At 65.3% G+C, this 223,929-nt stretch carries 217 protein-coding genes and 4 tRNA genes (2 of these 221 running past the window's edge); 112 read left to right on the top strand and 109 right to left on the bottom strand.

What is annotated here, in order from left to right; translation table 11 throughout:
* The 8 genes from ACFC2Y_RS01360 to ACFC2Y_RS01325 form a co-directional block, all read left to right on the top strand.
* On the top strand, positions 1-417 hold the end of the coding sequence (locus ACFC2Y_RS01360; protein WP_375173261.1) for a PotD/PotF family extracellular solute-binding protein. 855 nt of this gene lie to the left of the window's left edge; only the last 417 of its 1,272 coding nucleotides appear in the window; its start codon lies beyond the left edge, outside the window; it ends in the stop codon at positions 415-417.
* Between the two features lie 116 nt (positions 418-533).
* On the top strand, positions 534-1,391 hold the full coding sequence (locus tag ACFC2Y_RS01355; RefSeq protein WP_375173260.1) for an ABC transporter permease: 858 nt from the start codon (positions 534-536) through the stop codon (positions 1,389-1,391).
* 100 nt (positions 1,392-1,491) lie between these two features.
* Entirely contained in the window at positions 1,492-2,328 is an 837-nt protein-coding gene (locus ACFC2Y_RS01350; RefSeq protein WP_375173259.1) for an ABC transporter permease, read from the top strand.
* Positions 2,325-2,984, top strand: a complete 660-nt coding sequence (locus tag ACFC2Y_RS01345; protein WP_375173258.1) for an aspartate/glutamate racemase family protein — start codon at positions 2,325-2,327, stop codon at positions 2,982-2,984. Before ACFC2Y_RS01350 ends, ACFC2Y_RS01345 begins: the two co-directional genes overlap by 4 nt.
* Positions 2,985-3,217: 233 nt before the next feature.
* Positions 3,218-4,159, top strand: a complete 942-nt coding sequence (locus tag ACFC2Y_RS01340) for a helix-turn-helix domain-containing protein (protein WP_375173257.1) — start codon at positions 3,218-3,220, stop codon at positions 4,157-4,159.
* A gap of 238 nt (positions 4,160-4,397) precedes the next feature.
* A complete protein-coding gene (locus ACFC2Y_RS01335) occupies positions 4,398-4,841 on the top strand; it encodes a (2Fe-2S)-binding protein (RefSeq protein WP_375173256.1) in 444 nt (147 codons plus the stop codon).
* A gap of 12 nt (positions 4,842-4,853) precedes the next feature.
* Positions 4,854-7,121, top strand: coding sequence for a molybdopterin cofactor-binding domain-containing protein (locus ACFC2Y_RS01330; protein ID WP_375173255.1), 2,268 nt, complete (start codon positions 4,854-4,856; stop codon positions 7,119-7,121).
* 55 nt (positions 7,122-7,176) lie between these two features.
* Positions 7,177-9,291, top strand: coding sequence for a PQQ-dependent dehydrogenase, methanol/ethanol family (locus tag ACFC2Y_RS01325; protein ID WP_375173254.1), 2,115 nt, complete (start codon positions 7,177-7,179; stop codon positions 9,289-9,291).
* A gap of 143 nt (positions 9,292-9,434) precedes the next feature.
* Here the strand turns inward: ACFC2Y_RS01325 and ACFC2Y_RS01320 are convergent, their stop codons facing one another.
* The 9 genes from ACFC2Y_RS01320 to ACFC2Y_RS01280 all read right to left on the bottom strand — a co-directional run bounded on the left by ACFC2Y_RS01320 (position 9,435) and on the right by ACFC2Y_RS01280 (position 17,907).
* Positions 9,435-9,845 carry a RidA family protein gene (locus tag ACFC2Y_RS01320; RefSeq protein WP_375173253.1) on the bottom strand — a complete coding sequence of 137 codons (411 nt, stop codon included), beginning with the start codon at positions 9,843-9,845 and terminating at the stop codon, positions 9,435-9,437.
* Positions 9,842-10,291 (bottom strand): acyl-CoA thioesterase, encoded by a 450-nt coding sequence (locus ACFC2Y_RS01315; RefSeq protein ID WP_375173252.1) that lies wholly within the window; start codon positions 10,289-10,291, stop codon positions 9,842-9,844. The genes ACFC2Y_RS01320 and ACFC2Y_RS01315 overlap by 4 nt, the downstream gene beginning before the upstream one ends.
* Positions 10,288-11,031 (bottom strand): SDR family NAD(P)-dependent oxidoreductase, encoded by a 744-nt coding sequence (locus tag ACFC2Y_RS01310; RefSeq protein ID WP_375173251.1) that lies wholly within the window; start codon positions 11,029-11,031, stop codon positions 10,288-10,290. The genes ACFC2Y_RS01315 and ACFC2Y_RS01310 overlap by 4 nt, the downstream gene beginning before the upstream one ends.
* Positions 11,028-13,328: a bifunctional salicylyl-CoA 5-hydroxylase/oxidoreductase gene (locus tag ACFC2Y_RS01305; protein ID WP_375173250.1), complete on the bottom strand. Its 2,301-nt coding sequence runs from the start codon at positions 13,326-13,328 to the stop codon at positions 11,028-11,030. Before ACFC2Y_RS01305 ends, ACFC2Y_RS01310 begins: the two co-directional genes overlap by 4 nt.
* Positions 13,329-13,499: 171 nt before the next feature.
* On the bottom strand, positions 13,500-13,736 hold the full coding sequence (locus ACFC2Y_RS01300) for an Lrp/AsnC ligand binding domain-containing protein (RefSeq protein WP_375173249.1): 237 nt from the start codon (positions 13,734-13,736) through the stop codon (positions 13,500-13,502).
* Between the two features lie 109 nt (positions 13,737-13,845).
* The gene (locus ACFC2Y_RS01295) at positions 13,846-15,480 is read right to left on the bottom strand and encodes an AMP-binding protein (RefSeq protein ID WP_375173248.1); all 1,635 of its coding nucleotides are present in this window, start codon (positions 15,478-15,480) and stop codon (positions 13,846-13,848) included.
* A 50-nt stretch (positions 15,481-15,530) separates the two neighbouring features.
* Positions 15,531-16,688 carry an acyl-CoA dehydrogenase family protein gene (locus ACFC2Y_RS01290; RefSeq protein WP_375173247.1) on the bottom strand — a complete coding sequence of 386 codons (1,158 nt, stop codon included), beginning with the start codon at positions 16,686-16,688 and terminating at the stop codon, positions 15,531-15,533.
* The gene (locus ACFC2Y_RS01285) at positions 16,688-17,488 is read right to left on the bottom strand and encodes an enoyl-CoA hydratase family protein (protein ID WP_375173246.1); all 801 of its coding nucleotides are present in this window, start codon (positions 17,486-17,488) and stop codon (positions 16,688-16,690) included. Before ACFC2Y_RS01285 ends, ACFC2Y_RS01290 begins: the two co-directional genes overlap by 1 nt.
* On the bottom strand, positions 17,485-17,907 hold the full coding sequence (locus tag ACFC2Y_RS01280; protein ID WP_375173731.1) for a MarR family winged helix-turn-helix transcriptional regulator: 423 nt from the start codon (positions 17,905-17,907) through the stop codon (positions 17,485-17,487). Before ACFC2Y_RS01280 ends, ACFC2Y_RS01285 begins: the two co-directional genes overlap by 4 nt.
* Before the next feature lie 265 nt (positions 17,908-18,172).
* Here ACFC2Y_RS01280 and ACFC2Y_RS01275 point away from each other — a divergent pair, with 265 nt between their 5' ends.
* The 10 genes from ACFC2Y_RS01275 to kynU all read left to right on the top strand — a co-directional run bounded on the left by ACFC2Y_RS01275 (position 18,173) and on the right by kynU (position 27,462).
* Complete coding sequence (locus ACFC2Y_RS01275) at positions 18,173-19,015, top strand: alpha/beta hydrolase (protein ID WP_375173245.1); 843 nt, start codon at positions 18,173-18,175, stop codon at positions 19,013-19,015.
* A gap of 110 nt (positions 19,016-19,125) precedes the next feature.
* The gene (locus ACFC2Y_RS01270; protein WP_375173244.1) at positions 19,126-20,313 is read left to right on the top strand and encodes an ABC transporter substrate-binding protein; all 1,188 of its coding nucleotides are present in this window, start codon (positions 19,126-19,128) and stop codon (positions 20,311-20,313) included.
* A 29-nt stretch (positions 20,314-20,342) separates the two neighbouring features.
* Positions 20,343-21,260, top strand: coding sequence for a branched-chain amino acid ABC transporter permease (locus ACFC2Y_RS01265; protein WP_375173243.1), 918 nt, complete (start codon positions 20,343-20,345; stop codon positions 21,258-21,260).
* A complete protein-coding gene (locus tag ACFC2Y_RS01260; protein ID WP_375173242.1) occupies positions 21,257-22,249 on the top strand; it encodes a branched-chain amino acid ABC transporter permease in 993 nt (330 codons plus the stop codon). Before ACFC2Y_RS01265 ends, ACFC2Y_RS01260 begins: the two co-directional genes overlap by 4 nt.
* Positions 22,246-23,001 carry an ABC transporter ATP-binding protein gene (locus ACFC2Y_RS01255; RefSeq protein WP_375173241.1) on the top strand — a complete coding sequence of 252 codons (756 nt, stop codon included), beginning with the start codon at positions 22,246-22,248 and terminating at the stop codon, positions 22,999-23,001. The genes ACFC2Y_RS01260 and ACFC2Y_RS01255 overlap by 4 nt, the downstream gene beginning before the upstream one ends.
* The gene (locus ACFC2Y_RS01250) at positions 23,001-23,687 is read left to right on the top strand and encodes an ABC transporter ATP-binding protein (RefSeq protein WP_375173240.1); all 687 of its coding nucleotides are present in this window, start codon (positions 23,001-23,003) and stop codon (positions 23,685-23,687) included. The genes ACFC2Y_RS01255 and ACFC2Y_RS01250 overlap by 1 nt, the downstream gene beginning before the upstream one ends.
* Positions 23,688-23,706: 19 nt before the next feature.
* Positions 23,707-24,153: a cupin domain-containing protein gene (locus ACFC2Y_RS01245; RefSeq protein ID WP_375173239.1), complete on the top strand. Its 447-nt coding sequence runs from the start codon at positions 23,707-23,709 to the stop codon at positions 24,151-24,153.
* Between the two features lie 4 nt (positions 24,154-24,157).
* The gene (locus ACFC2Y_RS01240) at positions 24,158-25,405 is read left to right on the top strand and encodes a flavin-dependent oxidoreductase (RefSeq protein ID WP_375173238.1); all 1,248 of its coding nucleotides are present in this window, start codon (positions 24,158-24,160) and stop codon (positions 25,403-25,405) included.
* A gap of 42 nt (positions 25,406-25,447) precedes the next feature.
* On the top strand, positions 25,448-26,278 hold the full coding sequence (gene kynA / locus ACFC2Y_RS01235; protein WP_375173237.1) for a tryptophan 2,3-dioxygenase: 831 nt from the start codon (positions 25,448-25,450) through the stop codon (positions 26,276-26,278).
* Positions 26,275-27,462, top strand: a complete 1,188-nt coding sequence (kynU, locus tag ACFC2Y_RS01230; RefSeq protein ID WP_375173236.1) for a kynureninase — start codon at positions 26,275-26,277, stop codon at positions 27,460-27,462. Before kynA ends, kynU begins: the two co-directional genes overlap by 4 nt.
* Positions 27,463-27,468: 6 nt before the next feature.
* Here kynU and ACFC2Y_RS01225 read toward each other — a convergent pair whose 3' ends face one another.
* From ACFC2Y_RS01225 to ACFC2Y_RS01215, 3 genes are all read right to left on the bottom strand, one after another.
* Positions 27,469-28,086, bottom strand: a complete 618-nt coding sequence (locus tag ACFC2Y_RS01225) for a 2-dehydro-3-deoxy-6-phosphogalactonate aldolase (protein WP_375173235.1) — start codon at positions 28,084-28,086, stop codon at positions 27,469-27,471.
* A 17-nt stretch (positions 28,087-28,103) separates the two neighbouring features.
* Positions 28,104-28,997 carry a 2-dehydro-3-deoxygalactonokinase gene (locus ACFC2Y_RS01220; RefSeq protein WP_375173234.1) on the bottom strand — a complete coding sequence of 298 codons (894 nt, stop codon included), beginning with the start codon at positions 28,995-28,997 and terminating at the stop codon, positions 28,104-28,106.
* Positions 28,998-29,192: 195 nt separating this feature from the next.
* The gene (locus ACFC2Y_RS01215; protein WP_375173233.1) at positions 29,193-30,188 is read right to left on the bottom strand and encodes a LysR family transcriptional regulator; all 996 of its coding nucleotides are present in this window, start codon (positions 30,186-30,188) and stop codon (positions 29,193-29,195) included.
* Positions 30,189-30,351: 163 nt separating this feature from the next.
* Between ACFC2Y_RS01215 and chvE the strand changes: the two genes are divergently transcribed.
* The 13 genes from chvE to ACFC2Y_RS01150 all read left to right on the top strand — a co-directional run bounded on the left by chvE (position 30,352) and on the right by ACFC2Y_RS01150 (position 45,885).
* Positions 30,352-31,416 carry a multiple monosaccharide ABC transporter substrate-binding protein gene (gene chvE / locus ACFC2Y_RS01210; RefSeq protein WP_375173232.1) on the top strand — a complete coding sequence of 355 codons (1,065 nt, stop codon included), beginning with the start codon at positions 30,352-30,354 and terminating at the stop codon, positions 31,414-31,416.
* Positions 31,417-31,500: 84 nt separating this feature from the next.
* Positions 31,501-33,033: a multiple monosaccharide ABC transporter ATP-binding protein gene (gene mmsA / locus ACFC2Y_RS01205; RefSeq protein ID WP_375173231.1), complete on the top strand. Its 1,533-nt coding sequence runs from the start codon at positions 31,501-31,503 to the stop codon at positions 33,031-33,033.
* Entirely contained in the window at positions 33,030-34,235 is a 1,206-nt protein-coding gene (mmsB, locus tag ACFC2Y_RS01200; protein WP_375173230.1) for a multiple monosaccharide ABC transporter permease, read from the top strand. Before mmsA ends, mmsB begins: the two co-directional genes overlap by 4 nt.
* A 4-nt stretch (positions 34,236-34,239) precedes the next feature.
* On the top strand, positions 34,240-35,232 hold the full coding sequence (gene araD1, locus ACFC2Y_RS01195; RefSeq protein WP_375173229.1) for an AraD1 family protein: 993 nt from the start codon (positions 34,240-34,242) through the stop codon (positions 35,230-35,232).
* A 9-nt stretch (positions 35,233-35,241) separates the two neighbouring features.
* Positions 35,242-36,987 (top strand): L-arabinonate dehydratase, encoded by a 1,746-nt coding sequence (gene araD, locus ACFC2Y_RS01190; RefSeq protein ID WP_375173228.1) that lies wholly within the window; start codon positions 35,242-35,244, stop codon positions 36,985-36,987.
* Positions 36,974-37,942, top strand: coding sequence for a Gfo/Idh/MocA family protein (locus ACFC2Y_RS01185; RefSeq protein ID WP_375173227.1), 969 nt, complete (start codon positions 36,974-36,976; stop codon positions 37,940-37,942). The genes araD and ACFC2Y_RS01185 overlap by 14 nt, the downstream gene beginning before the upstream one ends.
* Positions 37,935-39,458 (top strand): aldehyde dehydrogenase (NADP(+)), encoded by a 1,524-nt coding sequence (locus ACFC2Y_RS01180; RefSeq protein ID WP_375173226.1) that lies wholly within the window; start codon positions 37,935-37,937, stop codon positions 39,456-39,458. The genes ACFC2Y_RS01185 and ACFC2Y_RS01180 overlap by 8 nt, the downstream gene beginning before the upstream one ends.
* Before the next feature lie 95 nt (positions 39,459-39,553).
* Positions 39,554-40,501, top strand: coding sequence for a galactofuranose ABC transporter, galactofuranose-binding protein YtfQ (gene ytfQ / locus ACFC2Y_RS01175; protein ID WP_375173225.1), 948 nt, complete (start codon positions 39,554-39,556; stop codon positions 40,499-40,501).
* Between the two features lie 72 nt (positions 40,502-40,573).
* Positions 40,574-42,079 (top strand): sugar ABC transporter ATP-binding protein, encoded by a 1,506-nt coding sequence (locus tag ACFC2Y_RS01170; protein WP_375173224.1) that lies wholly within the window; start codon positions 40,574-40,576, stop codon positions 42,077-42,079.
* Entirely contained in the window at positions 42,076-43,101 is a 1,026-nt protein-coding gene (locus ACFC2Y_RS01165) for an ABC transporter permease (RefSeq protein WP_375173223.1), read from the top strand. The genes ACFC2Y_RS01170 and ACFC2Y_RS01165 overlap by 4 nt, the downstream gene beginning before the upstream one ends.
* Positions 43,098-44,063: a galactofuranose ABC transporter, permease protein YjfF gene (gene yjfF / locus ACFC2Y_RS01160; RefSeq protein ID WP_375173222.1), complete on the top strand. Its 966-nt coding sequence runs from the start codon at positions 43,098-43,100 to the stop codon at positions 44,061-44,063. Before ACFC2Y_RS01165 ends, yjfF begins: the two co-directional genes overlap by 4 nt.
* Positions 44,060-44,902 (top strand): SMP-30/gluconolactonase/LRE family protein, encoded by an 843-nt coding sequence (locus tag ACFC2Y_RS01155; protein ID WP_375173221.1) that lies wholly within the window; start codon positions 44,060-44,062, stop codon positions 44,900-44,902. The genes yjfF and ACFC2Y_RS01155 overlap by 4 nt, the downstream gene beginning before the upstream one ends.
* A complete protein-coding gene (locus ACFC2Y_RS01150; protein WP_375173220.1) occupies positions 44,899-45,885 on the top strand; it encodes an aldose epimerase family protein in 987 nt (328 codons plus the stop codon). The genes ACFC2Y_RS01155 and ACFC2Y_RS01150 overlap by 4 nt, the downstream gene beginning before the upstream one ends.
* 31 nt (positions 45,886-45,916) lie before the next feature.
* Here ACFC2Y_RS01150 and ACFC2Y_RS01145 read toward each other — a convergent pair whose 3' ends face one another.
* A complete protein-coding gene (locus ACFC2Y_RS01145; protein WP_375173219.1) occupies positions 45,917-47,992 on the bottom strand; it encodes an acetate--CoA ligase family protein in 2,076 nt (691 codons plus the stop codon).
* Between the two features lie 180 nt (positions 47,993-48,172).
* Here ACFC2Y_RS01145 and ACFC2Y_RS01140 point away from each other — a divergent pair, with 180 nt between their 5' ends.
* Together ACFC2Y_RS01140 and ACFC2Y_RS01135 are read left to right on the top strand one after the other, a co-directional pair.
* The gene (locus ACFC2Y_RS01140) at positions 48,173-48,532 is read left to right on the top strand and encodes a hypothetical protein (RefSeq protein WP_375173218.1); all 360 of its coding nucleotides are present in this window, start codon (positions 48,173-48,175) and stop codon (positions 48,530-48,532) included.
* Positions 48,529-49,374, top strand: coding sequence for an alpha/beta fold hydrolase (locus tag ACFC2Y_RS01135; RefSeq protein WP_375173217.1), 846 nt, complete (start codon positions 48,529-48,531; stop codon positions 49,372-49,374). Before ACFC2Y_RS01140 ends, ACFC2Y_RS01135 begins: the two co-directional genes overlap by 4 nt.
* Positions 49,375-49,376: 2 nt before the next feature.
* On the opposite strand, the gene ACFC2Y_RS01130 is transcribed toward ACFC2Y_RS01135, so the two are convergent.
* Complete coding sequence (locus ACFC2Y_RS01130) at positions 49,377-50,219, bottom strand: glucokinase (RefSeq protein WP_375173216.1); 843 nt, start codon at positions 50,217-50,219, stop codon at positions 49,377-49,379.
* Between the two features lie 232 nt (positions 50,220-50,451).
* Between ACFC2Y_RS01130 and ACFC2Y_RS01125 the strand changes: the two genes are divergently transcribed.
* Both ACFC2Y_RS01125 and ACFC2Y_RS01120 read left to right on the top strand, forming a co-directional pair.
* Positions 50,452-51,627: an RsmB/NOP family class I SAM-dependent RNA methyltransferase gene (locus ACFC2Y_RS01125; RefSeq protein WP_375173215.1), complete on the top strand. Its 1,176-nt coding sequence runs from the start codon at positions 50,452-50,454 to the stop codon at positions 51,625-51,627.
* 243 nt (positions 51,628-51,870) lie between these two features.
* Positions 51,871-53,904, top strand: coding sequence for an ATP-binding protein (locus ACFC2Y_RS01120; RefSeq protein ID WP_375173214.1), 2,034 nt, complete (start codon positions 51,871-51,873; stop codon positions 53,902-53,904).
* Here ACFC2Y_RS01120 and ACFC2Y_RS01115 read toward each other — a convergent pair.
* Positions 53,896-54,507 (bottom strand): gamma-glutamyl kinase, encoded by a 612-nt coding sequence (locus ACFC2Y_RS01115; RefSeq protein ID WP_375173730.1) that lies wholly within the window; start codon positions 54,505-54,507, stop codon positions 53,896-53,898. The genes ACFC2Y_RS01120 and ACFC2Y_RS01115 overlap by 9 nt on opposite strands.
* Before the next feature lie 177 nt (positions 54,508-54,684).
* Between ACFC2Y_RS01115 and recA the strand changes: the two genes are divergently transcribed.
* The 4 genes from recA (at position 54,685) to ACFC2Y_RS01095 (ending at position 59,647) form a co-directional block, all read left to right on the top strand.
* Entirely contained in the window at positions 54,685-55,761 is a 1,077-nt protein-coding gene (recA, locus tag ACFC2Y_RS01110) for a recombinase RecA (RefSeq protein ID WP_375173213.1), read from the top strand.
* Between the two features lie 211 nt (positions 55,762-55,972).
* Positions 55,973-56,590 carry a YqhA family protein gene (locus tag ACFC2Y_RS01105; protein WP_375173212.1) on the top strand — a complete coding sequence of 206 codons (618 nt, stop codon included), beginning with the start codon at positions 55,973-55,975 and terminating at the stop codon, positions 56,588-56,590.
* A 77-nt stretch (positions 56,591-56,667) separates the two neighbouring features.
* A complete protein-coding gene (gene alaS / locus ACFC2Y_RS01100) occupies positions 56,668-59,358 on the top strand; it encodes an alanine--tRNA ligase (protein WP_375173211.1) in 2,691 nt (896 codons plus the stop codon).
* Position 59,359: 1 nt separating this feature from the next.
* Positions 59,360-59,647, top strand: a complete 288-nt coding sequence (locus tag ACFC2Y_RS01095) for a DUF1330 domain-containing protein (RefSeq protein WP_375173210.1) — start codon at positions 59,360-59,362, stop codon at positions 59,645-59,647.
* Positions 59,648-59,785: 138 nt separating this feature from the next.
* On the opposite strand, the gene ACFC2Y_RS01090 is transcribed toward ACFC2Y_RS01095, so the two are convergent.
* The 3 genes from ACFC2Y_RS01090 to ACFC2Y_RS01080 all read right to left on the bottom strand — a co-directional run bounded on the left by ACFC2Y_RS01090 (position 59,786) and on the right by ACFC2Y_RS01080 (position 63,257).
* Positions 59,786-60,367, bottom strand: a complete 582-nt coding sequence (locus tag ACFC2Y_RS01090) for a VOC family protein (protein ID WP_375173209.1) — start codon at positions 60,365-60,367, stop codon at positions 59,786-59,788.
* A gap of 190 nt (positions 60,368-60,557) precedes the next feature.
* The gene (typA, locus tag ACFC2Y_RS01085; protein WP_375173208.1) at positions 60,558-62,375 is read right to left on the bottom strand and encodes a translational GTPase TypA; all 1,818 of its coding nucleotides are present in this window, start codon (positions 62,373-62,375) and stop codon (positions 60,558-60,560) included.
* A 54-nt stretch (positions 62,376-62,429) separates the two neighbouring features.
* On the bottom strand, positions 62,430-63,257 hold the full coding sequence (locus ACFC2Y_RS01080; protein WP_375173207.1) for a GNAT family N-acetyltransferase: 828 nt from the start codon (positions 63,255-63,257) through the stop codon (positions 62,430-62,432).
* An 89-nt stretch (positions 63,258-63,346) separates the two neighbouring features.
* Here ACFC2Y_RS01080 and ACFC2Y_RS01075 point away from each other — a divergent pair, with 89 nt between their 5' ends.
* Positions 63,347-63,490: a hypothetical protein gene (locus tag ACFC2Y_RS01075; protein ID WP_375173206.1), complete on the top strand. Its 144-nt coding sequence runs from the start codon at positions 63,347-63,349 to the stop codon at positions 63,488-63,490.
* A 166-nt stretch (positions 63,491-63,656) separates the two neighbouring features.
* Here ACFC2Y_RS01075 and ssb read toward each other — a convergent pair whose 3' ends face one another.
* Positions 63,657-64,175: a single-stranded DNA-binding protein gene (ssb, locus tag ACFC2Y_RS01070; protein WP_375173205.1), complete on the bottom strand. Its 519-nt coding sequence runs from the start codon at positions 64,173-64,175 to the stop codon at positions 63,657-63,659.
* Between the two features lie 254 nt (positions 64,176-64,429).
* Here ssb and ACFC2Y_RS01065 point away from each other — a divergent pair, with 254 nt between their 5' ends.
* Entirely contained in the window at positions 64,430-65,035 is a 606-nt protein-coding gene (locus ACFC2Y_RS01065; protein ID WP_375173204.1) for a lytic transglycosylase domain-containing protein, read from the top strand.
* A 155-nt stretch (positions 65,036-65,190) separates the two neighbouring features.
* Positions 65,191-65,709 carry a hypothetical protein gene (locus ACFC2Y_RS01060; protein WP_375173203.1) on the top strand — a complete coding sequence of 173 codons (519 nt, stop codon included), beginning with the start codon at positions 65,191-65,193 and terminating at the stop codon, positions 65,707-65,709.
* 67 nt (positions 65,710-65,776) lie between these two features.
* Here the strand turns inward: ACFC2Y_RS01060 and ACFC2Y_RS01055 are convergent, their stop codons facing one another.
* From ACFC2Y_RS01055 to miaA, 6 genes are all read right to left on the bottom strand, one after another.
* A complete protein-coding gene (locus ACFC2Y_RS01055; RefSeq protein ID WP_375173202.1) occupies positions 65,777-67,858 on the bottom strand; it encodes a dipeptide ABC transporter ATP-binding protein in 2,082 nt (693 codons plus the stop codon).
* Positions 67,859-67,952: 94 nt separating this feature from the next.
* Positions 67,953-69,149: an ABC transporter permease gene (locus ACFC2Y_RS01050; RefSeq protein WP_375173201.1), complete on the bottom strand. Its 1,197-nt coding sequence runs from the start codon at positions 69,147-69,149 to the stop codon at positions 67,953-67,955.
* A gap of 9 nt (positions 69,150-69,158) precedes the next feature.
* The gene (locus ACFC2Y_RS01045; RefSeq protein ID WP_375173200.1) at positions 69,159-70,202 is read right to left on the bottom strand and encodes an ABC transporter permease; all 1,044 of its coding nucleotides are present in this window, start codon (positions 70,200-70,202) and stop codon (positions 69,159-69,161) included.
* Positions 70,203-70,318: 116 nt separating this feature from the next.
* Entirely contained in the window at positions 70,319-71,962 is a 1,644-nt protein-coding gene (locus ACFC2Y_RS01040; RefSeq protein ID WP_375173199.1) for an ABC transporter substrate-binding protein, read from the bottom strand.
* Between the two features lie 337 nt (positions 71,963-72,299).
* Entirely contained in the window at positions 72,300-73,133 is an 834-nt protein-coding gene (locus ACFC2Y_RS01035) for a helix-turn-helix transcriptional regulator (protein WP_375173198.1), read from the bottom strand.
* Positions 73,134-73,296: 163 nt separating this feature from the next.
* A complete protein-coding gene (miaA, locus tag ACFC2Y_RS01030; protein ID WP_375173197.1) occupies positions 73,297-74,151 on the bottom strand; it encodes a tRNA (adenosine(37)-N6)-dimethylallyltransferase MiaA in 855 nt (284 codons plus the stop codon).
* Between the two features lie 115 nt (positions 74,152-74,266).
* On the opposite strand from miaA, the gene pyrH reads away from it, so the two are divergent.
* From pyrH to lpxB, 13 genes are all read left to right on the top strand, one after another.
* Positions 74,267-74,995: a UMP kinase gene (gene pyrH / locus ACFC2Y_RS01025; RefSeq protein ID WP_375173729.1), complete on the top strand. Its 729-nt coding sequence runs from the start codon at positions 74,267-74,269 to the stop codon at positions 74,993-74,995.
* Between the two features lie 209 nt (positions 74,996-75,204).
* A complete protein-coding gene (gene frr / locus ACFC2Y_RS01020) occupies positions 75,205-75,768 on the top strand; it encodes a ribosome recycling factor (RefSeq protein WP_375173196.1) in 564 nt (187 codons plus the stop codon).
* Positions 75,769-75,785: 17 nt separating this feature from the next.
* The gene (gene uppS, locus ACFC2Y_RS01015) at positions 75,786-76,511 is read left to right on the top strand and encodes a polyprenyl diphosphate synthase (protein WP_375173195.1); all 726 of its coding nucleotides are present in this window, start codon (positions 75,786-75,788) and stop codon (positions 76,509-76,511) included.
* Between the two features lies 1 nt (position 76,512).
* Positions 76,513-77,298, top strand: coding sequence for a phosphatidate cytidylyltransferase (locus ACFC2Y_RS01010; protein WP_375173194.1), 786 nt, complete (start codon positions 76,513-76,515; stop codon positions 77,296-77,298).
* Positions 77,298-78,470 carry a 1-deoxy-D-xylulose-5-phosphate reductoisomerase gene (gene dxr / locus ACFC2Y_RS01005; RefSeq protein WP_375173193.1) on the top strand — a complete coding sequence of 391 codons (1,173 nt, stop codon included), beginning with the start codon at positions 77,298-77,300 and terminating at the stop codon, positions 78,468-78,470. Before ACFC2Y_RS01010 ends, dxr begins: the two co-directional genes overlap by 1 nt.
* A gap of 9 nt (positions 78,471-78,479) precedes the next feature.
* Complete coding sequence (gene rseP / locus ACFC2Y_RS01000) at positions 78,480-79,820, top strand: RIP metalloprotease RseP (protein WP_375173192.1); 1,341 nt, start codon at positions 78,480-78,482, stop codon at positions 79,818-79,820.
* Between the two features lie 131 nt (positions 79,821-79,951).
* Positions 79,952-80,083 carry a hypothetical protein gene (locus ACFC2Y_RS00995; protein ID WP_375173191.1) on the top strand — a complete coding sequence of 44 codons (132 nt, stop codon included), beginning with the start codon at positions 79,952-79,954 and terminating at the stop codon, positions 80,081-80,083.
* A 195-nt stretch (positions 80,084-80,278) separates the two neighbouring features.
* Positions 80,279-82,636: an outer membrane protein assembly factor BamA gene (gene bamA / locus ACFC2Y_RS00990; protein WP_375186389.1), complete on the top strand. Its 2,358-nt coding sequence runs from the start codon at positions 80,279-80,281 to the stop codon at positions 82,634-82,636.
* 7 nt (positions 82,637-82,643) lie between these two features.
* Entirely contained in the window at positions 82,644-83,309 is a 666-nt protein-coding gene (locus ACFC2Y_RS00985; RefSeq protein ID WP_375173189.1) for an OmpH family outer membrane protein, read from the top strand.
* Positions 83,310-83,373: 64 nt separating this feature from the next.
* Entirely contained in the window at positions 83,374-83,838 is a 465-nt protein-coding gene (gene fabZ / locus ACFC2Y_RS00980) for a 3-hydroxyacyl-ACP dehydratase FabZ (RefSeq protein WP_375173188.1), read from the top strand.
* Between the two features lie 3 nt (positions 83,839-83,841).
* A complete protein-coding gene (lpxA, locus tag ACFC2Y_RS00975; RefSeq protein ID WP_375173187.1) occupies positions 83,842-84,645 on the top strand; it encodes an acyl-ACP--UDP-N-acetylglucosamine O-acyltransferase in 804 nt (267 codons plus the stop codon).
* On the top strand, positions 84,642-85,448 hold the full coding sequence (locus ACFC2Y_RS00970) for an LpxI family protein (RefSeq protein ID WP_375173186.1): 807 nt from the start codon (positions 84,642-84,644) through the stop codon (positions 85,446-85,448). The genes lpxA and ACFC2Y_RS00970 overlap by 4 nt, the downstream gene beginning before the upstream one ends.
* A complete protein-coding gene (lpxB, locus tag ACFC2Y_RS00965) occupies positions 85,448-86,587 on the top strand; it encodes a lipid-A-disaccharide synthase (RefSeq protein WP_375173185.1) in 1,140 nt (379 codons plus the stop codon). The genes ACFC2Y_RS00970 and lpxB overlap by 1 nt, the downstream gene beginning before the upstream one ends.
* Before the next feature lie 77 nt (positions 86,588-86,664).
* Here the strand turns inward: lpxB and mnmA are convergent, their stop codons facing one another.
* Positions 86,665-87,807, bottom strand: coding sequence for a tRNA 2-thiouridine(34) synthase MnmA (gene mnmA, locus ACFC2Y_RS00960; protein WP_375173184.1), 1,143 nt, complete (start codon positions 87,805-87,807; stop codon positions 86,665-86,667).
* Positions 87,808-87,944: 137 nt separating this feature from the next.
* On the opposite strand from mnmA, the gene ACFC2Y_RS00955 reads away from it, so the two are divergent.
* The 5 genes from ACFC2Y_RS00955 (at position 87,945) to ACFC2Y_RS00935 (ending at position 93,715) form a co-directional block, all read left to right on the top strand.
* Positions 87,945-88,223, top strand: coding sequence for a DUF1153 domain-containing protein (locus ACFC2Y_RS00955; protein ID WP_375173728.1), 279 nt, complete (start codon positions 87,945-87,947; stop codon positions 88,221-88,223).
* A gap of 112 nt (positions 88,224-88,335) precedes the next feature.
* Complete coding sequence (gene ctrA / locus ACFC2Y_RS00950; protein ID WP_375173183.1) at positions 88,336-89,052, top strand: response regulator transcription factor CtrA; 717 nt, start codon at positions 88,336-88,338, stop codon at positions 89,050-89,052.
* A 102-nt stretch (positions 89,053-89,154) separates the two neighbouring features.
* A complete protein-coding gene (gene ligA, locus ACFC2Y_RS00945) occupies positions 89,155-91,407 on the top strand; it encodes an NAD-dependent DNA ligase LigA (RefSeq protein WP_375173182.1) in 2,253 nt (750 codons plus the stop codon).
* Between the two features lies 1 nt (position 91,408).
* Entirely contained in the window at positions 91,409-93,493 is a 2,085-nt protein-coding gene (gene recG, locus ACFC2Y_RS00940) for an ATP-dependent DNA helicase RecG (RefSeq protein WP_375173181.1), read from the top strand.
* A gap of 99 nt (positions 93,494-93,592) precedes the next feature.
* Positions 93,593-93,715, top strand: a complete 123-nt coding sequence (locus ACFC2Y_RS00935) for a hypothetical protein (RefSeq protein ID WP_375173180.1) — start codon at positions 93,593-93,595, stop codon at positions 93,713-93,715.
* 195 nt (positions 93,716-93,910) lie between these two features.
* Here the strand turns inward: ACFC2Y_RS00935 and ACFC2Y_RS00930 are convergent, their stop codons facing one another.
* Positions 93,911-95,317 (bottom strand): methyl-accepting chemotaxis protein, encoded by a 1,407-nt coding sequence (locus ACFC2Y_RS00930; RefSeq protein WP_375173179.1) that lies wholly within the window; start codon positions 95,315-95,317, stop codon positions 93,911-93,913.
* Between the two features lie 53 nt (positions 95,318-95,370).
* On the bottom strand, positions 95,371-95,823 hold the full coding sequence (locus ACFC2Y_RS00925) for an iron-sulfur cluster assembly scaffold protein (RefSeq protein WP_375173178.1): 453 nt from the start codon (positions 95,821-95,823) through the stop codon (positions 95,371-95,373).
* Positions 95,824-95,903: 80 nt separating this feature from the next.
* Between ACFC2Y_RS00925 and hisI the strand changes: the two genes are divergently transcribed.
* Positions 95,904-96,260, top strand: coding sequence for a phosphoribosyl-AMP cyclohydrolase (gene hisI, locus ACFC2Y_RS00920; RefSeq protein WP_375173177.1), 357 nt, complete (start codon positions 95,904-95,906; stop codon positions 96,258-96,260).
* Here hisI and gluQRS read toward each other — a convergent pair.
* The 3 genes from gluQRS to ACFC2Y_RS00905 form a co-directional block, all read right to left on the bottom strand.
* On the bottom strand, positions 96,250-97,113 hold the full coding sequence (gene gluQRS / locus ACFC2Y_RS00915) for a tRNA glutamyl-Q(34) synthetase GluQRS (protein WP_375173176.1): 864 nt from the start codon (positions 97,111-97,113) through the stop codon (positions 96,250-96,252). The genes hisI and gluQRS overlap by 11 nt on opposite strands.
* A gap of 320 nt (positions 97,114-97,433) precedes the next feature.
* Complete coding sequence (gene trmFO, locus ACFC2Y_RS00910; RefSeq protein ID WP_375173175.1) at positions 97,434-98,819, bottom strand: methylenetetrahydrofolate--tRNA-(uracil(54)-C(5))-methyltransferase (FADH(2)-oxidizing) TrmFO; 1,386 nt, start codon at positions 98,817-98,819, stop codon at positions 97,434-97,436.
* A 75-nt stretch (positions 98,820-98,894) separates the two neighbouring features.
* A complete protein-coding gene (locus ACFC2Y_RS00905; RefSeq protein ID WP_375173174.1) occupies positions 98,895-99,680 on the bottom strand; it encodes an enoyl-CoA hydratase in 786 nt (261 codons plus the stop codon).
* Between the two features lie 58 nt (positions 99,681-99,738).
* Here ACFC2Y_RS00905 and ACFC2Y_RS00900 point away from each other — a divergent pair, with 58 nt between their 5' ends.
* Positions 99,739-100,158, top strand: a complete 420-nt coding sequence (locus ACFC2Y_RS00900) for a PaaI family thioesterase (RefSeq protein WP_375173173.1) — start codon at positions 99,739-99,741, stop codon at positions 100,156-100,158.
* A gap of 10 nt (positions 100,159-100,168) precedes the next feature.
* Here ACFC2Y_RS00900 and ACFC2Y_RS00895 read toward each other — a convergent pair whose 3' ends face one another.
* Positions 100,169-100,663, bottom strand: coding sequence for a hypothetical protein (locus tag ACFC2Y_RS00895; RefSeq protein ID WP_375173172.1), 495 nt, complete (start codon positions 100,661-100,663; stop codon positions 100,169-100,171).
* A 332-nt stretch (positions 100,664-100,995) separates the two neighbouring features.
* On the opposite strand from ACFC2Y_RS00895, the gene rplM reads away from it, so the two are divergent.
* Positions 100,996-101,457, top strand: a complete 462-nt coding sequence (gene rplM / locus ACFC2Y_RS00890; protein WP_375173171.1) for a 50S ribosomal protein L13 — start codon at positions 100,996-100,998, stop codon at positions 101,455-101,457.
* A gap of 3 nt (positions 101,458-101,460) precedes the next feature.
* Positions 101,461-101,961, top strand: a complete 501-nt coding sequence (gene rpsI, locus ACFC2Y_RS00885) for a 30S ribosomal protein S9 (RefSeq protein ID WP_375173170.1) — start codon at positions 101,461-101,463, stop codon at positions 101,959-101,961.
* 114 nt (positions 101,962-102,075) lie between these two features.
* Here rpsI and ACFC2Y_RS00880 read toward each other — a convergent pair whose 3' ends face one another.
* The 7 genes from ACFC2Y_RS00880 to ACFC2Y_RS00850 form a co-directional block, all read right to left on the bottom strand.
* Entirely contained in the window at positions 102,076-102,696 is a 621-nt protein-coding gene (locus tag ACFC2Y_RS00880) for a TetR/AcrR family transcriptional regulator (protein WP_375173169.1), read from the bottom strand.
* Positions 102,689-103,558: a polyphosphate kinase 2 gene (gene ppk2, locus ACFC2Y_RS00875; RefSeq protein WP_375173168.1), complete on the bottom strand. Its 870-nt coding sequence runs from the start codon at positions 103,556-103,558 to the stop codon at positions 102,689-102,691. The genes ACFC2Y_RS00880 and ppk2 overlap by 8 nt, the downstream gene beginning before the upstream one ends.
* Before the next feature lie 54 nt (positions 103,559-103,612).
* Positions 103,613-104,572 carry an alpha/beta fold hydrolase gene (locus tag ACFC2Y_RS00870; protein WP_375173167.1) on the bottom strand — a complete coding sequence of 320 codons (960 nt, stop codon included), beginning with the start codon at positions 104,570-104,572 and terminating at the stop codon, positions 103,613-103,615.
* A gap of 69 nt (positions 104,573-104,641) precedes the next feature.
* The gene (gene metA / locus ACFC2Y_RS00865; RefSeq protein ID WP_375173166.1) at positions 104,642-105,571 is read right to left on the bottom strand and encodes a homoserine O-succinyltransferase; all 930 of its coding nucleotides are present in this window, start codon (positions 105,569-105,571) and stop codon (positions 104,642-104,644) included.
* A 42-nt stretch (positions 105,572-105,613) separates the two neighbouring features.
* The gene (locus ACFC2Y_RS00860) at positions 105,614-106,471 is read right to left on the bottom strand and encodes an ATPase (protein WP_375173165.1); all 858 of its coding nucleotides are present in this window, start codon (positions 106,469-106,471) and stop codon (positions 105,614-105,616) included.
* A gap of 65 nt (positions 106,472-106,536) precedes the next feature.
* Positions 106,537-107,448, bottom strand: a complete 912-nt coding sequence (locus ACFC2Y_RS00855) for a DMT family transporter (protein WP_375173164.1) — start codon at positions 107,446-107,448, stop codon at positions 106,537-106,539.
* 51 nt (positions 107,449-107,499) lie between these two features.
* Entirely contained in the window at positions 107,500-108,390 is an 891-nt protein-coding gene (locus tag ACFC2Y_RS00850) for a DMT family transporter (RefSeq protein ID WP_375173163.1), read from the bottom strand.
* A gap of 360 nt (positions 108,391-108,750) precedes the next feature.
* Here ACFC2Y_RS00850 and hemA point away from each other — a divergent pair, with 360 nt between their 5' ends.
* From hemA to ispG, 3 genes are all read left to right on the top strand, one after another.
* Positions 108,751-109,974, top strand: a complete 1,224-nt coding sequence (gene hemA, locus ACFC2Y_RS00845; RefSeq protein ID WP_375173162.1) for a 5-aminolevulinate synthase — start codon at positions 108,751-108,753, stop codon at positions 109,972-109,974.
* Between the two features lie 228 nt (positions 109,975-110,202).
* Complete coding sequence (locus ACFC2Y_RS00840; RefSeq protein WP_375173161.1) at positions 110,203-111,450, top strand: helix-turn-helix domain-containing protein; 1,248 nt, start codon at positions 110,203-110,205, stop codon at positions 111,448-111,450.
* A gap of 114 nt (positions 111,451-111,564) precedes the next feature.
* The gene (ispG, locus tag ACFC2Y_RS00835) at positions 111,565-112,692 is read left to right on the top strand and encodes a flavodoxin-dependent (E)-4-hydroxy-3-methylbut-2-enyl-diphosphate synthase (protein WP_375173160.1); all 1,128 of its coding nucleotides are present in this window, start codon (positions 111,565-111,567) and stop codon (positions 112,690-112,692) included.
* Between the two features lie 75 nt (positions 112,693-112,767).
* On the opposite strand, the gene ACFC2Y_RS00830 is transcribed toward ispG, so the two are convergent.
* From ACFC2Y_RS00830 to ACFC2Y_RS00820, 3 genes are read right to left on the bottom strand one after another with little or no spacing between them, the layout of a single operon-like run.
* Entirely contained in the window at positions 112,768-113,442 is a 675-nt protein-coding gene (locus ACFC2Y_RS00830) for a hypothetical protein (RefSeq protein ID WP_375173159.1), read from the bottom strand.
* Positions 113,439-114,182, bottom strand: a complete 744-nt coding sequence (locus ACFC2Y_RS00825) for a DsbA family protein (protein ID WP_375173158.1) — start codon at positions 114,180-114,182, stop codon at positions 113,439-113,441. Before ACFC2Y_RS00825 ends, ACFC2Y_RS00830 begins: the two co-directional genes overlap by 4 nt.
* A 28-nt stretch (positions 114,183-114,210) precedes the next feature.
* Positions 114,211-115,539, bottom strand: a complete 1,329-nt coding sequence (locus ACFC2Y_RS00820; RefSeq protein WP_375186388.1) for a M48 family metalloprotease — start codon at positions 115,537-115,539, stop codon at positions 114,211-114,213.
* A gap of 43 nt (positions 115,540-115,582) precedes the next feature.
* Here ACFC2Y_RS00820 and ACFC2Y_RS00815 point away from each other — a divergent pair, with 43 nt between their 5' ends.
* On the top strand, positions 115,583-116,728 hold the full coding sequence (locus ACFC2Y_RS00815) for a pyridoxal phosphate-dependent aminotransferase (protein ID WP_375173156.1): 1,146 nt from the start codon (positions 115,583-115,585) through the stop codon (positions 116,726-116,728).
* Positions 116,729-116,819: 91 nt separating this feature from the next.
* Here the strand turns inward: ACFC2Y_RS00815 and ACFC2Y_RS00810 are convergent, their stop codons facing one another.
* Positions 116,820-117,515 (bottom strand): XRE family transcriptional regulator, encoded by a 696-nt coding sequence (locus ACFC2Y_RS00810; protein ID WP_375186387.1) that lies wholly within the window; start codon positions 117,513-117,515, stop codon positions 116,820-116,822.
* A 353-nt stretch (positions 117,516-117,868) separates the two neighbouring features.
* On the opposite strand from ACFC2Y_RS00810, the gene ACFC2Y_RS00805 reads away from it, so the two are divergent.
* Positions 117,869-118,270 (top strand): hypothetical protein, encoded by a 402-nt coding sequence (locus tag ACFC2Y_RS00805; RefSeq protein WP_375173154.1) that lies wholly within the window; start codon positions 117,869-117,871, stop codon positions 118,268-118,270.
* 6 nt (positions 118,271-118,276) lie between these two features.
* Here ACFC2Y_RS00805 and ilvN read toward each other — a convergent pair whose 3' ends face one another.
* Both ilvN and ACFC2Y_RS00795 read right to left on the bottom strand, forming a co-directional pair.
* A complete protein-coding gene (gene ilvN, locus ACFC2Y_RS00800) occupies positions 118,277-118,843 on the bottom strand; it encodes an acetolactate synthase small subunit (protein WP_375173153.1) in 567 nt (188 codons plus the stop codon).
* Positions 118,844-118,927: 84 nt separating this feature from the next.
* Positions 118,928-120,682 (bottom strand): acetolactate synthase 3 large subunit, encoded by a 1,755-nt coding sequence (locus tag ACFC2Y_RS00795; protein ID WP_375173152.1) that lies wholly within the window; start codon positions 120,680-120,682, stop codon positions 118,928-118,930.
* Positions 120,683-121,322: 640 nt separating this feature from the next.
* Here ACFC2Y_RS00795 and ACFC2Y_RS00790 point away from each other — a divergent pair.
* The 3 genes from ACFC2Y_RS00790 (at position 121,323) to ACFC2Y_RS00780 (ending at position 125,737) form a co-directional block, all read left to right on the top strand.
* On the top strand, positions 121,323-122,408 hold the full coding sequence (locus tag ACFC2Y_RS00790) for a TRAP transporter substrate-binding protein (RefSeq protein ID WP_375173151.1): 1,086 nt from the start codon (positions 121,323-121,325) through the stop codon (positions 122,406-122,408).
* Positions 122,409-122,477: 69 nt separating this feature from the next.
* Positions 122,478-123,371 carry a TRAP transporter small permease subunit gene (locus tag ACFC2Y_RS00785; RefSeq protein WP_375173150.1) on the top strand — a complete coding sequence of 298 codons (894 nt, stop codon included), beginning with the start codon at positions 122,478-122,480 and terminating at the stop codon, positions 123,369-123,371.
* Positions 123,372-123,382: 11 nt separating this feature from the next.
* Entirely contained in the window at positions 123,383-125,737 is a 2,355-nt protein-coding gene (locus ACFC2Y_RS00780) for a TRAP transporter large permease subunit (protein ID WP_375173149.1), read from the top strand.
* 186 nt (positions 125,738-125,923) lie between these two features.
* Here the strand turns inward: ACFC2Y_RS00780 and ACFC2Y_RS00775 are convergent, their stop codons facing one another.
* The 4 genes from ACFC2Y_RS00775 to ACFC2Y_RS00760 form a co-directional block, all read right to left on the bottom strand.
* Positions 125,924-126,742, bottom strand: coding sequence for an arginyltransferase (locus tag ACFC2Y_RS00775; protein ID WP_375173148.1), 819 nt, complete (start codon positions 126,740-126,742; stop codon positions 125,924-125,926).
* A gap of 232 nt (positions 126,743-126,974) precedes the next feature.
* Complete coding sequence (locus tag ACFC2Y_RS00770) at positions 126,975-127,421, bottom strand: RDD family protein (RefSeq protein ID WP_375173147.1); 447 nt, start codon at positions 127,419-127,421, stop codon at positions 126,975-126,977.
* 121 nt (positions 127,422-127,542) lie between these two features.
* On the bottom strand, positions 127,543-127,989 hold the full coding sequence (locus tag ACFC2Y_RS00765) for a DUF2852 domain-containing protein (RefSeq protein WP_375173146.1): 447 nt from the start codon (positions 127,987-127,989) through the stop codon (positions 127,543-127,545).
* A 123-nt stretch (positions 127,990-128,112) separates the two neighbouring features.
* Positions 128,113-128,580, bottom strand: coding sequence for a YbaK/EbsC family protein (locus ACFC2Y_RS00760; RefSeq protein ID WP_375173145.1), 468 nt, complete (start codon positions 128,578-128,580; stop codon positions 128,113-128,115).
* A 63-nt stretch (positions 128,581-128,643) separates the two neighbouring features.
* On the opposite strand from ACFC2Y_RS00760, the gene ACFC2Y_RS00755 reads away from it, so the two are divergent.
* The 3 genes from ACFC2Y_RS00755 (at position 128,644) to ACFC2Y_RS00745 (ending at position 132,103) form a co-directional block, all read left to right on the top strand.
* Positions 128,644-131,454, top strand: a complete 2,811-nt coding sequence (locus ACFC2Y_RS00755) for a bifunctional [glutamine synthetase] adenylyltransferase/[glutamine synthetase]-adenylyl-L-tyrosine phosphorylase (protein ID WP_375173144.1) — start codon at positions 128,644-128,646, stop codon at positions 131,452-131,454.
* A complete protein-coding gene (locus tag ACFC2Y_RS00750; protein WP_375173143.1) occupies positions 131,438-131,713 on the top strand; it encodes a hypothetical protein in 276 nt (91 codons plus the stop codon). The genes ACFC2Y_RS00755 and ACFC2Y_RS00750 overlap by 17 nt, the downstream gene beginning before the upstream one ends.
* Positions 131,714-131,794: 81 nt before the next feature.
* Positions 131,795-132,103, top strand: a complete 309-nt coding sequence (locus ACFC2Y_RS00745; protein WP_375173142.1) for a hypothetical protein — start codon at positions 131,795-131,797, stop codon at positions 132,101-132,103.
* 318 nt (positions 132,104-132,421) lie between these two features.
* On the opposite strand, the gene ACFC2Y_RS00740 is transcribed toward ACFC2Y_RS00745, so the two are convergent.
* From ACFC2Y_RS00740 to ACFC2Y_RS00730, 3 genes are all read right to left on the bottom strand, one after another.
* Positions 132,422-132,772 carry an ArsR/SmtB family transcription factor gene (locus ACFC2Y_RS00740; RefSeq protein WP_375173141.1) on the bottom strand — a complete coding sequence of 117 codons (351 nt, stop codon included), beginning with the start codon at positions 132,770-132,772 and terminating at the stop codon, positions 132,422-132,424.
* A gap of 108 nt (positions 132,773-132,880) precedes the next feature.
* Positions 132,881-133,618, bottom strand: a complete 738-nt coding sequence (locus tag ACFC2Y_RS00735) for a hypothetical protein (RefSeq protein ID WP_375173140.1) — start codon at positions 133,616-133,618, stop codon at positions 132,881-132,883.
* The gene (locus ACFC2Y_RS00730) at positions 133,615-134,892 is read right to left on the bottom strand and encodes a hypothetical protein (RefSeq protein ID WP_375173139.1); all 1,278 of its coding nucleotides are present in this window, start codon (positions 134,890-134,892) and stop codon (positions 133,615-133,617) included. The genes ACFC2Y_RS00735 and ACFC2Y_RS00730 overlap by 4 nt, the downstream gene beginning before the upstream one ends.
* A gap of 117 nt (positions 134,893-135,009) precedes the next feature.
* On the opposite strand from ACFC2Y_RS00730, the gene ACFC2Y_RS00725 reads away from it, so the two are divergent.
* On the top strand, positions 135,010-135,474 hold the full coding sequence (locus ACFC2Y_RS00725) for an MmcB family DNA repair protein (RefSeq protein ID WP_375173138.1): 465 nt from the start codon (positions 135,010-135,012) through the stop codon (positions 135,472-135,474).
* Here ACFC2Y_RS00725 and ACFC2Y_RS00720 read toward each other — a convergent pair whose 3' ends face one another.
* On the bottom strand, positions 135,475-135,672 hold the full coding sequence (locus ACFC2Y_RS00720) for a DUF6324 family protein (protein ID WP_375173137.1): 198 nt from the start codon (positions 135,670-135,672) through the stop codon (positions 135,475-135,477).
* Positions 135,673-135,943: 271 nt separating this feature from the next.
* Between ACFC2Y_RS00720 and ACFC2Y_RS00715 the strand changes: the two genes are divergently transcribed.
* Positions 135,944-136,020, top strand: a tRNA-His gene (locus ACFC2Y_RS00715).
* A gap of 97 nt (positions 136,021-136,117) precedes the next feature.
* Here the strand turns inward: ACFC2Y_RS00715 and ACFC2Y_RS00710 are convergent.
* Positions 136,118-136,435, bottom strand: a complete 318-nt coding sequence (locus tag ACFC2Y_RS00710; protein WP_375186111.1) for a DUF6476 family protein — start codon at positions 136,433-136,435, stop codon at positions 136,118-136,120.
* On the opposite strand from ACFC2Y_RS00710, the gene ACFC2Y_RS00705 reads away from it, so the two are divergent.
* A complete protein-coding gene (locus ACFC2Y_RS00705) occupies positions 136,422-137,468 on the top strand; it encodes an RluA family pseudouridine synthase (RefSeq protein WP_375173135.1) in 1,047 nt (348 codons plus the stop codon). The genes ACFC2Y_RS00710 and ACFC2Y_RS00705 overlap by 14 nt on opposite strands.
* On the opposite strand, the gene ACFC2Y_RS00700 is transcribed toward ACFC2Y_RS00705, so the two are convergent.
* Entirely contained in the window at positions 137,424-138,053 is a 630-nt protein-coding gene (locus tag ACFC2Y_RS00700; RefSeq protein WP_375173134.1) for a DUF4386 domain-containing protein, read from the bottom strand. The genes ACFC2Y_RS00705 and ACFC2Y_RS00700 overlap by 45 nt on opposite strands.
* Before the next feature lie 343 nt (positions 138,054-138,396).
* Between ACFC2Y_RS00700 and rpoH the strand changes: the two genes are divergently transcribed.
* A complete protein-coding gene (rpoH, locus tag ACFC2Y_RS00695; protein WP_375173133.1) occupies positions 138,397-139,293 on the top strand; it encodes an RNA polymerase sigma factor RpoH in 897 nt (298 codons plus the stop codon).
* A 73-nt stretch (positions 139,294-139,366) separates the two neighbouring features.
* On the opposite strand, the gene ACFC2Y_RS00690 is transcribed toward rpoH, so the two are convergent.
* From ACFC2Y_RS00690 to ACFC2Y_RS00670, 5 genes are all read right to left on the bottom strand, one after another.
* The gene (locus ACFC2Y_RS00690) at positions 139,367-140,554 is read right to left on the bottom strand and encodes a dipeptidase (RefSeq protein WP_375173132.1); all 1,188 of its coding nucleotides are present in this window, start codon (positions 140,552-140,554) and stop codon (positions 139,367-139,369) included.
* A 345-nt stretch (positions 140,555-140,899) separates the two neighbouring features.
* Entirely contained in the window at positions 140,900-141,133 is a 234-nt protein-coding gene (locus ACFC2Y_RS00685; RefSeq protein ID WP_375173131.1) for a hypothetical protein, read from the bottom strand.
* 1 nt (position 141,134) lies between these two features.
* Positions 141,135-142,955, bottom strand: a complete 1,821-nt coding sequence (locus ACFC2Y_RS00680) for a M3 family oligoendopeptidase (protein WP_375173130.1) — start codon at positions 142,953-142,955, stop codon at positions 141,135-141,137.
* 382 nt (positions 142,956-143,337) lie between these two features.
* Entirely contained in the window at positions 143,338-144,306 is a 969-nt protein-coding gene (locus ACFC2Y_RS00675; RefSeq protein WP_375173129.1) for an alpha/beta fold hydrolase, read from the bottom strand.
* Positions 144,307-144,309: 3 nt separating this feature from the next.
* Entirely contained in the window at positions 144,310-144,597 is a 288-nt protein-coding gene (locus tag ACFC2Y_RS00670; RefSeq protein WP_375173128.1) for an SCP2 sterol-binding domain-containing protein, read from the bottom strand.
* Positions 144,598-144,693: 96 nt separating this feature from the next.
* Here ACFC2Y_RS00670 and ACFC2Y_RS00665 point away from each other — a divergent pair, with 96 nt between their 5' ends.
* From ACFC2Y_RS00665 to ACFC2Y_RS00645, 5 genes are all read left to right on the top strand, one after another.
* On the top strand, positions 144,694-145,242 hold the full coding sequence (locus tag ACFC2Y_RS00665) for a tetratricopeptide repeat protein (protein WP_375173127.1): 549 nt from the start codon (positions 144,694-144,696) through the stop codon (positions 145,240-145,242).
* A gap of 18 nt (positions 145,243-145,260) precedes the next feature.
* On the top strand, positions 145,261-148,167 hold the full coding sequence (locus ACFC2Y_RS00660; RefSeq protein WP_375173126.1) for a helicase-related protein: 2,907 nt from the start codon (positions 145,261-145,263) through the stop codon (positions 148,165-148,167).
* Between the two features lie 18 nt (positions 148,168-148,185).
* Positions 148,186-148,578 carry an RNA-binding S4 domain-containing protein gene (locus tag ACFC2Y_RS00655; protein WP_375173125.1) on the top strand — a complete coding sequence of 131 codons (393 nt, stop codon included), beginning with the start codon at positions 148,186-148,188 and terminating at the stop codon, positions 148,576-148,578.
* A gap of 57 nt (positions 148,579-148,635) precedes the next feature.
* Complete coding sequence (gene fdxA, locus ACFC2Y_RS00650) at positions 148,636-148,974, top strand: ferredoxin FdxA (protein ID WP_375173124.1); 339 nt, start codon at positions 148,636-148,638, stop codon at positions 148,972-148,974.
* Between the two features lie 225 nt (positions 148,975-149,199).
* Positions 149,200-149,709: a CarD family transcriptional regulator gene (locus ACFC2Y_RS00645; RefSeq protein WP_375173123.1), complete on the top strand. Its 510-nt coding sequence runs from the start codon at positions 149,200-149,202 to the stop codon at positions 149,707-149,709.
* A 61-nt stretch (positions 149,710-149,770) separates the two neighbouring features.
* Here ACFC2Y_RS00645 and ACFC2Y_RS00640 read toward each other — a convergent pair whose 3' ends face one another.
* Positions 149,771-150,502, bottom strand: coding sequence for an adenosylcobinamide-GDP ribazoletransferase (locus tag ACFC2Y_RS00640; RefSeq protein ID WP_375173122.1), 732 nt, complete (start codon positions 150,500-150,502; stop codon positions 149,771-149,773).
* Between the two features lie 63 nt (positions 150,503-150,565).
* On the opposite strand from ACFC2Y_RS00640, the gene cobT reads away from it, so the two are divergent.
* Complete coding sequence (gene cobT, locus ACFC2Y_RS00635) at positions 150,566-151,576, top strand: nicotinate-nucleotide--dimethylbenzimidazole phosphoribosyltransferase (protein WP_375173121.1); 1,011 nt, start codon at positions 150,566-150,568, stop codon at positions 151,574-151,576.
* A gap of 7 nt (positions 151,577-151,583) precedes the next feature.
* Here the strand turns inward: cobT and ACFC2Y_RS00630 are convergent, their stop codons facing one another.
* From ACFC2Y_RS00630 to ACFC2Y_RS00615, 4 genes are all read right to left on the bottom strand, one after another.
* Positions 151,584-153,461: a monovalent cation:proton antiporter-2 (CPA2) family protein gene (locus ACFC2Y_RS00630; RefSeq protein WP_375173120.1), complete on the bottom strand. Its 1,878-nt coding sequence runs from the start codon at positions 153,459-153,461 to the stop codon at positions 151,584-151,586.
* 15 nt (positions 153,462-153,476) lie between these two features.
* Complete coding sequence (locus ACFC2Y_RS00625) at positions 153,477-153,941, bottom strand: Lrp/AsnC family transcriptional regulator (protein ID WP_375173119.1); 465 nt, start codon at positions 153,939-153,941, stop codon at positions 153,477-153,479.
* Positions 153,942-154,187: 246 nt separating this feature from the next.
* Positions 154,188-157,238: a hypothetical protein gene (locus ACFC2Y_RS00620; RefSeq protein ID WP_375173118.1), complete on the bottom strand. Its 3,051-nt coding sequence runs from the start codon at positions 157,236-157,238 to the stop codon at positions 154,188-154,190.
* A gap of 115 nt (positions 157,239-157,353) precedes the next feature.
* On the bottom strand, positions 157,354-158,634 hold the full coding sequence (locus ACFC2Y_RS00615) for an O-acetylhomoserine aminocarboxypropyltransferase/cysteine synthase family protein (protein WP_375173117.1): 1,281 nt from the start codon (positions 158,632-158,634) through the stop codon (positions 157,354-157,356).
* 92 nt (positions 158,635-158,726) lie between these two features.
* Between ACFC2Y_RS00615 and ACFC2Y_RS00610 the strand changes: the two genes are divergently transcribed.
* Entirely contained in the window at positions 158,727-159,140 is a 414-nt protein-coding gene (locus tag ACFC2Y_RS00610; protein WP_375173116.1) for a VOC family protein, read from the top strand.
* 230 nt (positions 159,141-159,370) lie between these two features.
* Here the strand turns inward: ACFC2Y_RS00610 and ACFC2Y_RS00605 are convergent, their stop codons facing one another.
* The gene (locus ACFC2Y_RS00605) at positions 159,371-159,883 is read right to left on the bottom strand and encodes a DUF2239 family protein (protein ID WP_375173115.1); all 513 of its coding nucleotides are present in this window, start codon (positions 159,881-159,883) and stop codon (positions 159,371-159,373) included.
* A gap of 56 nt (positions 159,884-159,939) precedes the next feature.
* Between ACFC2Y_RS00605 and ACFC2Y_RS00600 the strand changes: the two genes are divergently transcribed.
* A complete protein-coding gene (locus tag ACFC2Y_RS00600) occupies positions 159,940-160,260 on the top strand; it encodes a hypothetical protein (RefSeq protein WP_375173114.1) in 321 nt (106 codons plus the stop codon).
* Here ACFC2Y_RS00600 and ACFC2Y_RS00595 read toward each other — a convergent pair.
* Complete coding sequence (locus ACFC2Y_RS00595; RefSeq protein WP_375173113.1) at positions 160,257-161,255, bottom strand: hypothetical protein; 999 nt, start codon at positions 161,253-161,255, stop codon at positions 160,257-160,259. The genes ACFC2Y_RS00600 and ACFC2Y_RS00595 overlap by 4 nt on opposite strands.
* Positions 161,256-161,374: 119 nt before the next feature.
* Here ACFC2Y_RS00595 and ACFC2Y_RS00590 point away from each other — a divergent pair, with 119 nt between their 5' ends.
* Positions 161,375-161,950 carry a hypothetical protein gene (locus tag ACFC2Y_RS00590; RefSeq protein WP_375173112.1) on the top strand — a complete coding sequence of 192 codons (576 nt, stop codon included), beginning with the start codon at positions 161,375-161,377 and terminating at the stop codon, positions 161,948-161,950.
* Positions 161,951-161,965: 15 nt separating this feature from the next.
* On the opposite strand, the gene ACFC2Y_RS00585 is transcribed toward ACFC2Y_RS00590, so the two are convergent.
* Positions 161,966-162,946: a zinc-binding alcohol dehydrogenase family protein gene (locus tag ACFC2Y_RS00585; protein WP_375173111.1), complete on the bottom strand. Its 981-nt coding sequence runs from the start codon at positions 162,944-162,946 to the stop codon at positions 161,966-161,968.
* Positions 162,947-163,153: 207 nt separating this feature from the next.
* On the opposite strand from ACFC2Y_RS00585, the gene ACFC2Y_RS00580 reads away from it, so the two are divergent.
* Positions 163,154-163,774 (top strand): hypothetical protein, encoded by a 621-nt coding sequence (locus ACFC2Y_RS00580; RefSeq protein WP_375173110.1) that lies wholly within the window; start codon positions 163,154-163,156, stop codon positions 163,772-163,774.
* Positions 163,775-163,817: 43 nt separating this feature from the next.
* On the opposite strand, the gene ACFC2Y_RS00575 is transcribed toward ACFC2Y_RS00580, so the two are convergent.
* A tRNA-Tyr gene (locus ACFC2Y_RS00575) sits at positions 163,818-163,901 on the bottom strand.
* Between the two features lie 146 nt (positions 163,902-164,047).
* On the opposite strand from ACFC2Y_RS00575, the gene rlmB reads away from it, so the two are divergent.
* Positions 164,048-164,824, top strand: a complete 777-nt coding sequence (gene rlmB / locus ACFC2Y_RS00570) for a 23S rRNA (guanosine(2251)-2'-O)-methyltransferase RlmB (protein ID WP_375173109.1) — start codon at positions 164,048-164,050, stop codon at positions 164,822-164,824.
* A 258-nt stretch (positions 164,825-165,082) separates the two neighbouring features.
* Complete coding sequence (locus tag ACFC2Y_RS00565; protein ID WP_375173108.1) at positions 165,083-165,556, top strand: CoA-binding protein; 474 nt, start codon at positions 165,083-165,085, stop codon at positions 165,554-165,556.
* Positions 165,557-165,622: 66 nt separating this feature from the next.
* Here ACFC2Y_RS00565 and ACFC2Y_RS00560 read toward each other — a convergent pair whose 3' ends face one another.
* Genes ACFC2Y_RS00560 through hisA form a run of 5 tightly spaced genes read right to left on the bottom strand, consistent with a single transcriptional unit; the run spans position 165,623 to position 168,096 of the window.
* Complete coding sequence (locus tag ACFC2Y_RS00560; RefSeq protein ID WP_375173107.1) at positions 165,623-165,940, bottom strand: phosphoribosyl-ATP diphosphatase; 318 nt, start codon at positions 165,938-165,940, stop codon at positions 165,623-165,625.
* Positions 165,937-166,698 (bottom strand): imidazole glycerol phosphate synthase subunit HisF, encoded by a 762-nt coding sequence (gene hisF, locus ACFC2Y_RS00555; protein ID WP_375173106.1) that lies wholly within the window; start codon positions 166,696-166,698, stop codon positions 165,937-165,939. Before hisF ends, ACFC2Y_RS00560 begins: the two co-directional genes overlap by 4 nt.
* A gap of 35 nt (positions 166,699-166,733) precedes the next feature.
* Positions 166,734-167,018 carry a hypothetical protein gene (locus ACFC2Y_RS00550; protein WP_375173105.1) on the bottom strand — a complete coding sequence of 95 codons (285 nt, stop codon included), beginning with the start codon at positions 167,016-167,018 and terminating at the stop codon, positions 166,734-166,736.
* A gap of 4 nt (positions 167,019-167,022) precedes the next feature.
* The gene (locus ACFC2Y_RS00545; protein ID WP_375173104.1) at positions 167,023-167,370 is read right to left on the bottom strand and encodes a hypothetical protein; all 348 of its coding nucleotides are present in this window, start codon (positions 167,368-167,370) and stop codon (positions 167,023-167,025) included.
* Positions 167,371-167,373: 3 nt separating this feature from the next.
* A complete protein-coding gene (gene hisA, locus ACFC2Y_RS00540) occupies positions 167,374-168,096 on the bottom strand; it encodes a 1-(5-phosphoribosyl)-5-[(5-phosphoribosylamino)methylideneamino]imidazole-4-carboxamide isomerase (RefSeq protein ID WP_375173103.1) in 723 nt (240 codons plus the stop codon).
* 115 nt (positions 168,097-168,211) lie between these two features.
* On the opposite strand from hisA, the gene ACFC2Y_RS00535 reads away from it, so the two are divergent.
* Positions 168,212-168,598, top strand: coding sequence for a DUF2147 domain-containing protein (locus ACFC2Y_RS00535; protein ID WP_375173102.1), 387 nt, complete (start codon positions 168,212-168,214; stop codon positions 168,596-168,598).
* A gap of 33 nt (positions 168,599-168,631) precedes the next feature.
* On the opposite strand, the gene hisH is transcribed toward ACFC2Y_RS00535, so the two are convergent.
* The 5 genes from hisH to ACFC2Y_RS00510 all read right to left on the bottom strand — a co-directional run bounded on the left by hisH (position 168,632) and on the right by ACFC2Y_RS00510 (position 172,874).
* Entirely contained in the window at positions 168,632-169,264 is a 633-nt protein-coding gene (gene hisH, locus ACFC2Y_RS00530) for an imidazole glycerol phosphate synthase subunit HisH (protein ID WP_375173101.1), read from the bottom strand.
* 67 nt (positions 169,265-169,331) lie between these two features.
* The gene (gene hisB / locus ACFC2Y_RS00525; RefSeq protein ID WP_375173100.1) at positions 169,332-169,919 is read right to left on the bottom strand and encodes an imidazoleglycerol-phosphate dehydratase HisB; all 588 of its coding nucleotides are present in this window, start codon (positions 169,917-169,919) and stop codon (positions 169,332-169,334) included.
* A 210-nt stretch (positions 169,920-170,129) separates the two neighbouring features.
* Positions 170,130-170,774 (bottom strand): bifunctional 4-hydroxy-2-oxoglutarate aldolase/2-dehydro-3-deoxy-phosphogluconate aldolase, encoded by a 645-nt coding sequence (gene eda / locus ACFC2Y_RS00520; protein ID WP_375173099.1) that lies wholly within the window; start codon positions 170,772-170,774, stop codon positions 170,130-170,132.
* Positions 170,775-170,783: 9 nt separating this feature from the next.
* Complete coding sequence (gene edd / locus ACFC2Y_RS00515) at positions 170,784-172,589, bottom strand: phosphogluconate dehydratase (RefSeq protein WP_375173098.1); 1,806 nt, start codon at positions 172,587-172,589, stop codon at positions 170,784-170,786.
* Positions 172,590-172,667: 78 nt separating this feature from the next.
* Positions 172,668-172,874, bottom strand: a complete 207-nt coding sequence (locus ACFC2Y_RS00510) for a toxin-antitoxin system YwqK family antitoxin (protein ID WP_375173097.1) — start codon at positions 172,872-172,874, stop codon at positions 172,668-172,670.
* Between the two features lie 78 nt (positions 172,875-172,952).
* Between ACFC2Y_RS00510 and ACFC2Y_RS00505 the strand changes: the two genes are divergently transcribed.
* Together ACFC2Y_RS00505 and ACFC2Y_RS00500 are read left to right on the top strand one after the other, a co-directional pair.
* The gene (locus tag ACFC2Y_RS00505) at positions 172,953-174,155 is read left to right on the top strand and encodes an RSP_2647 family RNA methyltransferase (RefSeq protein ID WP_375173096.1); all 1,203 of its coding nucleotides are present in this window, start codon (positions 172,953-172,955) and stop codon (positions 174,153-174,155) included.
* Entirely contained in the window at positions 174,152-174,697 is a 546-nt protein-coding gene (locus ACFC2Y_RS00500) for an RSP_2648 family PIN domain-containing protein (RefSeq protein WP_375173095.1), read from the top strand. The genes ACFC2Y_RS00505 and ACFC2Y_RS00500 overlap by 4 nt, the downstream gene beginning before the upstream one ends.
* Positions 174,698-174,800: 103 nt before the next feature.
* Here the strand turns inward: ACFC2Y_RS00500 and ACFC2Y_RS00495 are convergent, their stop codons facing one another.
* From ACFC2Y_RS00495 to ACFC2Y_RS00460, 8 genes are all read right to left on the bottom strand, one after another.
* Positions 174,801-175,802, bottom strand: a complete 1,002-nt coding sequence (locus tag ACFC2Y_RS00495) for an LLM class flavin-dependent oxidoreductase (protein ID WP_375173094.1) — start codon at positions 175,800-175,802, stop codon at positions 174,801-174,803.
* 21 nt (positions 175,803-175,823) lie between these two features.
* The gene (locus ACFC2Y_RS00490; protein WP_375173093.1) at positions 175,824-176,510 is read right to left on the bottom strand and encodes a M48 family metallopeptidase; all 687 of its coding nucleotides are present in this window, start codon (positions 176,508-176,510) and stop codon (positions 175,824-175,826) included.
* Positions 176,511-176,563: 53 nt separating this feature from the next.
* Entirely contained in the window at positions 176,564-176,992 is a 429-nt protein-coding gene (locus tag ACFC2Y_RS00485) for an OsmC family protein (protein WP_375173092.1), read from the bottom strand.
* Between the two features lie 152 nt (positions 176,993-177,144).
* Positions 177,145-178,329 (bottom strand): VWA domain-containing protein, encoded by a 1,185-nt coding sequence (locus tag ACFC2Y_RS00480; RefSeq protein WP_375173091.1) that lies wholly within the window; start codon positions 178,327-178,329, stop codon positions 177,145-177,147.
* Positions 178,329-178,496, bottom strand: a complete 168-nt coding sequence (locus ACFC2Y_RS00475; protein ID WP_375173090.1) for a hypothetical protein — start codon at positions 178,494-178,496, stop codon at positions 178,329-178,331. Before ACFC2Y_RS00475 ends, ACFC2Y_RS00480 begins: the two co-directional genes overlap by 1 nt.
* A gap of 33 nt (positions 178,497-178,529) precedes the next feature.
* Positions 178,530-179,930, bottom strand: coding sequence for a DUF2927 domain-containing protein (locus ACFC2Y_RS00470; protein WP_375173089.1), 1,401 nt, complete (start codon positions 179,928-179,930; stop codon positions 178,530-178,532).
* The gene (locus tag ACFC2Y_RS00465; RefSeq protein ID WP_375173088.1) at positions 179,927-180,394 is read right to left on the bottom strand and encodes a GNAT family N-acetyltransferase; all 468 of its coding nucleotides are present in this window, start codon (positions 180,392-180,394) and stop codon (positions 179,927-179,929) included. Before ACFC2Y_RS00465 ends, ACFC2Y_RS00470 begins: the two co-directional genes overlap by 4 nt.
* A 422-nt stretch (positions 180,395-180,816) precedes the next feature.
* Positions 180,817-181,656 carry an AAA family ATPase gene (locus ACFC2Y_RS00460; RefSeq protein WP_375173087.1) on the bottom strand — a complete coding sequence of 280 codons (840 nt, stop codon included), beginning with the start codon at positions 181,654-181,656 and terminating at the stop codon, positions 180,817-180,819.
* Between the two features lie 201 nt (positions 181,657-181,857).
* Here ACFC2Y_RS00460 and dksA point away from each other — a divergent pair, with 201 nt between their 5' ends.
* Both dksA and ACFC2Y_RS00450 read left to right on the top strand, forming a co-directional pair.
* Positions 181,858-182,280 carry an RNA polymerase-binding protein DksA gene (gene dksA / locus ACFC2Y_RS00455; RefSeq protein WP_375173086.1) on the top strand — a complete coding sequence of 141 codons (423 nt, stop codon included), beginning with the start codon at positions 181,858-181,860 and terminating at the stop codon, positions 182,278-182,280.
* 69 nt (positions 182,281-182,349) lie between these two features.
* Positions 182,350-183,561 (top strand): FAD-dependent monooxygenase, encoded by a 1,212-nt coding sequence (locus ACFC2Y_RS00450; protein ID WP_375173085.1) that lies wholly within the window; start codon positions 182,350-182,352, stop codon positions 183,559-183,561.
* Here the strand turns inward: ACFC2Y_RS00450 and xth are convergent.
* Positions 183,528-184,310: an exodeoxyribonuclease III gene (gene xth, locus ACFC2Y_RS00445; RefSeq protein ID WP_375173084.1), complete on the bottom strand. Its 783-nt coding sequence runs from the start codon at positions 184,308-184,310 to the stop codon at positions 183,528-183,530. The genes ACFC2Y_RS00450 and xth overlap by 34 nt on opposite strands.
* Before the next feature lie 370 nt (positions 184,311-184,680).
* Between xth and ACFC2Y_RS00440 the strand changes: the two genes are divergently transcribed.
* The 3 genes from ACFC2Y_RS00440 to ACFC2Y_RS00430 are packed head-to-tail and all read left to right on the top strand — an operon-like array spanning position 184,681 to position 187,621.
* Positions 184,681-185,571: a hypothetical protein gene (locus ACFC2Y_RS00440; RefSeq protein ID WP_375186112.1), complete on the top strand. Its 891-nt coding sequence runs from the start codon at positions 184,681-184,683 to the stop codon at positions 185,569-185,571.
* A 59-nt stretch (positions 185,572-185,630) separates the two neighbouring features.
* Positions 185,631-186,722: a hypothetical protein gene (locus ACFC2Y_RS00435; protein ID WP_375173082.1), complete on the top strand. Its 1,092-nt coding sequence runs from the start codon at positions 185,631-185,633 to the stop codon at positions 186,720-186,722.
* Positions 186,719-187,621, top strand: a complete 903-nt coding sequence (locus tag ACFC2Y_RS00430; protein WP_375173081.1) for a DMT family transporter — start codon at positions 186,719-186,721, stop codon at positions 187,619-187,621. Before ACFC2Y_RS00435 ends, ACFC2Y_RS00430 begins: the two co-directional genes overlap by 4 nt.
* A gap of 19 nt (positions 187,622-187,640) precedes the next feature.
* Here ACFC2Y_RS00430 and erpA read toward each other — a convergent pair whose 3' ends face one another.
* Positions 187,641-187,964 carry an iron-sulfur cluster insertion protein ErpA gene (gene erpA / locus ACFC2Y_RS00425; protein ID WP_375173080.1) on the bottom strand — a complete coding sequence of 108 codons (324 nt, stop codon included), beginning with the start codon at positions 187,962-187,964 and terminating at the stop codon, positions 187,641-187,643.
* Between the two features lie 141 nt (positions 187,965-188,105).
* Here erpA and ACFC2Y_RS00420 point away from each other — a divergent pair, with 141 nt between their 5' ends.
* From ACFC2Y_RS00420 to scpB, 6 genes are all read left to right on the top strand, one after another.
* Positions 188,106-189,317 (top strand): deoxyguanosinetriphosphate triphosphohydrolase, encoded by a 1,212-nt coding sequence (locus tag ACFC2Y_RS00420; protein ID WP_375173079.1) that lies wholly within the window; start codon positions 188,106-188,108, stop codon positions 189,315-189,317.
* A 1,062-nt stretch (positions 189,318-190,379) separates the two neighbouring features.
* Positions 190,380-192,125 (top strand): arginine--tRNA ligase, encoded by a 1,746-nt coding sequence (gene argS, locus ACFC2Y_RS00415; protein WP_375173078.1) that lies wholly within the window; start codon positions 190,380-190,382, stop codon positions 192,123-192,125.
* A gap of 70 nt (positions 192,126-192,195) precedes the next feature.
* Positions 192,196-193,233 (top strand): SPOR domain-containing protein, encoded by a 1,038-nt coding sequence (locus ACFC2Y_RS00410; RefSeq protein ID WP_375173077.1) that lies wholly within the window; start codon positions 192,196-192,198, stop codon positions 193,231-193,233.
* On the top strand, positions 193,230-194,234 hold the full coding sequence (gene nagZ / locus ACFC2Y_RS00405) for a beta-N-acetylhexosaminidase (protein WP_375173076.1): 1,005 nt from the start codon (positions 193,230-193,232) through the stop codon (positions 194,232-194,234). Before ACFC2Y_RS00410 ends, nagZ begins: the two co-directional genes overlap by 4 nt.
* Positions 194,227-195,027 (top strand): segregation and condensation protein A, encoded by an 801-nt coding sequence (locus ACFC2Y_RS00400; RefSeq protein WP_375173075.1) that lies wholly within the window; start codon positions 194,227-194,229, stop codon positions 195,025-195,027. The genes nagZ and ACFC2Y_RS00400 overlap by 8 nt, the downstream gene beginning before the upstream one ends.
* Complete coding sequence (gene scpB / locus ACFC2Y_RS00395; protein ID WP_375173074.1) at positions 195,020-195,691, top strand: SMC-Scp complex subunit ScpB; 672 nt, start codon at positions 195,020-195,022, stop codon at positions 195,689-195,691. Before ACFC2Y_RS00400 ends, scpB begins: the two co-directional genes overlap by 8 nt.
* A gap of 127 nt (positions 195,692-195,818) precedes the next feature.
* On the opposite strand, the gene ACFC2Y_RS00390 is transcribed toward scpB, so the two are convergent.
* Entirely contained in the window at positions 195,819-196,958 is a 1,140-nt protein-coding gene (locus tag ACFC2Y_RS00390) for an MFS transporter (RefSeq protein WP_375173073.1), read from the bottom strand.
* Positions 196,959-197,009: 51 nt separating this feature from the next.
* On the bottom strand, positions 197,010-198,086 hold the full coding sequence (locus ACFC2Y_RS00385; RefSeq protein ID WP_375173072.1) for a 2'-deoxycytidine 5'-triphosphate deaminase: 1,077 nt from the start codon (positions 198,084-198,086) through the stop codon (positions 197,010-197,012).
* A 205-nt stretch (positions 198,087-198,291) separates the two neighbouring features.
* Between ACFC2Y_RS00385 and ACFC2Y_RS00380 the strand changes: the two genes are divergently transcribed.
* The 3 genes from ACFC2Y_RS00380 (at position 198,292) to ACFC2Y_RS00370 (ending at position 200,683) form a co-directional block, all read left to right on the top strand.
* Positions 198,292-199,440 (top strand): thiolase domain-containing protein, encoded by a 1,149-nt coding sequence (locus tag ACFC2Y_RS00380; protein ID WP_375173071.1) that lies wholly within the window; start codon positions 198,292-198,294, stop codon positions 199,438-199,440.
* Positions 199,437-199,826 carry a Zn-ribbon domain-containing OB-fold protein gene (locus tag ACFC2Y_RS00375; RefSeq protein ID WP_375173070.1) on the top strand — a complete coding sequence of 130 codons (390 nt, stop codon included), beginning with the start codon at positions 199,437-199,439 and terminating at the stop codon, positions 199,824-199,826. Before ACFC2Y_RS00380 ends, ACFC2Y_RS00375 begins: the two co-directional genes overlap by 4 nt.
* A gap of 86 nt (positions 199,827-199,912) precedes the next feature.
* On the top strand, positions 199,913-200,683 hold the full coding sequence (locus ACFC2Y_RS00370; protein ID WP_375173069.1) for an STAS/SEC14 domain-containing protein: 771 nt from the start codon (positions 199,913-199,915) through the stop codon (positions 200,681-200,683).
* A gap of 129 nt (positions 200,684-200,812) precedes the next feature.
* On the opposite strand, the gene ACFC2Y_RS00365 is transcribed toward ACFC2Y_RS00370, so the two are convergent.
* The 7 genes from ACFC2Y_RS00365 to ACFC2Y_RS00335 form a co-directional block, all read right to left on the bottom strand.
* A tRNA-Pro gene (locus tag ACFC2Y_RS00365) sits at positions 200,813-200,889 on the bottom strand.
* A 73-nt stretch (positions 200,890-200,962) separates the two neighbouring features.
* Entirely contained in the window at positions 200,963-201,685 is a 723-nt protein-coding gene (locus ACFC2Y_RS00360; protein WP_375173068.1) for a MerR family transcriptional regulator, read from the bottom strand.
* Between the two features lie 15 nt (positions 201,686-201,700).
* Positions 201,701-202,003 (bottom strand): integration host factor subunit alpha, encoded by a 303-nt coding sequence (gene ihfA, locus ACFC2Y_RS00355; protein WP_375173067.1) that lies wholly within the window; start codon positions 202,001-202,003, stop codon positions 201,701-201,703.
* Between the two features lie 137 nt (positions 202,004-202,140).
* Entirely contained in the window at positions 202,141-203,115 is a 975-nt protein-coding gene (locus ACFC2Y_RS00350) for a beta-ketoacyl-ACP synthase III (RefSeq protein ID WP_375173066.1), read from the bottom strand.
* Complete coding sequence (plsX, locus tag ACFC2Y_RS00345) at positions 203,112-204,242, bottom strand: phosphate acyltransferase PlsX (RefSeq protein WP_375173065.1); 1,131 nt, start codon at positions 204,240-204,242, stop codon at positions 203,112-203,114. Before plsX ends, ACFC2Y_RS00350 begins: the two co-directional genes overlap by 4 nt.
* Before the next feature lie 27 nt (positions 204,243-204,269).
* The gene (gene rpmF, locus ACFC2Y_RS00340; RefSeq protein ID WP_375173064.1) at positions 204,270-204,476 is read right to left on the bottom strand and encodes a 50S ribosomal protein L32; all 207 of its coding nucleotides are present in this window, start codon (positions 204,474-204,476) and stop codon (positions 204,270-204,272) included.
* Between the two features lie 190 nt (positions 204,477-204,666).
* The gene (locus ACFC2Y_RS00335; protein WP_375173063.1) at positions 204,667-205,245 is read right to left on the bottom strand and encodes a DUF177 domain-containing protein; all 579 of its coding nucleotides are present in this window, start codon (positions 205,243-205,245) and stop codon (positions 204,667-204,669) included.
* 101 nt (positions 205,246-205,346) lie between these two features.
* On the opposite strand from ACFC2Y_RS00335, the gene ACFC2Y_RS00330 reads away from it, so the two are divergent.
* Both ACFC2Y_RS00330 and ACFC2Y_RS00325 read left to right on the top strand, forming a co-directional pair.
* Positions 205,347-205,826, top strand: coding sequence for an outer membrane protein assembly factor BamE (locus ACFC2Y_RS00330; protein ID WP_375173062.1), 480 nt, complete (start codon positions 205,347-205,349; stop codon positions 205,824-205,826).
* Positions 205,827-205,911: 85 nt separating this feature from the next.
* A complete protein-coding gene (locus ACFC2Y_RS00325; protein WP_375173061.1) occupies positions 205,912-206,643 on the top strand; it encodes a GNAT family N-acetyltransferase in 732 nt (243 codons plus the stop codon).
* 58 nt (positions 206,644-206,701) lie between these two features.
* Here the strand turns inward: ACFC2Y_RS00325 and ACFC2Y_RS00320 are convergent, their stop codons facing one another.
* From ACFC2Y_RS00320 to ACFC2Y_RS00295, 6 genes are all read right to left on the bottom strand, one after another.
* Entirely contained in the window at positions 206,702-207,553 is an 852-nt protein-coding gene (locus ACFC2Y_RS00320; protein ID WP_375173060.1) for an ABC transporter permease, read from the bottom strand.
* A gap of 3 nt (positions 207,554-207,556) precedes the next feature.
* Positions 207,557-208,423, bottom strand: coding sequence for an ABC transporter permease (locus ACFC2Y_RS00315; protein ID WP_375173059.1), 867 nt, complete (start codon positions 208,421-208,423; stop codon positions 207,557-207,559).
* The gene (locus ACFC2Y_RS00310) at positions 208,420-209,487 is read right to left on the bottom strand and encodes an ABC transporter ATP-binding protein (RefSeq protein ID WP_375173058.1); all 1,068 of its coding nucleotides are present in this window, start codon (positions 209,485-209,487) and stop codon (positions 208,420-208,422) included. Before ACFC2Y_RS00310 ends, ACFC2Y_RS00315 begins: the two co-directional genes overlap by 4 nt.
* Positions 209,488-209,737: 250 nt before the next feature.
* The gene (locus ACFC2Y_RS00305; protein ID WP_375173057.1) at positions 209,738-210,805 is read right to left on the bottom strand and encodes an extracellular solute-binding protein; all 1,068 of its coding nucleotides are present in this window, start codon (positions 210,803-210,805) and stop codon (positions 209,738-209,740) included.
* A 137-nt stretch (positions 210,806-210,942) separates the two neighbouring features.
* On the bottom strand, positions 210,943-212,196 hold the full coding sequence (locus ACFC2Y_RS00300; protein ID WP_375173056.1) for an NAD(P)/FAD-dependent oxidoreductase: 1,254 nt from the start codon (positions 212,194-212,196) through the stop codon (positions 210,943-210,945).
* 322 nt (positions 212,197-212,518) lie between these two features.
* A complete protein-coding gene (locus tag ACFC2Y_RS00295) occupies positions 212,519-213,628 on the bottom strand; it encodes a mandelate racemase/muconate lactonizing enzyme family protein (protein ID WP_375173055.1) in 1,110 nt (369 codons plus the stop codon).
* Positions 213,629-213,724: 96 nt separating this feature from the next.
* Between ACFC2Y_RS00295 and ACFC2Y_RS00290 the strand changes: the two genes are divergently transcribed.
* On the top strand, positions 213,725-215,203 hold the full coding sequence (locus ACFC2Y_RS00290) for a PLP-dependent aminotransferase family protein (protein ID WP_375173054.1): 1,479 nt from the start codon (positions 213,725-213,727) through the stop codon (positions 215,201-215,203).
* On the opposite strand, the gene ACFC2Y_RS00285 is transcribed toward ACFC2Y_RS00290, so the two are convergent.
* The gene (locus ACFC2Y_RS00285) at positions 215,184-216,812 is read right to left on the bottom strand and encodes a GMC family oxidoreductase (protein WP_375173053.1); all 1,629 of its coding nucleotides are present in this window, start codon (positions 216,810-216,812) and stop codon (positions 215,184-215,186) included. The genes ACFC2Y_RS00290 and ACFC2Y_RS00285 overlap by 20 nt on opposite strands.
* Positions 216,813-216,942: 130 nt before the next feature.
* On the opposite strand from ACFC2Y_RS00285, the gene ACFC2Y_RS00280 reads away from it, so the two are divergent.
* Positions 216,943-218,763, top strand: a complete 1,821-nt coding sequence (locus tag ACFC2Y_RS00280) for an ABC-F family ATP-binding cassette domain-containing protein (protein ID WP_375173052.1) — start codon at positions 216,943-216,945, stop codon at positions 218,761-218,763.
* A gap of 12 nt (positions 218,764-218,775) precedes the next feature.
* Here ACFC2Y_RS00280 and ACFC2Y_RS00275 read toward each other — a convergent pair whose 3' ends face one another.
* The 4 genes from ACFC2Y_RS00275 to ACFC2Y_RS00260 all read right to left on the bottom strand — a co-directional run.
* Complete coding sequence (locus ACFC2Y_RS00275) at positions 218,776-219,876, bottom strand: AbrB family transcriptional regulator (protein WP_375173051.1); 1,101 nt, start codon at positions 219,874-219,876, stop codon at positions 218,776-218,778.
* Between the two features lie 26 nt (positions 219,877-219,902).
* A tRNA-Gly gene (locus ACFC2Y_RS00270) sits at positions 219,903-219,976 on the bottom strand.
* Between the two features lie 366 nt (positions 219,977-220,342).
* Positions 220,343-222,379 (bottom strand): ASKHA domain-containing protein, encoded by a 2,037-nt coding sequence (locus ACFC2Y_RS00265; RefSeq protein WP_375173050.1) that lies wholly within the window; start codon positions 222,377-222,379, stop codon positions 220,343-220,345.
* A 107-nt stretch (positions 222,380-222,486) separates the two neighbouring features.
* Positions 222,487-223,929 carry the 3' portion of a SurA N-terminal domain-containing protein gene (locus tag ACFC2Y_RS00260; protein ID WP_375173049.1) on the bottom strand. It continues 402 nt past the right edge of the window, so the window shows 1,443 of its 1,845 coding nt (coding positions 403-1,845); its start codon lies beyond the right edge, outside the window; it ends in the stop codon at positions 222,487-222,489.

Here is a 223,929-nt window from a genome sequence, read left to right as displayed (position 1 = left end):
AAGTCGCGCGGCATCGACTGCGTCTACCAGCCGCTGAAAGAGGGCTACCGGTCCTGGGGCGGCGGCATCGGCCTGTCGAACTCGCTCAGCGGGATGGAGCTGGACGCGGCCTACGAGTACATCAACTGGTACCTGTCGGGCTGGGTCGGCGGCTATCTGATGCGGCAGGGCTACTACTCCGCCGTTCCGGAAACGTCGAAGGATTTCATGTCCGAGAACGAGTGGGGCTACTGGTTCGAGGGCAAGGAAGCCACCGACGTCATCACCTCGCCGACCGGCGACACGCTGGCCCAGGCGGGCGAGGTGCGCGATGGCGGCTCCTTCGAAGAGCGTATGGGCGCCGTGGCCTGCTGGAACGCCGTCATGGACGAGAACCAGTACATGGTCCGCAAGTGGAACGAGTTCATCGCGGCATAGGCCTGGCGCTGACCGCATGAGACGGAGGCGGGGGGCTGTCTGCCCCCCGCACCCCCCGAGAGTATTTTTGGAAAGATGAAGGGGCGGCCCCGCGCGGGTGCGCCCGGAGGAACGGGATGCGGCTGAAGAACCGGCATGTGATCGGATGGCTGGAGGCGACACCGCTGACGCTGGTGCTGCTGGGTTTTCTGATCGCGCCCATCATCATGATCGTGATCGTCAGCTTCTGGGGCGCGACCGAGTTCTCGATCTTTCCGGCCTTCCAGTTCGACAATTACGAGTTTCTCTTCGGCTCGCCCGTCACCTACCGGGTCTTCGGGGCGACGCTGAAATACGCCTTCATCACCTGGGCGCTGACGCTGTCCATCGGGTTTACGGTGGCCTATTTCCTGGCCTTTCAGGTGCGCAGCCTGACGGTGCAGATCGCGCTCTTCCTCGTCTGCACGATCCCCTTCTGGACGTCGAACATCATCCGGATGATCTCCTGGATCCCGTTTCTGGGGCGCAACGGCATCGCCAACCAGACGCTGATCTCATGGGGTGTGATCGACGAGCCGCTGGAATGGCTGCTCTATTCCGACTTCTCGGTGATCCTGGCCTTCGTGCATCTCTACACGCTCTTCATGGTGGTGCCGATCTTCAACACCATGATGCGGATCGACAAATCTCTGCTGGAGGCCGCGCGGGACAATGGCGCGAGCGGTTTCCAGACGCTGGTGCATGTGATCATTCCGCTGACCAAGCCGGGCATCATGATCGGCACGATCTTTGTCGTCACGCTAGTCATGGGCGATTTCATCACAGTGCGCTTCATGAGCGGATCGCAAAGGGCCAACGTGGGGCGGCTGATCTCCAACGACATCGCGCTGCTGCAATACCCCTCCGCCGCCGCGACGGCCGTGGTGCTGCTGTGCACCGTGCTGATCGTCATCGCGATCCTGCTGCGCTTCGTGAACATCCGGAAGGAGCTGTGAGATGACCGTGACCCGGACACCCCCTGTCCCGGGCTTGTCCCGGGACCTCCCGATACTCTCGCTGAAGGAGGCCCCGGATCAGGTCCGGGGCATGTGAGCCATGGAACGACGACCGCGCAGTTTCTACGTTCTGGCCGGGTTCTTCGGGCTCTTTGTCCTCTTCCTCTACGGGCCGATCCTGACCATCGGCATCCTCAGCTTTCAGGGGCCGCAGGGTGGGCTGACCTTTCCAATGAACGGGGTCTCGACCTACTGGTTCGCGGATCTCTTCAAGGAGCAGGCCGTGGGCGATATCTGGGGGGCCTTCCGGCGCAGCTTTGGCCTGGGGCTGATGGTCATGGTGACGACCGTCGTCGTGTCGGTCATGGCGGGGCTGGCCTTCCGCAAGCGGTTCTGGGGGTCGGGGGCGCTCTTCTATGCCGCGATCACGTCGCTGGTGATCCCGTCGATCCTGATCTCGCTCGGGGTGGGTCTGATCTTCAACCAGCTGGGGCTGAAGATCCACTGGGCGACCAGCGGCTTCGGCTCGCAGCTGACCTGGACGCTGCCCTTCGGCCTGCTGATCATGTTCGCGGTCTTCAACCGCTTCGACAAGAGCTTTGAGGAGGCCGCGCGCGATCAGGGTGCGACCGCCTGGCAGACGCTGCGCCATGTGGTGCTGCCGATCATTGCCCCCTCGCTGATCGGGGTCGCGCTCTTCGGCTTCACGCTCAGCTATGATGAATTCGCCCGGACCCTGCTGACCGCGGGCAGCTACAATACCCTGCCGCTGGAAATCTTCGGCATGACGACCAACGTCACCACGCCGGTGATCTACGCCCTGGGCACGCTGACCACGATCTTTTCCTTCGGCATGATCGGCGCGTTCCTGCTGGGGGTCTGGATCATGAACCGGCGTCGCGCGCGTGCGGGATCGGACGCGGGCAAGGGCGTATGAAACTGGTCTACATTAATCCCAACTCCACGGTCGGCATGACCGAGGGGATCGTCGCCACTGCGCGGGGGGCTCTGGCCGGGATCGAGGTGACCGGCCTCACCAACACCGAAGGCCCCGCCGCCATCGAAGGGCCCGCAGATGGCGACGCCGCAATCCCCGGCGTTCTGGCGCGGCTGGCCGAGGCTGAGGGGCAGGGGGCGGATGCGATCGTCATCGCCTGTTTCGACGATACCGGCCTGGCCGAGGCGCGGGCCAGGGCCCGGTGCCCGGTCCTGGGGATCGGTCAATCCGCCTATGTCATGGCAAGCTTGCTGGGGCACAGGTTTTCGGTTGTCACCTCTCTGGCCGTGTCGGTGCCGGTGATCGAGGGCAATATCAGGGCCAACGGCCACGCGGGGGCCTGTGCCTCGATCCGGGCCAGCGGCGTGCCGGTCCTCGCCATTGACGAAGGCGCGCCGGAAACCCTGGACCGGATCGCGGCGGAAATCGGACTGGCCCGCCAGCAGGATGGCGCGACCTGCGCCGTGCTGGGATGTGCCGGGATGGCCCCGCTGAAGGCGGCCCTTGGCGCACGAACGGACATCCCCCTGATCGACGGGGTCGCCGCCTCGGCGCATCTGGCGGTGGCGGCGGCGGCCTTTGCCAGGGGGGCGTGATGTCGCGCATGATCCGGTTGCGGAGGGTGTCGCACAGGGGCTGCCGTACCGGGGCCAGCGCTGCCAGGCGTGAACGATAACACAACTTCGCGCAGTCATTTTGCAAGAATCTTGCGCAAAGACGCCGTTCGGCTACACTCGGGGCCATCGGAGGATTGGGAGGTCCTCCGACTTGGTGCCTCAATGCATGGCGCTGCGAAATCTTTGTTCGGCATTTGGGAGGGTGCAGACAAATGATGCGGAACAGCTCCGGCCAGGAAGAATTCGAGGTCTGGCGCGACACGTTGCGCGGGTTTTGCGGGAACTTCGATGTCACGCCGGGCGATGACCTCGGCGCCCGGCATGGCAGCTTTGGCGCGCGCCAGATGGGCGGGCTGGAACTGGCCCATATCGCGACAAATTACGACGCGTTGCAGCGTGACGAAACCTGCATTCGGCGCGACGACGTGGACTGCCTCTACCTGGTTCACCAGATCTCGGGGCGTCAACGTATCGACCATTGCGGCCGTCAGGAAATCATCGAGGCGGGCGATTGCGTTCTGTTGGACAGCGCCCGCCCGATGTGGGGGCATTACGGGCGGGAAGGTCTTGAATTCGTGTCCCTTCACATTCCCAGAGAGCTCTTCTTCCGCGATGCAGCCGACCAGACCGAGATCGAGATCGGCTGTGCGCGGCGCGTCGGGGATGCGCGCGGCTCGGCGCTGAAGGCGGCGCTGCGCTTCGTTCGGGACAATGCCATCGGCGCCGACACGGGGCAGGGCTTCATGGTCGATCTGGCGCGTCTGGCGTTTCGCGCGGATCCCCGGCGTCCTTCGCTGGCCCGCTTTGGCCGCGCCGCGGATCGCACGGTCGCGCTGAAGGAACTGATCGCCCGGAATGCCCATGACGCCAGCTTTTCCCTGTCGCATCTGGCCGGGCTGGCGGGTCTGTCGGAACGCCAGGTTCAGCGCGACCTGCAAAGCGACGGCACCAGTTTTTCCCGCGAGGTACAGGAGATCCGTCTGGCCCGCGTCGCCCGCGACATCCGCGTCGCCGCGCGGGAGGCGCGTCCCATCCAGGTGGCGCAAGTGGCCTATGACGCCGGGTTCAATGATCTGAGCCATTTCAACAGGGTATTCCGCCGCCGCTTTGGCTGTTCGCCCAGGGAAATGAGCCAGCACAGCCTGGAAGCCTGACAAATTCCAACCTGCGAAACCGCTGGCGCGTAAAGCCCGGTTTTTTGGCGCGATACGCAAAGACAGCCGTGCCATCCCGGCCGCAAGATTGCAGCCGGAGGAGACCGCGCCAAGCGAATGCGCCCTGGATCACCGTGCCGCGCGCGCGGGGGGCGGGATGTGTTCGTGACGCAAGAACGGACGGCCGCCCATGGGGGCCAGTCTGCTGGCGCATGGCCCCGGTTCAGGGAGGAACATGATGAAATTGACAGTCAACGGCACCGACCACGAGGTCGACGCGACACCAGACACCCCGCTTCTGTGGGTGATCCGAGAGGCCCTGGGCCTGACGGGAACGAAATTCGGCTGCGGCCAGGGCTTGTGCGGGGCCTGCACCGTGCATGTGGACGGGGTCGCCGTGCGCTCCTGCCAGACGCCGGCGGCGGATGCGGCGGGCACCAGCATCACCACGATCGAAGGGCTGGACCCGGCGGGCGAGCATCCGCTGCAGAAGGCCTGGGTCGACCTGCAGGTGCCCCAGTGCGGCTACTGCCAGTCGGGCCAGATCATGCAGGCCGCGCAACTGCTGGCCGACAATCCCAAGCCGTCACGCGAAGACATCGTGGCCCATATGGGCGGCAACCTCTGCCGCTGCATGACCTATGACCGGATCGTCGCGGCGATCGAAAGCGCAAGCGCGTAAGGGGGGACGATCATGACCGAACATAGAAACCTGATGACCCGGCGCGGCTTCCTTGTCCGCGCCTCTGCCGTGACGGCGGGCGCGCTGACCATGGGGTATGCCGCCATGCCCGACGCCGCGAACGCCGCCTCCGATGCGGGGGCGGTGATGTCCCCCAACATGTTCTTCGACATCCACGAGGACGGCCGAGTCGTCATCCACATCGCCAAGGCCGAGATGGGCCAGCATGTGGGCACCGCCCTGGCGCAGACGGTGGCCGAGGAACTGGAGTGTGGCTGGGACAACGTCGACATCTCCTACGTCGGCTTCGATCCGCGCCACGGGTTGCACATCACGGGCGGGTCGTGGTCCGTCAACTGGACCTTCGACGCCCTGTCGCGGGCGGGGGCGGCCGGGCGCATGGCGCTGATCGAAATGGCCGCCGCAGAGCTGGGCGGCGCGCCCGAGGACTACACGGCAAAGGACGGCGTGATCTCCGGCGGTGGCAAATCCATCAGTTACGGGGAGCTGGCCAAGCTGGGCAAAGAGACCCGCGCCTTCAGTGAAGACGAGATGAAGGCCCTGACCCTGAAGGGCAACGGCGATCGTTCGGTCGTGGGGCAGTCGGTGCAGGCGCTGGACATCCCGGCCAAGGTCAACGGCACCGCCATCTACGGCATCGACCAGACGGTCGAGGGCATGGTCTACGCCACCCCCGCCGTGCCGCCCGTCCGCTACGGGGCCAAGGTGACAAGCGTTGACGACAGCGCCGCCAGGGAGATCCCCGGATACCTGGAGCACGTCGTGATCGAGGACCCGCTTGGCACGCAGACCGGCTGGGTCATGGCCATCGCGACCGGTTACTGGGCCGCCAAGAAGGCCGCCGAGGCGCTCAAGATCGACTATGATCTGGGCGGCAACGCAGGCCTCTCCCTAGCCGATATCCACGCGGAAAACCTGCGCCTGATCGAAAGCGGCGAGGACACGCGCCTGATCGTGAACGACGGCGACATCGAGGCGGGCATGTCCGGGGCCGAGACGACCCTGATCGCGGACTACACCACCGGCGTCAACGTCCATGCTCCGCTGGAGCCGATGAACGCGCTCGTCGACATCAAGGACGGGGTCTATCACATCCATGCAGGCAACCAGTTCCAGACCCTGCTGATGGGGCTGGTCGGCGCGCTCGGGGTCGAACCCGAAAAGATCGTGTTCCGTCAGGCGCTTCTGGGCGGCGGTTTCGGCCGTCGGCTGGATTGCGATTATGTCGTCATGGCCTGCCACACCGCCAAGGCCGTCGGCAAACCGGTCAAACTGATCTATTCGCGCGAAGCGGACACGCTGATGGACTTCACCCGCCCCGTGGCGACCGTGCGGATGACCGCGGGCCTCAAGGGGGCCGAGATCACGGGATGGAAGAACTCTTCCGCCTCGGCCTGGGCCTCGGCCCGTCAGGCCCCGGCCTTCATGGGCCCCGACCTCTCAGGAAACGAAGACAAGAAATTCGACGGCTTCGCCATCAACGGCGCCGATCACTGGTACACGATGGCGAACCAGCAGGCGCTCCTGTCGCTGAACCAGGTCGCGCAAAGCGCGATGCCACCGGGTCATCTGCGCTCCGTCGGTCCGGGCTGGCAGTGCTGGGCGGTCGAAAGCTTCCTGGACGAGGTCGCCGCCGAAATGGGCGAGGACCCGCTGGCCCTGCGTCTGCGACTGCTGGACGGGTCGGGCAAGAACGCCGGGACGGGGGCCACGACGGGCGGCGCGAAACGCCTTGCCGCTGTCTTGCAGGATGTGGCGGATCGGGCCGGATACGGGACCGAACAGCCAGCAAATACGGCCATCGGTCTGGCGGCGGTGTCGTCACAGGACCGCCCCTCCGCCTCCTGGACGGCCTGTGCGGCCAATGTCACCGTCGATCCCGACAGCGGCGCGGTCACGGTCAACAAGCTGACCCTGGGCATCGACGTGGGCCTTGCGGTGAACCCCGACGGGGTCAAGGCGCAGCTGGTCGGCTCGGCCCTCTGGGGGCTGTCGATGGCCCTGCACGAAGATGTCGGGTTCGAGAACGGGGCCATTCAGGCCAGCAACTATGACGGCCTGACCCCGCTGCGCATGTTCGACATGCCCGAGGTGGATGCCAGGGTCATGGACGTGGGGGGCTATCCCACGGGCTGCGGCGAACCGGGCACCACCGCCGTGGCCCCGGCCATTGCCAACGCCATCGCCAAGGCCTCGGGCGCGCGGGTCCGGTCGCTGCCGATCACGGCAGCCAAGGTCAAGGCAGCCATGAATGGCTAGTCCAACACGAAAGGCAGGCGACACGCGCCTGCCTTTTCCTAAAGGGAGGAATATCATGTTTTTACATAGGATTGCGGGGGCCATTGCGGCGCTCGCTCTGGGCACGGCTGCGCTGGCGGACAGCCATGCGGCCAAACCCGACGCAGAGGCGATCAAGGCCGCCACGGCCGGGATCGACGGCGCGGCCATCGTCGCCAACATGGCAGAAACAAAGAACTGGCTGAACTACGGCCTCGGCTATGACGAGGCGCGGTTTTCCAAGCTGACCGGCATCACCACCGACAACGTGGGCGAGATGGGGCTGGCCTGGTCGCACAACATGAATTCCCGACGCGGTGTCGAGGCGACGCCGATCGTCGTGGACGGGATCATGTATGTCACCGCCTCCTGGTCCGTGGTCCACGCGCTGGACGCGGTCACGGGCGAGGAGCTTTGGGTCTATGATCCGCAGGTCGACCCGGCCTGGGGCTACAAGGGCTGCTGTGACGTGGTCAACCGGGGCGTCGCGATCTGGGACGGCATGATCTATGTCGGCACCTACGACGGCTATCTCGACGCCATCGACGCGGCCACCGGCGAACGCGTCTGGCGTGCCGACACCTCGATCAACCGCGACTGGCCCTACACGATCACCGGCGCCCCGCGCATCATCGACGGCAAGGTCATCATCGGCAACGGCGGCGCGGAATACGGCGTGCGCGGCTATGTCACCGCCTATGACGTGAAGAGCGGCGACGAGGTCTGGCGCTGGTTCACCGTCCCCGGCAACCCTGCGGACGGGTTCGAGAACGCCGCGATGGAAGCGGCGGCGGAAACCTGGGATCCCTCGGGCGAATGGTGGGAAATCGGCGGCGGCGGCACCGTCTGGGACGCCATGGCCTATGACCCCGATCTGAACCTCCTCTACATCGGCGTCGGCAACGGCACCCCCTGGAACCAGGACATCCGCTCGCCCGAAGGTGGCGACAACCTCTATCTCGCCTCCGTCGTGGCCCTGAACCCCGATACCGGCGAATATGTCTGGCACTACCAGCACACGCCGGGCGAGACCTGGGATTATACCTCGACCCAGCACATCATTCTGGCCGATCTGGAAATCGACGGGGCGGAGCGCAAGGTGCTGATGCAGGCGCCCAAGAACGGGTTCTTCTTCGTCATTGACCGCGAAACCGGCGAATTCCTCTCCGCCGAGCCTTTCGTCTTCGTCAACTGGGCCTCCGGTTATGACGAGAACGGCCGCCCGATCGAAATGGTCGGCGCCCGCCCCGGTCAGGCCAACGCGGTGGAGGTCACGCCCTCCGCCCTCGGCGCTCACAACTGGCACCCGATGAGCTACAACCCAGACACCGGGCTGGTCTACATCCCGGCGCAGGGGATCCCGATCACCATGCTCGCGGAATCCGGCGAACGGCCCTTTGACCAGATGGCCCCGAACGCCTTTGCAACCGGCACCGGCTGGAACATCGGCTATTACCTGAACGCGGTCCAGCCGAACGGCAAGCCCGTCGGCATGCTGATCGCCTGGGACCCGGTCGAGCAGCGGGAGGTCTGGCGTCAGCAGCACCTCTACCCGTGGAACGGCGGGACGCTGACGACCAAGGGCAACCTCGTCTTCCAGGGCACCTCCGACGGCCGCTTTGTCGCCTACAACGCGGAAACGGGCGAGCAACTGTGGGAGGAACACCTGGGCATGGGCATCATCGCCGCACCGATGACTTGGGAAAAGGATGGCGACCAATACGTCACCATCGCCGCGGGCTGGGGCGGGTCCTACGGGGTGTCCAACCGCCACACCGAAACCGTCGGGCCGGGCACGGTCTATACCTTCAAACTTGGCGGCGAGGCTGAGGTGCCGAGCTATGGCGACGCCCCGACCGATCTGCTGCGCGGGGTCTCCTACGATCCGGCGATGATCCCGGAGGGGCAGGGGCTCTACGTCGCGAACTGCGCCGTGTGCCACGGTGTCCCGGCGGTCGGCGCGGGCGGCAATATCCCCAACCTCGGATATTCCGCCCCGGGCACGATCGAGAACATCAACGCGATCGTACTGGAAGGCGCGATGGAGGGGGGCGGCATGCCCAATTTCCACGGCAAGCTGACCGAAGATGACGTGGTCAAGATCGTCGCCTTCGTGCAGGGCCTTGTGGATATCCTCCACCCCCCGCAATAAGGCACGCGGGCTGGCGCTCTTGCGGGGGCGCCAGCCATACCTTTCCCCGCAAATGACCACCGCCGCCCCGAACAGGGCGGCGGTGTGTCATTGGGGGATCGGTCGCGCGCGGGTGATGCCGGTGTTCGGCCGTCCGCCCTGTGTCAGGTCGGGATGACGGCGGTGGCCTCGATCTCGATCTTGGCCGCGTCTTCCATCAGCGCCACGACCTGTACCACCGCCATGGCGGGGAAGTGGCGGCCGATCACATCGCGGTAGATCGCCCCGAACTCCCTGAGATTGTTGTTATATTCCGCCTTGTCCGTGATGTACCAGGTCAGGCGGACGATATGCTCGGGCCGGGCCCCGGCCTCGGCCAGCACGGCGACGATGTTCTCCAGCGTCTGGCGAAACTGGCCCAGCATGTCGGTGTGCACCCACTCCTGCTGCGCGTTCCATCCGACGAGGCCCCCGGTCACGATCAGCTTGCCCTCCGCCATCACGCCGTTGGCATAGCCTTTTGCAGGAACCCAGCCCTCGGGCTGCAGGAAGGTGTGGGGGCTTGAGGGTGTCATGCGCTCGTCTTCTCGGCTGTTGGTTCGGATGGGATGAGGTAGGCGGCCATGCGGTCGCGCACCGCCTCGGGCCAGGGGGCGGAAGACCCGCCGCCGGTCCTGGCGTGGATGATCGTCGCCGTGCAGTCGAACCGGGTCTGGCCGTCGCAACTGCACCGGATCGCAACGGTGAGGGAGGCCCGGCCAAGCCGCGTGATCGTCAGGTCGAAATCGAGCGCCTCGCCCAGGTAACTCGGATTGGCAAAGCGCACCTCGATCCGGCCCATGGGCGTGCCCATGCCGCCGTCGAAGACGCCCATGTCCTGCCAGCTGTAGTCCACGGCATCGGCCAGGAAGCGTTCGATCGTGGCCGAGATCATCTCGAAATAACGGGGGTAGAAGACCATGCCGGCCGGGTCGCAGTGATTGAACTCGACCGGCCGTGTCAGGCGGAATACCTCTGTCATGTCTCCCCTCCCGACACCGAAATCGCCTGACCCGTTACCATGTCCGATCCGGGGGAACAAAGCCAAAGGACGGCGGCGGCCACGTCTTCGGGCGGCACCAGCCTGTGCATCGGATTGGTCGCCTCCAGCGTGGCGCGGGCCTCTTCGGGGCTGCGTCCGGTCTTCTCGACGATGTTGGCGATGGATTGTTCGGTCATCTCGGTGTCCAGAAACCCGGGGCAGACCGCATTCACCGTGACCCCCTTGCGCGCGAATTCCAGCGCGACGGATTTCACCATGCCAACCACCCCGTGCTTCGCCGCCGCATAGGGCGCGACGTAAGCATAGCCCTTCAGCCCGGCGGTGGAGGCAATGGCGATGAGGCGACCCCAGGGCTTGTCCTTCAGTGCCTTGGCGCCTTCCCGCAATGTCAGGAATGTGCCAGTCAGGTTCACATTGACCATACGTTTGAAGGCATTCAGATCGGTTTTTGTAAAGGGTGCGCTGTCCGAAATCCCGGCGTTCGCCACCACGATATCCGGTTGGGCCTCGGCCACGGCGGCGGACATCGCGGCCTCGTCCGTGATGTCGCACACCACCGCGCGGATGCCCGGCGCCCGGGAGGCCACGGCTTCCAACGGGGCCAGACGGCGCCCGCAAATCGTCACCTGCGCGCCCTCGGCGGCCAGAGCCTGGGCGATCGCCGCCCCGGCACCAGTGCCGCCCCCCGTCACGAAGGCTGATTTGCCCGCAAGGCTCATGCCCGACCAGCCGGGGCCGCCATTGCCCGGGCGCGTTCGGCCAGGGTGTTTGCCTGACGGCGGCCGCCCTCGTAGGGCAGGGGCCAGGCCTGTGCCTCGTCGCCCAGTTCCACCGCCGCATGCAGGGTCCAGTAGGGATCGGCAAGGTGCGGACGCGCCAGCAGGACGAGGTCCGCACGCCCCGCCATCAGGATCGAGTTCACGTGGTCCGGTTCGTAGATATTGCCTGCCACCAACGTCGGCAGGTCGATCTCGTTGCGCACGCGGTCGGCGAAGGGCACCTGGAACATCCGGCCGTAGATCGGCTGTTCTGCCTTGTCCGTCTGCCCCGACGACACGTTGATCGCATCCGCGCCCGCCGCCTTGAACATCGCGCCGATCTGCACCGCCTCGTCCGGCGTCACCGCATCCTCGCCCATCCAGTCATGGGCCGAGATACGCACCGTCATCGGCTTCTCCTCCGGCCATTCCGCGCGCATGGCGGCAAAGACCTCCAACGGATAGCGCATCCGGTTCTCCAGCGACCCGCCGTAGTCGTCCGACCGCCGGTTGGTGACCGGAGAGATGAAGGAGGCCAGCAGATAGCCGTGCGCCGCGTGCATTTCGATCATGTCGAAATCCGCCTCACGGGCCGCGCGGACGGCGGCGATGAATTGCTCCTTCACCATGTCCATGTCGGCGCGGTCCATCTCCTTCGGGACCACGTTGCCCTCCATCAACGGGATGGCAGAGGCCGACAGCAGGCCCCAGTTCTCGCCCTCCGGCAGGGCCTGGTCGATGCCGTCCCAGGCCAGCCGGGTTGACCCCTTGCGCCCGGAATGGCCGATCTGGGCACAGATCTTGGCGGGTGTCTCCTCGTGCACGAAGCTGGTCAGGCGGCGATAGGCCTCCACCTGATCCGGCCCGATGCAGGGACAGCCCGGGGTGATCCGCCCTTCGGGACTGACGCAGAGCATCTCGGTAAAGACCAGCCCCGCGCCGCCCTTGGCGCGTTCGGCGTAATGCACGAAATGCCAGTCCGTCGGCATCCCGTCCTTCGCCTTGTACTGCGCCATGGGCGAGACGACGACGCGGTTTACCAGCTCCATCCCGCGCAGCTTGAAGGGCGCGAACATGGGCGAACGGCCCGAATTGCTGCCCGCCTTCTTCTGGAACCAGGCTTCCGCCGTGGCCAGCCATTCCGGATCGCGCAGGCGCAGGTTCTCATGGCTGATCCGCTGCGACCGGGTCAGCAGCGCATAGTTGAACTGCATCATGTCGAGGTCGAGATAGCGCTCGATCTCCTCGAACCACTGGGTGGAGTTTCGCGCGGCGGAGGTCACGCGCAGCACCTGCAGCTTCCGCTCCTCCTGATAGTCGTGCAGCGCCTGATCCAGCGGCTTGTCCGAAGACAATTCGTCCGCCAGTGCGATCGCCGACTCCATGCCCAGCTTGGACCCCGACCCGATCGAAAAATGCGCCGTCGCCGAGGCATCGCCAAGCAGCACGACATTCTCGTGATACCAGCTTTCGCAGGTCACGCGTGGGAACCGGATCCAGGCCGAGCCGCGGATATGCGCGGCATTGGTCATCAGGGAATGCCCGCCGAGGTGACGCGCAAAGATCTTCTCGCAGAGCGCGATGCTCTCCTGCTGGCTCAGCGTGTCGAAGCCAAAGGCGCGGTAGGTCTCGGGCCCGCATTCCACGATGAAGGTCGCCGTGTTGTCGTCGAACTGGTAGGCATGCGCCCAGATCCAGCCGTGCTCGGTCTTCTCGAAGATGAAGGTGAAGGCGTCGTCGAACTTCTGATGCGTGCCCAGCCAGACGAAGTGGTTGGCGCGCATGTCGATTTCCGGCTGGAAATGCTCGGCATAATGGCTGCGGGTTTTTGAGTTCAGCCCGTCCGACGCCACCAGCAGGTCGTTGTCGCGACGCAGCTCCTCGATCCGGTCGGGGGTCACGTCGTGCTGAAACTCTAGGGTCACGCCCAACTGGCGGGCCCGTTCCTGCAACAGCAGTAGCATCTCTTTCCGCCCGATCCCGCAGAACCCGTGGCCGGAGGAGGTCATCTCCTCCTCCCCGCGCACCACCTTCACATCGTCCCAGTAGGCGAAGTGGTCGCGGATCATCTTTTCGCTGACGGGATCGTTCTGGTCGAAGTTCGACATCGTTTCGTCCGACAGCACGACGCCCCAGCCAAAGGTATCGTCGGGCCGGTTGCGCTCATAGACCGTGATGTCATGCGAGGCATCGCGCAGCTTCATCGAGATGGCGAAGTAGAGGCCCGAAGGTCCCCCGCCCAGAACAGCGATTTTCATGGCCGAGTCTCCCTGGTTGTCGCGTTGAAGCTACCGTCTCGGGTCATTATTTCAAGTATAAAATATTTAGACATAAGATTTAAGTTTCCCATGTCCCACGCGTGCAGAACTCCCGACCGCGCAGCGGCGCTGGCGGAACTCGGATCCTGACGAAAGAGCGGGCAGAGCGGGTCAGAACGCCTTGAATGTCAGCGTGGTGTAGCTTCGCACGATGCCGTCAATGCCGGTGAGATTGGTGTCGACGAAGCGGCCGATATCCTCCTCATCGGGCACGTAGGCCTTGATCAGAAGGTCGAACATGCCGCTGGTCGAATAGATCTCGGAATGGAATTCGCGGTCCACGATCGCCTCGGCCACGTCGTAGGTCTTGCCGATGTCACATTGTAACTGGATGAAAACGCACTGCATGTCGGGCTCCTTCCTGATGTGGCGTGGCACGGCCCCTTTGTGCCGGGGCGGGGCCGCGCCGTAAATGCTCAAAACGCGCGGGGCGGGGGAAAGGCGCGGATCGGAGGGGTTACCTCTTGAGCCGGAACCGCTGGATCTTCCCCGACTCCGTTTTCGGCAGCGCCTCAGTGAACACCACCGACCGGGGGTACTTGTAGGGCGCGATCTCCGCCTTCACGTGCTCCTGCAGCGCCTTGACCAGCTTGTCGCCCGGCTGATGGCCCTCGGCGACGACGACATGCGCCTCGACAATCGTTCCACGCTCATCGTCCGGCTGGCCGACCACCGCGCATTCCATTACGGCCGGGTGCGACAGCAGCGCCGCCTCGACCTCCGGACCCGCGATATTGTAGCCGGAGGACACGATCATGTCGTCGTTGCGCGCGGCGAAATGCAGGTAGCCGTCCTCGTCCATGTAGAAGGCGTCGCCGGTGATGTTCCAGCCGTCCAGCACGTAGCTCTTCTGCCGGTCGTCCGCCATGTAGCGGCAGCCGGTCGGGCCGCGCACGGCCAGTCGCCCGACCTCGCCGCGCGGCAGGTCGTTGCCCGCGTCGTCGATCACCCTGGCCTCGTAGCCGGTGACCGGCTTGCCGGTGCAGGCGGGGCGGTGATCGTCGAAGCGGTTGGTGATGAAGATATGCAGCATCTCCGTCGCGCCGATGCCGTCGAGCATGGGCTTGCCGGTCTTCTCAATCCATTCCTCATAGACCGGGGCGGGCAGGGTTTCCCCGGCCGACACAGCGGCCCGCAGCGACGACAGGTCCGCACCGTCGTCCATCGCCCGCAGCATGGCGCGATAGGCCGTGGGAGCGGTGAAGCTTACCGTGGCTTTGTACTTCTGGATGATCTCTATCATATTGGGCGGGCTGGCGTTTTCTAGCAATGTCGCCGCCGCGCCGAAGCGCAGGGGGAAGACCGCCAGACCGCCGAGGCCGAAGGTAAAGGCCAGCGGCGGCGAGCCGACAAAGACATCCTCCGGCGTGACGCCCAGCACCTCTTTGGCGTAGCCGTCTGCGATGATCAGGATGTCGCGGTGGAAATGCATCGTCGCCTTGGGCGATCCGGTTGTGCCGGAGGTGAAGCCCAGCAGGGCGACATCATCCTGGCCCGTCTTCACCGCGTCGAATTGGACGGGTTTTTCCAGCGCCAGCCGGTCCAGTTCCGCATCGTGATTGGAGGTGCCGTCGAAGCCCACGACTTTTTCCAGGTATTCCGAGGTCTTGGCGCAGGTGGCCATTTCGTCCATCAGGCGGGTGTCGCAGAAAGCGAACTGGATATGCGCCTTGTCGACGATGGAGGTCAGTTCCCGCGCCCTGAGCAGGGGCATGGTGTTCACCACCACCGCGCCCGCCTTGGTCGCAGCCAGCCAGACCGCGACCATCGCGGGGTTGTTGGCGGACCGGATCAGCACGCGGTTGCCGGGCTGGACGCCCAGATCCTCGACCATCGCGTGGGCCAGGCGGTTGGTCCAGTCGGCAAGCTCCTTGTAGGTGCGCCGCCGCCCGTTGCCGATCAGCGCGGTGTGGTCGCCGAACCCCTTTTCCACCATTGCATCAGTGAGTTCGACGCCGATGTTCAGATGATCTGGATAGTCGAACCCGTCCAGCAGGATATCCGGCCACTGATCCGAAGGGGGCAGGTTGTCGCGCGTGTAGGTGTCGACATGGGCCGAGGGGCCGAGGTCGATGGTCTGATGTGCCGTCATTGGTTCGGTCTCCCTGATGCCGGTCTTTCCGCCGGTCGTTGGTCGTTTTGTCAGCCCGCCGCCGCGTCGAGCGTCTGGCGGGCAATGATCACTTTCTGGACATCTGATGCGCCCTCGTAGATCCGAAGCGCCCTAATCTCGCGGTAAAGTCTTTCCACAGTGTTACCGGACCGTACGCCGTCCCCGCCGTGCAGCTGGACGGCGGCGTCGATGACCTTCTGCGCCTCGTCCGTGGCAAAGAGTTTCGCCATCGCGGCCTCGCGGCTGACACGGGGCGCGCCGCTGTCCTTGGTCCAGGCGGCGCGGTAGATCAGCAGTGCGGAGGCATCGACGCGCAGCGCCATCTCGGCGATATGGGCCTGCACCATCTGCAGGTCCGACAGCGGCTTGCCCTGCACCTGCCGAGCGGTGACGCGGGCGGTCGCCTCGTCCAGCGCGCGGCGGGCAAAGCCAAGTGCTGCGGCGGCGACGGTCGTGCGGAAGACGTCGAGCACGGACATGGCGATCTTGAACCCCTGACCGGGCTGGCCGATCAGCGCGGACTTCGGCAGCCGCGCGCCGGTGAAGCGCAGGGTGGCCAGCGGGTGCGGCGCGATGGTGTCGAGCCGTTCCGCGATCTCGAACCCGGGGGTGTCGGCGGGGACGATGAAGGCCGAGAGCCCCTTGGCGCCCGGGCCTTCGCCGGTGCGCGCAAAGAGCGTGTAGACATCCGCGATCCCGCCGTTCGAGATCCATGTTTTTTCCCCATCCAGAACCCATGCGTCGCCGTCATCGTGGGCCGTCATGGTGGAATTGGCGACATCCGACCCGGATTGAGGCTCCGTGAGTGCAAAGGCGGAAATCGCCCGACCCGAGCGGGTCAGGGGAAGCCATTCGTCCTGCTGGCGGGACGAACCGAACAGCGAAATTGCCCCGGTTCCAAGCCCCTGCATGGCGAAGGCAAAGTCTGCGAGCCCGTCATGACGGGCCAGTGTTTCGCGGCTGAGGCACAGCGTGCGCACGTCCAGCGGCTGCGGGTTGGCCGGATCGACGGCGGTCGGTTCCAGCCAGCCATCCGCGCCCAGTTTCGCGACCAGCGTGCGGCAGGCATTGTCGGTGTCGTGGTGGTCGATGTCCCCCAGCCCCGCGCACCAGGCGTCCAGCCCGAGGGCATGGTCCTTGTGGGCGGGCGTCAGGAAGGGCCAGTCGAGATAGCTCTGGTCGGCCATCAGTTGCCCTCGAACACGGGTTTTTCCTTCGCGACGAAGGCGTTGTAGGCGCGGGTGAAATCCTCGGTCTGCATGCAGATGGCCTGCGCCTGCGCCTCGGCTTCGATGGCCTGATCCAGCGTCATGGCCCATTCCTGCTGCAGCATGGTCTTGGTCATCATGTGGCCGAAGTTCGGACCCTCGGCGATCTTTTTCGCCCAGGCGACGGCTTCGGCTTCCAGGTCCTCGGCGGGGATCAGGCGGTTCCAGAAGCCCCATCTTTCGCCTTCGTCCGCGGTCATCGCGCGGCCGGTATAGAGCAGTTCGTTCGCGCGGCCCTGACCGATGATGCGGGGCAGCATGGCGCAGGCCCCCATGTCGCAGCCCGCCAGCCCGACGCGGGTAAAGAGGAAGGCGCATTTCGCCTCCGGCGTCGCGACCCGCAGGTCGGAGGCCATGGCAATGATCGCGCCTGCACCCACGCAGACGCCATCGGCGGCGGTGATAATCGGCTTGCCGCAGTTCAGCATCGACTTGACCAGATCGCCGGTCATGCGGGTGAAGCGCAGCAGCTCCTTCATCGTCATCTTCGTCAGCGGGCCGATGATGTCGTGCACATCGCCGCCGGAGGAGAAGTTGCCGCCGTTGGAGGCAAAGACCACCGCCTTCACCTCGTCATCGTAATGCAACTCGCGGAACCAGTCGCGCAGCTCGGCATAGCTGTCAAAAGTCAGGGGGTTCTTGCGGTCGGGGCGGTCCAGCCGGACGGTCGCGATGCCATCCTCAATGCTGCACAGGAAATGTTTGGTATCGGCTCTCACTGGCCTTCCTCCTCGTCGTCATGACGGCTGATGCCGTCGAAATGGTCGGAGAACATGCGCGCCTCCTCCGGTGTGAACCCGGCGAGCAGTTCGTTGATCCAGGCCTCATGCGCGGCGGCCTGGGCGGCAAAAACTTCCTGTCCCTTCTGCGTCAACCGAACGAGGGAGGCGCGGCGGTCGCCGGGCACCTGCACCCGGATGACCAGCCCTTCCTCGGCCAGGCGGTCGACGATGCCGGTGACATTGCCGTTCGACACCCGCAGCACGCCGGAGAGCGCGCTCATCTTCAACCCGTCGGCATAGCGCGCCAGCGCCGCCATCACGTCGAAGCGGGGCAGGGTGGAATTGAACTCTGTCCGCAGCCGCTCGCGCAGCTGGGCCTCGACGGTGCGGGTGGTCTTGAGCATCCGCAGCCACATCCGCAGCCGCTCTTTCGAGGTGGCGACGGGGGCAGAGAACCGGGCGCTTTCGGGATCGGGGTGTTGGTCGGCCACCTGTCGCTCCACCGTGGTTTCGGGGGTCAATGTCGAAAGGCTAGGCAGCGTCAAAAAATATTTCAAGCAAAAAAGTTTTCAGCTTGAAATATAATTCGAGCCGCGTAACGATGGGCTCAAATCAGGGCGTCCGCAGCGGCATGATCGGCGCGGATCGTCTGTAAAACAAGACCGAATAGGGATCTGTGCGATGGTGGCCTTCGCTGTGACGGACTGGGATGACGCCTATGAGAACGGCAAGAATATCCCCGGTGGCGCCGATTATCCGGCGGCCTGGGAGGCGCCCTCTGCCGCTTTTCGCGCCACCTGCAAGAGCCGCCTCGACATCGCCTACGGGGAGGGGGAGCGGCACCGCTATGACCTCTTCCTGCCGGAGGGGGATCCGGTCGGTCTTTTCGTCTTTGTCCATGGCGGCTACTGGATGGCGCTGGACAAATCCTATTGGTCCCACCTGGCCGCCGGGGCGGTCACGCGGGGCTGGGCGGTGGCGATGCCCTCCTATGATCTGTGCCCGGATGTGACGATCGCCGAGATCACCGCACAGGTCGGTGCCGCGATCACCCATGCGGCCGGAGAGGTTGCGGGCCCCGTCGTCCTGAGCGGCCATTCGGCGGGCGGGCATCTTGTCACCGCCATGATGTGCCAGGACACACCGCTGTCCGCCGCAGTTCAAGCGCGGCTGGTGCATGTCCTGTCGATCTCGGGCCTGCATGACCTGCGCCCCATGACGCAGATGTGGCGGCGCGAGGCGCTGCAGCTGGATATGGAGGTGGCGGCGGCGCAGAGTCCGGCGCTGAAACGGCCGCTCAACGGGGTGGCGCTGACCACCTGGGTCGGCGGCGGCGAGCGTCAGGAATTTCTGCGCCAGTCGGCACTATTGTCGAACATATGGCATGGGCTGGGCTGCCTGACGCAGGATGTCGTCGCCCCGGACCGCCACCACTTCAACGTCATCGACAGCCTGATGGAGGCGGACGGCCCGATGCTGTCCGCCGTGCTGGGCCCGGCGGAGGCGCAGATGACCAGAAAATAACTTGCATGTGCAACGCGATACACCGCTCAATGTCGGGTGTCGCGCTGACCGCATCGGCCAAGCGCCCAACCAGACGGCAAAAGCCGCAGACATCAACCAGGGAGTTCACCATGAACCACAAATCCAAATTGCTCGCTTCCACCCTGCTGGCCATGGGGCTGACCGCCCCGGCCCTGGCGCAGGATGTCCCCGCATCCGCCAATGACGACGTGCTGAAGATCGGCCTCGTCTACACCCTCTCCGGACCGCCCGCCGCGCTTGGCGAACAGGCGCGCGACGGCTTCATGCTGGCGGCCGAGAAGATCGGCGAGATCGGCGGCATGAAGACCGAGATCATCGTCATCGACGACGAGGGCAAACCGGACCTCGCGGCCGAAAAGGCCCGCGAATTGGTGCAGCGGGACAATGTCGACTTTGTCGTCGGTCCGATCTTCTCCAACATCCTGATGGCGATCGTGCAGCCGGTCACCTCGACCGGGACGATCCTGATCTCGACCAACGCGGGCACCTCGACCCTCGCGGGCGAGGCCTGCCATCCGAACTTCTTCACCACCTCCTACCAGAACGACCAGAACCACGAGGTCATGGGCGCCTATGCGCAGCAGCAGGGTTACCAGAACGTCTTCCTGATGACGCCGAACTACCAGGCGGGCAAGGACAGCCAGGCGGGGTTCAAGAATTCCTACAAGGGCGGCACCGCCGGTGAGGTCTATACCGAACTGGGGCAGCTCGACTTCTCGTCGGAACTGGCGCAGATCGCGGCCTTTCAGCCCGACGCGGTCTTTACCTTCATGCCGGGCGGCATGGGCGTGAACCTCGTCAAACAGTACAGCCAGGCCGGCCTGACCTCGATCCCCTTCCTGTCGGCCTTCACCGTGGATGAGACCACGCTGCCCGCCACGCAGGACGCGGCCGTCGGCATGCTGGGCGGCGCGAACTGGGCGCCGGATCTGGACAACGAGGCCAACAAGGCCTTCGTCGATGCCTATATCGCGAAGTACGACCACGTGCCCGGCACCTATGCGATGCAGGCCTATGACGCGGCCCAGCTGATCGACAGCGCCGTGCGCAAGATCGGCGGCGACCTGACCGACCGTGACGCTCTGCGCGCCGCGATCCACGAGGCCGACTTCGACAGCCCGCGTGGCGATTTCTCCTTTGGCTCCAACAACTTCCCGATCCAGGACTTCTACCTGGTCGAGGCGGTGAAGCGCGAAGACGGCATGTACGGCACGTCGATAAAGGAGAAGATCTTCGACGACTACGTCGATAACTACGCCTCCGCCTGCAAGATGTGATCTGAAACGACGGCCAGGAGATCGCGACCATGATGAACCTCTTTGTTCTTCAACTTCTGAACGGGGTTCAGCTTGGCGTTCTGCTGTTCCTGATCGCGGCGGGCCTGACGCTCGTCTTCGGGATCATGGACGTGATCAACCTGGCCCATGGCGTCCTCTACATGGTGGGCGCCTACCTGATCGCCACTTTCGCGGCGGCGACCGGCAGCTATTGGTGGGGTCTCCTGCTGATGCTGCCGGCCGCCGTCGCCGTGGGGCTGGTGATTGAGTTCGTCGTGATGCGACGATTATACGCCCGCTCGCACCTCGATCAGGTGCTGGCGACCTTCGGGCTGGTCATGATCGCCAACGAAGCGGTCAAGATGATCTGGGGCACCTCGCCGCTGTCCGTGCCCATGCCCGATATCTTTTCCGGCTCCGTCCCGTTGATGGGCCCGCTGCAATACCCGGTCTATCGCATCGCGATCATCGTTGCCGGTCTGGCCGTGGCGCTCGGCCTCTTCGTGATGGTCAACTATACCCGCGTCGGCATGCTGCTGCGCGCCGGGGCCACCAACCGTGACACCGTCTCGGCGCTCGGCGTCGATATCAACCGGCTGTTTGCCATCGTCTTTACCCTCGGAGCCGTGCTGGCCTGCCTGGCGGGGGCGCTGATCGCGCCGATCCTGTCGGTCGATACCGGCATGGGGGAAAGCGTGCTGATCCTGACCTTCGTCGTCGTGGTGATCGGCGGCATCGGGTCGATCAAGGGCGCCTTCCTCGGCGCGCTGCTGGTCGCCGTGGTCGACACGCTTGGCGGGGTCTTCGGACCGATTGTCCTGCGCTCGTTCTTCGACCCGTCGGTGGCGGGGCAGGCGGGCCGCGTTCTGGCGCCCATGCTGGTCTACATCCTGATGGCCGTCATCCTCTTTGCCAAACCCGCCGGCCTCTTCGGGAGACGCGCATGACCGACCTGACCGCCCCCGCACCGCCCGCCACCCGGCCCGCGCTGTCCGGACGGGTCAAGGCCGCCCTTGTCCTGTTTGTCCTCTTCGCGCTGATGCCGCCCGTAGCCTCGGCCCTGAACGACCCGTTCTACGTGCTGATCGGCACCCGTATACTGGCCTATGCCATCGCCGCCATGGCGCTGGACCTGATCCTCGGCTACGGCGCGATGGTCAGCTTTGGCCATGCCGCCTACCTGGGCTTCGGGGCCTATGCGGTGGCGATCCTGCAGAGCTATGGGGTCAACGACCTGATCTTGCAGATCCTCTTTGCCATGGGGATTTCGGCGGTCTTTGCCTTTGTCACCGGGGCGATTTCGCTGCGGACGCGCGGCGTCTACTTCATCATGATCACGCTGGCCTTCGGGCAGATGGCCTTCTTCTTCTTCATTTCGCTGTCGAGTTACGGCGGGGACGACGGGGTGGCGCTGGCCGAACGCTCCACCGTGCTGGGCATGGACCTGCTGGGCACCGACTTCGGCCTCTACTACGTCACCCTGGCGCTGCTGATCGGTCTCTTCTTCCTATGCCACCGCATCGTCGGGTCGCGCTTTGGCCGCGTGTTGACCGGCATCCGCGAAAACCCCACGCGGATCGAGGCCATCGGCTTCTCCCCCTTCCGCTACCAGCTGACCGCCTTTGTCATCTCTGCCTGCATCACCGCCGTCGCGGGTGTCGTGCTGGCCAACCAGGCGCAGTTCGTGTCGCCCGCCTTCATGTCCTGGCACAAGTCGGGCGAGCTGATCGTGATGGTCGTGCTGGGCGGCGTCGGGACGCTGGCCGGGCCGATTGCGGGGGCCGTCGCGGCGTTGATGCTGGAGGAATGGCTGGGCCACTTCTCCGAGAACTGGAAGCTCTACTTCGGCATCTTCCTTGTGCTCATGGTGCTTTTCTCGCCGCATGGGATCACCGGGCTTCTCAAGAAACTGGGCATCGTGAGGGGGCAGGAATGACATCGCTGACCGTCACCAACCTGAACAAGAGCTTTGGCGCGCTGAAGGTCACCGATGACGTGTCCCTGTCGGTCGCACCGGGCGAAATCCACGCCATCATCGGGCCGAACGGGGCGGGCAAGACGACGCTGATCTCGCAGCTTTCGGGCCAGTTGCACGCCGACAGTGGCCAGGTGCAGATCGGCGACACCGACATCAGCCGTCTGTCCATGCCCGAACGGGTGAAGCTGGGGCTGGCGCGGTCGTTCCAGATCACCTCGGTCCTGCCCGGCTTCACCGCACTGGAGAACGTGGCGCTGGCCGTGCAGGCGCGGCACGGGTCCTCTTTCCGGTTCTTCGGCGCCGTCGTGGGGGAAGAGCCGCTGAACGACGCCGCCATGACGGCGCTGCGCGAGGCGGGGCTGGATGACCGGGCGCATGTGCTTGCGAAATCGCTGAGCCACGGGGAACACCGTCGGCTGGAGCTGGCGATTGCGCTGGCGACTGAACCCCGGGTGCTGCTGCTGGACGAACCGCTGGCAGGCGTGGGCGGCGAGGATGCCGAGACCTTCATCGAGAACCTGCGCAAGATGAAGGGCCGCTTCACCATGGTTCTGATCGAACACGACATGGACGCGGTCTTTGCCCTGGCCGACCGGGTTTCGGTGCTGGTCTACGGCCGCATCATCGCCACGGGCGCCCCCGCCGATATCCGCAACGATCCGGAGGTGCGCGCCGCCTACCTGGGCGAAGAGGAAGGGGAGGCCGCCTGATGCTGGACGTCAACGGGCTGGAGGCCGGGTACGGCGAAAGCCAGATCCTCTTTGGCATCGACTTTCATGTGAACGAGGGTGAGGTCGTCACCCTTCTGGGCCGCAACGGCATGGGCAAGACCACGACGATCAAGTCGATCTTCGGTCTGGTCAAGCCGCGCGCCGGGTCGGTGACCGTGGGCGGCAAGAACCTGACCGGGGCCGATCCGCATCGGATCGCGCTGGCCGGTCTGGGCTATGTGCCGGAGGGGCGGCAGATCTTCCCCTCGCTCTCGGTCGAGGAGAATCTGCGCGCGACCGCCCGACCGGGGAAATGGACAATCCAGGGAATTTACGAGCTATTCCCGCGCCTTCGTGAACGACGCCGGAACATGGGCAATCAGTTGTCAGGGGGTGAACAACAGATGCTGGCCATTGGCAGGGCGCTGATGACCAACCCGCATCTGGTCGTTCTGGACGAGGCCACAGAGGGCCTGGCGCCCCTGATCCGGGCGGACATCTGGCACTGCCTCCAGCGTCTGAAGGACGAGGGCGAGGCCATTCTGGTCATTGACAAAAATGTCGACGCGTTAACCAAATTCGCGGATCGCCACGTCGTGATCGAGAAAGGCCGCGTCGTCTGGTCCGGGACGACGCCCGAAATTCTGGCCACGCCCGAGGTGAAGGACCGCTTTCTGCACGTCTGATTTTGAAGGAGCTATTGAGATGAAACCTGGTGTGACCCGTTCCAATTCCGGCATGGAAGATATCAGCTGGAATATCCTTGGCCAGACTTACGTTCCGAAACAGAAATCCAAGAATGCCATGTCGTGGCACGCGACCCTGCCCAAGGGCACCTTCGTGCCGCCGCATATCCACCCGACGCAGGATGAATTCATCTATGTGCTGGAAGGCCGTTTCGACGTGCTGCTGAACGGGGTGGAAGCCTACGCCGAACCGGGCGACCTGATCCGTCTGCCGATGAACGTGCCGCACGGGATCTTCAACAAGACCGACCAGACGATCAAATGCCTCTTCTGGGTGTCGCCGACCCGGCGGCTTTATGATCTGTTCTGGGCGCTGCACAATCTGGGCCCAGACGCCAACCCGGCGGATGTGGTTGCCATTTCGGCCCAGCACGAGGTCGATTTCCTCCCGCCCGAGGAGGACTGATCCCATGAAGGTCCTGATCGCAGGGGCGGGCATCGGCGGGCTGACCACCGCACTGATGCTGCACGCCCGCGGCATCGACGTGAAGATCTACGAGGCCGCCCGCGAGGTCCGCGAGGTCGGCGTCGGCATCAACGTCCTGCCCCACGCCATCCGCGAACTGGAACAGCTGGGCCTCTTGCCCGCGCTGGACGAGGTCGGGGTGCGCACCCGCAAGCTGACCTACCTGACACGTCAGGGACAGGAAGTCTGGTCCGAGCTGCGCGGCATGTATGCGGGTCACGACGTGCCCCAGTTCTCGATCCACCGGGGCCGCCTGCAAAAGGTGATCTATGACGCGGTGATCGACCGGCTGGGCAAGAAGTCTATCAAGACCGGCCGACGCCTGGCGGGCTTCACCCAGAACGAGGCCGGGGTCACCGCGCATTTCACCGATGCGCTGAAGGGCGACAAGGGCAAGACAGCGCGCGGCGACGTGCTGATCTGCGCCGACGGCATCCATTCCGCCGGGCGCCGGGTGTTCTACCCCGATGAAACCACACCCTCCTGGCAGGGGGTCGTGATGTGGCGCGGTGCCACCGAATGGCCCGTCTGGGAGGATGGCGAGAGCATGGCCATCGGCGGCGGGCTGGGCGGCAAGTTCGTCCTTTATCCGATCGCGCCGGTGCAGGGTGGCAAGCAGCTGATGAACTGGGTGGTGAATGTGCGGATCAAGGATCCTCTGGTCTCTCCGCCGCCGCCAGACAACTGGTCGCGCCGCGCGCCGCTGGCGCAGGTGCTGCCCCATGCGCTGCGCTTTCACGTGCCGGGCATGAACATCGGCAAGCTGGTTCAGAAGACGCCGGAGATCTTCGAATACCCGATGGCCGATCGCGATCCTTTGCCGCGCTGGACCTTCGGCCGGATCACCCTGTTGGGCGATGCCGCGCATCCGATGTATCCCGTCGGCTCGAACGGCGCGTCGCAGGCGATCCTCGATGCGCGCTGTCTGGCGGATGCGTTGCAGAAGGCCGAACACCCGCGCGCCGCGCTCTTCGCCTATGAAAAGGAACGGCTGCCCAAGACGGCGGAGGTGGTCCACACCAATCGCCGTGGCGGGCCGGAGCGGGTCATCGACGAGGTCGAGAAGCTCGCCCCCGCCGGGTTCAACACGATCGACGACGTGCTGTCCTACGAGGACCGCAGGGCCATCGTCGGGGGCTATGCCAACATGGCCGGATTTTCGCGCGTGACGGTGGCCCGCCGGGCGTCCTGAGCGGGCAGGGACCGGGCACATAACAAAAAAGGAGGGCGTGGCATGAGCAGCTACGATCCGGGCAACGACGGCGCGAAGATGTCTTTCGCGCAGGACATGAGTTATATCGACTATCTGGGCCTCGACCCGATCCTCGGGGCGCAGAGGCCCCGGTCGGATGCGCATGACGAGATGCTCTTCATCATCCAGCACCAGACGTCCGAGCTCTGGATGCGGCTGGCGCTGCACGAACTCAATTCGGCCCGCGCGGCGCTGACCCGGGGGGAGTTCCGGCAGGCCTTCAAGATGCTGACCCGCGTGGCGCGAATCTTTGACCAGTTGAACGGCGCATGGGATGTGCTGCGGACCATGACGCCAAGCGAATATACCCGCTTTCGAGAGGAGCTTGGCGCCTCCTCGGGCTTCCAGTCGCATCAGTACCGGCTGATCGAATACATCCTCGGCAACCGCAACCGCGCGATGATGAAGGTACACGAACACCGGCCCGAACTGCACGCGATGCTGGAGCAGGAGCTGCGCACGCCGTCGCTCTACCACACCGCGCTGCGGGCGCTGGAGGCGGAACTGGGGGTTTCGTTCGACGCGGAGGTCTACCGGATGGAGGAACCGCATACCGCCAGCGAGGCGGTGACCGAGGCCTGGATCACCGTTTACCGGTCGCCGGACGAGTACTGGACGCTGTACGAACTGGCCGAAAAGCTGGTCGATCTGGAGGATTACTTCCGCCGTTGGCGCTTCAACCACGTCACGACGGTGGAACGGATCATCGGGTTCAAGCGCGGGACCGGCGGCACCTCGGGCGTGCAATACTTACGGCGTATGCTCGAGGTCGAGCTTTTCCCCGAACTCTGGAAACTGCGAGGTGCGCTATGACCCTTCCCGTCAAGGACCGCTTTCACCTGCCCGAGGGGATGATCTATCTCGACGGCAATTCGCTCGGCCCCCTGCCGCGCGGGGTCGAGGCGGCGGTATCGCAGATGATCACCGACCAGTGGGGCGCGCATCTGATCAAGGGCTGGAACGTCGACGAATGGATGGCGCAACCGATCCGCGTGGGCAACCGGCTGGCCAGGATGCTGGGCGCGGAGGACGAGAGCATCGCCATGGGTGATACCCTGTCGATCAAGGTGTTCCAGGCGCTGGCGGCCGGGCTGGCGATGCGACCGGACCGCAGGGTGATCCTGTCGGACAACGGCAACTTCCCCTCGGATCTCTACATGGCCGAGGGGCTGATCCAGCTGCTGGGCGACCGGTACGAGCTGCGCGTCGTCGCGCCGGAGGAGGTCGAGGCCGCGATGACCGAAGACGTGGCCGTCGCCATGATCACCCAGGTCGATTACCGCACCGGCCGGATGCACGACATGGAGGGCATCACCCGCGCGGCCCATGCCGCGGGTGCGGTTATGCTCTGGGATCTGGCGCATAGCGCAGGGGCGGTGCCAGTGGACCTGGGCGCTTGCAACTGCGAATTTGCGGTCGGCTGCACCTACAAATACCTCAACGGCGGGCCGGGCGCGCCGGCCTTCATCTATGTCCGCCCTGATCTGATCGGCACCGCGCAGCCCGCGCTCTCCGGCTGGCTGGGCCATGACGCGCCCTTTGCGTTTGAGCCGTCCTACCGCCCGGCCTCGGGGATCGAACGGATGCGCGTCGGCACCCCGCCGATCATCGCCCTCGCGGCTCTGGACTGCGCCCTCGACTCCTGGGAGGGGGTCGACATGGCCGAACTGCGCGCCGCCAGCCTGCACCTGTCGGAGGTCTTCATCGCCGAGGTCGAGGCCCGCTGCCCCGCGCTCACCCTCGTCAGCCCGCGCGACGGAGCGCAGCGCGGAAGCCAGGTCTCCTTCGCCTTCGAACATGGATATGCCGCCATGCAGGCCCTGATCGCCCGCGACGTGATCGGGGACTTCCGCGCGCCGGATATCATGCGCTTTGGTTTCACGCCGCTCTATCTGGACGAGGGGGACGTGCGCCGCGCGGTGGAGATCCTGGCGGAAGTGATCGACAACCGCCTGTGGGACCGCCCGGAGTACAAGCAGGCCAACCGCGTCACCTGACGGGGATCACGCGTCCAGACCGGCCTGCGCCGCATCGAAGGCCGCGACCACCCGCGCGGCACGTTCGGCCACCACCGCCGCGCTGTCGCCCGGCCGGTAAAGCGCCGTCCCCAGGCCAAAGCCAGAGGCCCCGGCGCGCATCCAGTCGGCAAAGCTGTCTGGCCCCGCGCCGCCGACGGCCAGAACGGGGGGATGTTTCGGCAGGACGGCGGAAATCGCCTTCAGCCCCTCGGGCCCCAGGATCGAGGCCGGGAAGAGCTTCAGCATATCGGCCCCCGCGCGGATCGCGGCAAAGCAATCGCTTGGCGTCATAGCACCGGGGCAGGAGATCAGCCCGCGGTGTTTGCTGGCCATGATGACCTCCGGATTGGTGTCGGGCGAGACGATCAGTCGCCCGCCGCTGTCCTGCACCTGGGCGACCTCCGCAGGGGTCAGAACGGTGCCCGCCCCGATGTCCGCCACTTCCCCGAACTGCCGGGCGAGGCAATTGATGCTGTCGAAAGGATCGGGAGAATTCAGCGGCACTTCGATCCGCAGGATACCGGCCTCGATCAGCTCTTCGGCAATGGCCTCCACCTCGGACGGGGTGACGCCGCGCAGGATGGCTACGAGATTGCGTTTCATGGGAATATGCCTTTCGGTCAGCCTGTTGCAGGCGGGAAGTGTGTCTGGTGCGCGGCGATCAGACCGGCGAGGGTCAGGGCCTCGGCCTCCAGCGTGTCGCAGGCGAGACCGCGCGCGGTCAGCGCCGTTTCGTACAGGCGGCAGAGCGTCGGCTCGCCCAGCAGGCTGACCCTGCCGTCGGGCGCAAGCGCGGACATCCCCGCAACCTCCGCCCCGATCAGCAGACCCGACAGATGCGCCCGTCCCGCGCCTGGCGGTAGCCCCTGAAGGAGCCCCCGGGCGCGCAGGGAAAAGAGGTCGGCCAGCAGCATCTCCGCCTGCGGCTCTCTCACCGCCGCGGCGAAGGCCGCCTCGTCCCACCCCTCGGCAGCGAACCCGGCCAGCGTCGAGCGGGTCGAGAGGAGGGCGAAGAACTCCCCGGTCATGGCGGTGCGGAATGTCGTGACCCTGCCACCCGCGATCCGCGCCCATTTGCTGTGGGTGCCGGGCAGGCAGACGAGGCCGTCGAACCCCGGCTGCGTGGCGAGCAATCCGGCAAGCTGCGTTTCCTCGCCCCGCATGACATCCGCAGGATCGGCCTGGGACAGGCCGGGCAGGATATGGACATCGAGCCTGCCATCGGTGGTGGCGACCGGTTCGGGCGGGCCCGAGGGCGGGGCAGGGACCGGAACATAGCCCACCTCCTGCCAACCGGTCCGCGCCCCGGCCATGCCGCAGATCAGGACCGTGGTGCGCCGCCCCTCCGCCAGAAACGGCGCGGCGGCCTTGAGGAAGGCGCCTTCGAAATCGCCGGGCGCGAGGCGGCCCATCCCGTCGTCGGAGGTGGCATGTCCGATGACCTCATCCGCCTCGTCCATCGCCCAGATCCGCAGGTTGGACGTCCCCCAATCCGCCGCGATCCAGGAGGTCATAGCGGGGCACTCGCGCGTCGTGGACCGCCGGTAGTCGTGAAACGCCGCAGCCACGGACGGGGCGCGTCGGTGTCATGTATTTGTATGTAAAACAGACTGTTACACGTCATTCTGACCGTCCTCCCCGGCGCGGACGTTAGGCCAGCGGCGCGGCAGGCTCAAGCGGCTTTGCAGACCGACACCCCGCCAAACGGGTCATGTCGCGACCGTGGAAGCAGAAATCTGGCGGGTCTTTTCACGCAGCAGATTGAGAACCCTCCGCGCCGCCGGCGTGGCCTCCACATCGCGCAGGCTGATCAGCGAATAGGGGATCACGCTCATGTCCCCGGCCACGTCCAGCCGCCGGATCCGCCCGCCGAATGCGGATTGCGAGGCATAGAATTCCGCCGCGGCCCGGGCGATCGGCGCGATGGCATTCGTTTCGCTGATGATCGCCAGTGTCAGCAGCAGAGAGGAGGTGCTGAGGATCCGCTCCGGCGGGCGCAGCCCGTTGCGCAGCAGATAGCCCTCTGCCGTGCGCCGCAGCAGCCCGCCTTCCGGCTGCATCACCCAGTCGTAAGCCAGACAGTCGGCCACCGACAGCGTGTCCCGGCGCGACAGCGGATGATCGAGCCGGGCGATCAGAGACACGGGTTCCGGGCCGATCTCCTCCAGCGCGATGGCACTGGGGGACATACCGTCGGGGATGCGGCCGATGTAGAAATCCAGATCCCCGGCAAAGAGCGCATCGCCCAGCTTGTCCGAGGTGTCCACCAGGACCGACAGTTCGATCTCGGGAAAGGTCACGCGCAATTCGCGGATTACGGGCAGGATCAGCTCCACCGCCGGTCCGGTCACACTGCCGATCCGCACGGTGCCGCGTTCGCCGCTGGTCAGGGCGGTGATTTCATGCTGCACCTCGTCCAGCCCGTGCAGCACCTCGCGCGCCTTGCCCGCCAGCGCCAGCCCCGCCGGGGTCAGCGTCACGCCCCGGGCATTGCGCTCATACAGCGGCGCGCCGACGGTCCGCTCCAGATCGGCCAGCAGGCGCGAGGCTGCGGGCTGTGTCATGGCGACCTGCGCCGCCGCGGCCGAAACCTGGCCGGTTTCGCGCAGGGCCACCAGCAGGCGAAGCTGCGGCAGGCGCAACCCGCGGCGGATCAACTCGTCCCGCAAATGCTGCCGTGGTGGGGAGTGAGGGGTCACATCCATCAGAGTTATTCCAATAGTGATATATCGCGACGAAGGATTCGAATTTGATTGATATAGCACAGAAGAGCACTGTGCCGCCACGTCCCCGGAGATTCGGGACCTACAACAAGGATGCCGGACAATCTGCCAGAGGAGCGGACTGCCGGAACAGGGAGGAAGACCCATGAAATTTACGAGACGCGCCCTTGGCGCGACTGCGCTTGCGCTTGTCATTGCGGCCCCGGCCTTTGCCCAGGACAAGGGATATGTCGGCATCGCCATGCCCACCAAGTCCTCCGCACGTTGGATCGACGACGGCAACAACATGGTCAAACAGTTCGAGGAGGCGGGCTATACCACCGACCTCCAGTATGCCGAGGATGACATCCCGAACCAGCTGGCCCAGATCGAGAACATGATCACCAAGGGCGTCAACGTCCTGGTCATCGCGGCCATCGACGGCACCACGCTGACCTCTGCACTGGCCAATGCCGCCGCGGCGGACATCAAGGTCGTCGCCTATGACCGCCTGATCCGCGACAGCGGCGACGTCGACTATTACGCGACCTTCGACAACTTCAAGGTCGGTGTGCAGCAGGCCGAGACCCTGGTCGACGGCCTCAAGGAACGCTTTGGCGACGAAAAGCCCTGGAATGTCGAACTGTTCGGCGGCAGCCCGGACGACAACAACGCCTATTTCTTCTACAATGGCGCCATGTCCGTACTGCAGCCGATGATCGACAGCGGTGAGATCGAAATCCCCTCCGGCCAGATGGGCATGGACACCGTCGGCACGCTGCGTTGGGACGGCTCGGTCGCCCAGGCGCGGATGGATAACCTTCTGTCGGCGAATTACACCGAACAGCAGGTGCATGGCGTCCTGTCGCCCTACGACGGGCTGTCCATCGGGATCATCTCCTCGCTGCAGGGTGTCGGCTACGGCTCCGGCGACATGAAGATGCCGATCGTGACCGGGCAGGACAGCGAAGTGCCCTCGGTCAAGGCGATCCTGCGGGGCGATCAGTATTCCTCGATCTTCAAGGACACCCGCGAACTGGCCCGCGTGACCGTCGGCATGGTCGATGCGCTGCTGGCCGGTGGCGAGCCGGAGATCAACGATACCGAAACCTACGACAACGGTGTCAAGGTCGTGCCCTCCTACCTGCTGGAGCCGGTGAAGGTCACGAGCGACAACTGGGAAGAAGTCCTGATCGACAGCGGCTACTACGAGAAAAGCGAAATCGAGTAACGCTTCCTCCCGGCGGGCTTCGGTCCGCCCACTTGAACCCGCCGGGTCACCCCGGCGGGCCCTTCAAGAACAAAGAGAAATCCGATGTCTGTCATTCTTGAAATGCGCGGGATCACCAAGGAATTCCCTGGTGTGAAGGCGCTGGACCAGGTGAGCCTGTCCGTGGCCGAGGGCGAGATCCATGCCCTGGTCGGCGAGAACGGGGCCGGCAAATCGACCCTGATGAAGGTCCTCTCCGGCGTCTATCCGCACGGCAGCTATGACGGCGACATCGTCTTTGACGGCGAGGTCCGGGCCTTCCGCTCGATCCGCGACAGCGAAGACATCGGCATCATCATCATTCACCAGGAACTGGCCCTGATCCCGCTTCTTTCGGTGGCCGAGAACATCTTCCTGGGCAACGAACGCGCGACCCGTGGCATCATCGACTGGCAGGAAACCCACGACCGCGCCGCCGAGCTGCTGGACCGGGTCGGCCTGTCGGAAAACCCGGAGGTGATCCTGGATGACCTGGGCCTCGGCAAACAACAGCTGGTCGAGATCGCCAAGGCCCTGTCCAAGAACGTGCGCCTGCTGATCCTGGACGAGCCGACCTCCTCCCTCAACGAGGAAGACAGTGCCAAGCTTCTGGAACTGCTCATGGATTTTCGCGAGAAGGGGCTGACCTCAATCCTCATTTCGCACAAGCTGAACGAGGTCTCCAAGGTCGCCGACACAATCACGGTCATCCGCGACGGGGCCGCCGTGGCGCGGATGGATTGCAAGGACGGCGTCGACGAGAACGACATCGTCCGCAACATGGTCGGCCGCTCGCTGGAGGATCGCTACCCGCCCAAAGGCGACGCGGTGCCCGGCGAGGTGGCGATGGAGGTCCGCAACTGGACCGTTCACCACCCGCTGCACTCCGAACGCAAGGTCGTTAATGACGTCAGCTTCACGGTCCGGCGCGGCGAGGTTCTGGGCATCGCGGGCCTCATGGGGGCAGGGCGCACGGAACTGGCGATGAGCCTTTTCGGCCGCAGCTATGGCCGCGACATCTCCGGCGAGGTGACGATCAACGGGGCGGCGGCCGATCTGTCGAGCGTGCAGAACGCGATCAACGCCGGGCTCGCCTATGCGACCGAGGACCGCAAGACCTATGGCCTGGTGCTGGACGACACGATCCGGCGCAACGTGCCGCTGGCGGATCTCGACGGGATCGCCAGGAACGGCATCGTCGACCGCCAGGCGGAGGAAGAGGTCGCCACGCGCTACCGTGACCGGCTGGCGATCAAGTCGTCCTCCATCGAACAGGCGGTTGTGAACCTGTCGGGCGGCAACCAGCAGAAGGTCGTCCTGTCCAAATGGCTCTTCGCCGATCCGGACATCCTGATCCTGGACGAGCCGACCCGCGGCATCGACGTGGGCGCGAAATTCGAAATCTACACGGTCATCCGTGACCTCGCGGCGCAGGGCAAGGCGATCATCGTGATCTCCTCCGAACTGCCGGAACTGCTTGGGGTCACCGATCGCCTTTACGTCATGAACGAGGGCCGTTTCGTCGGTGAAATGCCGACCGCAGAGGCGAGCCAGGAGAAAATCATGTCCAAGATCGTCAAGTCGGGAGAAGACGCATGACCGACACAGCCACCCAGACCTCCGGCACCGCCGAGGCCCCGTCGAAATCCGGCTGGCAGTTCCTGAAAGGGCACCTGCGCGAATACGGTATCCTGATCGCCCTTGTGGTCATCATGGCCTTTTTCCAGGTGGCGACCGGGGGCATCCTGCTGAAACCGGTCAACCTGACCAACCTGATCCTGCAGAACTCCTACATCGTCATCATGGCCGTCGGGATGCTGCTGGTGATCGTCTGCGGCCATATCGACCTCTCGGTCGGCTCGGTCCTGGGCTTCATCGGGGCGCTGGCCGCGGTGATGATCGTGCACTGGGGCCTGCCCTGGCCCGTCGCGGCGGTGCTGTGCCTCATGGCGGGGGCGCTGATCGGCATGGCGCAGGGTTTCTGGGTGGCCTATTTCCGCATACCGTCCTTCATCGTGACGCTGGCAGGGATGCTGGTCTTCAAGGGGCTGACACTCTGGCTGCTGGCCGGGCAATCCGTGGGGCCCTTTCCGCCGACCTTCCGGCTGATCTCCTCCGGGTTCGTGCCGGATTTCTTCGGCGGCGAGAACCTGAACCTCTTTTCCCTGATCGCAGGCAGCGCGGTGGCCGCCCTGCTGCTGTGGCTGGCTGTGCGCACCCGCGCCCGCCAGAAGGCCGCCGGGGCAGAGACCGAGCCCTTCGCCTTCTTCGCCGGTCGCAACGCGCTGATCTTTGCCGCGCTGGTCTATATGTCCTGGCTGATGGCGGATTTCCGGGGCCTGCCGAATGTCTTCATCGTCATGGCGCTGCTGATCGCGGTCTATTCCTTCCTGACCTCGCGCACCACGTTCGGCCGCCGCATCTACGCCATCGGCGGCAATGAAAAGGCGGCCTCGCTCTCGGGCATCAACTCCAAGCGGCTGACCTTCCTGACCTTCGCCAACATGGGGATGCTGGCGGCGCTGGCGGGCCTCGTCTTCGCCGCACGCCTGAACACGGCCACGCCCAAGGCCGGTGTGGCCTTCGAGCTGGACGTGATCGCGGCGGTCTTCATTGGCGGCGCGTCCATGTCCGGCGGGGTCGGCACGGTGGTCGGCGCGGTTGTCGGGGCCTTCATCATGGGGGTCATGAACAACGGCATGTCGATCCTGGGCATCGGCATCGACTGGCAGCAGGTCATCAAGGGCCTGGTGCTACTGGCCGCCGTCATCTTCGACGTCCTCAACAAGCAGAAGGGGTAACGACATGCTGCTCTCTCAATACGCCCGCGAAGACGGGAGCCCGCAGATCGTCGCCCGTGACGGGACCGAGGCCTTCGACGTCAACACCGACCTCTCGCTTTACGAGCTGGCCGCGGATTGCGTGGCAAAGGGGCAGCGGCTGCGCGACCGGATCGCCTCCCTCGGGATGAAGGGGGCGGTGGATCTGGATGAGCTTTACGTCACGCGGCGCCTGCTGCCGCCGATCACCCATCCCGACCCTGCGCATCTGCATCTGACGGGCACCGGGCTGACCCACCTTGGTTCCGCCTCCACCCGTGCCGAGATGCACCAGAAGGCGACGGGCGATGAAACCGACAGCATGAAGATGTTCCGCATGGGCGTCGAAGGCGGCAAGCCGACCAACTGTGCCGCCGGGGTCCAGCCGGAATGGTTCTACAAGGGCAATGGCACGGTGCTGGTCGCCCCCGGCGCGCCGCTGGCCGCGCCCGACTTCGCCGAGGACGGCGGCGAGGAGCCGGAGATCGCGGGCATCTACCTGATTGCGCCCGACGGCACCCCCGTCCGCATCGGCTGGGCCCTGGCCAATGAGTTCTCCGACCATGTAATGGAACGGCGGAACTACCTCTACCTCGCCCATTCCAAGCTGCGCCCCGCCTCTGTCGGGCCAGAGCTGCTGATCGGGGATCTGCCGGAGAGCATCGAGGGCACCAGCCGCGTCTATCGCGGCAACACGGTGCTTTTCGAAAAGCCCTTCCTGTCGGGCGAGGCGAACATGAGCCACTCTTTCGCCAACCTCGAACACCACCACTTCAAATATCCGCTGTTCCGTCAGCCGGGCGATCTGCATGTGCATATGTTCGGCACGGCGACGCTCTCCTTTGCTTCGGGCGTGCGGACCCAAGACGGTGATGTCTTTGAAATCGAGGCCGACCCCTTCGGTCTGCCGCTGCGCAACACGCTCGCCTTCACGCCGCTTGGTCGGCCCGAGCCACGCACTGAAATCCGGACACTCTGAGGTAAGACCATGACCTTCAAACCGGCCGAATGGCCCCGCAGGCTCAGATCTCAGGAATGGTACGGCGGCACGTCGCGGGACAATATCTATCACCGTGGCTGGCTCAAGAACCAGGGCTACCCGCATGACCTGTTCGACGGGCGGCCGGTGATCGGGATCATGAACACCTGGTCCGACCTGACCCCCTGCAACGGCCACCTGCGCGAGCTGGCGGAAAAGGTGAAAGCCGGGATCTGGGAGGCCGGGGGCTTCCCGCTCGAAGTGCCTGCTTTCTCGGCCTCCGAAAACACCTTCCGCCCGACGGCAATGATGTACCGCAACCTTGCCGCCATGGCGGTGGAGGAACAGATGCGCGCGCAACCGATCGACGGCGCGGTCCTGCTGGTCGGCTGTGACAAGACCACCCCCTCGCTGCTGATGGGCGCGGCGTCGACCGACATCCCCTCCATCGTGGTGACCGGCGGGCCGATGCTGAACGGCTGGTTCCGGGGTGAACGGGTCGGGTCCGGCACCGCGCTCTGGCAGATGAGCGAGGACATCAAGGCGGGCAAGATGACCCAGGAGGATTTCCTCGAGGCCGAGCAGGCGATGAGCCGCTCTTCGGGCACCTGCAACACCATGGGCACCGCATCGACGATGGCCTCGATGGCAGAGGCGCTTGGCATGGCGTTGTCGGGTAATGCGGCGATCCCCGGCGTGGACGCCCGCCGCCGGGTCATGGCGCAGATGAGCGGACGGCGCATCGTTCAGATGGTCAAGGACGACCTGAAGCCTTCGGACATCATGACCAAGCAGGCCTTTGAAAACGCCATCCGCGTCAACGGGGCCATCGGCGGGTCGACCAATGCCGTCGTTCACCTGCTGGCCATGGCCGGCCGGGTCGAGGTCGATCTGACGCTGGACGACTGGGATCGCCTGGGCCGCGACGTGCCGACCATCGTCAACCTCATGCCCTCGGGCAAATACCTGATGGAAGAGTTCTTCTATGCCGGCGGTCTGCCCGTGGTCCTGAAACGGCTTGGCGAGGCGGGGATGTTGCACCGCGATGCGCTGACTGTCTCCGGCGGGGCCATCTGGGACGAAGTCAAGGATGCGGTGAACTGGAACGAGGACGTGATCCGGCCTGCCGATCAGGCGCTGACCTCCTCCGGCGGGATTGCCGTGCTGCGCGGCAACCTGGCACCGCGCGGGGCGGTCCTGAAACCCTCCGCCGCCACGCCGGAGCTGATGAAGCACCGCGGCCGGGCGGTCGTTTTCGAGGACATCGACGACTACAAGGCCAAGATCAACGACGACGCGCTGGACATCGACGAGACCTGCGTGATGGTGCTGAAGAACTGCGGCCCCAAGGGCTACCCCGGCATGTCCGAGGTCGGCAACATGGGCCTGCCGCCGAAGGTGCTGAAAAAGGGCATCACCGACATGGTCCGAATCTCGGACGCGCGCATGTCCGGCACCGCCTATGGCACCGTCATCCTGCACACCTCGCCGGAAGCCGCCGCCGGTGGCCCGCTGGCCATCGTGCGCAACGGCGACATGATCGAGGTCGATGTCGAGGCACGGCGCATCCACCTAGACCTGCCAGACGAAGAAATCGCCGCCCGCCTGGCCGAATGGACCCCGCTGGAGGAACCGCCCGTCAACGGCGGCTACACCAAGCTCTATTACGACAGCGTCGAGGGCGCCGACACCGGGGCCGACTTCGGCTTCCTGAAGGGATGCAGAGGAAACGAGGTGCCCCGTGACAGCCACTAAGATCGCCCTGGTCGGCATCGGCAAGATTGCCCGCGACCAGCACATCCCCGCGCTTGCCGCCTCCGACAGCTTCGAATTGGCCGCCACGGTCAGCCGCTCCGGCGGGGTCGAGGGGGTGGAGAACTTCGACAGTATCGAGGCCCTTCTTGCCGCGCGCCCCGACATCCCCGCGATCAGCTTTTGCACCCCGCCGCAGGTCCGCTATGCCGGCGCCCGAGCCGCGCTGGATGCGGGCCGCGACGTCATGCTGGAAAAGCCCCCGGGCGCCAGCCTGTCCGAGGTCCACGCGCTGGAGGCGCTGGCGGCGGAAAAGGGGCTCTGCCTCTTTGCCACCTGGCATTCGCGCCACGCGGCCTCCGTCCCCGCCGCCAAGGCCTGGCTTGCGGACAAGACCGTGCGTTCCGTGACCATCGACTGGAAGGAAGACGTCCGCGTCTGGCACCCCGGGCAGCAATGGATCTGGCAGGCCGGTGGACAGGGCATCTTTGACCCGACCATCAACGCCTTTTCCATCCTGACGGAGATCTTGCCCGTCTTCGTCCATGTGACGGAAGCCGAGCTGCGCTTCCCGACCAACTGCGAAACCCCGATTGCCGGGCTGATCCGGATGGACGGCCCCGACGGCCCGCTGGTCACCGCCGATGTCGATTTCCTGTGGGAAGGCGACCCCTTCTGGCGCCAGATCATCGAAACCGACCAGGGCACGCTGACCCTCAACCAGGGTGGTGCGATCATGGAAATCGACGGTGGCGCGCAACAGGGCGAGGGCTGGACCGAACCCGGCATCCACGGCGAATACGACGGGCTTTATGCGCGTTTCGCCGATCTGCTGGCCACCCGCGCCTCCGACGTTGACCTGCGACCCATGGTGCTGGTGGCCGACGCCTTCACCCTGGGCAAGCGGATCGACGCCCCAGACTTCATCGACCCGACATTGGAGACCAAGAATGCTTGATGCCACGCCCCTGACCGGAAAACACCTCATCGCAGGAGACTGGGTCGGCAGCGGGGCCACCTTTGCCTCCGACCCGGTGAGCGGCGATGCCGTGACCGTCTGTTCCGGCGGCGCGGCGGAGATCGATGCCGCCGTCCAGGCCGCCGAGGAGGCCTTTGCCACCTATGGCTGGACCGACCGCGAAACCCGCGCCAAGTTTCTGGAGGCCATCGCGGAGGAGATCGAGGCGCGCGGCGCCGCATTGACCGCCCATGGCAGCGCCGAGACCGGCCTGCCCGAAGCCCGGCTGGAGGGCGAGCGTGGCCGCACCACCGGCCAGTTGCGCATGTTCGCCGAGCATATCCGCAAGGGCGATTACCTGGACATCCGCCACGACGCGGCGCTGCCCGACCGCCAGCCGCTGCCGCGTCCCGATCTGCGCTTGATCCAGCGCCCGCTCGGGCCCGTCGGCGTCTTTGGCGCGTCGAACTTCCCGCTGGCCTTCTCGACCGCCGGCGGCGACACCGCCGCCGCGCTCGCGGCCGGCTGTCCGGTTGTCTACAAGGGCCACCCGGGCCACCCCGCGACCGGCGAACTGGTCGCCCAGGCCATCGCGGCGGCGATTGAAAAGACCGGCATGCCCAAGGGCACGTTCGGCTTCGTGCAGTCCAATACCAACGAGGCGGGAGAGGCGCTGGTCCAGCATCCGCTGATCCGCGCCGTCGGCTTCACCGGTTCGTTCCGGGGCGGCAAGGCGCTGTTCGATCTGGCCATGTCGCGGCCGGAGCCGATCCCCTTTTTCGGCGAGCTGGGCTCGATCAACCCCGTGTTCGTCCTGCCCGGCGCCCTGACGGCGCGCGCGGCCGAGACCGGCACCGCCTGGGCCGGATCGCTGACCATGGGCGTGGGGCAGTTCTGCACCAACCCCGGGATCGTCGTCCTGCCGCAGGGGCCGGAGGGCGACGCCTTCCGCGAGGCCGCGCTGGAGGCCCTGGGACAGGTCGGCGCGCAGCCCATGCTGACCGAAGGCACGGCCCGAGGCTATGCCGGGGCCGTCGCCGAGACCGGCAAGACCGCCTATCGCCTGACTGAGGTGGCCGAGGCCCCCGCGCGCTGTGGCCTGCCCGCGGTCTTCGAGGTCACCGGCGCCCAATGGCTCGCCAATCCCGACCTGGCCGAGGAGATGTTCGGCCCGGCGGCGATCCTTGTGCGCACGGCTTCGGCCGAAGAAACGCTCCAGATCGCGAAATCCTTTGCCGGGCAGCTGACCGTCACCCTCCAGATGGAGGAGGCGGACACGGCCGAAGCGAAGACCCTGATGCCGGTGCTGGAACGCAAGGCGGGCCGGATCCTGGCCAATGGCTATCCGACCGGGGTCGAGGTGGCCGATGCCATGGTGCACGGCGGCCCGTTCCCCGCATCCACGAATTTTGGCGCGACCTCTGTCGGCAGTCTCGGCATTCGCCGGTTCCTGCGACCGGTGTCGTTCCAGAACATCCCCGCAGCGCTGCTGCCCGAAGATCTGCAGCAGGGCTGATCGGGGACCAAAGACCAATCGGCGCTGGATACCCCGGCGCCGGTCACCGAGGCCCAGAGGAGAAACGGGCCCTACATTTCCAGGGAGGAAACGCAATGAAACACCTACTGACAACCGCGGCTTTCGTGGCCTTCGGCGCATCCGCCGCCATGGCACAGACTGTCGGCTTTTCGCAGATCGGGTCGGAATCCGGCTGGCGCGCGGCCGAAACCACGCTGACCAAGCAACAGGCCGAAGAGCGGGGCATCGACCTCAAATTCTCCGACGCGCAGCAGAAGCAGGAAAACCAGATCGCCGCCATCCGCTCCTTCATCGCGCAGGGCGTAGACGCCATCCTGCTGGCCCCGGTCGTCGCGACCGGTTGGGACAGCGTGCTGGAAGAAGCCAAGGAAGCCGAGATCCCCGTCGTCCTGCTGGACCGCCAGGTCGACAGCGACAAGTCGCTCTACCTGACCGCCGTGGGCTCTGACCTCGTGCATGAGGGCGAAGTGGCCGGCAAGTGGCTGGTCGATGCCGTCGCTGGCGAAGAGTGCCGCGTGGTCGAGCTTCAGGGCACCACCGGCTCCTCCCCCGCCATCGACCGCAAGACCGGCTTCGAGCAGGGCATCGCGGGCGCCGACAATATCGAAATCGTCCGCTCGCAGACCGGCGACTTCACCCGTGCCCAGGGCAAGGAAGTGATGGAGAGCTTCCTCCAGGCCGAAAACGGCGGCAAGGACATCTGCGCCCTCTATGCCCACAACGACGACATGGCCGTCGGCGCGATCCAGGCCATCAAGGAAGCCGGTCTGAAGCCGGGCGAGGACATCCTGATCGTGTCGATCGACGCCGTGCCGGACATCTTCCTGGCCATGGCCGCAGGCGAAGCCAACGCGACGGTCGAACTGACGCCGAACATGGCAGGCCCGGCCTTCGACGCGTTGGACGCCTACATGAAAGACGGGACCGAGCCTGCGAAATTCATCCAGACCGAGTCCAAGCTCTACACCCAGGACGACGATCCGCAGGGTGAATACGAGCGCCGCAAGGATCTGGGCTACTGACAGATCCGGGCCGACGCGGCATGATCCGCGTCGGCCCTTTTTTTCTGACATGACACTTCACTGGGGAAGCAGATGCTGCTGACCATCCGGTCCCTGACAAAGACATTTCCAGGAACCAAGGCCCTTGATGCCGTCGATTTCGACCTGGCAGCGGGCGAGGTTCACGCGCTCCTCGGGGAAAACGGGGCCGGCAAGTCGACCCTGATCAAATGCCTCACCGGCGCCTATGCGCGGGACGAGGGCACGATCACCCTCGACGGGGCGCCGATCTCTCCGCGCTCCACATCCGAGGCGCAGGAGGTCGGGATCGGCACGGTCTATCAGGAGGTGAACCTGCTGCCCAACCTGACCGTCGCCCAGAACCTGACCTTTGGCCGTGAACCGACCCGCTTCGGCATGGTCAACGCCCGTGCGCAGCGCCGCATGGCCGAGGAGATGCTGGAAGGCTACGGGCTGGAGATCGACGTGACGCGGGACCTTTCGGCCTATTCCGTCGCGATCCGTCAGATCGTCGCCATCGCCCGTGCCGTCGCGCTGTCGGGCAAGGTACTCATCCTGGATGAACCGACCGCCAGCCTCGATGCGCGCGAGGTCGAGACGCTGTTCAACGTGGTTCGCGACCTGCGCGACAAGGGATTGGGCATCGTCTTCGTCTCGCATTTCCTGGATCAGGTGTTCGAGCTGACCGACCGTGTCACGGTGCTGCGCAACGGCTGCAAGGTGACCACCGAAAACACCGCCGACCTAGACCGGGTCCGGCTGATCGAACACATGCTGGGGCACGCGCTGGAGGACGATCTGGTCGGCCACGGCAAGACCCATACGGATACAACCCGGCCAGAGCTGCTGAAGTTCGAGAATTTCGGCCGACGCGGCCATATCGACCCCTTCGACCTGAGCGTGGCCAAGGGCGAGGTGATCGGCCTGGCAGGGCTGCTCGGCTCCGGCCGGACGGAAAGCGCGGAACTGATGTTCGGCGTCGAACATGCCCAGTCGGGCCATGCCAGCGACGACACCGGCGCGATCGAGCTGACCAGCCCCCGCGCCGCTATCGCGGCGGGCTTTGGCTTTGCCCCCGAGGAACGCAAGGAGGACGGCATCGTCGCCGACCTCTCGATCCGCGAAAACATCGCCCTGGCCCTGCAGGCCCGCCGGGGCTGGGCGCGGCCCATTCCACGCGCCGAACAGCTGCGCATTGCCAACGAGTATATCGAACGGCTGGATATTCGCACCTCCGGCCCGGAAAAGGCCATCGGCGATCTGTCGGGCGGAAACCAGCAGAAGGTCGTCCTGGCCCGCTGGCTGGCCATGAACCCGCGCTTCCTGATCCTGGATGAACCGACCCGGGGCATCGACGTGGGCGCCCATGCGGAAATCCTGCGCCTGATCCAGCAGGTGACGGAAGAGGGGATGTCGATCCTCGTGATTTCCTCGGAGCTGGACGAGCTGATCGCCGTGGCCGACCGGGTCATCGTCGTGCGCGACCGCCGCCATGTCGCCGAACTGACCGGGGCGGAGATCCAGACCGACGCCATCGTGCGCGCCATCGCCGCGCCAGAGGCGGAGGCCCGGGCATGACCGTTTTCAAACGCATACTCCCGCAGCTCATCACCCTTGTTGTGCTGGCCGGGCTGGTCACCGCCTTCTTCCCGGATTTCCTGCGGATCGAGGTCGTCAACGGCCGCCTTGTCGGGCCGGTGATGGACATCGTGAAACGCGGCGCGCCGGTCGGGCTTCTGGCCGTCGGCATGACACTTGTCATCGCCACCCGAGGCATCGACCTGAGCGTCGGCGCGGTCATCGCCATTGCCGGGGCCGTCGCCGCCTGGGCGATCACCCAGGGCTACGGGCTGGGGGGCGCGCTGTTGCTGGCCTTTGCCGCCGGTCTGGTGGCCGGGCTGTGGAACGGGGTTCTGGTCGCCATCGTCGGCATCCAGCCGATCGTCGCCACGCTGATCCTGATGACCTCGGGCCGTGGCATCGCGCAGCTGGTGACCGAGGGGCGCATCCTGACCTTTTCGCATGACGGCCTGGCCTTCCTCGGCTCCGGCGTTGTGCTGGGCATTCCGGTGCCTGCGCTGCTCTGGGTCCTGACGGCTCTGGCGGTCACCCTGCTGATGCGGCGCACCGCGCTTGGCATGCTGATCGAGGCCGTGGGCGTGAACCGCAGCGCCGCCGCGCTGGCCGGGGTCAATGCCACGGTGCTGATCGTCGCGGTCTATGTCGCCTCGGGCCTTTGCGCCGCGCTGGCGGGCGTCATCTCCACCGCCGATATCCGCGGGGCCGATGCCAACAACGCGGGCCTCTGGATGGAGCTGGACGCGATCCTGGCCGTGGTCATCGGGGGCAATTCGCTTCTCGGCGGGCGCTTCTCCATCGCGGCGTCGTTGCTTGGGGCGCTGATCATTCAGACCATCGACACAGGCATCCTGTTGGCGGGCTTCCCCTCGGAATACAATCTGTCGATCAAGGCCGGGCTGGTGCTGGCGATCCTGGTGCTGCAGAGCCCGAACCTCGCCCATCACTGGTACGCCCTGCGCCGGGCCGCGCTGAGGCGGCGGGAAGAAGGGCTGGACACGCAGAAGGAGCCGGGCGCATGAACCCCCGTATCTACCCGCTTGCCGCGACCATTGCGATCTTTCTGCTGGCCTGGGTGATCTGCGTCGCGCAGTTCCCCTACATGCTCTCCACCCGTGTCGTCGGCAACCTGCTGACCGACAACGCCTATCTCGGCATCGTGGCCGTCGGCATGACGGTGGTCATCCTGTCCGGCGGCATCGACCTTTCGGTCGGCTCGGTGATCGCCTTTTCCGGCGTCTTCATCGCGGTGATGCTGCGCGACACGGGCCTGCATCCCATGCCGGTCTTTGTCCTGCTGCTGATCATCACCACGGCCTTCGGGGCCGCCATGGGATGGCTGATCTTTGCGCTGGCCATGCCGCCCTTCATCGTGACGCTTGCGGGCATGTTCCTGATGCGGGGCGTGGCCTACATGCTGTCGATCAATTCGGTGCCGATCGACCACGCCTTTTTCGACATGCTGGGCAAGGCCTACTGGCTGATGCCGGGCAAGGGGCGGCTGACTCTGATCGGGGTGCTGATGCTGGCGACGGTCGTGATCGGCATGCTGGTGGCGCATCGCACGAGGTTCGGCGCCTCGGTCTTCGCCCTGGGCGGGGGCGAGACGACGGCGCGGCTCATGGGGGTGCGGCTGGCACCGACCTATGTGGCGATTTACGCTTTCTCCGGCTTCATGGCCGGGCTCGCCGGGATCGTCTTTTCCATCTACACCCGCTCGGGCTATCCGCTGGCCACCGTTGGCACTGAACTGACGGCCATCGCCGCCGTGGTGATCGGCGGCACGCTGCTGACCGGCGGGGCGGGCTATGTCTTCGGCACGCTGATCGGGGTGCTGACCATGGGGCTGATCCAGACCTATATCGTCTTTGACGGCACGCTCTCCAGCTGGTGGACCAAGATCATCATCGGCCTGCTGCTGCTGGCCTTCATCCTGCTGCAGAAGGGACTGGTGCGGCTGTCTGGCGCGGGGAGACCGGCATGAGCGTTTTTGACGACAGGATCTGCCATCTGGGGGAGGGGCCGCTCTGGCACCCCGAGCGAAATCAGTTCTTCTGGTTCGACATCATGGGCCGCCGCCTGCTCTCGCGCACCGAAGACGGGCCTCTGGAATGGGACATGGGCGAACATGCCTCCGCCGCCGGATGGATCGACCGCGACACCCTGCTGATCGCGACGGAGACGGGGTTGTTCCGCTTTGACCTGACGACGGGCGGCAAAGACAAAGTGGCCGATCTGGAGCCCGATCAGCCGCTCACCCGGTCCAACGACGGTCGCGCCGATCCCTTCGGCGGGTTCTGGATCGGCACCATGGGCAAAGCCGCCGAACCACGCGCCGGGGCGATCTATCGGTTCTTCGAGGGACGGATCGAAAAACTCTTCGACCAGATCAGCATCCCCAATGCGATCTGTTTCGCGCCGGACGGACAGCGCGCTTATTACGCCGACACGCCCCGCCAAAGGGTCTGGCAGGTGGCGCTGGACGACAAGGGCTGGCTGGCTGGCGAGCCGGAGGTCTTCCTCGATCTGCGTGACGAGGGGCTGAACCCCGACGGCGCCGTCACCGATGCCGAGGGCGGTGTCTGGGTCGCGCAATGGGGGGCGTCGCGCGTGGCGCGCTATCTGCCGGACGGACGCTATGACCGGGCCATCGACCTGCCCGCGCGGCAGACCTCCTGCCCCTGTTTCGGCGGTCCCGATCTGGATCAGCTCTATGTCACCTCTGCGACGGAAAACATGCCCGACCCGGGCCCGGCGGACGGTCAGACCTTCGTGGTCGACCCGGGCCTGCGCGGCATCGCCGCCCCACGGGTCATCCTATGAGCGCGGTCGACACTTTCGGCACCCTGCCGGACGGCCGGGATGTGGCACGCATTCACCTGCGGGCAGGCAAGATGGAGGCCGCGATCCTCACCTGGGGCGCGACCGTGCAGGACCTGCGGTTTGATGGGCAACGCGTTGTCGTAGGCAGCGACGATCTGGCCGACTATCTCGGCCCGCTGCTCTACGCCGGGGCCACGGTCGGGCGGTTTGCCAACCGCATCGGCAACGCCCGGTTCACCCTCGACGGCGCGGACCACCACACCGATCCCAACTTCCTCGACCGTCACACGCTGCACGGCGGCAGCCAGGGCACGGGCGAGCGGCTATGGACCCTCGACGAAGCGACCGTCGACAGCGTGGGACTGACGCTGGTATTGCCCGACGGCGACATGGGCTTCCCCGGAGAGATGACCGCCCGCTGCACCTACCGCCTGGACCCGGCGGGCGCGTTGAGCGTCGAGATCGAGGCGCAGACGACCAAAGCCAGCCCCTGCAGCTTTGCACATCATGGTTATTTCATCCTCGACGACAGCGGCGACATCACGCGGCACCGGCTGACCGTGGCCGCCGACCACTACCTGCCCGTGGACGCTGACCTGATCCCGACCGGAGAGATCGCCGACGTCGCAGGCACCAAGTTTGATTTCCGCACCGGGCGCGAGATCGGCACGCAGGGCTACGATCACAACCTCTGCCTCGGGTCCGACCGCACGGCCCTTCGGAATGTCGCGGAGCTGACCAGCGAGGCCTCCGGCATTGCCATGGGGGTCGCGACGACCGAACCGGGGTTGCAGGTCTATAACGGCGCGCATCTGGGCGGTGCACCGGGACATGGCGGTGCCATTCTGAACCCTCGGGCGGGGCTGGCGCTGGAAACCCAGGCCTGGCCGGATAGCCCGAACCGGGCGACCTTCCCGCCCAGTATCTTGCGCCCGGGCGAGACCTACCGCGCCGAAACCCGCTATTCCTTCCGCCGTCTCTGACGGGCGGGGGCCATTCCAAATCCCGAACGGCCTAACTCCGCGGCGGCCCCTCCAACCGGATCAGCGCATCCAGGCACAGAACACCTTCCGCACCGATCAACACGGGGTTGATCTCCGCTTCCGTCACGCGGGGATGCGCGGCAACCCGGCTGACCGCCGCCACGGCCCGGGCCAGCGCGGCCAGATCGCCGCGCGCCTGTCCGCGATAGCCGCGCAACGGGGCAAAGCTCTTGATTTCCTGCGTCATGTCCACCGCCGTTGCCTCCGTCACCGGTGCAGGGCGCAGGCTGCTGTCGCCCAACACCTCGGCCAGGATGCCGCCCGCCGCCAGCGTCACCAGCGGCCCGACACGCGCATCCCGCGTCACCCCGATCAACGCCTCGCCCAGACCTTGCGCCATTTCCTGCACCAGAACGGCGGTCACCGGCACCACGACCCCCGCCAGCATCTCTGCAATCGCCCGATCCAGTGCCGCCTCGTCCGCCAGGTTCAGCCGGATCGCCCCAGCCTCCGTCTTGTGCGGCAGATCGGCGGAGACGAGCTTGGCCACCACCGGGAAGGCCAGATCGACCGGGCGGGCGCGCCCGTCGGGGGGCAGGACAACATGGCGGGGCTGTGCAAGGCCAAGCGCGGCAAAGACAGCACCGGCGGCCACCTCGTCCATCACGCCCTCGGGGGCGGCGTCCAGCAGGGCCAGCGCGTCATCGGGCAGGGTGTCTTCGCCGCGCGCGACCGGCGCGGTGCGGGCAAAGAGGGCCGCCAGGCTCTCCGCCGCGCTTTCCGGCGTAACAAAGGCGGGAATGCCCTTTTCCGCCAGTAGCTTGAGCGTGCCCGGGGCATGGGGCAAGGGCATCACGACCAGCGGCGCGTGCCCCTCCGGCGCGGCCTCCAGCGCGGCTACAAGAGGATCTACCGTCAGCTCCGGATTGAACTGTGCCGAAGATCCGATGGCGGCGACCAGAATGCCCGTTTCGGGATCGGTCAGCAGCGAGGAGATCACTGCCTGCATCACATCCGGCCGCGCCCCCGCCATGGTCACATCCACCAGCTTGCCGGACCCGAGCGCGATGCCCTGTGGCCCCAGCCTGGCCCGTGTTTCCGCGCCACATCCGGCGATCTCGATCCCCCGCGCGCTGATCTGGTCCAGCACCATGCCGCCGCCGCCGCCCGTGGTGGTCAGCACCGTTGCACTGCGCGGCCGCGCCGGATCAATCCGCGCCCGGACCATTGCGCCGGGCGCATCCAGCAGCGCATCAAGGACGGAGACCTCGACAATACCGATATCCCTGAGAAAACAAGAAATCCCCCCGCGCGCCCCGGCCATCGCCCCAGTGTGGGAAATCGCCAGTTGCTGGCCCTCGTCCGACTGCCCGATCACGTAGGCCACCACCGGTTTGCCCCGGGCATGCGCGGCGGCGGCGAAATCCGCCAGGGCCTGCGGATCGCGGATCGTCTCCAGAAACAGTGCGAAACTCTCGGTCTCCGGATCGTCCAGCAGAAGGGAGCCGAGCGTGCCCACATCCGTCACCGCCTCGTTGCCGAGCGAGGCGAAGGAAGCAAAGCCGATCCCCCGCGCCGCCCCGCGCGAGGCCAGCATGCCGATCATCGAGCCGGACTGTGACAGAACGGTCAATCCGCCAGTTGGAATGTCCCGGGCCACGAAAGCGGCGTTTGACGTGCAGTAGAACCCGTTGGACAGATGCACGACACCGGTGGAGTTCGGCCCGATCAGCCGGATCCCCGCCTCCCGTGCCAGAGCCGCGACCTTTTCCTGCCGCGCCAGCCCCTCCGGTCCCGCCTCGGCAAACCCGTCCGCCAGCATGGAGACGACCCGCACCCCGGCCCGCGCGCACTCCTCCAGCGCCGAGATCGCCGGGTCTGCGTCCAGCAGGATATAGGCATGATCCACCGCCCCGGCCTCCGCGATAGAAGGCAGGGCCGGGACGTCCAGAACGGTTGATCTGCGCGGGTTGATCGGGATGACCTCGCCCCTGAACCCCTGGGCGGCGAGGAACTGCTGCGGCCGCGCTGTCAGCCGCGACGCCGTATCCGAAGCCCCGATCAGCGCCACCCGACGCGGCGCGATTAATGCGTCCAGCTCTGTCATCTCAGCCGATCCTCCCATCATCATGGTATACCATACTGATGGAGCGGTGATTGGGAAGACCAAAAGGATCCTATACGCGGCGCAGCAATCAACATGGATCGGACCGCGCTCAAACGGCATACCAAAAACCCCTTGCGCAATCACGCTCGCCCGCTACGCTTTCCGCATGGAGGACCGCCCATGTTCCAGCCCCTGTTGCACACCGCCCCGCCGGGCAGCGCCCTGGCCGCAATGGCCCCGGGCCTCGACTGGTCGCTCATGCTGCAGAGCGGGGCCGACGACACCGCCGTGACCATCCGCGACGGCGCGGTGACGCAGGTCACCTCGGGCCCCTTCACCCTGCCGTCCTGGCAGACCCGCCTCGCCGCCGCGCCGGAGGAATGGGCCGCCTTCCTGGCCCCCGTGCCACGCCCTGGCCATCACGACATCATCGCCCTGCTGCGCCGGGGTGCGATCCGGTTCGAGGGCGACCTGCATCCGCTGATGGCGCATCTCTACTACGTCAAATGCCTGCTGGCCTCGCTGCGGGGGGCCTCATGAGCGTGACAATCGAACCCATCCTCGGCCGCTATGCGCATATAGAGATCGAGGGCACCCCGCATCGCATTTATTGGGAGGAGGCCGGGCAGGGCATCCCCCTGGTCTGCCTGCACACCGCCGGCAGCGACGGGCGGCAATATCGGGCCGTGTTGAACGATCCGGAGATCACCCGGAACTTCCGCGTCATGGTCTTTGACATGCCGCGCCACGGCAAATCCTCCCCCGCGCCGGGCTCGGTGGATCAGGCCTATCACCTGACCTCCGACACCTATGTCGCGCAGATCATGGCCTTTTGCGATGCGATGGCGCTGGTGAAACCGGTCGTCATGGGCTGTTCCATCGGCGGACGGATCGTTCTGCATCTGGCCCGCCGCCATCCGGAGAGGTTCCGCGCCCTCATCGGCCTGCAAAGCTCCGCGCATGTGGCGCCCTATTACGACACAAGCTGGCTCGACCGGCCGGATGTGCATGGGGGCCGAATCTGCGGGGCCATCGCCCACGGTCTGATGGCGCCGCAAAGCCCGGAGGTGGAGCGGGACGAGACTCGCTGGCACTACATGCAGGGCGGGCCGGGCGTATTCAAAGGGGACATGTGGTTCTACAAGGTCGACGGCGACATGCGTGAAGAGGTCGGGCGGATCGACACCTCTGCCGTGCCGATCCACCTGCTGACCGGCGAATACGACTATTCCTGCACGCCCGAGGACAGCGCCGAACTGGCCGCGATTCTGGGCGTCGACCTGACTGTCATGCCGGAGATGGGGCATTTCCCAATGTCGGAGAACCCGATGAAATTCCTGGACTATCTGCGCCCGGTGCTGGCGGGGATCCGCAAGACCTGAGCCTATCCCAGGGCCGCCAGGCAGCCGCGCAGGGCCGCGTCGCTGGCCGTCATCAGCCGGACCGGCACGTCCCGAAGAAAGCCATATGGTACATAGGGCTCCTCCAGCCGATCGAGGAACCCGGGCAGGCCCGGCCCCTCCGCCACCAGTTTCGCCACGCCGCCGCACAGATAGACGCCATCGAAGGGCAGCGTCGCCGTGATCAACTCGCGCAGAAAATCCGCGAGGCAGAGGGCGAATATGTGCGGGGCCTCCTCCTCGATTTGCATCTTCAGACGCGCCAGTCCCGGCCCGCTGAAAAAGGCGTCACAACTCTTCGGCACCTCGGCCCCGGCGGCGGCGAGCCGGGCCGCGACAGAGGCGGGCAGGGGCGTCAGGCCACGCTCCGCCTCCAGCGCGAGGGGGCGGTCGCCCGCCATGACACCCTGCGCCGCGTTGAACCCGGTGCCCAGGTTGACGACCAGCCATTGCCCGTTCGGTGCGATCTGTCCGTCCCGCAACGTCCGTTGATCGGCCTCGGGCAGGAAGGGCACGGCCAGCACATGGGCGGTCAGATCGTTCACCAGGCTCAGCTTTTTCGCGTGGCGGCCAAGGGTCTCCGCCGTAACAACCCAGTCGCGGTTGGTCAGGCGAATGTCCCCGTTTACCAGCGGCCCCGCAGCGGCGAGGGAGATCGCATCGACCGCCCCAGTCCGCGCCATAACCTCCTGCAGCATCTCCTCGAAGGTGGCGAAGTCGTCATTGACCAGCGCAAAGGCGCTGTCGGGCAGGATCTTCCCGTCCCGCGCCAGTGCGTATCTGGCATTGGTTCCGCCGATATCTCCCAACAAGGCTGTGCCGCTCATCCCGTCCTCCGTGGTGCTTCGCGGTAAAACAGCACATTCCTGTTGGAATGTCACAGAGATATGGGGGATATGCGCCGCGCCGGTTCTATGCGTCGCCGGGATGGTCCGCCGGACCGGCGGCGCCCCGAGCGCACTTGCCCCCGCGCGGCAGGCGGGCAGGGGGATCGGGGGGCAGGAAAACACCTTTCCTCGGCTCGTCCCGCCCGCTATCCCGGCGAAAAGGAGCCCGCCCATGACCCCCGCTGCCCGGATCGCCGCCGCCGCCGACCTGCTGGACCAGATCCTTGCCGGGACCCCGGCGGAAAAGGCCCTGACAGGCTGGGCCCGGCGCAGCCGCTTTGCCGGGTCCAAGGATCGGGCCGCCCTGCGCGATCTGGTCTACGACGCCCTGCGCTGCCGCCGCAGCCACGCCTGGCTTGGCGGGGCGGAAACCGGGCGTGGGCTGATGCTGGGCGGGCTCATCGCCGCCGGAACCGATCCCGCAACGCTCTTCACCGGCGACGGCCACGCCCCCGCCCCGTTAAGCGATGCGGAGGCCACCCAGGCCGCGCAGCCCCCCGCCCTGACCGGGGCGCCCGAACCGGTCGCCTGCGACATGCCCGACTGGCTCTGGCCCCTGCTCACCGCCTCCCTCGGCGATCAGACTCGTGCGGTTTGCCAGGCGCTGCGGCACCGCGCGCCGGTTTTTCTGCGGGTGAACCTGCGCAAGGGCGACAGGGACCGGGCCATTGCGTCGCTGGCCCGCGACGGGGTCGAGGCCCGGGAACATCCGCAGGTCGCCACGGCGCTGGAGGTCACCTCCGGCCCGCGCCGTGTGGCGCAGAGCGCCGCCTATCTCGACGGGCTGGTGGAACTGCAGGACGCGGCCTCGCAGGACGTGACGGCACAGATACCCCTGCGCGACGGAATGACGGTGCTGGACTATTGCGCGGGCGGCGGGGGCAAGACCCTGGCGATGGCCGCACGGGCCGACGCACGGTTCACCGCCCATGACGCCAATCCCGCCCGCCTTGCCGATCTGCCCGCCCGGGCCACGCGGGCGGGGGTCGAGGTCACCGTGACGGACCGCCCCCAAGGCCCCTTCGACCTGGTGCTGACAGATGTCCCCTGTTCCGGAAGCGGGTCCTGGCGGCGCGCGCCCGAAGCGAAATGGACCCTGACGGCAGAGCGGCTCTCTGCGCTCAACACCACCCAGGATCAGATCCTCGATCAGGCTGCGGCCCTTGTCGCGCCGGGGGGCAGCCTCGCCTATGTCACCTGTTCGATCCTCGCCTGCGAGAACGGGGACCGCGCGGCGGCCTTCCTGGCCCGACACGACGGGTGGCGGATGGAGGAAGAGCGGCACTGGCACCCCGACACGGGCGGCGACGGGTTTTACCTCGCCCGGTTCACCCGCGTAACAGTCTGACAAGACACATAAAACGGTCTGAACGCCGGACGCCACGGGAAGCGTCTGCCCCGTTAACTATTGGTTAACGACTTTTTGCGTTAATGTGGGCGGGGAAGTTCATCGCGGCATGAGAAGGACGTCAGGACCTTGCGCCAATCGCGACACCTGGAAATGGGGATGGCCCCTGCGCCACCTTCCCCTGACGGCCCCGCGCCCGGCCTGTTCGCGGGCCTTGCAGCGCTGCATAGGGCGCGCCCCGGGATGCGCTCGGCAGCGGTGGTTCTTGTCGTCGCCTCGGTGGTCTTCGCCCTCGCACTGGGCCTGATCGAATATGGTCGCCACCCGGTGCTGGCCCTTTCCTTCCTCTCCGCCGCTGCTACACTGACGATCATCTCTGCCTCCGTCGCCGTCTACGCCCTTGTCGCCCGCCCGCCGCCGGGGGCGGTGACACGGGCCGCCATGGCCTCGCTCGTCGATGCCTTGCCCGTCGCTGCGGTCCTGACAGATACGGCGGGCCGACCCGCGATGATGAACACCCTCGCGCAGCAGGCGCTCGGCCTGTCCCCCTCTGACGGAAGCCAGGCACCGACGCTGCCACCCTGGCTTTCCGATAGGCTGAACGGCCTCCTCGCGACCGACCCGAACCCGACGCCGTCCGGGGCCCTCCACACCCAAGACGTCGCGGGCGAGCCTGGGCCCACGGTGCGCTGCCTCACCCGGTCGGGGGACTGGCTGCTGTGGCAGATCGGAGAGGCGGGAGGGGATGGGCCGACCGCCCCGACGGAGGAAGGCCTCGACTGGGATCACTACGATTCCCTGCCGGTCCCGCTCCTCTGGCTGGACTCAAAGGGGTGCGTGCAGAAGGCCAATCGCAGCGCCCTTGTCCTGATCGGGCCGGAATGCCGCGTCGGCGCCTATCTCAGCGAATTGACGGAGGGGCTGGGGCGACCGATCAACGACTGGCTGGACGAAACCATGTCGGGCCTGCGCTCGGGCAGCCCGGAATTCCTGCGCGTCACGACCAGCCGCTCGGAAACCTTCGTTCAGATTACGCTCAAGCGGGTCGGCACCGGCGAGAACGCCGGTTTGCTCGCCGTTCTCTCCGACGCGACGGAGCTGAAGACGCTCGAGGCGCAGTTCGTGCAAAGCCAGAAGATGCAGGCCATCGGGCAGCTGGCCGGCGGGGTGGCGCATGATTTCAACAACCTGCTGACTGCGATTTCGGGCCACTGCGACCTGTTGCTGCTGCGCCATGATCAGGGCGATCCGGACTATGCCGACCTCATGCAGATCAACCAGAACGCCAATCGCGCCGCGGCCCTGGTCAGCCAGCTGCTGGCCTTTTCCCGCAAGCAGGCACTGCGCCCCGAAGAGATCGACCTGCGCGACACGGTCTCGGACCTCACCCACCTCCTCAACCGGCTTGTGGGCGAAAAGATCACCCTCTCCTTCAGCCATGATCCGGTCCAGTATTCCATCAGGGCGGACAAGCGCCAGCTGGAGCAGGTCCTGGTGAACCTCGTGGTAAATGCCCGCGATGCCATTCAGGGCAGGGGCGAGATTCGCATCGTCACGGAATGCCCGCAGTACACCACCCCTTATGAACGCGACCGGGTGACCGTGCCGCCGGGTGATTACGTTTCGGTCAAGGTGATCGACACCGGCCAGGGCATCCCGCCGGAGCGGCTGAGCAAGGTGTTCGAACCCTTCTACACCACCAAGGGCCTGGGCGAAGGCACGGGCCTCGGGCTCTCCACCGCCTATGGCATCATCAAGCAGAGCGGCGGCTATATCTTTGTCGACAGCACGCCGGGGGAGGGGACCTGTTTCACCATCCTCTTTCGCGCCATCAAGGACGCCCAGACAGTGACTCAGGAAATGGGCGAGCTGAACAAGGCCTCCGCCCGCCATGCCGACGGCACCGTGATCCTGGTCGAGGACGAGGCCCCGGTCCGCGCCTTCGCCTCCCGCGCATTGCGTCTGCGCGGCTATACCGTGCTGGAGGCCGAAAGCGGCGAACAGGCGCTGGACCTGCTGGCCGATCCGGAGACACAGGTGGATATTGTCGTCTCGGACGTGATCATGCCCGGCATGGACGGCCCGACCTGGGTCGGCAAGGCGCTGGAGAGCAATCCGGACATGCGGGTGATCTTCGTCTCCGGCTATGCCGAGGAACACAGGATCGACGATCAGGCCCGCATTCCCAATTCCGTCTTTCTGCCCAAACCCTTTTCGCTCACCGAACTGACCCAGACGGTTCAGTCCGTGGCCGAGGGCACGCACCTGTCAGACTGAGGATCCGCCGACCGCGATCCCGTCATAGAGCGTAAACTCCGCCGCACATTTGCGCCGCAGCTTGTCCTCCACTTCCGGCGAAAGCTCCAGTGGCATCTCGGGCGACACATTCTCCCGCGTCAGCGTGATCTCCCGCTCCAGCCGCGCCTCCAGGAAGTGGTGCAGCCCCTGCTGATCGTCATAACGGAACAGCCGGGTCACCTTGGTGCCGTTGCCCGCTGGTTCGACGAACTTCGCCTGGCTGCCCACATTGGCAAACCCCGGCTGATCGCCCTGGCAATAGCCCGTGATGAACTCATCGAAACTTACATCGTATGTATTGTTCGGCCGCCCTTCCATGAAAGGCCGCCGACGATAGCGATACCAACTGCCCAGCCAGGAGATCGGCTCCCGGATGACCGCAAGGACATCCATATCTTCGGCCACGAATTTCTCCAGCATGGGACGAAAGAACCGGTTGTAGCGAAAGACCGGCGCGTGTTTCAACTCCGGCGGGTTGTTGACCAGGATATCGGCATCCGGGCCAAGCGCCTTTTCCCAGGCGGTCGTCCCGGTCTTGGGCACCGACAGGAATACCAGCTTCGCCTTGCCGAACACCATCATCGCCGAAAACCCTTCCCATTTCACGCATCAATACTTCCTTAACCAGAACGGGTTTAGCTGGCGACAGGAAAGATTTTAGTTGAAATGTTCTCTTTTTGGTCCCATACCGGAACAAGAGGCGAACAAACGGCGGTCATTGCCGCCAATTATCGGGTATGAAATAAGGGGCTGAACCAGATGGCAACGGCAGATCTTCTCTCCATGGATAGCAAGCGCGACGCGAACAAACAAAAGGCGCTCGACAGCGCCCTGGCCCAGATCGAGCGTCAGTTCGGCAAGGGCTCGATCATGAAATTGGGCGGCAAGGACGCCATCCAGCAGATCGAGGCGACCTCGACCGGCTCTCTCGGGCTCGACATCGCGCTCGGCATCGGCGGCCTGCCCAAGGGCCGGATCATCGAGATCTATGGCCCCGAATCCTCCGGCAAGACGACGCTGACCCTGCATTGCGTGGCCGAGGAACAGAAAAAGGGCGGTGTCTGCGCCTTTGTCGACGCGGAACATGCGCTTGACCCGCAATACGCCAAGAAACTGGGCGTCGATCTGGAAGAACTGCTGATCTCCCAGCCCGACACCGGAGAACAGGCGTTGGAAATCACCGACACGCTGGTCCGGTCCGGCGCGGTCTCCATGGTCATCGTCGACTCGGTCGCGGCCCTGACGCCGAAGTCCGAACTTGAGGGCGACATGGGCGACAGCTCCGTCGGCGTCCACGCCCGCCTGATGTCCCAGGCGATGCGGAAACTCACCGGCTCCATCGCTCGGTCCAACTGCATGGTGATCTTCATCAACCAGATCCGGATGAAGATCGGCGTCATGTTCGGCTCTCCGGAAACCACCACCGGCGGCAACGCGCTGAAATTCTACTCCTCCGTCCGCCTCGACATCCGTCGCATCGGCGCGATCAAGGAACGGGACGAGGTCGTCGGCAACCAGACCCGCGTCAAGGTGGTAAAAAACAAGGTCGCCCCGCCGTTCAAACAGGTGGAATTCGACATCATGTACGGCGAGGGCATCTCCAAGACCGGCGAACTGCTGGACCTCGGCGTCAAGGCGGGCGTGGTCGAGAAATCGGGCTCCTGGTACTCCTACGGCGACGAACGCATCGGCCAGGGCCGGGAAAACGCCAAGCAGTTCCTCAAGGAAAACGGCGAAATCGCGTGGGAGATCGAGGACAAGATCCGCGCCGCCCACGGGCTGGAGTTCGACATGGTCGACGAGGACAAGACAGACGACGACGTCCTCGACGCCTAGCACACAACACAGCATTTTTCAGGGCGGCCCCGATCGGGCCGCCTTTTTCATTGCGTCGCCCGGTGCCTGCCACTTATCCGACGCCAATCCGCCCACGTCGGGTCCCGGGCACGCGCCACCAGATCACGGACGGCGTGCGAAAATTGACCTTTGCCCGCGCCGACGTACCTAAGGAACAGCGCCACGCAACGCACTGCCATGGGAGAAGAGGGTGAATTTCAACTCGATCGAAAGACGCATCGTCGTCGGGTCCCGCTACCTGACTGTCGCCGCGGTTTTCGGGTCGCTTGCCGGGGCGATCCTGATGTTCGGCCTGGGGTTGTTCAACATCTACCTGGCGTTCGCCGGCGGCCTCACCATCCCCGACACCGACGAACAATACGGCGCACAATCGGTGATCAGCGTGATCGAGGCGCTGGATCGGTTTCTGATCGGGATCGTGCTGCTCTATTTCGCCTACGGGGTCTACACCCTGTTCCTGCACCCGCATCGCTCGCGCGAAGAGCTGGCCCTGCCGGACTGGTTGCGCGTGCGGCAGATCGGCCAGCTCAAACAGGTGGTAGCGGAAGTGATCATCGTTGTCCTCTTCGTGCTGTTCCTGCGGCTGGCGTTGCAGGCCTTTCACAGTTCGACCCTCACGCTGGAATATCAGCAGATCGCGACGCTGCTGGTGTTGCCGATTAGCGTCGTGCTTCTGGCGTTGTCGCTGCGGCTGGTCCAGCTGCATCCCAAGCCAACGGCCGCCGAAGAAGAGCCGGGGCCCACGGCCGCCAAGCCCGGCGCCGATGGCGGCGACGGGGCGAAGGACGACGATCCCGAAAAGGGATAGACGTGACGGCTGTGGACACCACGTCCCGGCACCGCTAAATCGGGCGGACGCGAGCCCCGTCTTCGAAAGTGCCCGATATGCAGAGCCTGAACGACATCCGTTCCACATTCCTGAACTATTTCCACAAGCAGGGCCACGAGATCGTCCCGTCGAGCCCGCTTGTCCCGCGCAATGACCCGACCCTGATGTTCGCGAACTCCGGCATGGTCCAGTTCAAGAACCTCTTCACCGGGGTGGAGACGCGCGATTACTCCCGCGCGACCACCGCACAGAAATGCGTGCGGGCCGGCGGCAAGCACAATGACCTCGACAATGTCGGCTACACCGCCCGGCACCATACCTTCTTTGAAATGCTGGGGAATTTCTCTTTCGGGGATTATTTCAAAACCGATGCGATCCCTTTCGCCTGGGAACTGGTCACCAAAGAGCTTGGCATCCCCAAGGACAAGCTGCTGGTCACCGTCTATCACACTGATGACGAGGCGGCGAATATCTGGAAGAAGGTCGCGGGCCTGACCGACGACCGCATCATCCGCATCGGCGACAAGCCCGATGGCGGCAGTGACAACTTCTGGCAGATGGGCCCGACCGGCCCCTGCGGCCCCTGTACCGAGATTTTCTATGACCACGGCGAAAAGTTCTGGGGCGGCCCTCCGGGATCGCCGGAAGAGGACGGCGACCGGTTCATCGAGATCTGGAACCTCGTCTTCATGCAGTACGAACAGTTCGAGGACGGCTCCCGCCGCGAGTTGGAGGCGCAGTCGATCGACACCGGCATGGGCATCGAACGGGTCGCCGCGCTGCTGCAGGGCACGAACGACAACTACGCCACCGACCTGATGCGCGCCCTGATCGAGGACAGCGCCGACAAGACCTCCTCCGATCCCGACGGGCCGGGCAAGACGCACCACCGGGTGATCGCTGACCATCTGCGCTCCACCTCCTTCCTGATCGCCGATGGCGTCATGCCCTCGAACGACGGGCGGGGTTACGTCCTGCGCCGGATCATGCGCCGGGCCATGCGCCACGCGCATCTTCTGGGCGCCAAGGATCCGCTGATGCATCAGCTGGTGCCGGAACTGGTCCGCCAGATGGGCGAGGCCTATCCCGAGCTTCGCCGCGCCAAGGCGCTGATCGAGGAGACGCTGAAGCTGGAGGAAACCCGCTTCCGCCAGACCCTGGACCGCGGGCTGAAGCTGCTGGATGACGAGTTGACCGGCCTCTCCGACGGCGCAGCCCTGCCCGGCGAGGCGGCCTTCAAGCTCTATGATACCTACGGCTTCCCCCTCGACCTCACCCAGGACGCGCTGCGCGAAAAGGGACGGACCGTGGATACCGACGGCTTCGACGCCGCCATGGCCGAACAGAAGGCCAAGGCCCGCGCCGCCTGGGCCGGGACCGGGGAAAGCGCCGATCTGTCGCTCTGGTTCGATATCGCCGACGAACATGGCGCGACCGACTTCCTGGGCTACGACACCGAGATTGCCGAGGGCCAGATCATTGCCGTCGTCAAGGACGGCGCCCGGGTCGATGCGCTGAACGCGGGCGAGGAGGGCTGGATCGTCACCAACCAGACGCCCTTCTACGGCGAGTCCGGCGGTCAGGTCGGCGACACCGGCTGGCTGCGGCGGCTGGAGAACGAGGATGACATCGCCACGGTCACCGACACCCAGAAGATGGGCGGTGGCAAGATCTACGCCCATCACGTCCAGATCGGGCAGGGCAGCTTCAAACCTGCCGACGCCATCGCGCTGGAGGTCGACCACGCCCGCCGCGGCACCATCCGCGCCAATCACTCGGCCACGCACCTGCTTCACGAGGCCCTGCGCGAGGCGCTTGGCGATCACGTGGCGCAGCGCGGCTCGCTCAACGCGCCGGACCGCCTGCGCTTCGACTTCAGCCATTCCCAGGCCTTGACTGCCGACCAGATCGCCCAGGTCGAGCGTGAGGTGAACGCCTTCATCCGGCAGAACACCCCTGTCGAGACGCGGATCATGACCCCCGACGATGCGCGTGGCATGGGCGCCCAGGCGCTCTTTGGCGAAAAGTATGGGGACGAGGTTCGTGTCGTCTCCATGGGTCACAAGAACACCGGCAAGGGGCAGGACGGGAACACCTGGTCGATCGAGCTGTGCGGCGGCACCCATGTGACCCGTACCGGCGACATCGGCGCCTTTGCCCTGACCTCGGAAACCGCGTCCTCGGCCGGTGTGCGCCGGATCGAGGCTCTGACCGGGCAGGCCGCCATGGCCGAACTGCGCGGCCGGGACCTCGCACTCGGCCAGATCGAGGGCATGCTGAAGGCCACCGGCGAAGAGGCCGTCGCACGCGTCAAGGCGATGATGGACGAACGCCGCGCCCTGCAGAACGAGGTGGCGCAGCTGCGCCGCGATCTTGCCATGTCCGGCGGGTCTGGACAGGGCGGCGGTGCCGAAACGAAAGAGATCGGCGGGATCACCTTCCTCGCCCAGGCGCTCACCGGCGTTTCGGGCAAGGACCTGCCCGCGCTGATCGACCAGTTCAAGGCGCAGATCGGATCGGGCGCGGTTCTGCTGATCGCCGACACGGGCGGCAAGGCCGCCGTGGCCGCAGGCGTGACCGACGACCTGACCGACAAGATCTCGGCGGTCGATCTGGTGCGCGCGGCGGTGCCGGAACTGGGCGGCAAGGGCGGCGGGGGCCGTCCCGACATGGCCCAGGGCGGCGGCGCGGACGCCAGCAAGGCCGAGGCCGCGATCAAGGCCGCAGAAGCTCACCTAGGAGGATAAGATGCCCGCACTCTGGATTGCCCATGTCACCGTCACCGATGCCGAGGCCTACGGCAAATACGCCGAACTCGCAGGCCCGGCCATCGCCAAGCACGGCGGCAGCTTCATCGCCCGGGGCGGCCGTTTCGTGCAGCTGGAAGGCAAGGAACGCCCGCGCAACGTGGTGGCGAAATTCCCCACGGTCGAGGCGGCGGTGGAGTGCTACAACTCCCCCGAATACCAGGAAGCGCTGGACCACGCCCGCGGCGCGAGCGAGCGGGAACTGATGGTGGTGGAGACGGCGGAGTAGGGGGACCCCCTCCCTGACCCTCCCCCTGAAGGGGGAGGGAATTGGGTTGTTCCGTTTAAGGACCGTCACGCCCCTTCCCGCACGACAGGTCCCCTCCCCCTGCAGGGGGAGGGCTAGGGAGGGGGGCACGCCCGGAGCTCAATACGGATCCTTCGCGCCACGATCCCCCGACAGGGTCTGCTGCCGCCGCGCCACCAGCAGCTCGATCGCATCGGCCAGATGCACCTCCGCGATGTTGTAATCACCCCGCGCCACCCGGATCCGGTGCGCCTCGATCATCACGTCGGCATGGGTGCAGCCAACGGGCGGTTCGAACCGGTAGGAGGCCAGTTCGATCAGCAACCCCATGGGATCCTTGAAATAGATCGAGTCCATGAAGCCCCGGTCCTTTACCCCGGAATGCCCGATCCCGCGCTCGGTCAGACGTTCCACCGCCTGACTGAACGTCGCCTTGGAGACGTTGAACGCCAGGTGATGCACACAGCCTGGCTCCGTCGGGGTGCGGCGCGGATCGGGCTTGCGTGTCTCGTTGGTGAAGATCGTGATCAGCCGCCCGTCACCGGGATCGAAATAGAGATGCCCCTCGTCGGGATTGTCGAGGTTCGGCTGATCGAAGATGAAGGGCATGCCCAGCACCCCCTCCCAGAAATCGATCGAGGTCTGCCGGTCCGCCCCGGTCAGGGTGATGTGATGAACGCCCTGGGTCTGTAACTTGCGCATGTGGTCCTCCGTCGCTTGTCCAGAGGATAGGCGAGAACGGCGGGATTGGTAGCATTGGATGTGTGCGCGCACGCACCGCAAATGTGTCTGATGGCGCTACATGTGATTTCTTGCGAGAGCGCGGGGAGGGGCGATGCCCCTCCAGAACCTGCAGCTCAGGTTGCCCCGGCGTCCTTGAACCAGACGGAGATCAGCTGCTCTTGGCCATCCGCTTGCGCTCATGCGGGTCGAGATAGCGTTTGCGCAGCCGAATCGCGTTCGGCGTGACCTCGACCAGCTCGTCGTCGTTGATGTAGGCGATCGCCTCTTCCAGCGACATGGTGACCGGCGTGGTCAGGCGAACCGCTTCGTCGGTGCCGGAGGCGCGGACGTTGGTCAGCTTCTTGCCCTTCAGCGGGTTCACCTCCAGGTCGTTCTCGCGCGAGTGCTCCCCGATGATCATGCCCTGGTAGACCGGGGCCTGGGCGCCCAGGAACATCTTGCCGCGATCTTCGAGGTTCCACAGCGCATAGGCCACGGCCTCGCCATTCTCCATCGAGATCAACACGCCCGCGCGGCGACCCTCGATCGCACCCTTGTAGGCGGTCCAGCCATGGAACACGCGGTTGAGAACGCCGGTGCCACGCGTGTCGGTCAGGAATTCGCCGTGATAGCCGATGAGCCCGCGGGAGGGCACATGCGCCACGATGCGGGTCTTGCCGGCACCTGCGGGCTTCATCTCCACCAGCTCGCCCTTGCGGGGGCCGGTGATCTTTTCGATGACCGCGCCGGTGTATTCGTCATCCACGTCGATGGTGACTTCCTCGACCGGCTCCTCGCGGCCGCTCTCGCCGTCACGCATGATGACCTGCGGGCGGGAGATCGACAGTTCGAAACCCTCGCGGCGCATGTTCTCGATCAGAACGCCCATCTGAAGCTCGCCCCGGCCCGACACCTCGAAGGCCTCGCCGCCGGGGGTGTCCTTGATCTTGATGGCGACGTTGCCCTCGGCCTCTTTCATCAGGCGCTCGCGGATCACGCGGGATTGCACCTTCTTGCCGTCACGCCCGGCCAGCGGGCTGTCGTTGATGCCGAAGGTCACGGTGATGGTCGGCGGGTCGATCGGCTGTGCTTCCAGCGGTTCGTCCACGGCCAGCGCGCAAATCGTGTCGGCCACGGTCGCCTTGGTCATGCCGGCCAGGGTGACGATGTCGCCTGCGAGGCCCTCGTCGATGTCGGCCTGGGCGAGGCCACGGAAAGCCTGCACCCGGGTGACGCGGAACTGTTCGATCTTCTGGCCGATGCGGCTGATCGCCTGCACCGTCTGGCCGACCTTCACGCGGCCCGTCTCGACCCGGCCGGTCAGCAGGCGCCCGAGGAAGGGATCGGAGCCAAGCGTCGTGGCCAGCATCCGGAAATCGTCGTCCTGCCGCTTGATCTGCTTCGGCGCCGGCACGTGGTTGATGATCAGGTTGAAGAGCGCACCCAGGTCCTTGCGCGGCCCGTCCAATTCCGCATCCGCCCAGCCATTGCGGCCCGAGGCATACATATGCGGGAAATCCAACTGGTCGTCATCCGCGCCGAGGTTGGCGAAGAGGTCGAAACATTCGTCCAGCGCCCGGTCGGGTTCCGCATCCGGCTTGTCGACCTTGTTCAGCACCACGATCGGACGCAGGCCCAGGGCCAGCGCCTTGGACGTCACGAATTTCGTCTGCGGCATCGGCCCTTCGGCTGCGTCGACCAGCAGGACGACACCGTCGACCATCGACAGGATCCGCTCGACCTCGCCGCCGAAATCGGCGTGGCCGGGGGTGTCGACGATGTTGATCCGGTTGCCCTTCCATTCGACCGAGGTCGGCTTGGCAAAGATGGTGATCCCGCGCTCGCGCTCCAGATCGTTGCTGTCCATCGCCCGTTCCGCCACGGCCTGGTTCTCGCGGAAAGCGCCGGATTGCTTGAGCAATTCGTCCACAAGGGTCGTCTTGCCGTGGTCAACGTGGGCGATGATGGCGATATTTCGCAGGTCCATGGGGCGTCCTTCGGGGTAGGTTCGCGCCCGCCTATACTGCATCTGCAGAAAAGGCTAGGGGGAAACGCGGAAACCCGGCGGCGAGAGGAGAGTGGGGCCGAGAGGGCGCGCCCTGGCACCGCAGCCGAGTTTGAACCGGGTCAGGGAGCGACCGCTGTCGGTATCGACGGGTCCGAGGTCGATCCGGCCAATGTCCTTCTCGAACAGCTCCGTCATCGCGGCCCAGAGCAGGCGGTTGTGCGCGTGACTGCGCCGCCCCTCATCCCCGGTCCAGCCCAGCACATAGCTGGCACCCCCCTGATGCAGCAGGAAAAGCATTGCCGCCACCGTCTCTCCGCTCCGTCGGGCCTGATACACCCGGGCCTGGCGTGGGTTGGCTGCGACCCAGGCGGTGAGGAAGGCGCGGGGATAACTGCGGTAGCCACGGGCGCGGCGCTGCGCGGCTTCGAGATCGAGGAGCGGGGCATGGGCTGCGGGGGCGAAATCCGTGCTCTCGACCTGCAGGGGACCCTCCAGCGCGCGCCGCAGGCGGTTGCGCCATTTGCCGTGCATCTTCGCCAGCAGCGCCTCCCTGATCGGGTCGGCCGGGCGGGTGACTTCCGCCACGTGCTGCGGGGTGAGGATCGGAACCGCACCGCGCAGGGGCACCGGGGCCTCCGGCACAAGGATTGTCAGGGCGGAGCGGGGGATCTGCCGGGCCAGGTCCGCCCCCGCGCCCCGCAGGTCCGCGCGGGGCAGGTAGCACATTGGTATCGGCCCCAAACGCCGCTCCACCGCCAGGATCGGGGGCCGGTCGGGCAGGTCCATCCAACGCGGCGCACGCCCGAGCAGGCGCAGGGTCGCCGCATAGGCGCGTGACTGGGGCAGGGGCGGCGGGGTCATCTTCGGGACATGAACCCCTCACAGGGTTAATATTGGATGAGCTTCGCGGCGAGCAGAGGTTTGTTAATCCGGTTCGGGTAGACAAGGGCATGACCCAACGACATGCGCCCAGGGCGCGCGACCTGCCCGCCCCGCGCCCGACATGGCAGGCTGCGATGATCGTTGCCCTCCTGTTGTCGGCGCTCTGGCTGCTGGCCTATCTGGGCGCGTGCACGTTGATGGCCCTGCTGTGAGGGCGGAGCATTGGGGTGCACGCATCAACGTCGCCGGGCGGATGGCGGTTCAATGGACGTCGGGTCGTGTGACGGCGAGTTCCTTACACGGGCCTCGTGGTGGCGACCGAAATGGAAAAGGCCCGGAACACCCGGGCCTTTGACCAATGCGGGCTGTGGTGCAACCTCAGAACGGGATCTCGTCGTCCAGATCGCGGTTGGACCCGCCGCCGCCACCGGAGCCGCTGCCGCCGCGATCGTCATATCCGCCGCCATAGCCGCCACCGCTGCGGTCGTCATACCCGCCGGAGGAGCCGCCGCCGAAGTTGCCGCCCCCGCCGCCGCCACCTTCGCCGCGGCCGTCCAGCATGGTCAATTCACCGGCATAGGGGCGCAGAACGACTTCCGTCGAATAGCGGTCCTGGCCGGACTGATCCTGCCACTTCCGCGTCTCCAGCTTGCCCTCGATATAGACCTTGGAGCCCTTGCGCAGATATTGCTCCGCCACGCGCACCAGCGCCTCGTTGAAGATCGCCACGGTGTGCCATTCGGTCCTCTCGCGCCGCTCGCCGGTGTTGCGGTCCTTCCAGTTTTCGGAGGTGGCGATGCGCAGGTTGCAGACCTTGCCCCCGTTCTGGAACGACCGGACCTCGGGGTCGCGGCCGAGGTTTCCGATGAGAATGACCTTGTTGACGGATCCGGCCATGACTGCCCCCTATGCAGAATCTTCAGGTTTGGACGGTTACACCAGAGTGTCGCCAAAGAGTAAAGATTTAGGACAATTCTCGGAAAACCGTTGCGAGTTGGGTCAAGGCGTCGCAGCCAGACCGCCCAATTCCATGCGCGGCACCTTGCCGAGGGGCGGTCGCGGTGCGGGGGAATTGCGAGTTTATGGTGGCCCCGGAGGCCGATTTGTGGATAAGGTGCGCCCCGAGGGACAGAACGACGGGGACTGAACTCTTGGCACTGGGTAAATCTGGCTGGATCACGGCAATCACCATTGCCGCGCTTGTGCTGCCGCATGCCGTGGCCGCGCAATCGGTCTCCACCAGCAGCCGGAACCGCGTCTTCTCCAGCCAGCTCAAGGTCCTCGATACCCGTGCCTCGCAGCAGTACAACAATTCCGTCCGGCTGCAGCCGACGCAGGTCGTGACCCCGTCGAAATGGGGTGATGGCGCGATCAAGGCCTTTCGCGGACGCTATAACGGCCCGCATCTGGTGACCGCCCGGGCGGCCGCCCGGAAATACGGTGTGCCCGAGGATCTGTTCCTTCGACTGGTGCAACAGGAAAGCGGCTGGAACGACAAGGCGCGCTCGCACAAGGGGGCGATCGGACTGGCGCAGCTGATGCCGGGCACCGCCCGTATCCTCGGCGTCGATCCGCATGATCCACAGCAGAACCTGGACGGCGGCGCGCGGTATCTGGCGCAGCAGTATCGCACCTTCAAATCCTGGAGGCTGGCCTTGGCGGCTTATAACGCGGGCCCTCATGCGGTGCAGAAATACGACGGCATCCCGCCCTACAAGGAAACGCAGAACTACGTCCGGATCATCTGGGGCAGCTGACCCGTCCGGCGGCGGAAATCCGCCTGCGCTCCATCCACGCTATCCCGCAACATCGGAACCTTTCCGCTCAGTATCGTGTTGTCACTACGCAACATAACAACGCGAGTGTCCGATCTCGGCCCCCTCCCAGGCCGCTCGGGCGGAAAGGATGAAGAATGTTTCGTAGAACGATGACTGCGCTAGGTTTCTCTCTGGTCGCCGCGACCCCGGCACTGGCCGTAGACGGCCCCTTTCCGGTCGCCGAGATCGAGACCGACACCTATTTCGAGGCGATGACCAACTCCAACGCGCTGCAGTTTTACCCGGACGTGGCGGTGGATCTTGCCAATGCCATCCGACAGCGTGTCGCGCTGGCCGGTGACGACGATCCGCGGACCCTGGACGTGGATGTTCAGATCACCGCAATGCGGCTGAACGACAACCCGGTCCTGGTCAACGACGGAGAGTTCAACATTCTCGAGGGCGTCGTGACCCTGCGCGACACCGTTGGCGGTGAAGACGTCCGGAATGCCCCCATCATCCTCCGGGCTGAGGAAATGGACGTGCCCTATACCTCCGTCTCGCCGGACAACCGCGATTTCTACACCGCCATGGTCTATACCTTCGCGGAGCGTGTGGCCCAGATGACGGAAGAGGTGGATGAGCTGCAACCGATCGGCGAAATCCGCAACTGATCCAACCGGGTCGGTCTGAAAATGACCGGTTCAAGGCCCCCGTGCACTGAAGCGGGGGCCTTTGCGTTCATTCCGCCGCGACCTTGATCACCGGCTCCATCCGGGCCAGCTGCTCCTCGCTCAGATGGCATTTGATCTGGTGGCCGTCCTGGGTGCGCATCGGCGGCACCTCCGCCTCGCAGAGCCCGCCCGGCACCTCGGATTTCCACCGACAGCGGGTCTGGAAAGGGCACCCCGGGGGCGGGTTCATCGCCGAGGGGATATCGCCCTCCAGCACGATATGCGCCTTTTCGACCGAGGTATCGGCAATCGGAACGGCCGAAAGCAGCGCCTCGGTATAGGGGTGATAGGGCGGGGCGAAGACCTGATCCGTGGTCCCCATTTCCACCACATGGCCCAGATACATCACCATGACCCGATCGCTGAGGTAGCGCACGATACTGAGGTCATGAGAGATGAACAGCAGCGTCGTCTTCTCCTCCCGCTGAATGTCCATCAGAAGGTCGGTCACCGCCGCCTGCACGCTGACATCCAGCGCCGAAACCGGCTCATCCGCCACCACGATCTTGGCCCCGCCGGCAAAGGCGCGGGCGATCCCGACCCGCTGCTTCTGCCCGCCCGACAGCTGCCGCGGCATCCGGTCAGCAAAGGCGCGGGGCAGTTTGACGAGGTCCAGCAGGGTCAGCATCCGGTCCCGCCGGACCTTGTCATTGCTGCCGTAGCCGAAGATCTCCAGCGCGCGGACAATCTGGCGGCCTACGGTCATCGAGGGGTTCAGCGTGTCGAAGGGGTTCTGGAACACCATCTGAACATCAGCGATGGTGCCCGCGCCGCGCTTTTCGATCGGGATGTCCTGGATTTCCTTGCCGTGCAGCAGGATCTTGCCATCCGTCGCCGTCTCCAGCCCCATGAGGACCTTGGCGAAGGTCGACTTGCCGCAGCCCGACTCGCCCACGATGGCCAGGGTCTCGCCCTCCCGTGCCTCGAAGCTGAGGGTCTCGTTGGCCTTCACCACCTTGGTCTGCCCGCCGCCGAAAAGCGCGTTGGCCGAGACCTCGTAGTATTTCTTCAACTCTTCCATCTTGAGGACGACCTCGCCAACCCGGGTCCGGTCCTTGTCCTCCTCCGCGACCAATGGCGCGTCCCAGTCGATCTCCTCGTGCCGCAGGCAGCGTGTGGTGTGCCGGTCGTCGCCCGCGATCCGGGCCATGGGGATCGCCTTCGCATCGCAGCGGCCCTTGACGAAATAATCGCAGCGCGGGCCGAAATTGCAGCCCTTGGGGCGCTCGTGGGGCAGGGGGAAGTTCCCCGGAATGGCCTTTAGCGGGCGCGAGGTTTTGTCCGCCCCGGGCAGCGGGATAGAGCGGAAGAGGGCCTGCGTGTAGGGGTGCCGCATCTTGTCGAAGACATCGTCGATGGAGCCGGTTTCCACCGCCTCGCCGGAATACATCACGCAGAGCCGGTCGCAGGTCTCCAGCACCAGCCCCAGGTTGTGGGAGATGAAGAGCATCGAGGTGCCGTATTTCTTGCCCAGATCCTTGACCAGATCGACAATCGCGGCCTCCACCGTCACGTCCAGCGCCGTGGTCGGTTCGTCCAGGATCAGGAGCGCAGGCTTGGACATCAGCGCCATGGCGATGACGATCCGCTGCTGCTGTCCGCCCGAGAGCTGATGCGGATAGCTGTCGAGCATCCGTTTGGGGTCGGGCAGTTTGACATCCGTGACCACCTGCAGCGCGCGCTGCGTGGCCTCCTCCCGGCTGATGCCCTCGTGGATCATCGGCACCTCGGCCAGTTGCTTGCCGATCTTCATCGCCGGGTTCAGGCTGGCCATCGGTTCCTGATAGATCATGGCGATCTCGTTTCCGCGGATGTCGCGCAGCTCCTCCGCCGACAACCCGGCCAGGTCGCGCCCCTTGAACTTGATCGTCCCGCCGACGACCCGCCCGTTCACGCCCAGGTCCTGCATCACCCCAAGCGCCACGGTGGATTTGCCGCAACCCGATTCGCCGACAAGGCCGACCGCCTCTCCCGGCATGACCTTGACTGAGAAGTCCATGACCGCGGGGATTTCGCGCAGGCGGGTGAAGAAGGAGATCGAGAGCTGGTCGATTTCCAGGATGGGGCCGTCGTAATCGGGGGATTTCATGTCAGGCTCCTGTGGTGAGGGCAGGACCGGGGGCGCTGCCCCCGGACCCCCGGAGTATTTTCGGCAAGATGAAGGAGGGACGTGGTGCGCATCATCAATCCTTCAGGCTTTCTTCGCGCAGCCCGTCGGCCAGCAGGTTGAGCCCGAGGACGAGCGAGAGCAGAGCAAAGGCCGGCACGATCGCCGGGTGCGGATAGATCGACAGCAGCTTGCGCCCCTGGTTGATCGTGGTCCCCCAGTCCGGGCTGTCCGAGGGCAGGCCGAGGCCGAAGAAGCCGAGCGTGCCAAGCAGGATGGTGGTGTAGCCGATGCGCAGGCAGAAATCGACGATTAGCGGGCCGCGGGCGTTCGGCAGGATCTCCCACAGCATGATGTACCACGGGCCTTCGCCGCGCGTCTGGGCCGCCGCCACATAATCCCGCGTCTGTATGTCGAGCGCGAGGCCGCGCACGATGCGGAAGACCGTGGGCGCGTTCACGAAGACGACCGAGACGAAGACGACGAGGATGCCGCCGGGGATGTCGAAGAGGTCCAGATCGACCGGCAGGAAGTTCACCGGCGTGCCCCGATCATTGATCAGCGACAGGTAGAGCCAGCCGAAGATCACGAGAACCACGGCGACCATCACGTTGCGCTGCATGGGTTGGGTGTGGAAGCGCGAGTTGACCATGACGATCAGGAAGAGGATCGGCAAAACGAAGAGCACCACGGCCATGTAGGAGGGGATGCCGGATTCCACCATCTCGGGCGTCACCAGCAGGTAGAAGAGCAGGATCACGGGGAAAGCCAGGATCAGGTTCGCCAGGAACGACAGCACCGTATCGAGCCGCCCGCCGAAATAGCCCGCAGGCAGGCCCAGGGTGATCCCCGCCATGAAGGCAAAGAGCGTGGCCAGAGGCGCGATGCGGATGACGACCCAGGACCCCTGCACCATGCGCGAGAAGACATCGCGCGCCAGCGTGTCACCGCCGAGCAGGTAATAGGGGTAATCGCCCGCCTCCGCCCCGCGCAGGGGTGTACCGGGCACCTTGTTCTTCATCCCCGACACGGCGGAGAGTGGATCATGGGTGATGATCCAGTCGAAGAGCCCGACGAAGAGCGCCGTGTAGACCCAGAACATCACGATGGCGAAGCCCACCATGCCGATCACATTGTCGAAGAGCTTGCCATAGAGGCCAAGCCGCCGTTTGTAGGCGATTGACAGGCCGAAGGTCAGCGCAAGGGCGATCCAGACGGGCATGAACTGATAGGCGAGACGGAGGAGGATTTCCCCCCAGGACAGCGGTTCCATGGGGCCCTCCTATGAAATGCGGATGCGGGGGTTGAGGTAGACATAGCCGATATCCGAGATCAGCTGCGTCACCAGAACCACGAAGACCGACACGACCGAGATGCCCATGAGCAGGTCGATGTCATTGTTGCCCGCCGCCTGGACGAGCGCCCAGCCAAGGCCCTTGTAGTTGAAGAGCGTCTCGACAATGACGACGCCGTTCAAGAGCCAGGGAAACTGCAGCATGATCACCGTGAAGGGCGCGATCAGCGCATTCCTCAGCGCGTGTTTCATCACGATATTGCCGAAGGAGACGCCCTTGAGCCGGGCGGTGCGGATATATTGCGCCGTCATGACCTCGGCCATGGAGGCGCGGGTCATCCGGGCGATATAGCCCATGCCATAAAGCGCGATGGTCAGCACGGGCAGGAAGAAGTTCTCGAAGGTGGCGTTCTCCATCGCCGAGGTCGCCGTGCCCTTGAACCACTTCAGCCCCACGGCCGAGGAGGCGAAGACCGCGATCAGGATCACGCCCGAGACATATTCAGGCGTGGCCGTGGTCGCGATGGAAAAGGTCGAGAGAGTGCGGTCGGTTTTCGACCCTTCGCGCATCCCCGCCAGCACGCCGATGATCAGCGCGGATGGCACCATCAGCAGCATGACCCAGAGCATCAGCTTGCCGGTCATGTAGAGCCGCGTGCCCACGATCGTGGAGACCTCGTCGCGGAAGACCCGGCTGGTGCCCCATTCGCCCTGAAGCACACCGCAGTAGGCCGGGGCCGCGGCGGGGTCCTCGCCCGGAGCGATGCAGCGGCCCGAGATCGTGTCACCCCGTTCCGTCGTCCAGCCCGGCAGCACGCCCAGCCATTCGCCGTAACGCACCAGCATTGGCTGGCCGAAGCCGTTGTTGGTCAGATAGCGCTCGACCTCCTCGTCGGACATGCGCGAGTTGCCTTCGTATTTGGCAACCTTTTCCAGCATCGGCGGCTGGTTGGTGAGGAAGAACACCATGAAGCTCAGCACGAGTGCCGTGAGCAGCATGGTCCCGATCCTTTTCAGGAGGAAGAGGAGCATCGTCTATCCCTGTTGGCCTGGGCCCACGCATCCGGCGGGCCTGGGGTACGGGCGGGCCTTGTGGCCTTCTGTCCCGCGGAAAGGGTGGGGCGCCCGGCAGGGCACCCCGCTGTGGATCAGGCTTCCTTCCACCACTTGTAGTGATGCATCTCGAAGGTCGGGTGCATCTCCGTGCCGTGCACGCTGGCCTTGTAGTGCCGGAAGAGCGAGCGCCAGTAGGGCTGGATCATCACCCCTTCGTCCAGCATGATCTGTTCGATCTTGGCCATCACCTCGCGCCGCTTGTCGGCGTCGGCGATGGACATGGCCTCGTCCAGAAGGCTGTCGAATTCCTCGTTCGCCATGGCGGTTTCGTTCCAGGCCACGCCGGACTTGTAGGCGAGCGCCAGAACCTGAACGCCTAGCGGACGCATGTTCCACTCGGTCGCGGACCAGGGGTAGACCAGCCAGTCGTTCCAGAAGGTCGAGCCGGGCAGGATCTTGCGTTCGATGTTGATCCCCGCGTCGCGCACCTGGGCCGCCACGGCATCGCAGCTTTCCGTCTGCCACTGGTCGTCGATCGAGATCAGTTCGAACACGGTGTCAGCGTGACCGGCATCCGCCATCATTTGCTTGGCTGCGTCGGGATCGACCTCCACCTTGGGGATCTCGGCATATTCGGGGTGGATCGGGCAGACGTGGTGATGTTCCGCCACGGTGCCGTAACCCGCATAGCCCAGTTCCAGGATCACCGCCGGATCGACCGCCATCTGCAGCGCCTTGCGGACATTGACGTCGTCATAGGGCGCCTGACCCTGGTTGAACCGGACGCAGAGCGTGGCCGCCGTGACCGCCTCCGATTTCACCCAGTCCATCGCGTCGAGCACTTCGATGAACTCGCCCGTTGACTGGTAGGTCATGTCGATCTCGTCCGCGTCGGCCGCCGCGACCCAGGAGGCCATGTCGGTGCCGAAGTCGATGAACTCGATCCGGTCGAGGTACGCGCCTTCGCCCCACCATTCGTGATCGGTGTTCTTTTCCAGCACCTGGCGCACGCCGACCTCATTTTCGACCGGCCGGAACGGGCCGGTGCCGATCGGGTTCGCCGCCGGATCGCCGCCGTCGTAGGACGGGTGAACCACGGCCGCCGGATAATCGGCAAAGCCCGCGATGATGGTGATGTCCGGTGCGGAGGTCTTGAGGATCACGGTATGGTCATCGGCCTTGGTGATCGCCCCCTCCCGCGCCATGTCGGCCTCATCGTCGATCAGAGAGGCCATGCGCGACGCCATGGAGTTGCCCTCGACGTTCTTCTCGCACCAGCGCTTGATGTTGAAGATCACATCGTCGGCGGTGAAGGGATCGCCGTTGTTCCAGGTCACGCCCTGGCGGACGTTCAGCGTGTATTCGGTGGCGTCCTCATTGGCCGACCAGCTTTCCAGCAGCATCCCCTTGAAGGACCCGTCGCGCTGGTATTCCACCAGGTATTCCAGCCAGCCGCGGCTGAAGTTGGCCATCTGCGACCAGTCGTAGTTGCGCGGATCCTTGAGCGCCTTGGTCTCCATCTGCACCCGCAACGTGCCGCCCATCTGCGGTTGCATGTGGCTTTCGGCCTGCGCCGGGGTGATACCGCCCAGCCCGTAGATGGTTGCAGTGGCGACGCCAAGCGTCGAGGCCCGGGTGATGAATTCCCGGCGGCTCATCTTGCCGGCCTTGAATTCCTCCGCCCACATTTCGGCCGCCGGATGCACGGCCTCCGTGATCTTGTCCATGCGAGTCATATTGGTCTCCCTGTGAGGTAACTCTGGTTCGGTCCTTTGGACCTGTTTTTCGGTGAATTGGCCCATTGTCGGGCGGGTGTCTCGTTCCGGGGGCTAATGATCGGCCCGCTGTCGCCGCTGGTTTCTCCATTGCGAAACAATTTTCGCCGTTCGGCTAGGGCCATGGTCGACATTTCATGGTCTGTTTGCGACATCCTCATAAGTCAAAGACGACATCCCCCCATATTGCAAGAAGAAACAAGACCATGGCGCGCAGACGTGAAACCGGGCGCCGCCGGATAGCGACGCCCGGTTCCGGGCAGTTGCTGTTTTTTCTGGCGCTGTGGCCGAAACCGGCTCAGGCGCGCGCGGCGGTCCGCAGGGCAGACGGCGTCCGCCCGGTCTGGTTCTGGATGAACCGTGTGAAATAGGCGGCGGAGGAGAAGCCCAGCATATCCGCGATGTGCCGGATCGGCAGGTCGCCGCTTTCCAGCATGTCGCGCGCGGCGTAGAGCACCCTCTGCGTGATGATGTCCGCCGCCGTCATGCCCGAGATCTGGCGGCAGGCGCGGCTCAGATGCGTCGGTGTCACGCCAAGCTTCTCCGCGTAATCCGCCATCGGCTTGCCGGAACGATAGTTCTTTTCCACCAGCGCGCAGAACCCGGCGATCAGCCGGTCCGCGGCGGGCACCCGGGGGGAGGGCTGGTTTTCCGGATGGGCCAGCATCCGGCGCATCCAGACGGCCAGAAGCCCGGCGTGGGCGCGTGCCGCTTCGTCCCCGAAGGCGCGATGCGTGGATTGCTCACGCTGCATGTTGTCAAGGATCGCGGTGACCTCGTTCTGCGCCATCACATCGCGGACGCGCACGTGTTTCACTTCGTCCGGCATGATCCCGGCTTCATGGGCGGGCAGGTCGACAGCCACGCCGTAGCACTGCTTGCCCAGATCCATCGACATCAGCGTCCCCGCCGGCACGTAGAGGGCGTTGTGCGCCCCGACGCCGCGCCGCTTGCCCAGGATGGTCGCACGACCCTGACCCTTGGTCATCCAGATGAAAAGATGCGAGGCCCGGGCGTGCTGCAATTCCAGCCGCCAGGGGTCGCCCATGGTCAGTTGGCCAAAGCTTCGCAAGCGCGGCGATGCCACCGAATGCTCATGAGGTGATTGCGCAAGGATGTTCTGTATTTGCATGTCCGGTCCCCTCTGCTGAACCGAAGCTTGAAGCGGAGGTCGCATATCGTAAAGTCCTGAGTGGCTTATCCACAGCTTGCCCACAGAATTTTGGCGATGAAAAGCCAATCTGTGGACGCTTTGGGGATAGTTCACCCATAAAGCGCCATGATGCCGGGTCGAATCAACCCATGGGGGAAACATTCCGCCAGTCGGACATTCGGGACCGGAACCAGCTGCGCTGCCGTTTCGCGAACTGCCGAGTCGCGATGGTCGCGGCCTCCCGCGCGTCCTCCAATGTCATCTCGCCGCGCAGATGGGCAATCAGTTCCGGCGCGCCGATGGCTTTCGACGAGGGGCGGGCCGGGTCCCAATCGGCGAGGTTGGCCGCGGCTTCTTCCAATGCGCCCTCCGCCAACATCATGTCGAACCGCCGCTCGATCCGCGGCGTCAGCCATTCCCTCGGCGCATCGAGGACCAGGCATTCTGCATCCGCGACCTGCAGCAGCGGCGGAGGCGTGTCGTCCTGCCAGGCCGACAGCGGACGGCCCGTGGCGCGCCAGACCTCCCATGCGCGCTGCACCCGCATCGGGTTCTGTTGGTCGATCCTTGCGAGCGTTTCCGCGTCCAGCTCCGCCAGAAGGGGCCCCAACCCCTCCGCCGCGCGCAGCCGGTCGCCCTCCTCCCGGATCTCCGGCGGGGTGGCCGGGATCTCCGCCAGCCCCTCCGTCAGCGCGGAGAAATATAGCCCCGTCCCCCCGACGATCACCGGCGCGGCGGATAGGAACGACGTGACCTCCCGCAGCCAGGCCCCGACGGAATAGACCTCCTCCCGCGCCACATGGCCATAAAGCGCATGCGACACCCGCGCCTCATCGGCCTCTGAAGGTCGGGCGGAGAGCACGCGCCAGTTGTCATAGACCTGGATCGCATCGGCGTTCACCACGACCCGCCCGTCCCGCGCCGCGATCTCCATCGCCAGCGCCGACTTGCCCGAAGCGGTCGGCCCGGCGATCAGCACCGGGCGCTCTCTGGACATCCCCGGGGGGATCATGCGGGGCCTGACCGCAGGGGATGGGATTGACGCATTGAACTGCCTGCCGTTTTCGACCATTTTGCCGCCAGCCTACCCCCCCGGAGAGATGGAGCGCAACATGGCCGAAGACCAGCCCAAGACCACCTACAAGCGCGTTTTGCTCAAGATCTCGGGGGAGGCGCTGATGGGCGACCAGGGCTACGGCCTCAATCCGCCCACGGTCGACCGCATCGCACGCGAGATCAAATCGGTCCACGACATGGGGGTCGAGATCTGCATGGTCATCGGCGGCGGCAACATCTTCCGCGGCCTCGCGGGCAGCGCCCAGGGGATGGAACGGACCACCGCCGACTACATGGGGATGCTGGCCACGGTGATGAACGCGCTGGCAATGCAGGCCGCGCTTGAGGCGCTGAAGATCCACACCCGCGTGATCAGCGCGATCCCGATGGACCAGGTGTGCGAGCCTTACATCCGCCGCCGTGCCGTCCGGCACCTGGAAAAGAACCGCGTCTGCATCTTCGCCGCGGGCACCGGCAACCCCTATTTCACCACCGACACCGCCGCCACGCTGCGCGCCAATGAAATGGCCTGCGAGGCGATCTTCAAGGGCACCAAGGTCGACGGGGTCTATGACAAGGACCCGATGAAACACGCGGATGCCAAACGCTATGACAAGGTCAGCTATGACGAGGTGCTGGCCCAGCACCTCAATGTCATGGACGCCTCCGCCATCGCCCTGGCGCGGGACAACAAGAAGCCGATCATCGTCTTCTCGCTGGACGAACCCGGCGGCTTCCGCGGTATCCTGGCCGGGCAGGGCACCTATACCATCGTCCGTGACTGACCCGGGCCTCGGGTTGTGAGTATTTGAGGAAAGATGAAGCAGGACGCGTCACGTCGGCTTCTGGTTGCAGATACTTCCAGCGCGGGCCTCGTCCCTCCGCATGAGGGGCGAGGGGATGCGACACGGGCGATCGGACATGCAACGCCTATACAAGGCGGAGTGGGTGCCGTATTACGCCTTTCGACAAATTGAAGAACGGGGAGCCACCCATGTCAGACGATTTCGAGCTGGATACAGACGACCTGCAACGCCGCATGGATGGCGCGATGAGCGCGCTCAGGACGGAATTCGCCTCGCTCCGCACCGGGCGGGCCTCGGCCTCCATGCTGGAGCCGGTGATGGTCGACGCCTATGGCCAGCCCACCCCGATCAACCAGGTCGGCACCGTCAACGTCCCGGAACCGCGCATGGTCACCGTCAACGTCTGGGACAAGGGGCTGGTGAACAAGGTCGAGAAGGCGATCCGCGAGAGCGGACTGGGCATCAACCCGCAGCTCAACGGCACCATCATCATGCTGCCGATCCCCGAACTGAACGAGGAGCGCCGCCGCGAGCTGACCAAGGTCGCCGCGCAATATGCCGAAAGCGCCCGGGTTGCCGTGCGCAATGTGCGTCGCGACGGGATGGATCAGGTCAAGAAGGCCAAGGCGGACGGCCTGTCCGAGGATGACCAGAAGTTCTGGGAATCCGAAGTGCAGGATCTGACCGACACCTACATCAAGAAGGTGGATCAGGCGCTGGAGACGAAACAGGAAGAGATCATGCAGGTCTGATCGCGGAGCAGGAGCACGTGACAGAGCAGGAGCATATCCGGCGGGGCCCCCGCCATGTCGCCATCATCATGGATGGCAATGGTCGTTGGGCCACCATGCGCGGCCGACCGCGCCTCTTTGGCCATCACGCCGGGGCGAAACGGGTGCGCGAGGCGGTGGAGGCCTGTCCGGATCTGGGCGTCAAATACCTGACGATCTTCGGCTTTTCGACCGAGAACTGGAAGCGCACGCAGATCGAGGTCGCGGGCCTCATGTCGCTCTTCAAACGCTACATCCAGAAAGAGGCGCGCGCGCTCAGGGCCAATAACGTGCGCGTCCGCTTCATCGGCGACCGGCCCGGGCTGGACGAGAAACTGCAGAGCCTGATGGACGAGCTGGAGGAGGTGACGCGCGAATGTGACGGCACCAATCTGACCATCGCGCTGAACTACGGTGGCCGGGACGAGGTCGCCCGCGCCACCCGGCGCCTGGCCGAGGATGTGGCGGCCGGCCGTCTCGACCCCGCCAGCGTGGACGAGGAAACGCTGCCGCGATACCTTGATACCCATGTGCTGCCCGACCCGGATCTGGTGATCCGCACCAGCGGCGAGGCGCGGATTTCCAACTTCCTGCTCTGGCAGTCGGCCTATGCCGAATATGAATTCATCGACACGCTCTGGCCCGACTTCACCCCCAAGGTCTTTGGCGAGGTGATCCAGAGCTACATGAACCGCGACCGTCGTTTCGGCGGGGTAAAGGCCTGACATGGCGCGATCCTGGGACGATCTGACGGCACGGGTCATCTCCGGCCTGGCGATGGTGGCCATCGGCCTATTGGTGATCTGGATGGGCGGGCATCTGCTGCGCATCGCCTTTGCCCTCGTCGTGGGCGGCATGGTCTGGGAACTGGTCCGCCTGCTAGTGCCGGAGGCGCGGACTTCCGCGCTTGGCATGGCGGTGCTCGCGACGGCGGCCCTGCTGGCCGCGTTCTACCTGCCGCTTCTTGTTGCCTTGCCGTTGCTGCTGGCCCCGGCCATGGCCGGCATCGCCTGGGTGCCGCGGCACCGGGTGCTCTACCTCAGCTATGCGGCGCTGATCCTTGTTGCGGGCTTCGGCATGGTGCAGCTGCGCGAGGTCTCCGGCATGGGCTGGATGCTCTGGCTGGTGCTGGTGGTCGTGGCGACGGATGTGGCTGGTTATTTCGCCGGTCGCGCCATCGGCGGGCCGAAGTTCTGGCCGCGCGTCTCGCCCAAGAAGACATGGTCCGGAACGGTCGCCGGCTGGATCGCCGCGGGGCTGGTCGGGCTGGCCTATGTGGGGCGCGGGGATGTCGGCAGCGGGATCATCGGCCTGTCCATCGCGGTCTCCATGGCCTCGCAGATGGGCGATATGGCGGAAAGCGCGATGAAACGCCGGGTCGGGGCCAAGGACAGTTCGGCCCTGATCCCCGGCCATGGCGGGCTGCTGGACCGGTTCGACGGGATGCTGGGCGGCGCGCTCTTCCTGCTGCTGATCGGCCCCTGGGCGGGGCTGCCCGTGGGGACGCCCTGATGCGGCGTGTCACCATCCTGGGGGCCACCGGGTCAATCGGGCAGAACACCATTGATCTGATAGACCGGAATGCCGAGGGGTATCAGGTTGTTGCCCTGACCGGCGGGCGCAATCTCGCGCAGCTGGCCCGGGACGCGATCCGCCTAGAGGCAGAGGTCGCCGTGACCGCCCATGACGATCTGTTGGACGACCTGCGCGCGGCCCTTGCCGGGTCGGGGGTCGAGGCCGCCGCCGGGGCCGAGGCGCTGAAAGAGGCCGCCGCGCGCCCTGCCGACTGGGTCATGTCGGCGATCGTGGGCGCTGCGGGCCTGCCGCCCGGTCTGGCCGCGTTGGAGCAGGGCGCGACCCTGGCCCTGGCCAACAAGGAAACCCTTGTTGCCGCCGGTGCGCTGGTGATGGACATGGCCCGCCAGCATAACGGAACGATCCTTCCGGTCGACAGCGAACATTCCGCCGTCTTCCAGGCCCTGGCGGGGGAGGATATCGCCTCCGTCGAGCGGGTGATCCTGACGGCCAGTGGTGGCGCCTTTCGCGACTGGCCGATGGAGAAGCTTTGTTCTGCCACGCCGGAGCAGGCCGCGACCCATCCCAATTGGGACATGGGACAGCGGATCACGATCGACAGCGCCTCCATGTTCAACAAGGCGCTGGAGGTCATTGAGGCGAAAGAGTTCTTCGGCCTCGCCCCGGACCAGATTGAGGTGCTGATCCACCCCGAAAGCATGGTCCATGCGCTGGTCGGCCATGTCGACGGCGGCATCATGGCCCACCTCGGCGCGCCGGACATGCGCCATGCCATCGGCTATGCCCTGCACTGGCCCGCGCGCGCGCCTCTGCCGGTGGAGCGGCTGGACTTGGCCAAGCTGGGCCAGCTGACCTTCCGCGCGCCCGAACCGGGCCGATATCCCGCGCTGGAGCTTGCCCGGAGGGTGATGGAGCGGGGTGGTCTGGCGGGGGCGGCCTTCAACGCGGCCAAGGAACGCGCGCTTGATGCCTTCATCGCGCGGCGCATCGGCTTCACCGAAATGGCGGAGGTCGTCGCACGCTCTCTTGATCGGCTGGATGCGCGACTTGGCCCCGCAAAAGGCCGGTTTGACCTTGATAACATCCTGCAAATGGACCATCTCGCCCGGTGTGAGGCCGACAAGGTGATGGCCGAGAGGCAGCAGTAAGGACACCTGATGGAATTCCTCCCGCAGTTCGGCAGCATTTTCCAGACCCTTCTCGCCTTTGTCGTGGCGCTGTCGATCATCGTGGCGATCCATGAATATGGCCACTACATCATCGGCCGCCTCTCCGGCATCCGGGCAGAGGTCTTCTCCCTCGGCTTCGGTCCGGTTCTCTTTTCCCGCGTCGACAAGCACGGCACGCGCTGGCAACTGGCCGCGCTGCCCTTTGGCGGTTACGTGAAGTTCCTGGGCGACAGCGATGCGGCCTCGGGCAAGGATGCCGGGGCCATGTCGCATCTGAGCGAACGGGATCGGCGCATGACCATGCATGGCGCGCCGCTCTGGGCGCGGTCGGCCACTGTTGCGGCGGGGCCTGTCTTCAACTTCATACTGTCGATCGCCGTCTTTGCCGCGCTCTTTGTCGCGCAGGGCCAGGTCGCGCATCCGCTGGCCGTGGAAAAGATGCGTCCGCTGCCGCCCGATTATGCGACGTTGGAGCAGGGCGACCGTCTGCTCTCCATCGGAGGGATCGACCTGCCTGACAGCGAGACCAGCGAATTTGCCGGTCTTGGCGATGACCTGCCGGTGGAGCAGGTGCTGGACTACCGGATCGAACGCGACGGCATCGAGATGACGGTGCCGGGGCCCTATCCCTATCCGCCGCTCATCACGCAGCTGGCGCCCAGTTCCGCTGCCTATGATATCGGGCTGAAGTCCGGCGACGTAATCCTCTCGGTCGACGGCGACCCGATCTTTGCCTTCACGCAGCTGAAAGATGCTGTGGAATCCTCCGACGGGCGTGTTCTGGCGCTGACCGTCTGGCGCGAGGGCATCGAGGAGCCGATGGACTTTGCCCTCGCCCCGCGCCGTGTCGATGAACCCCAGGCGGAGGGTGGCTTCCGCACCGAATGGCGGATCGGGATCGCGGGCGGTCTGGCCTTTGAACCGGCGACGGAGCGCCTTGGCTTTGGCGAGGCGGTGAGCGATGGCGTCAGCCAGACCTGGCGCATCGCCTCCAGCTCCGTCTCGGGGCTGTGGCACATGATCACCGGGGCGATATCCACCTGCAACATGACCGGCCCGATCGGCATCGCCCAGACCTCCGGCGCCATGGCAAGCCAGGGCGCGGTTAGCTTCATCTGGTTCGTGGCGGCGCTGTCGACGGCGGTCGGCCTGCTGAACCTCTTTCCGATCCCGGTGCTGGATGGCGGCCACCTTGTGTTCTTCGCCTACGAGGCCGTGGCCGGGAAGCCCCCGTCCGATAACGCCCTGCGGGTTCTGATGGGGGCCGGTCTGACGTTGATCCTGTCGGTGATGATCTTTGCCCTGACCAACGATGTCCTGTGTCCTTGACGTGACGGCAGGGCGTTTGCCCCGAAATTGCCATATTCATTGACGGAATTCAGCCTCATTTGGGCGGGACAACGGCCCCTGCGCGGGCAAAGTCCCGTAAGACCCTGAAATGACCCGCAAGGACGAAGAACATGCAGATCATTCAAAACGGCTATTCCGGTGTATCCCTTCTGGTCGATATGAACCGTGACCGCCTGTTTACCGTGGGCATGATCGCCGCGGCGCTGGCCGCTGGCGGATGGATCGGATCGATCCTCAACTAAAGTTTCCCCCAGGCCGTGGCAGCGGCCGACCTCATGATCGGATCAAGGCAGCAAACTTGGGTCCGGTCAGAACTACACGGTGCGCTTTCCACACGGGAAGCGCACCTTTTTCATTTTGGGGTCACTTGATTTTGACAAGCCCGGAGGGACGGGTTACTCACGGTCTGACAGGGGATATCTGACCAGGTCTGAATTATGAAAAAAACAAAGCGGAACGGGTCTGCCAGCCCTACCCGGTACAGCGCACCCAAACGCGTTGTCATGGCGGCACTGTTGCTAGGTGGTGCCGTGATCGCGACACCGGACATGACCCTCGCACAGAGCTATCGGTTCAATTCGGTGCAGGTCGACGGCAACGCCCGGATCGAGACAGGAACGGTGCTGAGCTACACCGGAATCGCCCGGGGCGAGACGGTATCGGCCGCGCAGCTGAACGACGCCTACCAACGGCTCGTCGGCTCCGGCCTGTTCGAGACGGTTGTCCTCACACCGCGGGGCGGCACGCTGGTCATCGAGGTGCAGGAGTATCCGACGGTCAACCGGGTGCGGTTCGAAGGCAACCGGCGCCTGAAGGACGACGCGCTGTCCGAAATCGTCCAGGCCCAGCCCCGGCTGGTCTTTTCGCCGACCCGCGCGCGGGAAGATGCGGACCGCATCGCCGCGGCCTATGCAGAGCAGGGCCGGATTTCCGCCCGCGTCACCCCCAAGGTCATTCGCCGCTCCGACAACCGGGTTGATCTGGTCTTCGAGGTCTTCGAAGGCAACAACACCGAAATCAACCGCATCGGCTTTGTCGGCAACCAGGTCTATTCCGATCGCCGTCTTCGCCGCGTGCTGGAGACGAAACAGGCCGGGCTTCTGCGTCAGTTCATCCGCCGCGACACCCTGGTCGAGGACCGGCTGCAATTCGACCAGCAGCTTCTGCGCGATTTCTATCTCTCGCGCGGTTACATCGATTTCCGCACCACCGCCGTGAATGCCGAACTGGCCCGCCAGCGTGACGCCTATTTCGTCACCTTCAACGTGCAGGAAGGGCAGCAGTTCAGATTCGGCGAGATCACCGTCGTCAGCGATTATCCCCAGGCGGAAGCCGATCTCTACGAAGGCGTCGTGCGCATCCGCTCCGGCACTGTCTATTCGCCGACCGACGTGGAAAACGCCATCGCCCGGATGGAGGCACAGGCCGTCCGAGACGGGCTGGATTTCCTGCGTGTCGAACCGCGTGTGACCCGCAACGACCGCGACCTGACCCTGGATGTCGAGTTCGTCCTGACCCGCGGCCCGCGCGTCTTTGTCGAACGGATCGACGTCGAAGGGAACACGACCACGCTGGACCGTGTGGTGCGTCAGCAATTCAAGATCGTCGAGGGTGACCCGTTCAACCCCCGCCAGATCCGCCAGGCGGCGGAGCGTATCCGGGCGCTGAACTACTTCGAAACGGCCGAAGTGAACGCGCGCGAAGGCTCCGCCCCGGACCAGGTCGTCCTGGATGTGGACGTTCAGGAAAAGCCGACCGGCTCCCTGTCCTTCGGCGGTACCTTCTCGACCAACTCCGGCTTCGGTCTGGCGGTTTCGTTCAACGAAAACAACTTCCTGGGTCGTGGCCAGACTTTGAACCTCAGCCTCTCGGGGGCGGATTCGAACCAGAACTACAGCCTGGCCTTTGTGGAACCGGCCTTTTTGGGGCGTGACGTCGCGTTTGATTTCAACATCGGCTACGTCGAAACCGAAACCTTCAACGCGCCCTACAACACGCAGGTCTCCAGCCTTGGCATGGGCCTGTCCTTCCCGCTCGGAGAGCAGAGCCGCTTTGGCGTGCGCTACGGGCTGGAAAACTCCGCCATGACCGCGGCCACGGCGGCGGGCGCACCGGCGATCGGGTCCATCATCGCCGGTGAGATCGCCCAGGGCGAGGTACTTTCCAGCTATCTGGGATACAGCTTCACCTACGACACCCGATCCTCCGGAATTGACACCAACCGGGGGCTGTTGCTGGAATTCAGCCAGGACTTCGCCGGGATCGGCGGCGATACGCAGTTCATTCGCACCAAGGCCGCCGCGGTGGCCCAGACCCGTGTCCTGAACGAAGAGGTGACCCTGCGCGCCAGCCTGCGCGGCGGCATGCTCAACTACACCAGGGGCTCCAGCCGCACGATCGACCGTGTCGGCTTGCTAGACGATTATCTGCGCGGGTTCGAACCGGATGGCGTCGGCCCGCGGCAATACACCGCCGGAACGCACAACAACGCCCTTGGCGGCAACATGTTCGTCGTCGGCAGCCTGGAGGCGGAATTCCCCCTCGGTCTTCCCGAAGAATACGGCATCTCGGGCGGCGCCTTCTACGATGTGTCCAACGTCTGGGATGTCGGGGCCTCGGGCGCGGGGGCGGGTGACCTGCTCTACAACAGTGGCTCCTTCCGCCATGTCGTCGGCCTCTCGGTCTTCTGGGATACCCCGATCGGACCGTTGCGGTTCAACTTCGCCAAGGCCCTGCGGAAAGAAGCGCTCGACGAGGAGCAGTTCTTCAACCTGACGATCAGGTCGGAATTCTGAGGACCGCGTGACCCGGACCACATGGACATCTTTGGCAGGGGCGGTCGGTGTCACGATCGCCCTTTTCGCTGCCACCCCGGCCGCGACGCAGTCGGGCTTTGAACTGGGCCGCTCGCCGGATCAGGTCTTCAGCCCCGTCCTGACCCTGGACACCGACCGCCTGCTCAACGACAGCGCGGCGGGCCGGGAGATCGAGCGCGACCTGGCCGAGAAAAGCGCCACCCTTGCCGCCGAAAACCGCCGGATCGAGGCGGAGCTGACGGAGGAGGAGAAGGACCTGTCTGTCCGGCGCGCTTCCCTCTCGACCGAGGATTTCCGCGCCGCGGCCGCCGCTTTCGACGAGAAGGTGAACCGCATTCGCGAGGAACAGGACGCCAAGCTGCGCGAGTTGCAGGGCCAGTCGGAACAGGCACGCCTGCGGATCCTTCAGGCCGCGAACCCTGTTCTGGCCTCGATCATGCGCGATACGGGCGCCGTCGCGATCCTGGAAAAAAGCAACGTGATCGTGGGCTTGCAGTCCATTGACGTCACCGACACCGCGATCGAACGGCTGGATGCGGCCATGCAGGACGGGGGCGACATCCGCCCGACCGAGGACACCGGTGCCACAGGTGACCCCGCCACGGATGCGCCCGCGCCGACCGAAGGCGCTACCGCCGGGTCAGGCGACTGAAACGCCACGCTTGCCCGTTTCGGGTCCAGTTGTTAGGCACCTCACCAAACGAAAGGGACTGCCCATGAGCGACACATTGAAAACCGCCGATATCGGGCTCATCCAACGGATCATCCCGCACCGCTATCCCTTCCTCCTCGTCGACCGCGTCGAAGAGATCGACGGCTACAGTTCCGCCCTCGGCATCAAGAATGTCACGATGAACGAGCCGCATTTCCAGGGTCACTTCCCCGGCAAGCCGATCATGCCCGGTGTGACCATCGTCGAAGCCATGGCCCAGACCGCCGCCGTCATGGTGGGCGTCGACATGGACATGGCCGACAAGGAGCTACTGGTCTATTTCATGGCCATCGACGGCTGCAAGTTCCGCCGCATGGTCGTGCCGGGCGACGTGCTCAAGATGCGGCTGACCACCCTGCGTGGCAAGCCGGGCGCCAAGGTCTGGAAGTTCAAGGGCGTGGCCGAGGTAGAAGGCGATCTGGCCTGTGAGGCCGAATTCACCGCCATGATGGACCTGCCGAAGGAGTGACCCATGGCCATTGATCCCGGTGCAGAGGTTCACCCCTCTGCCATCATCGAGGACGGGGCGCAGATCGCTGCAGGCGTCACCATCGGCCCCTTCTGCCACATCGGCCCCAAGGTGACCCTGGCCCGGGGCGTCACCCTGATGAGCCATGTGGTGGTGCAGGGGATCACCGAGGTGGGCGAGGACACGCTGGTCCATCCCTTTGCCGTTCTGGGCGGCATCCCGCAGGACCTGAAGTTCAAGGGCGAAGAGACCACCCTGACGATCGGCAAGCGCAACCGCATCCGCGAACACGTCACCATGAACACCGGCACCGAAGGCGGCGGCGGGGTGACCCGGGTCGGCGACGACGGGCTCTTCATGGCGGGCTGCCACATCGCCCATGACTGCCAGTTGGGCAATAATGTCATCGTGGTGAACAATGCCGCGCTCGCCGGTCACTGCATCATTGACGACGATGTCATCATCGGCGGCCTGTCCGGCGTGCACCAGTTCGTGCGCATTGGCCGCGGCGCGATCATCGGCGCTGTGACCATGGTGACCAATGACGTCATCCCCTTCGGCCTCGTCCAGGCGCCGCGCGGTGTGCTGGACGGGCTGAACCTGGTCGGGCTGAAACGGCGTGGCGTTGCGCGGTCCGATATCACCGCCCTGCGCGCGGCCTTTCAGATGCTGGCCCAGGGCGAGGGCGCCTTTCAGGACCGCGCCCGCCGTCTGGGCGAGGAAACCGAAAGCGCCTATGTGCGCGAGATTGTGGATTTTGTCACCGGCGCCAGCGACCGCTCCTTCCTCACACCGGGGCAGGGGTGAGCGGACGGCTCGCCATCATCGCCGGGGGCGGGGGGCTGCCCGCCGCCCTGGCCGCAGCCGATCCCGGGGCCTGCTGCATCGCCTTCGAGGGGGCGGAGGTCACTCTGCCGGAGGACCGTGTCTCCCGCCATCGGATGGAACGTCTGGGCGATCTCTTTGCCGCGCTGCGCGCCGAGGGGGTGAGCAGGGTCGTCATGGCCGGGGCCATGTCCCGCCCCGCCTTTGACCCGGCCGCGCTGGATGTGACGACCACCGGGCTTCTGCCACATCTCATGGCGGCGATGCAGCAGGGCGACGACCACCTGCTGCGCTATGTCATCCGCATGTTCGAGGAGGAGGGCTTCGCCGTCGTCGGTGTCACCGACATCCTGCCCGATCTGATCGCCGCGCCCGGCCTGCTGGCCGGGGAGGACCCGACAGCCATCGCCCGCAAAGACATCGCCCGGGGCCGCGCCATTCTGGAGGCGCTGTCACCCCATGACGTCGGCCAGGGTTGTGTCGTGGCCGGGGGCCTCTGCCTGGGGATCGAGACGCTGCAGGGCACCGACGCGCTGCTGCGCTTTGTCGGAGAGACCCCGGCGCATCTGCGGCGCGAGGGCGGTGGCGTGCTGATCAAACGTCCCAAGACCGGCCAGGACCTGCGCGTCGACATGCCGACCATCGGGCCCGACACGCTGCGCGCCGCCGCCCGCGCGGGGCTGGACGGCATCGCGATTGCCGCGGGCGGTGTCCTGCTGCTCGATAGGGCGGAGATTCTGTCGCTCTGCCGCGACCACGGCCTCTTCCTGCTGGCGGATCCCTGATGCGGGTCTTTCTGATCGCGGGCGAACCCTCGGGCGATGCGCTTGGCCAGGCGCTGATGCAGGGGCTGAAATCGCTTGTTGCGGATATAGAGTTTCACGGCATCGGCGGCCCGCGCATGTGCGGCGAGGGGATGGAGAGCCTGTTTCCGATGGACGAGCTCTCGGTCATGGGGCTGGCGGAGATCCTGCCGAAGTACTTTCACCTCAAGCGGCGCATCCGGGAAAGCGCGCAAGCGGTTCTTGATATCAGACCGGATGTTCTGATCACCATCGACAGCCCGGACTTCTGCCTGCGCGTCGCCCGACTGGTAAAGGCGGCCGCGCCGATCCGCACCGTGCATTACGTCGCGCCGACAGTCTGGGCCTGGCGTCCCGGCCGGGCGCAGAAGATGGCGGCGATGATCGACCATGTGCTCGCGCTCTTCCCGTTCGAGCCGCCGCTGATGCAGGCCGCCGGGATGGACTGCGATTTCGTCGGCCATCCGATCGCCACGCAGCCCCGCGCCACCGCCGAAGAGGCCCGGGCCTTCCGCGCCGCCCATGACATTGGCGACGCCCCGCTGGCCCTGTTGCTGCCCGGGTCGCGCCGGGGCGAGGTCAGCCGGATCGCCCCGGTTCTGGCGGAGACCTTGACGCAGCTGACCCGGGATACGCCCGACCTGCGCGCCGTCCTGCCCGCCGCCGCACCCGTCCTGCCCCTGCTGCGCGAGATGCTGCCCGACTGGCCCGTGCAGCCCATCCTCCTCGACCCGGCGGAGACCGACGACACCGCCAAACGCGCCGCCTTCCATGCCGCCGACCTGGCGATTGCGGCCTCCGGCACCGTGTCTTTGGAGCTGGCCGCCGCCCGGACGCCCATGGTTATCGCCTACCGGATGCACCCGGTGACCTTTGCCATCATGCAGCGGATGATCCTGACCGATACGGTGACCCTGGTGAACCTCGTCGCCGATAGCCGCACGGTCCCGGAATTCCTCGGCCCCGAGTGCCGCGCCGATCTGATCACCCCGGCGGCGCGGGCGCTATTGGAGGACCCGACGGCTCAGGACGCCGCCATGGCGCTGACGATGGAGCGACTGGGAGAGGGGGGCGAAGCCCCGGGGCTGCGCGCGGCAGAGGCGGTGCTGGCCCGACTGTGAGCGAGCGCCATGGGCCAGGGTCAGAAAGGCGCTGCATTCTGGCCTCCCGGGCCAACGCCAAAGTCACCCCTTTGCGCTCAGCCCTTCCAGATCCAGCCGCCGCCCAAAATCCGCGTCCCGCCCGTCTCATAGAACACACAGGCCTGGCCCGGAGAGACGCCTTCCTCGGCCGTCAGTAGCTCCACCACCGCTTCCGTGTCGGAAATTGGCCGCAGGATCGCCTCACGCGGCGGCCGGGTGGAGCGGACCTTCACCGAAATGTGACGTTCGTTAAGATCGGTGAATTTCCCGTCGCCCAGCCAGTTGATCTCGCGCACCGGAACGCTGCGGGTGGCCAGCATTTCCTTCGGGCCGACCACGACCTGACGCGCATCCACGTCAAGCTTCACCACGTATAGCGGCTCCGCCAGCCCGCCGATGCCCAGCCCGCGCCGTTGCCCGATGGTGTAATGAATCACCCCGTCATGGGTGCCCAGAACCTTGCCCTCGGGGTCCACGATCTCCCCTGGTTCGGCCGCGCCGGGGCGCAGTTTCTCGATCACCGAGGCATAGTTGCCGTTGGGGACAAAGCAGATGTCCTGACTGTCGGGCTTGTCCGCCACCGGCAGTCCATATTTCGCCGCCAGCGCCCGGGTTTCCGCCTTGGACGGCAGATGGCCGAGCGGGAACCGCAGGTAGTCCAGCTGCTCCGGCGTGGTGGAGAAGAGGAAGTAGCTCTGGTCGCGATTGGCATCCGCCGCGCTGTGCAGTTCCGCCCCCTGCGCCCCGAGTTTGCGCTGGATGTAGTGGCCTGTAGCCATGCAATCGGCGTCCAGATCACGCGCGGTTTCCAGCAGGTCCTTGAACTTCACCCGTTCGTTGCAGCGGATGCAGGGCACGGGCGTCGCCCCGGCCAGGTAACTGTCTGCAAACTCGTCGATAACCGCGTCCTTGAAGATATTTTCATAGTTCAGAACGTAGTGCGGAAAGCCCATTTCCTCCGCCACGCGGCGGGCGTCATGGATGTCCAGTCCGGCACAGCAGGCGCCCTTCTTGGCCAGCGCCGCACCATGATCGTAAAGCTGCAGGGTCACGCCGACGACATCATAGCCCTCTTCGGCCAGCATCGCCGCCACGACAGAGCTGTCGACGCCGCCCGACATGGCCACAACCACCCGCGTCTCGGCAGGCGGTTTGGCAAAACCGAGGGAGTTCAGTCCGGTGTTCCGATCAAGCGCCATGGCGGGGCCTCCGACCCGAAGTTCAACGAAGCATGAAGCAATAAGCGAAAATGCGAGCGATTAACAGCCCGGGATTTCACCTCCCGTTAAGCCCGAGCGGCAAGGATGCCTCCGGAACGGAAAAGGCTGTGCTGGCGATGTATCTCAAGAAAATCCAGGGGCCAAGGGCTGTCACCCTCCCGGACGGGACGTTCATGACCCGCGCGGATCTGCCCCCGCAGGAAACCCGCAGATGGGTGGCCTCGCGCAAGGCGGCCGTGGTGCGCGGCGTGGTCCATGGCCTGATCACGCAGGAGGAGGCGTTGGAGCTATATGGGTTGAGTGAGGAGGAGTTTCGCGAATGGGTCTGGGCGATTTCCCGGCACGGCGAAAAAGCGCTCAAGGCGACCTCTGTGCAAAAATTTAGGCAAAGCTGACATGATTGGAACAACTTTGGGTTGTTGAGTGGAATCGCCAGATACGGTAATTGGTCATTAACCATTTGGGGGCAGAGTGACCAAGTAGATTAACACATAACGGAGTTCGGTAATGCGTGTCCTGCTCGTAGAAGACGATCCGACGACCTCGAAGAGCATCGAACTGATGCTCACCCATGCCAACCTTAACGTCTACACGACAGACCTTGGGGAGGAGGGCATCGATCTCGCGAAGCTCTACGATTACGATCTGATCCTGCTGGATCTCGGTCTGCCGGACATGAATGGTCACGAAGTGCTCCGACAACTCCGCATGTCCCGCATCGAAACGCCGATCCTGATCCTCACCGGGGCCGATGATACCGAAAACAAGATCCGCGGCTTTGGCTTCGGCGCGGATGACTACATGACCAAACCCTTCCACCGCGAGGAACTGGTCGCCCGCATTCACGCCATCATCCGCCGGTCCAAGGGCCATTCGCAGTCGGTCATCGACACCGGCAAGGTCTCCGTCAACCTCGATGCCAAGACGGTGGAGGTGGAGGGGAAATCCGTGCATCTCACCGGCAAGGAATACCAGATGCTGGAGCTGCTTTCCCTGCGCAAGGGGACGACCCTGACGAAGGAGATGTTCCTGAACCATCTCTACGGCGGCATGGACGAGCCGGAGTTGAAAATCATCGACGTCTTCATCTGCAAATTGCGCAAGAAACTCTCCACCGCCACGGGCGGGGAAAACTACATCGAAACTGTCTGGGGCCGCGGCTATGTGCTGCGTGATCCGCAGCCGGAAGAATACGACGATCAGCGCCTCGCCGTGGGCGCCTGATTCTGCCGAAACGCCGCCACTCACCACTGGACCCCGGTTCACGCGCCCCCTATCACTTCCCACAGCCACATTGGCCGCGGGGATGATGAAGGGGGCGCAGGCATGTCCGACACAGCCGTCGACAGGTTGACGAGGGAGGAGGCCGAGGTCGAACTCGCCCGTCTGGCCGACCTTCTGACCCGCGCCAACACCGCCTACCACACCGACGACGCCCCCGAGATGTCGGACGCCGACTATGACGCCGCGAAACTGCGCAACGCCGCGATCGAGGCGCGATTCCCGGATCTGAAACGCCCGGACAGCCCAAGCGAACAGGTCGGCGCCGCCCCGGCGGAGGGCTTTGGCAAGATCACCCATTCCGTGCGGATGATGTCCCTGGCCAACGCCTTTGACGACGCGGATGTCACAGATTTCGACGCCCGGATACGCAGCTATCTCAACCTCTCACCCACGGCGCCGCTGAAGTTCACCGCGGAACCCAAGATCGACGGGCTGTCCCTGTCGCTGCGCTACGAAAACGGCGAGTTGATCCAGGCCGCGACCCGCGGCGATGGCGAGGTCGGCGAAAACGTCACCGCCAACGCGCGGACGATCACCGATATTCCCGCCCGGATCGACGGCGCCCCCGATGTGCTGGAGGTACGGGGCGAGGTCTACATGTCGCATGAGGATTTCGCGGCCCTCAACACCCGGCAGGCTGAACGGGGCGGCAAGACCTTTGCCAACCCGCGCAATGCCGCCGCCGGATCCCTGCGCCAACTGGACAGCGAAATCACGCGCGCGCGCCCCCTGCGGTTCTTCGCCTATTCCTGGGGGGAGCTCAGCGCACCCCTGGCCGAGACCCAGACCGGGGCAATCAACCGATTGGAGACACTGGGGTTTCAGACCAACCCGCTGACCCGCACTTGCGACGGCCCCGAGGAGATGCTGGCGCATTACCGCGAGATCGAGGCGCAGCGTGCGACCCTTGGCTATGACATCGACGGGGTGGTTTACAAAGTCGATGACCTGGCTTTGCAAAACCGCCTGGGCAGCCGCGCCACCACGCCCAGATGGGCCCTGGCGCATAAATTCCCCGCCGAACTGGCCTGGACCCGGCTGGAGGCCATCGACATCCAGGTCGGCCGGACCGGCGCGCTCTCGCCCGTGGCGCGGCTGACGCCGGTGACGGTCGGCGGCGTCGTCGTCTCCAACGCCACGTTGCACAACGAGGATTACATCGCGGGCCGCGACAGCAAGGGCGAAGAGATCCGCGGAGGCAAGGACATCCGCATCGGCGACTGGGTGCAGGTCTATCGCGCGGGCGATGTGATCCCCAAGGTGGCGGATGTGGATCTGTCCAAACGCCCCGACGATACGCAGCCCTATGTCTTCCCGACGCGCTGCCCCGAGTGCGGATCCGAGGCCGTGCGCGAGGAGGGCGATTCCGTCCGCCGCTGCACCGGCGGTCTGATCTGCCCCGCGCAGGCCGTTGAAAAGCTGAAACATTTCGTCTCCCGCGCCGCCTTCGACATCGAGGGGCTCGGCGCGAAACAGGTGGAGATGTTCTACGCCGACGACACCCTGCCTATCCGTGAACCGGCCGATATCTTCACGCTTGAGGCGCGCGATGCGGCGCAGATTGCCAAGCTGAAGAACCGCGAGGGCTTTGGCGAAAAGAGCGCGACGAATCTTTTTGCCGCAATAGACGACAAACGGCGTATCCCCCTGAATCGACTGCTCTTCGCCCTCGGCATCCGCCATGTCGGGGAAGTCGCCGCCGCCGATCTGGCCCGCCATTTCACTAGCTGGGACGCGTTCGCCCGGGCGATCGACACAGCCGCCCCCGCCGCGCAACGCCACGTCATGGCCGAAGAGGCCGTGTTGCGCGAACGCCGCGCCGCCGCCGAGGAGGGCCGCCGCGCCGCCGTAACCGCCGCCCGCACCCAAATCTGGGAGGCCGCGCCCGCATTGGACCCGGCGGCCAAGGCGGCCTGGGACGATCTGGTCGGCATCGACGGGATCGGGGCCGCGGTCGCCGTCTCGCTGGTCACGACCCTGCAACAGACCGCCGAACGCGCCTCCATCGACCGGCTGGTGGCGGAATTGGACATTCAGGATATGGAGGCCGCCGCGACAGGCGACAGCCCGGTCGCCGGCAAGACCGTGGTCTTCACCGGCAGCCTGGAAAAGATGACCCGTGCGGAGGCCAAGGCGCGGGCGGAGGCGCTCGGCGCCAAGGTCTCCGGTTCCGTCTCCGCCAAGACGGATCTGCTGGTGGCCGGGCCCGGCGCGGGGTCCAAGGCGAAAAAAGCGGCCGAGCTTGGGGTGGAGACGATAGACGAGGACGGCTGGCTCGCCCTCATCGGGGGGTGAGATGGCGCAGCGGCCGGAAATCCTCTTCCCGCTTTTTGCCGATGTGCAGACCCTGCCCGGGGTTGGCCCCAAGGTGGCCAAGCATATGGCGCAGATCGGCATCGAAACTCCGCGCGACCTGGCCTTCCTGCTGCCGCATGGGGTGATCGACCGCCGCCGCCGCGACACGATCAAGGGCGCGCCGCTGCCCGACACCCATACGGTGGAGGTCGAGGTCGTGGCGCATCGCCCCGCGGCGCGCCGGGGCGGGGCCTATCGCGTTCTCGTCCGCGACGCGCAGGAGGATTTCCCGATCGTCTTCTTCCACGCGCGCGGGGATTATCTCAAGAAAATCCTGCCAATCGGTGAACGGCGTGTGGTGTCGGGCAAGTTCGAACTGTTCGACGGCATGGCCCAGATGGTTCATCCCGATCACGTGTTGGAGCTGCATGAGGCAGGCGAACTGCCTGATTTCGAACCGGTTTACCCGCTGACCCATGGCGTGACACAGCGCACCATGGGCAAGGCCGTCACCGCCGCCCTGACCCGTGTGCCCGAGCTGCCCGAATGGATCGACCCGGGGCTTATGGCCGAACGCGGCTGGCCCGCCTGGTCGCAGGCGCTGGCCCAGGCCCATGCGCCCGAACATGACCCAAGCGCGCTGGACAAGGATCATCAGCGCCTGGCCTATGACGAACTTTTCGCTCACCAGCTGACCCTGGCCCTGGCCCGCGCGCGAACCCGGCGCGCGAAGGGGCGGGGCACGACCGGCGATGGCGCACTGCGGCGCAAGGTCCTGGATCAACTGCCCTATCAGCCGACCGGGGCACAGCGCCGCGCGGTCGACGAGATCGCCAAGGACATGGCGCAGGATCGGCGCATGTCCCGCCTGCTGCAGGGGGACGTGGGCGCGGGCAAGACGCTGGTCGCCTTCCTCGCCCTGCTGATCGCGGTGGAGGCGGGGGGACAAGGTGTCATGATGGCCCCGACGGAAATCCTTGCGCGTCAACACCTTGAGGGGCTCACCCCGCTGGCGGAGGCGGCGGGGGTGCGGGTCGAGATCCTCACCGGGCGGGATCGCGGGGCGGACCGCGCGGCCAAGCTTTCCGACCTGGCGGCGGGGAGGATCGACATCCTTGTGGGTACCCATGCGGTGTTTCAGGCGGATGTTGCCTTTCACGATCTGCGCCTGGCCATTGTTGATGAACAACACCGCTTCGGGGTCCGGCAACGGCTGGAACTGGGTAAGAAAGGCGCGTTGGCAGATGTGCTGGTGATGACCGCAACGCCGATTCCCCGCTCGCTCGCGCTGGCGCAATACGGCGATATGGATGTCTCCGTGCTGGACGAAAAGCCGCCGGGGCGGAAGCCGATCAAGACCGCGCTGGTCCAGACCGGCCGGATGGAGGAGGTGATCGACCACCTGCGCCGTGCCCTGGCGGAGGGGCGTCAGGCCTACTGGGTCTGCCCGCTGGTCGAGGAGAGCGAAAGCCTGGACCTGACTGCGGCCGAGGACCGCTTCAAGCACCTGCGCACCGTCCTGGGCGAAGAGGTCGTCGCGCTGGTGCACGGACAGATGCCCCCGGCCGAAAAGGATCGCGCCATGGCGGGGTTCGTCGCGGGTGAGCGGCGGGTTCTAGTGGCCACGACGGTGATCGAGGTGGGGGTCAACGTGCCCAATGCCTCCATCATGGTGATCGAACGGGCGGAGATATTTGGTCTTGCCCAGCTTCATCAGTTGCGCGGCCGCGTCGGGCGGGGCGAGGCGCAGGCGACCTGCCTGATGATGTACCAGCCACCGCTGAGCGAAACGGCCGAAAAACGCCTGACCCTGATGCGCGAAACCGAGGACGGCTTCCGAATCGCCGAGGTCGATCTGGAGATGCGCGGCGCGGGCGATGTCATCGGCACGGCCCAATCCGGCGTGCCCCGGTTCCGCATCGCCGATCTGGAGCGGGACACCGGCCTGATGGCTCTGGCCCAGTCCGATGCGCGCACCCTGCTGACCCTGGATCCGACGCTGGAAAGCGACCGGGGCAGGGCGGCGCGGCAGCTCCTTTGGCTCATGGGGCAGGACGAGGCTATCCGTTTGATTTCGGTCGGATAACTCATTTTGTTCTCAAATGTTCTCAAAAAGTTCTTTACAGCGGCGGGGTGAATATGAGAACAAAGAGGAAACAGAGTTAACGCCGAAAGGAACATCGCCATGATCCGCCAAATCGCAGACCTGCTTCGCGACTCCCGTGGAACGCTGGTCGAGGACCTCCTCGGCGTTGCGGCCCTGACCGTTCTGCTTCTGGGGGCGCTGCACCTGCCTGCCATCGCCTGATTTTCAGTTTCTGCCTGCGGTTTCGCGTCCGTGCAGACCTCCGCATTCCCCGATGCGGTGCTGCGATTGCCTGTCCCAGATTGCCGGGTTGCCTCATCCCCCGGTTCCGGTCGGCACGGTGTCCCACGCGAAGACGCTGACTGTCCGCCGCCGTCCACCCCGACGGCGGCGGTTTTTTGCCCGGGGCGCGCACCGTCAGAACGTATAGGCCAGACGCAACCCGCCCCAATGCCGCCCCTCGACAAAGATCGGGGCGGAGACATCCTTCATCATGCGGAATTCACCGCCGCCCATGTCGCGGCGATAGACCTGCAGCAGGAAAGGATCGGTGTTCCGCCCGGCCTTCAGCCCGACACGATCGTCAAAAATCCGCCGGTTCCGGCTGTTGGCCGCGTTCCAGACCGGATCATTTCCTTGCGGATGAGAGAACTTCAGATTGTGGGTCGGCAGATAGCCGTTCCGGTCCACGGCGGCGCAAAAGACGACGCGAGGGTCAAACTCCAGCGTCGGCTCCTGCACCTGCGGCAGGACCTCATCAGTAAAGCGTGTAAAGCGTGTGGTGACCTGCTGCGGATCGGTCTGCGCCACTGGTCGATAAGCCGTGTCGAAGAGATCCTCCAGCGTCAGCCGTCCGTCGCGCACGCCGGCTTCGAAAAGACCTCGGATCGTGGCGGCTGCGCGGGTGACTTCCTGGATGAAGGCGGCATCGCCATGCGCCCCGCCAAGGGCGACACTGTCCTGGACCAGCCGTTCGGAGGTATCGACCAACCGCCGCACCCGGTCATGGGCGACCCTGACCCCCTCGACCCCGGACTGGACGGAGGTTCCGATCGCTTCCACCCGGGGCAGGAAGTTCCTCAATTCGCCATCCGCCTCCCGCGCGTCGCGGGTGATCAGCTCCGTCCGGCGATGCGCGGTCTGCATCTGCTCCAGCGCCTCCGACAGGGCAGTGCGGCTGGAGGTGCCGGAGGTCTGCATTTCCGACGCCTGGCTGTTCACCGCGCCGGATTCCTGTTGCAGGTCGATGATCCAGTCAATCAGGGCAGCGACATTGCCGGTGATATCTTCCGCCGCCTTGCCGGTGCGCTGCGACAATTCGTTGATCGCATCGGCGACGACGGCGAACCCCCGGCCGCTTTCCCCGGCGCGGGCGGCCTCGATCTTCGCATTGATCGCCAGCATGTTGACCTGAGAGGCGATCACCGCGATCTGGTTGTTGGAGGTTTGCACGGCATCCAGCGTGCCCTGAACCGCCTGTGAGCGTTCGTCGATGCTGCGGATCCAGCGGATGAGATGCCCGGCCTGCTGTTCCGTCACATCCATCAGCTCGCTCGCCCCGGTCAGCTTGTTGAGCGTCTGGGTGATCGCCTCCGACATGGAGGTTAACGTCTCCATTACAGAGGCATTGACCTGCACCACATGCCCCGCCCCCTCCCGCAACTGCTTCAGGGTGCGCAGCTGTTCGCCCGTCTGCTCCTCCAATTGGTCAAGGAAGCCGGTGACATCGACAATCTCCGCCCCCAGGGTGGCCGCGTTTTCGGCCACACGGGTCAGTGTCTCGCCGTGGCGGGCGGTGCCAAAGCCGGTTTGGTCGTGATGCATCGGGTCCAGTCCCTCTCCTCGGGACTGGATAGGACGAATCCCACAACATCAGGTTAAGCGCAGTCGGAATGCTCTATTTTTTCCATCGCTTCGCTCAACGCCTCGAGCGTCAGCAGGATCGAGGCATGGCGATTTTTGTAATCCTTGGCCGGGCGCAGCATTTCCAGACCGTCGAAGGGGGCAGGGGGTGTCGGCCCGTCCTCCTTCAGCATCGCCTTGAGCGCATCGCGCGCCGCAACGATCTGCCCCGGCTCCGTTCCGATCACGGCGCGCCCGACAATCGCCGCCGCCGCCTGGCCCAGGGCGCAGGCCTTGACCTCCTGCCCATAGTCCGACACCCGGCCGTCGCGCAGCGAGACATCCACCGTGACCGTCGAGCCGCAGAGCGGCGCACGGCGTTTCACCGTGGCATCCGGCGCCTCAAGCCTGTGTTGATGCGGGATGTCCGTGGCCAGGGCCAGGATCCGGTCGGAATAGAGTTTGACGAGATCTGTCTCCGCGCTCATCGCGCATCCTTTCCATGGTGGCGCCCCGCGCCTTTCCCCCTTAGATAACCCCCGTAACCCGGTTTGCAAAGGATCGCCCGATGCCCTTCGACCCATCCACGCTGAAATACGACGATCGCGGCCTGATCCCGGCCATTGCCCAGGACGAAGAGGGCACGGTCCTGATGATGGCCTGGATGAATGCCGAAGCCGTGGCCAGGACGCTGGAGACACGTCGCGTCACCTATTGGTCGCGCTCGCGGCAAAGCTTCTGGATCAAGGGCGAAACCAGCGGACATGTGCAGAAACTGGTCGATTTCCGCATCGACTGCGACCGCGACTGCATCCTGATGGTGGTGCGCCAGACCGGCCCCGCCTGTCACACCAACCGGCGCAGCTGTTTCTATACCTCCGTTCTGGATGGGGAGGAGACGGAGCTGATGGCGCCTATGGTGTGAGACCGACCATTCTCCGGACATCCTCCGGGGTGGCGCCTTCTTGCCGGTATTTCAGAATGGAGCGTGCATCGTCGCGCTTGGCCAATCGCTTGCCCTGAGCGTCCCGGATCAGGCGGTGGTGATGGTAAATCGGCACAGGCAGGCCGAGCAGGTTTTGCAGCACCACATGGATCGCCGTCGCCTCGAACAGGTCCTGCCCGCGGATCACATGGGTCACGCCCTGCGCCGCATCATCCAGCACGACGGAGAGGTGGTAGGACGTCCCCATATCCCGCCGCGCCAGCACCACGTCGCCAATGTTCTGGATGAGCTGAGTTGAGGTGACCGCGATCCGCCCGGTCTCCCCCTGCGGACCCACTCCGGCCTCGATGAAACTTACGGCGTCAGTTGCGGCCCTTGTCATATCCAGACGCAGCGCCGCATCCTCGGGGATCGGGCGGCGCCCGTGGTCCGATCTGTTGCCGCGACAGGTGCCGGGATAGATCACGCCGTCCGGCCCCATGGGAACCCCTTCCTGCGGGGCACTGGCGGCCTCCAGGATGTCTTTTCTGGTGCAGGTACAGGCATATATGGCCTCCCGCGCCCAGAGATCCTCCAGCATCGCGCGATAAGCGGACAGGCGGTCGGACTGGCGCAGGACGGGCTCCTCCCAGCTCAGCCCCAGCCAACGGAGATCGTCATGGATATGCGCCTCCCATTCGGGTCGCGCGCGGCTCTGGTCGATGTCCTCGATCCGCAGCAGAAACCGCCCGCCCGCCGCCCGCGCCATGTCATGCGCAAGGATCGCGGAGTAGGCGTGGCCCAGGTGCAGCGGCCCGGTCGGAGAGGGGGCGAAACGGGTGGTAAAAGGCATCCGGGTCGTGGCGTTCGGCGGCGTTCGGGGCGGTGTGGTTCAGAGGTAAGTTGAATAGGGTGGAGTTAAAAGGAGAATATTGCTGAGTAAAATTGGAGTTAAGCTGATTTGTTGGGTTCGGAGTATTAGGTAATAGGCTGATAATTAATATTTTCTCCGCAATCAGGTTAGGCCCATCAACCAAAGCTAACCTTCGCATGTTAGGGGGGGAAAGGCGGGGTGAACCCCGCGCCACGATGGCACTACGCAGGGTTGCGTGGGGCGGGTTCGCTCGAAAAGGCCGTAAACTTACGCTATAGGCTGGCCGACCGGGGGGGCCGTCAGGCCCGCTCCAGCCCGGCTTCGGCCCCGGCCAGCCAGTCGACCCACAGCTCCTTGGCGCGGTCGGTATAGCCCTTGTAGCGTTCCTTGCGTCCCTTCCGGCCGCCACGCACGCCGTCCAGCGGCGGGAAGAGGCCGAAGTTCACGTTCATCGGCTGGAAGGTCTTGGCCTCGGCCCCGCCGGTGATGTGGTTGACCAGTGCGCCCATGGCGGTTTCCGGCGGCGGGGGCGGCAGATCGCGGCCCAGAATTTCCATCGCGGCCATCCGACCGGCCAGCAGCCCCATGGCGGCGCTTTCGACATAGCCCTCGACCCCGGTGATCTGCCCGGCAAACCGGACGTTCGGGCGGGATTTCAACCGCATCCGGTCGTCCAGCAGGGTCGGGGAGTTCAGGAAGGTGTTCCGGTGAATCCCCCCGAGCCGCGCGAAGGAGGCGTTTTCCAGCCCCGGGATCATCCGAAACACATCCGTCTGCGCGCCGTATTTCATCTTGGTCTGAAAGCCGACGATGTTGAACAGCGTGCCGAGCGCATTGTCCCGGCGCAGCTGGACTACAGCGTAAGCCTTCTCCTCCGGCTTATGCGCATTGGTCAGGCCAATGGGCTTCATCGGCCCGTGGCGCAGGGTTTCGCGGCCGCGTTCGGCCATGACCTCGATCGGTAGGCAGCCGTCGAAATACGGGGTGGGTGTGGGGCCGGACGTCTCTTCCCCCTCGTGGAATTCGGTTTTGTCTGCGGCCAACAGCGCGTCGATGAAGGCCTCGTATTGATCCTTGGTCATCGGACAGTTGAGGTAGGCCTTCTGCTCCGCCTCCGTCTCGCCCTTGTCATAGCGGGACTGAGCCCAGACCGTGTCCATGTCGATGCTCTCGGCATAGACGATCGGGGCGATGGCGTCGAAAAAGGCCAGCGCCTCGGCCCCGGTCTCGGCCTGGATGGCCCGGCCCAGACCTTCGGATGTCAGCGGACCGGTGGCAAAGATCCAGCTGCCGTCGGACGGCAGGCTGTCGACCTCGCCCTCCTCGACCCGCACCAGCGGATGCGCGCGCAGCCGTTCGGTCACCCCGGCGGAAAAGGCATCGCGGTCCACCGCCAGCGCGCCGCCGGCGGGCAGGGCATGGGTATCGGCCATTTCCATGATCAGACCGCCCGCCTGCCGCATCTCCCAATGCAGCAGCCCGACGGCGTTCTGTTCGTCGTCATCCGACCGGAAGGAGTTGGAACAGACCATCTCCGCCAGGTCACCCGTCTTGTGGGCGAAGGTCTCGACCTTGGGGCGCATTTCATGGATGACGACCGGCACGCCCATGCGGGCGGCCTGCCAGGCGGCTTCGGATCCGGCCATGCCGCCACCGACGATGTGGAGTTCGCGTGTATCAGACATGCGCGCGATCTAGGGTATCGCGGGCGCTTTGGGAAGGGCCTGTCGATGCAGAGCGCTGCCGAGGCGCGCCACGCATCACTCCTGCCAGTCGGGTTTGCGCTTTTCGATAAAGGCGCGGATGCCCTCGTCCGTGTCGCGCAGCATCATGTTCTCGACCATGACCTGCCCGGTGTAGGCGTATGCCTCGGTCACCGGCATTTCGACCTGACGATAAAAGGCCTCCTTGCCGATCCGCACCGCGGCAGAGAGTTTCCCCGCCACTGTCGTCGCCAGGTCCTGCACCGCCTGCTCCAGCTGGTCGTGGGGCACGGCCCGGTTGATCAGCCCGAGGGCGATGGCGCGGTCCGTGTCGATGAAATCGCCGGTTGTCAGCATCTCGAAGGCCTGTTTGCGCGGGATGTTCCGCGACAGCGCGACCATGGGCGTGGAACAGAAGAGCCCGATGTTCACCCCGTTGACCCCAAACCGCGTGCCCTCCGCCGCGATGGCCATGTCGCAGGTCGCCACCAGCTGACAACCCGCGGCGGTGGCGATGCCGTGGGGCTGCGCGATCACCGGCTGCGGCAGCGTGCGGATCGCCTCCATCACCCGGGAACAACGGGCGAAGAGATCGGCGAAATAGGCCGCGCCACCGTCCTCGGCCTGCCGCCCGGCCTGCATTTCCTTCAGGTCGTGCCCGGCGCAGAAGGCCTTGCCGCTGCCCGACAGCACGACAACCCGAATATCGCGATCCTCGCGCAGCGTATCAAATGCGGCTTGAAGCTCCGCCAACATCGCATCGCTCAACGCGTTGAGCTTTTCCGGCGCGTTCATCCGCAGATGGGCGACGCGGTCGCGATCCGTCCGTTCGAGAATTGCCATCTTGTGCCTCCCTGGATTTCCGGAAACTCTACGCCGCGCAAGACGAGGAGAAAAGCACATGCCGGTCATGACCATCGAAGATCTGACGGATTTTCTGGCCAGGGAATTTCCCCAGGTGAAGAACGAATTCCAGATCGAGGAGGTCCGCGACATGGGCCTGCGCGTCCGCCTCAAGGTGGAGGAGCGGCATCTGCGGCCGGGCGGCACGGTTTCCGGTCCCACGATGTTCTCGCTGGCCGATGTGGCCGTCTATCTGACCATCCTGGCGCAGATCGGGCCAAAGGCCCTGGCGGTGACCACCAATTGTTCCATTGATTTCATGCGCAAACCGGCCGCCAACACGGATCTGGTGGCGGATTGCACCCTGCTGAAACTGGGGCGGGTCCTGGCCATAGGGGATACGCTGATCCGGTCCGACGGGATGGAGGCGCCCGTGGCCCGTGCGACGCTCACCTATTCGATCCCGCCGGAGCGTTAAGGGGCAGACCTTAAGGCGCCAGCTCGATACTGACACGGCTGCGATTGGCGAAATAGGACCACATGTTGACGGTGCCAGAGGCCAGACGCGCGGCCGGGCCGATGAGATACCCGAAGGGCATGTCCGGGTTGTCCTGCAGGTGCATTTTGCGATCCGCATGGATCAAGCTGCGGGCCTGGTGTTGGCCGAACTTGCAGGTCAGCGTGGCCGGACCGATCGGGCCATGCATGAGCGGGACGACGACGGTCGCGGGTGTCATGAACTCAAGGTTGAGGTTGGGCGCGATCATCCGGCACGTCGCGCCTGTGGCGCTCTGGCCCTTGTAGGTCGTGTGGATCTCCGCCCGGTGATGGCCGGTGATCCGATCAGTGTCGCCGGGATGCGGCACGGCCGCGACCCGCGGCGGATTGGAGGTGCCAAGGGTCATCTTCGGGGCCTGCGTGCAGGCGGCGGGAACGGCCAGGATGACCAGGGCGCAGATCGTCAGAGGGGAAGGCGATGCCATTGAGTTTCCTCGACCTTTTGCGGCTGCTTATACAGGTCGGACGGCTGCCGGGCGAGCATGGCGCACAGAAATAGTTGTGGTGTGGCGCCGGAGACTCGCTTTTTCGGCGCGCCCAGGGGGGGAAGGTGGCGCAAATGGCCGGGTCAGGCCCGGACAGAAAGCGCCCAATTGATGGGGTAATATGATACCCAATTTACAAGACTCTGTTTTAAAACGTTTTATTGCGCAAGGTGCCGCTTGACTGCATCGCGCCGCCCTGTATAACCCGCCCATCAATCCGCCCGGTCGGCCGTGTCGCTGTCCGGGCTGCCATTTTCCAAAGGGCACCCGAGATGAAAACCTACTCTGCGACTCCGGCAGACATCGACAAGAAATGGATCCTGATCGACGCGGAAGGCGTCGTTCTGGGCCGTCTCGCCTCGATCGTTGCCATGCGCCTGCGCGGCAAGCACAAGGCGACCTTCACCCCGCACATGGACACCGGTGACAACGTCATCATCATCAACGCCGACAAGGTGCAGATGACCGGCAACAAGCGCGCGGACAAGAAATACTACTGGCACACCGGCCACCCGGGTGGCATCAAGCACCGCACTGCGGGCGAACTGCTGGAAGGGGCCTACCCCGAACGTGTCGTGACCGCTGCGGTCAAGCGCATGCTTCCGGGCAACCGCCTGTCCCGCAAGATCATGACCAACCTGCGCGTCTATGCCGGGTCCGAGCATCCGCACGAGGCGCAGTCGCCCGAAGTGCTGGATGTCAAATCCATGAACTCCAAGAACACGCGGAGCTGATAAATGGCCGACCAGATCAATTCGCTCGAAGAGCTGAAGGACGCCGTGACCGACGATATCGGTGGCGTGGCCGCAGCAGCCGAACCCGAAACCCCGCGTGAGCCCGTCCGGGACGAGCTGGGCCGCTCCTACGCGACCGGCAAGCGGAAGGACGCAACCGCCCGCGTCTGGATCAAGCCGGGCTCCGGCAAGGTCACCGTGAACGGCAAGGAGATGAACACCTACTTCGCCCGCCCGGTGCTGCAGATGATCCTGCGCCAGCCCTTCACCGTCGCCGGCGTCGAGGACCAGTTCGACGTGATGGCCACCGTCACCGGCGGCGGCCTCTCCGGTCAGGCCGGTGCTGTCAAGCACGGCATCTCCAAGGCTCTGCAGCTCTACGATCCGTCGCTGCGCGGTGCCCTGAAGGCCGCTGGCTTCCTGACCCGCGACAGCCGCGTGGTGGAACGCAAGAAATACGGCCGCCGCAAGGCCCGCCGGAGCTTCCAGTTCTCCAAGCGTTGATCCTCACAGGATACGAATTGCAAAAGGCCGTCCCTCGGGGCGGCCTTTTTCCTTGCCGATCCGTCTGATCCTGCAAGGCCCTCGCAACCTCGGGATTGTTAACCGCGGCCCCGCTCACTCATCTGCCGGGATCAATCCCAGCCCGCGCAGGTAGACGCCGATCGCGGTTTCGAGCAGGTCCTCGGGCGGGAAGGGGCTGGCGCGGCCCGGAGAGTTGCGCGCGAAAAGCTCCACCACCCCGTGCGACAGCGCCCAGATATGGGCCGAAAACATCGAGGCCGGGGGTCTCTTCTCCGGCGGGATGTGGCGCGACAGGTCCGCGGCGGCCTTTTCCAGCACGCCGCTGGCCCGGTTGGCCACCGCGGCCAGCTCCGGCGTGCGGTTGACGGAGATGCCGCTTTCGAACATCGCGATGTAGTGGCCGGGGTATTTCCGCGCAAAGGCCAGATAGGCCCGCCCGGTCGCCTCGAAGGCCGCCAACGCCGAGGGCTGTCCCTTGTCGTAGGCGAATTGCATCACATCGGCAAAGATTTCGTACCCCTGCCGCGCCGCTTCGGCGATCAGATCCTCGCGCCCCTCGAAATGGCGGTAGACGGCGGCCGGGGTCACCCCCGCCTCCTTCGCGGCCTCGGAGAGGGTGAAGCCGGTCGGCCCCTTCTCCTCGATCAGCTTGAGCGCGGCATCCACCAGCGCCTGTCGCAGATTGCCGTGATGATAGCCGCGCTTCTTACGCATCCCAGAGGTCCGGGCCGCCAATGACCTTGGTATCGGGGGTGCCGACGGCCTTGGCGATCTTCCGTTCATAGTCGATATGGGTCAGCACGTGGCGGATCGCCTCCAGCCGCGCGCGTTTCTTGTCGTCAGAGCGGATCACCGTCCAGGGGGCGAAATCGGTATGCGTACGATCCAGCGTCTCCATGATGGCGGCGCTGTAATCGTCCCATTTCTTCAGCCCCTCGACGTCGATCCAGCTGAGTTTCCACTGCTTCAGCGGATCGCCCTCCCGTTTGAGGAAACGGCGCAGCTGTTCTGCACGCCCGACGTTGAGCCAGAACTTGAAGAGGTGAATGCCCTCGTCCACCAGCATCTTCTCGAACTCGGGCACCTGGGCAAAGAAATGCTCCCGCTGGCTGTCCGTGCAAAAGCCGAAGACTTTCTCCACGACGCCACGGTTGTACCAAGACCGATCAAAGAACACCATTTCGCCAGCGGTCGGCAGGTGGTCCACGTAGCGCTGGAAATACCACTGGCCCTGTTCGGTTTCCGTCGGTTTCGACAGCGCCACCACCCGCGCCCCGCGAGGGTTGAGATATTCGCGGAACCGTTTGATCGTGCCGCCTTTTCCCGCCGCATCGCGTCCTTCAAAGACGCAGACAACGCGCGCGCCGCTGTCCTTGGCCCAGGCTTGCAGCTTGGCCAGTTCGGTCTGCAGCGTCTCCAGCTCCTTCTCGTAGGACTTCTTCTTCATCTCTTCCGAATAGGGGTAGCTCGGGCTGAGAATGTCGTCCTTGTCGGACCGGGCAATCGCCTCGCGCACGCTCTTGGGTGCGTCCTTCTGGTGAAAGGCGCTGATCGCGCCATCGTAGGGCAAGTCCATATACGTTCATCCTTTTTGCCCAATATGGGGGCAGCGGCGCGAGGGCGCAACGCTTCACCGCTGCGCGGACCTGGCGGCGGCGCGGTCGATGGCGGCGATGACCTGGGGCTGCGCGACATGGTGCGGCATATGCCCGATGCCGGGCAGGGGCGTCAGATGCGCCGACGGGACGCCGCGGGCCAGCGCCTCGGAATGGATGCGGAGAGATACGATCTCATCCGCCTCCCCATGCAGGATCTCAATGGGCAGGGTGAGGTCGGGATAGTGTTTGGATTGCTCCCGCAACTCCGCCCGCAGGTCGGTGCGCTGCTGCGCATTGGCCATCAGGCTGCGCGGCCGCGCAACAAGGGGCGCGCCGATATATTCGCTATAGCCAGATGGTTCGTTCTGGGGCAGGAAGACCCCCTCGATCGCTCGCTGGATATAGTCTTCGCTGACCCAGGCCCCGACGATATGGGCGATGACCGGCCCGATGACGGGCCGCGCCAGGAGGGAATAGAACCGGTCCAACTCCCCCGGCCAGGGATAGGTGGCACCGGCCAGGTTCACCACGGCGCGCAGCTCGCCCGGGTGATGCACCGCCCAGGCCATGGCGACCGCGCCGCCAAAGCTCTGACCCAGAACGATCGGTTGATCGACGTCCAGAGCCTGCGCGGCGGCCACCAGCAGATCCGCCTGATCCTTCAGGGTCACCCCCCGCGCGGCCAGCCGTGGCGTGTGGCCCAGGCCGGGCCGGTCAAAGACGGTGACCCGGTAGCGATCCGTCAACTGATCGACGAGGGAGAAGGTGAAATCCCGCGTATTGCCCGAAGCCCCGTGGATCAGTACCAGATCCGGCCCGGTACCGCGCTGGACGTAATGCACCGGGTGGCCCGCCACCTGGATCATCGCGCCTTCGGGCGGGAATGCCCGTTCTGCTTCTGCCACCCGCTTGTTGACACGCCAGAGGGTCACGAGGGCAAAGATCAGGACAAGAACAAGCAGGCCAAAGGCCAGGCGGGCGAACAGGGTCATCGGGTCCTCTTGCGTATCGGCGGGGGTGTCATTCGTCCCCGGTGATACGCAGCCGGGCCGGGTCCGGTTTCATTTCTCCGTCCCGATCCGCGCCAGGTCAAACGGTGTCGACTGGTATATCTCGTTGATCCAGTTACCATAAAGCAGATGCGCATGGCTGCGCCAGCGGTTCTGTGGCGGCCGAGACGGATCATCATCGGGGTAATAGTTCATCGGCACATTGATCGGTGTGTCATTGGCGATGTCCCGGTCGTATTCCTGCTTCAGCGTATCGCTGTCATATTCGAAATGGTTGAAGACATAGAGCGCCCGGTGCCCCGCATCCTCTATCAGACAGGGGCCGGTCACCTCCTCGCCAAGCAGGGTGGTCAGACCACCGGCCGCGTCGATCTCCGCCTGCTTGTTCTCGGTCCAGCGCGAGACAGGCACGACGCAGACATCCGAAAACCCGCGCAGGTAGGGCGAGGATTTTGCAAGGTTCTTCTGCGGGTAACAGCCAAAGAGCTTGGTCGGCAGGATATGTTTCGGCACGTTATGGAAATGATGGATCATCGCCATCGCCCCCCAGCACACGCCGAAGGTCGAATGCACATGGGTCTGCGTCCAGTCCATCACCTCGACCATCTCGTCCCAATAGGTGACGTGCTCGAACTCCAGATGCTCGATCGGCGCGCCGGTGATGATCAGCCCGTCGAATTTCTCGCCACTCGCCTTCACCTCGGAAAAGGGGCGGTAAAAGCTCTCCATATGCTCGGCGGCTGTATTGCGGGTCTGGTGTTCGCTCATCCGGATCAGCGACAGTTCGATCTGCAACGGCGTCGCCCCGATCAGCCGGGCGAACTGCGTCTCCGTCTGGATCTTCTTCGGCATGAGGTTCAGCAGCGCGATCCGCAGCGGCCGGATGTCCTGCCGTGCCGCCTGATCTTCGCCCATCACCATCACGCCCTCGCGGGAGAGGACGGAATAGGCGGGGAGATCGGAGGGAAGCTTGATCGGCATGGGGGCCTCGGGACTGTGGGTTCGGTTCAGATAAGCGGGGGGTCAGCGCGCCTCAAGGGCGCGGGCAATCATCGTCTCGAAACTCTGCTGGTCGGTGACCTGCGCAACATCGCTGGCCGTCACGGTCACACCGCGCCGCGCCATCGCCTCGTAACGCGGTCGACGGTGATCCAGCGCGCGGGCATAGGTCCAGCGGACAAAGGCATCGGGGTCGACGCTCTCCTCGTCTTCACCCGTTTCGGCGCGATAGTCCGTCCAGGCGTTTTCTAGGAATTCCGGCTGATAATACATCGGCTTGGGCGCCTTGTCGAAGCGCCGCACCAATTCGTCCCGGTGTGCCTCGTCGCCCTTGATCCAGACCAGCAGCGCCATGTCCTCCAGCGTGCCCAGCACGGGGTCCTCGGGATCGTCGGGATCGACCACTTCGCAAATCGACCCGCCGCTGTCGCAGACGAAATGCGGATAGCCATAAAGCGCCTCGGCCCGAAGCGCGAAACGTTCGGTGTCCAGCAGCGCGGCAATCTCCGCCGCCTGATGTTCGGCCTGGCGGCGACGATAGATGTCGAAGGGCAGGCCGCCCTTGGCCGGATCGCCCGGCTTGCCCAGATAGGTCGAGAGCGGCGCGAGGTTGTCGAAGGTGATATTGGAGCCGATGTAGATCGAATCCGTCATCAGCAGGTTCCGCAGAAACGGCACCTGCATGGCATGGGCCTTGGCGTTGTCCGCGATCAACTCGCCCATGTACCGGGTGCCGATGCGGTAATCGACGGAATAATGGAACCAGTCGCCGGTCCCGCGCAGCAGGTTCGACACATGGGTCTTGCCCAGTCCGGACATGCCAAACAGCACGACACGCTTCTGCGGCGCATTCAGCCAGTCTTGTGCGGTTTCGTAGATCATCTGTGGCTCCGGTCCTGTCAGGCCCTTTGCTAAGGCGCTGGTCCGGAACAATCAAACCCCAATTCCTAACGCACAAGCCCCAGTCGCCGGACCACCCGTCCATCCAGCACGATCAGGCCGAAGGCGATGATGCCAAACCCGATCAGATGACGCGGCAGCAGCACCTCGTCCAGAACCAGATGGCCCAGAAGGATCGCCACCGGCACCAGCAACAGAGTCACCAGCATCAGGTTGCCGCTCCCCGCCTTGGACAGGATGGAATAATAAAGCAGATAGGCCGCCGCCGTGGCGATCAGGCTGTAATAGCCGATGGCGATCCAGGTGCGCGGCAGCAGGTCCAGGCTCGGCGTGCCTTCGGTCATCCAGGCCAGCGGGATCATCACCAGTGTCGATCCGGTCAGCATCCCCGCCGAGGCGACCAGCGGCGACAGGGTCGACAGGCGTGCCCGCCCGAAGGCTCCGCCAAGCGCATAGCACAGCGTCGCCGCCAGCACCGACAACTGCCCGAGCGATCGCAGGTCTATATGCGCCAGCGTGTCGATCCCCATGGCCGTGGCCACCCCGACCACGCCAAACCCCACGCCGACGGCCTTTCGCGCGGTCAGCTTCTCATCCGCAAAGACGATCGCCGCGACCACCACCCCGAACACGGCGGTGAAGGAGTTGAAGATCGCCGTCAGCCCGCTTTCGATATGCAGCTGCCCCCAGGCCAGGAAGAAGAAGGGCAGCACGTTGTTCAGCACCCCCATGAAGAAGAAGGCGAGCCAGAACCGCGGATCGCGCGGCACCGGCAGGCGCAGCGCGAAGACGACAATCCAGAGCACGAGCATCGCCCAGCTACAGCGGTGCATCACCGTGGTGAAGGGGCCAAGTTCGTCCAGGATGATCCGGGTGGACAGGAACGACCCGCCCCAGATCAGGGCCAGCATCAGCAATTGGCCCCAGGCGGCGCCGGACATGGTTTTTTGTGGTGTCATGAGGCCATTAGCCGATGCAGGCGGCCGTTCGGCAACCCGGAACCTGTGCAATCACGCACGTGAACTGGCCCGGATATTCGCATAATTCGCGCCAAAAATGACCGCCGCCCCGAGCAGCACGTAAGGATCCAGCGGCTCCTGATAGAGCAGCAGGCCCACCACCGCCGCCGTCGGCAGCCGCAGGAAATCCATCGGCGACACGACGGAGGCCGGGGCGATAGACAGGGCCGAGGTCACGCAGAAATGGGCAAAAAGCCCGGCGAAGCCGACCAGGATCGCCACCGGCCAGAGCGCGGCGGAGGGCATGGCGAAATCCCCGTCATAGCCACCGCAGACCAGGCCGAAGATCGCCTGCATCACCGTCAGCCAGAAAAGGATGCTGAGGGTCGAGACATCCCGCGTCAGCATCTTGGTGGTCAGGATGGTCCCGGCAAAGCCGATGGCGCAGGCGGCGGCTGCGATAAGCCCGGGAGTGATTTCCTGCGCCCCGGGGCGTGTGATGATCAGGATACCGACAAAGCCGACCAGCCCCGCCAGCGCCCGGCGCAGGGTCATCCGCTCGCCCAGCAACAGTGGCGACAGCACCAGCACCCAAAGCGGCGCGGTGAACTCCAGCGCAAAGACCTGCGCCAGCGGGATCACCGTGATGGCGTAGAACCACAGGTTCTGCCCGGTGAAATGCGCCACGTTGCGGATCAGATGCAGGCCAAAACGGTGTGTTGAGATCTGGTCCCAGGCCCCGCGCATCGCCACCACGCCCACCACGATCACCACCCCGGTCAGGCTGCGCCAGGTCATGATCTCGAAGGTGTCCAGCTCGGCCGCCAGCGCGCGCCCTGCCACCGCCATCGTCAGGAAGGAGGCGATGGCCCCCAGCATCCACAGGGCGGCGCGCAGATTGGGCGAGGGCAGGGGCGTGTCGAGGGGGGCTTGCTGGGTCATGGAGATTCGGAAAAAGCGATGCGCGACCGTATCAGGGCGCCGCCCGGTGTCCAGATCACGCAACGGCAACAGTGCGGTTGAGTTATTCGCACCCCATCCTTCAAATTGACCGCTTTTCCTCAGGGCCCCATGCCACGCGACGGAAAACACCCGCGAAACCCAAGCGAGGCTGGGGTTTAGGCACGTATTTAGATCACTAACAAATGTGCCTTTGATCTGGGTCAAGGCCGGGGGGGCGGCAATTTGTAACCTGCCCTTGAATGGATGCGCGACTTATAACCATTCCAATTACGAAGTGACGGTGCTAGCACCGGACCGCCTGCCCGCGCGCGGACAGGGGACGACCAAGGAGGATTGCCCGTGACTTACGAGGCTCATCTTGACCAGGCGCTGAACCAGCTGCACGAAGAAGGCCGTTACCGGACCTTCATTGATATCGTGCGGCACAAGGGTCAGTTTCCCCATGCGACCCGTCGGCGTCCCGATGGCTCCGAACAGCCTGTCACGGTGTGGTGCGGCAACGACTATCTCGGCATGGGGCAGCACCCCGTCGTCCTCGCCGCCATGCATGAGGCGCTGGACGAAGTTGGCGCAGGTTCCGGCGGCACGCGCAATATCTCCGGCACGACGCTCTATCACAAGGCGCTGGAGGCGGAACTGGCCGATCTGCATGGCAAGGAGGCGGCGCTGCTCTTTACCTCCGCCTATATCGCCAATGACGCGACGCTTTCGACCCTGCCCAAGCTCTTCCCCGGTCTCATCATCTATTCGGATGAGCTCAACCACGCCTCGATGATCGAGGGCGTGCGCCGCAATGGCGGGGCCAAGCGCATCTTCCGCCACAACGACGTGGACCACCTGCGCGAACTGCTGGAGGCCGACGATCCCGCCGCGCCGAAACTGATCGCCTTCGAGTCGGTCTACTCCATGGACGGTGATTTCGGCCCGATCGCGGCGCTCTGCGACCTTGCCGAGGAATTCAACGCGCTCACCTATATCGACGAAGTGCACGCCGTCGGCATGTACGGCCCACGCGGCGGCGGCGTGACCGAGCGGGACGCCATCGCGCATCGCATCGACATCATTAACGGCACCCTGGCGAAGGCCTATGGCGTGATGGGCGGCTATATCGCCGCCTCGGAAAAGATGTGTGACGCCATCCGCTCCTACGCGCCGGGCTTCATCTTCACCACCTCGCTGCCGCCCGCGGTGGCCGCCGGTGCCGCGGCCTCCGTCAAGCACCTCAAGACGGACCAGGCGCTGCGGGATCTGCACCAGACCCAGGCCAGGATCCTGAAGACCCGGTTCAAGGCGCTCGGCATGCCGCTGATCGACCATGGCAGCCACATCGTGCCGGTCATCGTCGGCAACCCGGTGCATACCAAGATGCTGTCGGACATGCTGCTGGACGATTTCGGCATCTACGTTCAGCCAATCAACTTCCCGACCGTGCCCCGCGGGACGGAGCGTCTGCGCTTCACCCCGTCGCCGGTTCACGGACCGGACGAGATCGACAAACTGATTCACGCAATGGATTCGCTGTGGTCCCATTGCGCCCTCAACCGGCAGGAACTCGCCGGCTGACACGGATCATCCTCAGGCAGAAGGCTCTTGTGCCTTCTGCCGGGGCAACCACAAGCCCTTGTAGTTAAGGATTAGGCGGTTTTCCCGCTTTTCCGGGGCCAAATCCCGCCGACACCAACCCTTTTTCTTTAAACCTCCTTGAATCGTGATAGGGTCTTAGCAACAAAGAGCGGGACTCGAATCGGGGTGATAACGGGTCTCAGCACATTCGCGGACGGGGCAGCTAGCATGATGCGGCGCAAGAGGCTCAAGCTGGAGCAGGAAACGATCCAGCCCAAGGGATTCGATGATTACGAGCTGAAGCTCGGCGACATGATGCGCGGTGAACGTGCAACCATGGGCAAATCCCTGCTGGACGTGCAGCGCGAACTCCGCATCAAGGCCTCCTACATCGCCGCCATCGAAAACTGCGATCCAGAAAGCTTTGAAACACCCGGTTTCATTGCCGGCTACGTGCGCTCCTACGCCCGCTACCTCGATCTGGACCCGGATCGCGCCTTTGAACAGTTTTGCGCCGAAAGCGGGTTCGAGATTGCCCACGGCATGTCCGAAGCGGCCTCCGGGACCAAGCGCAAGAAGCCGCAGGCGGCGCCGGTCAAGGGTGTGGATGCCCTCGGCTCCTCCACCGCCTTCCTGCCGGAAAAGGAAAGCTTCCTGTCGACCATCGAACCCGGCGCCCTTGGCTCCGTTGCGGTTCTGGTGGCTTTGATCGGGGCGCTCGGCTACGGCGGCTGGTCCATCCTGACCGAGGTTCAGCGCGTGAAATTCGCCCCCGTGGAACAGGCCCCCGAGGTGTTGAGCGATCTCGACCCCGTTCAGGCCGTCCCCGGAACCACGTTGCCCGCCGGGCCCGCCAGCGTATCGACCACCGGTCGCGCGGCCGAGGGGCTAGATCGTCTGTACCGGCCCGAGGCACTGGACGTCCCGGTCCTGGTGGCCCGCGACGCGCCGATCTCGACCCTGAATCCGTCGGAAAACGGCACATTCGCCGCCGATACCGGGCCGGAAGCCTCATCCCCGCTGCCTGCCGGGTCTGCCGAGGATCGGGCCGTTGCCGTCGCCCTGAACGGTGCAATCACCGCCGAGCCGGAGCAGCCGACCCCCACCACGCCCCGCGTGACCGAAAACGTCGGCCCGGGTGTCACCCTGGTTGCCGTGCGGCCCGCCTGGGTGCGGGTCAGCGCCGCCGATGGCACCGTGGTCTTTGAAAAGATCCTCGACGCGGGCGAAGAGTACCAGGTTCCCATGACCGAGGAGCCGCCGCTGCTCCGTGCGGGGATGTCCGGCTCTCTCTACGTCTCCGTGAATGGCGAGTTGCGCGGCCCGCTTGGCCCCGGCACGGCCACCATCCGCAACGTGGCCCTGACCGCCGATGCGGTGTCGGAAAACTACGCTGTGGCGGACCTCTCCTCCGATCCGGTGGCCAAGGACATCATGCTGGCCAAGGCGCGGCAGCTGGAAACCCCGACCGAGTGATCCCGCAGAGGTGATCCGACATCCGGCCCAGAGCAATGCCCCACGCATTGCCCCGGGCCGTTTCGCGTTGTAAGCCTGCGCCAAGCATCTCAGCGAGCCAACCGCGAGGCCCCCATGTCGCACAATCCCGTCCGTCCCTGGCGCAATATCGAGCGGCGCAAGAGCCGTCGGATCATGGTCGGCAATGTCCCCGTCGGGGGCGACGCCCCGATCTCAGTCCAGACGATGACCAACACCGACACCTCCGATGTGGCGGCCACCGTCGCCCAGGTGCAGCGCGCGGCGGAGGCAGGGGCCGACATCGTCCGCGTCTCCACCCCCGATGCGGCCGCGACCAAGGCTCTGAAGGAGATCGTGCGCGAAAGCCCCGTGCCGATCGTTGCAGACATCCACTTCCACTACAAACGCGCCATCGAGGCGGCAGAGGCCGGGGCGGCCTGCCTGCGCATCAACCCCGGCAATATCGGCGATGAGAAACGCGTGGCCGAGGTAGTGAAGGCGGCCAAGGATCACGGCTGCTCCATCCGCATCGGGGTCAACGCCGGATCGCTGGAGAGGGACCTGCTTGAGAAATATGGCGAGCCTTGCCCGGATGCGATGGTAGAGTCCGGCCTCGACCATATCCGTATCTTGCAGGACCACGATTTCCACGAGTTCAAGATCAGCGTGAAGGCCTCCGACGTCTTCATGTCCGCCGCCGCCTATCAGCAGCTTGCCGACGCCACCGACGCCCCCATTCACCTTGGCATTACCGAGGCCGGCGGGCTGATGTCCGGCACGGTCAAATCCGCCATCGGTCTGGGCAATTTGCTGTGGATGGGTATCGGAGACACGTTGCGCGTGTCCCTGTCCGCCGATCCGGTTGAAGAAGTGAAAATGGGCTTCGAGATCCTGAAGTCGCTCGGTCTGCGCCATCGCGGCGTCAACATCATCTCCTGCCCCTCCTGCGCGCGGCAGGGGTTCGACGTCATCAAGACGGTGGAGATCCTGGAAAAACGGCTGGAACACATCAAGACCCCGATGTCCCTGTCGATCATCGGCTGCGTCGTCAATGGGCCCGGTGAGGCGCTGATGACCGACGTCGGCTTCACCGGCGGCGGGGCCGGGGCGGGCATGGTTTATCTGGCGGGCAAGCAGAGCCACAAGATGACCAACGACCAGATGGTGGATCACATCGTCGAACAGGTCGAAAAACGCGCCGAGGAGATCGAGAGCGCGGGGGCCGTCGAGGCGGCAGAGTAATCCTCACCGGCGAGTCAGGCTCACCGTAGGGTGGGGTTTTACCCACCACACGCCCGGCTCACCTGCGCCGACCGTTCATTCTGAAACGTATTTCTCCAGCACGATCTGCGGGATAGCCCCCTGCAACATCAGCCCCGGCAGCACGTAGGCCGGGGTGCTTTCCAGCTCCAGCGCGGCAAAGGCAGCGGCCTCCTCTCTCGGGGCCGGGCGCATCATCCGGTCCTGTGTCCAGCGTCCCTCTGCCAGGATCTCCGCCAACTCCGCCTCCGTCTGCGCTGCCATGAGCCGGGTCCGGGCGTCGCGGTAGGCGTCCGGGCCCTCGCGATCCAGCAGCGACAGCAACAGTTGCGGAACAGCGCCGTCCCTGGCGAACCGTGGCTCCACGCGAATGTCAGGGTGCCGCGCCATCAGCGCCGCCAGCTCCGCCCAAGCGTCGGCGCAGTCGGGGCAGGGATAGGCCTCGAAAAAGACGATCGTCAGCCGTGGGGCCGATGCGCCAAAGCCGCGTTCGGTGGCCTTGAATAGTCCAGCCTGCGCCTCCAGCCGCGCCCGGTCCTCCGCCGCCGCCTCGGCATAGAGATCGGGGGCGGGCGGAAAGAGCGCCCCGGCCACCGGTGAGGGATCGGCCAGGATCGCCGCGCGCACTTCCTCTCCGAAGATGCGCCGTTCGGCGGCTGAAAAGTCCAGCCCCTCGGCCTGCGCCGCCCCGCAAAGGGCCAGCGCCAGAAGCAGAACGAAAGGTCTGATCACCCGTCCCGCTGGTCCGCCGCAATCTGGGTCATGGCATCCAGCGGCACATAGCCCCGGATCAACTGCTCGCCAAAGACAAAGGTCGGCGTGCCGTTGATCTTGAGCTTGGAGGCCAGGTCATGTGTCTGCCGGATCTCCGCATCCACCGCAGGGTCTTCCAGCTGCGCGACAATCGCTGCCCCGTCGAGGCCCAGCCCCTCTGCCAGGCGGGACAGGGCCGCTTCGCTGGTCGGGCCCTTGTAGGCCATCAGCGCGTCATGCATCATCCCGTAGGCCTCGTCTCCGGCAGCCTGCTTCGTCGCCACGGCAAAGCGCGCACTGTCGAGGGAGGCCTGACCCAGAATCGGCAGCTCCTTCACGACAAAGCGGATGTTCCCGTCCTGCTCGATCAGCTCGCGGACCTCCTCAAAGGCCTTGCGGCAATAGCCACAGCGATAGTCCAGAAACTCCACCACCGTCAGGTCGCCCTCGGGATTGCCGCCGACCCAGGAATAGCCGTCGTCCTGAATCGCCTTGAGGTTGCCCTGCACCAGCGCCAGGTCATTGCCCTCCTGCGCGGCGGCGTTGCGCTCCTCCAGGATGCTCACCGCCTCCATGATCACCTCGGGGTTATCCAGCAGATAAGCGCGGACCTCTTCGCGAAAGGCCTCGCGCTCTGCCGTGGTCATGTCGGTGAGGTCCAGCGCCTGGACCGGGGTGGCAAGCAGTCCCAGAAGGGCGAGGGGGGCTAGACGGGTCATGGCGATGTCTCCGGGGTTCGGGCTGGGGTCATTTGTCGGTCTTGACGGCATTCAACACATCCTGGGCGCGTTGCCAACCGGCGGAACCGCGCGGCAGCATGTCGACTGCCCGCTTGGCAAGGATGCGCGCCTCCTTGGTGCGTCCATGCATCGCATGGGCCTCTGCGGTGACGAGCGAAGCCATGCCGTTGTTGCCCAGTTTGGCATAGGCGGTGCCCAGGTCGCGCAGCGCCTGGCCATTGCGCCAATCTCGCGATGTCGCGCGTTCCAGCAGCGGCACCGCCTGTTGCAGCCGCTGTGTGCCGCCAAGCGCCACAAGGGCGCGGCCATAGCTGGCCATGATGAGCGCGTTGTTTGGCGCCCGCTTCAGCGCCGCGCCATAGGCATTGGCGGCCGCGCCGAAATTGCGCGACTCCAGAAGGATTTGCCCCCGCAACTCGTCGTAATAGGGATCGCCGGGCCGTGCCTGCCGCGCCCTGTCCAGGCTCGCCAGGGCCTTCTGCGTCTGGTTCAGGCGGTGATGGGCAATGGCCTCGCGCATGGCACGCACGTCCGCATAGGGGCTCTCCTTCATCCGCTGAAAGGTCCATTTCGGGTTGCGGATAAAAGCCGAGAGCTTGCCCTTCGTCCGGTCGAACCAATAGTCCGCCTCCGGATCGGGCTTGCCGTTCTTGCCATAGCTCAACGCCAGCGCCTTGACCTGCCGCAGCCGGTCGCGCGACAGCGGATGGGACCGCGCATAGATATCCTGCCGCCGCTTTGGCAGCGCCTCCTGGCCTGCGAAGATTTCCAGCAGACTGACCGCGCCGGAGGTCTCGATCCCCGCCGCGGCGAGGTAGCGCATACCCGACTGGTCCGCCGCGCTTTCCTCCGCCCGCGTGTGGCCGAAAAAGACCCCCTGCGCCGAGGAGGCGATGCCAAGGGCCAGCCCGCCTGCCGCCTCACCGGCCCCCGCGGCCCCGGCAGCCACCGAAAGCGCCGCGCCCAGCATCATCACATTGCGCGCGCTCTGCACATTGGCGGCGCGGCGGACGAGGTGGCCATTGGCGATATGCGCGGCCTCGTGGGCGATCACGGATTGCAGCTCCGACGCCTTGGTCAGCCTCAGGATCATGCCGGAGTGGATATAGATGGCCGTGGGGTCGAGGACGAAGGCATTCATCGCCCCGTCTTCGATCACATAGATGCCGACCCGCGACGGGCTGAGCCCCGCCGCCCGCAGGATCGGTGCGGCCAGTTGTGTCAGCCCGTGTTCGATATCCGGGTCCCGCACCAGCCCGCCGGCCCGCGCGATGACCGGCGCCAAGGTCAGCACCAGCACCAGAACACATGTCAGGAGGCGGGCGATTGACCTCAAGGCGGACTCCGTCAACAAAGTGCCCACACTGTCGGAGATGCACATGCGGGTTTCAAGCCGTGGGGATGTCGATCCCTTCATTGTGATGGTCATTCTGCAACTCGCCGCCGAGGCGGAGGCAGAGGGCCGCCACATCATCCATATGGAAATCGGGCAGCCGGGCACCCCGGCGCCGGGGCCCGCCCGGGCCCGCGCCCGTGCCGAGATGGACAGGCACGCCCTGGGGTACACGGTCGCCCGCGGCCTGCCGGAGCTGCGGGCCCGCATCGCGCGGCTTTATGGTGATTGGTACGACGTCGATCTGGACCCGGGCCGCGTGATCGTGACGCCCGGCTCGTCCGGCGGGTTTCTTCTGTCCTTCACTGCGCTCTTCGATCCCGGCGCCCGGGTCGGCATCGCCAATCCTGGCTATCCGGCGTACCGCCAGATCCTCAAGGCGCAGGGGTTGGAGACGGTGCTGATCCGAACAGTGCTGGAGGATGGCTATCAACTCCGCCCGGATCAGATCACCGGTGCCGGGCTGGACGGGGTTCTGGTCGCCTCACCGGCCAATCCGACCGGCACCATGCTGGATCATGCCAGGCTGTCGGGCCTGATCCACGCGGCCCAGGACACCGGCACCGCCTTCATCTCGGACGAGATCTATCATGGCCTGCATTACGAGGGGCGGGGCGTCTCGGCGCTGGAGATCACGGACGAGGCGATCGTCATCAACTCCTTCTCCAAGTATTTCTCCATGACCGGCTGGCGCATCGGCTGGATGATCGTGCCGCCCGATCTGGTCGACCGGGTCGAGAAGCTGGCCCAGCACATGTTCATCTGCGCCCCTCATGTCAGCCAGGTCGCCGCCCTGGCCGCACTGGACGCGACGGAGGAGCTGGAGTTCAACCATGCCACCTATGCCCGCAATCGCGAGATCGTCCTGACCGGGTTGGAAAAGGCCGGGATCACCCGTTTCGCCCCGCCGGACGGCGGCTTCTACGTCTATGCGGATATCGGCCATCTGGGCGGTGACAGCCTCGACTTGGCCAAGGCACTGCTGGAGGAGGAAGGCGTGGCGGTGACCCCGGGCCATGACTTCGACCCCGAACGTGGCGGGCGCATGTGGCGCCTGTCCTACGCCGCCGCCACATCCGAAATTGCCGAAGGGATGGAGCGGATCGCCCGGTTCACGGCGCGCCGGGGGTAGGGGCGGTCCCTCCTCAACGACGCAATAGGTCCAAACGAATATCCCCGGGACGTGCCCCGGGGATATTCGATAATCCAGATGTTGCGGCCGCTTACCGGAAGGGCTCGTCCAGACGCAAAAGCCGCTGATGGAACTTGGGCAGCTTGTCGAAGGGCACCAGCCCCTGATCCCGCGCTGTCGTCCGGATCGCATCCCGGCTGTGGCCGATATGCTCATAGACCGTCCGTTCAATCCGGCGGCTGCGCATCGTCTCTCGGACGGATCGCGCGGAATAGCCTTCCAGGAAGTGTCCATCCATTGACGGATAGCGCGACAGGAACTGGTAGGAACAGGTGATCGACCCGCGCCGCGCCGCGATATTGGCCACGCCTTCCTCCTGCAACAGGAAGATTCCGCGAAATTCCCGTGCGGGCCCGTTGGTCGGCAGACCCTGCTGCTCCATCGCGTCCTTGGCCTCGTAGCCGCGCAGGAAGGTATATCCGTCCTCGCGAAAGACCAGAAGCATGCCCAGCACGCCCATGGTGTCATCGACAAAGGACCGCCGCGAGAAGCGATAGATCCCCGAGGGCACCACATCCTCGGGTACCTTGGTCGAATTCTGCCCCATGAAGTCCCGAATCGCGGGGTGGTTCAGCAGTTCACTGTTGCCGTCGGGAATCGTGTCGACCGGCTCCAGCAGGATACGGGCATCCTTGCCGAAGAAGCCGCATATACGGTGCAGGACGTCCGGCCGGGGAAAACTCTCGCCTGAAAGATACCTGTTATATTGCGTCCGGTTGATGCCCAATTCGCGACACAAGCCGGCGATAGAAGGGTATTGCGAACTCAGTTGACGCAGGTTCGCGCCAAAGATGTTTCGGATCTCTGCAGGGTCAGTTGGAACCTGACTCGGGTTTTTGGCAGATCGGGACAAATGTCAGGGCTCCGCTAGTTATTCTGGTTTTACCTTCCTGTATGATGCCAACTCGCATCGCTTTCGAGCAAATGTGACGTGAATTGGCGTCATTTCACGCACTGTATAGCGTCAACTAGATTAATGCACGACACATTTTCCCATTTGGCGGTACAGGATAGGTAATTTCCGGACGCTAGTGTTTTCCACACACTGGACCCAAACGGGAATAATGTCCGGAGATCAGCATGTTCGGTGTCGTTTTGTGGAGCAGCCACGAAGATCTGAGCGCAGTGATTTGGTGCGAAGACCATCAGGATCTGGCGATACTTCGCCAATCCGCCATCACTCCGGACCTGGCACAGATGCCCGAGGCAGGGGATCTCGTCAGCTTTGATATCAAAGAAGAAAACGGCGTCCGCGAGGCGTGGAACACCGTTGTTGTGGCCCCCGACCATTTCGTTGGTCTGCCCGGCGAACTGAAGCGCGCAGGCGGGGCCGCGATGGACGCCGTGATGAACAACATGGCGTCAGATAGCGTCGCCACCGATCAGAAGCGGGGTCAGGTCGTGCCGTTCCCCAATGCGGCAACGCTCCGCCCTGCCGACAGGAATGCGGAGCCGATTCCGCTGACTGGCACGGGCCGCTGACCCCGCCTAGCCGCGCCCGCCGCGCGACAGGGCGGCGACGCCGGTCCGTGCCATTTCCATCAGCCCCAGGGGCCGCATGAGATCGGCGAAAGCGTCGATCTTTTCCGGTGCGCCGGTAATTTCAAAGACAAAACTATCCAGCGTGCTGTCGACCACATTGGCGCGGAAGATATCTGCCAGCCGCAGCGCCTCGACCCGCTTGTCGCCCGCGCCCTCGACCTTCAGCAGCGCCAGCTCCCGCTCCACCGACGGCCCTTCGACCGTCAGGTCATGAACCCGGTGCACCGGCACGATCCGGCCAAGCTGCGCCTTTATCTGTTCGATCACCTGCGGCGTGCCACGGGTGACGATTGTAATGCGCGACAGGTGCCCGGTGTGGTCCACCTCGGCGACGGTCAGGCTGTCGATGTTGTAGCCGCGCCCGGAGAAGAGGCCGATGACGCGGGCTAGAACCCCCGCCTCGTTGTCGACCAGAACCGCGAGGGTGTGGGTTTCGACCACATCGGAGAAGGTGGGGCGGAGGTTATAGGCCGAATGCTTGGTCGAGCCTTTCTTGATATGCAGTGCGCTCATTGTTCTGTCCTCTGTGAACGGTGCGTGCAAGCACGCACCCTGCGGGGTGGGGTAGGGTGCGTGCTTGCACGCACCGACTGGCGGTCACACCAGGACCGCGCCCCCCTCCTTGATGGCATCCTTGGTCGAGGCATCGCCGAGCAGCATCTTGTTGTGCGGCTCACCCGACGGGATCATCGGGAAGCAGTTCTCGTGCTTCTCGACCAGGCAGTCGAAGATCACCGGACCGTCATAGTCGATCATCTCCATAATCGCGTCGTCGAGGTCGGCCGGATCGGTGCAGAGGATCCCTTTGGCCCCAAACGCCTCAGCCAGCTTGACGAAATCGGGCAGGGCCTCGGACCATGAATGGGAATAGCGCTCGCCATGCAGCAGCTCCTGCCACTGGCGCACCATGCCAAGACGTTCGTTGTTCAGGATGAACTGCTTCACCGGCAGCTTGAACTGAACCGCCGTGCCCATTTCCTGCATGTTCATCAGCCAGGAGGCCTCGCCCGCCACGTTGATGACCAGCGCGTCGCGATGCGCCATCTGCACGCCGATCGACGCCGGAAAGCCGTAGCCCATGGTGCCTAGGCCGCCGGAGGTCATCCAGCGGTTCGGCTCGTTGAACTGCAGGTACTGCGCCGCCCACATCTGGTGCTGGCCGACCTCGGTCGTGATGTAGCGATCCCGGTCCTTGGTCAGTGCTTCCAGCCGTTCCAGCGCATATTGCGGTTTGATCGTCTTGTCGGAGTTTTTGTAGTTAAGGCAGGAGACTGCCTTCCACTCTTCAAGCTGCTTCCACCATTTGTCCAGCGCGTCGCGGTTCATCTTGCGGCCGCGCGACTTCCAGACCTTCAGCAGGTCCTCCAGAACATGCGCCACATCACCCACGATCGGGATATCGACATGGATCACCTTGTTGATCGACGAGGGGTCGATGTCGATGTGGGCCTTGCGCGAATGCGGGCTGAAGGCGTCGATCCGGCCGGTGATCCGGTCGTCGAACCGCGCGCCGATGTTGATCATCAGGTCACAGCCGTGCATGGCCATGTTCGCCTCGTAAAGCCCATGCATCCCCAGCATGCCGAGCCAGTTCTTGCCCGACGCAGGATAGGCCCCGAGCCCCATCAGGGTGGAGGTGATCGGCGCACCGGTGGCATCCACCAGCTCCCGCAGCAGCTGCGAGGCCGCATTGCCGGAGTTGATCACCCCGCCGCCGGTGTAGAAGATCGGCCGTTTCGCCGTCTCCAGCGCCTCGACCAGCTCGGTGATCGCCTCCATGTCGCCCTTGACCTGCGGCTGGTACCGTTTCGACCCGCCCTTGACCGGGGGGGTGTAGGTGCCGGTGGCGAACTGCACGTCCTTGGGGATGTCGATCAGAACCGGGCCGGGGCGGCCGGCGGTGGCGACATGGAAGGCCTCGTGCAGCGTGCCGGAGAGGGCATCCGTATCCTTCACCAGCCAGTTATGCTTGGTGCAGGGGCGGGTGATGCCGACGGTATCGGCCTCCTGAAAGCCGTCCGAGCCGATCATGAAGGTCGGCACCTGGCCGGTCATCACGACGATCGGGATGGAATCAAGCAGCGCATCGGCCAGACCGGTCACCGCATTGGTCGCCCCGGGGCCCGAGGTCACCAGCACCACGCCCGGTTTCCCGGTCGAACGCGCGTAACCTTCGGCTGCATGAACCGCACCCTGTTCGTGGCGCACTAGGATGTGGCGGATGTCGTTCTGCTGAAAGACCTCGTCATAAATCGGTAGCACGGCGCCACCGGGATAGCCGAATACGGTGTCGACGCCCTGATCCTTCAGCGCCTGAACCACCATTCTTGCACCAGTCATCTGCCGTGCCATGTTCTTTCTCCGTCTGCTGCGCCTGTCGCGCGGGTCTCAGCCAATAAAAAGCCCCCGGAGGGTGATCCGGGGGCGCATGGGGTCCAATTCAGGTTCCGGTGCTACCGGCCCATGCGCCTGTCTCCTACGATGACGATTAGTGCTGTCATGCCCAAGGGCCCTTTCAGTTGATATTCGAGGAAATAAGGGGGACGCGCAGTAAGGTCAACCGCAATTCTGCGACAAAAGTGTCGCGGTGCGGCCGAAATCTTTCCGAAAGTTGCGTTAACACGGGCAATTGTTTCCATTTGCGTCAACGGCGGTGCGATCTGACCAAGGTTCGTGCAGATGACGCGGTATTGGGCACATGCCACGGAAATGCCGGTCACCGCCGGATTCCGTGCCGCTTTGCCGTCTGTGCCGAACCTGGCGTCAAGCCGTTACAAGGGGGGCTCCAATTGACCGGCGGGTCAGTGATCGGCGGGCATTTCCCGAGACCCGGCAACAACTTGGCCGGAAAATTACATGCGAAGTTCACGCATTGTCCTGATGCAAAAAGTATTTGCGCTCTCGCCATCCATCGCTAGGTTGGCTCCACTCGTGATGCCGGGGACAAGGGTCAAAACCGTCCCGGTTTCAAAGATCTGTTGGGAGGATAAAAATGGATCGCCGTTCTTTTCTGAAGACCTCCGCTCTGGGTGGTTCCGCTGTCGCCGCGACTTCGCTGGCTGCTCCGGCAATCGCACAGGGCAACACTACGCTCACCATGGTCACCACCTGGCCGCGCGGCCTGGCCGGTGTTTGGGACTCCGTTGAGCGTTTCTCGAATAACGTCAGCGCCATGTCCGGTGGCACGCTCACCATCGACGCCAAGGGCGCGGGCGAACTTGTGGGCGCACTGGAAAGCTTTGACGCCGTGACCTCCGGTCAGGCGGACATGTACCATGGTGCGGACTACTACTGGGTCGGCCAGCATCCCGCTTGGGCCTTCTTCACCGCTGTTCCCTTCGGCATGACCGCGCCGGAAATGATGGTCTGGTACTATGCGCAGGACGGCATGGCGCTGCACCACGAACTGGGCGAAGTCTTCGGCATCAAGGGCTTCATCGCCGGTCAGACCGCCGCGCAGGGTGGCGGCTGGTATCGCAAGCAGATCAACTCTGCCGACGATTTCAAAGGCCTCAAGTTCCGTATGCCCGGCCTCGGCGGCCAGGCCCTGGCCGAACTGGGCGCCTCCGTGCAGAACATCCCGGGCGGCGAAATCTACCAGGCTCTCTCCACCGGCGCCCTCGACGGCACCGAATGGATCGGCCCCTGGTCGGATGAAAAGCTGGGCCTTCAGGAGGTCTGCGACCACTATTATCCCGCCGGTTTCCACGAGCCGGGCGCGGCGCTGTCGGTCGGCTGCAACCTCGACGTCTTCAACGGTCTGTCGGCCGAGCATCAGAAGATCATCGAAGTGGCGGCTGCGGATGCGCATCAGCACAACTACGCGCTCTTCATCGCCAACAACGGTCCGGCGCTGCAGCGTCTGAAGGACGGTGGCGCACAGATCCACCAGTTCACCGACGACGTTTGGGACGCCTTCGGCGCCGCCTCCAAGTCGGTTCTGGACGGCTTCATGGATGACGAGCTCTTTGCCAAGATCCGCAATTCCGTGGACGCGTCCATGGCCGCGACGGCGGGCTGGGTGTCGCTTTCCGATGGCACCTACACCTCGCAGCGTGCCCGCGTCACCGGCGCCTGATCGTGTAAAGCTTGAAAACAACAGATGCGCGCGGTATCCGCGCGCATCTTTCGTGCGGGGGGAAGGGACATGCTTGGCGGATTGACCTGGCTGATCACGCAAATCGGACTGGGCTTCTACAACATCGCTTACGCCGTAAGCCATCCGGGGCTATGGCTGGACTGGTCCGACAAGGAAAGCCTGCTGCGCTTCGTCTACTACGGCGGATCGACAGAGTTCTTCTTTGCGGTCTTTGACGTTTTCCTGGTTCTGACCGTGGCGGGCCTCATCTGGCGACCCTTCATGTGGGGCATGGTCCGCCTGTTCGAGGGCATCGCCAACTGGATCGGCCGTGCGGCCGCCTGGGCGGGCCTCATCATGGTCGGCCAGCAGATCATCATCATCTTCCTGCAATCGGTCTTCCGCCTCGGTGAAATCACCATATCGCCGCTCGGCATCGGCTTTACCCATTCGCTGACCTGGCACGCAGAGGGGCTGAAGTTCTGGAACGCGGCGGTAATCGCGCTCTGCGTCAGCTACGCCTTCGTTCAGGGCAGCCACGTCCGGGTCGACCTGATCTACGCGGGCGTCAGCCACAGGGCGAAGAAATGCATCGACATGTTCGGCGCGCTCTTCTTCATGGTTCCCTTCGCCGTTTTGACCTGGATGTACTCCTGGTACTTCCTCTGGCGGCACCTGATCACGCCCAAGGTCTCCGCCTCGGACCAGCTGGACCTGATGCTGCGCAAGGCGCGGATCGTGAAGTGGAATGTCGAACGGACCGGGTTCTCGCCCGACGGGTTCGATTTCTACTTCCTGTTCAAGATCCTGATCCTCGCGTTCCTTGCGCTGGTCTTGCTGCAGGCGGTGGCGTTCTTCTACCGCTCGCTGCTGGAGTTCCTGGAAGGCGAAGAGGCACAGGACAAATACCTCGACCGGGATTCGCTCGGCGAGGGTGAAGAAATGTACGAAGGCACGCACTAGGGAGCAGGGGCATGTTGTTCGGTTTAGACGGCGTCGAAATCGGCCTGATCATCGTATTCCTGAGCCTGTTCTCGGGTATTCTTTCCGGCTTTCCGGTGGCCTTTGCCATTCCGGGCGCGGGCCTGATCTCCTTTGCGGTGATCGCCTGGCTGGATAGCCAGGGTCTGCTGATCCATCAGGCCATCGACCAGGGGTCGCAGGCCTTCAAGGATCTCGTGAACTCCGGGGTCAATCGCGACAGTATCTCGCATTTCCGATACCCGGACCTGCCGACCATTGGCGTACCGGTGTTCGACCGCGGCTGGGAAACCGCGATGGACCGCAACCTGTCGTTCATCGTGAACCGGATGAACGAACGCGTCTTTGCCGGCCAGTCGATCGAGACGCTGCTGGCGGTGCTGATGTTCGTCATGATGGGCATCACGCTGGAACGGTCCAAGATCGCGAACGACCTGCTGACCACCATGGCGCGCGTCTTCGGCCCGCTGCCGGGCGGCCTGGCCGTGTCGGTTGTCGTCGTCGGTGCCTTCCTCGCCGCCTCTACCGGGATCGTCGGGGCCACCGTGGTGACCATGGGCCTGCTGTCGCTGCCCACGATGCTGCGCAACGGCTACTCGGCGGAACTGTCGACCGGGGTCATCGCCGCCTCCGGCACGCTTGGCCAGATCATCCCGCCGTCTATCGTGATCGTCCTTCTGGGGACGCTGGCGGGCGACCTCTATTCCGCGGCGCAGGAAACCCGCGCGCAGGGCTTCGGCTGTACCGACGCGCTGACCTACCTGGGCCGTCCGGCGGTTGTCTCGGTCGGCACGCTCTTTCAGGCGGCGCTGCTGCCGGGGGTGCTGCTGGCCTTCCTCTATGCCGCCTATGCCTTTGGCTATGCGCTGTTCAACCCCTCCAAGGCGCCGGCCGTCCACATCGAGGACCCGGATGGCGAGGTCATCACCCGCCGCGAGGGCCTGACCTGGTTCCTGGCCGTGCCGGTGGTCATCATCGGTGGTCTCATGCTGGCGGCCGAGGGTGGCCTGATCGGCAAGCAGGATGTCACCGTGTCGAACTACAGCCAGGTCGACCGGCTGGACGCGCTGCGCACCAATGTCAGCCCCGAATGCCAGGCCGCCATGATCGAGCTGCACGGACAGTCCCGTTGGGATCAGTCCGTTGCCGACCGCGCGGCGCTGGCCGAAGCTGGCGGAACCGAGGAGGCCCGCGAACTGACCGAGGACGAGATGCGCACCGCGCTGGCGGAAAAGATCGCCAATGCCGCACCGGTTGGCTCCGGTGTCGCGACGCTCTTCGGTCTGGTCCTGCTGACCCTGGCGATTGCACGGGGGGTGAAGCCCTCGGCCTCGCCCACGCCGCTGCTGATCGGTGTGGCCGGGGTCGCTCTGGCCTTTGCGATTGATGCCTTGGTGATCACGCCCGGCATGTCCGGCGCGCCCAAGGTGGCGCTTCTGATGATCCCGCTGCTGATCACGCTCTGGTCGCTGAAACATGCCGCTGTGCGGATGGCCGAGAACGACCTGATCCGCGTGGTCTTCCCGCCGCTGGTTCTGATCATCGCCGTGCTGGGCTCCATCTTGGGCGGGATCACCAACCCGACCCCGGCCGCCGCGCTTGGCGCCGGTGGTGCGATCATGTTGGCCGCCTATCGCAAGCTGAAGGACGAGGGGAATTCCGGACAGTTCATCATCTGGGCCACCCTGGCCCTGGCGGCGCTGATCCTTGTCGGGATCAACTTCGACCTGCGGATGAACCAGTCGGTGGTGACCGCCGGAAATGTCATCGGCTTCGTCATTGCCTACGGTGCCTACATGGTCGCGGGCATCGGACTGATCTACGCCTGTATCGTGCTCTATCGCAACGGCGTGCTCAGCCCGATCGTGCGCGAGACGGCCAAGGTGACCTCGATGGTCTTCACAATCCTGATCGGCTCGCAGCTGCTGAACCTCGTGGTGATCTCCTTCGGGGGGGAGCATTACATCCAGCAGTTCCTGCGCTCGTTCGACAACGAGTTCACGGTCTTCCTGCTGGTGATGCTGGTGCTCTTCCTCCTGGGCTTCGTGCTCGACTTCCTGGAGATCATCTACATCGTCGTCCCGATCGTCGGCCCCGTGATCTACGGCGGCTCCTTCGATCCGAAATGGGTGACGATCATGATCGCGGTGAACCTGCAGACCTCCTTCCTGACGCCGCCCTTCGGCTTCGCGCTCTTCTACCTGCGCGGGGTGGCCCCGCCGACGGTCACCACCGGGCACATCTACCGCGGGATTATCCCCTTCGTATTGATCCAGGTGGTGGGGCTGGCCCTGTTGTGGTTCGCGCCGGGGATCGTGACGATCGTTCCGGACCTGATCGGCAACTGACGCCTGCCGTGCCCCGGCCTTGCGCCGGGGCCGCTGACGAATGCAGAATGCCCCGGCCTTGCGCCGGGGCCGCTGAAGAATGCAAAATGCCCCGGCCGTGTGCCGGGGCTTTGTCGTGGTTCAACACTAAAACATGAGGCCCCGGCTCAGGGCCGGGGCATGTCGGAGATCACATGTCGGGCATGTTCACCCCCGCGGCGACCGCAGATCGGGCAGCGAGATATTGGCGACCTGTTCGGCAATCGGGTCGGTCTTCAGCGGATGGCGTTCCGCATCGTAATCTGCCGGGTTGCGCATCTTGTTCCAGCGCCCGCCGACATAGAGCTCCAGCCCCTTGAACTTGGCCTTGTAGCCCATCTTGGGCGATCCGGGCACCCAGTAGCCAAGGTAGACATAAGGAAGCCCCGCCTCGCGCGCGATGTCGATATGGTCGAGGATCATATAGGTGCCCAGGCTATCGGCCTGCAGATCCGGATCGTAGAAGGAATAGACCATCGACAACCCGTCATCCAGCACATCGGTCAGCGCCGCCGCGACCAGCCCGCGCTCCTCGTCCACGTATTCGATGACCCGTGACCGGATCGGCGTTTCTTCGATCATCGCCGCGAATTCAAAGACATCCATGTCCGCCATGCCACCCTCGGCATGCCGGGTTTCCAGGTAGTCGCGGAAGAGCTCATACTGTTCCTCGGTCGCCCAGGGCGAGGTCGCGCGGCGCGTGACCTGCGCATTGCGCTTGATCGTGCGCTTCTGGCTCTTGGTCGGGGCAAACTGCGCCACGTCGATCCGGGCCGACAGGCAGGCGGCGCAATCGGCGCAGGACGGCCGGTAAAGTACGTTCTGCGACCGCCGGAACCCCTGTTTGGACAGCGTGTCATTCAGCTGCGACGCGCCCTCGCCGGAGAGCGAGGTGAACAACTTCCGTTCCATCCGGCCCTCGAGATAAGGGCAGGGCTGTGGGGCCGTCACGTAGAATTGCGGCGTCAGCGGAAGAGTGTGGCGCATGGGATCGGTGGTTAATGCGAGGTTATTATTTCGAAACGATACATACGAGGGACACGATGTCAAAGGAAGAGGCAGAGAAAGCGCGTGACGCGGCCTGTTCTTGCGAAATGGCAAGGATTTCGCGTGACGCGGGCGGGGTTTCGGGGGGTAATCAACCGGTCTGAACGTCTATGTGGCGGCATCGGTGTGTAGCCGACGCCGCCACGCGGATGGTGAGTTTCCAGATTCGCGGTTAATGTCCGGCCCGGCGATTGATCGCCACAGTCCCGAACAGATTGTCCGTCAGCCCCTGCTTGCGCGCCCCGGTCAGCATCAGTCCGATGGAGATGATCTGCAGGATCGGCACCGCCAGCGACACGGTGTAGCCAAGGGTGTGCAAAAGCGCCATGCCTGTGTCGAACCGACGGCCGTAACCGTCGCGAAACTCGATTGACATCAATCGCATACCCCAGGTCGCCGAGCCGCCTGCAATGGTGCTCCAGCGGTAGAGGAAGCCCAGAACCAGGAACAGGACCGGCAGGAAGAAGAGGCCGACAAAGGCGGTGAAGGGCACGATCAGCGCGACCAGGGCCGCGATCAGCAGCGTGTCCACCACCCAGGCCAGCAACCGCTTGACCGGCACGTCGGCGTAGAATTCGGGCTGGTGGTAGGGATCGGGAATGGACCAGGTCTCGGTCATCGGGGTCTCCGTCGGGGGCAGGGGAAAGGGGGCCGGACTGGCCCCCCCAAAGTGCTGTCGGTGTGACGTCGGTATCACGTCGGTATTACGTCGGTGCCGCGTCGGTGCGAAGCGGGACGGCTCAGGCGTCTTCGTCTTCGCGGGTCTCTTCACGGGCCTTGCGGGCGCGTTCGTCCATGAACTGGTCGAACTCCGTCTTGTCCTTGGCTTCGCGCAGACGCTCCAGGAAGTTTTCAAACTGCTCCTGTTCGTCTTCCAGGCGGCGCAGGGTTTCGGACTTGTAGGCGTCGAAGGCGCTGTTGCCGGAGGTCTTCATCGCGGCATAGCCCGAGCGGCGCATTTCGTAGGAACGGCCCGAGCGGCGGCAGGATTTCGAGAACATGCGTTTACTCCAGATCATATAGGCGAGAAGGGCGAGGCCGACAGGCCAGAAGAAAACAAAGCCGAGGACCATCGCGGCGATCCATGCACCTTTGCCCTTGCTGTCGAGCCATGCCTCGGACTTGGACAGCCAGCCCATGTGACGGGTCTCCTGTCCGGAATAGGCTGTGGCGGTCGCGGGGGTCATGTTTGTGCTCCGTGGTTGGGTCAGTTGGTGTCAGTCGATGTGAATGCCTTTCACATTACATAGATTGGCACCGCATCCCCGGGGCGCAAGGGGTGATGTGAAGGTTTTTTACATAAATCGGGATTATGCAGTAAAATCAGCGGGTTTTGCGCCGGAAATTTCCGGGAGAACGGCGGATTTCAGCGCAAAGACATGGTGCGGCGTGCCCGCGGCGGCCCAGATTTCGTCGAACTCCAGCAGTCGCGGGTCGATCCAGGCCCGGATCGGGTTGAGATGCCCGACAGGCGCGACACCCCCGATGGCAAAGCCCGTCTGCGCCCGGATCAGGGCCGCATCCGCCTTGGTCAGCGCCTCGCCCGCGACCGCACTGGCCTTGGCATCGTCGACGCGGTTTCCCCCGGCGGTTAGGAAAAGCAGCGCCTCGCCGCTGTCGACACCGGCAAAGATGATCGACTTGGCGATCTGGTCCAACTCGCAGCCGACGCCATCCGCCGCCTGCTGCGCCGTCCGGGCCTGGCCCAGTTCCTTGATCTGCGGGTCGATCCCCGCGGCTTCCAGTGCGCGGATCACGCGTTTCATGCTCTTGCTCATGCGCGCAATCTGCCCCGCGCGCGCCCCATTGACCAGCCCCCCCAACACGGCGAATGTCGGCCCATGAGTTTCGCCGATACCCTCACCCGATGCCCCCGACCGCATGACCCCGACAGGGCCGTGGATGCCCGTGCCGCGCTGGACCTTCCCGGGCCGCTTGGCACGCTGATCGAAGGGGCAGGGGGATCGAGCCCCTACCTGCTGTCGCTGATCCAGAAGGAGGGTGACTGGATCGCCGCCGCGCTGGATGATCCCGACGCCGCCCTGGCGGAGGAATACGCCCGCCTGCGCGCGCTGGAGGGGGAGGCGCTGAAACCCGGGCTGCGGCAGGGCAAGCGGCGGGTGGCCCTGTTGATCGCCCTGGCCGATCTGGGCGGGGCCTGGCCGCTGGAGAAGGTGACCGGCACCCTGACCGAATTTGCCGACCTCGCCTGCCAGCTGGCGCTGACTCAGGCACTGGCCCCCGCGGTGCGGCGCGGCAAGCTGCCGGGAATGGATGAGGCGGATCTGGAGAGCGGGGCCGGGCTGTTCATCCTGGCCATGGGCAAGATGGGGGCGGGGGAGCTGAACTACTCCTCCGACATCGACCTGATCAGCCTGTTCGATCAGGACCGGTTTGACGAGGACGGCTATCTGGAGGCGCGCCCGATCTATATCCGCGCCACCCGGACCCTGGCCGCGACCCTGTCGGATATCACCGCAGATGGCTACGTCTTCCGCACCGATCTGCGGCTGCGGCCCGATCCTTCGGTCACCCCAGTCTGCCTGTCGATGGAGGCGGCGGAGCGCTATTACGAAAGCCTCGGCCGGACATGGGAGCGCGCCGCCTATATCAAGGCCCGACCCTGCGCCGGGGATCTGGATGCGGGAGAGCGGTTCCTGTCGGACCTCAAACCCTTTGTCTGGCGGCGGCATTTCGACTATGCGGCGATCCAGGATGCTCATGACATGCGGCTGGCCATCCGCGACCACAAGGGGCACCACGGGGCGATTTCCCTGCCCGGGCATGACATGAAGCTGGGCCGCGGCGGTATCCGCGAGATCGAGTTCTTTGCCCAGTTCCACCAGATCATTGCCGGCGGGCGCGACCCGGACCTGCGCGTGCGCCCGACCTGCGAGGCGCTGAAACTGATCGGCGAACGCAACTGGGTGCCGACCGAGATCACCGAAAGGCTGGCCGCGCATTACCGCGTGCTGCGCGACGTCGAACACCGCATCCAGATGGTCAACGACGCCCAGACCCACGCCCTGCCACAAAGCGAGGAGGGGATCGACCGGATCGCGGCCCTGTCGGACATGGACCCGGACGCCTTCCGCCGCGAAATCCGCGAGCGGCTAGAGGATGTGCACACCACCTGCGAGGATTTCTTCGCGCGGGAGAAGCTGAGCCACCGGGCGGACCCCGAGGGCGCGCCGGAGGTCGATCCGGACGTGATTGCCCGCTGGCGCAGCTATCCCGCCCTGCGGTCGACCCGCGCGCAGGAAATCTTTGCCCGCCTGCGCCCCCGGCTGCTGGAGGCGCTTGGACGCGCTGCCAAACCGGACGAGGCGCTGATGGCCTTTGACGGGTTCCTGTCTGGCCTGCCGGCGGGGGTGCAGCTTTTCTCGCTCTTCGAGGCCAATCCGCAGCTGATCGACCTCTTGGGCGATATTGCGGGGACCGCACCGGACCTGGCACGCTACCTGTCGCGCAATTCCTCGGTCTTTGACGGGGTTATTGGCGGTAGCTTCTTCTCCGACTGGCCCGGGCCGGATGGCCTGACCGAGCGGCTGAGCGCGCAGCTGGCCGCCGAAGAGCATTACGAGGGCCAGTTGGATGCCGCGCGCCGCTGGCAGAAAGAATGGCATTTCCGCATCGGCGTGCATCATCTGCGCGGGCTGATCGGACCGCAGGAGGCAGCGGCGCAATATACCGACCTGGCGGATGCGATCCTGCGCGCCCTCTGGCCCGCGGTTCAGGAAAGCTTTGCCACCCGCCATGGGGCGCCCCCGGGGCGCGGCGCGATTGTTCTGGGCATGGGGTCGCTGGGCGCGCGGCGGTTGAATGCGCGGTCGGATCTGGACCTGATCGTGATCTACGATCCGCAAGACGTGGAGGCCTCCGACGGGCGGCGTCCGCTGCCTGCGCGCACCTATTACGCGCGGCTGACCCAGGCGCTGGTCACGGCGCTGTCTGCCCCGACGGCGGCCGGGCGGCTCTACGAGGTGGACATGCGCCTGCGCCCCTCCGGCAATCAGGGGCCGGTCGCGACCTCCTGGTCGGCGTTCCGGACCTATCAGACGAGCGAGGCCTGGACCTGGGAACATATGGCGTTGACCTCCGCCCGGCCGATCGCGGGGCCGGAGAGCCTGCGCGAGGATGTCGCGCGGTTCCGGTTGGACCTGTTGTCGGCGGAGACCGAGCCGGAGAAGCTGCGCCAGGACGTGGCGGAGATGCGCGACCGGATCGCGGCGGCCAAGGGGGAAACCCAGGCCTGGGACATGAAGGTCGGGCGCGGGCGCACGCAGGAGATCGAGCTGCTGGCCCAGGCCGGGGCGCTGGCGGCGGGGCGGCCGACCTCCTCCGTCGACGAGGGTTTGTCGGGGGCGGTCGAGGTCGGCTGGCTGAGCGAGGCGCAGGCGGCGGAGCTGGCCAGCGCCTGGACGCAGTTCTGGGCGGTCAACATGACGACCAAGTTGCTGACCGACGCCCCGCTCGATCCCGAAACGCTTGGTTCCGGGGGCTGTGATCTGCTGCTGCGCGACAGCGAGGTGGATGGATGGACGGCCCTTCAGGACCGGCTGGAGATGCTGCGCCATCAGGCGGCGCAGATCCTCGATAGGGCATTGCAGAACCAGACAGGACAGGAGACAGGACATGAGCAACCCGCGTGACCCGAACGATCCCAAGGGGTTGATCCGCGAATCCTACCGGATCGAGGGGATCAGCGCGGCGGAATGCAGGTCCATCCTGATGGACTGGGCGCTGAGCCTGCCGGAGGGCGTGGCGCAGGGCACGGCGCTGACGGCCTTGCTGGAGCGCTATGGCGAGGCGGACCCGGATCATCCGATGACGGGCCTGATGCGGGAGGGCTTGCAGAGCGTCTCGGCCACCGGACGGCGCGGCGGGCGGGCCGGGCGCGTGCGGCATTAGGGCCCAGGCTGTCACGGCCCCGTTGCCCTGTAAAACATTGCGAAAATTGTATATGATGGGAGGGAGTCGAAAGGTTCCCTCATGCCCAAGCTCGTCCGTCTGTACATCAAGAACGTCCTGATAGGCTTTGTGATCGCTGCGATTTTTGTCGCGATGCTGATCGGCTTCGATGTCGGCGGTCTGCGGCATCTGCTGACCGCCTCCTCCGCCGGATACATGGCGGTTGCGATGCTGTGGTTTGCCAACGGGATCGTCTTTGCCGGGGTTCAGTTCGCCATCGCCGTCATGGCCCTGCGCGAGCGGGACAGTGGGCCGAGCGGGGGAACCCGGGCGCCGGTCACACCCCGGATCCCCGCCCCCGTGCGGGAGACGGCGAAGCGGGCAAGGTGAGCTTCGCCCGATAACCGGTTGATCTGAAAGTGGGACGGCGGGCCCGCACGCAACCGTTTGGGTGACGCATTCCCGAGGACCTGTTCATACAGGTGGGCGCCGGGTAACCGGACCAGGGCCCGGACAGAGCCAGCTCCCTCGGATTTGCTTAAGGCCACCGGAATGTACCCGTTCACGAGAAGGGCAGCACCCGCCTCCGACCCAGATAGGCCGTTGCCTGTGTTCCTGCAAGGGGGCACGAAAAATACTCGGCAGGGTTCGTCTGATCGCGCAGGTCCCGGCCGTCGCGGCAGGCGGTGTCGCGGGTGTCCGGCCCGGTCAGACGCGGGTCGACGGCCGTTCGGGGTAGAGCGACCTCGCAATCGCGATCAGCTCCTCCGTCTGGTCCGTGGCCACGCCGCGCTGCGCCTCGAGCCACCGGTCGACCAGCTTCAGCCGGTCAGCCCGACGGGTGCAGATACGAGAACGACCCTTCTTGACGGACCGGATCAGTCCGGCCTTTTCCAGCATCGCGATATGCTTGGTGAAGGAGGGGAGCGCCATGCGATGCGGCGCGGCCAGGTCGGCAATCGAGACGGGGCCTTGGGCGAGGGCATCGAACACCGCGCGACGGGTCGAGTCGGCGAGGGCCTGAAAGACGAGGTCGAGGTCTTGGGTTTTGTGAGCCATAAAGCTTTGTATGGCGGTCCGAGAGTCACCTCAATGGCTAAGTGATCGGGCGGGCCGGACAAGGGGCGAAAGCCCAGTATTGTTGGCGCAAATGCCCTGCGTTGCGCTCTAGCCGTTCGCCAGCGCGCTTTCCGACAGCTCCTCCGGCGTGAGGATGTAGATCGACTGCGGCGGGGTGGCGAGGCCGGGCACGATGACCATCGGGTCAATCCCCATCTCATCGAGATGGCGCATCACCTCTGCCTGTCCGCGCTGGATATCGCGCACGGCGAGGAAGGCGGGCAGGAAGGTGTTCTCGCCGAAATAGTGCTGATGCAGTCCGACACGGCCGCCCTCTGCCACCCTGCGTTCGGTGCCACCGGCCAGCATGTAGGGACAGGCGGAAAGGCACACATCAGTGGACCGCAGCGCAGTGCGCTTCCCGGCCGCCCGCAGCGCGCGGCCGATCTCCAGCGCGTCGGCGACATTGCCGCCGGGGGAATGCAGGACGAACTCTTCGGCCGTGGCGGCCTCGATCTGCTGCACGATGCGTTCGCCATCGCCGCGCTGAATGCGGCCCGTCAGCAGGACCTGACCGTCGGCGAGGGGTTCGATCACCAGACGGTCGGGCATCGGGCCGTCGATCTGCGTGCCGGGGGCGGTCGGCAGATTGGGGTCATACTCGCGCATCTGGTCGCCGGGGCGCACGGGTTGTTCCAGACTCGGCGCCGCAGGGCCGCGCACCGGCAGGGCAAAATCGCGCCCCATGTCGCCCAGGAAAAGGAAGGCCGCCAGCACCAGTTGAAACACCAGGACGCCGGTCAGCATCCGCTTGATCGGGCGCAGTTTTTCCTGATCTTCGGTCATTCCTCCCGCGCCTCCGGGAGGGCGGGCTGCGGTGGCGGGTCGGCCCGGGTCTGTGCATCCGCATGTTGCGTGAAGGCCAGATCGACATCCCGCGCGGCATGGAGCGCCGCGCGCAACTCGGCAATCGTCATCGTGTCCTCGATCGCCGCGCCCTCGCGCCCGTGCCGGATCAGCCCCTGCGTGATCGACACGATGAGGACGAGGACCGCCGGCAGCAGGTCGATCGCGATGGCCCCGGCCCAGGAGGGGATGAAATTGCCGGCGTAGCGGATGACCGCATCGGCGGCGGAGATCGGGGTATAGGTCGTCTCGGGCGGGGGCGGCATGGCAATGACCTCTGCCGCGGCGCGTTCCAGGGTCTGGGCGCGTTGTTGCAGCACCTCGAGCACGGAAGTGATCGTGGCAGACTGATCGGTCCGGTTCGCCTCCGTCCTCCCGTCAAGCTCCGGCAGGACGACGGAGGCGGCGAGATCCTGCGCCGCGCGTTCGACCAGAGGCGCGACGGAAAGTTGCCTGAGCCGCGTGATGATCCCGGCGAGGCGGACCGCCTGTTCCGAGAACTCCACCGAGCGCGGTTCGACCGGGCCCGGCTCGACCGTCAGCGCCCGCATTCGCGACAGCAGCGCGTTTCCTTCGGCGAAGGCGGCTGTGACGAGGGGGGCCTGGGAGCCGATCTGTTCCTCCAGCCCCGAGAGCTCCGCCGATTTCTGCCGCAAAACCCGGAACACCGCGCCGCGCCCGGCGAGACCGGAGAGCGTGCCCTGTGCCTCCTGCTCCGACAGGTCCTCGAACGACTGGCGGACGCGGGCCACATCGCGCTCAAGCCCCAGGGCGGATACGGCAATTTCGTTCGCGCGTTCGAGAGAGACCTGGTAGTCCTGCACCGTCTCCGCCAGGTGCTGTTCGACCGCGGCGGCCCCGGCGAGTGCGGCGGCGTTGAGCCAGGAGGACATGGCGACAATGGCGACGGAGCCGAGCGTCATCGCCCCCATGAGGCCCATCCGCGACCGCGCGGTGCGCATCGCCGGGAAGAGCCGCATCAGGTAGGACCAGAAGACGAAGATGCCGGTGGAGACCGCGACGGAATAGGCGATGGCGGCGAAAGCCTTCATCGCGCCGTCGCCGTCCAGCAGGGTGGAGACGCCGAGGTAGGTGTAGATGCCGGAGGCCACGGCGAGGATGCCGAGCGCGGCACCGGTGAAACTGTCGAGCCAGCCCAGATGCCCCTCAAGCTCGCGCGCCATCCGCGCGCCGCGGTCAGTCCTGTCGCTCATGTTCGGTCCCCGGGTGCATCAAAGAGAAATTCAATGATAGTTAGGTCTTGCGGGGCCAAGTTACCAGTCTGGCGCGCATGGACTTGCATTTGTTCACGGAATGTTCATGATCGCGGCATGACGGATATGACATCGGATCTTGCCGCCTATCAGCCCGGTCAGTTGATCGCCCGGGGCACCTGCCGCCTGCTGGCGAGCCATGATTTCTGGTGCCTGGAGGAGTTCGTGCCGGCCCGCGGCCTGCGCATGGATGTGATGGCTGTGGGGCCCAAGGGCGAGCTTTGGTGCGTCGAGTGCAAGTCGAGCCGCGCGGATTACGCCGCCGACAGCAAATGGCGGGGGTATCTGGAGTTTTGCGACCGGTTCTTCTGGGCCGTGGGCCCGGATTTCCCAGTGGAGCTGCTGCCGGAGGAGAGCGGATTGATCCTGGCCGACGCCTGGGGCGGGGAGATCGTGCGGATGCCGGAGGAGTCGAAATTGGCCGGGGCGCGGCGCAAGGCGATGACGCTGAAATTCGCGCGGGATACGGCGCGGCGGCTGACCGTCATGCGCGATCCGACGGGGCCGGTCGGGATCGGCTGATCAACGCTTCTTGCGGTTCATCCCCTCGGCGGCCTGGGCGGCGGCGAGGATTTCCTCGGCAATTTCACGTGCTTCGTCGGGGTCGAAATCCATCGGGATCTCGATCTGGCCCGCGTCGATGAACAGACGGACCATTCCGTGATCCGTCGGACCGATCTGAAGATTCGCCTCGATATCGCGTTCGGTGTCGATGCCCATGTCTGCCTCCGTGAGGGGATGGCGGTGGCTATCCCAGCCTGAGGGAAGTTTCAAGACCAGGGCCGCCCCCGGTGGTTGAGCGGGCGAGATCAGCGGCTTGAACGCCGATCCTGTCGCGCTGCGCGACGCGGGGCAGGGGTTTGTTAACCAACACGGGTCGCCGGGCGGCCGGGCAGATGTCCGCGCCGCCCGGCCCCTGTCCCGGTCGGGTGATTTTCCGTTCGGACGGGCTTGCATTCGCAAGACGACAGCGGTAAGTCGCCCGTCACGTGCCGCCTTAGCTCAGTTGGTTAGAGCGCTGGATTGTGGATCCAGAGGTCCCCTGTTCAAGCCAGGGAGGCGGTACCATCCCCCTCATCTTGTGGAAACCGCGAACAGGGGCGCTGCCCCTACGCCGCGATGTGCCATCACGGCTACCCCGGAGTATTTGGCGGAAAGATGAAGCTCAGGGCAGTTGCAGCTGGCTTTCCGAGGTCAAGGCTCCCGAAGCGTCATAGACCAGCGCCCGGCCGTCCTGTGTCACCACTAGGAACCAGCCCTGCCCTGCGGTGACGGCCTGGGGCACGGCGCCCTCGGGCAGGGTGATCGTGGTCGGAAGGGTCGGGACGGGGGCTGCGGGGGGCGTGCGGAAACGGATGACAATCAGGGTGATGAGGACTAGAAGCCCGAGGATCATCACCCCCGCCAGCACCGTCACCAGCACACGCAGGAAGCGGAGCTGGGGAAAATCCTGGGCGTCGTCTTCTGGAGTGTTCGTGTCCACCTGTCTCACCATTCGTATCGGGGCGACCCCGCCCAACCGTCTTGATAAGGCCCTGGCGCGGGATGTGCCAGAGGAAGCCGCCCTGTCGCGCACCCGGCTGGCCCGGCTGATCACCGAGGGCGCGGTGCGTCGCGAGGGGGCAGTGCTGGACGATCCCAAGGCAAAGGTGGCCGAGGGGGACATCATCGAGATCACCGTCGAGGCGGCGGAGGAGGTCGAGACGCGCCCGCAGGATATTCCCCTGGATGTGGTTTACGAGGATGCGGATCTGGTGGTGGTGAACAAGCCCGCAGGCATGGTCGTCCACCCCGCGCCGGGCAGCCCGGATGGCACCCTGGTCAATGCGCTGCTGCATCACTGCGGCGATAGCCTGTCCGGCATCGGGGGAGAAAAACGCCCCGGCATCGTGCATCGCATCGACAAGGAGACCTCGGGCCTTCTGGTCGTCGCCAAGAACGACCGCGCCCATCATGCGCTGGCCCGCCAGTTCGAGAAACACAGCGCCGAGCGCGCCTATCTGGCCCTGTGCCACGGCGTGCCCGATCCCGGCGATCCGCGCCTGCGCGGCATCCGAGGGGCGAGTTTCGAGCCGGGCGGTGTGCTGAAACTGAGCACGCAGTTGGCCCGGCACCGGACGGATCGGCAGAAACAGGCGGTGACCTTCGACGGTGGCCGCCATGCGGTGACGCGCGCCCGGCTGTTGGAGCGGTTCGGCACCTCCGTCGCCCTGATCGAATGTCGGCTGGAGACCGGGCGGACGCATCAGATCCGCGTGCATATGGCCCATGCGGGTCACGCGCTGGTCGGTGATCCGGTCTATGGCGGGCGGCGCAAACCCGGCCGCGATCTGGAGGCCCGGGCGGCGGAGGCGGTCATCAACTTCCCCCGGCAGGCGCTGCATGCGGCGGTTCTGGGCTTTGCCCATCCCGACGACGGAAGGCCGCTTCGGTTCGAAGCGGCCCTGCCGGAGGATATGGAGGCCTTGCTGTCAGCCCTGCGCGGCGAGGCGCCGGGCCCCGGGGGCGAGGAGTAGCCAGAGCGCGAAGGAGAGCTCGGCCACCACAGGCACGAGATAGGCGGGCTGGATCACGGCGTTGATCTCAGGCGCGACAAAGCGGGTGGCGCTGCCGATCAGATAGACCAGACCGGCCAGGGCGATCAGGACCGACAGCCACCGCACCCCGGCGCGAGAGAGCAGCAGGGCCATGAGCAGTGCATTCAGCCCGAAGAACCACAGGCCCAGGTCGTAGCCCGCCGCGTGACGTTCGATCAGCGGCAGCGGGTCCGGAGCGCCGATGGCGGAGGCGAGCAGCGGCAGATGCGCCGCGATCACCGCCATCTGCACCAGACGAAGCACCAGCGCGCCCAGGGCCAGATCGCGGCCCAGGGGCCGGAACAGGCGGAAGAGCAGCAGGGCCAGGGTGATATCCAGCGTCGCCATCAGCAGATCCGCCCCAAGTGCTGCGCGCCATTGCGGCAGATGCGCGGCCAGGGCGGCGGCCGGATCGGCCGCAGAGGCGATCGGCATGCGTAATCCGACTTCGGCGCCGAGGCCAAGGGCAATGATCCCGAGATAGGCGAGACCGGCGAAACGGGGCAGGGTGGAGGGAGCAGTCATGGCGTGTCCTTTCGGAAGATGTCGATTTGATTGCCCGGCTTATCCATCATGCGCTGTCGTATGGGTATTCGCGAAATCGGCAGCGCTTCCATGCGAATTCGCATGTAAAGGGTGCGCAGTTCCACGCCGACCTGTGCGCAGGAGGGGAGTTGAGCTTTGACGCACGAAGGCTCACCTTGCGACACGACCGTGTGACAAAAGTGAAATCTGTCTGCCTGCCGACGGAAAATGCTTCATCATGCGTTAAGAAAATAGACGTACCGGTCTTGAAAGCATGTCTGGACGTCCCCAACTGTAATGTTAATCCTATAAACATAGGGCCGAAACGAGAGACAGGGTAAACATGGGTAACTACGCAAATCTCCCGGCGCCGACGCCGGAAGGCGGAATGAACCGCTATCTCCAGGAAATCCGAAGGTTCCCCCTTCTGGAGCCGGAGCAGGAATACATGCTGGCCAAGCGTTGGGTCGAGGATCAGGATACCGAGGCCGCGCATCAGCTGGTCACCTCTCACCTGCGTCTCGCCGCCAAGATCGCCATGGGCTATCGCGGTTATGGCCTGCCCCAGGCCGAAGTCATCTCGGAGGCCAATGTCGGCCTGATGCAGGCGGTGAAGCGGTTCGACCCCGAAAAGGGCTTCCGTCTTGCGACCTATGCCATGTGGTGGATCCGCGCCTCGATTCAGGAGTATATCCTGCGGTCCTGGAGCCTGGTGAAACTGGGCACGACCTCGGCGCAGAAGAAGCTGTTCTTCAACCTGCGCAAGGCCAAGGCCCGCATCGGCGCGCTGGAAGACGGTGACATGCATCCCGACAACGTCAAGCGGATCGCGACCGATCTGGGCGTGACCGAGGACGAGGTGATCTCGATGAACCGGCGGATGTCGGGCAGCGACGCCTCGCTCAACGCCACGGTCGGCACCGAGGGCGACAGTACCATGCAGTGGCAGGACTGGCTGGAGGACGAGGACGCCGACCAGGCCGGGGACTACGCCGAGAAGGATGAGATGGACATCCGCCGCGAGATGCTGGCGGAGGCGCTGGACGTGCTGAACGACCGCGAGAAGGACATCCTCACGCAGCGCCGCCTGTCGGACGAGACGATCACGCTGGAAGACCTTTCCACGCAATACGGCGTCAGCCGCGAGCGCATCCGCCAGATCGAGGTGCGGGCGTTCGAAAAGCTGCAGGACCGGATGAAGGAACTGGCGGAAGAGAAGGGCCTTTTGACGGCCGAGTGACCGTCAAAGGGTGAGTTGGAAAGGCCCGGAGCGATGGCTCCGGGCCTTTTGCGTGGGGGTGGGGGTGGGGGCCTCAGTCGCCCAGCCTGGCTCGCAGCACCCGCACCATGTTCTCGCCCATGATCTTGGCGATCTGATCTTCGCTCAGCCCGGCGTCGAGCATGGCCTGGGTCAGCGCGGCCAGTTCCGAGGTGTCGAAGGCCGTCTCGACCGAGCCGTCGAAATCCGATCCGAGCGAGACGTGATCCTCGCCCAGAAGCTCTACCGCCGCCACAGCCATCGCGGCGATGCCCGACGGGTCGAACTTGCCGCAGGTCACCTCGTCCCAGTAGCCCAGGCCGATCACCCCGCCGGTGCCCGCGACCGCCTGCATCAGGTCGTCGGGCAGGTTGCGCTGTGTCTGGCAGAAGACGCTGACGCCGGTATGGCTGATGACAAGCGGGATGTCCGTCATCTCGATCACGTCGCGCACCACCTGGGGGCTGGAATGTGCGAGGTCGAGGATCAGGGGGCGGGCGGCGACCTCTGCAACCACCTCGCGGCCGAAGTCCGACAGGCCCGCCGGGTTCAGCCCGTGCAGCGATCCGCCCAGGGCATTGTCGAAGAAGTGGTGCAGCCCGATCAGCCGGTATCCGGCCTCCACCAGCCCATCCAGATTGGCCATGTCGGCCTCCAGCGCATGGGCGCCCTCGATCCCCAGGATGGCGCCGATCTGCCTGCCGCCCGCAGCGCGGTCGGCCAGAACGCGCTCCAGATCCTCGGCGGAGGTGATGATGGTGACATCGCTGTTCTCCGCCGCGAAGCCATGCAGTTTTTCCGCCTGATAGCGGGCGCGTTCATAGAGGCTGTCCCAGGTCCGCATCGGCCAGCGCTGCCCGAAGGCGAGCAGGGTGATGTTGTCGAAGGCCTCGGCCGAGTTTTCCTCGTAGTTCTGGCCCGCCGGGCTCTTGGTCACGGCGGTGAAGACCTGCACGGCGACATTGCCCTCCTGCAAACGCGGGAAATCGACCTGGCCCCAGTCGCCGCGCTTGTTCAGATCGCGCTTCCACAGCAGCGGGTCGGCGTGCCAGTCGCCGACGATCAGCCGGTCGTGTAGGGCCTGCGCCTCCTCGCTGACGGGGTAGGGGCCGTGATCCAGCACATTGTTCCGCGCCGCCCCGACATAGCCGGGCGCGATGGCCCAGAAGGCGATGACGGCCACCACCGCCAGCGCGGCAAGGCCCAGGATGATCCGGGCGATCCAGACGAGACTACGATACATGAGGTCCTCCGTTTTCGGGGATGCTAGCCGCAGCGCCCCGATCCGGGCAGCCGCTACGTCACGTCAAGCCGGGGGGGGGCACGGTGGCCGACCGGCGGCGCAGGCGATCCCGACCGCAGCCCCGCACCATTCGTGATTTGGAGAAACGGCGCAATCGGTGTACACTTTCCCCATTCTTTTACGTTTTTCGTAGTGATTTGAAGGAATGTTTTGATGAAAGCTTATGTATTGATCATGGCGGCGGCGATCGTCGCAACCGCAGCGTCCTACGTCGTCACCTGATCCAAGACACGCCTGACTGGACGGCGGTACCCGCGCGGGCTGACCGGCGCAGGCCCCGGTCCCTCATCGTGGCCGGAGCCAGCGCCAGGCCGCGCGCAGGTCTACCGCGATGCAGGCGATGCCGAGGGGGATCATCCAGAACCCGAGGATCGGCAGAAAGCCGAAGAGCCCGCCGATGATGAGCAACACGCCGACGAGGCTGCGCACCACGGGGGGCAGGCGCGTCTCGATCCAGTGTGCCGCGCGCCGCAGCCGGTCGCGCCAATCGGGCCGATCCGGTTGCGGGGCGTCGGGCATGTCAGTCTTCCATCGCCTCCAACTCGTCGATGAAGCCTTCGATCATCGACAGCCCCTTGTCCCAGAACGCCGGGTCCGAGGCATCGAGGCCGAAGGGCGCCAGCAGTTCCTTGTGGTGCTTGGAGCCGCCCGCGCGGAGCATGTCGAAATACTTGTCCTGGAAGCCCTCGGGCGCCTCCTGATATGCGGCGTAGAGCGCATTCACCAGCCCGTCGCCGAAGGCATAGGCATAGACGTAGAAGGGCGAATGGACGAAATGCGGGATGTAGGACCAGAAGACCTCGTAGCCCTCCATGTAATCAAACGCCGGGCCGAGGCTTTCAGCCTGCACGGACATCCAGATCGCGTTGATATCCTCCGGCGTCAGCTCCCCCTCGCGGCGCGCCGCGTGCAGCTTGCACTCGAAATCGTAGAAGGCGATCTGGCGCACGACCGTGTTGATCATGTCCTCGACCTTGCCCGCCAGCAGGGTTTTGCGTTCGGCGGGGGATTTGGCCTCGTCCAGCAGCTTGCGGAAGGTCAGCATTTCGCCAAAGACGCTGGCGGTTTCGGCCAGGGTCAGGGGCGTTGAAGACAGCAGTTCGCCCTGTTCCGCCGCCAGCACCTGGTGGACGCCGTGGCCCAGCTCATGCGCCAGTGTCATCACGTCGCGCGGTTTGCCCAGGTAGTTCAGCATCACATAGGGGTGGACATTGGTCACGGTCGGATGGGCAAAGGCCCCGGGGGCCTTGCCCTGTTTCACGCCGGCGTCGATCCAGCCCTTGGTGAAGAAGGGTTCGGCAATCTCGGCCATGCGGGGGTCGAAACCCGCATAGGCGGACATCACCATCTCCTGCGCCGTGGGCCAGTCGACGGTCTTGGGCGGTTCGGTCGGCAGCGGCGCGTTACGGTCCCAGACTTGCATCCGGTCGAGGCCCAGCCATTTCCGCTTCAACTCATAGTACCGGTGCGACAGGCGCGGATAGGCGGCGACCACGGCGTCGCGCAGCGCCTCGACAACCTCGGGCTCGACCTGGTTGGACAGGTGACGGCCGGTCTGCGCCGTGGGCATGCCGCGCCAGCGGTCCATGACCTCCTTCTCCTTGGCCTGGGTGTTGTGGACGCGGGCGAAGGTCTTGATATTGTCGCCCAGAACAGCGGCGATTTCCCGCGCGGCGGCCTCGCGCACTGCGCGATCCGGCTCGGTCAGAAGGGTGGTGGTGGCCTCCAGCCCCATTTCCTCGCCGTTCACCTCAAAGGTCAGCCCGGCGACAGTTTCGTCAAAGAGCTTTTCCCAGGCATCGCCGACAACGCCCATGTCATGCAGGAATTTCTCCATCTCGTCGGACAGCTGGTGCGGCTTCATCGCGCGGATGCGGTCGAAGATCGGCTTGTAGCGGGCCAGGTCCGCGCTGGCGGCAAAGAGCGCGTCCAGACGGTCGTCCGGCAGGCGGTTCAGCTCCAGCGTGAAGAAGACGAGGGGGGTGGTATAGGTGGTGATCTTGTCCTGCATGTCGGACATGAACTTGGCCCGGCCCGCATCGGTGGTCTGCTGGTAGTAGCGCAGCCCGGCATAGGACATCAGGCGGCCGGAGACATTGGTCAGCTTTTCGTCGCGCTGAATGCAATGCAGCATCCCCGGCGCGTCGAGCGTGTCGAGCTTGCCCTCGTAATCCCCGGCAAAGGCGGCGCATTCCTCGCGCAGCCAGTCCAGATCGCGCTGGATTTCGGGGGCGTCATCGGCGGCGTAGAGGTCCGTCAGATCCCAGTCCGGCAGTTTCCCGAGGTCTTTGCCCCCGGATGATGCGTTGGCGTCATAGGCGGGGCGGGGAAATACGAACATGGGACCTCCTTACGGCTTTGGGCCAGAGATATGCGGTGAGGGGGGATGGGGCAAGGGGCGGGGAATTAGTGACGAGCGTGACCCCTCACGTCATTCGTTATCGGTGAGGGCAGCGCCGACACGCGGGGTGGCGCATAAGCGCCGCCCGTCACGCCGAAGGCGTGCCGTTTTGATTCTGGCGCACCTTTGGTGCGACGGGGGCGGGTCGGCGCTGCCCGGCGTGCCGCCGGGCGGGACCTATGGTCGGCGTTCCTCGGAAGCATGCAAGCTGAGTGGTTTTGATGTCGCGGGCGTTAGAGTAATCGAGAACTGAGACGAACGCTATTGCACGAACGTCTATGGCAAGGGGCGGACCGACCATGTGGTCGGCCCAAACAGATGGTCAGGCCGATTGCGCGGCCACCGGGCCGACCTCGGAATGGGCGTCCAGAAACGGCACCATCCGGGCGAAGATCGCATCGCGCGTCGCGGGCGTTTCCATCAGAACTTCGTGACGGGCGCCAGGCAGCATGACCAGCTCGCCATTGGTCCAGCTTTCCATGCGGGCATGGATGCGGCCGGGGTCGACGATCGCCTCGTCCGCGCCGAGGAAGGTCAGGCAGTCGAGCGCCGGGGCAGGGCGGCGGGCCAGCGCCAGGGTTTCCGCCAGCGCCTGATTGAGCCAGTGCAGCGACGGCCCGCCGAGGCTGAGCTCGGGCTGGGCGATCAGCTGCCGCCGCATGTAGTCGTACATCTCGGGGTCGGAGGTCAGCTTGTTCTCCGCAAAGGGCGCATCCAGCGGATAGGGCTCTTCGCTGGTGCCGGGGGACATCAGGTGCCCGAGGCCCAGGCGCGACCCGCTCCACGACAGGACCCAGGCGGCGGGCCGGGTCGGGGCGGCCATGCGGATGCCCCACATGGGGGCGGAGAAGACGGCGGAATTGACCGGCAGCCCCTCATAAAGCGACCGCAGCCCGATGCAGCCGCCCATGGAATGCGCCAGCAGATGCCAGGGACGGGGCAGTCCGGCCTCTTCGGCCACGGCCAGTGCGGCGGCGACATCCAGCTGATAATCGGCAAAGACGCCGACGTGGCCGACCCGCGCATTGGGCACCATCCGGTCGGCCAGCCCCTGTCCGCGCCAGTCGATCGCCAGCACGGCATAGCCCGCCTCGGTCAGGGCGCGGGCATCGCGGCCGTATTTCTCGATATACTCCGTCCGGCCGGGAAAGAGCAGCACCGTTCCCCGGGCCGCGCCCTCGGGTTGCCACCAGCCGACCCGGATGCGCAGACCGTCCGCAGCCTTGGCCCAGACCGCCTGCCCACCCTCGGGGCCCTCGGCCACATCCGAAAAGAACGGTGCCTGATCCATGCGTTACGCCAGGACGGAGCCGAGTTGCATGGCCTTGCCCATGTCGCCATCGACGGTGAGCTTGCCGGTCATGAAGGCGGAGGTCGCGTTCAGGTCGCCCGACAGGATGTCCTTGAAGGTGTCGGCATCCGCGCTCAGCGTCACATCCGCCTCTTCATCCCCGGCGCGCACCTCGTCGCCGTCGATCATGATGGCGCCTTCGCCTTCGATCACGAACTTGGCCGTGCCGTCGAAACTGCCGTCCATTTTCTCACGCAGGGCCGCGACGGCCGTGTCGATCACTTCACTCATAGTTCACCTTTCCTGGAATATTCACCCTTTGGGGTTTCATCGGACGCAACATTTCCCGATACTGTCTTTACACTCTCAAAGGTTATGGGCGTCTCAATGCGTAGTCTCAAACATGCCGTGGCGGCAGTCCTGATCCTCGGACCTGCCATGTCCCTCGCGCAGGTTCAGAGTGACCGCAGTAAGGAGCTATTGCAACAACTCCATGATGCCGATCCCGTGGGCGCCGCGAAAATCGAGCGGGAGCTGGATCTGGTCTGGGCGCGCTCCGGCTCTCCGGCGATGGATCTGCTGCTGACACGTGGCCAGGATGCGCTGGAAGCAGGCGAGGTCGACACGGCCATCGGCCATTTCTCGGCCCTGATCGACCATGCGCCGGATTTCGCCGAAGCCTACCACCGCCGCGCCACGGCCTTCTTCCGGCAGGAGGAGTTCGGCCTGGCCCTGTCGGACCTGGGGCAGGCGCTCACGCTGAACCCCGATCATTTCCAGGCGCTCTTCGGTCTTGGCGTGGTCCTCGAATCCCTGGGCAGGGAGGAGGACGCCTTTCGCGCCTACTCCAAGGTGCTGGACACCTACCCGACCCATGACCGTGCGCAGGAAGCCGCCGACCGGCTGCGCTCCCGCGTTGCGGGCCAGACCCTCTGATCCACGAAAGCGAAGACCATGGCCGGGCAGGGCAGGATCGCGGCCGTTCTCGGGCCGACCAATACGGGCAAGACGCATTACGCGATTGACCGGATGCTGGGCCATCGCACCGGCATCATCGGCCTGCCGCTGCGGCTGCTGGCGCGCGAGGTTTATGACAAGATCGTCGCCATCCGTGGCCCCTCGGTCGTGGCGCTGGTCACCGGCGAGGAACGCATCGTCCCGCCCCGCACGCAGTACTGGGTCTGCACGGTGGAGGCGATGCCCGAGGGCATGGGCCCCGATTTCCTGGCCATCGACGAGATCCAGCTCTGCGCCGATCCCGAGCGCGGTCATGTCTTTACCGACCGGCTGCTGAGGGCGCGGGGGCTGAACGAGACGCTCTTCCTCGGCTCCGACACGATGCGCTCGATGATCGCCAACCTCGTCCCCGGGGTGGAATTCATGCGCCGCGAGCGGATGTCCCAATTGACCTATTCCGGTTCGAAAAAGATAAGCCGAATGCCGCCAAGATCGGCAATTGTCGGCTTTTCAGTTGATAATGTATATGCCATCGCCGAACTGATCCGCCGCCAGAAGGGCGGGGCAGCGGTGGTCATGGGCGCGCTGAGCCCGCGGACACGCAATGCCCAGGTGGCGCTCTATCAGAACGGCGATGTGGATTATCTGGTGGCCACGGATGCCATCGGCATGGGGCTGAACCTCGACATCGACCATGTCGCCTTTTCCTCGCTGATCAAGTTCGACGGACGGCGGATGCGGCACCTCGCCCCGAACGAACTGGCCCAGATCGCGGGCCGGGCCGGACGGGGTATGGCCAACGGCACCTTCGGCGTCACCGGCGAGGCGCCGCCGTTGGACGATGAGGTGGCCGAGGCGATCATGGATCACCGCTTTACCCCCGTCCGGCATCTGCAGTGGCGGAATTCCGCGCTGAACTTCGCCACGCCCGACACCCTGATCGCCGCGCTGGAGGAACCCCCGCGGATCGAGGGGCTGCACCGCGCCCGGGATGCCGACGACCTGATCGCCCTGCGCGCCCTTTCGGCCGATGCGGAGGTGCGCGCCCGCGCCTCCGGCCCCGAGGCCGTGCGCCTGTTGTGGGATGTTTGCCGCATTCCCGATTTCCGCGGCATCAGCCATGCCGAACACGCCAGCCTGCTGACCCAGATCTATGCCTATCTGCACCAATCGGGCCGCGTTCCCGACGACTGGCTGGCGACCCATATCCGCCGCATCGACCGGGTCGATGGCGACATCGACACCCTGTCCAAACGGCTGGCTTTTATCCGAACCTGGACCTATGTCGCACAACGGAAGGGCTGGGTTCGGGACGAAAGCCATTGGCGTGGCGAGACGCGCGCTGTAGAAGACCGCCTGTCGGATGCGTTACATGAACGCCTGACGCAGAGATTTGTGGACCGGCGCACAAGCGTACTTTTGCGCCGGCTCAAGCAGAAGGAGGCCCTTTTGGCCGAAGTCAGTGATACCGGGGAAGTGACCGTCGAAGGAGAATTCGTCGGTCGTCTGGAAGGGTTCCGTTTCCGTCAGGACGCGCAGGCGTCGGGCGAGGAGGCCAAGACACTCGCCAAGGCGGCGATGCAGGCCCTGGCGCCGCATTTCCATCTGCGCGCGGACAAGTTCTACAACGCGCCCGATACCGAGATCGACTTCACCGATCAGGGCGGGCTGATGTGGGGCGAGCAGGCGGTCGGCAAGCTGGTCGCCGGTCCCGAGGCGCTGAAACCGCAGGTCGAAGTCTTTGTCGATGACGAGGCCGGGCCGGAGGTCGCCCAGAAGGTCCAGCGCCGTCTGCAGCACTTCATGGACCGCAAGATCGCCGCCCTGTTCGAGCCGCTGCTGGCCATGTCGCGGGATGAGACGCTGAACGGTCTGGCGCGCGGCTTTGCCTTCCAGATGGTCGAGGGTCTGGGCATCATTCCGCGGCAGCAGGTGGCCGAGGAGGTCAAGCAGCTGGATCAGGAGGCACGCGGCGCGTTGCGCAAGCACGGCATCCGCTTTGGCCAGTTCACAATCTTCATGCCGCTGCTGCTGAAGCCCGCGCCGACCCGTCTGCGCCTGGTGCTGTGGTCGCTGGCCAAGGGTCTGCAGGAATTCCCTGACGCCCCGCCGCCGGGTCTGGTCACAGTACCGACCGACACCGCCGCGCCCGAGGGCTATGCCACCATGTCGGGCTACCGCACCGCCGGGCAGCGCGCGATCCGCATCGACATGCTGGAACGTCTGGCCGACATGCTGCGCGGCGAGGACAGCCGGGGCGGGTTCGAAGCCAAGGCCGACATGCTGTCGATCACCGGCATGACCCTGGAACAGTTCGCCGACCTGATGGAAGGCCTGGGCTACAAGGCCGCGAAGGGTGAACGCGAAAAGGTCCGCCACGCCCCCGACGAAACGCCGCAGGTCGTCGACGACAGCGCCGTGACCGCCGAACCCTCCGAGCCCGCCGTCGAAGGGGCCACCCCCGACGGCACGCCCGAAAAGCTGGAGAGCGAGGAAACCACCGCAGGCCTCACCACCGAGGAGGTGCTGGCCGAGGTCGCGCCGGAGGAAACCTCCCCCGTCGCCGAGGCCACGCCGGAGGCCCCCGCCGATATTCCCGATCAACCCGCCGAGGAGACCGCGCCGGACCTGGAGGTCTTCTTCACCTTCACCTGGGGCGGCAACCGATCCCGTCGTGGCGGCGAACAGCAGGGCCGGGGCGCCCGCGGCCGCCGCGAGGACGGTCAGCCACAGGGGCAGGGCAAGCCCAAGGGCGGCAAACCGCGCGGACCGAAGGGCAAGGGTGGCAAGGGGCGCCGCGACGAGGGGCCGAAGTCCTTCCAGTCGCGCCCGCCGAAGAAGGAAAAGGCGATCGACCCGGACAACCCCTTTGCCGCAGCGCTCAAGGGGCTGAAGACGGACTGATCCCCTGGGCGGGGCAGCATGTCGGACCAACAACAGAAATTCCGCCTGGACAAATGGCTGTGGCAGGCGCGGTTCGTCAAATCGCGCAGCCTGGCCGCCGGGCTGGTCACCGGCGGGCATGTCCGTGTCAACGGCAACCGCGCCGCCAAACCCGCCCATGGGGTGCAGCCCGGTGATGTGCTGACCTTCCCGCAGGGCGACCGCATCCGCGTCGTGCGCATCCTCGCCCCGGCGCTGCGTCGTGGCCCCGCGACCGAGGCGCAGACGCTCTATGACGATATGTCGCCTCCGATGGAGAAGACGGAAATCCCGCAGGGCGCCCGCAATGAAGGCAATTCTCGCCCGACGAAGCGGGATCGTCGGAAACTCGATCTTTATCGCAAGGGGATAGGCGATGATGCGCTTGAATGATCCGGCAGTGCAGGTTAGCTAACCCGAAACGCCGCAAAGGCCCGAGCGGAGCCACCCATGACCTATATCGTCAACGACGCCTGTATCGCCTGCAAATACACCGACTGTGTCGAGGTGTGCCCCGTGGACTGCTTCTACGAGGGGGAGAACATGCTGGTGATCCACCCCGACGAATGTATCGACTGCGGCGTCTGCGAACCCGAATGCCCCGCCGATGCGATCCGGCCCGACACGGAACCGGACATGGAGAAGTGGGTGGAGTTCAATCGCAAGTACTCCGAAATGTGGCCCGTCATCGTGACCCGCAAGGACCCGCTTCCCGAGGCGGAGGAGCGTGATGGCGAAGAGGGCAAGCTGGAGAAGTATTTCTCGGAAAATCCGGGGGCTGGGGGCTGACCCTGCGTCACCCCATCCGACGCCGCGCTGCAACATCCTCCTTCCGATTCGGGGTGATTCGTGTTATGGTGTCGTTCGTATGATGAAGACTGCCAGCCCCTTTGCCACGGACTCTGCCATCCGTAGCGTGACATAAACACAAGCCATGTAGCGCCGGACGAGGCCTCGATTGCCTCGCCCGTACACGTGTCGCCTGTTGACGGGGCTCTGTGAGGATAAAACACGATGACCAAAGCGAAAAAAGCCGAATTCAGCCCGAACGATTACGTTGTCTACCCCGCCCATGGCGTGGGTCAGATCGTGTCGATCGAGAGCCAGGAGATCGCCGGGATCTCGCTCGAGCTTTTCGTGATCTCCTTCGAGAAGGACAAGATGACCCTTCGCGTGCCGACGAACAAGGCGACCGAGGTGGGCATGCGCTCTCTCTCGACCCCCGATGTCGTGTCCAAGGCCATGACGACCCTTAAGGGCAAGGCCAAGGTCAAGCGGGCCATGTGGTCGCGCCGGGCGCAGGAATATGAACAGAAGATCAACTCCGGCGACCTGATTTCCATCGCCGAGGTCGTGCGCGACCTGCACCGCAATGACGACCAGCGCGAGCAGAGCTATTCCGAACGTCAGCTCTACGAAGCGGCGCTGGAGCGTCTGACCCGCGAAGTTGCCGCCGTCTCCGGTGCGGATGAGGTCGACGCGGCGCGTAAGGTGGACGAGGTTCTGCTGTCCCGCGCGGCGTAATCGCCTGACATATCAATGAAAAGCCGCTCCGGGGTCCCGGGGCGGCTTTTTTGATGCGCAATCAGAGCGCCATCAGCACCGCGATCTCCGCCACGACCTGCACCGCGCCCAGGATATCGCCCGTCTGCCCGCCGATCCGCGCCAGCGCCAGCCGCGACAGCAGCGCCGCCACACCGATGGCCACCAGCCCCGCGACGACCACGCTGCCCGACAGGACCAGCGTCAACCCGAGGGCCAGCACAAAGGCCAGCGCCGCCACATCGCGATCCGGCCGCCCGACCCCTTTCGACAACCCGTCGCTCCGCGCATGGGGCACCAGTGCCATGACCCCGGGCAGCACCCCGCGCGACAGCACGGCGGCGGCGATCACCACGCCCCAGTGGCCATGCGCCAGCGCCTGCACCACCAGCGTCCAGCGCGCGAGAAAGACAAGGATCAGCGCGATCACCCCGTAGGAACCGATGCGGGAGTCGCGCATGATCTCCAGCCGCCGCTCCCGCGTCCAGCCACCCCAGAACCCGTCCGCCGTATCCGCCAGCCCGTCCTCATGCAGCCCGCCGGTCAGCAGCACCTGCACCAGCAGCACGATCACCCCCGCGACCCCGGCACTCAGCCCCGCCCAGATTGCCAGCCCGCCGGCCCCCACGGCCAGCGCCCCGACCAGCAGACCGATCACCGGCCAGCACCAGGCCGCGCCGATTCCGCCCGAGCGGTGATCGGGCAGGGGAAGGCGGGTCAGCAATCCTGCACCGGTCAGGATGTCTGTCCGCAGACGTGAAAGGACGTTTTCCATGGGTTGCTCCTGATGCGCCATGCTTTAGACACTGCGCAGCACGTCTGATCAACGAGGAATACCATGTCCCAGGCCCCCGCGTCCCTTGATGCTTACCGCGACAGTCTCTCGGCTCTGGAGGGCCCGGATCAGACGGCGATTGCCGACGCCGAGGCGCGAAATGCGCAGCTGACCAAACCCCCTGCGGCCCTGGGTCGGCTGGAGGATCTGGCCCGCTGGTACGCCGGCTGGCGCGGCGACGGGCGCCCGGCGCTGTCCAATCCCCAGGTGGTGGTTTTTGCCGGAAATCATGGGGTTGCCGCGCGTGGCGTCTCGGCCTTCCCGACCGAGGTCACGGTGCAGATGGTGGCGAACTTTGAACATGGCGGCGCGGCGATCAACCAGCTGTCGCGCCAGTTCGGCGCGCGAATGGATGTCCATGCGCTGGACCTCGACCGTCCGACGCAGGATTTCACCCAGGCCCCCGCCATGGACGACGCTGACGTGCTGACCGCCCTTGGCACCGGCTGGGCCGCCGTCGATCCCGCGGCGGACCTGCTGGTGACCGGCGAGATGGGGATCGGCAACACCACCTCCGCCGCTGCCATTGCCCACGCGCTTTATGGCGGGGCCGCCGAGGATTGGGTGGGCCGGGGTACAGGCGTGGATGACGCCGGACTGGCCCTGAAGGCGCAGGTGGTGCGCGAGGGCGTCGCGCGCCATGCCGGTGGCGACGGGCTGAACACTTTGGCACGGCTTGGCGGGCGCGAAATCGCCGCCATGGCCGGCGCGATCCTGCGCGCGCGGCACGAGGGCATTCCGGTGATCCTCGACGGCTTCATCTGCTGTTCCGCCGCCGCCTGCCTGCATGCTGTGAACCCGGCCGCGCTGGACCACTGCGTCGCGGGCCATGTCAGCGCCGAGTCCGCACATCCCGCGCTGCTGGCGCAGCTTGGCCTGACACCGCTTCTGTCCCTCGGCCTTCGCCTGGGCGAAGGCTCCGGCGCGGCGCTGGCCATTGGCATCCTGCAGGGGGCCATCGCCTGCCATTCCGGCATGGCCACCTTTGCCGAGGCCGGGGTCAGCGGGGGCTGAGCCCCCCTCAGGCCGCGTCCTCCTCATCCGTCAGCAGCGCCTGGAGAGCTGCTTCAAGATCGCGCTCCAACTCCTTGGAGCGTGCCACATATTCCGGATTCTGCTCGGCCGCCAGCTCCGGATCCCAAAGCTCCGCCAGCTCGCGTATCGTCTCGCGATCGTGGTGATAGAAGGCGTCTTCCAACCGTGAGGCCTCGTAGTCGGTGAAGCCGGTGTTTTCCAGCACGTACCGCCCCGCCCGCAGGCTGCTGTCGAAGGTTTCCCGCACGATGTCATCGGCGCCCGCCTGGTAGAGCTCATAGACATGGCGGCGGTCCCGCGCGCGGGCGACGATGTGCAGATCGGGCCGGAACTTGCGTGCGTATGCGACCAGCCGCGTGACAGAGGCGGGGTTGTCCATCGCCGCGACCAGCACGCGGGCCTTTTCCAGCCCCGCCGCGCGCAGGATGTCCGGCCGGGTCGGATCGCCGAAATACCCCTTGAAGCCAAAGCGGCGCATCACCTCGATGGTGCGCATGTCGTGATCCAGAACAACGGTTCTGATGCCGGAGCTCTGCACCAGCCGGTTGACGATCTGCCCGAAGCGACCGATCCCCGCGATGATGACGGGTCCGTCTTCGTCGATCTCATCTGCATCGCGTTCCTCGCTGATCGGCTCGCCGATCTTCTTCGACAGCCAGTCATAGAGCAGGAACAGCAGCGGCGTGATCAGCATTGTCAGCGCGATCACCAGCAGCAACTGCTCGGCCAGGACCGGCGGCAGCACCTGCTGTTGCTGCGAGAAGGACAGGAGGACAAAGCCGAACTCCCCCGCCTGGGCGAGAGACAGGGTGAAGAGCATCAGCCGCCTGCGCCGCAGCTTGAACGCCCGCCCGATCAGGAACAGCAGGCCGCCCTTGATCAGGATCAGTCCAAAGGCCATGCCGAGGATCACCACCGGGTCACCCAGGAGCACCTCGAAGTTGATGCCCGCGCCGACGGTGATGAAGAAGAGACCCAGCAACAGCCCCTTGAACGGCTCGATATCGCTTTCCAGTTCGTGCCGGAATTCGGAGTTGGCCAGAACCACGCCCGCCAGAAAGGTGCCAAGCGCGGGCGACAGGCCGACCATGTTCATCAGAAAGGCGATGCCCACCACGATGACCAGCGCCAGCGCGGTATACATCTCGCGCAGCTTGGCGGCATGAATGAAGCGAAAGACCGGCGCGGTCAGATAGACCCCGGTCAGGATCACCGCCGCGACCGCACCAAGCGTCACCAGCGTCACGCCCCAGCCCGGCAGCCCCTCGACCAGCGACATGCCGTGCTGCGCCTCTTCGCTCATCGCGGTCCGGGTCAGCGACCCGTCGGGGTTGGCCGTCAGCCCGAGGGCGGGCAGGGCAAGCAGCGGCAGGAAGGCCAGCATCGGGATCACCGCGATGTCCTGCGTCAGCAGCACCGAAAAGGCGGATCGCCCCCCCGGCGTCTGGATCAGCCCCTTTTCGGACAGCGTCTGCAACACGATGGCGGTCGAGGACAGGGCGAGGATCATGCCGGTGGCCAGGGCGACAGTCCAGCCATACCCAAAGGCGCGGAAGGCCAGGAAGATCGCCAGGGTCGTCAGTGCCACCTGCAAGCCGCCCAAGCCCAGCAACCTGTGCCGCATCGCCCAGAGCGCCTTGGGTTCCAGCTCCAGCCCGATGAGGAACAGCATCATGACCACGCCGAATTCCGCGAAATGCTGCAGATCGTGCGACTCATGCCCGATCAGCCCCAGTACCGGCCCGATCACGATCCCCGCGGCCAGATAGCCCAGCACCGAGCCGAAGCCCAGCCGCGCGGCGATCGGCACCGCGATGACCGCGGCGGCGAGGTAAATGGTGGCCTGGTAAAGGAACTCGTCCATGAGATGTCTTTCGTCTTACAGCGGGCGCGTCGGGAGGGGACCGTCCTGTTTGAATTGGTCCATGACAATCTGGCTTTGCACCCGTGTAACCGATGGATGCGGCAATAACACCTCGTGAATCAGCCTGTGCAGCTCTGCCAGATCGGCACAATAGACCCGCAGCAGGTAATCGGACTCTCCGGTCAGGGTCCAGGCGCTGGTGATCTCGTTCCGCGAGGCCACAAGCGCGGCAAAATCGCGGGTTTGGTTCGGCCCGTGGGTCGCCATCTGCACCTGCACGAAGGCCTGAATCGCCAGCCCCAGCTTAACCGGGGCGAGGCGCGCGACATAGGCGTCGATATAGCCCTCCGCCTCCAGCCGCTGCCGCCGCCGCCCGGCCTGGGAGGACGACAGGTTCAGCATCTCGCCCAGCTCCTGCGCGGTCAGATGCGCGTCTTTTTGCAGCACGGTTAGAAGGCGCAGGTCGGTTGAGTCGAGCATATGCGGGAGTCTCGCGTAAAATCTGAAATCATCGTAAATCCCGCGCATATTTTCGGCAAGCAACCGCGCCGCGGTTGGGTCTTGTCCAAGACCCCGCGCTCAGGATCGCGGCATTGATGCGCGAAGGCCAACACTCCGCCTCCGCCGCGTGCCCCGCCGACCTGTCCCCCGGCTTCATCTTTCCCAAAATACTCCCGCCGGAGGCAGATCGCCGCAGGCGATCTTCATCTCAAACCGCCATGGCCCTCAGCCGCTCGGCATGTTCAGGGTCAGGTTCTGGTTGCCCTTGCGGTAGCGCAGCGTGTCCTCGCCGATAGCCAGCACCCGCCCGCCGTCGATCCGGTCACCGACCTGGACCTTTCGGTACCGGCCATTGGCCAGACGAACCAAAGCCCTCCTGTCGGAGGGCTGGCCGTAGACACCGATCAGGTTCACCTCCGTCAGGTCCAGTGCGTTGCGCACGGTTGCCTGCCGGGCCACGGACACCGCCGTCGGCCCGGATGGCGCGATGGCCGGGGGCGGTTCGGGTGTGGCGCGGGCGGCGGCGGCCAGTTCGCCGATGTTGCCCGGGCGCTGGATCGGCCGCAGGGCAATGAAGGCGGGCTCGATCCCGTCGGCTGCCGCCTCGGCCTCGCTCTGTTCCTCGGCCTCGCGCACCGCGTCGGCGCCGGAGGCCAGACCCGCGGCGATGGAGGCGCGCTCCTCATCCTCGATCAGCGCGGTGCCCTGCTCGTCCGACCGCACGGCGCCGGAGGCGAGCGAAGCGGCGCTGGCCAGTTCCACATCGTCCGACGCGGCCTCTTCGCTCGTTGCGCTTTCGGTGGTCTGGTCGGAGGTGCCGGGCCGCAGGCGCGGGCGGACCAGGGCAAACCGCGGGTCCGGTTCGGCCTCGGCCCCCGGTTGGGGTTCCTCGGTCAACTGCGCGTCCGAGGGGGGCTCTTCGGTGGTCTCGGCCTCTGGCGCGGTCTCGGGCGTCGTCTCCGACGTGGCCTCTGGTGTGGCCTCAGCTTCTGGCTGGGCGTCTTCCGTCGGCTCGGGCTCCAGTGCCTCTCCCGGGCGGGGGGGCGGCACAACGGGCGGATCGCCGGCAAAAACCATGATACCCGAGGGGGTCATCGCGCCATCCTCGGTCGGAATCACCAGCCCGCGCTCGTCCATGTCGAACCGCTGCCCGAAGACCGGCGGCGGGGCCGGGGGCGCGGGGCGGGCATCGGGGCTGAGCGCGGCGAGAGAGACAGAGGGGCCGCGCGTCGGCGGCGCATCGGAATCCGTCGCGCTGTCCGTGCCGGGCGATGCCGTGCCGGACCCGGAGGAGGCGATCCCCTCGGGCGAGTCCTGCCAGATGCCGGAGGCGGCGTACCGCGCCTCCTCCTCGGCGGTGGTGGTCTCCTCGACGGTGCCCTCGTCCGGGGTGCTTCCGTTACCGGGGCGCTCATCACTGGCGGTCGTCTCTGAGGCAGGCGGCTCCTCGGTCACGGCTTCGGTCACGATCAGCGGGGATACAGGCTCCTCCGCCGTTGCCGTGTCCTCGGCGGGGGGCTCTTCCTCCACGGGGGCCTCGGCGGCAGGTGCTTCGGGCTCTGCCGCGCTTTCCTGCAGGGCGGCCTGGACGGCGCGATCCTCTGCCGTCTCCGGACCATCCGCGGCCGTGTCATCCCCCGGAGCGGGCGGAACGAAGCTTTCTGTCGGCGCCTCCTCCGGGGCAACCGCGACCTCCTCCAGCGTGCTGTCCGGGCGCCCGAAGAGGGCCGACAGCGAGGCATCGCTGAACAGCGCCGCCCAGGCGACGGACCCGACGACCAGAATGGCCGCCACCACCGCGACAACCACCCCGATCGAGCCGCCGCGCCCAGGGTCATAGGTGGCATTGCGCGCCCCGAACACGGTCAGCCGTTCTTCCTCGGCCTTGCGCTCCTCGGCGGTCAGCGCGCCGGGGCGGCGATCCCCGCCGCGGGTTTCGGTGTCCGAGGGGGCGGGCATGACTGTCAGCGTCGGCTCCGCCTGTGGCGGGGCGATCGGCGTATCGGTGGGCGGTGTGGGCTTGTCCTTGCCCTTGCGGCCCTTGCGTTTGGGCGGCTTGTCCGCTTTCGCGTCTGCCTTTCCCTCGGGCTTCGGCGCGGGCGTCGGGGCGGCGGGGGCAGGCTCAGCGGGGGCGGGCGGTTCCGCCTTGCTCAGCGCATCCTGCGCGGCGGCTTCGGCGGCGGCGGCCTCCTCGGCCTTGATCCGTGCGGCCTCCTCCCGTTCCGCCTGCGCCTTGGCCCGTTTCTCGGCCCGCGCTGCGCGGCGGTCGGCCAGGGCGGTACGGACACGGGTAGATACCCCGGACCCAGCCGCCAGGACGGCGGCGAAACGCGGTTTGCCCGAAGGGCTGTCCGCCGAGGGCGCGTCGGACTTCAGGCTGTCCGACAATTCCTCGGGGTTGATGTCGCGGGGGGGCATGACGACCGGCGCAGGGGCCTTGCCCGCCTCCGGCGGCGCAAAGGTGATCCGCGGCGCGTCATTGCGCGGCTCTGCGGGGCGGGTGATTTTCAGCGGTGCCTCTGCGCCGGTGGCCGCGCCCGCCTCCGCCGTGGCCCGTCGGCTGCTGAAGGAGACGGGGCCGCTGTCTTCGTCGCTCCCGCCGGTCGTCTCAACCGGGGTTTCTTCCGCGGGGCTTTGCGCGGTTTCGTCGGTGGCATCTTTTGCAGGGGCGTCGGAAGTCGCCGTCGTCGTCTCGGCCACCTCTTCCACCGGGGGCTCGGCCGGAGTCGGCGGCACCTTGACCCGTCCGGAGACGCGGATCGCGGTCACATCGGGTTCGATCTCGATATCGTCGGGCACGTCATGGGCGGTGCCGAAAAACGGCTCGCCCGTGTACTCGCGCCCCTCCGGCATCGCCGCGAAGGAGACCGGGGTGAACCCAAAACTCCGTGCGAAATCATCGGCTTCCTGCAGGGTTTCGGTGGCCACGGCCGCGATCTGCAACTGATCCCCCGCGACCGAATGGTCGATCACCAGCTCGTCCAGCGCATAGGGCGTCGCCCCGTCCAGCGCCTGCTCCACGGCCTGTTGCCGCGCCGCGGGGTCGGCAGGCCCTGCGGGGATGGAGAGATAGCGGATCTGATCGTTCGGAATGACGACCTTGAACTGCGCCTCGCCGGGGGCAAGGCGGTCCGCCGCATCGCGCAGCCTGGCCATGTCCTTGGCCAGGTCAGGACTATCTGGATAAGCCTCGCCGACAAGGGCCCAGCCCGGGGACGACCGTTGCAGCAGGGCAATGCCGTCCATCGACAAGATCAGCGCGAAATTCGGTTTCATGGTCCCGACAATTGACGTGAGAGGAGGCGCGGACGCCTCCCCGGAGTTTGCTGGATGCTATAGCACCGTTACCGCGAGGAAAAGCACAAGGCGATCACGAAACGGACTGTAGCGGTCATCCGCACGCCTTCGTGAGCGCCTGATCCAGATCTGCGATCAGGTCCTCTGCGTTCTCGATCCCGATCGACACGCGCACCACCTCCGGCGCGGCACCGGCGGCCTTCTGCTGCTCTGGCGTCAGCTGCCGGTGCGTGGTGGAGGCCGAATGGATGATCAGCGACCGCGTATCGCCCAGGTTGGCCACGTGGGAGAAGATCTCCACCGCGTCCACCAGCTTCACGCAGGCCTCGTAGCCATCCTTCAGCGCAAAGGTGAAAAGCCCGCCCGCGCCCTTGGGACAGATCTTGGCGACACGGCCCTTGTAAGAGGAACTGTCGAGCCCCGCATAGGTCACGTAATCGACGCGCGGGTCGTTCTCCAGCCATTTGGCGACTTTGACTGCGTTCTCCACATGCCGCTCCATCCGCAGCGACAGCGTCTCGATCCCCATGAGCGTGTAATGCGCCGCCTGCGGGTTCAGCGTCATGCCGAGATCGCGCAGCCCGATGGCGATGCCGTGGAAGGTGAAGGCCAGGGGGCCGAAGGTTTCGTGGAACTTGAGCCCGTGATAGGCGGGTTCCGGCTGGCTGAGCGAGGGGAACTTGTCGCTGGCGGACCAGTCGAACTTGCCCGAATCCACCACGACGCCACCGGTGACCGTGCCGTTGCCGGTCAGGAACTTGGTCATGGAATGCACAACCAGCGTGGCGCCATGGTCGATCGGACGGCAGAGGTAGGGCGTGGCCGAGGTGTTATCGACGATCAGCGGCAGGCCCGCCGCATCCGCGACCGCCGCGATGGCGTCGAGATCGGTGATGTAGCCGCCCGGGTTTGCGATGGATTCGCAGAAGACCGCGCGCGTGTCCTCGTCGATGGCCGCCTTGACCGCGTCAAGATCGTCGAAGTCCACGAAGGTGGCCGACCAGCCGAAGCGCTTGATCGTCTGGCTGAACTGGGTGATCGACCCGCCGTAAAGCCGGGTGGAGACGACCACGTTCTTGCCCGGCCCCATCAGCGGGAAGAGCGCCATGATCTGCGCCGCATGACCCGAGGAGCAGCAGACCGCGCCTGCACCGCCCTCCAGCGTTGCCACACGTTCCTGCAGAACGGCGACGGTCGGGTTGGTCAGGCGGGAATAGATATAGCCCACTTCCTGCAGGTTGAAGAGCGCCGCCGCGTGATCCGCATCCCGAAACACATAGGCCGTGCTCTGATAGATCGGCGTCTGACGGGCGCCGGTGGCCGGATCGGGGCGGGCGCCCGCGTGGATCTGCAGAGTGTCGAAACCGTATGCCATGTAAACCTCCCTGTGGCGCCCCGGTTCGGGGCTTGCCAAAAGGCTTACGGGATCGCAGCTTGCCCCTCAAGCTTCCACCGAAAGGACCGCGCATGAACCCGCCATTTCACCTCGCCTATCACGTCACCGACCTGGACGCGGCCCGCGCCTTCTATGGCGGTGTCCTGGGCGCGACGGAGGGGCGCAGCACCGAGACCTGGGTCGATTTCGATTTCTTCGGCCATCAGCTCTCGCTCCACCTCGGCACGCCCTTCGAGACGACGAACACGGGCAAGGTCGGCGATCACATGGTGCCCATGCCGCACCTGGGCCTCGTGCTGCCGCTGGATACCTGGCGCGAGATGGCGGACCGACTGAGCGCGGCGGGGACGGAGTTTGTCCTGCCGCCTTCTGTCCGGTTCGAGGGGGAGCCGGGGGAGCAATGGACGATGTTCTTCCGCGACCCTTCGGGAAACCCGATCGAGATCAAGGGGTTCAAGGATTTCGCGGGGCTGTTCGCGACGTAGGGTGCGTGCTCGCACGCACCATGGTGCCGGGTCGGGCGGTGCGTGCAAGCACGCACCCTACGTAATGGCCTCCGTCCGCGCAGAATGTACGGACGCCGTCATTCCATTTGGGACATCGGACGTCGGTCCCGCCCGGCGGCAACGCCCGTCGCCTGGCAGTCGATCGCTCGCAATCGACGAGAGGGGGCAGCGCCGACCCGCATCTGGCGTGGCAATATGCGTCTCCAGGCTCATTCCGCCCCCGCCAGCCACAGCGCGTGCCCGCTTATATCTCCCGGCCACTCCGCGATAGCCGCCCCAAACGCCTCCGTATCCCCGGAGTAGAGCTGGCGCATCGCCTCCTCGAACCCGGGCAGGTCGCCTGCGATGGCGGAACAGAAGCGATAGGCCGCATCCCGACGCAGGGCGCTGTCGTCGCCCCGGCTGGCCGCCTCCACCAGCCGCCGCAATGTGGCCGAGGCGCCGCCGCGCTGTGTCGCAAGCCAGTCCCAGTGGCGCGGCAGCAGGGTCACCTCCCGCGCGACGACGCCCAGCTTGGGCCGACCGCGGCCCACGCGGTCGGGGTAACGGGCGGCCACGGCCTCCGCCCCGCCAGAGAGGTCGAGGTCGGTTTCCCGGCCTGTCTCGTCTGAGAAGATCAGAACGTTTGTTTCGCTCCGGTCGATCAGGGCGCGGGCGAGGGCACCCCGCGTTCCGCGCGCCACGACACGGGGGCCGGCGAAGGCTGTGAATGTCTCTGTCATCCGTGCTATTTACACCCGGGTAAAAATATGGTCAACCGGCGCGAAAGGAGTCTGCCATGGCAATCGACAAACGCGCCGCCCGCATGGCCTGGAAAGAGCGGGATACAGAATGGACGGTCTACGTTGCCCGCACGGGTGGCGCGGCCTGGGTCGGGGTGACCGCGGACCTGAAGGCGATCGAGAACCGCCTGGGCTTCACCCTGAAACTCGGGGATTGCCGCACCAAGGGGATGCAGGCGGCCTATGACGGCACCCTGACCATCGAACCGCTGGAAACCCTGGACGACAGCCTCGGCCCGCTGGCACGGCAGGACGCGATCAAGGACCGGCGGGCCCATTGGTGCGCCGAACTGGGAGCGACCCCGATCGAGGCCTAGCGCATCCAGTAGCCTTCGCGCTTGATCCGGTTGCGGATAGCCTGTTCCCGGCGGGGCAGGTTATCGCGGTCGAACATCGCCCGCACCTTGTGCCCGCGCCCCTGAAAGACCGTGCGCTTGACCGGATCGTAGCCCTTCAGAACCCGCTTGATACGCTGTGGCGCCGTCACCTCTTCCAGGACCTCCACCACCCGGTCGCTTTCCCGCGCATAAAGCAGCGGCAGCACCCGGTAGTGGCAGCTGACCTCGCCGTCAAGCAGCCCCGGCGGCAGCGCATCGCGCCCGCCCCCTAAGGAGGAGATCACCAGCGGCAGGGCCACCTGATCCAGCCAGGGGGTCATCTGCTGGCCGATCAGCTCCCTCGGCGGGTCGTCACGGATGGTCAGTGCATAGTCGAGGAACCGCTGACCGAAGACGCGCGGGCAGCGGTAGAAGAAATACCCGGCGTTGAAATAGAGGTAGCGGCGCCAGAACTCATCCGGCTGCGTCAGGTCCAGCGAGGCCTCGAAATCCAGGCCGAACCTGTCATAGAGCGACCGCCAGATCTGCGTATAGCCCGGACCATAAAGCTCGATTTGCGGCCATGTCCCTTCGACCCGCAGTGAGGCCCCGGGGCGGTCGAAGTCGAAAGGCACCCGGGTCAGACTGTCGAGGATCAGCGTATCGGTGTCGAAAAAGATGAAGGGCTCGCCTTCGGGCAGGGCCAGCAGCGCCTCGATCTTGTTGCCATAAGGGTAGGCGTGGCCGAAATGGCGGCTCTCGAAGGGCAGGAGGGTCGCGCCCATCTCCTCCAGCAGGTCCCGGACCTCGGCACTCATCTCCGGCAATTTGGGCCAGAGCGGGCCGGGCTGCGGTTCGGCAACAAACAGGCGCGGGGTCTGGGGGCTGTTGGCAAAGAGGGAGGCGGCAAAGATCACCGCCTCGTATTGCAGCCGCCCGGACTGCCCCACGATCACGATATTCGGCCCCGCCTGTCCCGCGTCCCTGTTGGTCATGCCCCCGATACCCTTGATGGCCTTGCAAAAATCAATGCTTGGTCTTGTCGACCCTAGCAAAGATAATGGCAAGGGAAAGGCCGCGTCTGTGGCGGCCCTGTCTTGTCAGGTAGGTGCTCATGTTTTTCTGGGTCTGGACCATCGTCGCCTTGGCCATGCTGGGCATGCCCGGAGAGCCGGGGGAGCCGCCGACGCCTCAGCGGATCACGACCACGACCGCCCCGGCCAGCCCTGCGACCCCCAATGCGCCGAACTCTCCGAACTCGCCAAACGCCCCGAATGCGCCCGGCTCGCCGATGAGCCCCGCCACCCCGGCCATCGTGGCGGAGCCGCAGGTGCCCTCTGGCAGGTTCACCACCGCGGTGGAGGTCAAGCCGATCCTGACCGCGACCAAGGGCTCCTGGGTGGCGGTGCGGGAATACGACGGCAAGGACCTGGTCTATGTCACCCAGATCCTGTCCTGGCGCTGCGGCCTCGCGGGGATGAGCCTGTCCATCAACGGCGGCACGCCCGAGATCTGGGATATGCCACCCTGCCTGGACAACACCGCAACGCCCAATGCGATTACACCCGACGCCGTGATCTACCGCAGCTATCCGCTCGGATCGGTGCAGAGCGTGACCGTGGGGGTCACCTATGACGATCTGACCACCGACAGCGCGACGTTTCAGCGGGCGCAGGTGCTGTTGCCCTAAGCCATCATCGGGCCGTCACTGGCACTCCAGAACGATCTTGCCGAAATGCGCGTTCGCGGCCATCTCGTCCAGCGCCTGCTGCGCTTTGTCCAGCGGCAGGACACGGTCTATCGGCAGAGTGAGCTTCCCCGCCTCCAGCGCCCCCCAGAGGTCGCGTTCCACGGCCTTGGAGATCACCTCGACCTCATCCACACTGCGGGTCCGGAAGGTGACGCCGATGTACTGGATGCGGCGCAGCGCGTGCAGGTCGAAGTCGAACTCCGCCCGCATGCCCGCAAGCCGCCCGACATTCACGATGCGCCCGCCGATCCGCGTTGCGCGCATGGTTTCGTTGGTTCCAGGACCAGAGAGCATGTCGATCACCAGATCGACGCCCGCGCCGCCGGTGGCATCCAGAACCTGGGCCGACCAGCCCTCGGCGCTGGTGTCCACGGTGCCGGTCGCCCCGAACTCCGACAGTCGCTTGCGCCGCTCCGGCGTGGTGGAGGAGCCGAGGACCACCTCCGCCCCCATGTGCTGCGCGATCTGCATCCCCATGAGGCCGACGCCGGAGGAGGCCCCCAGCACCAGAACCGACTGGCCCGGGGTGAGATGCCCGTTCAACACCAGCGCGTCGTGCATGGTCCTGAGCGCGACCGACAGCGTCGCCGCCTCGCGCCAGCCGAGATTGCCGCCGGGCAGGGGGAAGACGCGCCGCTGATCCGCCACGCCATATTCGGCAAAGCCCCCAAGGCCCGAACACATGACCCGGTCGCCGGGTTTGTAGCGGGTGACATTGGCGCCGACCTCCACCACCTCTCCGGCCCATTCGAGGCCCAAGACCGTGCCTGCGCCACCGGCCGCCCCATGGGCATGGCCCGCCGCCATGCCCAGATCGGCACGGTTCAAGGCTGCAGTGTGATTGCGTGTCAACACATCATTGGGGCCGGGGGTGGGGCGTGGCACCTCGCGTATATCGACACCGGCCCCGTGCTGGGCAGCGGCTTTCATAAACATTGGCAGTCCTCCCGGAAGGCAGAATGCGCGGTCGGGCAGGGGCGTGCAACCTCGATTTTACCGACGGGTCAATACCCTGTCTGTCGGGCCATCAGGGCGGTGATAGGCGCAGTTGTGGCCGCCACCCCACATCCGGCCCTGTTTGCCGTGTGGTAAGCTTGGCCTTCTCACGGCTTTCGCTAAACTCGCTTTCAGGAGGCCGTGCCGATGACCCGATCCGCAGTATTGACCGCATTGCTGTCCCTTGCCCTGCTGGCGGGCTGCGATATGCCCAGAGGCTCCCTCGAACATGCCAGAATGAGTTTTGGCGTGGCCGACCCGCGCCCCGAGGCCTTCCATGTCTGCGGCGACATCGGCTGTGCCAAACGCGTCGCGGTCGCCCTCAGCCCCGCTGAATGGCGCCATGTCCGCGCCCCCTTCGCCCGCCGACCCAGATCCGCCGGGGAGGAGCGCCGGGCCCTGGCCGAGTCCCTGCGCCGGATCGAGGTGATCGTCGGCGCCAAGACCGGCTATGACACCGATGAGGCCTTTTCCGCGCTGCAGCTTTCCGGCAATTCGCAGGACTGCGTCGACGAGATGGTCAACGCCGCGGTCTACCTCGCTCTCTTCGACGACGCCGGGCTGATGCGCTATCACCAGCAGGGTCAACGCGTGACCATCGGGCCGATGACTAGACGCTTTTGGCCGCATACGGTCTCGTCCATCTTTCAGCGGGACACGGGCCAGGAGTTCATCATCGACACCTGGGCGGTGAATGTCGGCGAGTTGCCGATCGTGATGGACCGCCAAGCCTGGGCCAACAACGAACCGTTCCGTCAGGATTTCTGAACGTGGGCCGGGGTGGCCCTGATCATTGCGAGATGCGGGGGAGTGGTGGGCGACCCTGGAATCGAACCAGGCATGGGTCTCCCCGGCGGAGTTACAGTCCGCTGCCGCACCTTGCAGCTCGTCGCCCGATCAGGCTCCGGGCCGGGCCCGGGGCGGATCGTGAGGGGGTGATTACTAAGGCCGCCCGGGGGCGTCAACAGGAAATCCACCCGTGCTCTCGCCTCGGGCCGCGCGGGATGATAGGGCGTGTCGGGTCAGCCGCAGGGGATGGTCATGAAGAAGCCGAAATGGGTCGTTGAAAAAGAGCGCGGCAAGAAGGCCGCGGCAGAGGAAACCGTCTGGCTCTTCGGCCTGCACGCCGTGCGGGATGCGCTGGTCAACCCCGCGCGGGAAAAGCTGCGCCTGATCGTGACCAAGAACGCCGCCGACAAGCTGGCCGATGCCATCGCCACGGCCGGAATGGAGCCGGAAATGGCCGATCCCCGCCGGTTTTCCGCCCCGATCGACCCGCAGTCTGTCCATCAGGGCGCAGCGCTGGAGGTGAAACCGCTGGACTGGGGGCAGGTCGCCGACCGCTGCCTCGGGGATGGGCGCCCGCCGCGTGTGGTGCTGCTGGACCGGGTGACGGACCCGCATAACGTTGGCGCCATCCTGCGCTCGGCGGAGGTCTTTGGCGCTTTGGCGGTGATCGGCATGCGTCACCATGCGGCGCCCGAGACCGGCGCCCTGGCCAAGACCGCCTCCGGCGCGCTGGAACGGCAGCCCTATCTGCGCGTCCGTAACCTGGCCGACACGATGGAGGAGCTGAGGTCCATGGGCTATCTGGTCTTCGGGCTGGACGGCGAGGCGGAGGGCACCCTGGAAGAGGCCGTGGAAGGCAAGCTGGATCGCCCGATTGCCCTGGTCCTGGGGGCCGAAGGTCCGGGGCTTCGCCCCAAGACCAAGGAGACCTGCGACGCCCTGGTGCGCATTGATTTTGCGGGGGATTTCGGCTCGCTCAATGTCTCCAACGCGGCGGCCGTGGCCCTCTATGCCGTGCGGCCCAGATAGGCCGCGCCCGCGCCGGACCGATTTCCTGTGGATAAGGCTCTTCCGTTAATGAAGTCTTCACATTCGTATTACAAGCTCTCGTCACATTGTCCCTGACTTCCTACATGAAGTCGAGAAGCGCTGGACCGGAACTCCGGTGCTTCCTTTCACTGTCCCTCGTTCCGTACTACGCCCGGGCTTGTCCCGGGCGTTCTTTTTTGCCCCCTCACACCGCCGCTTTCCCGTTGCGGCGGCAGGGGCATCGGCTAGGGTGATTGCATGACCGAAGACTACACCGACGCCCATCTGACAAAAATCCTGCGACGCACCAGGGTGATCGCCGTGGTCGGCGTGTCGATGAACCCGGTGCGGCCCAGCTATTACGTGGCGCGCTACCTCGGTCTGAAAGGGTTTACGGTGATCCCGGTCAACCCGGGCCACGCGGGTGCTCAGCTCTTTGGCCAGACCGTACGCGCCTCCCTTTCCGACATCACGGAACCGGTGGACATGGTCGATATCTTCCGCCGGTCGGAGGCCGTCCCGCCGATCGTCGATGAGGCGCTGGAGCAGTTCCCCGACCTGAAAACGATCTGGATGCAGATCGGTGTTGTCCACGAGCAGGCGGCAGAGACGGCGCGGGCGCGCGGCGTCGATGTGGTGATGAACCGCTGTCCCAAGATCGAATACCAGCGCCTCTTCGGAGAGCTGCGCATGGGCGGGTTCAATACCGGTGTGATCTCGTCGAAATTGTGAAACCGGGCAGGGGCTCTGCCCCGTCGCCTGCGGCGCCTCCCCGAGATATTTTCAGCAAAAAGAATGTCAGGTCTGCGGACGCGCGGCCTTTTCCACGATGCCGGAGGTGCCTTCACGGCGCTCCAATTCCGCCAGCACTTCCGCAAGGCTCACATCGCGCGCGGCCAGCATGACCAGCAGGTGGTAGAGCACATCGGCGGCCTCGGAGGTCAGCGCGGCGCGGTCGCCCTTCACTGCCTCGATCACCGCCTCGACGGCCTCTTCGCCGAACTTCTCGGCGCATTTCTCCGGTCCCTTGGACAGCAGCTTGGCCGTCCAGGAGGTGTCCGGATCGGCGCCCTTGCGGGCCTCGATCGTGGCGGAGAGTTGGTCGAGAATGCTCATTCCAGCCTCATCGGGATGCCTGCGGCGGCCATGTGGTCTTTGGCCTCGCGGATGGAATAGTCGCCGAAATGGAAGATCGAGGCCGCCAGCACGGCAGAGGCGCCGCCCTCGGTCACGCCCTCGACCAGGTGATCCAGCGTGCCGACGCCGCCGGAGGCGATCACCGGCACCTCGACCGCGTCGGAAATGGCGCGGGTCAGCGGCAGGTTGAACCCGGCGCGCGTGCCGTCGCGATCCATCGAGGTCAGCAGAATCTCCCCGGCGCCCTTGGACGCCACCAGACGCGCGAACTCCACCGCGTCGATGCCCGTGGGCTTGCGGCCACCATGAGTGAAGATCTCCCACTTGCCGGGGGAGACCGTCTTGGCGTCGATGGCCACGACGATGCATTGCGAGCCGAAATGATCCGCGGCGTCGGCCACCACATCGGGGTTGGCCACGGCGGCAGAGTTGAACGAGACCTTGTCCGCCCCCGCCAGCAGCAGGTTGCGCACGTCCTGCACCGTCCGCACGCCGCCGCCGACGGTCAGCGGGATATAGCAGTGCTCGGCCGTGCGGGTGACCACATCCATCATCACGCCCCGATTTTCGTGCGTGGCGTGGATGTCGAGAAAGCAGAGCTCATCCGCACCGGCAGCATCATAGGCGCGGGCGGCATCCACGGGATCGCCCGCATCGCGCAGGTCGACGAAATTCACGCCTTTGACCACGCGGCCGTCAGCCACGTCGAGGCAGGGGATGATACGGGTCTTTAACATGATGCTCTTCTAGGCCGGGGCGCGGGGCGGCGCAATCACTGCCGTGCGCGGCGAATCCACCGGATGACCGTGACCAGGATCAGCGCGCCCAGGATGAGGGCCGCGACGGGCAGGGTGAGCAGCATGAACCAGCCCGACACGAAGGCCGCCGCCAGCCAGTCGCCCCAGTCCGTGCCATTGACCACGCAGGGGTGGCGCGCGGCCTCGTTCAGCGTGCAGCCGTGCCGGTTGGCGAACCAGCTGGACCAGAGCACACCGAAGAGCGGCATGAGACAGATCAGGATCAGCACGGCGCAGAGGATGACGAACCCGCGATACATGGTCTTAGCCTTCGCCCGTGCCCTGTCGGTATCTGTGCACCGCCTCGATCAGCAGCGCCGCGATCAGAAGGAGCGGCCCGACCGACAGCATCGAGGCCACCAGCGTCAGCAGGATCGGGCCGATCAACTGAAAAAGCCCCGTCAGCCCGGCCGCGCAGGGGCCGATCCCCCCCGACAGCGACCCGCCGCAAAGCGTTTCGGCCAGGACCGCAAGCGCCATCGCCACGGCAAACAGCAGCCCGCCGACCCGCAGGATCCAGAAGGCCGCGCGGCTCTGCATGCGCGGGGCGGAAAGCCAGCAGGCCAGCGGAACAAGGATCAGCAGGACCTGGATGATTTCCTTTGCGCCCATGGCTCAGCCCTTCAGTTCGGCAAGCGCGGCGCGCAGATCCAGCGCCCCGTCATAGAGCGCGCGGCCCGAGATGGCCCCGTTGAGCGGCGCACCACAGTCGCGCAGCGCGGTGAGATCGGCGAGGGAGGAGACACCGCCCGAGGCGATCACCGGGATCGACACAGCCTTGGCCAGCGCCGCCGTGGCGGGGATATTCGGCCCCTGCATCGCGCCGTCGCGGTTGATGTCGGTGTAGATGATGGCGGCCACGCCCGCATCCTCGAACGACCGGGCGAGGTCGATGACCATGACATCGGTTTCTTCCGCCCAGCCCTTGGTCGCGACGCGGCCGTCGCGGGCGTCGATCCCCACGGCCACCTGACCGGGAAATGCCTTGGCCGCCTCGCGCACCAGCGCGGGGTTCTCCACCGCCACCGTGCCCAGGATCACCCGGGCCAACCCCTTGGACAGCCAGGTCTCGATCGTTGCCATGTCGCGGATGCCACCGCCAAGTTGCGCGGGCACCTTGGTCCGCTCCAGGATCGCCTCCACCGGCGCGGCATTGACCGGCGCGCCCGCGAAGGCCCCGTTCAGATCCACCAGATGCAGCCATTCGCAGCCCGCCTCGACAAAGGCCATGGCCTGCGCTGCGGGATCGTCGTTGAAGACCGTGGCCTTCTCCATGTCCCCTTTGAGGAGGCGGACGGCCTGACCGTCCTTGAGATCAATGGCGGGGTAGAGGATCATGTCGCGGCCTTTCCTGTTCGGCGCGGTTATGCATGACGTCACGAGACTTGCAACCTTCACTTGCAGCAGCGCATGACCGGCGGCAACATCGCGGTAACCATTGGGAGAAACCAAAATGCGCAAGACAATCCTGACACTCGCCGCCCTGGCCCTGTCCGCCGGCGCCGCCTGGGCCGACCCGGTCGAAGGCACCTGGAAGACCCAGGAGGACGATGGGGCCTATGCCCATGTCAAGATCGCGCCCTGCGGAAGCGGGTTCTGCGGCACCATTACCCGGACGTTCAACGCCAGCGGCGAATACAAGAGCGCCAATATCGGCAAGCAGCTCATCCGGGAGATGAAGCCGGCCGGGGGCGGGAAATACGAAGGCAAAGTCTGGCGGCCCTCGAACAACAAGATCTACCTCGGCAAGCTGGAGCTTAACGGCAACTCTCTGAAAATGAAGGGGTGTGTCGCCGGTGGCCTGTTCTGTTCCAGCCAGACCTGGGGCCGGATCAACTGAGCGGGAGGCCCCGGCGCGAGGCCGGGGCTTGCCTCATGGCGCCCAGCTGAGAAAATTTGCGATCAGCCTGAGGCCGGTCTCCTGGCTCTTTTCCGGATGGAACTGGGTACCGACCATGGTGTCGCGTCCGACGATGGCGGTCACCGGATGGCCATACTCCACATGCGCCAACAGCTGATCGGGCGCGGCGACCTCCATCTGGTAGGAATGCACGAAATAGGCGTGGCGCCCGGTCTCGATCCCCTCCAACACGGGGTGGGGCCGGTCGATCACCAGATCGTTCCAGCCCATATGCGGCACCTTGCGCCCCTCGGCCCGGATCCGCGACACTTCGCCGTCGATCCAGCCCAGGCCCGGCGTTTCCTCATATTCATGCCCGACCCGCGCCATCAGCTGCATGCCGACGCAGATCCCCAGAAAGGGCCGCGCCTTAACCTCCACCATTTCTCGCAGAGCGCCGTAAAGGTTTTCCCGCCCTTTCAACGCCTTGGCGCAGGCCGGAAAGGCCCCGTCGCCAGGCAGGACGATCCGGTCGGCGCGCAGCACATCCTCCGCCCGGTCGGTCACGATCACCTCGCCGGCATCGACCTCCCGCGCCATGCGCTGAAAGGCCTTTTCGGCGGAATGCAGGTTGCCGCTTTCATAATCAATCAGAACGGTCAGCATGGTCGTCTCCCCGAACCTCGGCCCGGCTTTCTTTTTGCCCGAAATATCCCCGCCGGAGGCTCGCGCGTCAGAGCGTTCCCTTTGTCGACGGTATCGCATCGCCCTTGCGCGGGTCGGTTTCGACGGCTTCGCGCAGGGCGCGGGCCACGGATTTGAACACCGCCTCGGCGATATGGTGCGAATTCACCCCGTGCAGCATGTCCACATGCAGGGTGATCCCGCCGTGCGTGGCAAGCGCCTGGAAGAACTCGCGCACCAGTTCGGTGTCGAAACTGCCGATCTTTGCTGCCGGCAGATCGACGTTCCAGACTAGGAAAGGCCGCCCCGACAGGTCCAGCGCACACCGCACCAGCGCGTCGTCCATCGGCAGCAGGCAGGACCCGTAACGCCGGATTCCGCGTTTATCGCCAAGGGCCTGGGTCAGGGCCTGTCCAATGGCGATCCCCACGTCCTCCACCGTGTGGTGGTCGTCGATATGCAGATCACCCTTACAGCGTACGTCCATGTCGATCAGCGAATGCCGGGCCAGCTGATCCAGCATATGGTCAAAGAAACCGACGCCCGTTTCCATGGCGTAGCGGCCCGTCCCGTCGAGGGTCAGGCTCACGTCGATTTCGGTCTCTGCGGTCTTGCGGCTGATCTTGGCGCTGCGCATGGGGCCTCCGGTGGTTTTGGCGGCTGTATAGGGCGGGCTGGGCGGCGGGCCAAGCGAAAGCCGCGCGGACGGGAAAATCCAGTTGAGGGCGCGACTTCCGTGCATCTGGGGGCTGGGTCCGAGGACCTCCGACCATATGCCGCTTCGGGAGTCATTAGATCCTCGGGGCGAGCCCGAGGAGGACGGCAGGTGAGAGGATGCGGAGGAGTATCAGGCCAGCGCCGCCGCCTTCCGCGCCAGCGCCTCGATCCCGGCCCAGTCGCCGCTTTCGACCTTGTCTTTCGGTGCCACCCAGGAACCGCCGACGCAGGCGGTGTTGGGCAAGGACAGGTAGTCCGCAGCATTGCCGGGGGTCACCCCTCCCGTGGGACAGAACAAGATCTGAGGGATCGGAGAGGCCAGGGATTTCAACGCCTTGGCCCCGCCCGCGGCCTCTGCCGGAAAGAACTTCTGCACCCGGTAGCCGCGTTCCAGCAGGCGCATCGCCTCGCTCGCCGTGGCGGCGCCGGGCAGCATGGGCAGGCCCATCTCCTCCGCCGCGTCCAGCAGGCGGTCCGTCGCCCCGGGCGAGACGCCGAAGGTTGCCCCCGCTTCCAATGCGCGCTCCACGTCCGCGGGGGTCAGGATCGTGCCCGCCCCGACGATCCCGCCCGGCACCTTGGCCATCTCGCGGATCACGTCCAGAGCCACGGGGGTGCGCAACGTCACCTCCAGCACCGGCAACCCGCCGGCGACCAGCGCCGCGGCCAGGGGTTGCGCATGAGCGATCTGGTCGACCACCAGCACCGGGATGACCGGGGCCGTGCGGCACAGCCTCTCGCTGGAAACGCTGGCTTCTTCAGGGGTTATGGGCATACCTTCACCTTAAACGACATTGGCGGCGCCGGTCGTGGCCGGGCCTGCATTCTGGCGGAAAACCTCAAAGAGCTCGCGACCGATGCCGAACTTGTTGGCGGACAGATCGGGCTGCTCCGGCGCGCGGTCCAGCGCGCCTTCGGTCAGCACGTCGATCTTGCCACTCACAGCGTCGACACGGATCATGTCGCCGTCCCGCAGGCGCGACAGGGGACCGCCCTCCGCCGCTTCGGGCGAGACATGGATGGCGGCGGGCACCTTGCCGGAGGCACCGGACATCCGGCCATCGGTCAGCAGGGCGACCTTCAGGCCACGGTCCTGCAGGACAGACAGCGTCGGGGTCAGGGAGTGCAGTTCCGGCATCCCGTTGGCCTTAGGTCCCTGAAACCGAACGATAACCACAGTGTCAGAGGTGAATTCCCCCGCCTTGAAGGCCGCCTTCACCGCCTCCTGATCGTCAAAGATCCGGGCGGGCGCCTCGATCACATGCCGCTCCGGCGTCACGGCAGAGACCTTCATGATCCCCGCGCCGAGGTTGCCCTGCAGCAGCTTCAACCCGCCCGTTGCCTGGAACGGATCGGAGGGCGGGCGCAGAATGCGATCGTTCTCCGAAACTCGGGCGCCGTCGGAATAGGTCAGACGGCCATCTGTGAGCTTCGGTTCCTTGGCGTACGCCGTAAGTCCCCCCTGCGCGATGGTCAGCGTATCCTCATGCAATAACCCGGCGGAGAGCAACTCTCCGATCATATAGCCAAGGCCCCCGGCGGCGTGGAAATGGTTAACGTCCGCCAACCCGTTCGGATAAACCTTTGCCATCAACGGTGTAGCGGCCGAAATTTCATCAAAGTCTTCGGTTTCGATCAGCACGCCCGCGGCCCGCGCCATGGCCGGCATATGCAGCACAAGGTTGGTCGACCCGCCCGTGGCCATCAGCCCGACGATCCCGTTGACGAAGGCCTTTTCGTCGAGCACGCGACCCGCAGGCCGGTAGTCATTGCCAAGCGCCGTGATCTCCATCGCGCGCTCCACCCCGGCCACGGTCAGCGCGTCGCGCAGCGGTGTATTGGGGTTCACAAAGGACGCGCCGGGCAGGTGCAACCCCATGAATTCCATCAACATCTGGTTGGAATTGGCGGTGCCGTAGAAGGTACAGGTCCCCGGTGAATGGTACGACGCCATCTCCGCCGCCATCAACTCGTCCCGGCTGATCTCTCCGGCGGCGAATTGTTGGCGGACCTTGGCCTTTTCGTCGTTCGGCAGGCCGGAGGGCATCGGACCCGCGGGCAGGAAGACCGCCGGGATATGGCCGAAGGTCGCCGCCGCCATGACGAGGCCAGGCACGATCTTGTCACAGACGCCAAGGTAAAGCGCTGCATCAAAACAATTATGTGACAGGGCAACTCCGGCGGACAAGGCAATGACATCACGGGAAAAAAGCGAAAGCTCCATCCCCGGCTGGCCCTGGGTGACACCGTCGCACATGGCCGGAACGCCCCCTGCGACCTGGGCTGTTGCGCCCTTGGCCCGAGCGGCCGTCCGGATCAGATCGGGAAAGCGTTCAAACGGCTGATGCGCCGAGAGCATGTCGTTATAGGCGGTCACGATGCCAAGGTTCGCGCCCGTGCCCTGCGCCAGCGCCGCCTGATCGTCCGGCACGCCGGCATAGGCATGCGCCTGGTTGCCACAGCTCAGATGCGCCCGCACGGGTCCGGCCTCTGCCGCGGCCGTCATACGGTCCAGATACCGGCCACGCGTCTCAGCCGATCTTGCGATGATCCTCTGGGTGACCTTCTCGATGGCTGGGTTGAGCGGCATGGGTGTCTCCTTCTGCGGCTTTCTTAACAAGCAATGGTAGCGGTAACAATGCGGATCATGGCCCGGGTCCGGACCGCATCAGCGCTGCGTCACCTTATGGACCCGACCTGCCGCGTCATAGGTGATCCACTCTCCGCGCGGCTCCCCCCGCTCGAATTGGCCGGAGCGCTTTTTGGTCCCGTCCTCGCGGAACCATTCCCAGTAGCCGACAGGCAGGTCGTCCTCTTCCTGGCCGGTGGCGTGCAGGGTGCCGCTCTTGTGGAACTTCTTGACAGGGGTCGCCATGGGATCAGGCTAGCCCTGCCAGAGGGTGCCCACAAGAGCGGCTCTTCCCGGCGGCCCCAATTGGCGCTAGAGGGAGGCATGACAGACCTTCCCGTGCTTCGTTTGAAACCAAAAATGGACCCCCGCCGCATCAGATTCGGCTACCCTTGGGTCTATGATAATGAACTGGTCCTCGACCGCCGGAGCAAGGCGATCGCGCCCGGCTCTTTGGCCGTGCTGGAGGACGCGGGGCGGGAACCGCTGGCCCTGGTCGCCGCCAACCCCGGCTCGCGCATTGCCGGGCGGGTGCTGGACCGCGCCGATGTCACCGCGCTGACGCCGGAGTGGTTTACGGCGCGACTCACCCGCGCGCGGGCGCTGCGTGAACGGCTGTACGATGAGCCCTTCTATCGGCTGGTCCATGCGGAGGCCGATGGCTTCCCCGGCGTCATCATCGACCGGTTTGGCGACACGGCGGTGATCCAGCCGAACGCCGCCTGGGCCGAGGCGCATCTGGAGCAGATCACCGAGGCGCTGATCGCCGTGACCGGGGTCGTGAACGTGTTGAAAAGCGCGGGCGGCCGGGCACGGGGGCTGGAGGGGCTGGACGACCGCGACGCCGTGCTGGCCGGAACCGCGCCCGAGGCCCCCGTGCCGGTGCCGATGAACGGCGCGACCTATATGGCGGATCTGACGGGCGGGCAGAAAACCGGTCTCTTCTTCGATCAGCGGCCAAATCACGCCTTTGCGGCGGGTCTCGCGCGGGATGCACGTGTGCTTGACGTCTTCTCGCATGTCGGCGGCTTTGCCCTCGCGGCGCTGGCGGGCGGGGCTGTGTCGGCTTTGGCCGTCGATGGCTCGCAACCCGCCCTGGACCTGGCGACAGAGGGGGCCAGCCGGTCAGGCGTCGCTGACCGTTTCGCCACCCGCAAGGGCGATGCCTTCGACACACTAACTGCTCTGGCGGATGAGGGTGAAAGCTATGAGCTTGTCATCTGCGACCCGCCTGCCTTTGCCCCGTCGAAAAAGGCGCTGGACGCGGGCCTGAGGGCTTATGAGCGCATCGCCCGTCTGGCCGCGCCGCTGGTGACGCCGGGCGGCTACCTCGTGCTCTGTTCCTGTTCCCATGCGGCGGATCTGGAGAAGTTTCGGACCGCCTGCATCCGCGGGATCGGGCGGGGGCTGCATCAGACCGGGCGCACCGCACAGCTGATACACACGGGCTTTGCCGGGCCGGATCATCCGATGCATCCGCAGCTGGCCGAAAGCGGCTATCTCAAGGCGCTGGCCTTCCGCCTATGAAACTGGTTCTCGATGCCTGTGTCCTCTACCCGACGGTCATGCGCGAGGTGCTGATCGGGGCGGCGGAGGCGGGGTATTACACACCGCTCTGGTCGGACCGCATCCTGGAGGAATGGGCCCGCGCCGCGGCCCGGATCGACCCGGCGCAGGAGGCCCAGGCGCGGGGCGAGATCGCCCTGCTGACTGCCCGCTACCCGCGGGCGCGGATCACAGCGCCGGAAAGTCTGACAGCGCGGCTTTGGCTACCGGACCCGGCTGATATTCACGTGCTCGCCACGGGGATCGCGGGGCATGGCGACGGGATCGTGACGATGAATGCCAAGGATTTCCCCCGCAACATCCTGGCCGAAGAGGGGTTGACCCGCGCCGATCCCGATACGCTGCTCCTTGGCTTTTTCGAGGCGCGGCCCGGTCCGATGCGGGAGGTTGCGGACCGGGTCCTGGCCGAGGCGCGGCGCCTGTCGTCCGAGGACTGGACCCTGCGGAGCCTGATGAAGAAGGCTCGTCTGCCGCGATTGGGCAAGGCTCTGGAGGCCGCGTAGCCGCATCTGCCCGGACTTGATCCGGGGCCTCTGCCGTCACGCAGTCGGCGGGAGATCCCGGATCAAGTCCGGGATGAGAGCGCCTCAAAACGCCCCACTCAGTTCAGAACGACCCGTCCGCCCCAAGCTGCCGCAGCACCCGCGCCGCGATCCCAACGCTCTTGATCCGCGCCGCGTGGTCCCAGATCTGCGCGTTCACCATCACCTCATCCGGTTGATATTTCTCAAGAATATCGGCGATCTGGCGCTTCACCATCTCCTCCGACCCGATGGCGCTGACGGTAAAGCGGGACTGCGCCGCGGCGATCCAGGACGGGTCCAGGTGGTCTTCCAGATGTTTGACCGGTTTGGGCAAGGGCCCCGGCGTGCCTGCGCGCAGCTTGGCAAAGCCCAGAACGGCGGAGGACTGGTGGTAGGCCGCTTCTTCTTCTGTCTCGGCGGCAAATACGTTCATCGCCACCATGAAATGCGGTGCCTTCAGGTGGTCGGAGGGGCGGAAGGTGCGGCGATAGACATCCCCGGCCTCCTCCAGCATCTCCGGTGCGAAATGAGAGGCGAAGGCGTAGGGCAGCCCCAGATGCGCCGCCAGCTGCGCCCCGTAGAGCGAGGAACCTAGGATCCACAGTGGCACCCGGGTCCCAGCCCCGGGGATCGCGCGCAGCCGCTGGCCTTCCTCGACCGGGCCGAGATAGGCCATCAGCTCCAGCACATCATGCGGGAATGTATCCTGCTGCGACATGTGCCGTCGCAGCGCCCGCGCGGTTTCCATATCCGTGCCGGGCGCACGCCCGAGGCCCAGGTCGATCCGGTCGCCATGAATTTCCGCCAGCGTGCCGAACTGTTCCGCGATCACCAGCGGCGCATGGTTGGGCAACATTACCCCGCCGGAGCCGACCCGGATGCGCGAGGTCGCCTCGGCGATATGCCCGATCAGGACGGAGGTCGCGGACGAGGCGATGCCGGGCATATTGTGATGCTCCGCCAGCCAGTGCCGGTGATAGCCTTGGCTTTCCGCGAACTGGGCGAGGGCGACGGAATTCGCAATCGCCTCCCGCGCGGTGGAGCCTTCGGGAATGGGGGCGAGGTCGAGAAGGGAATAGCGCATGGGCTGCAATCTGTCCTTTTGTCAGCCGGAGGTCCAGCCGTCGGTGAGCCGCCGGATCGCCGCAATCCGCTCTTCCGGTTTGGGATGCGACAGCAGCCAGGCGGGGGCGGCCCCGTGGTTCGTTTCGGTCAGCGCGGCCAGTTTCTCGAACAGCCTGACCTGATGTTCCGTGCCGATCCCGGCCTTGGTCAGCAGCGCCGCCGCATAGGCATCCGCCTCGTATTCATCCGACCGCGACAGCCGCGCAGCCAGAAGCGAGGTCAGCAGCCCGGCGATCCAGCCGCCGATTCCCGGCAAAATCCGGCTCAGCACCATGCCAAGCGCCGAGCGCAGCGCATTCTGGCCGGAAAAGTCGATCAGCCGCCGCCGGGTGTGGTTCAGCGCCACATGCCCCAGCTCATGCGCGATGACGGAGGCGAGCTCCTCGGCCGTGACCTCTCCGGCGTTGTATTTGTTGAGAAAACCGCGTGTCAGGAAGATGCGGCCATCGGGCACGGCCATGCCGTTGACCGGCGAAACTTCGTAGACATGGACGCGAATACGCGGCAGGTCCAGCGCCTGCGCCATCTTCCGCGTCAGGGCCTCCAGCCGTGGGTCGGCCAGTTCGGTGGATTTCTGGTCCAGCTCCTTCTTCAACCGCCAGGACGAAAAGTGCCAGGCGAAGATGCCATAGAGAATGGCCAGGAGGATCGGGGTCAGACGCAGCATGGGTCCGATATGGGGCAGGGCGCGGCCTTGAACAAGCCGCGCCCGCACGATTGTCAGGCGAGCGTCGCGTCCAGCGTGATTTCCGCCCCGGCCAGCAGCTTGGAGATCGGGCAACCGGCCTTCGCTGCCTCCGCCGCCTCGTGGAACTTGGCCTCGTCGGCACCGGGGATCTTCGCCGTCAGGTCAAGGTGAACCTTCTTCACCGAAAACCCGCCGTCGTCCTTGTCGAGATAGACGGTCGACTTGGCGGACAGCTCCTCGGCTTCCATTCCCGCCTGTTCCAGTTGCAGCGACAAGGCCATCGCGAAGCAGGAGGCATGGGCGGCCCCGACCAGTTCCTCCGGGTTGGTGCCTGGCTCGCCCTCGAACCGCTGGTTGAACCCGTATTGCGCCTTGTCCAGAACGCCGGATTCCGTGGAAACCGTGCCCGACCCGCCCTTGATCGTGCCGTTCCAGATCGCTGAACCATGTTTCTTGATCATCTCTCGCTCCTTCAGTTGCGCTGAAGAAAGGAGAGCGCGCCGCGCCGCGGTTTCAACCCCGCCGCCGTCTTCTTCTTGTCTTGAGACACCCGGGGTGTCCGCCGGACGGGGCTAAGCCCCCGACTGCAACGCGGCTTCCCGGTCGGAGCCCACTAACGGGTCAGCTCTTTCATGCCCTTTTCCAACCCTGCCAGGGTCATCGGCACCATGTTGTCCTCGAAGATCTCGCGCATCATCTTGATGGACTGGGTATAGCTCCAGTACTTCTCCGGCACCGGGTTGATCCAGAGATTCGAGGTCCACTGGTTGCGGCAGCGTTCCAGCCAGGTCTGGCCCGATTCCTCGTTCCAGTGCTCGTTCGCGCCCCCGGGATAGGCGATCTCGTAGGGCGACATGGAGGCGTCGCCGACAAAGATGCACTTGTAATCCGGCCCGTAGGTCCGCAGCACCTCCCAGGTCGGGGTCTGCTCGGTCCAGCGCCGCTTGTTGTCGCGCCAGACGCCTTCATAGAGGCAGTTGTGGAAGTAGTAATATTCCAAGTGCTTGAATTCGGATTTGGCGGCGGAAAACAGCTCCTCCACCACCTTGATATGCGGGTCCATCGAGCCGCCGACATCGAGAAACAGCAGCACCTTCACCGCATTGCGCCGCTCGGGGCGCACCTTGACGTCGAGATAGCCATGCTCCGCCGTCGCGCGGATCGTGCCGTCCAGGTCCAGCTCCTCATGCGCCCCGGTCCGCGCCCATTTGCGCAGCCGTTTCAGCGCGACCTTGATGTTGCGGGTGCCCAGTTCGACCGTGTCGTCGAAGTTCTTGAATTCGCGCTTGTCCCAGACCTTCACCGCGCGCTGGTGTCGGGATTTCTCCTGTCCGATGCGCACGCCTTCGGGGTTGTATCCATCCGCGCCGAAGGGAGAGGTGCCGCGCGTGCCGATCCACTTGTTGCCGCCTTCGTGGCGTTCCTTCTGCTCCTCCAGCCGCTTCTTCAGCGTCTCCATCAGCTTGTCAAAGCCGCCAAGCGCCTCGATCTCGGCTTTTTCTTCCTCCGACAGGTGCTTTTCGGCCATCGACCGCAGCCAGTCGGCAGGCAGGTCGACCTTCTCCAGCATCTGGTCGAGGCTGATCTGGTCCAGCCCCTCGAAGGTCTTGGCAAAGGCCACGTCGAATTTGTCGAGGTTGCGTTCGTCCTTCACCATCGCGGAGCGGGCGAGGTAATAGAACCCCTCCGGATCGTACGTGATCAGATCCGCCTTCAGCGCCTCCAGAAAGCTCAGGTATTCCCGTAGCGAGACGGGCACGGCATGGTCGCGAAGGGTCTGGAAGAAGGGAATGAACATCAGAAAAACACGCGGTCCAGGAAGAGGGAGAGGAACAGGGCGATCAGTGCAAAGACAATCGCATGGACCACGGCATATTGCAAAATGTCCGCGGTCTTGCCCTTGCGCCGCCTGGCTCGCAGCCCGCCAAAGACTGCGCCGATCAGCGCCCCGAGAATGATGATCATGCCTTGCCTCCGCGCGGGATCTGGCTGACCGGGTCAGCCCTGGATATCCACCGGGCGCAGGGAGGCGATTTCGTTCAGCTTCGCCCGCACGGCCCAGTCCGGGCCAAAGCCGTAGCGTGCCCAGCCCAGACTGTCCAGACGCACGCTGCCCGCCTCGGGTCCGTGGCCGGTCAGCTCCAGCGCCTCGGCGCGCAGCATCTGAATCGAGGCCAGCAGCGCCGCGTTTTCCCCGCGCCGCGCCACATCGGCCTGGCCGCGCAACAGGGCCAGCGCGGCGTCGCCGTCCCCCTCGTAGATCGCATGGGCCGCAAGCTGGGCCGCGATCTGCGCCGTATGCGTCGCGGTTTCCGGGCGTTGGCGATAGATCGAATAGGCATGCTCCAGATGCTTTCGCGCGGTCAGCCGGTCGGTGGTCTGGATCTGCCGCGCCACCACGTAATGGGCAAAGGCCAGGCGATGATCCTGCCAGCCCTGCGCCTGCGCGATCGACAGCCCGCGATAGGCCGCCGCGGCCCGGGTCTTGGAGGTGCCCTTGGCGCCAAGCGCCGCCTGCACCGCTTCCACCCACTCCTGCGGGGTTGGCCCCATCAGACGTGTGGTGCGCCCGTTCCCCTCGGGGTTCAGCCGCGACAGGATGCCGGGCAACAGCCGCTGCACCTGCTCGCGCCCCATGCCGGACCGCAGCTCCGGCGCGTAGGTCACGCGCAGCATCAGCATGTCGAACCCGGTCAGGACGGAGTTCATGTTGTCGTCGTTGAAGGTGCTGTCCGGCAGCCGGTAGAGATCGTTCAGCGGCCCAAGCGCCTGCGCCAACTCCTCGTGCAGGCAATCGCGGCTTTCCTGCGGGCTGACGTCGTTGGGCACGAAGATCGCAATCTTTTCCCGCTGACGCAGCTGCGCCCAGTCGGTTTTCCCGCTGCGCCGGGCGGCATGATACTGGTCCAGGCTGGTGATGCCGGGCACGACGAAACAAGCAGCCTGCGGCAGGTATTGGCGGATTTTGCGGCTCGGCACGGCCTCCACGGTCAGCTGGTTCGGACCCTCGCCGAAATCAATGTCCAGCCCGGCCTCGCTTTGCAGCCGAACTATCAGGCGGCGCAGGTCCTCGATCAGGTCACGGTCGGGGCTGCCCGCGACGGCTATCCGGATCGGCCCTTCGAAGCGGGTGAGCACGGGCAGGCTGCGCCCGGATTCCAGCTGAAACGACAGATCCATGAAATCCAGCGCCATCTCGCTGTTCCCGCGCATCGGCGGCGCGGGCAGGGGGCGGGAGAAGACCTTCATCGGGGGCAGGGGCGGCAGGGCAGGTTGCGCCAGCCGCGTCGGCATCTCGTCCGAGACTTGCATCCCGGGCTGGACCGTGTTGACTGGTCCGATACAGGCGCTGAGCGCGAAAGTCAGCGGGATCAGGCGGAGGGCCTTGCGCACCCTCATACCGGCCTCTGATACTTGATGAAATCGGTCTGCACGCCAATCTGGTCATAGAGCTTGCGGGCCGTGAGATTGTCCTGCTGGGTATTCCAGTAGACCGTCGGCGCCCCGGCCTCATCCGCCGCCGCGTAGACCGCGGTGATCAGTGCCGCGCCGACACCCATACCCCGCACCTCCGGATCGGCATAAAGATCCTGCAGGTAGCAGACCTGTTCCCGTTTCCAGCCGTGGCGGTGAAAGAGGTAATGCACCAGCCCCACAGGCCGATCCTCGACCAAGGAGATGAAGCCGCGAAACTCCCCGTCCTTGCCGGACAGGAGCCGCTCGAAGGCGAGATCGTAGATCTCCTCCGGCAGTTCTGTCTTGTAGAATTCCAGGTACCCCTGCCACAACCGGCCCCATTCGGCACGGTCCGCCCCCTCGATAGGACGGATGGACAGGGACGCGGGCTTTGCCGGTCCTGCCATAAAACACTGCTCCAACTCGCGGCCAGCGGGATGTTTCCCCCGTCTGACCTTTATTGATGGCCCCGGTTTGTCCGAGGTCCGGGCCGGATCGTTGTCCGGCCTGATGCGACTATGCCCCCGCTTGCCCCATGGTCCAAGCAAAGAGTTGGGTCAGTTCTTGGTTTTGCGGCTTTTGGTAAGGTTCTTTTAAGAACTGGGGGATGGATAGAGGGACGGCACCATGCCATCGCAGCGAACCCGCCTCGTCCCGGCCCCTGAGCCGGGACCGCCACGTGTAATGCGATGCGGTGCGAGGTTCCGGCGCGAGGCCGGGACATGCAAGACCCGAGTGGCCCGCTGTCCCGGTCCCCGTGCCGGGACCTCGTGGTGTGGTGGGATACGGCGGACGGTCCCGACATAAGGCCGGGACTGGTTCGTCTCTATTACCGCTGACCGCGTGCCAGAAAGGCCAGCCGTTCGAACAGGTGCACATCCTGCTCGTTCTTCAGCAGCGCCCCGTGCAGCTTCGGCAGCGCATTCGCCCCGTCGCGCTTCAGATCCGCGGGATCGAGATCCTCGGCCAGCAGCAGCTTCAGCCAGTCCAGCACTTCGGAGGTCGACGGCTTCTTCTTCAGGCCCGATGTCTCGCGCACTTCAAAGAACTGCGTCAGCGCCATGGTCAGCAACTCGCCCTTGATGCCGGGGTGGTGCACCTCGACGATTTGCTTCATCGTCTCCATGTCTGGGAAGCGGATATAGTGGAAGAAGCAGCGGCGCAGAAACGCGTCCGGCAGTTCCTTCTCGTTGTTTGAGGTGATGATCACGATCGGGCGCTGCTTGGCCTTGATCGTCTCGCCGGTCTCGTAGACGTGGAACTCCATCTTGTCGAGTTCCTGCAGCAAGTCGTTCGGAAACTCGATATCCGCCTTGTCGACCTCGTCGATCAGCAACACGACCTTCTTGTCCGCCTCGAAGGCCGACCAGAGCTTGCCCTTGCGGATGTAGTTGCGGACGTCATGAACCTTTTCCTCGCCCAGCTGGCTGTCGCGCAGACGGCTGACGGCGTCGTATTCATAAAGCCCCTGTTGCGCCTTGGTGGTCGACTTGATGTTCCACTCGATCATCTCCAGGCCCAGGCTTTCCGCCACCTGGCGCGCCAGTTCCGTCTTGCCCGTGCCCGGCTCTCCCTTGACCAGCAGCGGGCGTTCCAATGTGACGGCGGCATTGACCGCAACCTTCAGGTCTTCGGTGGCGACATAGCTCTCTGTGCCCTGGAATTTCATGTAATCTCGGCCTCTTCGCAAACGTTTCCGCAGAACGATAATATCTTCCGCAACCGCGTGCAATGCGGCCCGGTCAAGAGCTTTCCGTATGGAAATGTGTAGTGACAACCCCGAGTAAACCGAGTAACAGCGGCCCCGTAAGGGGGCCCGGTGATGACTGATATTATTCTGGCTGGCCGGGGCATTGCTAGGGAGCCAAAAATGAAAGCAGAGACTTTTCTGCCGGAAGACTACCGTCCCGCAGAGGACGAACCCTTCATGAACGAGCGGCAAGTTGAGTATTTCAGACGCAAACTTATTGCTTGGAAAGAAGACCTTCTGGAAGACAGCCGTGACACGGTCGAGGGCTTGCAGGAAAACACCCGCAACATCCCGGACGTCGCCGACCGCGCCTCGGAGGAAACCGACCGCGCGCTAGAACTGCGCACCCGGGATCGTCAGCGCAAACTGGTGGCCAAGATCGACTCGGCCCTGCGCCGCATCGACGAGGGTGAATACGGTTATTGCGAAGTGACCGGCGAGCCGATTTCGCTGAAACGCCTCGACGCCCGCCCGATCGCGACCATGAGCCTGGAGGCCCAGGAGCGCCACGAGCGCCGCGAAAAGGTGCATCGCGACGATTGACGGCACGCATAACGTGTGTTTGGAAAACACCGGAGCATCGTCTCCGGTGTTTTCTTTTGGGGCCGTGGTATGAGTTGCCGTAATCGAGACATTCTTGTTGTCGGCGCCGGGATCGGCGGTTTGACAGTGGCGCGCGCGCTGGCGCTGCGGGGCGCGAATGTCACGGTGCTGGAACAGGCCGACGCGATCCGCGAAGTCGGCGCCGGTATCCAGATCAGCCCGAACGGACTGGCCGTGCTGCGCGCCATCGGCGTCGAAGAAGCGGTCCGCAATACCGGCGCCCCGGTTGCCAAGGCTCTGGTCCTGCGGGACAGAAACGGGCGCGGCCTGGCGCGGTTTCCCTTCAGCGGGCTGAAGCGGCCCCGTGATTACCTGTTTCTGCACCGGGCCGATCTGATCGACGTGCTGGCCGATGCCGCGCGGGAGGCGGGCGTCAATATCCGACTTGGCAAGAGGGTCGAGAAGGTTGAACCGGGCGGCCGCCCGCAGGTCCATCTCGCCGACGGAGAGAGCCTGTCACCGGAGCTTGTGGTCGGCGCCGACGGGCTGCATTCCGTCGTCAGCCAGGCCGTCCTGCGTCGAGAGGAGCCGTTCTTTACCGGGCAGGTTGCCTGGCGGGCCATCGTGACCGGAGATGACCGCCCCTTCGAGGCCGAACTCTACATGGCTCCCGGGCGACATATCGTGACCTATCCGCTGTGCGACGGGCGTCTCCGCAATATCGTCGCGGTGGAGGAACGCGCCGATTGGACCACGGAAAGCTGGTCACGCAAGGACAGCCCGCAGGCCCTGCGCGCGGCCTTCAGCAGCCTCGGGTCGCGGCCGCGCGCCTTGCTGGAGCGGGCGGAGAACATCAACATCTGGGGCCTGTTCCGGCACCGGGTCGCCGACAAATGGCACGCCGGGCATGTGGTGATCCTGGGCGATGCGGTGCATCCGACCCTGCCATTCCTCGCCCAGGGGGCCTGCATGGCGATCGAGGATGCCTGGGTTCTGGCCAAGAAACTGGACGACACCTCCGACACGCGCACGGCTTTGGACAGCTATCAATCCATACGCATGGCCCGGGTGAAAAAGACGGTGCACACCGCCAGCGGCAATGCCTGGCGGTTTCACCTGGGCGGGCCATTGGCGCTTGGGGTCAATCTTGGCATGCGGGTTGCGGGGGTCGCGTATCCTTCGGTCATGACCCGCACTTTCTCATGGCTCTATGATCACGATGTGACCGAAGGGGAGACGCTGGTGCCTCAGGCGTCGAGGTCCACCCAGACCGGCACGTGATCCGAGGGCTTGTCGCGGCCCCTCAGGTCTTTCTCGATCCCCGCATCGACCATCAGATCGGCGCATTGCGGTGTCATCAGGATATGGTCGATCAGGATACCGTTGTTCCGTTGCCAGGCCCCGGCCTGGTAATCCCAGAAGGAATAGTGACCCGGACCCGGGGTCCGGGCGCGGAAGGCATCCGTAAATCCGAGGTGTGAAATCCGGCGAAAGGCGGTGCGGCTGTCCAGGCGGAACAGCGCATCCTCGCGCCAGGCGTCGGGGTTGGCCGCATCCTCGGCCTGCGGGATGATGTTGTAATCGCCCGCCATCAGCGCCGGTTCCTCCTGATCCAGCAGATCCTGGGCGCGGGCGCGCAGCCGCTCCATCCAACTGAGCTTGTAATCGTACTTCGGCCCCGGCACAGGATTGCCATTGGGCAGATAAAGCCCGCAAAGCCGCACTGCCGTCTTGTCCCCGCAGACCGTCGCCTCGATCCACCGCGCCTGATCGTCGCCGTCGTCACCGGGCAACCCGCGTGTCACATCCTCCAACGGCAGCTTGGAGAGGATGGCGACCCCGTTGAAACCCTTCTGCCCGTGGGTTTCGACGTTATAGCCCCGGTCCTCGAACAGCTCCCGCGGGAAACCCTCGTCGACCGACTTGATCTCCTGCAGCAGCACGACATCCGGCGCGGCCTCGTCCAGCCAGGTGGTCAGCGCCGCATGACGCGCCTTGATCCCGTTGATATTGAAAGTGGCGATGCGCATTGGCGGGACTCCCTCGTTTTGGGGACTTTCGCTGATCCGAAAGATGGGGGCAAGCGACGCAATCCTGCGTCATCCAGGCGCTGAATCGCGTCAGCACCCGCTCAAACTTGTCCCAAAATCGTCGGCCAATGTTTGCTGATTCGACCGCATCATGTCCCGGAACCTTAGGTCTCGGACAGTCTTCGGCGGAATTGTGACGATCTTAACGAAAAAATTGGAAACAGCGCGGTTCAATTCTTTCAACCGCTTACCACGAATCGCCTCGCGTGCCACAAAATTCGACACACGTATAGGTTGAAAAAGTTCTTTGCAACAATCGGTTAGCGGGCAATCCTCATGTACATCAACGACCACATGGGGAAAAAGACCAATGACCGCAATTCGCAAGAACTTCATCGCAGAAGCATCTGACAACACGCAGGAAAACACCGCTCTGATGGGCGAGGGTGTTGAGATGTTCGCCTCCGGCTCCGCGCCTTCCGCTTCCTCGTCCCTGACCGGCGACGCGGTTGACATGTTCGCCTCCGGTTCCGCACCGGCGACGGCCACCCGCGCACTGACCGGCGATGCCGTTTCGCTCTTCGCTTCGGGCTCCGCTCCGACGGCTTCTTCGGATGTCAGCACCGGTGACGCGGTCGAAATGTTCGCCTCTGGCTCCGCGCCGACCGCCAGCCGCACCGCCACCGGTGACGCGGTTGAGATGTTTGCCTCGGGCTCGGCGCCGACCGCCTCCAAAATGAGCAGCGGCGACGCGGTCGAAGCCTTCGCCTCCGGTTCCGCTCCGGTCACGTCCGACGCTTCCACCGGCGACGCGGTTGAAGCCTTCGCCTCGGGTTCCGCCCCGGTGACCTCCGACGCCTCCACCGGTGACGCGGTTGAAGCCTTCGCCTCCGGCTCCGCCCCGGTGACCTCCGACGCCTCCACCGGCGACGCGGTCGAAGCCTTCGCCTCCGGTTCCGCCCCGGTGACCTCCGACGCCTCCACCGGTGACGCGGTTGAAGCCTTCGCCTCCGGCTCCGCCCCGGTGACCTCCGACGCCTCCACCGGTGACGCGGTCGAAGCTTTCGCATCGGGTTCCGCTCCGGTTACCTCCGACGCCTCCACCGGCGACGCGGTCGAAGCCTTCGCATCGGGTTCCGCTCCGGTCAGCTCCGACGCCTCCACTGGCGACGCGGTCGAAGCCTTCGCCTCCGGTTCCGCCCCGGTGACCTCCGAGACCGCGCAGGGTGACGCTGTTCAGGCCTTCGCCTCCGGCTCCTGAGCCGCGACTGACTGACGGGACGGGGCAGGCCAGGCCCCGATGATCAAAGGAGCAAACCAATGTCCAATGTCATCAACCTCACCTTCCCCTCCCGTAGCGAACAGCGGGCCGCGTCCATCGCGGCCCTGCTGGACACCTTCGCCACGCATCGCCGCAAGGATGGCGACGTGTTCTGGATGAAGGAGAATGCGGAAATCCTGAATATCCTCGAATGCACCGGTCAGACTGTTCCGCGCGACGCGCTGGACGCCTACGCCGGGTTCTACGCAACCATCGAGGAACGTCTGGAGTTCTTTCCGCAATACTACCGCTTCCTCCTGTCCATCTGTCAGGACCTGGAATCCCTCGGCATGGAGGGCGGCAAAGGCCGTCGTCTGGCGCAGTGGATTTCCGATGAGGGCCTGATCGAGGCCGAACTCTCCGATCTGCAGCGCGGGGAGGCCGTCCGGCTTCTGACGCGCGTTGGCGTCAGTCCGCGGGTAGATATGACGCCGATCAACGACAGGTTGAGAGCCTTCGCCGGCCGTTCGGCGACCTTCGCCGTGCCGAACAAGAAAGCGGCCTATGAGCTTACACATATTGTGTTTTACCTGTCCGAATACGGTCGCCGCGACCCCGGTCTTGGCGCCAATGTGGTGCAGAGCCTTAAATTCTCGGGAACACTGGCTTTTCTGGATTGCAATTTCGACCTGCTTGCTGAAATCTTGGTGGCATTGAGCTTCTGCGGGGCCGATGCGCCCGATGTCTGGAAGGACGCCGTGGCCAGCTCGACGGCCAGGTTCGGGGTTTCGGAAGGACAAGACGCAGTGCTGCAGGACGACTATCACGAATACCTCGTCTGCAACTGGGCGTTGAGTGAAGCCGGGCAAAAACCGTTCCAGGCGCCGTTGCGCCCGGGCCCCGTCAGCTTCCACGCCGCCCCGAAATCCGCCGCACCACTGCGCGAACTGTCCGAGGTGATGCACGGGTTGAATGCCCGCCGCTCCTCCGACTGGTCTGGCATGCGCGATTTTCTCTGTGACAGCGTCAGCCCGGAAAGTGCCGACATCCTGCTCACCGCCGAAGCCGCCTGCGATTGCTTCGAAGACTTCTTTGCCGATTTCGCCCGGACCGGCCTGCGCGGGGCGCAACTGGGGGCGCTCACCGCATGAAGGCAGCCCCGATAGCCGTCGTGACCGGCGCCACTCTGGTGATGGTCTACACCGCGCTGATCTCCTCTGCGGACGGGATCACCAAGCTGCTGGCCGGCGGATACGCCGCGCCACAGCTTTATGCGGTCTCCGGCGGCCTCGTGGCGCTCTTCTGCGTTCTGGCCAACCGCGCGAAACCCGCGCCAGGTGGCCTGGGCACGACCCGCCCCTACGCCATGGCGCTCCGCTCCGTCGCGACGGTGATCGCCGGGGTCTCCTTCTTCTACGCCTTCCGCCTGTTGCCCTTCGCCGAGGTCTTCATCTTCATCGGATTGATGCCGCTGGTCGCGGGGCTGATGTCGGGCCCGATCCTGCAGGAACGGGTGGCGCTGCGGGTCTGGATCGCCCTGGGTGCCGGGTTCATCGGGGTCCTGTGCCTCTTCCCCGAAGGTCTCCACGCGGTCACATTCGGCCATGCGGTGGCGCTGCTGGCCTGTGTGTCCGGCACCTTCTCCATGGTCATGGCGCGCTATGTCGGGCGGTACGAGCGGAACTCCCTCGCACTCGTCTTCTACCCGAACCTGCTGAACATGTTCGTCATGGCGGCGGTTCTGCCCTTTGTCTTCAAACCCATGCCACTCACGGACCTGGGTCTTGCGGTGGCCTATGCCGCGCTGCTCTTCGGGGCGCGCTGGCTGCTGGTCGTCGCTTTGCGGTTGCTGCCAGCCTATACCGCAACGCCCCTGATGAACCTTCAATTTGTCTGGATGGTTCTGATCGGCGTGGTCTTCTTCGGCGAAGTGCCGGGCTCGCATATCTACCTCGGCGCGCTGATCGTCGTCGGCTCCGGGCTCTATCTGGTCTATGACCAGTTCGCCCCGCGCCGCCAGCCGGAGGCGGTCATGCCGCCGGCCGAATAACCCGCACAGGAAATTTCGTTCAGATCGAGAAGGACGTCCCGCAGCCACAGCTGCTGGTGGCGTTCGGATTGTCGATAACAAAGCGCGCGCCGATCAACTCTTCGGAGAAGTCGATCACCGCCCCGGTCAGAAAGGGCAGGGAGACATCGTCGACCACGACCTTTTCGCCATTGCCTTCGAGCACCAGATCGCCCTCGGCCACATCGTCCAGCTTGAACTCGTACTGAAACCCCGAACAGCCGCCCCCTTCGACGGCCACGCGCAGGGCCTGCCCCTGTTCGCCTGCGCCGATCTCGGCCAGGCGTTCGAAGGCACGCTCGGTCACTTTGGGCGGAATCTGCATCTGATCAACTCCATACGGGGAAAAGCCGGTTTGCCCGTCATCGTTCTGCAATATAAGCAGGGCCAGTGTGGGTCACAAGGTGGGCCACACGGATCACCGGCGATCAACGCCGGGACCAGGGACAAAAGATGAGGAGGCGCCATGTTCGCGCCCTATGCCTCACAACCGGCACAGTCGCGCGGGCGGCTCTACCCGGAAGAGGAAAGCGTATTTCGCTCCTGCTATCAGCGGGATCGCGACCGGATCATTCATGCCTCGGCCTTCCGCAGGCTCAAGCACAAGACGCAGGTCTTCATCGAACATGAGGGCGACTACTTCCGCACGCGCCTGACCCATTCGATCGAGGTCGCCCAGGTCGCCCGCACCATCGCGGGCGCGCTGAAGCTGAACCCCGAGCTGACGGAGGCGGTGGCGCTGGCCCATGATCTGGGCCACCCGCCCTTCGGCCACACGGGCGAGGACGCGCTGCATGATCTGATGGCGCCCTATGGCGGCTTTGACCACAACGCCCAGGCCATTCGCATCGTCACCAATCTGGAACGGACCTATGCGGAATGGGACGGTCTGAACCTGACCTGGGACTGCCTTGAAGGGATCGCCAAGCACAACGGCCCGGTCGTCGGCGAAGTGCCGATCGCCCTGGCCGAGTACAACCAGCGCCACGATCTGGAGCTGCACACCCATGCCTCCGCCGAGGCACAAGTGGCGGCCCTGTCGGACGACATCGCCTACAACAACCACGATCTGCACGACGGTCTGCGGGCGGAGCTTTTCTCGACCGACGAACTGGCCGAACTGCCGATCCTGCGCGACTGTTTCGGAGAGGTCGACCGCCGCTATCCCGGCCTGAATTACTACCGCCGCCGGCATGAGGCCCTGCGCCGCTTCTTCGGTGTGCTGGTCGAGGATGTGATCAACGTGACCCGCGCCAACCTTTCCCGCGTCGATCCCGCCAGCGTGACGGATGTGCGCGAGGCCGGGCAGATGATGGCGCGGTTCTCCGGCGGGGTCTGGAGCGATCTGAAGGTGATCCGAGAGTTCCTCTTCCACCGGATGTACCGCGCGCCGGAGGTTGTCGTCACGCGGTCCAAGGTGACGCAGATCGTGCGCGACCTCTTCCCGCTCTTCATGCAGCAGACCGACCTTTTGCCCAAGCAGTGGCGCAAGGATGTGGAGGCCGTCTCCGGCGACGAGATCGCGCTGGCGCGGATCGTTTGCGACTATATTTCCGGCATGACGGACCGCTTTGCCATCGTCGAACACGCCCGGCTGACCGGGCAGGAGCCCGAGCCGGGCCTGCGCGCCTCCGGCCCCGGACATATCCGGTACGAGGAGCGGTTGAAGAACGGGTGATCGGGCGGGGTTTGTTTGCACGAGCCGTTGTCCTTTCCACCCCTGTCCCGGCCCCCGCGCCGGGACCCCGCTGTTCGACCGACCTCCCGGAGGTCCCGGCGCGAGGCCGGGACAGGACAGCTTCGAAACAACCCGCGCAAATGTGCTTTATGGGCGAGGCAAGCGCTAAGTCGTGAGCGTCGTCCTCGGACTTGATCCGAGGACCTCTGGCCACCCATTACGCGTTTGGTCGGGAGATCCCCGGGAGAAGCCCGGGGATGACGGCTCGCTATGCGATCGTCGGGCCGGGGTTTCCGCCTCCGCCCTGCGGACCGCCTCACCACCCGATGCCTTTCCACCCCTGTCCCGGCGCAAGGCCGGGACAGGACAGGCCCGACACTACCCGTGCAAATGTACTTTATGGGCGAGGCAAGCGCTAAGTCGCGAGCGTCGTCCTCGGACTTGATCCGAGGACCTCTGGCCATCCGTTGTGCGTTTGATCGGGAGATCCCCGGGTGAAGCCCGGGGACGACGGCTCGCTACTCGACAGTCGGGCCTGGGTTTCCGCCGGCGCTCTGCTGACCGCCTCACCACCCGATGCCTTCCTACCCCTGTCCCGGCCCCGTGCGCCGGGACCCCGCTGATCGACCGACCTCCCGGAGGTCCCGGCGCAAGGCCGGGACAGCCCCGAAACAACCCGTGGAAAAGTGCTGACACGGGTCGGCTCGGGCGCAGTTTACCAAAATCCAGTCTTCGAAAGTTCGTTGAAACAATGATTGGATGTCCTGCCCGGCGGCACCGCCGGGCAGCGCCGACCCGCCCCCATGGGGCGGCGCTTATGCGCCACCCCGCGGGACGTCGCTGCCCTCTGTTCAGGACTAAGGCCGCCGTGAAACACCTGAGCCGCAATGGCCGGGGGCGAGCTGCGGGACATGCCGACGGGTCCTGTCCGAAACGGCAGCCCACGTGTCATACCCCGGGTGACCCCCGTCCGCACCCCCCGCGATACCACCACCGTGCGCACCCCCGTTGACGCGCCGCCCCCCCATGATAAACCCGCGCAAGACTGAAAGGACGGGTCACATGAACCTTTTCGCCGATATCCGCAGCCTCGTGCTGGACGCGCTGACCGCCATGCAGGGCGAGGGCACGCTGCCCGCCGACCTCGACTTTGCCAATGTCGCGGTCGAACCCCCGCGGGATGCGGGCCACGGTGATATGGCGACCAATGCCGCGATGGTCCTGGCGAAACCCGCCGGGATGAAGCCGCGCGACATCGCCGACGCCCTGGCCGCGAAACTTGCCGACGACGCCCGCATCACCAGTGCGGAGGTCGCGGGGCCCGGGTTCCTCAATCTGCGCCTCGATCCCTCGGCCTGGGCCGGTGTGGTCAAGACCGTCCTGACCGAGGGCGCCGATTACGGACGGTCCGACCTGGGCGCGGGCAAGAAGGTCAACGTCGAATATGTCTCCGCCAACCCGACCGGCCCGCTGCATGTCGGCCATACCCGTGGCGCGGTCTTTGGCGATGCCCTGGCCAGCCTGCTGGCCTACGCGGGCTATGACGTGACCCGCGAATATTACATCAACGACGGCGGCGCGCAGGTCGATGTGCTGGCCCGCTCCGTCTACCTCCGCTACCTGGAGGCACACGGGCAGGAGGTCACCTTCGAGGGCGGCACCTATCCCGGCGACTACCTGATCTCCGTCGGCGAGGCGCTGAAATCCAAGGTGGGCGACGCCTATGTCGACCAGCCCGAAGAAGTCTGGCTGGACGACGTGCGCGAGATGGCCACCGAGGCGATGATGGAACTGATCCGCGTCGATCTGGGCATGCTGGGCGTGCAGATGGACCGGTTCTTCTCGGAAAAGAGCCTCTACGGCACCGGCAAGATCGAAAAGGCCATCGAGCGGCTCGACGCGCAGGGCCTGATCTACCGCGGCGTGCTGGAACCGCCGAAGGGCAAGGTGCCCGAGGATTGGGAGCCGCGCGAACAGACGCTCTTCAAATCCACCGAACACGGCGATGACGTGGACCGGCCGATCAAGAAATCCGACGGCTCCTGGACCTATTTCGCCCCTGATATCGCCTATCACTACGACAAGGTCGAACGGGATTACGACCTGCTGATCGACGTTTTCGGCGCCGACCACGGCGGGTACGTCAAGCGGATGAAGGCGGCAGTTTCGGCCCTGTCGAACGGCCGGGTTCCGCTGGATATCAAGCTGACGCAGCTGGTGAGGCTCTTCAAGAACGGAGAGCCGTTCAAGATGTCCAAGCGGGCAGGGACCTTCATCACCCTGCGCGATGTGGTCGACGAGGTCGGACCGGATGTGACTCGTTTTGTGATGCTGACACGCAAGAACGACGCGCCGCTGGATTTCGACTTCGACAAGGTGCTGGAGCAAAGCCGCGAAAACCCGGTCTTCTACGTGCAATACGCCCATGCCCGGATCTGTTCGGTCCTGCGCAAGGCCGGTGGCGAAGGCATCGCCCATGACGACGCCACCCTGGCCGCCGCCGACCTCTCCGGCATGACGGACGAGGCGGAGCTTGCGCTGGCCAGGAAGATCGCCGAATGGCCGCGCCTGGTCGAAACCGCCGCGCGCACGAACGAACCGCACCGGGTCGCCTTCTACCTCTACGAACTGGCCTCCGACCTGCATTCGCTGTGGAATCGCGGCAACGAGAAGCCCGAGCTGCGCTTCCTGCAGGAGGGGAAACCGGCCGAAACCCAGCCCAAACTGGCGCTTGCCAGAGCCACAGCCGTTGTCATTTCCGCAGGTCTTGCTATTCTTGGCGTAACCCCTGCGGAAGAGATGCGATAACGCACCTCCGCATCCGGGGACGAGCAGTCCAAGGAACCGAGGCGCAGAAGCGTCCGGGATGAGAGGCGAAATGGCAGAGATACAGGTGGAGTCCGGGCAGGAAGAATTCCCCATTTCCACGGGTACCCTGATCAATCTGACGGGTGGGCTCGTGTCCATCGCGCTGTTGGTCGGCGTGGGCATCTGGGGCTATCGTACCTTGGCCCGGGACGTGTCCGACGTGCCGGTCGTGCGCGCCGCGCAGGACCCCATGCGCATCGCGCCGGAGGACCCGGGCGGCACGCTCAGGGGCAACACCGGGCTGGCGGTCAACAAGGTCGCCGCGGAGGGCATGGCCGAGAAGCCGGCCGACCGCCTGATCCTCGCCCCGGAACCGATCCGCCTGTCGCGCGAAGACGAATCAAGCCGCACCCTGGACGAGATGATCGCGGCCGAGACCCGCGCCGCCGCCCTGGCCCAGGCCGCCATCGCCGGGGACGAGGCCGGGGACGCGACCGAGGATGAGGCCCCGGCAGAGGGCGATCCGATGGACCGTCTGGCCGCCATGCTGACCGACGGCGTTCCGCCGCTGTCGGGGGAAACGGTGCAGCCGGTCGCCGCTGAAGGCCCGATCGCCGAGGCGCTGATGCGCGCCCAGGAACGCGGTGGCCTTGCCGAAGAGGCCCCGACCGGGCAGGCGGTCGAAGAGGCCACGGCGACCCCCGTCGCCTTCACACCCGTCAATCCCGCCCTGCCGGTCGGCGTGGTGCGTCCGCGCATGCGCCCGGGCGTCAATTCGACCTCCGGACCCCAGGTCATGACCACGTCCCCCGCGGCCTTCCAGACAGCCGTGGACGTGGACCCGAAATCCATCACACCCGGCACGCGCCTCGCCCAGCTTGGCGCCTATGACAGCGTCGAAATTGCCCGTCAGGAATGGGATCGCTTTGCCGGCCGCTTCTCGGACTACATGAACGACAAGCAACGCGTCATTCAGGAGGCCAGCACCGGCGGCCGCACCTTCTACCGCCTGCGCGTCATGGGCTTCGAGGATCTGGCCGCAGCGCGCTACTTCTGCGCGGCCCTCGTGGCGGAAAAGGCGGATTGCATTCCGGTCGTGGCAAAATGAGCGTCGGGGCCACGATCCTCGACGCCGAAGGGCTGCGCCTGACGGCCGAGGAGAAGGCGTTCTTCCGGCAGGCTGATCCCTTTGGCTTCATCCTCTTCGCGCGCAATATCGATAGCGCCGACCAACTGACCGCCCTGACGGGCGAGATGCGGGAGGCCGTGGGCCGCGATGCCCCGATCCTGATCGACCAGGAGGGGGGGCGGGTGCAACGCCTGCGCCCGCCCCTGGCCCGCGAGTGGGAGCCGCCGCTCGACTTCGCCCGTCAGGCGGGGCCGGAGGCGACCCAGGCCATGTACCTGCGCTATCTGATCACCGCGCTGGAACTGCGCCGCTACGGCATCGATGTGAACTGCGCGCCCATGGTCGACGTCCCGCGCGCCACCACGCATGAGTTCCTGACCGACCGCTGCTACGGCACTACCCCGGCCGAAGCCGCAGGCCTGGGCCGCGCGGTGGCCATGGGCCTCATGGCGGGCGGTGTTCTGCCGGTTGTCAAGCATATCCCCGGACACGGCCTCGCCACGGCGGACAGCCATCTGGACTTGCCCGTGGTCTCCGCCCCGGTAGAGGAGCTGGATACGGTGGATTTCGCCCCCTTCAAGGTGCTGAACGACCTGCCCATGGCCATGACCGCCCATGTCGTCTACGAGGCCTTCGACGATCAACCCGCCACCCTGTCACCCCGCATGATCCAGGTGATCCGCAATGACATCGGCTTTGACGGGCTGTTGATGACCGACGACATCTCCATGAAGGCGCTCAGCGGCTCTTACGCCGATATCGCCAGCGCCTCCATCGACGCGGGCTGCGATGTGGTGCTGCTGTGCAATGCCACGCTGGAGGATCGTCGCACCGTGGCCGACGCCGCAGGACAGATGAGCCACATCGCCCAGGACCGTGCGGACCGGGCTCTGGCGCTGCGCGGACAGGCCTCCGAGGTTGACATTCGCACCGTCGAAGAGAAGCTTGAGGCTCTCTTGCGCGGCCGGGGCGATGTCTGACCAGGAACTAGATCTTACCGACACCCAAATCAGCGTTTCCGAGCGGCTGGCCGCCGAGGCGCTGATTGTCGATGTCGAGGGGTTCGAGGGCCCGCTGGATATCCTGCTGACCCTGGCGCGGACCCAGAAGGTCGACCTTCTCAAGATCTCCGTCCTGCACCTGGCCGAGCAATACCTGGTCTTTGTCGAGAAGGCCAAGGAACTGCGGATCGAACTGGCCGCCGACTACCTGGTCATGGCGGCCTGGCTGGCCTTTCTGAAATCCCGCCTCCTGCTGCCCCCCGATCCGGAGGAAGACGGCCCCTCGGGCGAGGAACTGGCGGCGCATCTGGCTTTCCAGCTGGAGCGCCTGCAGGCGATGCGCGACATGGCCGCCCGGCTGATGGCCCGTGATCAGCTGGGCCGCGATTTCTTTGCCCGTGGCATCCCCGAGGGCGTCGAACGGGTCAAGCGGATTGATTATTCTGCCAACCTGCTGGACCTGATGCAGGCCTATGCGCGGATCCGCACCCATGACGAATTCCGCCCCTTTGTCATGGACCGCGACAGCGTTTACACGATGGAACAGGCGCTGGACCGGATGCGCAAGATGATCGGCTTTGCGGGCAATTGGACGGATATCCTCTCCTACCTGCCGCAGGGCTGGGATACCGATCCGGCCAAGCGCCGTTCCGCCACCGCCGCGACCTTTGCCGCCTCGCTGCAACTGGTCAAGGAAGGCCATGCCGAACTGCGCCAGACCGAAACCTTCGCCCCCATTCACCTGAGGCACCGGGACAACCGTGATGACTGACCAGACCCCGCCACAGGTCGAGGAGACCGATCCCCTGTTCGAAGCCCCGCCCATGGCGGAGCAGGAACGCATGGTGGAGGCGATCCTCTTTGCCTCGGCCGAGCCGGTGACCGAGGCCGATATGAACGCCCGCATGCCGCACGGATGCGACGCGGCGGCGGCCATTGCTTTGCTGCGCAGCCGGTACGAGAACCGGGGCGTGCGCGTGGTCAAAGTGGGCGAGGCCTGGGCAATCCGCACCGCTCCGGATCTGGGCCATCTGCTGCAGAAGGAAACGGTGGAGACGCGGAAACTGTCGCGCGCGGCCATCGAGACATTGGCGATTATCGCCTACCATCAACCCGTTACCCGGGCAGAGATCGAGGAGATCCGCGGCGTCTCGGTCTCTCGCGGAACGATTGATCTGCTGATCGAGATGGAATGGATCCGCTTCGGCCGCCGCCGCATGACCCCGGGCCGCCCCGTGACCTTTGTTGTCACCCCGTCATTCCTTGATCACTTCGGCCTCGAAACCGCACGCGACTTGCCGGGGCTGAAGGAGCTGCGGGCCGCCGGGTTGCTGGACAACCGTCCGCCCCCGGGCTTCGACGCGCCGCTGGATGACGAGGACGAACCGCAGGACGACGAGGGCCAGAGCGACATGTTCGAGGAGGACGAGGGTTGATCGTCGGCCATCTGGCCCGCCGGTTGCCCCCCTGCACCCGTCATCCTCGGGCCCGAGCGCGGATCTCCTGCCGTAAGTCACGACGGATACACAGGGTCCCCGGATCAAACCCGAGGACGACACGACTCTACGCCGCCTCCACATCCCTGGCCGTCAGGCTCTCCACCACCGCCGCCGCGACACAGACCGCCGACAACAGGTTGCATAGCACCAGCCCGCCGCTCTCGTAGGCCGGGCGGAAAGCCAGCGCGCCGCCGGTGACGGCCAGATAGGTCATCGCCGAATTCAGCCCCAGCACCGCCCCGCGCTGCGAGGCATCCAGCGCGGCCAGCCGCGACACGACGAAATTCAGCCCCAGATGCTGCACGATCCCCCAGATCAGAGCGATCCCGGCCAGCGCCACGAAGGCCCCGCCAAACGCCGCCTGCGCCAGATAGACCAGCGTAAGACCGGAAAACGAGAGCATGCCCGCGCTGCGCTGTGGCAGGCGGTCGACATATTTGTCGATAAGCGCCGCCAGTCCAAAGCCTGTGCCATAGAAGAGCGTCACGAAGCCCGCGCCATCCGTCCCCCGCCCAAGCGCGTCATGCACATGGGCCCCGATGAAGGCATAGGTGCCGTAAAACCCCAGCATCAGCGCCCCGGCGGCAAAAAGCCCGCGCCAGACCCCCGGCACCCGCAGCGCGGTGAGGGGGGAGGTCGCCCGCGCGCGGCTCATGTCCACGGTCAGGTCGATCCGGTGCATGGCGGCAAAGACCGCCACGATGGCCAGCGCCAACACGACATAGACCGCCCGCCATCCCGCCCATTCCGCCAGAAACCCGGACCCCGCCACCCCGCCGACCAGCGCCAGCGTCCAGCCGGACAGCACCAGACCCATGGTCCGCTTTTCCTGCCCGCGCGGGGCCAGTTGCGGTGCCAGGGCGTAGATCGACGGGATCGCCACGCCTGCGCCAATCCCGCCAAAGCCCTGCGCCAGGATCAGCGCCCATTTCGTCGGCGCGAAGACCGAGGCCACCATGGAAATCAGGATCACGATCACCGCCTGATAGAGCGCCTTGTGCGGGCCGATCACATCCCCACGCGGGGCCAGCAGGATGGCCGAGGCCGCCGTGGTCAGCCCATAGGCCGCCGCCGCCTGCACGATCTCCGCCGGGTCGCCGCCCAGATCCAGGGCGACCGCCCCGGTGATCGGGGCCAGCACCATGGAATTGGCGCCGACCACCGCGATGGCCGCGGTCAGCAGGGCAATGGGGGGCGTCATCATTTCAGGTCAATGTCCGTGGGGTAGGGGGCAAAGCTCAACCAAGGCGCCGGATCAGGCGCTCTTGAAATGCTTCGCCAATTTCAGCCCCTGACCCTGATAGTTCGAGGCGATGTCCGCGCCATATAGCGTTTCCGGCTCCGCCGCCATCCTCTCGTAGACCAGCCGCCCGACGACTTGCCCGTGCTCCAGCACGAAGGGGGCCTCGTGGCAGCGCACCTCCAGCACCCCGCGCGAGCCTGTCCCGCCTGCCGCGTCATGGCCGAAGCCGGGATCGAAGAAGCCCGCGTAATGCACCCGGAACTCGCCCACCATGGCCAGATAGGGGGCCATCTCCGCCGCATGATCCGGGGGGATCGTCACAGCCTCGCGACTGACCAGGATGTAGAAGGCGCCGGGATCCAGAATGATCCTTCCGCGCGTCGTGCGCACCCGGTCCCAGAAATCCTCCGGGTCGTAATGGTCGATCCTGTCCAGATCGATCACCCCGGCATGGGGCTTCGCGCGATAGCCGACGATGTCATCCACGCCGCCCTTCAGATCGACGGAAAATCCCAGTCCGTCCTCGATCACCGGATTGCCGTCAACCAGCCGCACCTCGCGATGCAGCGTGCGCAGTTGTTCATCCGACAGCCGCGCCTCGCCCGCCCGGAACCGGATCTGGTTCAGCCGCATGCCCGGCCGCACCAGCACCGAGAAGGAGCGCGGGCAGATCTCCGCATAGAGCGGCCCCTGATAGCCCGGCGGAATCCGGTCGAATTCGGTCCCGCCGTCCACCACTGTCCGCGTCAGCAGATCCAGCCGCCCGGTGGAGCTTTTGGCATTGGCCACCGCCTGCACGCCGCCGGGAAGGTTCAGCCCCTCCATCAGCGGCACGATATAGACGCAGCCCTTTTCCAGCACCGCCCCCGGGGTCAAATCGATCCGGTGCATCTCGAATTCTTCCAGCCGTTCGGCCACGGTCCGGCCGTCGCCCGCCAGAAAGGATGCCCGCACCCGATAGGCCACACGACCAAGGCGCAGATCGAGGCTCGCCGGCTGTATCTGTGCCTCGGTGATCGCCGGTTCGCCGGTGATGTCGCCGCGCTCGATCATTTGGCGCAGATGCTGGCTGGGAATGATACCGGTCATGGGGTCTCCTGCGGTTTGCGCGGCAGGTTACGCTGCTGTTTGGGCAAAGGAAAGGCGGGCAGGGGCCAGTTTCCGGTTCAAAATCCGGGGGCAACCGGCCCATGTCACAAATTACATGCAAAAAACACGTAATTTTCTTTGACTCGGCTGGACAGTCACTTACCCCTCGGTAGAATGCCCGAACCAACCACGAGGAGGACCAGGCTTGAGTATCAAGGGCGTTGCCAGCATCGTCGGCATTTACGAGCACCCCCTGCGCAAGGCGCCGGACACGTCGACACCACAGCTGCATTACGAATGCGCCCGCGGCGCGCTGGCGGATGCGGGGCTGACCTTCGAGGATGTGGACGGCTATTTCTGCGCGGGCGACGCGCCCTCGGTCATGGCCATGGCCGACTACATGGGCCTCACGAACCTGACCTATTTCAACGGCACCGACATCGGCGGCGCCTCCTATATCGCCCATCTGAACGAGGCCGCGGCGGCCATCGCCATGGGCCGCTGCAAGATCGTCCTCGTCACCCTGGCGGGCCGCCCCCGCAGCGAAAAGCCCGCGCCGCGCCCCGCCGGGCCAGAGGCCGGATGGGAACTGCCCTACGGCGGCTCCCCGCCCAATATCTACGCCCTGGCCGCGCATCGCCACATGCATGAATACGGCACGACCTCCGAACAACTCGCCTGGATCAAGGTCGCGGCCTCGCACCATGCCCAGCACAACGAACACGCCATGCTGCGCGACGTCGTCACCGTCGAAGAGGTGCTGGAAAGCCCGATGATCGCCGACCCGCTGCACCGGCTGGATTGCTGCGTCGTTTCCGAAGGCGGCGGAGCGTTTATCGTCACGACGCCCGAAATCGCCAAATCTCTTGGCAAACCCGACGTCCGCTTGCAGGGCGCGGCGCAGGCGATCAAGGGCCAGAACGGCGGCAAGATCGACCTGACCTATTCCGGCGCGGTCCATACCGGACCCAAGGCGATGGAAGAGGCGGGCGTGAAACCGTCGGATTTCAAATACGCCTCCATCTACGACAGCTTTACCATCACCGTGCTGATGCAGCTGGAGGATTGCGGTTTCTGCGAAAAGGGCAAGGGCGGCGCGTTTGTCTCCGACGGCAACCTGATTGCGGGGCAGGGCAAGCTGGCCTTCAACACCGATGGCGGCGGCCTGTGCAACAACCACCCCGTCAACCGGGGCGGGCTGACCAAGGTGCTCGAAGCCGTGCGTCAGCTGCGCGGAGAGGCGCATCCCGCCGTTCAGGTCCCCGACTGCCACCTCGCCTTCGTCACCGGCATCGGCGGCACGCTTGCTGTCCGCCACGGTGCCGCCTCTGCCGTTCTGGAGCGTATCGCATGAGCTACGACAAGATCCCCGCCCCGATCGTGAACCCCGAAAGCAAACCCTTCTGGGATGCCGCCGCCGAGGGAAAATTCCTCCTCCGCCGCTGCCCCGCCTGTGGCGAGGCGCACTTCTGGCCGCGCGCGATCTGTCCGCTGTGTCACAAGGCCGAAACCGAATGGGAGGAATCCCCGGGTGAAGGCACGATCTACACCTGGACCGTGATGCGCAAATCCCCGCGTGGCGCTTTTGCCCTGGCTTACCTCGAACTGGACGAGGGGCCGCGCGTCTACGTTCAGTTCCGGCCTGAGGACAATGATGACCTCGCCATCGGCAAGCGCGCCAAGATCATGTTCCATCCGGTCAAGGATGATCAGCCGATGATGTTCGCCAAACTCATCTGATCTGAATCATTGCAGAAAGGCGCCGTCCGACCCATCTGATGGGTATCGGGCGGCGCTGGTCCGCCCCCTGCCGAGGGAGGTCCGACATGATCCATTTCGACACCACGCAGTCCCCGCTGTTCCACGTCACGGTGAAGGGCGACATCGACCGCGAGGATATCCGGGACTTCTACCGCAAGTTCAAACCCGCCCTCGACGAGGCCGGTCGCGTCGGCCTTGTCGTTGACATGACCGGCTTTGGCGACATCAGCGCGGGGGCCGCGCTTGAAGACGTGATCGAGGAGTTGAGCCTGCTGGACGATCTGAAGAAGATGCCCCGCGCCGCGCTGATCACGGGCAACCGGACGCTCGCGGGCATGGTGCGCTACATCAATCCGGTTGTCCCCCGCATGGAACTGCGGGCCTTCGCCCCGGAGGAGATCTCCACGGCCGCCCAATGGGCCGCGGACCTGCCGGAGAAAAAACCGCATAGGCCGGGCCTCACCGTGATCGACAGCGGCCATCCTGACGTTCTGGCGTTTGAACTGGACGGCTATATGGATGACGACGACATGGAGGTCATCGTGCGCCCCTTCCGCGAAAGGATCGACCGGGGCGGCAAGTTCAATGCGCTGGCCCGGCTGAAGCACTTTGCCGGTTTCGACCCCGAAATCCTGTTCGACCGCGCGCTCCTGGTGATGAAATGGGATGCCATCCGCGTTCTGCACCGCTATGCGGTGGTCACCGATCACCAGTGGGTCCGTCCCTTTGTCGGATTTGCCCGTATGGTGAGCCATGTGGACGTGCGGATCTTCCCGATGTCCGAAGAGCAGGCCGCCTGGGATTGGGTGAAGGAACCCGTGCCGCAGGCACTTTGACCGGTCGGCGCTGCCACATCCACCTCACGCCCCGTCATCCTCGGGCTCGACCCGAGGATGGTGGTCAATGAAATGCCAAAGGACCGCCCAGGGGCAGCCATCTCAAGCATATACCGTTCGGAATTGAAGTGGTCGGGCTAGCAGGACTCGAACCTGCGACCTTCCGTCCCCCAGACGGACGCGCTACCAGGCTGCGCTATAGCCCGACGGTCCGGCCTACATAATCTATCTGGCGTGAGGAGCAAGGGGCAAATCACCCGCCAAGCCCGATTTCCGGTCTCACCTCAGATCGGCGGCGAGCCAGAGTTTCAGGCGTTGCTGAAGTCCCGCCGCCTCTGCCGCCGCGGCAGCGGGTAAGGGGGCCGAGCGCGCATAGAGTGCGGCCAGAAGGCTGTCCGCCGTGGCGGGTGCCGGGCTGTCCGCCGCGCCGTGCGGAGGCGCCTTGTGCTGCGTCGGGGTCGAAACCGGGGGCACGGCTGCAGGCACACCCAGTACCGGGGTGACAGCCGGGGCAGGGACAGGCGTATTTGTCGGCGACGCAGCGGGGTTTTCCGCGCGCGCAGGCGCCTCTCTCTCCGCCGGGGCGTCCCGTGGGGGGGAGGCTGGGTCTGCCGGGGTGGCCTGCGTGCGCTCGGCACTATCGGGTGCCATCTCCGCGTCTTCGACCGCTTCGGCGGCTTTCTTCGCGCGTCCGTCCATCGCGTCGCGCACAGCAGCGGTGACATCATCCAGCGGCTGCGACAGGTCCGCGACATGCGCCACGCCCTTTTCGCGCAGCAGCTTCTGGACGCCCTTGATGGTCATCCCGTCTTCGTGGAGTAAGCGTTTGATACCGCCCAGCAATTCCATGTCGGAGGGGCGGTAGTACCGCCGTCCGCCCGCGCGTTTCACGGGCTTCACCTGGGTGAACTTGCTCTCCCAGAAACGCAAGACATGCGCCGGGGTGTCCAACCATTCCGATACTTCGGAGATCGTGCGAAAGGCGTCGGCGGATTTGGCCATGCCAGCAGGGGGTCCTTACTTGCGGTTCCCGTCGGCAACCCGGTCCTTCATCAGATGCGACGGCCGGAATGTCAGCACGCGGCGCGGGCTGATCGGCACTTCCTCACCGGTTTTAGGGTTGCGCCCGATCCGCGCGGCCTTGTCCCGCACCGAAAAGGTTCCGAAGGAGGAGATCTTTACCTGCTCCCCCTTTACCAGCGCGTCCGACATATGGGTCAGCACCGATTCGACAAGCTGCGCGGAATCGTTTCGGGACAGGCCCACTTCGCGAAATACTGCCTCGCTCAGGTCGAGACGCGTCAGGGTCTTTTCGCTCATCGTCGGTCCTCCTCCGGGCGGCACTTGGGCAGGGTCGCTGGTTAACGCATTTCGGGTCATCCTGCGACGCAGGCTTTTCCGAGTCAATATCAACTACTTGGACGGTACAGCCGATCCACCCTGTGGCGAGAACCCGCTCACCACCGCATCGCCACGGCGCCCCAGGCCAGACCGCCGCCGATCGCTTCGGCCACCAGCAGGTCACCGGGTTTGATCCGGCCTTCGCTGACACCGACCGACAGGGCCAGCGGAATCGAGGCGGCGGAGGTATTGCCGTGGTCCTGAACCGTGACGATGACGCGGTCCATCGAGACGCCCATTTTCTTGGCCGTCCCCTGGATGATCCGGATATTCGCCTGATGCGGCACGATCCAGTTTACGTCGTCGGCCCCCAGTTTCGCCTTCTCCAGCGCGCGATGCGCCGTGTCTGCCAGCTTGCCGACCGCCTGACGGAACAGTGGATTGCCCTGCATCCGCAGCTTGCCCGAAGTACCGGAGGTCGACACGCCGCCATCGACATAGAGCATGTCGCGATAGCGCCCGTCTGAATTCAGATCGACCGAAAGGATCCCCCGGTCGGAACTGTTGCCGGAGCCTGTCCGCGCCTCCAGCACCAGCGCACCCGCGCCGTCACCGAAGAGGACACAGGTCGCCCGGTCTTCCCAGTCCATGATGCGCGAAAAGGTTTCCGACCCGATGACCAGGATGCGTTCCGCCTGGCCCGACAGGACCATGCCGTTCGCATTGGCCAGGGCAAAGATGAACCCGGCGCAGACCGCCTGAACGTCATAGCCAAAGCCCCGCGTCATCCCCAGGCCTTCCTGGACCATGGTCGCGACGGAGGGAAAGGTGAGGTCCGGGGTGGAGGTCGCCACGATCACCGCGTCGATCTCGTCCGCCTTCAGTCCGGCCATCTCCAGCGCCTTCTCGGCGGCCTTCACCGCCATCTGGCTGGTGGTCTCGCCCTCGGCCGCGAAATGCCGACGCTCGATGCCGGAACGGGTCTTGATCCATTCGTCCGACGTATCGAGTGTTTTTTCGAATTCGCTGTTTTCGACGACCCGTTCGGGCAGATAGTGCCCGATCCCGGTCGGCACGGCGCGTACAGTCATTCAGCCACCTTGTTGTCTTCCGGAGCATCCTGATCCGCCGTGCCCGCGGATGCAACCCGTGCCTTGATCTTGCTGGCCAGGTCCTGCTGCGCCAGTTGGAAGGCCAGCCGCACCGCAGCCGACACCCCGGTCGCATCGGCCGACCCGTGGGATTTCACAACCGTACCGTTGAGACCAAGAAACACACCGCCATTGACCCGCCGCGGGTCGATCCGCTTTTGCAGCCGCCGCAGGGAGGTCAGCGCCAGAAGGGCGGCAATCCGTGACAATGGCGAAAATTTGAAGGCTTCCTTGAGCAGATCCCCGATCAGCTTCGCCGTGCCTTCGCCGGTTTTCAACGCGATGTTGCCGGTGAACCCGTCGGTCACCACCACGTCGCAGGAATCACCCGGAATGTCGCCGCCCTCGACAAAGCCGACGAAATCGAAATTCGCACCCGGCGCTTCACGCTCTATCAGATCATGCGCGGCCTTCAGCTCTGCCCGGCCCTTGTTCTCTTCGGTGCCGACGTTCAGCAGCCCAATCCGGGGCCGGTCGATGTGCATGCCGTTGCGCGCATAGGAGGCGCCCATGAGTGCAAACTGCAGCAGGTCTTCCTCGTCCGCGCGCACATCTGCGCCGACATCCAGCATCACGTTGAACCCCGAGGGATTGCGCGAAGGCCAGAGCACGGCAATGGCCGGACGGTTCACACCCGGCAGTTTGCGCAGGCGGATCATCGACAGCGCCATCAGCGCGCCGGTATTGCCGCAGGAGACAGCCACCTTCGCCTCGCCATCCCGCACCGATTCCAGGCAGGACCACATGGAGGTGCCCTTGCCATGGCGCATCACCTGGCTCGGCTTGTCCTCCATCGTCACCACGCCTTCGGCATCGCGGATCTCGCAGCGGTCGCGCAGGATCTTGCGCCGGTTCACGGCACGTTCCAGCGTCTTGGCCGGACCGTGCAGGATAAAGGCGATGTCGGGATTGGCCTTGGCCGATTTGGCAATACCCGCCACAACGGCGTTCGGGCCGCGGTCACCCCCCATGGCGTCCACGGAGATGACAATGCGGCCCGGCAATGGCGAAGGGGTGGACCCTCCGTTGAGAGGTCCCGCTGGCGTCTGGTCAGTTCCGTCGCTCATGCGGGTTAGCCTTGGGGGTCAGTCGGCTTACGCCGCGTCTTCGTCCAGATCGACCTCGTCAGCCATCGCGATGACCTCACGGTCGGCATAGCTGCCGCAGGAGGGGCAGACGTGATGCGGGCGCTTCAACTCGCCGCAGGACGGGCATTCGTTCGGGTTTGCAGCCACGAGAGCGTCATGCGCACGACGGTTGTTGCGCCGGGACTTCGAGACTTTGTTCTGTTGGACAGCCATGTCGCAACCTTCATATCTGGGGCCCGTGGCCGGGGCGCGTGGTCAGCGCCACCGCGTCGTCAGGGGCCGAGTTTCGTCGGATGCGAGGCTCATAGTCGGTCATGCGCCACGCATTCAAGGGGAAATCGGAATGAGCGCGCGAAAATACTCCTCAGCCGTTCAAACGCAAGCGATTCTTTCCGCCGCTTTCTCAGTCCTCCTCGCCCTCGGATCCGGCCAGCTTGTCGCGCAGCGCGGCAAGGCCGGAAAAGGGGCGCAGGTCCTCGTCCTTCAGCGGCGTGACCCCATCCTCGGCATAGCGCGCCTCGCCCAGTTCGGCCCCCTCGGCGCGGGGATATTGCGGCAGGGCAAGGCTCAGCGCCTCGGTCAGGGTCTGCATCAGGTCGATCTCCGCGGGCAGGGGCTCCAGCGTCTCGTCCTCGGGCATGGGCACACCCTCTCCGTCGCGCTCCGTCTGTTCTGCAGTGATCCTGTCGAAATCGGGCCGGTAGCGGCGCAGCACCTCCTCCTCGATCCGTGTCGTCACCGGCGCCAGCGTCACCACGCAGGGCTGCACCACTGTCGCGCCAAGTCGCGCCTCCAGCCGCCAACCGCGTTTGCCATCGGGCCGCAGCGCCCCCTGAAACCGCACCTTGCGAAGATCGAGCAACTCCAGCTCCTGGGCCATACCCTCCAAATCGTCGGGTCGCAGGTCGAATTCCAGGCCCGTCCGGTCATTTAGATCGGCGAGGCGGACACGGGTCTGTTCTGTCGGTGCTTTGGCCATCATGCTGATCCTTCCTTGAACCGGGACAAGAAGTTGATGTAATCGGGTTAAAAGCCGCGAGCGCCCGTGACAAGGGGCCGGCGGAGGTAAGACAGGGGGCAGGAATGGCCAGAGCGAAAGACGCATGGATGCACCGGACGGCGCGGGCGGCCCGGATGGCCCTGCTCGGGCTGGCGGTCGTCTCGCTTGCAGCCTGTGTGGAGCGCATCCGCGCCCATGGCTATGTCCCTGATGAAGAGGACCTGACCCAGATCACCGTCGGCGTCGACACGCGCGACACGGTCAACGATGTCCTCGGCGCGCCCTCGACCTCCGGCGTGGCTGACAGCAGCGGCTATTACTACGTCCGCTCCTCCTTCCGCCATTTCGGTCCCTTGGCGCCCCGTGTCGTCGAGCGCGAGATCGTCGCGATCACCTTTGACGACAGCGGTGTGGTCCAGAACATCGAACGCTACGGGCTGGAGGATGGCCGTGCCGTCGTGCTGTCCCGCCGCGTCACCGACATCGAAAGCAGCAATACCGGCATCCTGCGGCAACTGTTGCGCAATATCGGCAACTTCGGCCCCAGTAACCTCGGGCTCTGATCCGTCATCAATCCGACACATCTTGCGGTCATGACTGGCGCAACCTAGCTTATGTTGCGTTGGCAGGCCCGCAGGAGGTGCCCGGATGCTGTCATTGAAAAAAGGTCGGTATCGCGCCCGTTTCGCCGAGACCCCCGAAGATATCCTCGCTGCGCAGCGCCTGCGCACCCGCGCCTTCCGCGGCGATGCCGAGGCGACGCTGGACAGCGACGATTTCGATACGCTCTGCGATCATGTCCTGGTCGAGGATCAGAAATCCGGCGCGCTCGTCTGCTGCTTCCGCATCCTTCCCCTGACCGGGGGACGGGAGATCGCGCGCAGCTACTCCGCCCAGTATTACGAACTGTCCGCGCTTGAGGCCTTCGAGGGCCGCATGGTCGAGATGGGCCGCTTCTGTATCGACCCGGACGTAAAGGACCCCGACATCCTGCGCGTCGCCTGGGGCGCCATGACCACCTATGTGGATGAAACGGGGGTCGAGATGCTCTTTGGCTGCTCCTCCTTCCACGGCACGGATGCGGAGCAGTATCTGGACGCCTTTGCCATGCTCAAGGCACGCCACCTCGCGCCGAAACGCTGGCTGCCCAAGGTCAAGGCGCCCAAGGTCTTCCGATTTGCCCAGAAGCTGCGCCGCAAACCGGATGCCAAGCTGGCCATGATGCGCATGCCGCCGCTGCTGCGGACCTATCTCCTCATGGGGGGCTGGGTCAGCGATCACGCGGTGGTCGACAGCCACATGAACACGCTGCATGTCTTCACCGGGCTGGAGATCAAGGCCATCCCGCCCGCCCGAAAGCGCCTGCTGCGCGCGATCTGATTGCCCCTGCGGGGCAAGCCTCCGGCGGGGATATTTCCGGCAAAAAGAAAGGGGCCCCTCAGGCGGTCTTCTTAGGCCTCTGCGCCACCACCGACAGCAGCGCCAGCAGCCCCGAGCCCAGCATCAGCAACACCGAAACCGCGTTCAGCACCGGGGTCGAGCCCACCTTCACCATTCGGTCATACATGGTGATCGTCAGCGGCGCGTCCGAGCCAACCAGCATCAACGTGGTGTTGAAATTCTCGAAGGATACGAGGAACGCCACCACGAAGGCGGAGAACATCGCCGGAAAGAGGAAGGGCAGGGTGACGGTCAGCAACACCCGCAGACGCGAGGCGCCAAGGTTCAGCGCCGCCTCCTCCAGCGAGATGTCGAACTTCTGCAGCCGCGCCGCGATCACCAGCGAGGTGATCGTCGTCAGGAAGGAGAACTGCCCCAGCACCACCAGCGGGATGCCGGGCCGCAGCCATGTCAGGAAAAGCCCCAATTGCTGATCCGCGAAATTGGCGATCATCGAGGCGAAGACCAGTATGGAGATGCCGAGGATCACACCGGGGATCACCAGGGGCACCACCATCAGCACATAGAGCGCGTTCTTGAAGGGGAACTGCTTACGCTCGAACAGGAAGGCGTTGCAGGTGCCCGCCGCCACCGACAGGGTCGCCACGATCAGCCCGATATAGGCCGAATTGCCGATCCCCTGCAGCAGCCGGTCGTCGTGGAAGAGTCCCAGCTTGGGTTCCACCGGCGAAAAGAACCAGTCCCAGGTAAACCCGTTCCAGGGCAGCGAGGGGAACATCGAGTCGTTGAAGGCGAAGACGCCCGCCGCCACCAGGGGCGAGACCAGGAAGATGAAGAAGATCACCATATAGGCGCGGTAGACGAAGAGGAGGGGGGCGGATTTCTGCATCGCTCAGTCCCTCGCCACGGTGGTTGCGAGGCTCTGCCCCGTCAGCCGCAGCCCGGCCCAGACCACAAAGGAAGTGAAGACCAGAAGCGCGACGCCAAAGGCCGATCCGCTTTCCCAGTTATAGCGGGTGATGAACTGGTTGTAGATCTGCTCGGTGAACCAGGAGGAGTTCTTGCCCCCCAGGAGGATCGGCGTCAGGTAGCTGCCGGCCGTCAGCATGAAGGTGATGATGCAGCCCGAGACGATGCCAGGCATTGCATAGGGCACGATGATCCGTCGCAGCACTGTCAGGCGCGACCCGCCGAGGTTGTAGCCGGCCTCCAGCAGCGCGTCGTCCATGCCCTGCAGGGTCGAGACAAGCGGCACGATCATGAAGAGGATCACGGTATAGACCAGGCCGATCACGACGGTGATGTCGTTGTAGAGCATCTCGATCGGCTGGTTGATGATCCCCCATTTGACCAGGGTGGTGGATATCACGCCGGTTTCCCGCAGCAGAACGATCCATCCGTACGCGCGCACAAGGTCCGACACCCAGAGCGGGATGAGGCACATCAGAAAGAGCGCGGCGCGCGAGCGTTCCCGGGCGATCTTGGCGATGTAATAGGCGATCGGGAAGCCGATAATCAGGGCGAGGATCGTGACGAAGATCGACATCCAGGCGGTGCGCAGCAGGGTGTTGCGATAGACTGGCTCGCCCAGGAAATCGGCGTAGTTCTTCAGACCGAAGGAATATTCGTTCCAGCTGATCTTCTCGCGCAGCGAGACGAAGCCGATCCCGAATTGCGGCAGGATGATCAGCAGGCCGATCCACAGCACGAAGGGCGTGAAGAGCAGGATCAGTGACAGGCGTGAAGCATCGCGGCTCATGCGGACCTCCGGGCGAAGATGCGCGCGCGCTCCGGCGTCCAGCCGACCGTGGCTGTGGCGCCCTTGTCTAGGGCGGAAGCCTGTTCGGGGTCCGCGACCTCGATCAGCTGTCCGTTCACGTCGATCAGCACACGCGACGAGGCACCGTTGAAGAGCAGGCTTTCGACTTTGCCGGAGAGAGAGGTCGTTTCGCCGCCCTCGCCAAGGCGCAGGCTTTCGGGGCGCAGGAAGACCTCGACCTTGTCGCCGGGTGTCGATCCGTCGCAGACCCGGCCCAGGATCGCGCCACCGCCGTCCAGATCGACCCGGGCCTCCTCCCCGCGCACCTCGCCAAGCGTGCCGGACAAGATATTGGAATCGCCGACAAAACCGGCGACAAAACCCGAGGCCGGCTGATCATACAAAGCCTTTGGGCTTCCTATCTGTTCGAACTTGCCGGCGTTCATCACGGCCACATTGTCGGACATCACCAGCGCCTCGGACTGGTCGTGGGTGATGTAGAGGAAGGTCGTTTCGAACTGGTGTTGCAGCTGCTTCAGCTCGATCTTCATATGTTCGCGCAGCTTCAGATCCAGCGCGCCGAGCGGCTCGTCCAGTAGCAGAACGTCCGGTTCCAGAACCATGCAGCGCGCAATCGCGATCCGCTGCTTCTGCCCGCCCGAGAGCTGGTCGATCCGCTTGTCCTCGGATCCCGGCAGGCCGACGCGGTCGAGCACCCGGGCGACCCGGGGGGCGATGTCAGTCTTGGGAACGCGGTTGCAGCGCAATCCGTAGGCGATGTTTTCACCCACGCTCATCATCGGGAAGAGCGCGAGGTGCTGAAAGACCATCTTCACGTTGCGCTTGTTGGGCGGCAGGGAGAGGACGCTTTCGCCCTTGATCCGGATGTCGCCCTCGCTTGGTGTCTCGAACCCGGCGATCATGCGCATCAGCGTGGTCTTGCCGCAGCCCGAGGGCCCGAGGATGGAAAAGAAGGACCCCGAGGGGATGTCGAGCGAGACGTTCTGCACGGCAGTGAAAGTGCCGAATTTCTTGGTGACGTCAGCGCAGCTCAGATCATACATGGACGGGTCTTTCTATTTTGTCCCACAGGCAGGGCGCCTGACAGCGTCGCCCCGGGTGTGGCCGTTCGACGGTGTAACGGCTCAGGTCTTGGTGCAACAGTCATCTTTCCCAGGGTCGGTCCCCAATGCCCCAAACGCCGTTACAGCGGACAGGCAGCGTCTGGCGCCCGCAACGCGCATCGGGCAGGGCATTCGTCCGGTCTGGACAGAAAAAGGCCGGGGCGCATGGTGACGCCCCGGCCCGGTGCCTTTAGTTCGCGGCCTTGATGCGCTCCAGCGCCAGGCCTTCCATGTCCTCGATCCCCGGGGGAATGTTGGCAAAGAACTTCAGGTTGTCGATGTCCGACTGATCGAAGGCGGCCGAGATGGCGGCGCGCTTGTCATCGGGCATCAGTTCGATCCCGTTCGGCACGGCGGCGATGGCGCCGGTGGAGGCCGACATCAGCTTGGTGATCTCGGGACGCAGAACGAAGTTGATCCACTTGTAGGCGGCATCATCCGCCTCACCGCCACGCGGCATCGTGAAGGTGTCGATCCAGGCCAGGGCCCCGGTTTCCGGCGGGACAAAGACGATGTCCGGGTTCTCGCCATAAAGCTTGAACGCGGTCGAATCCCAGGTTTCGGACACCACGACCTCGCCCGACAGCATCAGCGCCGACAGGTCGTCGCCACCGGTCCAGTAGGTTTTGATGACGTCCTTGCAGGCGATCAGCTTCTCGGTGACCTTGTCCAGCATGTCCTGGTAGGCTTCGGTGTCGGAGTAGAGCGCGAAGGGGTCCATCCCCATGCCGAACGCCGTCCCTAGAAGGATCGTTCTGCGCAGCCGCATGGAGGTGCGGCCCTTGTATTGCTCATCGCAGAGATCGGCCCAGCCAGTGGCATTCGGGGCTTCCTTCATGTTGGCCATGATGCCGGAGGTACCCCACTGGTGCGGCACGGAATAGACCTCGCCGTCGATCGTGGTGTTGGCCTTCACGCCTTCGACCAGGTTCGGTGTCAGCGCGTCCATGTTGATCTTGGACAGGTCCAGCGGCTTGTAGATGTTGTATTCCAGCTGCGCCGCGTAGATCCGGTCATGGCTGGGCTGGGCGAGGTCAAAACCGGTGCCGCCCGTGGCGCGCAGCTTGGCGATCATTTCCTCGTTGTTGGAATAGGTCACCTCGACGTCGATGTCGGGGTATTCCTCTTCGAACAGCTTGATGACCTCGTCGGGCGCATAGCTGCCCCAGGTCAACAGGCGCAGCGTCTCGGCGCTGGCGCTGCTGGCGGCCAGGGCCACTGCGGTCCCGGCCAGTAAGGCGCGAAGCGTGGGTGTCATGGGGTATCCTCCGTTGGATTGTTAATAAAGGGTCCGTCTGCGCGGACTTGGAACAAGTTGACTTTAGATTGGTCTGGCCAGAAAGGTCCATTTCGCGCATCCTGGCAAACCGATATGCCCTGTTTGTGACACCTCTGTTACAGACCCATCCGATCCAGGACCCGATAGGCGGTGACAGCCGCCGGAAGGAACCATGGATCCCCGGAATAAAGCGGTCGCGTCGGAAAGCCCGGGGCGCTGAGCGCGGTCTCCCCCGCCGGATCGCCCAGGACCCGCAGGCCCATCTTCATCCCCAGGTAAGAGGCCATACCGACGCCCGATCCGCAATAGCCCATTGCATGGTGCAGCCGACCGCGCTGCCCGGTGTGGGCCAGCTTGTCAAAGGTGAAGGCCACGAACCCCATCCAGCTGTGGCTGATCGCGGCGTTTTCCAACTGCGGGAAAAGCCTGCACATTTCCGTCTGCAACCTGGCCGCGGCGGCCTGCGCGCCGGTTTCCCCCGCGCTGGTCCGCCCGCCAAAGATCACCCGGCGACCATCGGGCGAGGCGCGGTAGTAGTAGATCACCCGGCGGCTGTCGCAGATCATCCGGTCCGTCGGGAAGAGCTGCCGGATCAGCGCCGGGTCCTGTTCCTCGGTCGCGATGATATAGCTGCCGATCGGGATCACCCGCCGCCGGTGCCAGGGGGTGGCGCCGGGGGTGTATCCATTGGTCGCCACCACCACATCGCGGGCCGTGATCGTGCCATGGGGTGTGGTCAGGCGCACCTCCTCCGGGCCGTCGTCGATGGCGGTGACGGGGGTGTCGGGATGCACCGCCGCCCCCGCCGCGCGCACCTTGGCCAGCAGACCCGCGTGATAGGCCCCAGGATCGAGGCTGGCGTAGCGCCGGTGCACGATGCCGCCGTGATAGAGGTCTGTGCCGATCTCCTCCGCCATCCGCTCCTTCGGAACGAAAATTCTGTCGGTGCCATCCGCCAGCGCCTCCATCTCGCGATAGGCGCGCGGGGTGGCGGCCCCGTCAAAACGGCCGCAGGGGCGATAGGCGCAGTCGATCCCCTCGTCCCGGATGAAATCGGCGAGGTAGGCCATGGAGGCATAGCCTTCGGCGACGATGTCCCGCGCAACCTCCGCCCCGTGGCGGCGGGTCAGGTCCGCCAAGCCCGGCTTGATCGAATGGCTGATCTGCCCGCCGTTGCGGGTGGAACAGCCTTCGCCGGGCTGGCCTTTTTCCAGGATTACCACACGGCGCCCGGCCCGCGCGACGCGCAACGCGGCCTGCAAGCCGGTGTAGCCCGACCCGATGACCACGCAATCTGCGCGGACGGGCAGGTCGGGACGGTCGATCCGGGCGAGGGGGGAGGTCTCCCACCAATAGGGGGTGGTCTTCATCGCAGGGCCCTCCGGAGCTGAAGGTCAGACCTATGGAGTGCCGTCTTTTTCGGGCTCGCCCCTAGGCTTTCCCGCCAGACGGACTGCTGCGCGTCTCCGTGATCGGTCAAACTACAGTGTTGAGGGCAGCGACCGACCCGAGGGGGGCGCGAAAGCGCCGCCCTGTGGGGCGGGGCGGCGCTGCCCGGCGTTGCCGCCGGGCGGGACATATGATCAGAGCGCCGAAAACATCCTCGAATGTCTTGGCCGGGAATTTGGGACCGTTTCAGAGAAAAGGCACAGTGCCAACCACTCGTTCCGGAACGACCACGGACAGAGACCATCACCCCTCGACCTCGCTCTTGCGATATTCGGCCTTCTCCAGCCAGTCCTGCGAAATCTCCACGCCCCATCCCGGCGCCTCCGTCACCATCACCTGGCCGTCCGTCACCTGATAGGGATCGTTGCGGTACAGGCCGTATTGCCAAGGATAATAATCCGCCTCCTCGATGGAGAACTCAAGATAGGGCCCGGCATTCGGCACCGCCCGCAGGAAATGCATCGTGTAGAGCGTCACCAGCCCCAGGTTCGCCGCATGGGGCGTGACCGGCAGACCGGCCTCCGCCGCCATCCGCGCCACGCGCAGCATACGCCCGATCCCCCCGACGTAGAGGACATCCGGCTGCGCCACATTCACCGCCTTCAACTCGAACATGCGCTTCCAGGTCGGCAGCCAGCAATCCTGTTCGCCGCCGGTCACGTCGATCTCCAACGCGGCGGTCACCTCGGCAGTCTGTTCCAGCTCCCAATAGGGGCAGGGTTCCTCGTAATGCACGATCCCGTGGTCCTGCAGCATGCGGCCATAGTGGATCGCCTGATCCGGCGCATAGCAGGAATTGGCATCGGCCAGCAGGGCGACATCATCCCCCGCGAAGGCGCGGGCAATGGTGGGGATGATCTCTTCGGTCCGGCCTTCCCATTCGTCCTGACCCCGGCCGCATTCGGCGCCGATGCGGAACTTGAAGGCGTCGAAGCCATGCTCGCCCCGCAACCGTCGGAACCGCTCGGACTCCTGCGCCGGGGTAATGTCCCGCTTCATCGACGAGGCGTAGCAGCGCAGCGGACCGGCCGTGCCGCCCAGCAATTCCGCCACCGGCTTGCCCGCCACCTTGCCGCGCAGATCCCAAAGTGCCGTATCCACGCCGCCGATGGCCCGCGCGATGTAGGAGCCGGGGAACTTGTGTTCCTTCTCCTGCGCGCGGTCGAAAAGGTCATCCGCATCCTCGAACGCCACCCCCAGGACATGCGGTGCGATCTGGCGGTGCAGCACCTGCGCCGTGATATCCGACTGATAGGTGGAAACCTGGCCCCAGCCCTCAGCCCCCGTGTCGTCGGTCACACGCACGAAGCCAATGTCCGGTGTTGCGAAGGTTTCGATCCGGGTCAGGCGCATCAGCATTGTCCTTTGAGGCGTTGCAGGGATACAAAATTCAAAACGGTCTGGTGATAAGGTCCATTTCCCATCTCTTGGCGGACCAATGAGGTGCCGATGACAAAATACGCTGGCGGAGCACTCATCCCCTCGCTGCAGGTCGACCGGGGCCATGCGGCCAGCCTGTCGATGCAGTTGGCCACCAAACTGCGCGACCTGATCCTCTCGGGCCAGCTGCCTGCGGGCACGCGCCTGCCGGCCACGCGCATCCTGGCCAAGGATCATGGCGTGTCGCGCACCACGGTCGTCACGGTCTATGAACAGCTTGCCTCCGAAGGGATGATCACGAGCAAGGTGGGCGCGGGCACCTATGTATCGGACGAGGTCAAACTGCCTGCCAGCCCGCCCGAACCGCGCGCCCCCGCAACGCCGCCGCAGATCGCCGACCTCAGCCGGGATGCGGCGGATCAGTTCTTCCCGCGTCTGGAACACCCGCGCAAACCGCGCCCCTTCGTGACCGGCATGCCCGCCTTCGATGCCTTTCCCATGGGGCTATGGGCGCATATGTCGGCGAAATACTGGCGCGGCGCGCGGGCCGAGATCATGTCCTACCCCGACGCCACCGGCCTGCCTGCATTGCGCGAGGCCATCGCGCGGCATCTGGGCGCGAACCGGGGGCTTCTGTGCCAGCCGGAGGAGGTCTTTATCTTCGCCGGCGCCCAGGACGCCTTTCTGCAGATCGCGCGCATCCTGCTTGAACCCGGCGCGCCCGTCTGGATGGAGAACCCCGGCGCTATCGGCGCGCGCAATGCGCTGCTGGCGCGCGGGGTGCGGTTGGTGCCGGTCCCTGTGGACGCAGAAGGGCTGAACGTCGCCCGGGGCAGGGTGGCAGAACCTTCGTTCCGCGCCGCCTTCGTCACGCCAGCGCATCAGCATCCCCTTGGCGTGCCCATGTCGCGCGACCGCCGGTTTGACCTGCTGGCCGCCGCCGATCTGGCCGATGCCTGGATCATCGAGGATGACTATGTGGGCGAGTTTCACTATGGCCGCGCCTCGCTTCCACCGCTCAAGGCGCTCGATACCTCGGGCCGGGTGATCTATGTCGGCACCTTTTCCAAGGCGCTCTTTCCCGCTGTCCGCCTGGGCTACGCCGTGGTCCCGCCAGCGCTGGTCGAAACATTCGAGCGCATCCTCTCCGCCGCCGCCCATGGCGTGTCCCATTCGATCCAGTCCATCGTGGCCAGTTTCATCGACGAGGGGAAGTTCAGCGCCCATATCCGCCGGATGCGCAGCCTTTACCGCGACCGGCGTGATGCGATGATGGAAGCGGGGGAAAGGCATCTCTCGGGTCTGCTCGACATCCGCTGGACCGAAACCGGGTTCCACACGGTCGGCCTGCTGCCCGGTCCCGGCGATGAGGAGGCCATCGCCCGCGCCGCCGCCGATGAGAACCTCGCCACCGCACCCCTGTCGCGCTTTGCCCTGACGCCGCTGGACCAGCAGGGGCTGACCCTTGGCTTTTCCGCCACCCCGCCGATAGAGATCACCCGCGGCGCGGAACGGCTGGCCCGCGCGATCAGCCGCGCCCGGCGATAAGATCCGCGGCCTTTTCCCCGATCATCATGGCCGGGGCGTTGATATTGCCGGAGGGGATCACCGGGATGATCGAGGCGTCGGCGACCCGCAGCCCCGCCAGCCCGTGCACCTTCAGATCAGGGGCCACCACCGCCCCCCGCGCCGCATCCGGCCCCATGGCGCAGGTGCCGCATTGGTGAAAGACCGATCCCGCCGTGTCCCGGATATAGCTTTCCATCGCCGCGCGGTCCGTCGCGCCGTCGCCGGGGCGCAACTCCCTCTCGATATGATCGGCCAGGGGGGGCTGCGCCGCGATGGCGCGTAGCAGGGGGAAGGCGGCGATCAGCTCCTCCAGATCCTCTGGCGCGCTCAGGTAATTGCCATGCATCTCCGGCGCCTCCGACGGATCGGCGGAGCGGATGTGCAGCCAGCCGCGGCTCTTCGGATGGCAGTTGGACGCGCCCAGCATGAAGCCCTGAAAGCTGTCCGGCGCCATCAACCTGCGCTTGCCGGGCCGCGCCCGCGTGTAGGACATGGGCGAGAAATAGAGCTGGATGTTCGGCACCTCATGTTCCGGCGTGCTGCGCACAAACCCGCCCCCCTGATTGACCGACAGCGCCAGCGGCCCGCCGCGCGTCAGCAGATAGCGCATCCCGGCCAGCATCCGCCCGCGCCATGTGCCGAAATCGCGGTTCAGCGTGGGGGTGCGGGACAGATAGGCGATGTCAAAGCCCAGGTGATCCTGCAGGTTGCGCCCGACACCGGGGGCAGAATGGACGGTCTCGATCCCCAGATCGGCCAGCCGTTGCGGATCGCCCACGCCGGAGCGTTGCAGGATGGCGGGGGATCCGATGGCCCCGGCGGCCAGCACCACCTCCCGCGCCATGATCCGGATCGGCCGCCCCTTCTGCGTGAGCTCGACCCCGACGGCCCGCCGCCCGTCGAAGAGCACCCGCGCCACCAGCGCATCCCGCACGACGCGCAGGTTCGCACGCTTCATCGCCGGTCGCAGATAGGCCCGGGCCGCCGAACAGCGGAACCCGCCTCGCGTGTTGATCTGGTAGAGCGCAACGCCCTCCTGATCCGCGCCGTTGTAATCTGGATTGACCTCATGCCCCGCCGCCTGCGCCGCTGCCAGATAGGCATGGCTCAGCCCGTGAGCATCCGCGTCGATGTCGCGGACATGCACCGGCCCTGCGCCCCCGCGCCATTGGTCCGGCCCGCCCTGATAGCTCTCCATCCGTCGAAAATAGGGCAGCAGGTCGTGGTAGGACCAGCCGTCGCATCCCGCCTCCGCCCATTGGTCGTAGTCCCGCGCCTGACCGCGCACATAGACCATGGCGTTGATCGCGGAGGACCCGCCCAGCACCCGACCGCGCGGCCAATAGGCCTGACGCCCGCCCAGTTCCGGCTCGGCCTCGGTATAATAACGCCAGTTCAGCCGGGGGTGATAGAAGGCCCCGCCATAGCCGATCGGCATCCAGACCCAGGGCGAGGCATCGGAGCCGCCGGCCTCCACCACCGTCACCCGCGTGGCGGAGCGTTCGCTCAGCCGCCCGGCCAGGACCGACCCGGCCGAGCCCGCGCCGACGATCACGATATCCGTTTCGATGATGCACCCGTCCGACATGGTTTCCCCGGTTTGATCAGCGGTGAGCCTAGCGTTGCAACGGTCTGCCGTCGCAGGCCATTTCGCGCAATCGGAAAGGCCAATGCGCCGCCCCTTGACGCCACGCAGGTGCCAGCGTAGCGGAGCGTGCATGGCCCGTGCACCTCTACTCCAGCTTTCCGCGATCTCCCTGACCTTCGGGGGCGATCCCGTCTTTGACGACCTCTCGCTCGTGATCCAGCCCGGCGACCGATTGGCGCTGGTCGGGCGCAATGGGTCCGGCAAATCCACCCTGATGAAGGTCATGGCCGGGCTGGTGGAGGTCGACACCGGCGACCGTGTCGTCACCCCCGGCACCTCCGTCGGCTATATGGAGCAGGACCCGGAGATGGCGGGCTTTACCACCCTGGGCGATTTCGCCACCTCCGCCCTCGATCCGGCGGAACACTACCGGGTGGAAATGGCCTCCGAGGGGCTGAAGTTCGATCCCGACCGCCCGGTTGCCACCGCCTCCGGCGGGGAACGCCGCCGCGCCGCGCTGGCCAAGCTGATGGCCGAGGCGCCGGAACTGATGCTGCTGGACGAGCCGACCAACCACCTGGATATCGAGGCCATCGCCTGGCTGGAAGCCGAGCTGAAGCAGACCCGCGCCGCCTATGTCCTGATCTCCCACGACCGGACCTTCCTGCGCACCCTGACCCGCGGCACGCTCTGGATCGACCGGGGCACCGTGCGGCGGCAGGAGGAGGGCTTTGCCGCCTTCGAGGCCTGGCGCGACAAGGTCTGGGAGGACGAGGACATCGCCCGCCACAAACTGGACCGCAAGATCAAGTCCGAGGCGAGATGGGCCGTCGAAGGCATCTCCGCCCGCCGCAAACGCAACCAGGGGCGGGTGCGGGCCCTGCAACAGTTGCGTGAGGATCGGGCGTCCCAAATCCGGCGTCAGGGCACGGCGGCGATGGAACTGGCCTCCGGCCCGCAATCCTCGCGCCGGGTGATCGAGGCGCGGGGGCTGAGCAAGGCCTTTGGCGAGCAGACCCTCGTGAAAGGACTGGACCTGCGGGTGATGCGCGGGGACCGGATCGCCTTTGTCGGCCCGAACGGGGTGGGCAAGACCACGCTGATCAAGCTGCTGACCGGGGAAATCGCCCCCGATGCGGGCGAGGTCATACTGGGCAACAACCTCGTCCCCGCGATCTTTGACCAGAGCCGCGCGGCGCTGGACCCGGAACAATCGCTTTGGGAGAACCTCGTCGGCGACAAGGAGATGCGCGTCTCCGGCCAGGCCGATCAGGTGCTGGTGCGGGGCCAGCCGAAACATGTGGTCGGCTACCTCAAGGAATTCCTCTTCGACGACGCCCAGGCCCGCGCGCCCGTCCGCTCTCTCTCCGGCGGGGAAAAGGCGCGGTTGTTGCTGGCCAAGCTGATGGCCAAGGAAAGCAACCTGCTGGTGCTGGACGAACCGACCAACGATCTGGATGTGGAGACGCTGGACCTGTTGCAGGAACTGCTCGACAGCTATGACGGAACGGTCCTTCTGGTCAGCCACGACCGCGATTTCATCGACCGCGTGGCCACCACGACGATCGCCATGGAGGGCCGTGGAAAGGTGACAGTCTATGCGGGCGGCTGGTCGGATTACCAGGCGCAGAAGGGCGAGAGCCCCCCTGCGCGCGCCGCGGCAGAAAAGCCCACAGCGGTGAAACCCGCGACCTCGCCAAAGCCGCAACAGAAAGCCGAAGGGCTGACCTTTACCGAAAGGCATCGGCTGGAGGAACTGCCCGGGGTGATCGACAGGTTGACCGCCGAGATCGCCAAGCTGGAGGTGTTCCTCGCCCAGCCCGACCTCTACACCAGCGAACCGGTGAAATTCGCCAAGGGGACGGAGGCGCTGGTCGACCGCCAGACGGCCCTGTCGGAGGCGGAAGAGGAATGGATGACGCTGGAAGAAAAGGCCGAAGCCGCCAGGTAACTCGACCCGCGTCTAATCGGCGTCGCCAAAGCGTTTCGCCACCTGTCCGATCACCACCACGGTCAGCAGGATGCGGTAGAGGTGGTGCAGCGTCACGAAGGCTGGGCTGGCATTCAGCGACAGTGCCACCAGCGCCATTTCCGTCACGCCCCCCGGCGCGAAGGAGATCAGCAGCGCATCCACATGTTCGCCCGTCAGCGGCTGCAGCAGCACGGCCATCGCCGTCCCGATCAGCAGCATCGACCCGACGCTGAGAAAGGCCAGCCAGATCCCCTTGATCAGCATGGCCGGGCTGAGCCCGACAAACCGCGTGCCAAGCGAGGTGCCGATCACTACCTGCGCCGCCGACAGCGTCCAGGGCGGCATGTCCAGAACGGCCATTCCGGATAGCGTCACGATACCACCCAGCAACAATGGGCCGACGAGCTGCGCCGCGGGCAGGTGCAGGCGGAAGCCGAGGAAGAGGCCGAGGAAGACCACCAGCATGGCAACCGGCAGATGCTCATACCCGGTGTCGGCGGCGGCAAAGCTGAGCCCCGCCGAAGATCCCACGGGATGCCCGATATAGATCGACATGCCGATCGGCAGCATGGTCACCACCAGGATCACCCGCAGGAACTGCGCCACCATCAGCTGCCGCATGTCCGCCCCGGTCTTTTCGCCGAACATGATCGCCTCGTAGAGACCCCCGGGCGAGCCGGAGAAAAGTGCCGTCGGACGATCGTATTTCCCGACGCGTCGGAAGATCAGGTAATTGGTCCAGAAGGTCAGCGGCACGAAGAGCGTCAGCGCGGCAAAGGAATAGGCCGCCTTGGGCAGGGCCATGATGACGTCCATCGTGATCTTGGTGCCGATGGCCACGCCGATCACCGCGATGAAGATCGCCCGGAAGTTGTCGTTGAACTTGAAGTCCGGCGGGATCAGCGCGGTTTCGGGCGTTTTGGCCAGCAACTCCGCGCCCTGGGCGAAGATGGCGACGCCGATCAGGCTGCCAAGTATGAAGGGAAGGGGCAGGCCAAGCGCCTGCGCGATAAACCCGCCGATGGAGCCGAGGAGGATGAGAGCGAGGTGGAGAAAGATCAGACGCGGATGGATTTGGAACTGGGGGATCACGCGCGATCACGTCCGGGTCTGAGGATTGGAGCGGGTGAAGGGAATCGAACCCTCGTCTTAAGCTTGGGAAGCTCCTGCTCTACCATTGAGCTACACCCGCGAAGTGTCCGGCTTCACTACGTCAGAGCCTGAGGGCGGTCAAGTGGCCTTGGTGGGGGGCGTTGCAGGGCGACCGCGCGGCGGCATGAGGCTGACATTCACGCACACCGCGCCCCGGCCCCCGCGCCGGGGCCTCGCAGGCTCGAGCCACACACGGGTTCTATTCGGAACCTCGGGTCTACGGGACCCCGGCGCGGGGGCCGGGGCAGGCAAGCGCTTGCAACCCTCGTGTCCCGGGCTTGCCCCGGGACCCCGAAGGTAAGCGCACTATGGCTGGATAGGGCTGGGCGCGAGGCCCCGGCTCGGGGGCCGGGGCAGTAGTCGCCTTATGCCGCGCGGCCGCACGCGGACAAAGCACCTGCCCCAATCAGCGCCTGCGGCGTCTCCGGCCCGGCGCGTCGGAACCGGCCATATTGAAGGACACCTCCGGCAGCGGTGCTATGGCGCGCAGTTCCGGGAAGGGATCGGTCGCATGGGGGATCGCATTGGCGTTGACGAAATGCTCCTGAAACCGCGGGGCGATGGCGGTCTCGATCTTGGTGATCCGGCGCACCCCGTCCTCCACCTGCTGCCGCGCGGCGATGGAACACAGCGCCATCCGCGCCCCGGTACCCGCCGCATTCCCGGCGGAGCTGACCTTGTCCAGCGGCACATCCGGGATCATCCCCAGCACCATGGCGTGCTTGGGCGAGATATGCGCGCCGAAGGCCCCCGCCAGCACGACCCGGTCCACCCGGTCGACCCCGCGTTCGTCCATCAACAGCCGCGCCCCGGCATAGAGCGCGGATTTCGCCAGCTGGATCGCCCGGATATCGCCCTGCGTGACCGAGATGCGCGGCCCGCCCTCGGCCGTGCCGTCATGCAGAAGATAGCTGTGCGTCCGTCCTTCGGCCTCGCAGCGCGGGGTGCCGGTCTGCTCGGCCGATCCGATCAGGCCCTTGGCGTCCAGCAGGCCCGCCATGCGCATCTCCGCCACCGCCTCGATGATGCCCGATCCGCAGATGCCGGTGACACCGGTCTGCGCGACGGCGGCGGCAAAGCCCGGCTCATCCGACCAGAGGTCAACGCCGATCACGCGAAACCGAGGCTCCTTGGTCTCGGGGTCGATCTCCACCCGCTCGATCGCGCCCGGCGCCGCCCGTTGGCCGGAGGAGATCTGCGCCCCCTCGAAGGCCGGGCCCGTGGGCGAGGAGCAGGCCAGAACCCGTGTTCTGTCCCCAAGCAGAAGCTCCGCATTGGTGCCCACGTCGATCACCAGCATCAGCTCGTCCGACAGGTCCGGCGCCGTGGCCAACGACACCGCCGCCGCATCGGCCCCGACGTGGCCCGCGATACAGGGCAGCATATAGGCCCGTGCCCGTGGGTTGATTGTCGAAATCCCCAGATCCGCCGCGGGCAGGGAGAGCGCCTCGCTCACCGCCAGGGCAAAGGGGGCCTGGCCCAGTTCCGTCGGGTCGATGCCGAGCAGCAGGTGATGCATGACCGGATTGCAGACAACCGTCGCCTCGACGATCAGCGCGGGGTCGATCCCGGCTTCCTCAGCCAGCGCCGTGGCCAGCTCCGAAAGCGCGGTGCGCACGACCTGCGTCAGTTCCGCCTCGCCACCGGGGTTCATCATCACGTAGGAGACACGCGACATCAGATCCTCGCCAAAGCGGATCTGGGGGTTCATCAGGCCGGAGGAGGCACGCACCGCGCCGGTATCCAGATCGGTCAGATGCGCCGCGATAGTGGTGGAGCCGAGGTCGATTGCCAGACCGAAGAGCCCCGCCTCGTGCAGGCCGGGCCAGATCTCGATCACCTCGGGCGCGGCCCGGGTATGATCGCGATGCACGGCCACGGTGACCTGCCAGTTGCCCTTGCGCAGAACCGATTGCAACCGGGCCAGCAGGGAGGGCGCGGCGCGGACCCCCATGACCTCCCATTGATCGGCCAGCGCCCGGGAAAGTCGTTCGAAATCGCCCGTGGGCACGTGCATGTCCGGTTCCGTCACCTCGACGAAGTAGAGCCGCGTCGCCGTGTCCATCACCATCGGGCGCGCATCGGCGGATTTGCGGATCACCTGGCGGTGCACCTGGCTTTCGGGCGGGACATCCAGAACGATATCGCTCTGGATCTGTGCCTGGCAGCCCAGACGCCGTCCCTTGGCCAGCCCGCGCTTGTCGTCATAGCGCTGTTCAACTGAATTCCACTCCGACAGGGCATCGGCGCGCACGGTCACCCCATGTTTGGCAAATTCGCCGTAGGAGGGCGTCACCTGGCACTTGGAACAGATGCCCCGCCCGCCGCAGACCGAATCCAGATCGACGCCAAGCTGCCGCGCCGCCGACAGCACCGTGGTACCCCGGGCGACCCGCCCGCGTTTGCCGGAGGGGGTAAAGATGACGAGCGGCTGATCGGACATGAGCCTTGCCTTTGGCGGCCTGGGGATTGGGGTCAGACTAAGCCCTTGCAGGGGCATCCGAAACGCCGACGCGCGGCGTTTCGAAGTTCAGAAGCGTCACGCGGGTGTCAGCGGAAATTGGCGTTGACCGCCGCGACCGCCTGCTGATCCAGCGACACCCCGGCGCGCTGCCGCGCGTCTTCGGAAAAGGCGCGGTAGAGGTCATTGGCGACGGAGGCCTGCAACTGCTGTTCCAGGCTGTCCCGCATCGCCTTGACCTCCGGGTCGTCCAGGTTCGGCGGCAGCACCTCTTCCAGCTTCAGGATGAGAACCGCGCCAAAGCCGTCGACCATGCTGATCTCGCCCGGCTCCATCGCAAAGGCGGTCTCGACAAAGCTGTCGGGCGCCCCCAGGACCGACCCCTGACGGGTCAGGTTCTCTTCGGTTTTCACCTCCAGCCCGAGGCTGGCGAAATCGGCCGCTTCACGCAGGCGGGTGACGTGATCCGTCGCGATGCCGCGCAGGCGCTCCATCTGGCGGCGGGTTTCCCAGATGCTGACGACCCTGTCCCGCACGTTCTCATAGGGCGCAGGTTGCGGCGGGATCACCTCTTCCAGCCGCATCGCATAGATGCCGCCATCGTCGAGGTAGAGGATTTCCGGATAGTCATCCTCGCTCAGCGCTTCGGCGGCCTGATCGAAGCCCGCGTAGGCGGCAATACCCTGGCCCTGGCCCGGGGCCCAGTCGACGGAGCCAAGCCGCATATCCGTGTCTGCGGCCAGCTCTTCCAGCGTCGCGCCGGAGGCCAGCATGTCTTCGGCCGGTTCCGCCACCGTGGCGACCTGGCGGGCGGCGCGGTCGGCGGCCAGTTCCTGCCGCAGTTCGGGCAGGGCCTCCTCGAAGCTGGTGGTTTCGGCGGCAAGGATCCCGTTCACACGGAAGAAGGCCGGGCCGAGGTCGGTCGGCAGGGGGCCGACGACATCGCCGGACTCGGCGGCGAAGACGGCCTCGCCCGCCGCATCCAGATCGCCGATGGCCACATCGCCCATGTCGACGTCATCCAGGCTCAGCCCGCGCGCCTCGACCAGATCGTCAAAAGTGCTCGTGCCCTCGTCCAACGCCACCCGCGCCTCATCAGCGCGCGCCTCGTCGGCGTAGATCAGGCGTTCGACAAGACGGCGTTCAGGGCGGTTGTATTCTGCCGCGCGGTCGTCATAGGCGCTGCGCAGCAGCTCCTCGTCCACCTCCACCTGGTCCAGAATCATCTCCGGCGTGAGCCAGGCATAGGTGATGCGCTTCATCTCCGGACGGGTGAAATCCTCGATCTCGTCTTCGTAGAGCGCGCGCAGGTCCTCCTCCGACGGCTCCAGATTGTCCGCCTCCAGCTGGTCGCTTTCCACACGGGCCCATGTCACACGCCGGTTCTCGGCAAAATAGCGCAGAACCGCGTCGACATAGCTGTCAGGCAGGGCCGCGCCAGAGACGACCGCCCCCTGAACCAGCGCGCGGGAGGTTTCCTTGCGGATGCTTCTTTCGAACTCGGATTCGCTCAGCCCCGCGCGTTCAAGGGC

The sequence above is a fragment of the Pseudooceanicola sp. genome (assembly GCF_041987405.1).
In the GTDB taxonomy this organism is placed as follows: Bacteria; Pseudomonadota; Alphaproteobacteria; order Rhodobacterales; family Rhodobacteraceae; genus Pseudooceanicola.
The sequence above is the reverse complement of the archived record's forward strand: the minus strand, read 5'-3'. Positions and strand labels throughout refer to the sequence as shown.

Coding starts and splice junctions, on each gene's coding strand:
- ACFC2Y_RS01355 (WP_375173260.1), top strand. CDS start 534: ATGCGGCTGAAGAACCGGCATGTGATCGGATGGCTGGAGGCGACACCG.
- ACFC2Y_RS01350 (WP_375173259.1), top strand. CDS start 1,492: ATGGAACGACGACCGCGCAGTTTCTACGTTCTGGCCGGGTTCTTCGGG.
- ACFC2Y_RS01345 (WP_375173258.1), top strand. CDS start 2,325: ATGAAACTGGTCTACATTAATCCCAACTCCACGGTCGGCATGACCGAG.
- ACFC2Y_RS01340 (WP_375173257.1), top strand. CDS start 3,218: ATGATGCGGAACAGCTCCGGCCAGGAAGAATTCGAGGTCTGGCGCGAC.
- ACFC2Y_RS01335 (WP_375173256.1), top strand. CDS start 4,398: ATGAAATTGACAGTCAACGGCACCGACCACGAGGTCGACGCGACACCA.
- ACFC2Y_RS01330 (WP_375173255.1), top strand. CDS start 4,854: ATGACCGAACATAGAAACCTGATGACCCGGCGCGGCTTCCTTGTCCGC.
- ACFC2Y_RS01325 (WP_375173254.1), top strand. CDS start 7,177: ATGTTTTTACATAGGATTGCGGGGGCCATTGCGGCGCTCGCTCTGGGC.
- ACFC2Y_RS01320 (WP_375173253.1), bottom strand. CDS start 9,845: ATGACACCCTCAAGCCCCCACACCTTCCTGCAGCCCGAGGGCTGGGTT.
- ACFC2Y_RS01315 (WP_375173252.1), bottom strand. CDS start 10,291: ATGACAGAGGTATTCCGCCTGACACGGCCGGTCGAGTTCAATCACTGC.
- ACFC2Y_RS01310 (WP_375173251.1), bottom strand. CDS start 11,031: ATGAGCCTTGCGGGCAAATCAGCCTTCGTGACGGGGGGCGGCACTGGT.
- ACFC2Y_RS01305 (WP_375173250.1), bottom strand. CDS start 13,328: ATGAAAATCGCTGTTCTGGGCGGGGGACCTTCGGGCCTCTACTTCGCC.
- ACFC2Y_RS01300 (WP_375173249.1), bottom strand. CDS start 13,736: ATGCAGTGCGTTTTCATCCAGTTACAATGTGACATCGGCAAGACCTAC.
- ACFC2Y_RS01295 (WP_375173248.1), bottom strand. CDS start 15,480: ATGACGGCACATCAGACCATCGACCTCGGCCCCTCGGCCCATGTCGAC.
- ACFC2Y_RS01290 (WP_375173247.1), bottom strand. CDS start 16,688: ATGGCCGACCAGAGCTATCTCGACTGGCCCTTCCTGACGCCCGCCCAC.
- ACFC2Y_RS01280 (WP_375173731.1), bottom strand. CDS start 17,907: ATGTGGCTGCGGATGCTCAAGACCACCCGCACCGTCGAGGCCCAGCTG.
- ACFC2Y_RS01275 (WP_375173245.1), top strand. CDS start 18,173: ATGGTGGCCTTCGCTGTGACGGACTGGGATGACGCCTATGAGAACGGC.
- ACFC2Y_RS01270 (WP_375173244.1), top strand. CDS start 19,126: ATGAACCACAAATCCAAATTGCTCGCTTCCACCCTGCTGGCCATGGGG.
- ACFC2Y_RS01265 (WP_375173243.1), top strand. CDS start 20,343: ATGATGAACCTCTTTGTTCTTCAACTTCTGAACGGGGTTCAGCTTGGC.
- ACFC2Y_RS01260 (WP_375173242.1), top strand. CDS start 21,257: ATGACCGACCTGACCGCCCCCGCACCGCCCGCCACCCGGCCCGCGCTG.
- ACFC2Y_RS01255 (WP_375173241.1), top strand. CDS start 22,246: ATGACATCGCTGACCGTCACCAACCTGAACAAGAGCTTTGGCGCGCTG.
- ACFC2Y_RS01250 (WP_375173240.1), top strand. CDS start 23,001: ATGCTGGACGTCAACGGGCTGGAGGCCGGGTACGGCGAAAGCCAGATC.
- ACFC2Y_RS01245 (WP_375173239.1), top strand. CDS start 23,707: ATGAAACCTGGTGTGACCCGTTCCAATTCCGGCATGGAAGATATCAGC.
- ACFC2Y_RS01240 (WP_375173238.1), top strand. CDS start 24,158: ATGAAGGTCCTGATCGCAGGGGCGGGCATCGGCGGGCTGACCACCGCA.
- kynA (WP_375173237.1), top strand. CDS start 25,448: ATGAGCAGCTACGATCCGGGCAACGACGGCGCGAAGATGTCTTTCGCG.
- kynU (WP_375173236.1), top strand. CDS start 26,275: ATGACCCTTCCCGTCAAGGACCGCTTTCACCTGCCCGAGGGGATGATC.
- ACFC2Y_RS01225 (WP_375173235.1), bottom strand. CDS start 28,086: ATGAAACGCAATCTCGTAGCCATCCTGCGCGGCGTCACCCCGTCCGAG.
- ACFC2Y_RS01220 (WP_375173234.1), bottom strand. CDS start 28,997: ATGACCTCCTGGATCGCGGCGGATTGGGGGACGTCCAACCTGCGGATC.
- ACFC2Y_RS01215 (WP_375173233.1), bottom strand. CDS start 30,188: ATGGATGTGACCCCTCACTCCCCACCACGGCAGCATTTGCGGGACGAG.
- chvE (WP_375173232.1), top strand. CDS start 30,352: ATGAAATTTACGAGACGCGCCCTTGGCGCGACTGCGCTTGCGCTTGTC.
- mmsA (WP_375173231.1), top strand. CDS start 31,501: ATGTCTGTCATTCTTGAAATGCGCGGGATCACCAAGGAATTCCCTGGT.
- mmsB (WP_375173230.1), top strand. CDS start 33,030: ATGACCGACACAGCCACCCAGACCTCCGGCACCGCCGAGGCCCCGTCG.
- araD1 (WP_375173229.1), top strand. CDS start 34,240: ATGCTGCTCTCTCAATACGCCCGCGAAGACGGGAGCCCGCAGATCGTC.
- araD (WP_375173228.1), top strand. CDS start 35,242: ATGACCTTCAAACCGGCCGAATGGCCCCGCAGGCTCAGATCTCAGGAA.
- ACFC2Y_RS01180 (WP_375173226.1), top strand. CDS start 37,935: ATGCTTGATGCCACGCCCCTGACCGGAAAACACCTCATCGCAGGAGAC.
- ytfQ (WP_375173225.1), top strand. CDS start 39,554: ATGAAACACCTACTGACAACCGCGGCTTTCGTGGCCTTCGGCGCATCC.
- ACFC2Y_RS01170 (WP_375173224.1), top strand. CDS start 40,574: ATGCTGCTGACCATCCGGTCCCTGACAAAGACATTTCCAGGAACCAAG.
- ACFC2Y_RS01165 (WP_375173223.1), top strand. CDS start 42,076: ATGACCGTTTTCAAACGCATACTCCCGCAGCTCATCACCCTTGTTGTG.
- yjfF (WP_375173222.1), top strand. CDS start 43,098: ATGAACCCCCGTATCTACCCGCTTGCCGCGACCATTGCGATCTTTCTG.
- ACFC2Y_RS01155 (WP_375173221.1), top strand. CDS start 44,060: ATGAGCGTTTTTGACGACAGGATCTGCCATCTGGGGGAGGGGCCGCTC.
- ACFC2Y_RS01150 (WP_375173220.1), top strand. CDS start 44,899: ATGAGCGCGGTCGACACTTTCGGCACCCTGCCGGACGGCCGGGATGTG.
- ACFC2Y_RS01145 (WP_375173219.1), bottom strand. CDS start 47,992: ATGACAGAGCTGGACGCATTAATCGCGCCGCGTCGGGTGGCGCTGATC.
- ACFC2Y_RS01140 (WP_375173218.1), top strand. CDS start 48,173: ATGTTCCAGCCCCTGTTGCACACCGCCCCGCCGGGCAGCGCCCTGGCC.
- ACFC2Y_RS01135 (WP_375173217.1), top strand. CDS start 48,529: ATGAGCGTGACAATCGAACCCATCCTCGGCCGCTATGCGCATATAGAG.
- ACFC2Y_RS01130 (WP_375173216.1), bottom strand. CDS start 50,219: ATGAGCGGCACAGCCTTGTTGGGAGATATCGGCGGAACCAATGCCAGA.
- ACFC2Y_RS01125 (WP_375173215.1), top strand. CDS start 50,452: ATGACCCCCGCTGCCCGGATCGCCGCCGCCGCCGACCTGCTGGACCAG.
- ACFC2Y_RS01120 (WP_375173214.1), top strand. CDS start 51,871: ATGCGCTCGGCAGCGGTGGTTCTTGTCGTCGCCTCGGTGGTCTTCGCC.
- ACFC2Y_RS01115 (WP_375173730.1), bottom strand. CDS start 54,507: ATGATGGTGTTCGGCAAGGCGAAGCTGGTATTCCTGTCGGTGCCCAAG.
- recA (WP_375173213.1), top strand. CDS start 54,685: ATGGCAACGGCAGATCTTCTCTCCATGGATAGCAAGCGCGACGCGAAC.
- alaS (WP_375173211.1), top strand. CDS start 56,668: ATGCAGAGCCTGAACGACATCCGTTCCACATTCCTGAACTATTTCCAC.
- ACFC2Y_RS01095 (WP_375173210.1), top strand. CDS start 59,360: ATGCCCGCACTCTGGATTGCCCATGTCACCGTCACCGATGCCGAGGCC.
- ACFC2Y_RS01090 (WP_375173209.1), bottom strand. CDS start 60,367: ATGCGCAAGTTACAGACCCAGGGCGTTCATCACATCACCCTGACCGGG.
- typA (WP_375173208.1), bottom strand. CDS start 62,375: ATGGACCTGCGAAATATCGCCATCATCGCCCACGTTGACCACGGCAAG.
- ACFC2Y_RS01080 (WP_375173207.1), bottom strand. CDS start 63,257: ATGACCCCGCCGCCCCTGCCCCAGTCACGCGCCTATGCGGCGACCCTG.
- ACFC2Y_RS01075 (WP_375173206.1), top strand. CDS start 63,347: ATGACCCAACGACATGCGCCCAGGGCGCGCGACCTGCCCGCCCCGCGC.
- ssb (WP_375173205.1), bottom strand. CDS start 64,175: ATGGCCGGATCCGTCAACAAGGTCATTCTCATCGGAAACCTCGGCCGC.
- ACFC2Y_RS01060 (WP_375173203.1), top strand. CDS start 65,191: ATGTTTCGTAGAACGATGACTGCGCTAGGTTTCTCTCTGGTCGCCGCG.
- ACFC2Y_RS01055 (WP_375173202.1), bottom strand. CDS start 67,858: ATGAAATCCCCCGATTACGACGGCCCCATCCTGGAAATCGACCAGCTC.
- ACFC2Y_RS01050 (WP_375173201.1), bottom strand. CDS start 69,149: ATGGAACCGCTGTCCTGGGGGGAAATCCTCCTCCGTCTCGCCTATCAG.
- ACFC2Y_RS01045 (WP_375173200.1), bottom strand. CDS start 70,202: ATGCTCCTCTTCCTCCTGAAAAGGATCGGGACCATGCTGCTCACGGCA.
- ACFC2Y_RS01040 (WP_375173199.1), bottom strand. CDS start 71,962: ATGACTCGCATGGACAAGATCACGGAGGCCGTGCATCCGGCGGCCGAA.
- ACFC2Y_RS01035 (WP_375173198.1), bottom strand. CDS start 73,133: ATGCAAATACAGAACATCCTTGCGCAATCACCTCATGAGCATTCGGTG.
- miaA (WP_375173197.1), bottom strand. CDS start 74,151: ATGTCCAGAGAGCGCCCGGTGCTGATCGCCGGGCCGACCGCTTCGGGC.
- pyrH (WP_375173729.1), top strand. CDS start 74,267: ATGGCCGAAGACCAGCCCAAGACCACCTACAAGCGCGTTTTGCTCAAG.
- frr (WP_375173196.1), top strand. CDS start 75,205: ATGTCAGACGATTTCGAGCTGGATACAGACGACCTGCAACGCCGCATG.
- ACFC2Y_RS01010 (WP_375173194.1), top strand. CDS start 76,513: ATGGCGCGATCCTGGGACGATCTGACGGCACGGGTCATCTCCGGCCTG.
- dxr (WP_375173193.1), top strand. CDS start 77,298: ATGCGGCGTGTCACCATCCTGGGGGCCACCGGGTCAATCGGGCAGAAC.
- rseP (WP_375173192.1), top strand. CDS start 78,480: ATGGAATTCCTCCCGCAGTTCGGCAGCATTTTCCAGACCCTTCTCGCC.
- ACFC2Y_RS00995 (WP_375173191.1), top strand. CDS start 79,952: ATGCAGATCATTCAAAACGGCTATTCCGGTGTATCCCTTCTGGTCGAT.
- bamA (WP_375186389.1), top strand. CDS start 80,279: ATGAAAAAAACAAAGCGGAACGGGTCTGCCAGCCCTACCCGGTACAGC.
- fabZ (WP_375173188.1), top strand. CDS start 83,374: ATGAGCGACACATTGAAAACCGCCGATATCGGGCTCATCCAACGGATC.
- lpxA (WP_375173187.1), top strand. CDS start 83,842: ATGGCCATTGATCCCGGTGCAGAGGTTCACCCCTCTGCCATCATCGAG.
- lpxB (WP_375173185.1), top strand. CDS start 85,448: ATGCGGGTCTTTCTGATCGCGGGCGAACCCTCGGGCGATGCGCTTGGC.
- mnmA (WP_375173184.1), bottom strand. CDS start 87,807: ATGGCGCTTGATCGGAACACCGGACTGAACTCCCTCGGTTTTGCCAAA.
- ACFC2Y_RS00955 (WP_375173728.1), top strand. CDS start 87,945: ATGTATCTCAAGAAAATCCAGGGGCCAAGGGCTGTCACCCTCCCGGAC.
- ctrA (WP_375173183.1), top strand. CDS start 88,336: ATGCGTGTCCTGCTCGTAGAAGACGATCCGACGACCTCGAAGAGCATC.
- ligA (WP_375173182.1), top strand. CDS start 89,155: ATGTCCGACACAGCCGTCGACAGGTTGACGAGGGAGGAGGCCGAGGTC.
- recG (WP_375173181.1), top strand. CDS start 91,409: ATGGCGCAGCGGCCGGAAATCCTCTTCCCGCTTTTTGCCGATGTGCAG.
- ACFC2Y_RS00935 (WP_375173180.1), top strand. CDS start 93,593: ATGATCCGCCAAATCGCAGACCTGCTTCGCGACTCCCGTGGAACGCTG.
- ACFC2Y_RS00930 (WP_375173179.1), bottom strand. CDS start 95,317: ATGCATCACGACCAAACCGGCTTTGGCACCGCCCGCCACGGCGAGACA.
- ACFC2Y_RS00925 (WP_375173178.1), bottom strand. CDS start 95,823: ATGAGCGCGGAGACAGATCTCGTCAAACTCTATTCCGACCGGATCCTG.
- hisI (WP_375173177.1), top strand. CDS start 95,904: ATGCCCTTCGACCCATCCACGCTGAAATACGACGATCGCGGCCTGATC.
- gluQRS (WP_375173176.1), bottom strand. CDS start 97,113: ATGCCTTTTACCACCCGTTTCGCCCCCTCTCCGACCGGGCCGCTGCAC.
- trmFO (WP_375173175.1), bottom strand. CDS start 98,819: ATGTCTGATACACGCGAACTCCACATCGTCGGTGGCGGCATGGCCGGA.
- ACFC2Y_RS00905 (WP_375173174.1), bottom strand. CDS start 99,680: ATGGCAATTCTCGAACGGACGGATCGCGACCGCGTCGCCCATCTGCGG.
- ACFC2Y_RS00900 (WP_375173173.1), top strand. CDS start 99,739: ATGCCGGTCATGACCATCGAAGATCTGACGGATTTTCTGGCCAGGGAA.
- ACFC2Y_RS00895 (WP_375173172.1), bottom strand. CDS start 100,663: ATGGCATCGCCTTCCCCTCTGACGATCTGCGCCCTGGTCATCCTGGCC.
- rplM (WP_375173171.1), top strand. CDS start 100,996: ATGAAAACCTACTCTGCGACTCCGGCAGACATCGACAAGAAATGGATC.
- rpsI (WP_375173170.1), top strand. CDS start 101,461: ATGGCCGACCAGATCAATTCGCTCGAAGAGCTGAAGGACGCCGTGACC.
- ACFC2Y_RS00880 (WP_375173169.1), bottom strand. CDS start 102,696: ATGCGTAAGAAGCGCGGCTATCATCACGGCAATCTGCGACAGGCGCTG.
- ppk2 (WP_375173168.1), bottom strand. CDS start 103,558: ATGGACTTGCCCTACGATGGCGCGATCAGCGCCTTTCACCAGAAGGAC.
- ACFC2Y_RS00870 (WP_375173167.1), bottom strand. CDS start 104,572: ATGACCCTGTTCGCCCGCCTGGCCTTTGGCCTGCTTGTTCTTGTCCTG.
- metA (WP_375173166.1), bottom strand. CDS start 105,571: ATGCCGATCAAGCTTCCCTCCGATCTCCCCGCCTATTCCGTCCTCTCC.
- ACFC2Y_RS00860 (WP_375173165.1), bottom strand. CDS start 106,471: ATGATCTACGAAACCGCACAAGACTGGCTGAATGCGCCGCAGAAGCGT.
- ACFC2Y_RS00855 (WP_375173164.1), bottom strand. CDS start 107,448: ATGACACCACAAAAAACCATGTCCGGCGCCGCCTGGGGCCAATTGCTG.
- ACFC2Y_RS00850 (WP_375173163.1), bottom strand. CDS start 108,390: ATGACCCAGCAAGCCCCCCTCGACACGCCCCTGCCCTCGCCCAATCTG.
- ACFC2Y_RS00840 (WP_375173161.1), top strand. CDS start 110,203: ATGATGCGGCGCAAGAGGCTCAAGCTGGAGCAGGAAACGATCCAGCCC.
- ispG (WP_375173160.1), top strand. CDS start 111,565: ATGTCGCACAATCCCGTCCGTCCCTGGCGCAATATCGAGCGGCGCAAG.
- ACFC2Y_RS00825 (WP_375173158.1), bottom strand. CDS start 114,182: ATGACCCGTCTAGCCCCCCTCGCCCTTCTGGGACTGCTTGCCACCCCG.
- ACFC2Y_RS00815 (WP_375173156.1), top strand. CDS start 115,583: ATGCGGGTTTCAAGCCGTGGGGATGTCGATCCCTTCATTGTGATGGTC.
- ACFC2Y_RS00805 (WP_375173154.1), top strand. CDS start 117,869: ATGTTCGGTGTCGTTTTGTGGAGCAGCCACGAAGATCTGAGCGCAGTG.
- ilvN (WP_375173153.1), bottom strand. CDS start 118,843: ATGAGCGCACTGCATATCAAGAAAGGCTCGACCAAGCATTCGGCCTAT.
- ACFC2Y_RS00795 (WP_375173152.1), bottom strand. CDS start 120,682: ATGGCACGGCAGATGACTGGTGCAAGAATGGTGGTTCAGGCGCTGAAG.
- ACFC2Y_RS00790 (WP_375173151.1), top strand. CDS start 121,323: ATGGATCGCCGTTCTTTTCTGAAGACCTCCGCTCTGGGTGGTTCCGCT.
- ACFC2Y_RS00785 (WP_375173150.1), top strand. CDS start 122,478: ATGCTTGGCGGATTGACCTGGCTGATCACGCAAATCGGACTGGGCTTC.
- ACFC2Y_RS00780 (WP_375173149.1), top strand. CDS start 123,383: ATGTTGTTCGGTTTAGACGGCGTCGAAATCGGCCTGATCATCGTATTC.
- ACFC2Y_RS00775 (WP_375173148.1), bottom strand. CDS start 126,742: ATGCGCCACACTCTTCCGCTGACGCCGCAATTCTACGTGACGGCCCCA.
- ACFC2Y_RS00770 (WP_375173147.1), bottom strand. CDS start 127,421: ATGACCGAGACCTGGTCCATTCCCGATCCCTACCACCAGCCCGAATTC.
- ACFC2Y_RS00765 (WP_375173146.1), bottom strand. CDS start 127,989: ATGACCCCCGCGACCGCCACAGCCTATTCCGGACAGGAGACCCGTCAC.
- ACFC2Y_RS00760 (WP_375173145.1), bottom strand. CDS start 128,580: ATGAGCAAGAGCATGAAACGCGTGATCCGCGCACTGGAAGCCGCGGGG.
- ACFC2Y_RS00755 (WP_375173144.1), top strand. CDS start 128,644: ATGAGTTTCGCCGATACCCTCACCCGATGCCCCCGACCGCATGACCCC.
- ACFC2Y_RS00750 (WP_375173143.1), top strand. CDS start 131,438: ATGAGCAACCCGCGTGACCCGAACGATCCCAAGGGGTTGATCCGCGAA.
- ACFC2Y_RS00745 (WP_375173142.1), top strand. CDS start 131,795: ATGCCCAAGCTCGTCCGTCTGTACATCAAGAACGTCCTGATAGGCTTT.
- ACFC2Y_RS00740 (WP_375173141.1), bottom strand. CDS start 132,772: ATGGCTCACAAAACCCAAGACCTCGACCTCGTCTTTCAGGCCCTCGCC.
- ACFC2Y_RS00735 (WP_375173140.1), bottom strand. CDS start 133,618: ATGACCGAAGATCAGGAAAAACTGCGCCCGATCAAGCGGATGCTGACC.
- ACFC2Y_RS00730 (WP_375173139.1), bottom strand. CDS start 134,892: ATGAGCGACAGGACTGACCGCGGCGCGCGGATGGCGCGCGAGCTTGAG.
- ACFC2Y_RS00725 (WP_375173138.1), top strand. CDS start 135,010: ATGACGGATATGACATCGGATCTTGCCGCCTATCAGCCCGGTCAGTTG.
- ACFC2Y_RS00720 (WP_375173137.1), bottom strand. CDS start 135,672: ATGGGCATCGACACCGAACGCGATATCGAGGCGAATCTTCAGATCGGT.
- ACFC2Y_RS00700 (WP_375173134.1), bottom strand. CDS start 138,053: ATGACTGCTCCCTCCACCCTGCCCCGTTTCGCCGGTCTCGCCTATCTC.
- rpoH (WP_375173133.1), top strand. CDS start 138,397: ATGGGTAACTACGCAAATCTCCCGGCGCCGACGCCGGAAGGCGGAATG.
- ACFC2Y_RS00690 (WP_375173132.1), bottom strand. CDS start 140,554: ATGTATCGTAGTCTCGTCTGGATCGCCCGGATCATCCTGGGCCTTGCC.
- ACFC2Y_RS00685 (WP_375173131.1), bottom strand. CDS start 141,133: ATGCCCGACGCCCCGCAACCGGATCGGCCCGATTGGCGCGACCGGCTG.
- ACFC2Y_RS00680 (WP_375173130.1), bottom strand. CDS start 142,955: ATGTTCGTATTTCCCCGCCCCGCCTATGACGCCAACGCATCATCCGGG.
- ACFC2Y_RS00675 (WP_375173129.1), bottom strand. CDS start 144,306: ATGGATCAGGCACCGTTCTTTTCGGATGTGGCCGAGGGCCCCGAGGGT.
- ACFC2Y_RS00670 (WP_375173128.1), bottom strand. CDS start 144,597: ATGAGTGAAGTGATCGACACGGCCGTCGCGGCCCTGCGTGAGAAAATG.
- ACFC2Y_RS00665 (WP_375173127.1), top strand. CDS start 144,694: ATGCGTAGTCTCAAACATGCCGTGGCGGCAGTCCTGATCCTCGGACCT.
- ACFC2Y_RS00660 (WP_375173126.1), top strand. CDS start 145,261: ATGGCCGGGCAGGGCAGGATCGCGGCCGTTCTCGGGCCGACCAATACG.
- ACFC2Y_RS00655 (WP_375173125.1), top strand. CDS start 148,186: ATGTCGGACCAACAACAGAAATTCCGCCTGGACAAATGGCTGTGGCAG.
- fdxA (WP_375173124.1), top strand. CDS start 148,636: ATGACCTATATCGTCAACGACGCCTGTATCGCCTGCAAATACACCGAC.
- ACFC2Y_RS00645 (WP_375173123.1), top strand. CDS start 149,200: ATGACCAAAGCGAAAAAAGCCGAATTCAGCCCGAACGATTACGTTGTC.
- ACFC2Y_RS00640 (WP_375173122.1), bottom strand. CDS start 150,502: ATGGAAAACGTCCTTTCACGTCTGCGGACAGACATCCTGACCGGTGCA.
- cobT (WP_375173121.1), top strand. CDS start 150,566: ATGTCCCAGGCCCCCGCGTCCCTTGATGCTTACCGCGACAGTCTCTCG.
- ACFC2Y_RS00630 (WP_375173120.1), bottom strand. CDS start 153,461: ATGGACGAGTTCCTTTACCAGGCCACCATTTACCTCGCCGCCGCGGTC.
- ACFC2Y_RS00625 (WP_375173119.1), bottom strand. CDS start 153,941: ATGCTCGACTCAACCGACCTGCGCCTTCTAACCGTGCTGCAAAAAGAC.
- ACFC2Y_RS00620 (WP_375173118.1), bottom strand. CDS start 157,238: ATGAAACCGAATTTCGCGCTGATCTTGTCGATGGACGGCATTGCCCTG.
- ACFC2Y_RS00615 (WP_375173117.1), bottom strand. CDS start 158,634: ATGGCATACGGTTTCGACACTCTGCAGATCCACGCGGGCGCCCGCCCC.
- ACFC2Y_RS00610 (WP_375173116.1), top strand. CDS start 158,727: ATGAACCCGCCATTTCACCTCGCCTATCACGTCACCGACCTGGACGCG.
- ACFC2Y_RS00605 (WP_375173115.1), bottom strand. CDS start 159,883: ATGACAGAGACATTCACAGCCTTCGCCGGCCCCCGTGTCGTGGCGCGC.
- ACFC2Y_RS00600 (WP_375173114.1), top strand. CDS start 159,940: ATGGCAATCGACAAACGCGCCGCCCGCATGGCCTGGAAAGAGCGGGAT.
- ACFC2Y_RS00595 (WP_375173113.1), bottom strand. CDS start 161,255: ATGACCAACAGGGACGCGGGACAGGCGGGGCCGAATATCGTGATCGTG.
- ACFC2Y_RS00590 (WP_375173112.1), top strand. CDS start 161,375: ATGTTTTTCTGGGTCTGGACCATCGTCGCCTTGGCCATGCTGGGCATG.
- ACFC2Y_RS00585 (WP_375173111.1), bottom strand. CDS start 162,946: ATGTTTATGAAAGCCGCTGCCCAGCACGGGGCCGGTGTCGATATACGC.
- ACFC2Y_RS00580 (WP_375173110.1), top strand. CDS start 163,154: ATGACCCGATCCGCAGTATTGACCGCATTGCTGTCCCTTGCCCTGCTG.
- rlmB (WP_375173109.1), top strand. CDS start 164,048: ATGAAGAAGCCGAAATGGGTCGTTGAAAAAGAGCGCGGCAAGAAGGCC.
- ACFC2Y_RS00565 (WP_375173108.1), top strand. CDS start 165,083: ATGACCGAAGACTACACCGACGCCCATCTGACAAAAATCCTGCGACGC.
- ACFC2Y_RS00560 (WP_375173107.1), bottom strand. CDS start 165,940: ATGAGCATTCTCGACCAACTCTCCGCCACGATCGAGGCCCGCAAGGGC.
- hisF (WP_375173106.1), bottom strand. CDS start 166,698: ATGTTAAAGACCCGTATCATCCCCTGCCTCGACGTGGCTGACGGCCGC.
- ACFC2Y_RS00550 (WP_375173105.1), bottom strand. CDS start 167,018: ATGTATCGCGGGTTCGTCATCCTCTGCGCCGTGCTGATCCTGATCTGT.
- ACFC2Y_RS00545 (WP_375173104.1), bottom strand. CDS start 167,370: ATGGGCGCAAAGGAAATCATCCAGGTCCTGCTGATCCTTGTTCCGCTG.
- hisA (WP_375173103.1), bottom strand. CDS start 168,096: ATGATCCTCTACCCCGCCATTGATCTCAAGGACGGTCAGGCCGTCCGC.
- ACFC2Y_RS00535 (WP_375173102.1), top strand. CDS start 168,212: ATGCGCAAGACAATCCTGACACTCGCCGCCCTGGCCCTGTCCGCCGGC.
- hisH (WP_375173101.1), bottom strand. CDS start 169,264: ATGCTGACCGTTCTGATTGATTATGAAAGCGGCAACCTGCATTCCGCC.
- hisB (WP_375173100.1), bottom strand. CDS start 169,919: ATGCGCAGCGCCAAGATCAGCCGCAAGACCGCAGAGACCGAAATCGAC.
- eda (WP_375173099.1), bottom strand. CDS start 170,774: ATGCCCATAACCCCTGAAGAAGCCAGCGTTTCCAGCGAGAGGCTGTGC.
- edd (WP_375173098.1), bottom strand. CDS start 172,589: ATGCCGCTCAACCCAGCCATCGAGAAGGTCACCCAGAGGATCATCGCA.
- ACFC2Y_RS00510 (WP_375173097.1), bottom strand. CDS start 172,874: ATGGCGACCCCTGTCAAGAAGTTCCACAAGAGCGGCACCCTGCACGCC.
- ACFC2Y_RS00505 (WP_375173096.1), top strand. CDS start 172,953: ATGACAGACCTTCCCGTGCTTCGTTTGAAACCAAAAATGGACCCCCGC.
- ACFC2Y_RS00500 (WP_375173095.1), top strand. CDS start 174,152: ATGAAACTGGTTCTCGATGCCTGTGTCCTCTACCCGACGGTCATGCGC.
- ACFC2Y_RS00495 (WP_375173094.1), bottom strand. CDS start 175,802: ATGCGCTATTCCCTTCTCGACCTCGCCCCCATTCCCGAAGGCTCCACC.
- ACFC2Y_RS00490 (WP_375173093.1), bottom strand. CDS start 176,510: ATGCTGCGTCTGACCCCGATCCTCCTGGCCATTCTCTATGGCATCTTC.
- ACFC2Y_RS00485 (WP_375173092.1), bottom strand. CDS start 176,992: ATGATCAAGAAACATGGTTCAGCGATCTGGAACGGCACGATCAAGGGC.
- ACFC2Y_RS00480 (WP_375173091.1), bottom strand. CDS start 178,329: ATGTTCATTCCCTTCTTCCAGACCCTTCGCGACCATGCCGTGCCCGTC.
- ACFC2Y_RS00475 (WP_375173090.1), bottom strand. CDS start 178,496: ATGATCATCATTCTCGGGGCGCTGATCGGCGCAGTCTTTGGCGGGCTG.
- ACFC2Y_RS00470 (WP_375173089.1), bottom strand. CDS start 179,930: ATGAGGGTGCGCAAGGCCCTCCGCCTGATCCCGCTGACTTTCGCGCTC.
- ACFC2Y_RS00465 (WP_375173088.1), bottom strand. CDS start 180,394: ATGGCAGGACCGGCAAAGCCCGCGTCCCTGTCCATCCGTCCTATCGAG.
- ACFC2Y_RS00460 (WP_375173087.1), bottom strand. CDS start 181,656: ATGAAATTCCAGGGCACAGAGAGCTATGTCGCCACCGAAGACCTGAAG.
- dksA (WP_375173086.1), top strand. CDS start 181,858: ATGAAAGCAGAGACTTTTCTGCCGGAAGACTACCGTCCCGCAGAGGAC.
- ACFC2Y_RS00450 (WP_375173085.1), top strand. CDS start 182,350: ATGAGTTGCCGTAATCGAGACATTCTTGTTGTCGGCGCCGGGATCGGC.
- xth (WP_375173084.1), bottom strand. CDS start 184,310: ATGCGCATCGCCACTTTCAATATCAACGGGATCAAGGCGCGTCATGCG.
- ACFC2Y_RS00440 (WP_375186112.1), top strand. CDS start 184,681: ATGACCGCAATTCGCAAGAACTTCATCGCAGAAGCATCTGACAACACG.
- ACFC2Y_RS00435 (WP_375173082.1), top strand. CDS start 185,631: ATGTCCAATGTCATCAACCTCACCTTCCCCTCCCGTAGCGAACAGCGG.
- ACFC2Y_RS00430 (WP_375173081.1), top strand. CDS start 186,719: ATGAAGGCAGCCCCGATAGCCGTCGTGACCGGCGCCACTCTGGTGATG.
- erpA (WP_375173080.1), bottom strand. CDS start 187,964: ATGCAGATTCCGCCCAAAGTGACCGAGCGTGCCTTCGAACGCCTGGCC.
- ACFC2Y_RS00420 (WP_375173079.1), top strand. CDS start 188,106: ATGTTCGCGCCCTATGCCTCACAACCGGCACAGTCGCGCGGGCGGCTC.
- argS (WP_375173078.1), top strand. CDS start 190,380: ATGAACCTTTTCGCCGATATCCGCAGCCTCGTGCTGGACGCGCTGACC.
- ACFC2Y_RS00410 (WP_375173077.1), top strand. CDS start 192,196: ATGGCAGAGATACAGGTGGAGTCCGGGCAGGAAGAATTCCCCATTTCC.
- nagZ (WP_375173076.1), top strand. CDS start 193,230: ATGAGCGTCGGGGCCACGATCCTCGACGCCGAAGGGCTGCGCCTGACG.
- ACFC2Y_RS00400 (WP_375173075.1), top strand. CDS start 194,227: ATGTCTGACCAGGAACTAGATCTTACCGACACCCAAATCAGCGTTTCC.
- scpB (WP_375173074.1), top strand. CDS start 195,020: ATGACTGACCAGACCCCGCCACAGGTCGAGGAGACCGATCCCCTGTTC.
- ACFC2Y_RS00390 (WP_375173073.1), bottom strand. CDS start 196,958: ATGATGACGCCCCCCATTGCCCTGCTGACCGCGGCCATCGCGGTGGTC.
- ACFC2Y_RS00385 (WP_375173072.1), bottom strand. CDS start 198,086: ATGACCGGTATCATTCCCAGCCAGCATCTGCGCCAAATGATCGAGCGC.
- ACFC2Y_RS00375 (WP_375173070.1), top strand. CDS start 199,437: ATGAGCTACGACAAGATCCCCGCCCCGATCGTGAACCCCGAAAGCAAA.
- ACFC2Y_RS00370 (WP_375173069.1), top strand. CDS start 199,913: ATGATCCATTTCGACACCACGCAGTCCCCGCTGTTCCACGTCACGGTG.
- ACFC2Y_RS00360 (WP_375173068.1), bottom strand. CDS start 201,685: ATGGCCAAATCCGCCGACGCCTTTCGCACGATCTCCGAAGTATCGGAA.
- ihfA (WP_375173067.1), bottom strand. CDS start 202,003: ATGAGCGAAAAGACCCTGACGCGTCTCGACCTGAGCGAGGCAGTATTT.
- ACFC2Y_RS00350 (WP_375173066.1), bottom strand. CDS start 203,115: ATGACTGTACGCGCCGTGCCGACCGGGATCGGGCACTATCTGCCCGAA.
- plsX (WP_375173065.1), bottom strand. CDS start 204,242: ATGAGCGACGGAACTGACCAGACGCCAGCGGGACCTCTCAACGGAGGG.
- rpmF (WP_375173064.1), bottom strand. CDS start 204,476: ATGGCTGTCCAACAGAACAAAGTCTCGAAGTCCCGGCGCAACAACCGT.
- ACFC2Y_RS00335 (WP_375173063.1), bottom strand. CDS start 205,245: ATGATGGCCAAAGCACCGACAGAACAGACCCGTGTCCGCCTCGCCGAT.
- ACFC2Y_RS00330 (WP_375173062.1), top strand. CDS start 205,347: ATGGCCAGAGCGAAAGACGCATGGATGCACCGGACGGCGCGGGCGGCC.
- ACFC2Y_RS00325 (WP_375173061.1), top strand. CDS start 205,912: ATGCTGTCATTGAAAAAAGGTCGGTATCGCGCCCGTTTCGCCGAGACC.
- ACFC2Y_RS00320 (WP_375173060.1), bottom strand. CDS start 207,553: ATGCAGAAATCCGCCCCCCTCCTCTTCGTCTACCGCGCCTATATGGTG.
- ACFC2Y_RS00315 (WP_375173059.1), bottom strand. CDS start 208,423: ATGAGCCGCGATGCTTCACGCCTGTCACTGATCCTGCTCTTCACGCCC.
- ACFC2Y_RS00310 (WP_375173058.1), bottom strand. CDS start 209,487: ATGTATGATCTGAGCTGCGCTGACGTCACCAAGAAATTCGGCACTTTC.
- ACFC2Y_RS00305 (WP_375173057.1), bottom strand. CDS start 210,805: ATGACACCCACGCTTCGCGCCTTACTGGCCGGGACCGCAGTGGCCCTG.
- ACFC2Y_RS00300 (WP_375173056.1), bottom strand. CDS start 212,196: ATGAAGACCACCCCCTATTGGTGGGAGACCTCCCCCCTCGCCCGGATC.
- ACFC2Y_RS00295 (WP_375173055.1), bottom strand. CDS start 213,628: ATGCGCCTGACCCGGATCGAAACCTTCGCAACACCGGACATTGGCTTC.
- ACFC2Y_RS00290 (WP_375173054.1), top strand. CDS start 213,725: ATGACAAAATACGCTGGCGGAGCACTCATCCCCTCGCTGCAGGTCGAC.
- ACFC2Y_RS00285 (WP_375173053.1), bottom strand. CDS start 216,812: ATGTCGGACGGGTGCATCATCGAAACGGATATCGTGATCGTCGGCGCG.
- ACFC2Y_RS00280 (WP_375173052.1), top strand. CDS start 216,943: ATGGCCCGTGCACCTCTACTCCAGCTTTCCGCGATCTCCCTGACCTTC.
- ACFC2Y_RS00265 (WP_375173050.1), bottom strand. CDS start 222,379: ATGTCCGATCAGCCGCTCGTCATCTTTACCCCCTCCGGCAAACGCGGG.